Below are 224861 nucleotides of genomic sequence, written 5' to 3'. Positions count from 1 at the left end.
GTGCTGGTCCTCATCGGCCTGGCCACGTTGAAGGTGCGCTGATGAACGACACGCCGCGCCAGGCCACACGTCTTGAAGCCATCGGGGGCCGCTTCGACCCCTGGTTGCTCGGCGCCATGCTGGCGCTGGCGTCGCTGGGCGTGGTGATGGTGGCGTCGGCGTCGATCTACCAGCACGGCAATCCGTTCTACTACCTGGTCCGCCACGGCATGTTCCTCGTCGCCGGCGCGGGACTGGCGTGGTGGGTGATGCGTACCGAGCTGAAGAGCATCGAGGCGCGCAACCACCTGCTGCTGTTGGGGTGCGTGGTATTGCTGCTGCTCGTGTTCGTGCCCGGGCTGGGCGTGAGCGTGAAGGGCGCGCACCGCTGGATCAACCTGGGCGTGTCCAACTTCCAGGTCGTGGAAGCGGTGAAGGTCTTCTTCATCGTCTGGCTGGCCAGCTACCTGGTGCGCTTCCGCGACGAGGTCAACGCAACGTGGGCCGCGATGCTCAAGCCGTTGGGCGTGGTAGTGGTCCTGGTCGCGCTGCTGCTGATGCAGCCGGACTTCGGTTCGTCCTCGCTGCTGCTGGCGATCACCGCCGGCATGCTGGTGCTCGGTGGCGTCAACATGCCGCGCATGTTCGGTCCGGTGCTGGTGGGCCTGCCGATCCTTGCGGTGATCGCAATCGCCGAGCCGTACCGCATGCGCCGGCTGACCTCGTTCTCCGATCCCTGGGCCGACCCGTTCGGCAGCGGCTACCAGCTGACCAATGCGCTGATGGCGATCGGTCGCGGCGAGTGGGGCGGCATCGGCCTCGGCGGTTCGGTGCTCAAGCTCAACTATCTGCCGGAAGTGCACACCGATTTCATCTTCTCGGTGATCGGCGAAGAGCTTGGCTTCGTGGGCGTTTGCCTGGTGGTGGCGCTGTACGCGCTGCTGGTGGGGCGCGCCTTCGTCATCGGCCTGCGCTGCGTGGAAATGCGCAGGCACTTCGCGGGTTACATCGCATTCGGCGTCGCGCTGTGGATCGGCATGCAGAGCTTCGTGTCGATGGGCGTGAACCTGGGCCTGCTGCCGACCAAGGGCCTGACCCTGCCGCTGATCTCATCGGGCGGTTCCAGCATCCTGATGACCTGCGTGGCGATGGGCCTGCTGCTGCGCGTGTCCTACGAGCTGGAGCGCACGCAGCGCCAGGTCGCGCTGCGCGGGGAAGTCATCCAGGGTGCGGGCGATTCGCCTGTGCCGGTCGATCCGCGCCCGGTGCCTGCCGCGCCTGCTTCGTTCTCGGAGACGCTGCGCGGCACCAGCCGCCTGCAGCAACGCGTCGAGCCCACGTTCGAGAGGATCGCATGAGCAGTGCGGGCGCTCCCGTCATGATCATGGCCGGTGGTACCGGCGGCCACATCTTCCCTGCGCTGGCCGTGGCGAAGGTGTTGCGCGCGCGCGGCGTGCCGGTGGTCTGGCTGGGTGCGGACGGGGCAATGGAAACGCGCCTGGTGCCGCCGCACGACATTCCGCTGGACACGCTGGCCATCACCGGCCTGCGCGGCAAAGGCCGGTTGGCGTTGCTGGGTGCGCCCGTGCGCGTGTTGCGCGCGATCCGCGCGGCAGGCTTCGTGCTGCGCCGCCGCGCGCCGCGGTCGGTGGTGAGTTTCGGTGGTTTCGCGGCCGGTCCCGGCGGTGTCGCCGCGCGCCTGATGGGTTTGCCGCTGCTGGTGCACGAACAGAACCGCGCTGCGGGCTTCACCAACCGCATGCTGGTGAAGGTCGCGCGCCGCGTGATGACCGGTTTCCCCGGTGCGTTCCCGTCGCGCGAGGAAGTGGTCGGCAATCCGGTGCGGGACGAGATCGCGGTGCTGCCGCCACCGGCCGAACGCCTGGCGGGCCGCAGTGGCCCGCTGCGGGTGCTCGTGTTGGGCGGCAGCCAGGGCGCGCGTGCGCTGAATCTCGCGGTTCCGCAGGCCATCGCGACGTTGCCGGCGGGCAGCATCGAGGTGCGTCACCAATGCGGCGAAAAGCTGCGCGACGAAGCCGCCCGGGCCTACGCCGACGCCGGCGTGGTCGCGAGCGTGGAAGCCTTCATCACCGACATGGCGGCCGCGTACGCGTGGGCCGATCTGGTCGTCTGCCGCTCCGGCGCCTCGACCCTGGCCGAGCTGTGCGCGGTCGGCGTGGGCAGCGTGCTGGTGCCCTTCGCGCAGGCCGTCGATGACCACCAGACCCGCAACGCCGAATACCTGGTCGAGCGTGGTGCAGCCGTGCTGCTGAAGCAGGACGACACGCTGGCCGACGCGCTGGCCACCACGCTGCGGCAGCTGGCTGGCGATAGCGACAAGCGCCTGGCCATGGCGCAGGCCGCGCGCGCGCTGGCGAAGACCGATGCGGCCGACCGCATCGCCGACATCATTCTCGAGGAAACAACGAACATGAGGACGCAGGCATGATGATGGCTGCTGCACGCGAGCGCCGCCTGCAACACACCGGCAACCTGGCGAAGGAGTTCCGCCGCGTGCACTTCGTCGGCATCGGCGGCTCCGGCATGAGCGGCATCGCGGAAGTGCTGTGCACGCTGGGTTATGAAGTATCCGGTTCGGACAACGCCGACAACGCCGCGACCCGTCGCCTGGCGTCGCTGGGTGCGCGCGTGATGCGCGGCCACAATGCCTCCAACGTGCTGGGCACCGATTGCGTGGTGGTCTCCAGTGCGATCAGGCAGGACAACCCCGAACTGATGGAAGCGCGCAGCCAGCGCATCCCGATCGTCCCGCGTGCGGCGATGCTGGCCGAGCTGATGCGTTTCCGTCGCGGCATCGCGGTCGCCGGTACGCACGGCAAGACCACCACGACGAGTCTCACGGCCGCCGTGCTGAGCGAAGGCGGGCTGGATCCGACCTTCGTCATCGGTGGCCAGCTGCTCGCGGCCGGTGCCAACGCCAAGCTCGGCGACGGGCAATGGCTGGTGGCGGAAGCCGACGAAAGCGATGGCAGCTTCCTGCGCCTGAATCCGCTGATCTCCATCGTCACGAATATCGACGCGGATCATCTCGAAAACTACGGCAACGACTTCGAGCGCGTGAAGGCGGCCTTCGCCGAATTCCTGCAGCGCCTGCCGTTCTACGGCCTGGCGGTGCTGTGCATCGACGATCCGGAAGTCGCCGCCATTGCCGCGGAAACGCCGCGCCACGTGATGAGCTATGGCTTCGCGGAGAACGCCGACGTGCGTGCCGAAGACGTGGAGCAGGACGGCGGCCGCATGCATTTCACCCTGCGCCTGCCGGAGGACGCGAGCATCCGCGTCAGCCTAGCGTTGCCGGGGCGCCACAACGTGCAGAACGCGCTTGCTGCGGCGGCCATCGGATGGCAGCTCGGCGTGTCGCCGGAGAACATCGCGGCTGCGCTGGAGAAGTTCGCCGGCATCGGTCGCCGCTTCAACGACCTGGGCGAGATCGCCACGCCGCAGGGCGCGCGCGTGCAGCTCGTCGATGACTACGGCCATCATCCGAAGGAACTGGCGGCGGTGTTCGCCGCCGCACGCGGTGGCTGGCCGCACAAGCGGCTGGTCGTGGCCTTCCAGCCGCACCGTTACAGCCGCACGCGCGACCAGTTCGACGCGTTCGCCGCGGTCCTGTCGGAGGTCGATGCGCTGGTGCTGAGCGAGGTGTACCCCGCCGGTGAGCAGCCGATCGCAGGCGCCGACGCGAAATCGCTGGCGCGCGCCATCCGTGCGCGTGGCCGCAACGAACCCGTGGTGGTCAGCCAGGTCGCGGACCTGGTCGACGTGCTGCCGGACGTGTTGCAGGACGGCGACCTGTTGCTGCTGATGGGGGCCGGTGACATCGGCCACATGTCGCAACACATCGCCGCGCATGGCTTCACCGCGAAGGACCCGGCATGACCACTGTGACCGTGCAACCGCCGCGTTTCAAGGATCCGGCCCGTTTCGGCCGCGTCGCCGTACTGATGGGCGGCGTGTCCAGCGAGCGCGAAGTGTCGTTGAACTCGGGCCAGAACGTGTTGGCGGCGCTGCTGGCGCGCGGCGTGCAGGCGTTCGCCGTCGATGGCGTGCCGGCCCTCATCGAGGCGATCCGCGCGGGCAAGGTCGACAGGGTGTTCAACATCCTGCACGGCGGCGATGGCGAGAACGGCGTGCTGCAGGGCCTGCTGCAGTCGCTCGGGGTGCCGTACACCGGCCCGGGCGTGCTGGGTTCTGCGCTGACGATGGACAAGATCCGCACCAAGCAGGTGTGGCAGGCGGCCGGTCTGCCGACCGCAGGCTTCGTGCGGATTCCGCCGGGTGGCGACCTCGCGGCAGCGGTCCGCGCGCTGGGCTTCCCCGTGTTCGTGAAGCCGAGCGCGGAAGGGTCCAGCGTCGGCGTGTTCCGCATCCTGGGTGAAGACGACCTCGTGCCCGCCGCGACGTTCGCATCCACCTACCCCGGCGAGCTGCTGGCAGAGCAGATGCTGACCGGCGGCGAGTTCACCGTGGCCGTCCTGGGCGACCTCGCACTGCCGTCGGTGCGTATCGTGCCGGCGCAGGGCTGGTACGACTACCACGCCAAGTACATCGCCGACGATACGCAGTACCTCTGTCCCGGTCTGGATGACGCGGCCGAGGAAACACAGATCCGTGCACTGGCGCTCGAAGGCTTCCGCGCCGCCGGCTGCAGTGGCTGGGGGCGGGTCGACGTGATGCGTCACGCGGACGGACGTTTCCTGTTGATGGAGGTCAATACCGCCCCGGGCATGACGAGTCACTCGCTGGTGCCCAAGGAAGCGGCGCAGGTCGGCATCGGTTTCGAGGAACTGTGCTGGCGCATCCTGGAGCAGACCGTGCCGGAGGTCGCCGGCTGATGAATGCCGCCCTGCGCATCATGGCCTGGTTGCTGGCGCTGGCGCTGGTCGCGCTGCCGGTCGTGGCCGTGGTCAATGGCTGGATCGGCGCCGACCGGTGGCCGTTGTCCAGGCTGCGCGTGCAGGGCGAGTTCGAACGCGTGGACGCGGCGCAGTTGCAGGCCGCCGTGCTGCCGTACGCGAAGCGCGGCTTCTTCGCCGTCCCGCTGGAGGACGCCAAGCACGCGGTCGAGCGGTTGCCGTGGGTGGAACGCGCGGACGTGCGCAAGCGCTGGCCGGACGTGCTGGAGGTACGCATCACCGAGCACAAGCCGTTCGCGCGCTGGGGCAACGACAAACTGCTGTCCGAGCACGGCCGCCTGTTTCCGCTGCCGAAGGAGCTCGCCGGCCTGGATCTGCCGCAGCTGGGTGGGCCGGACTCCCAGGTGCAGGAAGTGACCGCGCTCTACAACGAATCGCGCCAGCTGTTCGCACCGCTGGGACTGGACGTCACCACCCTGGTGATGGATGCGCGCGGCAGCTGGTCGCTGCTGCTGGGCAACGGCACCCAGGTGGTCGTCGGCCGCACCGATGCGCGTCCACGCCTGGGCCGCTTCGCGCGGATGCTGCCGCAGCTGCTGGCCACCGCGCAGGCACAGCCGCTGGTGCGCGCGGACCTGCGCTACACCAACGGGTTCGCGCTCAGCTGGGGCGAAGCGCCCAAGGCGCCGCCGCCAGCTTCCACACCGTCTCCATTGCCTGCGCCGATCGCGGTCGCAGGTCGTCTTCTGCAGGGCACTACATGAATCGCAAGGGTGACAAATCGCTGATCGTCGGGCTGGACATCGGCACCTCCAAGGTGACGGCGCTGGTCGGCGAGTACGCACCGGGCAATCCGATCGAGGTGATCGGCATCGGCTCGCACGAGTCACGCGGCCTCAAGCGCGGCGTCGTCGTGGACATCGAGTCGACGGTGCAGTCCATCCAGCGCGCGATCGAGGAGGCCGAGCTGATGGCCGGCTGCGAGATCCGCTCGGTGTACGCGTCGATCTCCGGCAACCACGTGCAGTGCCGCAACTCGCCCGGCATCGTGCCGATCCGCGACGGCGAGGTGACCTGGGGCGACCTGGACCGCGTGCTGGAAGCGGCCAAGGCCGTCGCCATCCCGGCCGACCAGAAGATCCTCCACGCCATCCCGCGCGAGTACAAGCTGGACAATTCGCAGGAAGGCATCCGCAACCCGGTCGGCATGACCGGCGTGCGCCTGGAGGTGGACGCGCACCTGGTGTTCTGCGCACAGTCGGCCGCCGCCAACATCAGCAAGTGCGTGCAGCGCTGCGGCCTGCAGATCGACGACCTGATCTTCTCCTCGCTGGCCTCCAGCGTGGCCGTGCTGACCAGCGACGAGCGCGAGCTTGGCGTGGTGCTGGTCGACATGGGCGCGGGCACCACCGACCTGGCGGTGTTCGTGCAGGGCGCGATCTGCCACACGGCATCGCTGCCCATCGCCGGCGACCAGGTGACCAACGACATCGCGCACATGCTGCGCACGCCCACGCCGGAAGCCGAGCAGATCAAGGTGCGCTACGCCTGCGCGCTCGCGCAGCTGGCGACGGCGGAAGAAAGCATCCAGGTGCCCAGCGTCGGCGACCGCCCGCCGCGCCGCCTGCCGCGCCATGCGCTGGCGCAGGCGGTGCAGCAGCGTTACGAGGAGATCTTCGAGATGGTGCAGGCGGAACTGCGCCGCTCCGGGTTCGAGGAGCGCGTGCGCGCCGGCATGGTGCTGACAGGTGGCGCATCGAAGATGGAAGGCGTGGTCGAACTGGCCGAGGAAATGCTGCAGATGCCCGTGCGCGTCGGCATTCCGCAGCACGTCACCGGCCTGGGCGAAGTGGTCGGCAACCCGGTGCATGCCACCGGCGTCGGCCTGCTGCTGATGGGCAGCCAGATCGAACATCCCCGGCGTCCGTCGCTGCCCACGGGCAAGGCGGGCAGCTGGTTCAAGAAACTGCAGAACTGGTATCGCGGCGAGTTCTGAGTGAGGCGACATCCTCCGCGAAGTGAAAGGCATCACGACGTTCGTTCCACCCAGCAACACATAACTAAATAAACGAGGACAAGGACATGGCACATTTCGAACTGGTTGAAAAGATGGCCCCGAATGCGGTGATCAAGGTCGTGGGCGTGGGCGGCGGCGGCGGCAACGCCGTGGCGCACATGGTCAACGGCAGCGTGGATGGCGTGGAGTTCATCACCGCCAACACCGACTCGCAGGCGATCAAGAACTGCGGCGCCAAGCTGCAGCTGCAGCTCGGCAGCAACGTCACCAAGGGCCTGGGCGCCGGCGCGAATCCGGAAGTCGGCCGCCAAGCGGCGCTGGAAGACCGCGAGCGCATCATCGACGCCCTTGATGGCGCCGACATGGTGTTCATCACCGCCGGCATGGGCGGTGGTACCGGTACCGGCGCCGCGCCGGTCGTGGCGCAGCTGGCCAAGGAGATGGGCATCCTGACCGTCGCCGTGGTCACCAAGCCGTTCCCGTTCGAAGGCCGCCGCCGCATGCAGGTCGCGCTGAAGGGCATCGAGGAACTGAGCCACCACTGCGATTCGCTGATCACCATCCCGAACGAAAAGCTGATCACCGTGCTGGGCCGCAACGCGACGATGATCCAGGCGTTCCGCGCCGCCAACGACGTGCTGTTGGGCGCCGTGCAGGGCATCGCAGACCTGATCGTCCGTCCGGGCCTGATCAACGTCGACTTCGCCGACGTGCGCACCGTGATGAGCGAGATGGGCCTGGCCATGATGGGCACCGGCTCGGCACGCGGTGATGATCGCGCGCAGGCCGCCGCCGAAGCCGCCATCCAGAACCCGTTGCTGGACGACGTCAACCTCAACGGTGCCAACGGCATCCTGGTCAACATCACCGCCGGTCCGGACTTCACCATGGCCGAGTTCGACGAAGTGGGCCGCACCATCGAAGGCTTCGCCTCGGAAGACGCCACCGTGGTGGTCGGCACCGTGCTGGATCCGGACATGCAGGACGAAGTGCGTGTGACCGTGGTGGCCACCGGCCTGAACCGCAATGCCGCCCGCCAGCCGGTCGGCCGTGGCAGCGACCTGCGCGAGCCGATGCGCGCGCCGATCAAGCTGGTCCGCGACGCCACCACCGGGATGGCGATCGACGACGGCTTCGCCGTGGACCCGATCAGCGCCGCCACCAGCGGCATGGGCCTGCGTCGTGGGTCGGCTGCGCCGGCATCGTCCGCGCCGGTATCGGCCCCGATCGCGGCCGACCTGCCGCCGGACTACCTGGACATCCCGGCGTTCCTGCGCCGCCAGGCGGACTGATCACGTAGAAGTTGAACCCTCCCCGGTAAACAGGGGAGGGCGCAGATGATGTGCCGTTTCATCGCCGTGTCCCTTCGCTGCCGGACCTTCACCGGTCCGGCGGCCCTTTCCCGACGGCCGTAGCATTCCGTTGTTGCAGGGGTGGGACAGACCGGTTCTTCCGTTAAGATTCAGTGGTCTGCGTGATATTCTCGCTGCCCGCTCAGGTTCCCCCCACCTGCGATTCCTTCGAATGGCCCAGCAACGCACCCTCAAGAACGTGATCCGCGCGACGGGCGTGGGGCTGCACAGCGGCGAAAAGGTCTACATGACCCTGCGCCCGGCTCCCGTGAATACCGGCATCGTGTTCCGGCGCGTCGACCTGGAGCCGGTGGTGGAGATTCCCGCCAGCGCGGAGCTGGTCACCGAGACCACACTGTGCACCGGGCTGACCTGCGAGGGCGCCAAGGTGCAGACCGTCGAACACCTGATGTCGGCGATGGCCGGCCTGGGCGTGGACAACGCCTACGTGGAACTGTCGTCGGCCGAACTGCCGATCATGGATGGCTCCGCAGGCCCGTTCGTGTTCCTGATCCAGTCCGCCGGCATTGCCGAGCAGGACGCCCCCAAGCGTTTCATCCGCATCACCCGTCCCATCGAAGTGACCGAGGGCGACAAGGTGGCGCGCTTCGAGCCGTACGACGGCTTCAAGCTGGGTTTCACGGTGAAGTTCGATCACCCGATGATCCCCGCCTCGCAGTCGCGGGCCGAAGTGGATTTCTCCACCGGCGCCTACATCAAGGAAGTCGCGCGCGCGCGCACGTTCGGTTTCATGCGCGACCTGGAATACATGCGCGAGCGCAACCTAGGCCTCGGCGGCTCGATGGACAACGCCATCGTGCTGGACGAGTTCCGCGTATTGAACGAAGACGGCCTGCGCTACACGGACGAATTCGTCCGCCACAAGATCCTGGACGCCATCGGCGACCTGTACCTCGCCGGGCGCCCCATCCTGGGCGCCTACGAGGGCTTCAAATCGGGCCATGCCTTGAACAACAAGCTGGTCCGCGCCCTGCTGGCCGAGACCTCGGCCTGGGAAGAAGTGACCTTCGAGGACCGCACCGCGCCGTCCCCGGTCACCTATGCGACGCCCGTCCTGGCGATCTGAGACGCCCGTCCGCTGCGGACGGTGACCTTGCTGTCGACCGGTTTCCCACCGTCATCACGCAGTGGTGTGCGAATGGTTACGCCTTGGTCAAAATGTGAACTGTGTCAGGAAATCTGGCCAAAAATAACGTTTTCCTAACCTTTGGCTAACGCCCCGACCGACGGTGGCCGGTACCATGCCCCGTCCCTCGTGATGGCCGGCTCAACATCCGCGGCGTCTACGATGACCACCCCCCGGGGTGGGCGTACCGGCGGAGTCCGGGGCGGACAGGAGGTCGAGGGCCGCTTGCAGCCCTTTGCGGGACGCCTCCGACACAGGTACGACCGGATCTTGCGCAGGCTTCACGGGATGGAGCGGCGCGAGGCTCGTCTTGGCGGTGACTTCGGTGACCGCCAGTCCGATGGATTGGGCCACGTTGATCAGTTCGGGTGCGGCCAGGCGAAGCCTGGCGTGCCACACCGGGGAATCGACGATAAAAACGAGCCGTTTGCCCGCCACGTTCGCCAACCGGCAATGGGGCGCCAGGGCAGGCGGCAGGCAGGGGCGAAGCTGCTGTTCCAAGGCGTCCAGCCACATGGCACGACGCACCGGGTCGGTGGCGGCATCCGTCAAGGCAGCCTGCAGGGCAGGTTGCGCGGTGCCGGTACGGCGCGGCTTGGACTTCGAATCAGACATCGGTATCTATGAGCTTTAAGACCATCGTAAACAATTCGCGTACCTGGTGGGCCCATGCATCGGCCCATGGTGCCTATCGAATCCGCCTCGCGTTCCACGCCCGGCCGCTCGCCAGCGCTGCGGTGCTCGTCGCCGCCGGCCTGCTGGTGGGCATGGGGGGGCGCAGCGCCCTCGGCATGGCGCAGGTCTCGATGCTGCAGGCCAAGGCCGAGCAGCGCGATACCGAGCTTGAGCAGGTCCGCCGTGGTGCCCAGCAGGAAATCAACGCCATGGCCGCGCGCCTTGGCGAATTGCAGGCGCAGGCCAATCGCCTGAATGCGCTCGGTGAACGCCTCACCCGCGTGGGCCAGTTGCAGGACGGCGAGTTCGACTTCAACGAGCCGGTCGGCGTGGGCGGCAACGACGTGTCCTACGACATGAAGCCCGCCGACCTGACCTCCGGCGTGGACAAGCTGGAGAAGCAGTTCGCCGCGTCTGGCCGTCAGCTGTCCGTGCTGGAGGCGCTGCTGTTCAACCGCGAACTCGACAGGAATGCGACCCCGGGCCGCATGCCGATCGCGAACAGCTACATCACGTCCGGTTTTGGTGGTCGCGCCGATCCGTTCGGTGGCGGTGGGCAATACCACAAGGGCATCGACTTCAAGGCCAGCGTGGGGGATCCCGTGCTCGCGGTGGCCGACGGCGTGGTCAGCTTCGCCGGCGTGAAGGGCGGCTACGGCAACGTCGTCGATGTCGACCACGGCAACGGTTACGTCACCCGCTATGCACACAATTCGCGCCTGACCGTACGTGCCGGCGACCTCGTGCGCGTGGGCCAGGAAGTGGCCAAGGCCGGTTCCACCGGTCGTTCGACGGGCGCGCACGTGCACTTCGAAGTGTGGGAGAACGAGCGTGTGGTCAATCCGCGCAAGTTCCTGGGCGAAGGCCCCACGCCGGTGGGGCAGGTCAAGCGCGGCTGATAGCGCGCGGAACCAAACGGGCAGGTCGCGGTCCTACCGCCGGCCTTGATTCCCCGGGCGGCGCCCCAAGCTACAATACGGTGTTGCCAGACAGGGCGCCTAGCGCCCTGTTTCGTTTTGGGCCCGCAACCGCCGCGCGGCCCCGGCGTCCTTTTCCCATCCGGTTCCCTACATGATCAACAACCTGCTTACCCGTGTCTTCGGCAGTCGCAACGAACGCCTGCTCAAGCAGCTGCATCGCACCGTCGACAAGATCAACGCGCTGGAAGCGGAGCTGCAGCAGCTCACCGACGAGCAGCTGAAGGCCAAGACGCCGGAGTTCCAGCAGCGCATCGCGGGCGGGGAAGCACTCGACAAGATCCTGCCCGAAGCCTTCGCGGTCTGCCGCGAAGCCAGCCGTCGCGTGCTGGGCATGCGCCACTACGACGTGCAGCTGATCGGCGGCATGGTGCTGCACCTGGGCAAGATCGCCGAAATGCGTACCGGTGAAGGCAAGACGCTGGTCGCCACGCTGCCCACCTATCTCAACGCGCTCGAAGGCAAGGGCGTGCATGTCGTCACCGTGAACGACTACCTGGCCCGCCGCGACTCCGCCTGGATGGGCCGCCTGTACAACTGGCTGGGCCTGAGCGTGGGCGTGGTGTACCCGGGCATGCCGCACGGCGACAAGAGCGCCGCTTATGCCGCCGACATCACCTACGGCACCAACAACGAGTTCGGCTTCGACTACCTGCGCGACAACATGGCGATGTCGCGCGCCGACCGCTTCCAGCGCGGCCTGCACTACGCCATCGTCGACGAAGTCGACTCCATCCTGATCGACGAAGCGCGCACCCCGCTGATCATCTCCGGCCCGGCCGACGAATCGCCGGAGCTGTACATCCGCGTCAACCGCATCGTGCCCCAGCTGATCAAGCAGGAGAACGAGGAGGCCGAAGGCGACTACTGGGTCGACGAGAAGGGCAAGCAGGTGCACCTGTCCGAAGCGGGCATGGAGCACGCCGAGGAACTGCTGCTGCAGGCCGGCATCATCAGCGAGGAAGAACCGCTGTACGGCGCCAACAACCTGTCGGTCGTGCACCACCTCAACGCCGCCCTGCGCGCGCATGCTATCTACCAGCGCGACGTGGACTACATCGTGCGCGATGGCGAAGTGGTCATTGTCGACGAGTTCACAGGCCGCACCCTGACAGGCCGCCGCTGGTCCGACGGCCTGCACCAGGCGGTCGAAGCGAAGGAAGGCGTGCCGGTCCAGCGCGAGAACCAGACGCTGGCCAGCGTGACGTTCCAGAACCTGTTCCGCATGTACAACAAGCTGTCCGGCATGACCGGTACGGCCGATACCGAAGCCTTCGAGTTCCAGAGCATCTACGGCCTGGAAGTCATCGTCATCCCGACCAACCGCCCGACCGTGCGCAAGGATTCGCCCGACCAGGTGTTCCTCAACCGCCAGGGCAAGTTCAAGGCGGTGCTGGCCGACATCCAGGAGTGCTACCAGCGCGGCCAGCCGGTGCTGGTCGGCACGACCTCGATCGAGACGTCGGAAATGTTGTCCGACTTCCTCACCAAGGCCGGCGTGCCGCACGAAGTGCTCAATGCCAAGCAGCACGAGCGCGAAGCGCACATCGTGGCGCAGGCCGGTCGCCCGGGCGCGATCACCATCGCCACCAATATGGCCGGTCGCGGTACCGACATCGTGCTGGGCGGCTCGCTGGAAGCCGAGTACGAAGCGCTTCCCGAGGATGCCAGCGACGCCGACCGCGCCGCGGTGAAGGCCGAATGGCAGAAGCGCCACGACGAAGTGAAGGCCGCCGGCGGCCTGCACATCGTCGGCACCGAGCGCCACGAATCGCGCCGCATCGACAACCAGCTGCGTGGCCGTTCCGGCCGTCAGGGCGATCCGGGTTCGTCCCGCTTCTACCTGTCGCTGGAAGACAACCTGATGCGCATCTTCGCCTCGGACTGGGTCCAGAAGGCGATGAAGCTGATCGGCATGAAGGAAGACGACGTCATCGAGGACAAGCTGGTCAGCCGGCAGATCGAGAAGGCGCAGCGCAAGGTGGAAGCGCACAACTTCGACATCCGCAAGAACCTGCTCGATTTCGACGACGTCAACAACGACCAGCGCAAGGTGATCTACGCACAGCGCGACGAACTGCTCGACGCCGATTCGGTGAAGGACAACATCGACGGCATCCGCGGCGACGTGGTCGCCGAGACGGTCGCCCGCTTCGTGCCGCTGAATTCGGTGGACGAGCAGTGGGACCTGCAGGGCCTGGAGCGCGAGCTCGGCGAGGAAATGGGCGTGGAGCTGCCCGTGAGCCGCTGGCGCGAGGACGCCGAGGAACTCGATGCCGAGACCATCGAGCGTCGCGTGCAGGAGGCGATGGACAAGCACTTCGCCGACAAGGAAGCGGTGATCGGCGACGAGACCATGCGTGCGCTGGAAAAGCACATCATGCTGACCGTGCTGGACAAGAACTGGAAAGAGCACCTGGCACGCATGGACTACCTGCGCCAGGGCATCCACCTGCGCGGCTATGCGCAGAAGCAGCCGAAACAGGAGTACAAGAAGGAAGCGTTCGAGCTGTTCTCCAGCATGCTGGAGCGGGTGAAGAGCGAAGTGGTGACCCTGCTGTCGCGCGTCCGCATCCGCAGCGAGGAGGAAGTCGCCGCGCTGGAAGCGCAGGAGCGCGCCATGGCCGAGGCGCAGGCCCGGCAGATGCAGTTCCAGCACCAGGATGCCGGCGGCTACAGCGCCGACGAGGAAGCCGAACAGGCCCGGCAACTGGCCGCGGCGCAGGGTGGCTACGTGCAGTCCGGTCCGATGCCGGCGCACCGCGATGCGCCCAAGGTCGGCCGCAACGATCCCTGTCCCTGCGGCAGCGGCAAGAAATACAAGCATTGCCACGGCCAGCTGGGCTGAGTCGCCGCAACACCACCCCGCCTGACGGAAAAGCCGCGCACTGCGCGGCTTTTTCTTTGCGCGCGACATCCGGTCCGGGCGAGACTATTTGCGTCTACCTGACCGTTCCCGGCAAGCTTCTTCCATGCTTACTCCGCTGCGCTCCATCCACGTCATGGCCGCCGTCATCACCGACGCGCGCGGCCGCATCCTGCTGACCCGCCGGACGGAAGGACGCGACCTGGCAGGGCGCTGGGAGTTTCCTGGCGGCAAGCAGGAGCCCGGGGAACGTCCCGAGGAGGCGCTGGTGCGCGAACTGCGCGAGGAACTTGGCATCGAGGCCCGCGTCGGCGACCACATCATCAGTGTGCCCCAGCAATACCCCGACAAGCGCCTGTGCCTGGAAGTGCGGCACCTGACCGGATGGGAGGGCACGCCGCGCGGACACGAAGGCCAGGCGCTGGCCTGGGTCGCACCGGACAAGCTGATGCGCTATGACATGCCGCCGGCCGATCGCCCAGTGGTGGCCGCGCTGCTACAGCCGGATCGCTATCTGGTCACCCCGGAGCCGGACGACGTCCCGCGCTGGCTGGATGGCCTCGAGCAAGCGGTGGCGCGCGGTACCCGTCGCGTGCAGATCCGCGCGCGCGGACTGGAGGGCGAGCCCTGGCGTGCGCTGGCCCGCCAGGCCGTCGCGCGCTGCCGCGAGGCGGGCGTCGAGACGCTGCTCAACGGCGACATCGACCTGGCGCGCGAACTGCAGGTCGGCGTCCACCTGCGCGCCACGCAACTGGCGGCCCTATCGACCCGGCCGCTGCCGGAAGGACTGCCGGTCGCGGCGTCCTGCCATGCCGCAGCGGACCTGCGGCAGGCGGAGGCGCTGGGATGCGATTTCGCGGTGGTGGGCAGCATCTACCCGACCCAGAGCCATCCCGGCGGCGTGTCGCTGGGATGGCCGGGCTTCGCCGGCCTGCGCGAGGGCGTGTCGTTGCCGATCTATGCCATCGGCGGCATGACGACCGACGACATCGCCGACGCGCGCCGGCATGGTGCGCAGGGCATTGCCGCGATCCGCGGGCTGTGGCCGGCCGCCGCCTAGGAAGCGCCGTGGATGACGTAGAGCCGAGTGTGTTCGGTTACGCGATGCGCTTCCGACAGGCTCCAGCAGAGCAAGCTTCGCGCTACGAGGAAACGAATCCAGCCAACGCCAGGTAGCGCAGGTGCAGTCCATCGGCTGCATGCTGCAGGTGGGCGATGTCGCCGTCGTTGACGACGATGTCGTCGGCCAGTGCGAGGCGCTCGGCGCGCGAGGCCTGGGCGGCCATCATCTTCTCCGCCAGTGCCGCGTCGATGCCGTCACGCTGCATCAACCGTGCCTTCTGCACGGCGACCGGGGTATCCACCACCACGATGCGGTGCAGCCAGGGATAGGCCCGGCGGCCCCCGCCTTCGGTGAGCAGGGGGACCGTCGCGATCGCATAGGGGCTGTCGGCAGTTCGACAGAGGGCGAGCAGCCGCGCGCGGATGGCCGGATGCAGGATCGCTTCCAGCGCACGCCGCTCCTCGTCGTTCCCGAACACGCGCACGCGCAGCGCCGCCCTGTCCAGTTGGCCATCCGCCATCAGCACATCGCGCCCGAAGCGCGCCACCACGGCGTCCAGCGCAGGTTCGCCGGGGCGGACCACCTCGCGTGCGAGCAGGTCGGCATCCGCCACCGTGATGCCATGTGCGGCAAACGCCTTCTCAAGCGCACTTTTCCCGGATGCGATGCCGCCGGTCAATCCGATGAAGTAGTCGCTCATGGGCGGATTATGTACGAGCGCCCGCGGGGCGCCCCTACTTCAGACCGGCGAAACGCAGGTAGGCGTCCACGATCTGCTGACCCCAGAAGAACACGATCCAGCCGGCGATGGCCAGATAGGGGCCGAACGGAATCGGCGTGGCGCGGTCGCGGCCCCGCATCGCCAGCCAAGCCGAACCGACCACGGCACCCACGAGCGAGGAGATCAGGATGATGGGCAGCACGCCATTCAACCCGACCCAGGCGCCGAGGGCCGCGAGGAGCTTGAAATCGCCCCGGCCCATGCCTTCCTTGCCGGTGATCTGCTTGAACAGCCACCACACCAGCCACAGCGACACATAGCCGGCGATGGCGCCCAGCAGTGCCGGCTTGGCGGGCATGTAGAGATTGTCGAGGCTGCCGATCAGGCCCAGCCACATCAAGGGCAGCGTCAGCTGGTCGGGCAGCAGCCGCGTGCGCAGGTCGATGCCGCTCAGCGCCACCAGATAGCAGCTCAGCAACGCCGCGCCGAAACCCTGCCAGCCGAACCCGAACTGCCATACCGAGGCCACCGCCAGCAACGCGGTCAGCAATTCCACGATGGGGTACTGCGGCGAGATCGGAGCCTTGCAGTGGCGGCACTTGCCGCGCAGGGCCAGCCAGCTGAACAGCGGGATGTTCTCGTACCAGGACAGCGCCGTCTTGCAGTGCGGGCAGTGCGAGCGTTCCACCACGATGCCGGGAGGCGGCGGATCGTAGATCTCCGGCTCTTCCAGCACCTCGCGGGCGTCGCGCTTCCACTCCCATTCCAGCCGCCGCGGCAGCCGCAGGATGACCACATTGAGGAAGCTGCCCACCAGCAGGCCGAGGCCTGCCACCACCGGGTACCCCAGTTCGGGGTGTTGATCCAGAAACGCCACTTAGGAACCGACGACCGTAGCGGCAATCTTGAAGATGGGCAGGTACATGCCGATGACCAGGCCACCGACCAGCACGCCGATGATGACCATGATGAAAGGCTCGATCAGGCTGGACAACGCATCCACCGCGTTGTTGACCTCCTGCTCGAAGTACTCGGCCACCTTGAACAGCATGGTGTCCAGCGCACCGGCCTCCTCGCCGATGGCGGTCATCTGCACCACCATGTGCGGGAACAGCTGGGTCTGCTTCATCGCCATGTTCAGCGGATAGCCGACCGACACGTCGTCGCGCATCCGGTGTACGGCTTTTTCATACACGGTGTTGCCCGTCGCCCCGGCTACGGTGTCTAGCGCCTCCACCAGTGGCACGCCAGCCTTGAACGTCACGGCAGTGGTGCGGGCGAAGCGGGCGACAGACGAGTTGTGCATGATCTGGCCCACCACCGGCACTCTCAGCACCATCTTGTCGACGGCATGCTGGAAAGCAGGTGATCGCTTGAACAGGAAAATCGTCGCGAAGATGGCGCCTGCCACCACGATCAGGATGGCCCACCACCAGCTGACCATGATGCGCGAGGCGCCCATGATCAACTGGGTGAATGCGGGCAGCTCGGTGCCGAAGCTGGCGAAGGTCTTCTCGAATTCCGGGATCACGAACATCAGGATCACCGAGGTGACCAGGATGGCGACCGCGATCACCGCTGCCGGATAGAATAGCGCCTTCTTGATCTTGCCCTTGAGGGCTTCGATGTTTTCCTTGTAGTTGGCGATCGTTTCCAGCACCGTTTCCAGCACACCGGCGGACTCGCCCGCACGGACAAGGTTGCGGTACAGCTCGTCGAACTGCACGGGATGCTTGCTGATCGCTTCGTATAGCGAGGAGCCCCCTTCGATGTCGAAGCGGATCTGCTCAACCATCTTCTTCATGCGGATGTTCTTCTGTCCGCTTTCGATGATCTCCAGCGACGACACGATGGGTACGCCGGATTTCATCATCGTCGCCATCTGGCGGCTGAAGAAGGCGATGTCCTTCGGTGTTACCGGCTTGCCGGCGGAGCCGAACAACGGTTTCCCCTTCACCTTGACCACGTTGGGCGTGATGCCCTGCTTGCGCAGCTCTGCGCGCAGGAAGTTGGCGTTCTTGGACTGCTGCTCGCCCTTCATCTTGACGCCGCGCTTGTCGGTGCCCTCCCAGACGAACAGGTTCAGCGGGTTCTCGCGGACGGGCGCGGAGGCGGCTTTCTTGGCGGCGGAACGGGTCACGGCCATCGGATTTCCCCTGTCCGGCTTTCCCCATCCGGACTTCATCGCCCCATGTTAGCCGGTTATCCGCCCAAGGGAAGCGCCGCGCCTGTGACGGCGGCCGGGTTTCGGTGATATGGCCGGACCAGGTCGGCTCCCGGGCGGGACCCCATCTTGCGTCTGTAGGAGCGCCTTCAGAAGCGATGCTCTTGCCCGAAGCGCATCACAGACAAGGTTGCCAGCCCAGCCCAGCTCATTTGTAGGAAGGCGCTTCGGCAAGACGCCTTCGAATCTGGTCCGAACGAAAAGCATCGGGCCTGAAGGCGCTCCTGCAAACGCGAGGGAGCGGGATATCAGGTGCGGAATTACGGGGCGGGGGCCAGTGTCTCCCGCCTCAATCCTTGGTAACGCGGTTGATCTCGGCCAAGCTGGTGATGCCATTGCGCACCTTCAGCAGTGCCGACTGGCGCAGGTCGCGGATGCCGGCCTTCTGGGCCTTTTCCGCGATCTGCATGGCATTGCCGCCTTCCAGCACGATCTCCTGGATCGCGTCGTTCATCGGCATCACCTGATAGATGCCCGTACGGCCCTTGTAACCGCTGGTGCACTCGTCGCAGCCCACGGCCTCGTAGACGGTGAAGCCGGCGGCAATCTCGGCCTCGCTGAAGCCTTCCGCCAGCAGGGCCTGCGGGGGCAGCTGCACCGGGCGCTTGCACTTCGAGCACAGCCGGCGCGCCAGGCGCTGCGCGATGATCAGGGTCACCGAGCTGGTGATGTTGTACGGCGCGATGCCCATGTTCATCAGGCGGGCGACGGTCTGCGGCGCGTCGTTCGTATGCAGCGTGGACAGCACCATGTGGCCGGTCTGTGCGGCCTTGATCGCGATTTCGGCGGTTTCCAGGTCGCGGATTTCGCCGACCATGATGATGTCCGGATCCTGGCGCAGGAAGCTGCGGAGCGCGGCGGCGAAGGTCATGCCGCGGCGGTTGTTCTGCTGCACCTGGTTGACGCCGGGCAGGCGGATTTCCACCGGGTCTTCGGCGGTGGAGATGTTGCGCGTCTCGTCGTTGAGGATGCCCAGCGCGGTGTACAGCGACACGGTCTTGCCCGAGCCGGTGGGGCCGGTCACCAACACCATGCCGTAAGGCTTCTGGATGGCCTCCTCGAACAGCTTCTGCTGGTCAGGCTCGTAGCCCAGCTTGTCGATGCCCAGCTTGGCGGCGCTGCCGTCCAGGATTCGCAGCACCACCTTCTCGCCGAACAGGGTGGGCAGTGTGCTGACGCGGAAGTCCATCTGTTTGCTCTTGGACAGGTTCAGCTTGATGCGGCCGTCCTGCGGTACGCGTTTTTCCGCGATGTCGAGCTGCGCCATCACCTTGATGCGCGCGGCAATGCGGTCCTTCAGCTTGGTCGGCGCCTTGGCCACCTGCTTCAGGATGCCGTCCACGCGCAGGCGTACGCGGTAGTCGTTCTCGTAGGGCTCGAAATGGATATCCGAGGCGCCGCGCTTGATGGCATCCACCAGGACCTTGTTGACGAACTTCACGACCGGGGTGTCATCGCCCTTCGAGTCGACCGCATTGTCGGTACCGCCGTCCTCATCGGAAGCATCCACCTCCAGGCTGTCCAACCCGTCCTCGTCGTCACCGAAGTTGCTGGACAGGTTGTTGGCGGCGTTCTGCCACTGTTCGAGGGTACGACGCAGCTGGTCCTCGTCCACCAGCACCGGCTCGACGATCAGGTTGGTGTGGAACTTGATCTCGTCCAATGCGCCATGGCTGCGTGTGGGGTCGGCGACGCCGACGAACAGCTTGTTGCCGCGCTTGAAGAGGGGAAGCACCTGGTGTTTCTGCACCAGTTCCTCGCTGACCAGCTTCAGTGCGCCGTGGCTTGGGTCGAATGCGGACGCATCCAGCAGCGACATGCCGAATTCCATCGCATTGGCGGCGGCCAGCTGGGGCGCGGTGACCAGTCGCTTTTCGGCAATCCACTGCGGCAACGGGAGCTTGGCTTCGGTGGCGTTCGCCATGGCAGCGCGGGCAGCGGCTTCATCCAGCGCTCCGTCCTGCACCAGTCGGCGGGCGATGCCGGTGATGCCTACGAGATTGGGGGCAGCGACTGCGTTCATGGCGAATTCTGATCCTGTGACAACGGCGGGAACTTCAATTCAAGTCGTCCACGCATGGTTTTGCAGAGGTGGTGATATTGGTATCCGGGAGCAGGTATCTGCACGACCGGGATGGTTCATTCGAGCTGGCAGTCGCCCGTGGTCATGTTGCAGACCGCTTGGCGGTCGCCCGGCGCCAGCGGTGTTCCCGAGATGGCCACGCCCTCGGCGGTCGCGTCGTCGGCGTTCTGGCAGGCGGCCCTGGGTGCGGCGTCGGGAGCGTCACCGTTGCGGATGACCGCCAGTGAGATGCCGGCATAGGCCTCCATCTCGGCCAGGCAGGCATTCTCCGCGCTGCGGACGCGGTACCCGTTGTAAGCGGGAAGCGAAATGGCGGCCAGGATCCCGATGATCGCAACGACGGTCATGAGTTCGATCAATGTGAAGCCTCGTGCATCGCGACGCATGCTGTCCACCTGTTGTAGGGTCCCTTGACGTTTAATACATGCAAGTAGCGAGCCAACTCTAGACGAGCGGGGCACGTAAGCGGTAGGCGCTCGGGTGAATCTGTGACGGATGTCGGTGGAAGGTTGTTGCAGGCGGCTTTTCCGGCGGAGCCACACCGTCCAGCAGCCAGCATTGGGGTAAGGGTTGGCCTATGGGGCAATATGCCGCTGCCCGGTCCGATGGGTTCCCCGTGGCGGGGGCTTCCGGATACCCTATCGCAAAGGGGAAAAAAATGACCATATCCGTCATCCTGCCTGCCAAGAACGAGGCAGAGGGTCTGCGCCGCACGCTGCCGGCATTGCGCGAGCGCATGCCCCACGCGGAGATCATCGTGGTGGACGACGGATCGACCGACGCGACCGCCGAGGTGGCCGCATCGTTCGGTGCGAAGGTGTTGTCTTCCCCGTATTCCATGGGCAACGGCGCCGCCATCAAGCGCGGGGCTCGCGCGGCGGCGGGAGATGTCCTGGTCTTCATGGATGCGGACGGCCAGCATGACCCTGCCTGCATCGCGGCCCTGCTGGAGACGCTGGAGAAGGGCTATGACATGGTGGTGGGGGCTCGCGACTGGGCCGGGCAGGCTGGTGTCCATCGTGGGGCAGCGAATGCTTTCTACAATTGGCTGGCCAGCCGGATGACGGGCTTCGATGTCAAGGACCTGACGTCGGGATTCAGGGCGGTGCGCGCCGAGCGGTTCCGGGAGTTCATCCACTTGCTACCCAATGGGTTCAGCTACCCGACCACCAGCACCATGGCGTTCTTCCGCAGTGCCTACCCGGTAGCATACATGCCCATCCCGGTCGCCAAGCGGCTGGGCAAGAGCCACATCCGACCGATCAGGGATGGCATCCGATTCCTGCTGATCATCTTCAAGATCGCTACGTTGTATTCGCCGTTGAAGCTGTTCGCGCCCTCGGCAGTAGCGTTCTTCCTCACGGGCCTGAGTTACTACGCATATACCTTCGTCACGCAAGGGCGTTTCACCAACATGAGCGCACTCTTGTTCAGCGCAGCGGTCATCATTTTCCTGATCGGCTTGATCTCGGAGCAGATCACTGCACTGACATACCGAAGAGATTGAATCTCAGTGGTGGAGAAATTGGGCGTGACGCAGGAACAATGGGCCGCAAATGCTGATTGATCCCCTTTTCGGAGTGATGGCCCCGGAACTTGGATGGGTTCCCACGCCGCGGTTCCTGTTGCGCAGGGATCGCATCCTTCGTTTGCTGCGTGGTCCTTCCTTGGGGAATCTCGTCGAGGTTGGCTGCGGGAGTGGAGCGATTCTTCACGAGTTGGCGCTCAGGAGCGAGGATGCCGTGGGCATCGAAACATCTTCGCGCGCCCGCGCGCTCGCAGCTTCCATAGCTTGCTCCGGGCGAGGCAAGCAAAGAATCGTCGAGGCGCCAGACAGTGAATGGCGACGAGATCGCAATCTCGTTTGTGCGTTCGATGTTCTAGAACACATCGAACACGATGGCGCGGCTATTGCTGAATGGTCGAATTGGTTGACCAAGGCTGGGGCGCTCTGCATTTCGGTGCCTGCGCACCAGAGGCGGTGGGGCGCGGGAGATGAATGGGCTGGTCATTGGCGCAGATACGACAAGAGTCAGCTTGAATCGCTGTTGGCAGCCAACGGGTTCTCGATAGAGCATATCGAGTGCTACGGATTTCCACTGGGGAATCTCACCGAATGGTACGGGGAGCGGTTCTATCGCCGCGAGTTGCTGGAGCGCAAGGGCGACGTGAGCAAGGCGGAAGCCACTGGTGAGAGCGGCGTTGATCGCAACTACTACGTCAAAAAGTTCGCGTGGCTAGACTCAGGGCTAGGGCGCATGGCGTTTCGTTTGGCCAACGCCATGCAGAGCCTGGCATCCCGCACCGATTGGGGAACGGGCTATCTTGTATTGGCCAGAAAGCTATGAGTCTTGTCTGGCGTGGCTTGGCATGGGTCCTGGCCATATCGTTGGTCGTGTACTTCGTGATCCAGGCTTCAAAGGCGCTCGATCTTGCCGTCTTGCGTGAAGCGCTCTCACAGAGCGATGTGTGGTTGGCATTGCTGGTTGGCTCTTTGCTCTACGCTTGCATTATTCCCGTCACCGGTTGGGCATGGGCGATTCTGCTGAGTGCACGCTCGGAATCCTGGAGGCCGTCGACGCTAGCCGTAATTCTCGGCCTCTCGCAACTAGCCAAGTACATTCCGGGAAACATCGCGCAGCACGCTGCACGCGCGACCATCGCGATGCGTCAAGGCATGAAGCCGACGTCACTGATAGCGACGGTTGCTCAAGAAACCGTGTTGGCTATAGCCGCCAGTGTGGTGATCGGTTTGTTGGCACTATTCATAGGTAATCATGGACTGACAGTTCTCGACCCGAGACAGATCAAGATCATGTTGATCGCTGGCATATTGTTGCTGACCGCATTCGGGGTTCTCCTGCTTTTCAACAGGTCAATGCTTGCGAGCCAGGGCCAAGGGATGGGAAGGCTAATATCAGCCTTGACGACCCTGCCCGGCTGGAAAGCCACGTCCGCTGCGTTGTTGGCGTACTCGCTCAACTATCTGCTGGTCGGTATCGGGCTGTGGTGCGTGGCGTTCGCGCTCGGTGAGTCAGATAGTCTTTCCTATTTGGCGGTAACGGCTGCTTTCTCGCTCTCCTGGCTGTTGGGATTCATGACGCCGGGAGCCCCAGCTGGGCTGGGGACTCGGGAGGGCATCATGTTGGTACTGCTGCAAGGCACCTCCACTTCGGAGATCTTGGTGACCTTCGTGCTGCTGGCACGAGTTGTCACCATGTCTGGAGATATCATCAGTTTCTTGGGCGCCGCGTTCATGCAGGCGAGGATCAAGCGGTTTGAGGTGAGTCGATGACAGAGCTTGAAGTCTCAGGCGAGCGATTGATCGAAGATGCATATATGCAGTCATTGGATGCCTATGTCATCTATATCATGCATATAGCTTCATATAATTTCGCCAGAAAATTTTGCGATGGGAAAGTCGTTCTGGATCTTGGCTGCGGCAGTGGATACGGCGTTGCCCGGATGGCTGGGCATGCAGAAAGAGTTGTTGGAGTAGATGTCGATAGTGATGCAATTTCGTTCGCGCGTGAGCGATACGCACGCCAGAACGTGAGCTTCGCCAAGATCGAAACGGAGGCGCCGCTTCCGTTTGCCGATGACTCTTTCGATGTGGTGCTTTCCTTCCAAGTCATCGAGCATGTGTCCGATGATGGCAGGTACCTGGACGAAGCCTGTCGGGTCTTGAAACCGGGAGGTGTAATGGTCGTGGTGACGCCGGACCGGGAGCATCGGCTTCTGCCGGGCCAACGCCCTTGGAATCGATGGCATATCCGCGAATATTCCGCAACGCAACTGAATCGCAAGATGGCGCGATGCTTCCAGATTGAAGCGTCTTTGAGAATGGGAGCCGAATGGAATGTCGCCGGTATAGAAATACGACGCTACAGGAAGACCAAGTGGCTGACTCTGCCGTTTACACTTCCGTTTGCCCCGGAGGTCTTGCGTCGCAGGGGGTTGGATTTCCTGCACAGACTCCGAGCCAAACCTGAGGTGATCGGCGCGAAGCGACATGCCCCGGTGACGGAATTTGGCTTTGACGATACGGCGATGCTGATAGAGGCGAGTCCGCCGAATCCACTTAACCTCGTGGTCGTTGGTCGGAAGAAGGGCGGCACGGTATCGTGAAGCGGCTCTTGGTAGCGGGCATCGCGATGCGAGGGGATGGCTATCCGAACGCGGAGAATACCGTTGCTCTGTTGAAGCATGTCGAGCATTGGCACGTGCAGGATAACGCTGATTGGCTGTCACCTGAGACGCGGTTGTGGCATCTGGTGCGCGGGCCGCTACGGCAACGACTGAAGTTGTTGTTTCGATTGCTATGGGGTGGCTTCGTTCAGGCCCTGCGTCTTGGCTTGAATGCACGTGCAGGTGACGTGGCATACCTGCCGTATCCTGCGCCAATGACGTTGTGCTGGCTGTCGATTTTGCCGTCACGTTGGCGCCCGAGATGCATCGCAGATGCATACATATCGGTTTGGGACTCCATGTTCAGGGACCGCGGCATGGGCAGCAAGGATGGGATGCTGTCTCGCGCAGTGCGCTGGTTCGAAGGACGTAGCTTGCGTGCTGCCTCCTTGGTGCTTGTTGATACGGAGGCCAACAAGCGACAGATCACGGCTGATTTCGAGCTGCCTGACGGAAAGGTGAGGTCAATACCGCTTGTGATCGATGAGCGGACATTCCGCCCTAAGTCGAGCATATCTCTGCCTCCTTCAGCCAAGATGCGGGTTCTGTTTGTTGGGACGCTGGTCCCCCTGCATGGCATCGATGTGGTTCTCGCGGCTGCAGGGAGGCTGGCGGCCGCTTCGGACATTGAATTCCGCGTTGTCGGCGACGGACAGCAAAGCGAACTGGTAGAGGCTTTCCTGCGCGATGGAGTGCCGACTAATTTCACCTGGATTCGTGAGTGGCAATCGCTCGAGGATATTGCCAACGAAATTGCAGATGCCGATGTCTGCCTGGGTGTGTTCGGTGGATCCGCGAAGGCGGCGCGGGTGCTTCCGTTCAAGCTGTACTACGCGCTGGCCGCAGGTAAAGCTATCGTGACCCAGGGAAACTATTCGTTGCCGGCGGGCGCGCCGCCTCTTCCGGCGATGTTTGTGGCGACCCATGCGACAGATGAAGGCGTTGAGCAACTGGTTGCAGCGATCAGACGCATAGCTTCGGTGCCCGAGGAAAGATACTTGCTGGGACTAGCCGCCCGGAACTATTTTGCAGATCATCTCTCGTGCGAAGTGATCAAGAAGAAGTGGGAGCATGTTCTCGGTGACTACTAACCTACACTGCTGAGGATCTTCATCGATCCAGTTTGGTGTCGCCAGCGCCAGCGTTTGAAGTGCCTGCAGTGCCGAGACGCGTCAGGCTTAATGTCTCGATCTTCTTGGCTAAATCTGGTCTGCCCTTGGCCCTGAGCTCTGCTCCCAACTGCCTAGGGAATGGATCGCTCGGGGGGCTGGCTTCGATGGCCTCCACGAAATAGGGTATTGCCAGGTCCGGTTCCGACAGATCGTTCATGATGAAGTAGCCGATCGAGGCGGTATTGAAGGGGCCGAGTGCGCCGCGTCCGGCTAGGCTGGCTAACGTCTCCAGGAGCTCTTGTTTGTCCAGCTTCACGCCTTTGCGCGAGTGAAACGTGAGGATCATGAAGATTCTGGCGTTATCGCTGGTCATTGGTACAGTCTCCAGTCTTTGCTGGAGGTGGTTCCAGTCCTGCGGCGTGACGTCGCCACGAAGTGACTTCAGCACGATCAGAAGCGTAGGGCTGTTGAGCGATTGAGGCACAGCAGCAGTTCCTGCCATACAGCTCTCTATCGCTTCGTCTAGACGCGGATTGTCTTGAACGGCACCGCCGCCCGCGCTGAAGTGGCTCGCACACAACTGAGTCCAGGCTCGTCCGGAGCCGGGCGCATGCTCTGTGGCGCTACGTGCTATGGAGAGTGTGCTGTTCCAAGTGTGGGCACGCAGTAGCGTGGCGCTGGCCAGCACCACTATCACGAATGTACAGCCGATAGCCTGCATGATCGGCCGGAGATGCAACCGCAAGCTAACGTATGCCAATAGGCTGCCCACGGCCAGTACCGCACCAACAAGGGCGAAGTGATTGCGGTGCTCGAAGGCCAACTCCAACCCGATCACGTTGCTGGTGATGAAGTGGGCACTAAAAAACAGGAGAACGCCCAATGAGAAGAGCGGCCGGCGCGAGCGTAGTCGCCATGCAATGCCGAGTAGCACCAACACGAATGCTATGGCTGGCAAGGTTGTCCACGGATACCATAGGCTGCGCGAAGGCTGAATCCAGTCATAGTAGAACACCATGTGCTTCGGCCATGGCACGAGGATCTGCCACAGGTACATGCACAGCACGCGTCCTTGGGTCAGCAGACGCTCGGCCGCGGAGTAGTCGCGGCCCAGATAAGCTTGTCCCTGCCAGAAATTAGGAATGATCACCAGTACGTAAACGGCCGCACCTACCAGCATGGCCAGCAAGTAACTGCGACGCAGCATATTGGCCAAGCGCAGGTCGGCTGCAGCAAAGCGCAGTACGGTCAGTTCCAGTGCCAGCATGTAGGCGGGCAACAACGCCGAGTCTTCCTTGCATCCCATTGCCACTACCCACAACAGCAGGGTTAGTAACATTCCCGTCCTGCCGGGGCGTCCTTCTATCTGAGCCTGCCGTGCTAGCAAGTAGGCCCAGAGCGCGAGCACCAGAAATAGCGTGCCCATGGATTGGAGGCGCTGCACTACGTAGAGCACGGAAGACACTTGCAGGGGATGTGCAGCCCAAGCCAGGGCGAGAGAGGGTGCTAACCATCGTATCCGCGCGTCTGGAACGCTCGCAGCGAGCAGCAAGCTTCGGAAAAACCATGCGAGCACGAAGGCAGTCAGTGCATGCAATACGATGTTTGTTGTCTTGAAGGTCAGCGGATCAGGGCCGCCGGCACGCCAATAGTCGACCGCGAAAGTGAGCATCGGCAGTGATCGTGTGGTACCGGAGAGCTGCAGACCGGTAAGCACTTTGCCTAGCGCTTCTGCGTTCAGTTGTGTCAGATGTAGTGCTTGGTTGGTCGTGATGTTCGGGATGTCATCGAAAATGAACTCGCCGGGCAACCCCGGTGTGAACAACAATCCAGCAAGCAGGGCGACAATCAAGCTGGCAAGCAGAAACTGGCGGTTGGCGGCAGGCATGCTCAGTCGCTTGGTAAGGAAGGAAGATCAATGATTATCGATGATGGCGTAAGGAATCTGGCCGCCTTCTCGTGACGATCTCAGTAGGGACTCTACTGCGGTGCCGCTCAGCCACGCTGGGCGAAGTGGGCCGTCCAGCTAGTTTGCTCGTCGTTAGTCAGTTCAATGAGCAACTGCCTGTGTTCATGTCGCACGTCGTCTCTCGGTTACCCGGCGATTGGGGCGTGCCGTTGATGGGCGTGTTGATGTCAGAGAATGTGTCGATTTCAGTGCAGGCGCCGAGGACCGGGTCTGTTGGCGATATTTGGTTATAGGCCGCAGCCAGGGCCATGCTTGCGTAGTTTTTCGTCTCTGCTAGGCAGGCGGTCTCGGCGGACCGTATCCGATAGTTGTTGTAGGCCGGCAGCGCGATGGCGGCTAGGATGGCGATGATGGCGACGACGATCATCAGTTCGATGAGGGTGAAGCCGCGATTGGTGGCGCGCATGATGGTGTCCCCGGACAAGAAGTGTCCCCAATGATCGGCGCACGCAAGACTCACGCCAGAAGACGGGAGGGGCGAGCGGGGCGGTGCGGAAGCGTGAGCGCCATCACTATCCTTGCGGGTTAGAGCCATGGTCTCGCTACGCACCCGCTCTATTGCGCCCATGAGGGGTTCCTATGGCAATGACTTCTGAGCGTCAATCTTTCAGGAGTTCAGCCAAAAAGAAGGCCCCTCATGCGAGGGGCCTCCTAAATCACGCGTACAGATGCGTTCTGAGCTTACAGCGAGCAGGTCGCCGTGGTGGCATCGCAGGTGATGGTGGCGTTGCCGGGATCTTCCGCTGCCGTGGTGCCGTCGGCCGGGGAGTTAGCTGCTTCGCAAGCCGAGCCAGCCCAAGTCGGCAGGGTCATGTCGGAAACCGACGCCGCCAGCCAGGAGTTCATGTAGGCCTTGGCTTCGCCGAGGCAGGCGTTGTCGGCCGAACGGATGCGGTAGTTGTTGTAAGCCGGCAGCGCGATGGCGGCCAGGATGGCGATGATCGCGACGACGATCATCAGTTCGATCAGGGTGAAGCCCTGGGCGTTCTTCTTCATGGTGTTTCCCCTTTCAGGATTGGCTTGATGGTTAGGGACACAAGCCCCGTGTCCCTACATGGACCGTGGGCGCCGCGTTTAAACGACGCGTGCACGGGATGTAGAGCAGGTTGCGTGCCAACTTCTGATACCCCCAGCGATTCCCCCACACTTCCCCGGAAGGAAACCCTGACGCCGAAGTCGGGCGGGACTATCGCATCATTCCCGGCAGTTGTGTATCGGGAATCGTGGTCAATGCCGGAGCAGTTCACAGATTGCGACATCGGCCTGTCGGGGTGGTACGCGTCAATCCAATGGCGCTCGCACGGCCATGTGACCATTCGTGTCAGAAAGTGACGCGAATGGTCACCCGGGTCACTGTGGGATGCTGCGCACGTTTGTGCGGAGGCAGATATATAAGGTGTCTCCGCAGGCCGCGTCCCACGCATCGCGCATGCGGGAGCGGTATCCACGGCGCCCCGGTGCATGACATACGTCGTGCAGGAGCACCCTTCGGCGCGATGCGTTCACGAGTGACCCATCCAGGAGCATCGAGCCCCGGGGCCGATCCTGCGGGTACGTTGGGAATGGCGCGCGGCGTGCGCTGGCCTATTCCATCCCCAGCTTCTTCAGCTTGTAGCGCAACGCCCGGAAGGTGATGCCCAACTGGGCGGCGGCCTTGGTCTTGTTCCAGCGATTCTCTTCCAGCGCCTTCTGGATCGCGGCGCGCTCCAGTTGCTCGATGTACTCGGGCAGGGCGCCGGCAGCAGGGTCGACATCCACCGCGCCCGGGACATCGCGGATCACTTCCCCGGGGCTGAAATCGCCACCGAACTTCTTGCCGGCAGGCGCCTGCGGCAGATAGAGGTCGTCGATCTCGATGCTGTGGCCCTCGGACATGGCCAGCGCGCGCTCCAGGATGTTCTCCAGTTCGCGCACATTGCCCGGGAACGGGTAACGGCCCAGCGCTTCCATCGCTTCCGGCGAGACCGACGGCGCCATGCGGCCGTGCTGGGCCGCCAGGCGTTCGAGGACGGCGCTGGTCAGCTGGGCCAGGTCGCCCGTGCGCTCGCGCAGCGGCGGCACCCGCAGTTCGATCACGTTGATGCGGTAGTACAGGTCATGGCGGAAGCGGCCGTCGGCGGCCAGTTCGCCAAGATCCTTGTGGGTAGCCGACAGGATGCGTACGTCCACCTGCGCCTCGCCGGACGCGCCGACCGGGCGCACCGCTTTTTCCTGGATGGCGCGCAGCAGCTTGACCTGCATGGGCAGCGGCAGCTCGGCCACCTCGTCGAGGAACAGCGTGCCTCCGCTGGCGGCCTGGAACAGGCCCTGCTTGTCGGCGTGCGCACCGGTGAAGCTGCCCTTCTTGTGGCCGAAGAACTCGCTTTCCATCAGCTCGGCGGGAATCGCGCCGCAGTTGACCGGAATGAACGGACCGGCAGCGCGCGCACCCTGCTCATGGATGGTGCGGGCCACCAGCTCCTTGCCGGTGCCGGACTCGCCCATGATGTAGACCGGCGCCTGGCTGCGCGCCACCTTGCCGATCGTCTCGCGCAACGCATCCATCGCGGCCGATGTACCCAGCAGGCGGCTGGCCTGTTCGGGCGGAGGAGGGGGCGGCGGAGCGCGATCGGTGTTGTTGAGTTCAAGCGCGTGCTTGACCAGCCCGCGCAGGACGGCGAGGTCCACGGGTTTGCTGACGAAATCGAAAGCGCCAGCCTTCAGGGCTTCCACCGCCAGCTCGATGTTGCCGAACGCCGTGATCATGGCGACCGGCGTATTGGGATAGTTCCGGGAGATCTCGCCGACCAGGTCGATGCCGTTGCCATCGGGCAGGCGCATGTCGGTGAAGCACAGGTCGTAGGTGTTGCGTGCCAGCAACTCGCGGGCCTCACCTACGTTGGCGGCGGTGTCGATGCGCAGGCCCATGCGGCCCAGCGTCAGCGTCAGCAGTTCGCGGATGTCGCGCTCGTCATCGACGATCAGGGCACTACGGCTTTGATTCATGCATCCCCCCTCTTGCCCCTGTGCGGGCAGTGTACCGGCTGAATGTGAATCATGGTAGGCAACGGCCTGTGATCGTGGCGTGCCATGTACGCCGTGCGTCCCGGGCTTGCCCGCATGGGCGCTCTTGGGCAAAAAGCGGTTGCATGATCACATCTGAAGGCATCCTGCCCATGTACTCCGGCGGGGCATGAAGGGCCTCCTGCAGGGGATTCCGGCGGCGCGGCCAGCCGTGCCTACGCGGGTAACAACGCGTGCGGCCCGGGCAGGATGATGCGGAAACAGCTGCCGCCGCCCGGCACCGGGACGTATTCGAGCGTGGCCTGGTTGGCCCGGCACAGCTCGCGGGCGATGTAGAGCCCCAGGCCGGTGCCATGCTCGGACGTGGTGAAGAACGGCCTGAACAGTTGCGCCGCCACGGCCTCGGGGATGCCGGGGCCGCGGTCCATCACGTCGATGGTCGGGCGCCCATCGGCATTGAACACGCGGATGCGGATGCGCGCGGGTTCCCCCGGCAGGCGCCCGTAGTTCAGCGCGTTCTGCACCAGAACCGTGACCACCTGCTGCAAGTGGCGTGAATCCACCAGCGCAGGCACCGGCTTGGCCCCGATGATGGTTTCCAGCGTGTCGGTCTCGATGGAGAGCGTCTGCTGGTACTCGTCCACGAAACGCCGCGCGAAGGTGTTGAGGTCCACGTGCTCGGGCGTGGCGCGCTCGCGGCGGGCCAGCCCCAGCACGCTTTCGACGATGCCATTCGTGCGTTGGCACTGCTGGTGGATGATCTGCAGCAGGCGGCGGTCGCCGTCGCTGACCTGCTGGGATTCCTCCAGGAGCTGCACGGCGTAGTTGATCGCGGCCAGCGGATTGCGGATCTCGTGCGCCAGGCTGGCCGAAAAGCGGCCGAGCGCAGCCAGGGTCAGGGATTCGGCCCTGCGCGAGACCACCGTGGCATCGTCCAAGAAGATCAACGAGGTGTCGCTGTCGGCCAGCAGGCGGGCGAAGCGGGGCTGCACTTCCGGCTGGTCCGGCGAGAACTGCATCGGGGTTTCGTCGGTCTGCCAGCCGTTGCGCCAGCGCTGCAGGCGACGGGCGAGTTCGGGTGCGGCGTGCTGCAGCGAAAGCCCCTTCCCGTCGACGCCCTTGCCATCGCCGCCGTCGCCGAGCAGCAGACTGGCGGCCTCGTTGGACAGCTTGATGTTGTTGTCGGCGTCGACCACCAGCACGCCGGTCCGCATGCGCCGGATGATCAGTTCGTTGACTTCGAACAGGTTGGCGACTTCCTCGCCACGCTTGTCCGCCAGCGCCTGGCTGGCACGCGCCTTCTGCCCGGCCTGGTGGGCGAGGTAGGCCAGGGCCAGGTAACTGACCGCGAACATGATGACTTCGGCCAGCGAGCGGCTGCTGTTCTGGTCGTGGAACAGGGTGAAGAAATACTCGCCGAACAGCGCGGCAATGGCGATCAGCGCCACCACCAGGGCCATCCGGGTGGACGGCAGCAGCAGGGCCGCTGCGGACACATTGAACAGCAGCATCATCGCCACGCCGGCCGTGGCGCCAGGCAGGGCGTGGGTGATCAGTCCGGCGACAAGCACGTCCAGGCAGACGCTGACGAATACGATCCACACCAGCCACTGCACGCTGCGACCGACGAAGAACAGCACCAGTGCCAGCACCAGGTAGCCGATGGCCACCAGCATGCCGAGGTCTTCGTGGCGGGGCTGGCCGAGCACATCGCCCAGCGGGCTGAACATCAGTGCGGCCAGGATGCCCGCTTCCAGCACGCGGTACAGCGCGAAGAAATACAGTTCGCGGCGCGGTACTGATTCGATGCGGGACAGGAGCGACTGGGCCTGACGCAAGACTCGTACTTCCCCGTGACGAGGCGGCCAGTATAGGCAGGCTGGCCCCCGGCTGCGCGCCGGGACCGTGTTTCCGCCTGTTCCACCAAAGGCTTAGGTGCCGGGTTTTGCGCCATCCGGCCCGGTCGGCGACAATAGGGGGCTCGCCCGCGCCGCCGCCCCCGTGGCCCCGGCCGTGGGCGATGTCTTCTGTTCCCTACCCACGGTGACGCATGAATTTCCACGAATATCAGGCCAAGCAGCTGCTGGCCGAGTACGGCATCCCGGTCCCGGCCGGCAAAGTCGCCTCCACGGCGGACGAAGCAGTGGCTGCCGCCCAGTCCCTCGGCAACGGTCCCTGGATGGTCAAGGCCCAGATCCACGCGGGCGGCCGCGGCAAGGCCGGCGGCGTCAAGTTCTGCAAGACCGTCGATGACGTGAAGGCGGCCGCCGGCAAGATGCTGGGCACCAAGATGGCCACCTACCAGACCGCCGGCGTCGAGCTGCCGGTCAACCTGGTGCTGGTGACCACCGCCGGCGAGATCGTCAAGGAGCTGTACCTGTCGGTGCTGGTCGACCGCGGCACCCGCACCATCACCTACATCGCCTCGTCCGAGGGCGGCGTGGAGATCGAGCAGGTCGCGGCCGAGACGCCGGACAAGATCCACAGCCTCAACGTCGACTTCGTCGAAGGCGTGCAGCCGTACCAGGGCCGTGAATTCGGCTTCAAGATGGGCCTGACCGCCAAGCAGGCGGGCCAGTTCGCCAGCATCATGGTCAACCTGTACCGCATCTTCAACGAGAAGGACCTGGCGCTGGTCGAGATCAACCCGCTGGCGATCCTGGACGACGGCAACCTGTACGCGCTGGACGGCAAGTTCAACAGCGACGACAACGCCGCCTTCCGCCACAAGGACCTGGTCGCGATGCGCGACAAGAGCCAGGAAGACGAGACCGAAGTGCTGGCCTCGGAGATGGACATCAACTACGTGACCATGGACGGCAACATCGGCTGCATGGTCAACGGCGCGGGCCTGGCCATGGCCACCATGGACGTCATCAAGCTCAACGGCGGCGAGCCGGCGAACTTCCTCGACGTGGGCGGCGGCGCCAACAAGCAGCGCGTGATCGAAGCGTTCAAGCTGATCCTGTCCTCGGACAAGGTCGAAGGCATCTTCGTCAACATCTTCGGCGGCATCGTCCGCTGCGACATGATCGCCGAGGGCATCATCGCCGCGGTGAAGGAAGTGGGCGTCAAGGTGCCGGTGGTGGTCCGCCTGGAAGGCACCAACGTGGAAGAAGGCAAGCAGCTGCTGCGCGACAGCGGCATGGCCATCATCCCGGCCGACAACATCAACGACGGTGCCAAGAAGGTCGTCGCTGCCGTCAAAGCTGCCGCCTGATCCACGACACCGAAGGAACTATCCATGAGCGTTTTGATCAACAAGAACACGAAGGTGATCGTGCAGGGCTTCACCGGCCAGCAGGGCACCTTCCATGCCACCCAGATGATCGAGTACGGCACCCAGGTCGTCGGCGGCGTCACCCCGGGCAAGGGCGGCACCACCCACATCGACCTGCCGGTGTTCGACACCGTCGCCGATGCGGTCAAGAGCACCGGCGCCGATGCATCCGTCATCTACGTCCCGCCGCCGTTCGCGGCCGACGCCATCCTTGAAGCGGCCGCGGCCGGCATCAAGGTCATCGTCTGCATCACCGAGGGCATCCCGGTGCTGGACATGCTGCGCGTGGACAACGTGCTGAAGGGCTCGCACCCGGACACCGTGCTGATCGGGCCGAACTGCCCCGGCGTGATCACCCCGGGCGAATGCAAGATCGGCATCATGCCGGGCCACATCCACAAGCCGGGCAAGATCGGCATCGTGTCGCGCTCCGGCACGCTGACCTATGAAGCGGTCAAGCAGACCACCGAAGTGGGCCTGGGCCAGTCGACCTGCATCGGCATCGGCGGCGACCCGATCAACGGCCTGAACTTCGTCGACTGCCTGAAGCTGTTCAACGAAGACCCGCAGACCGAAGGCATCATCATGGTCGGCGAGATCGGCGGCGACGCCGAGGAAGCCGGTGCCGAGTACATCGCCAAGTACGTGAAGAAGCCGGTCGTCGGCTTCATCGCCGGTGCGTCGGCTCCGGCCGGCAAGCGCATGGGCCACGCCGGTGCGATCGCGTCGGGCGGCAAGGGCACGGCGGAAGGCAAGTTCGCGGCGATGGAAGCCGCGGGCGTGGTCACCGTCCGCTCGCCGGGCGACCTGGGCGCGGCGATCGCGAAGCTGGTGAAGTAAGCCTCGCTGTCGCGCGTCACGCAGGAAGCCGCCTTCGGGCGGCTTTCTGCTTTCTGGGCGGCGGGTGAAAGGGAGTGACGTTCGGGTTGTTCCGGGCAAGTGTGGGGACACAGGCTTCGTTGCCCCCACCCCAACCCTCCCCTGCAAGCGGAGGAGGGGGCCTTGTCCGGGGCCCGCAAAGTTTCCCGGTTCCGGTCCAAGATCCCAGGTTCCGGTCCAAGATCCCCGATCCCGATCCCGATCCCGATCCCGATCCCGATCCCGCGCGCGGTCCGCCCCTTCCCCCGCTTGCGGGGGAAGGCTGGGATGGGGGCAAAATGGCCACGAAGCCCAAGCACAGGACGTGCACCTTGCGACAAGGACAGAAACGCAACCGCGCGCGCGAACTGCGGCGCGGCATGACGCTCGCGGAACGCCGGCTCTGGAGCATCCTCTGTCGTCGGCAACTTGAAGGCTTCCGCTTCCGTCGGCAGGTTCCGATAGGCCCATACATCACCGATTTCGCGTGCCTCGAAGGCGCACTGGTCGTCGAGGTGGATGGCGGACAGCATATGGACGCCGAGACAGACTGCGCGCGCGATGCGTTTCTCCGTGGGAAAGGGTTCTGCACCCTGCGCTTCTGGAATAATGAGGTCATGGCGAATCTTGAAGGTGTCCGGGCGCTGATACTCCGTTGGCTCGGACACTCGCCCCCATCCCAGCCTTCCCCCGCGCACGGGGGAAGGGGCAGTTTCAGAAGGCCGACATGACCCAGACCCTCCGCATCGCCATGGCGCAGTTCGACTTCCCGGTCGGCGGCGTCGCGCAGAACACGGCGAGCATCCAGCGCATGATCGCCGAGGCGCGCGACGAATACCGCGCCGACGTGGTGTTGTTTCCCGAACTCGCGATCAGTGGCTATCCGCCGGAGGACCTGCTGCTGCGGCCGCGCTTCCTGGCCGACTGCGAGACGGCACTGACGGAGATCGCTGCCACCACGCACGGCATCGTCGCCGTGGTCGGCTGGCCGCAGAGTGCGGGCAGCGTGGTCTACAACGCGGCCAGCGTGCTGCGCGACGGCGCGGTCGAGGTGACCTACCGCAAGCGCGAACTGCCCAATTACGCGGTGTTCGACGAGCGCCGCTACTTCGATGTCGATCCGGACGGTGGCAGCTGTGTCTTCGAGGTGAAAGGCACGCAGGTGGGGCTGGTCATCTGCGAAGACCTCTGGTTCCCCGAGCCATTGGCCGAAACCGGGAAGGCCGGCGCGGTGCTCACGCTGGTGCCGAATGCCTCGCCGTTCGACCGCGACAAGCATGCGCAGCGCGACGCACTGATCGCCGAGCGTACGCGCGAGACGGGCATGGCGCTGGCCTACCTCAACGTGGTGGGCGGACAGGATGCGGTGGTGTTCGACGGGGCCTCCGTGGTCGCCGATGGCGACGGCACCGTGCATCCTGCGGCGGCGGCATTCACCGACCAGTGGCTGGTGGTCGATTTCGACGTGGCCACGCGCAAGTTCAGTCCGGTGGTCTGGATGGACGATGGCGACGAGAGCCGCGATGCGCTGGCGTGGCGTGCCATCGTGCGCGGCATCCGCGACTACTGCGGCAAGAACGGCTTTTCGAAGGTGTGGCTGGGCCTGTCCGGCGGCATCGATTCGGCGCTGGTGCTGGCGCTGGCCGTGGATGCGCTGGGCGCGGAGAACGTCACCGCGGTGCGGTTGCCGTCGCGTTACACGGCCGGCCTGTCGAACGACCTGGCCGCCGAGCAGTGCGCGGCGATGGGCGTGAAGCTGGAGGCGATCTCCATCGAGGCGCCGTTCAAGGGGTTCCTTGAAGCGCTCGGCCCGGTGTTCGGCGACACGCCCGCCGACACCACCGAGGAGAACCTGCAGTCGCGCAGCCGCGGCGTGATCCTGATGGCATTGAGCAACAAGTTCGGCGGCCTGCTGCTGACCACCGGCAACAAGAGCGAATACGCGGTCGGCTACGCCACCATCTATGGCGACATGTGCGGTGGCTATGCGCCGATCAAGGACCTGTACAAGACCGAGGTGTTCGCGCTGGCGCGCTGGCGCAACACCGTGGGCGGTGCGCCGGTGATCCCGCCTGCCGTGATCGACCGTCCGCCGTCCGCGGAGCTGCGCGAGAACCAGAAGGACCAGGATTCGTTGCCGCCGTACGATGTGCTGGACGCCATCCTGTTCCGCTACGTGGACCTGGAGCAGTCGCGGGACGAGATCGTCGCTGCCGGCTTCGATGCAGCGACCGTGGACCGCATGCTGCGACTGGTGCGCATCAACGAGTGGAAGCGCCACCAGGCGGCGCCCGGCCCCAAGGTGTCGCGCCGGGCCTTCGGTCGCGAACGCCGCTACCCGATCACCAACAAGTACGCGTTGTAGGAAGGAAACGGCATGGCAAGGAAGAAGAAGCGCTCGCCGCACCGCGACCGCACGGCATCCCCCGCACCCCGTCACGCGACACCGCCGGACCGGGTGATGCTGGCACTGGCGGCGCTGGGCCTGCTGATCACCGGCTACCTGGCCTGGACGGCGGGCAGCGGTTCGGCTTCGGCGTTCTGCACCAGCGACGGCGGCTGCGATGCGATCCAGCGCAGCGGCTGGTCGACCCTGCTCGGCGTGCCGATGGCGCTGTGGGGCTTCGGCCTGTACGCGGTGGTCGGGCTGATATCCGTGATGAGCAAGGCATCGCCGCTGCTGCGCTGGCAACGGCAGTGGCGGCTGGTGCTGCTGGGGCTGGCGATCAGCGTTTACCTGACGGTGGTCGGTGCGTGGGTACTGGATGCCTTCTGCGTGGGTTGCCTGGCATCGCTGGCGGTGCTGGTGGCGATGTTCGCGTGGCTGCAGGCGCGTCGCCCTGCGTCCGCGCCAGGCCAGTCCTGGGGCCGCTGGTGGGGCGTCCACGCACTGCCGGTGCTGCTGGTGGTCGCGGTCCTGCATGTGCACCAGAGCGGGCTGCTGCACCAGCGTCCGGAGAGTCGACGTGCGGAGGCGCTGGCGCAGCATCTGTCCGCGTATGGCGCGAAGTTCTACGGTGCTTCGTGGTGCGTGGAGTGCAGCCGGCAGAAGCGCCATTTCGGGCACGCGGCGGAGCAGTTGCCCTACGTGGAATGCTCACCCGGCGGGCGCAACGCGCCGATGACGGCTACCTGTGCGGCGGCGGGCGTGACCGTGTTCCCCACCTGGGTCATCGATGGCATCGAGCACAACGGCGTGATCGAACCGCAACAGCTGGCGGTGCTTACGCGCTTCGACTGGGAAGGTGCTGCGGACGACGAGTGAGTCGCCGCGCTCCGGGCGGTGCCGGAACACCTGCGCATGCAGGGCGCGCAGGCATCCGGACATGAAAAAGGGCCTTGCGGCCCTTTTTCGTTTCCGTGTCCGGTTGGATCAGTCGTCGTTGCGCCTGTCGGCGGTATTGATCGACTTCTCGGCGCCGAACGGGTTCAGGCGACGTACCATCCACGGGTAGTCGGGCCACTTGCCGGCCAGCCAGGGGTGCTGCGGATCGTTGATTTCCAGCACGCGCTTGGCGTCGGCGGCGAGGGTTTCGTTGCCCAGCTGGGTGTAGGCCTCGGCCAGCACGGCGATGGCGTCGTTCTGGTGGCTGCTCTGCGGGTAGGTTTCCAGCAGGTACTTGGCGCGGCTGGCGGCGGACACCCACGCATCGCGGCGCAGGTAGTAGATCGCGGTGTCCAGCTCGTGCAGGGCGAACTGGTTGCGCAGCACGCTCATGCGCTGGCGCGCATCGGCGGCATAGCGGCTGTTGGGGTAGTTCTCGGCGACCCGGTTGAGGTCGTTGTAACCCTGCATCGGCGTGGCCAGGTCGCGACGGCTGGCTTCCAGGCGCCAGACCTTCTGCAGGAACACCGTGTCGCGGTTGGAGTTGGCCAGCCCGCGCAGGTAGTACATGTACGGGACGTTGCGATGGGTCGGATAGGTGCGGATGAAGCGGTCGATGGTGGTGACCGCATCGTCCAGCTTGCCCGACTTGTACTCGGCGTAGGCCGATTCCATCAATGCCTGTTCGGTATAGGGGCCGTACGGATACTGGGCGATCAGGCGGCGGAAGTTCTGCAGGCCGCGGTCCCAGTTGTTGTTCATCATCGCCTGGTGGGCTTCCTGGTACATCACCTCGACAGGCTGGTTTTCCGCTGCTTCCTTCTTCTTGAAGATCTTGCCGCAGCCGGTCCCGGCGAAGGCGATTACCAGCGCCAGCAGGACGAAACGGGCGGGCGCGGAACGGCGGGTGGAGCGGGGAAGGGCACGCTGGGTCATGGGCTGGCGGCAGGCCGCGGCAGGGAAACAGGCTGTCGATGATAGCCTAGGCGCCGCCTTCGCCATGAACAATCGGCCAATACGGACCGAGCATGGCCTCCCTGGATGTCTTTCCGCATGACCGATACCGATTCCCCCGACAGCCTCCGCACCGCCATCGTGCCCGCCAACGCGGCCGGCCGGCGCTTCGACGCCGCGCTGGCGGAGCTGTTCCCCGAGTTCTCCCGGTCGCGCCTGACCGAGTGGATCAAGTCCGGCAACGCCCTGCTGGACGGCCAGGTGGTGCGCCCGCGCGACCCCGTGCGCGGCGGCGAGACCGCCAGCCTGGACGTGGTACTGGACACCCAGACCCACGCACTGCCCGAAGACATCCCGCTGCACGTGCTGTACGAGGACGAGCATGTGTTCGTGCTGGACAAGCCTGCCGGGCTGGTGGTGCATCCCGGTGCGGGCAACCCCACCGGCACCCTGGTCAACGCGCTGCTGTTCCGCGACCCGTCGCTGTCGGCGCTGCCGCGCGCCGGGATCGTGCACCGGCTGGACAAGGACACCTCCGGCGTCATGGTGGTCGCACGCACCGTGCCGGCGCATACCTCGCTGGTGGCGCAGTTGGCCTCGCGCGACGTGCACCGCCAGTACCTGGCCGTGGTGGTCGGGGCGATGGTCTCCGGCGGCACGGCGAATGCGCCGATCGACCGCCACCCGCGCGACCGGCTGAAGATGGCGGTGCGCGAGGATGGCCGCGATGCGGTCACCCACTACCGCCTGCGCGAACGCTTCCGCGCGCACACCGCGCTGGAGTGCCGGCTGGAAACGGGCCGCACGCACCAGATCCGCGTGCACATGGCGCACATCAAGTACCCGATCATCGGTGATCCGCTGTACGGCGGGCCGCTGCGTTTGCCCAAGGGCGCCAGCGAGGAACTGATCGCCGTGTTGCGCAGCTTCCGGCGACAGGCGCTGCATGCCGAGACCCTGGAGTTCGCCCACCCCGCCACCGGTGAACCGGTCCGCGTCACCGCGCCGGTACCGGCCGACATGGTGGCGCTGCTGGCGGTCCTGCGCGCGGACAGCAAGGCGCAGCGCGGATGAACCGCGCGCCGGTCGTATCCGCCGGCTGGCCCGCGCCTCCCGGCGTGCATGCCTTCACCACCTTGCGTCATGGCGCGGGATGCTCGGCGGCACCGTTCGACACCTTCAACCTCGGCAACCGCTACGCAGCCGATGGCGATGACCCGGCCACGGTGGCGCGCAATCGCGCGCAACTGGTCGAACTCGCCGGCCTGCCGTCGGTGCCGCACTGGCTGAAGCAGGTGCATGGCATCGACGTGCTGCGTGTGGATGCGCCTGCCGATCCGGATGCCGACGAACCGGTGGCCGACGCGCTGGTGACGGCGACCCCCGGCGTGGTACTGGCCATCCTCACCGCCGACTGCCTGCCGGTGGTGTTCGCCGCGAAGGACGGTCGCGAGATCGCGGCCGCGCATGCCGGCTGGCCCGGCCTGTCGAAAGGGGTGCTGGAAACCGCGCTGGACGCGATGACGACGCCGGCGGCGGAGGTGATGGCGTGGATAGGTCCGGCTGCGGGGCCGCGGCGGTATGAAGTGGGCAAGGACGTCTTCGACGTGTTCGTCGCACACGATGCGGATGCCGAAGCCTGCTTCGTGCCGACACGCGAGAACCATTGGCTGGCCGATCTGCCGGCGCTGGCACGCCGACGGCTGGCCGCGCATGGCGTAACGCCTGCGGACATCCACGGCGGCGATCTCTGCACGATCAGCGAGCCCGCGCGCTTCTTCTCGCACCGCCGCGATGGCCGCAGCGGCCGCATCGCCACGCTGGCATGGATGCAGCCGTAAGGTCGTTGTTCGCGCAGGTGCTGGGGCCGGCGTTCGAAGGGCTGCCGGCGCCGGTGCGCGCGTTGCACATGGCGCAGGGCGTGAATCGATATCGGGGTGGCGTCGAGGTCGAGCGCGGCGGTCGATGGCTGTCACGGCTGATCGCCGCGGCCACCCATCTTCCGCCGCCTGGCGCCGGCCCGCTATGCGTGGAGATCGAGGCATCGCCTGACACCGAGCGTTGGACGCGCTTCATCGGCGGGCGTGCGATGCCCTCGCGCCTGTGGCGCGACGGTGAGGTGCTGTGCGAGCGGCTGGGCCTGGCGACGTTCGGCTTCCGACTGGAGGTCGTGGACCACGCCATCGCATGGCGCGTCGTTCGGGTGAGTGTGTTCGGCGTGTCGTTGCCGGCGCGTTGGTTCACGGGCGTGGGCGCACGAGAGTTCGGCGAGGATGATCGCTACCGGTTCGACGTCTGGGCGTCGTTGCCGTTCACCGGATTGTTGGTGCACTACCGCGGGTGGCTCGATGTCCGCGACGCGTGATGGGCCTTCCTTCTCCCCGCGCGCGGGGGAGAAGGTGCCCGGAGGGCGGATGAGGGGCGCTTTTCGTCGCTCGCAAGACGAGCGTATGTCCGTGCATCGCCTGTTGCATCAGCGCAGTGGGCCGACGGATGGCGGACTCCGTTCGCCCCTCACTCGTCGTTGGCACTCTCCCCCCGCATGCGGGGAGAGGGGAGCCCTCAAGCGTCACGGAGAGGTGGAATGACCCCAAACGACCCCTCCGCTGCACAAGGCCCCATCATCGTCTTCGACGGCATCTGCGTGCTGTGCAATGGATGGGTACACTTCCTGCTGAAGCATGATCGCGTGGGACGTTATCGCTTCGCCGCCATGCAGTCGGGCGCAGGGCGCGCGCTGCTGGCAGGGCATGGGCTGGATCCCGACGATCCTGCGTCGTTCCTGCTGGTCGATGGTCATCGCGCATGGACCGACAGCGATGCGATCCGTCGCGTGCTGATGGGATTGGGCGGTGCGTGGCGGCTTGCCCTGGTGATCGCCCTGGTGCCGCGTGGTGTGCGCGATCCGCTATACCGCTGGATCGCGCGACACCGGTACCGGTGGTTCGGGATGACGGCATGCCGGGTGCCGACGGAGGAGGAGCGGGCGCGCTTCCTGTAGGAGCGGCTTCAGCCGCGACCGCACGGCGACCGTGCTCGTGATGATGCCTGTCGCGGGCGATGGCAGCCGATACGCATGTGTTTCCTGCGGCGTGCAGGTATCCGGTCGCGGCTGAAGCCGCTCCTACAGGTTGTTCGTCATCCGGGCGCGTGGCGGCGAGTTCTTCATGCTTGGCTGCAAGGCGGCGTCCCTGTTGTTCACCGTCCGGGCGCATTGCGATGCGTTCGTGGTCTGCGGCCCCCGGACGATCAGTTCGTCGTGCCGCCTCCGTGAGGGAGGCGGCGATGCCCGTGGCACTCAGAAGGTGTAGCGCACCCGCGTGTAGTAATACGCACCGTTGCTGCCGATCGGTGAGAGCACGTCGTACGGCAGGTTGCCGAAGTAGGCGATGTCCGCGCTCGACAGGTCAGGGTACTCGTCGGTCAGGTTCAGGCCGCCCAGCGCGACGCTCCACTGCGGCGAAAACCGGTATTCCACTTCCGCGTCCAGTTGCCACTCGGCGCCGTAGGTCTGTTCCGGCTCGAAGCCGCCGCCGAAGTTGAACACGCGCTTGGCGCTGCCATGGCGGCTGACGCGTCCCAGCAGCGACCAATCGGTGTTGTTCCAGCTCGCGGTGAAGATGCCACGCGTGCGCGGTGCGGCATCGGTCAGCGTGTTGCTCTCCTCAACGCCGAACAGCACGTAGGTGGGGTCGATGGCGAGCAGTTCGGCGGGCGTAACGGCGATGTTCTTCAGTTCCGTCTTCGCGTAGCTGTAGGCGCCGGTCAACAGCAGGTTGCCGTCACCCAGCACCTGCCGCCAGTTGGCCACCAGCTCCGCACCTTCGGTACGGGTGTCGGCGGCATTGATGAAGAAGTTGGCGCTCTGCACGCCCGGCACGCCGAAATTGTCCAGCACGAAATCGGTCAGCGCATCGCCGGTGATGCGTTCCGTGATCGCCACGCGGTCGTCGATGTCGATGCGGAACACGTCCAGCGACACGTCGAAATGCTCACCGATGCGGCTGGTGAAGCCGAGACTGAGGTTCAGCGCCTTCTCGGGGTCCAGGTCCTGCGCGCCCAGGGCGCGGGCGATGGGGTTGTTGACCGACAGCAGGCGGCCCTGGGTGAGTTGGCCGGACGCGTCGTAACCGGTGGAGGTGGATTCGAAGCCGATCTGGCTCAGCGACGGGGCGCGGAAGTTGTTCGACACCGAGCCGCGCAGCGCGAAGGCGGGCGCGAACTCATAGCGGGCGGCCAGCTTGCCGGTCAGTTCGCCGCCGAAGTCGTCGTAATGTTCGTAGCGCGCGGCGATGTCGGTGGTGAACTTCTCGCCCCACTGGCTGCTGAGGCTGGCGTAGACGCTGGACACATCGCGGTCGAGGTCGGCGGTGTCCTGCGGCGTCAGCCCGCCGCCGGCCTGCGAGCCGGTCGGGCGGTCGGTGAAGGGACCGGCTGCGTACGAGGCGGGATCGCCTGCGCCGGTCTCGAAGGTTTCATGACGGAACTCGAGGCCGGTGGCGAACGTATGCGCGCCGAACACGCGGCTCAGGTCGAGGTTGGCGAGCGTCTGTGCGGATTCGTAGTCGCCGGTCTTGAAGCGCGTGGGACTGCTGGGGCCCAGCGAGGCGTTGAGCGAATTGCGCAGCCGGTAGGTGAACTCATTGCGACCATGATTGAGGCTGGCGTCGTAATCCCATTCGCCCCATTGGCCGCGCACGCCCGCCACGCCGGCCAGGTCGAGGTTCTCGCCTTCGGAGATCGGGCGATAGCCGTTCGGATAGACCTCCTTCCAGTTCGCCACACCATCGGGGTAGCGGAAGTAGTTCGCGCCTTCGGTATCGCTCTGGTGGTAGGTGCCGAAGGCGTACAGCTCGGCCGATTCGCCCAGCGGCACGGCCGCGTTGAGCCACGCGTTGATGTCCTTCGAACTGCCGTCGCCCAGCACGTAGTTGCGCTGGCCGGCCAGGGCGAGGTTGTCCGGGGTCTGCTCCTCGAAGAACGGGATCTGGTCGAAGCCGGCGCGGTTGGTGCCTTCGCGCTGCTTGTACTCCAGGCCCACGCGGAAGAAGCCGCCGTCGCCGATGCGGTCGCCGACCTGCGCGCTGAAGAAGCCGGTCTGGCCGTCGGTGACGGTCTGGTCGATCGGCTCCACCTTGGTGTGGTGCGCGCCATAGCTGGCTTCGATGGCGCCGCCTTCCGGCGTGTCATCGAGGATGACGTTGATGACGCCGGCGACGGCATCGGAGCCGTACTGCGCGCCAGCGCCGTCGCGCAGCACTTCGATGCGCTTGATCGCGCTGACCGGGATGGCATTGAAGTCCACCGGCGTGTTGCCCTTGCCGATCTTGCTGTCGGTGTTGACCAGCGCGCTGGTGTGGCGGCGCTTGCCGTTGACCAGCACCAGCACCTGGTTGGGGCTCAGGCCACGCAGCTGCGCGGCGCGGATGTGGTCGGCGCCGCCGGAGTTGGACTGGCGCGGGAAGTTCAGCGACGGCAGCAGCGCCTGCAGCGCACTGCCGAGCTCGCCGTTGAGCACGCCGGCCTGGCGGATGTCTTCGGCGGTCAGCACATCGATGGGCGAGGTGGATTCCAGCGCGGTGCGATCGGTGGCGCGTGTGCCGGTGACGATCACCGCATCCAGGTCGGTGGCGCCGGCAGGCGCGGTCTGGGCATGGGCGGGGACGGCGAGCGCCAGCACGATGGCGGCGCCGAGCGGAGCAAGGACGGGGTGGGACATGCGGGTCTCGTGGGGCGAGGGAGGGAGCAGGGCGGAGTCTATCGCTATATTGCGATGAAGCGATATATTAACCGCCGCTGCGGACCGTGTGTCATCTCCGCTGTCCATCACCTTATGCCGCCGCGTCATATGGCCATCGCGGCGGCATGCTCCATCCTGTCCTTCTCCCACGAGGTCTTCCCCCATGTCGCATCGTGCTGTCTGGCTGCTGGTCCTTCTTGCGCTTGCCGGGTGTGCGTCCACGCCGCCCGTCGCATCGCCCTCTGCCACCACCGCCACGCTGGAAGGCGACACGTTGCGTCCGGCCAGCGCGAGTGGCTGGGTGCGCAGCGAGCTGTACTTCGGGGTGGGAGAGGAGACGGGACCGGCGGACCGCCCCCAGGCCGAGCCCATCACCGAAGCGACGTGGCGCGCCTTCCTCGACAAGGAAGTGACCTCGCGCTTCCCGGACGGCCTGACCGTGTTCGATGCCTACGGCCAGTGGCTGTTCCGTGGTGCGAAGGAACCCAATCGCCTGAAGACCAAGGTGCTGGTGGTGCTGCACGAGGACACGCCGCAGCGCCGCGCCGATGTCGAGGCGATCCGCCTGGCGTGGAAGCAGGCCACCGGCCACCAGTCGGTGCTGTGGTCGCGCCACGCGGTGGACGTATCGTTCTGAGTCGATCTGCTCCTTCCCCCGCGTGCGGGGGAAGGCTGGGAGGGGGCGAGCGCATGCATGTGGGCCTGCTGGCCAAGGCACTCCCGGGCGCGTGCGGCGCTGCATCCGCTGTTCCTGCGAGTCGGAGATTGATCGGCTCCGTCGCCCCCGCTCCAACCCTCCCCCGTGAACGGGGGAGGCGGCTTATCCTGTGGTCCGCCATTCCCTCCTTTCCCTTTTCCTTCTTCGGCCTCCCATGACCGCATCGGCTTCTCCCGTGCGCCGCTGGTTCGTTCCCGGCGACCTCAACGGTTTCTTCGGCCTGGTGGTGGACAACCTGTCCATCCTCGGCTTCATCGCCGCCGCATTGATCGGCATCTTCCAGTTCCCCGCCGAGGTGGTGTTCACCCGCATGTTCCCCGGCACCGCGCTGGGCGTGCTGGTCGGCAACCTGATCTATACGTGGATGGCGCACCGGTTGTCGGCCAAGACCGGGCGCGATGACGTCACCGCGATGCCGCTGGGCCTGGACGCGCCCACCAGCATCGGCATGGCGCTGCTGGTGCTGGGCCCGGCCTTCGTCGGCTTCAAACAGGCCGGCCTGGACGAACAGGCCGCGGCCACCGCGACCTGGCAGCTCGGCATGGCCTCGCTGGTGGTGATGGGCGGGCTGAAGCTGGTGCTGTCGTTCTTCGGCGATGCAGTCACCCGCGCGGTGCCGCGCGCCGGCCTGCTGGGCTCCATTGGCGGGGCGGCGCTGACGTTGCTCGGCTTCCTGCCGCTGATCGAGACGCTGCGCCAGCCCATCGTCGGCTTCGTCACCTTTGGCCTGCTGCTGTACGTGCTGGTGGCCAAGGGCAAGTTGCCGGTGAAGATCCCGGGCGTGCTGCTGGCCTTCATCGTCGGCACCACGCTGTACTACGTGCTGGGCCTCGCTGGCCTTGGCGCGCCGGGCTTCAAGGTGCCGGATGCCGTGCCGCTGGCGGTGACGCTGCCGCTGCCCACGCTGGGCTGGCTCGACGGCCTGGCCTACACCGTGCCCTACCTGCCGCTGCTGCTGCCGTTCGGCCTGCTGATGGTGGTGGGCGGCATCAACGTCAGCGAAAGCGCGCGCGCCGCCGGCGACGACTACCGCACGCGCGACGTACTGCTGGCCGAAGCGGTGTCCACGTTGGTCGCGGGCTTCTGCGGCGGCGTGGCGCAGACCACGCCCTACATCGGCCAGCCTGCGTACAAGCACATGGGTGCGCGCAAGGGCTACACGCTGTTGACCGGCCTCTTCATCGGCCTGGGCGGCGTGCTGGGCTACGTGTCGGGCCTGGTGCAGTGGCTTCCGGTGGCGGTGCTGGCGCCGATCATCGTCTACGTGGGCCTGGACATCACCGTGCAGGCCTTCACCGAAACGCCGCGCAAGCACGCCATTGCGGTGGCGCTGGGCTTCCTGCCGTCGGTGGCCTACCTGCTGACGATCAAGTTCGGCAATCCGGCGTGGATCGCCCCCGACCATTTCGCTGGCCTGTACGAAGGTGTCGATGGCCACGGCTTGCCCGACCTGGCCACCATCGTGACGCTGGGCAACGGCTTCATCATCACCGCGATGATCTGGATCACCGCGCTGGTGGCGATGATCGACGGGCGCAACGGCCGCGCCGTCGTCGCGCTGCTGGTCGGCGCGGTGCTGACGCTGTTCGGCATCATCCATTCGGTCGATCCGCGCGGTGGCATCTACCTGCCGTGGGACGTGGAAGGACTGCGCGCGACGATCCTGTGGCAGTTCGCAGGGGCCTACGCCGCGCTGGCCGTGCTGCTGGGCCTGCTGTCGCTGCAGAAGAAACAGTGACCCCTGTAGGGGGGGGCTTTAGCCCCGACGCTTTTTGCCCGCGATGCCACAGCGTGCATCGGAAAGCGTCGGGGCTGAAGCCCCTCCTACAGACAGTCCGCGCTGAACCGGCGTCTCGCGGGGTCTTGAAACACCGCCGCTTAACCGCATCTGGGTAGCATCGGCTGGCGTTCGCCGGCCCCTACTTTCCTTGAGGTTCTCCCGATGCGGATGGACAAACTGACCTCGCGTTTCCAGCAGGCGCTGGCCGACGCGCAGTCGCTGGCCGTGGGCCGCGACCACACCATGATCGAACCGGTGCACGTGCTCACCGCGTTGCTGGAGCAGCAGGGCGGCAGCACGCGTCCGTTGCTGTCGCAGGCCGGCGTCAACGTGCCCCTGCTGCGCGAGCGGCTGGGCGAAGCGCTCGACAAGCTGCCCAAGGTGACCGGCCAGGCCGGCAACCTGTCCATCGGCAACGACCTGTCGCGCCTGCTCAACGTCACCGACAAGCTGGCGCAGGACAGTGGCGATACCTACATCGCCAGCGAGTGGTTCCTGCTGGCTGCGCTGGACGACAGCGGGGCCGCCGGGCAGGAACTGAAGGCCAGCGGCGCCGACAAGCAGAAGCTGCGCGCCGCCATCGACCGTCTGCGTGGGGGCGAGAAGGTGCAATCCGAGAATGCCGAAGACCAGCGCCAGGCGCTGGAGAAGTACACCATCGACCTCACCGAGCGCGCGGAGATCGGCAAGCTGGATCCGGTGATCGGCCGCGACGAGGAAATCCGCCGCACCATCCAGGTCCTGCAGCGCCGCACCAAGAACAATCCCGTGCTGATCGGCGAGCCCGGCGTGGGCAAGACCGCCATCGTCGAAGGCCTGGCGCAACGCATCGTCAACGGCGAGGTGCCGGAAGGCCTGAAGGGCAAGCGCGTGCTGAGCCTGGACATGGGCGCCCTGATCGCAGGCGCGAAGTTCCGCGGTGAATTCGAGGAGCGCCTGAAGGCCGTGCTCAACGACCTGGCCAAGAACGAAGGCCAGATCATCCTCTTCATCGACGAACTGCACACCATGGTCGGCGCCGGCAAGGCCGAAGGCTCCATGGATGCCGGCAACATGCTGAAGCCCGCGCTGGCGCGTGGCGAACTGCACTGCATCGGCGCGACCACGCTGGACGAATACCGCAAGTACGTGGAGAAGGACGCCGCGTTGGAGCGCCGCTTCCAGAAAGTGTTCGTCGGCGAACCCAGCGTCGAGGACACCATCGCCATCCTGCGCGGGCTGAAGGAGAAGTACGCCGTGCACCATGGCGTGGAGATCACCGACCCCGCCATCGTCGCCGCGGCCACGCTGTCGCACCGCTACATCGCCGACCGCCAGCTGCCGGACAAGGCCATCGACCTGATGGACGAAGCGGCATCGCGCATCCGCATGGAGATCGACTCCAAGCCGGAAGAAATGGACCGCATGGAGCGCCGGCTGATCCAGCTGAAGATCCAGCGCGAAGCACTGAAGAAGGAGAAGGACGCGCAGTCGAAGCAGCGCCTGGCCGATCTGGAGACCGAGATCGAATCGCTGCAGCGCGAGTTCAACGACCTGGAAGAAATCTGGAAGGCCGAGAAGGCCACGCTGACCGGTGCGACGAAGATCAAGGAACAGATCGAGCGCGTGAAGCTGGAGCTGGAGGCCGCGCAGCGCAAGCAGGACTACGCGCGCATGAGCGAACTGCAATACGGCCAGTTGCCGGAGCTGGAGAAGCAGCTGGCGGCCGCGCAGGAGGCCGAGCAGAAGGGCTTCCGCCTGCTACAGGACAAGGTCACCGACGAGGAGATCGCCGAGGTCGTCAGCCGCTGGACCGGCATCCCGGTCAGCAAGATGCTGGAAGGCGAACGCGAGAAGCTGCTGCAGATGGAGCAGTCGCTGCGCGGCCGCGTGATCGGGCAGGAGGAGGCGATCAAGGTCGTGTCCGACGCCGTGCGCCGTTCGCGAGCCGGTATTTCCGACCCCGACCGGCCCAGCGGCTCGTTCCTGTTCCTCGGTCCGACCGGCGTGGGCAAGACCGAGCTGTGCAAGGCACTGGCCGAATTCCTGTTCGACAGCAGCGACGCGATGGTCCGCATCGACATGAGCGAGTTCATGGAGAAGCACGCGGTCAGCCGTCTGGTCGGCGCACCTCCGGGCTACGTGGGCTACGAGGAAGGCGGCTATCTGACCGAGGCCGTGCGCCGTCGCCCGTACAGCGTGATCCTGCTGGACGAAGTGGAAAAGGCACACCCGGACGTGTTCAACATCCTGCTGCAGGTGCTGGACGACGGTCGCCTGACCGACGGCCAGGGCCGCACGGTGGATTTCCGCAACACGGTCATCGTGATGACCTCCAACCTGGGCTCCAGCCTGATCCAGGACATGAGCGATGGTGGCGGCGCGGGCGACACGCCGGAGAGCTACACGCAGATGAAGGCGGCGGTGATGGGCGTGGTACAGGCGCACTTCCGGCCCGAGTTCATCAACCGCCTGGACGACATCGTCGTGTTCCATCCGCTGGACAAGGCGCAGATCCGCGAGATCGCCCGCATCCAGACGCGCTACCTGGCCAAGCGCCTGGCCGAGCGCCAGATCGTGCTGGAACTGGACGATTCGGCGTTGATGCTGCTGGGCAATGTGGGCTTCGATCCGGTGTATGGCGCGAGGCCGCTGAAGCGCGCGATCCAGGCGCAGCTGGAGAATCCGCTGGCGCACAAGATCCTGTCGGGCGAATTCGGAGCAGGCGACAAGGTGCGTGTGCACGCCGACGGCGGGCACCTGCAGTTCGAGCGGCGCACTGCGGACGTCTGACCGGTGAAGGGTGACCGCGCCATCGTGCGCGGTTCAAATCACACTTGCATGCGCGGTATCGCGCATGCACGAATGCCAGAGTAGTGTGCCTCCCTAGCGGGGGTGGCACGTCGATGCGTGCATCCCGTCATCACGTGAAGGGATGCGCGCCACGATGGACACACGACCCCGCGCCTGGTGGATTGATGCTGGCCTCGTATCGCTGGCCTGTCTGGTGCTGCAGAGCATCGAGGTCGGGTATGGCGCGCACTTCTTCGGTGAACGCTGGCAGGGCGGACAGGCCTCGCTGCTGCACGCCCATGCCGGCCTGCTGATGGCGATCGCCCTGTTGGGGGGCGACTGGCGGGTGCTGGCAACGGCGTTCCTGGCCAATTTCGTGCAGTGGTGGTGGCGTGCGCAGCTGCAGATGCCGCTGTCGCCCCTCTACATCGTGGCCGTTGCCGCGGCGATGATGCTGCAATGGCGCTGGACCGTGGCATGTGCAGGATGGGCCGGCGGCCCCATGGGCCGTCGCCGACGCATGCAGGTGTCGGGCATGGGGCGTTACCTGCTCGTGTGCCTGCTGCTGTTTCCTTTCGGCTGGGCGACCCTGGCAGCCGCGCTGTACACATTGATCGGGCAGGGTGCGCCCGTAGTGGCGAGCGCGTCGCTGCAACTGCTGCTCGCCAAGCATGTCGGCGTGGGCATGCTGACATTGCCCTTTCTGCTGGTATGGAGCGATGAGCGCCTGCGACAGGTTCCCGGGCATCGCTGGTTCGTCATCGTGGCATGGCTGTGTCTGGTGCTGGCGGTGGGGGCGCTGCTTGAGCACTCGAGCGATGGCGTGATCCGGCCATGGCTTGAACTGGTTTACGAATACCGCACGTTGATCGGCGCATTGATGGCCATCGCCATGCTGCTCTGGCGCGTGGAGTATTCGATGCCGTTGCTGACGGTGACCCACCTGCTGTTGTTGCATGCGCTGACGGACCAGGCCCAGCAGGCGGAGTCTGCAGTGCAGATGCAGCGCCTGCTGGTGCACATGGTCGAATGCAATTTCATGGTGCTGGTGCTCGCATTGCTGTTCCTGCTCAACCGCGAACGCATGGAACGCTATCGCCATGTGCGCAAGATGGGACGGCATGATGCGAGCAGCGGACTGGCCAATGCCCACGCCCTGCAGGAAGCCTGGCGAATGCTTCCCGCGACGCCGCCCGTCATGGGCTTCCTGCTGCTTGATCAGGTGGAACGTGTCCTCGGCAGTTATGGCTGGCGCGCCGAAACGCTGTTGCTGCGCGAAGCGGGGCGGATCATGGAACCACTGGCGCGCACCTTTCACCTGGGGGGTGGGCATTTCGTCCTGCTGCCACGCCAGCCTGCCGGCACGGGCGGCGAGACGTGCGCATGGGACGACATCCTGAAACGCCTGCAGGGGCATGTGTTCCAGTGGAAGGACGCGCAGCTGCGACTGAACCCCTATCTGGGCCTGGTGCGTCCCGAACGGCTGGGCGCGCAGTCGCTGGACGAATGTCTTGCCAACGCGTGCGATGCAGCCCTGTGCGCACGTCGCGAGGGGGAGTGCAGTCCGATGCACTACGTATCCACGCGGGAGGGGAGCGCCGTGTTGGCGAGGCAGCATCGGCTGGTGGCCTCCGCGGAGGCCCTGGAGTGCGTGCACGCAGGGCGCATCGAACTGCATCTGCAGCCTATCGTCCGTATCGATGGAGGTGCCGCGCTGTCCGGGTTCCAGGGCGAGGTGTTGTGCCGCCTGCGCACAGCGCAGGGGCGGCTGCTGATGCCGGCCGAATTCATCCCCGACCTGGAGGAAAGCGGCCATGTGGCGGATCTGGACATCGCCGTCGTCGAATGCCTGTTCGACTGGCTGAAGGCGCATCCCGACGCCATGCCCGGTATCGCGCGCCTGGGCATCAACCTGAGCGGTCGCAGCCTGGCGTCCGCCTCGTTCCGCGCGCGTTTTGCCGACCTGTTGCGATGCTCGCCGTTGAATCATCGCGCGCTGTGCTTCGAACTGACCGAGACCGCCGTGATCGCGAGCCAGGATTCCGCCCTCAAGCTCTTCCAGGAGCTGCGGGCACATGGCTGCCGGTTGGCGCTTGATGATTTCGGCAGCGGAGTGCAGAACTTCGAGCGCCTGAAACAGGTGCCGGTGGACAGCCTGAAGATCGATGGCCAGTTCATCCGGCACCTGGATACCGAGCCGGGTGACCTGGAAATCGTGCGGGCGGCCGTAGCGGTCGCCAAGGCTCACGGCCTGGCGACGGTTGCCGAATATGTGGAGAACGCCAGCCAGGTACTGCAGTTGCGCGCACTGGGGGTGCAGTGGGGGCAGGGCTACCATCTGGGTCGCCCCCGCCCCATCTTCGACTGGCTGCTGCCCGATTCCGGCCTCCACGCGCGCTGATGTTCGTTTTCCGGTGGTGGCCGGCCGGCGCCGCCCATTCCGTTGAGCCTGAATCTGGGCAAGTGCGATGGCGATGGCCTGCCCTCAGGAATCCGTGGCAGGATGGCGACGCGTCGGGGGACCAGCAGACTGATGGTTGCCAACGGTGTCCACAGGGAAGAGCACGGAATGGGTGGAAGCACGAAAGTGCTCCTGCTGGGAGGGCTGTGCCTGCTGTTGCAGCAGATCCCCGTCAGCTACCGCATCGATTTCTTCGGCGAGCTGGCCCACGCTTCACTGGTCCACCTGCATGCGGGCCTGCTGCTGGCCATCGCCATGCTGGAAAGGGACCGCCGCGTGGTGGCGGGCTGTTTCCTGCTGACGTTCGTGGGCTGGACCGTGCGCCAGCTCTATTTCGACCAGTGGCAACCGGGTCCGGTGCTTGCCTGGGGCGCGGCCAGCTATCTTTTCACGCTGGGCTGGAGCCTGGCGTGCGCGCGATGGATGCGGTGGCCGCGTGCGCCCGGCCAGCGCGTGCAACGGCGCGACCTGGTCCGGTTCGCTTCGATAGGCCTGTTGCTCTATCCGCTGGTGCTCGCGCTTGCCGGCTTCAGCATCGCGGCGATTTCGACATCCGCGCTGGCCATCAGTTCGGCGTTCCAGATGTTCTTCGCCAAGCAGTTCGGCGTGGCCGTGGTGACATTGCCGCTGGTGGTGGCGTGGCGGGAACGCGGGTATCCCGCGCCCAGGCTAGATGCTGCTTCGCACTGGATGTGGCCGGTCGCGCTGGCGGCCGGGCTGGTGCTCAGCGTGTGGATGGCGGTGCTGGTGCGGCAGGCCTACATGGCGGACGGCACCGCGCCGCGCATGGTGCTGATGGACTATCGCTTCGCGCTGCTGCTGGTGTTGGGCTGGAGCATGCTGCGGTTGTCGTCGCGGTGGGCGATGGCGGCCCTGTCGCTGACCTTGCTGCTGCTGGTGGGCATGGTGGCGGGCACGGCCGAATACGCGAACAGTCCGGTGGGCTTCTTCAACCTGCTGCACATCACGCTGGAGTTGAACATCCTGCTGCTGGCGATGATGTACCTGTGGCTGACCAACCGTGACCGTTTCGAACTGGCCGAACGGCTTTCCAGCGAGACCCTGCGCGACCAGATCACCGGCCTGCCCAACCTGAAGGCGTTGCGCGAGCGGGTGGCGCGGCCGCTCGCGCGGACCGAACTCGGGTACCTGCTGCTGGACCAGACCGACACGCTGGTGGCGGGCTTCGGCCTGGATACGCAGGCGCAGGCGATGAATGCGACCGCACGGCGCCTGGAGGACATCGTGGAGACGTATTACGTCGGCACCGGCCAGTTCGCGCTGCTGCCGAAGTTCTCGCGCGATGCCGATCTGTGGGAGCGGGTCATGGCACGCGTGGAGCACGCGGAGATCGATGCGGGCGGGCAGCCGATGCGCTTGCTGCCCTACCTGGGAGTGGCCGCGTTCAACGGTACGCAGGCGAGCGTGATCGATGCGGCGGTGGTCGCCGCTTCGCATCTGGCCTTCGAGGCTCGCCACCATGGCGAACTGAGGCCCCGCTACACCGATATCGGTGATAGCCAGTTGCGGCGCACGCATCGCCGGCAACTGCACGACGCCACCGAGGCCCTGGCGAGCCTGCGCAATGAGCGCGTGGTGTTGTACTTCCAGCCGATCCGCGAACTTGCCGATGTCCATGGCGAGCCACGTGGGCTGACGGGGGAGGTGTTGTGCCGCTTGCTGGATGAGCGGGGCGAGATCATGTCGCCCGCGCGCTTCATGGCGCCGCTGGAAGCGGCTGGCCGGGGTGCGGAACTGGACCTGGCGGTCGTGCGCGCGTTGTTCCGCCTGCTGCGCAAGTCGCCCGCCGCGCTGCCGCATTGCCGCGAGATCGCGATCAACCTGACCGGCCAGAGCCTGGCCTCGATGAGTTTCCAGGTGGAACTGCGCACCCTGCTGGCAGGTTCGCCGCTGCCGATGAGCGCGTTGTGTTTCGAAGTCACCGAAACTGCCGCCATCTCCAACACGGCCGCCGCCAGTCACCTGCTGGCCGACCTGCGCGCGCTGGGCTGCCACATCGCCATCGACGATTTCGGCACCGGCATGCAGAGTTTCGCGCGCCTGCGCGAACTCCCTGTCGATGTCATCAAGATCGATGGCTCGTTCGTCCGCAACGTAGCCCAGTTGGGCAAGGACCATGCGGTCGTGCAGGCATCCGTTGCCGTGGCCAACGCCTTTGGCGCGATCACCGTGGCCGAGTTCGTCGAGGACGAAGCCACGGAGCACTGCCTGCGGCAACTGGGCGTGCAGCGCGTGCAGGGTTACCTGTACGGTGCCCCGCGGCCGTTGGCCGAGGTGCTGGCGGAAACTGCCGCAGAGGCCGCCGTTTTTCGCAGCTGATCCGTCGGCTCAGCCATTGATGCGTTGCGGGCGGTAGGGCGGTGTCGACATCACCATCTCCGCCAGCGAGAACGCCAGTTCGCGTTCGGCCAGCACGGCACCGTCGGCACCGTGCTCGAGCAGATGCTTCACTTCGCCCTCGCTGTGCGCGCGGGCGAGCAGGGTCAACGAAGGATTGATCGCACGCAGCTTGGCCAGGGTCTCGCCGGCCTCCAGGGGCTGGGGAATCGCCAGCACCGCGATCTTGGCGCGCTCGGGATGCGCTTCGGCCAGCACCTTGTCGGCTGCCGCGCTGCCACGGATGGCCGGAATGCCGGCATCGTGCGCGCGTGCCACGTGGTCGCCGTTGTCGTCGATAACGATCAGCGGTACGCCGCGGTCGCGCAGTACGCGCGCCAGTTCGCTGCCCACGCGGCCGTAGCCGATGATGATGGCGTGGTCGGTGACGTCCAGCGATGGTCCGGGCGGTATCTCGGGCTCCGCCGGCACCGGTGCCAGCGCCTCCTGCTTCTTCTGCCAGCGGTCCAGCCATGAGAACAGGAACGGGTTGGCGATGATCGACAGCAGCGAGCCGGCCAGGATCAGGTCGCGGCCTTCCGGGGGCAGGATCTTCAGCGAGACGCCCAGGGCGGCGAGGATGAAGGAGAACTCGCCGATCTGCGCCAGGCTGACCGAGATCGTCAGCGCCGTGCCGGTGGGGTGCTTGAACGCCTTGACGATGTAGTACGCCGCCACCGACTTGCCCACCACGATGATCCCGAAGGTGGCCAGCACCTGCCACGGATGCGCCACCAGGATCGCCGGGTTGAACAGCATTCCGACCGATACGAAGAACAGCACCGCGAAGGCATCCCGCAGCGGCAGCGAGTCGTTGGCCGCCTTGTGGCTCAGCTCGGATTCGTTGAGCAGCATGCCGGCGAAGAACGCGCCCAGTGCGAACGACACCCCGAACAGCGTGGCCGAGCCGAACGCCACGCCCAGGGCGATCGCCAGCACCGACAGCGTGAACAGCTCGCGCGAACCGGTGGCGGCGATCTTCTCCAGCGTCCACGGAATCACCCGGCGGCCGACCACCAGCATGAAGGCGACGAAGGCGCCCAGCTTGATCAGCGTCCACACGATGGCCACTGCGAAGGTACCGAAGCTGGCGGGTTCGCCGCCTGCGGTGTCGCCGAAGGTTTCCGCCAGCACCGGCAGCATCACCAGCGCCAGCACCATCGCGATGTCTTCCACGATCAACCAGCCCACCGCGATGCGGCCGCGCTTTGTATCCAGCAGGCGTCGGTCCTCCATCGCGCGCAGCAGCACCACGGTGCTCGCCACCGACAGTGCCAGCCCGAACACGAAGCCGTTCAACGGCGTCCAGCCCATGCCCCATGCCAGCGCCCAGCCCAGCGCCGTGGCCACGACGATCTGCGCGATGGCGCCGGGGATGGCGATCGCCTTGACCTCCAGCAGATCCTCCAGCGAGAAGTGCAGGCCCACGCCGAACATCAACAGCATCACGCCCAGTTCCGACAGCTGGTTGGCCAGCTCCTGGTCGGCCACGAAGCCGGGCGTGAACGGACCGACGAAGATGCCTGCAAGCAGGTAACCGACCAGTGGCGACAAGCGCAGCTTGTGGGCGATCGCACCCAGCACGAAGGCCAGGGCCAGCCCCACCGCGATGATGTTGATCAGGTCGGTGTCATGATGCATCGATGGGCGTTTTTCCTCGGCATGAGCGTCGAGTGTCGCCGATGCGGACGCTCCGCCGCAAACCGGCACAGGCCGTCGGGCGTGTCGTGTCCCGCGCCTTTCGTCATCGCCACAACGGAAACGCCCCGCACGGGGCGGGGCGTTCCGGGTGCATCAGGCAACGCAGCGTGTTACCACGTGTAAGCGATGCGCCCGTACACGTACGCGCCGTTGAAACCGCCCGGTGACTGGCTGCTGTAGGGGAACTGGCCACTGTTCGAGTTCGGGAAGATGGTGCGGTCCGGATACTCGTCCAGCAGGTTGTCCGCGCCCAGCGTCAGCGTCCAGTTCTCGCTTGGGCGGTAGCTGGTCGAGGCATCCAGGATCCACTTGGCGCCGTAGGTCTGGTCGTTGACCGGATTGCCGGTCTCGCTGACGCGGGTGGTGAACTCGCCGTAGCGGGTGGCGCCGAAGGTGAAGTCCCAGCGTGCCAGGTTCCATGCCGCCGTCAGCGTGGTCTTGTCGCGCGGATAGCCTTCCTCGATGCGGCCCTGCTCATCGCGGCCGATGCGCCACAGGTTCGCACCCAGGGCGGTCAGCTCCGGTGGATTCGGTGCGATGCGCTGGATCTCGGTCTTGTTGTAGTTGTAGCCGGCGGTCAGGGCGAGGCTGCTGTTGGCCAGCGGCACGGTGTACTGCGCGATCACGTCGACACCGCGCGTGCGGGTGTCGGCCGCGTTGGTGAAGTAGCGCGCACTGGTGACACCATTGACGCCGAGGCTGGCCAGCAGCGCCTGCGCCGCCGCGTTGCCGCCCAGCAGCAGGTTGGAGGACAGCACGATGCGATCATCGATGTCGATCTGGTACGCATCGATGGTGACGTACAGGCGGTCCACCGGCTGCAGCACCAGGCCAAGTCCGTACGACAGCGAGGTCTCGGCGGTCAGCGCATCGGCTCCCAGCGCCTGCGCGACAGGGCCGGTGGCGGGGAACGTGCCCGATTCGAAGAAGCGGTCGAGGGTGGCGTTGTACTGCGATGTCACCACCTGGTAGTACTGCTGCGCCAGCGCCGGCGCGCGGAAGCCGCTGGCCACGGTCGCGCGCAGCGCCACCGCATCGGTGAAGGCATAGCGCGCCGACAGCTTGCCCGACACCTCGCTTCCGAAGTCGGAATAGTCCTCGTAGCGACCGGCGATGCCGGCCGAGAACTTCTCGGTCAGGTCGGCTTCCAGGCCCACGTAGGCCGCATAGCTGTCGCGGTCCGAATGCACCGCGTTGGCCGGGGTGAAGCCACCGAAACCCTGTGCGCCGCTGCCGGTGTAGGAGGCCAGTTCGCCAGGCGACTGGTTCCACTTCTCCTCGCGGTACTCCGCGCCGAACGACAGCGTGGCCGGATACGCCAGCCCGATCTCAAGCGCCTTGCTGATGTCGGCGTTCAGCACGTTCTGGGTGTACTCCAGCGCGCCGTCGTAGAAGCGACGCGGGCTGGTCGCGCCCAGGCTGTAGTTGATGCTGTTCTGGGTGTGGAACTTCAAATGGTTGTAGCCGTAGTTGTAGCTGACGTCCCACTTCCAGCCGCTTTCGGTGTCGCCCTTGACGCCCGCCACCAGCGAGCGGTCCTGCGAGAGCTGGTTGATCTCCGGCACGTAACCTTCCGGATACACCTGCGGCACCAGCGCGTTGTGGCCGATCGAGCGGTAGAAGGCGAACGAGACGATGTCGCGGTTGCTGGCGATGGCGGTGGCGTAGGCGCTGACGTTGTCGCTGAAGTCGAAGCCTGCGTTGGCCGACACCGCGCCGGCATCCACCTGCGGATCACCGTAGACAAAGGCCACCGTGCCGATGGCGGGATTGTTGCCGGTGTTGGGCGCGGTGCCCTGGTAGGGACCGGCGCGGTTGGTTTCGTCCTGCTGGGTCAGCTGCCCCGCGACGTGCACGAAGCCGCGACCACCGCCGAAGGACACCCCGGTATCGCCGGACAGCTGCGTGCTGCGCCCGTCGCCGGCGGAATAGCCGCCCACATCCACCGCCAGGCGGCCGCCTTCGCCCGCGCCCTTCAGCACGACGTTGACCACACCGGCGATGGCATCGGAACCGTACTGCGCCGAAGCGCCGTCGCGCAGCACTTCCACGCGTTCGATCGCCGACACGGGGATGGCGTTGAGGTCCACCGCCGACGAACCGCGGCCGATGCTGCCGTTGACGTTGACCAGCGCCGAGATGTGGCGGCGCTTGCCGTTGACCAGGATCAGCACCTGGTCCGGCGACAGGCCGCGCAGCTGCGCCGGACGGACGCCGCTGGTGCCGTCGGTGACGGCCGGGCGCGGGAAGTTCAGCGAGGGCAGGGCGCGTGCCAGTGCCGTTGCGAGTTCGGTGGTGCCGGTGGCCTGCAGGGCCTCCGGCGTGATGATGTCGATCGGCGACTGCGATTCGGCGACGGTGCGGTCGGAGACGCGCGTGCCGGTGACGATCAGGGTGTCCAGCGTGCGCGCCTCGGCAGGGGCGGATTCCTGGGCGAATACGGCGGGGGCGACCAGCGCCAGGCTGATGGCGAAGGTCAGGGGCGACAGCTTGCGGGTCATGGGGGGCTCCGGGAAGGACTGCGAAGTGATGCTTGAAGTGGATCAGGGCTTGCAAAGTTTCCTTTGAAACCATGGACTTAGGCGCTACAGACTCTGGTTACAGGGCCATGACATGGATGTCAATGGTTTCTTAACAACTGTGGACAGAGGCGCTATCGATAAACTACGCGGCCGCTTCCCCCCAAATCCCCTTAGGTTGTTTCTTGATCTCCCTTCGTAATTTCGCGCTGCGCCGCGGTGAGCGCCTGTTGCTGTCCAACGTCGACCTGACCCTGCATGCGGGCTACCGCGTGGGCGTGGTCGGCCGCAATGGCGCGGGCAAGTCCAGCCTGTTCGCCGCCGTGCAGGGCGAACTGGAAGCCGACAAGGGCGACCTCGACCTGCCCGGCAAGGTACGCATCGCCAGCGTGGCGCAGGAAACCCCGTCGCTGCCCGATCCGGCACTGTCGTTCGTACTCGGGGGCGACACCGAGGTGGCCTCCGTGTTGCAGGCCGAAGCCGACGCCACCGCACGCGAGGACTGGGAGGCGGTGGCCAACGCGCATACCCGCATGGCGGAGATCGGCGCCTACGACGCGGAGGCGCGCGCCGGCAAGCTGCTGCACGGGCTGGGCTTCCCGGCCGATACGCACCACCGGCCGGTGTCGTCGTTCTCCGGCGGCTGGCGCGTGCGCCTGAACCTGGCGCGTGCGCTGATGATGCCCAGCGACCTGCTGCTGCTCGACGAACCCACCAACCACCTCGACATGGACGCGGTGCTGTGGCTGGAGCAGTGGCTGCTGAAGTATCCCGGCACGCTGCTGCTGATCTCGCACGACCGCGAGTTCCTCGACAACGTCGCCACCCACACGCTGCACCTGCACGGCGGCGGCGCGAAGCTTTACACGGGCGGCTACACCGATTTCGAACGCCAGCGTGCCGAGCAGTTGCGTCAGCAGCAGATCGCGCACGAGAAGGAACAGGCCGAGCGCGCGCACCTGCAGAGCTTCATCGACCGCTTCAAGGCCAAGGCCTCGAAGGCCGCGCAGGCGCAGAGCCGCATGAAGCGCCTGGCCAAGCTGGCCGGCACCGAGGCGGTGCGCGCCGAGCGCGAGTTCCGCATCGAGTTCGCCGAGCCGGCCAAGCTGCCGTTCTCACTGATCCGCCTGAATCATGTCGAAGCCGGCTATGGGCCGGATGCGGTGATCCTGCACAACGTCGGCTTCGGCCTGGAAGCGGGGCAGCGCATCGGCCTGCTCGGCCCCAACGGCGCCGGCAAGACCACGCTGGTGAAGACACTGGTGGGCGAGTTGCCCGCGCTGGCCGGCGACCGCATGGCGCACCCGGACCTGCGGATCGGCTACTTCGCGCAGCACACGGTGGAATCGCTGCACGAAGGCCAGTCGCCGATGGACCATTTCCGCGATCTGTCGCCGGATGCCAGCAACCAGTCGTTCCGCGACTTCCTCGGCAAATGGAATTTCCCCGGCGACCGCGCGTTCGAACCGGTCGATGGCTTCTCCGGCGGTGAGCGCGCGCGCCTGGCCCTGGCGCTGATCGCGTGGCAGCAGCCCAACGTGCTGCTGCTCGACGAACCCACCAACCACCTCGACCTGGAAATGCGCGAAGCGCTGGCCGAAGCGCTCAGCGACTTCGATGGCGCCATCGTCATGGTCTCGCACGACCGCCACCTGATCGGCCTGGTCTGCGACACGTTCTGGCGCGTGGCGGATGGCGTGGTCGAGCCGTTCGACGGCGACCTGGACGAATACGCCGCCTGGCTGCGCACGCGTGCCTCCGCGCAGGGCAGCAAGCCGCTGCGCAGCGAGCCTGCGCCGCCGCCGAAGTCCGTGCCGGCACCGTCGCGCAAGATCAATCCCGTCAAACTCGCCGAGGCCGAAGCGAAAGTCGCGGAACTGGAAGGAAAGCTGGCGGACGTGGACGCGCAACTCGCGGATTCGCAAACCTATGCCGATGCCGACCTGGCCGCGCGACTGGGCCGGGACCGCGAGGCGCTGCAGCAGCAACTGGCCAAGGCGGAGCAGGCCTGGTCGGCGTTGTACGACGACGCTTGAATCGCGCACCTGGCATCCCCACACCACCCCCCGTCCGTTCGGCCCATCATTCCCATGCCCATCTACGCTTTCGAATGCACCCAGTGCGGCCACAGTTTCGACCGACTGCAGAAGCTGTCCGATCCCGACCCCGATACCTGCCCGTCATGCGGTACGCAGGCGGTGAAGCGTCAGCTCACCGCGCCGTCGTTCCGGCTGGCCGGCAGTGGCTGGTACGAGACCGATTTCAAGAAGGACGGCGACAAGAAGCGCAACCTGGCCGACGGTGGCGAAGGCGCCAAGCCGTCCAGCGAGTCCAAGCCTGCCGAGTCGTCGCCTGCGAAGACCGAAAGCGCGCCTGCGAAGACGGACGCCAAGCCTGCAACGCCGTCGTCGACGTCCTCGACCTGAGGCCGGCGGTGTAAGGTGCATCCCTTCCTGCAAAGAAGGGATGCCATGAAGAAGACCCTGCTCGCGTTCGCTGCGTTGTCCGTCGCCGGCTGCGCCACGTCATCCACGGGCGCGTCGTCATCGACGCCTGCCGACGCCTTCCTCGCTGCGCTGGGGGCCCAGTGCGGCAAGGCCTATGCGGGCCGTATCACCGCCAACCAGCCCGCGTCGACCACGCCGGACGCGTTCGAGGGCAAGGCGCTGGTGATGCATGTACGTGGCTGCGATGACCCTGCGCGCGAGATCCGCGTGCCGTTCCATGTCGGCGACGACCACTCGCGCACCTGGGTGGTCACGCGTACGACGGCCGGCCTGCGTTTGAAGCATGACCATCGCCACGAAGACGGCAGTCCGGACGCGGTGACGATGTACGGTGGAGACACGGTGGATGCCGGCACGGCGCAGCGGCAGGCGTTTCCCGTGGATGCCGAATCGGTGGCGATGTTCAAGCGCGAAGGCCTGAATGCTTCGCTCAACAACACCTGGGCCATGGAACTGGTGTCCGGGAAGACCTTCGTCTACGAACTGAGCCGGCCGAATGGCCGGCTGTTCCGGGTGGAGTTCGATCTGACCGCGCCGGTTGGACTGCCGCCAGCGCCGTGGGGTAGCAGCGGGGGCGGCTGAGGCGGTGGCCTCGTTGCCAAGCGGGAGGCAAGAGCCACAATGGGTCCCAGCTTTCGCTGGGACGACGAAAGTCTGCAGTCACTCAACACCCTCGTCCCAGCGAAAGCTGGGACCCAAGTGGACGTTGCTGTCTGGTCCGTTGACGGGAACGCAACCTGCTGCGGCGGCTCAGCGTGGCCCGAAACGGCCGCGGCAACCGCGATCCACCCACACCTGGGTGCCGGAGTAGCCCCAGCTGTAGCCTTCGCGGCAACTGGTATTGGACAGCTGCTGCTGCAGGATCGGCCGGCCCTGGCGTGGGTCGTAGGCGCAGGTCTTGCGGCGGTTGTCGTCGCTGCTGCACGTGATGGTGTAGCCGTTGTTGCCACCACCGCCCCACCCATTGCCCGAGTCGCGGAACTCGGCGCGGCAGCCGCTCCGCACCCAGATCATGCCCTGGCGCTGGCCCCAGTTCTGGTTCTCGTTGCAGCGGGTCGAAGACAGGTTGCGCTGGACCACCGCGCGTCCGCGGAAGCTGGTACGGCATTCGCGGTAGGCATTGTTGGCGCTCTCGCAGACCACGGTGGAGCCGCCCGAACCGCCCCAGCCTCCGCCCGACCCTTCGGTGAAACGGCCGCGACAGCCGCGATCCACCCAGACCACGCCATTGCCGCTGCCCCAGTTCTGGCCCTCCACGCAGCGGGTGCTCGAGAGGTTCTGCGCGAGCACGGCGTTGCGCCGGAAACCGGTCCGGCATTCCCGGCGACGGTTGTCCTTGCTTTCGCAGGTGACCTGGCCGTTGGCGGGTGGATTCGGATTCCAGCCGCCATTGTTGCCGCCGAGCGACTGGGCGATGTCCTGCTTGATGCGGCTGAAGGTCCAGCTGGAGCGGTTGACCTGGTCGAGGTAGAAGCGGAGCTGGTCGTCCGGGATACGGCGACCGCGGGACTGCTCCGAGTATTCCAGGCTGATCACGCGCGTCTGGTCCTGGACGGACAACTGGCGCAGGTCTTCCGGGGCGTAGGCCCGCGTACCGACCTGGGCGAACGCGCTGCCGGCCATGAAGGCCAGCAACAGTACGAGGACGGACTGCAACAACGGCTTCTTCATGGCGGTACCCTCCGAGGGAGGCGCCAGCATACGCCGGACCCGTTAAGGCCATGCAGGGAAGGCCGGGAGGGTAGGCGGGCGGATGACGGGGTAAACTAGCCGGCTTGACCAGCCAGTGGCTGTTTTGAAACCTTCCGGCACTGCCGGACGACCTGTGGAGCCCCCATGCGTACCCATTTCTGCGGCCTCGTCGACGAGGCCATGATCGGCCAGACCGTGACCCTGTGCGGCTGGACCGATGTCGCCCGCAACCTCGGCGGCGTGTGCTTCATCGACCTGCGCGACCATGAGGGCATCGTGCAGGTGACGGTGGACCCGTCGAGCGCCGAGGTGTTCAAGGTCGCCGCCTCGCTGGGCTACGAGGACGTGCTCCAGGTCGAGGGCGTCGTGCGTGCGCGCGAAGCGGTCAACACCAAGATCCGCACCGGCAAGGTGGAAGTGATCGCCACCAAGATCACCGTGCTCAACAAGGCCGAGCCGCTGCCGTTCCACGCGCATGAGAACCCGGGCGAAGACATCCGCCTGAAGTACCGCTACCTGGATCTGCGCACCCCCGACATGCAGCGCAAGCAGCGCACCCGCATCAAGCTGGTGCAGGCGCTGCGCCGCTGGCTGGACGCGCGCGGCTTCCAGGACATCGAAACGCCGATCCTCACCAAGGCCACGCCGGAAGGCGCGCGCGACTTCCTGGTGCCGGCGCGCATGCACCCAGGCGAGTTCTACGCGCTGCCGCAGTCGCCGCAGCTGTTCAAGCAGATCCTGATGGTCGCCGGCTTCGACCGCTACTACCAGATCGCGCGCTGCTTCCGCGACGAAGCGCTGCGCGCTGACCGCCAGCTGGAATTCACCCAGCTCGACATGGAATTCGCCTTCGTGCGCGAGCGCGACGTGCAGGACGCCGTCGAAGGCATGATCCGCGACATCTTCGCCGAAGTGATGGACGTGCAGCTGGATGCGCAGTTCCCACGCATGACCTGGGCTGAGGCGATGCGTCGCTACGGTTCGGACAAGCCCGACCTGCGCATCGCGCTGGAGCTGGTGGACGTCGCCGAACTGGTGAAGTCCAGCGAGTTCGCGGTGTTCACCGCCGCCGCCAACGACGCGGACGGCCGCGTGGCCGCGCTGCGCATCCCCGGCGGCGCATCGCTGAGCCGCAAGCAGATCGACGAGTACGCCGCGCATGCCGCCAAGTACGGCGCCAAGGGCCTGGCTTACATCAAGATCGACGAGGCCGGCGCGGTCAGCTCGCCGATCCAGAAGTTCTTCGCCGAGGACGCCTTCGCGGCGCTGGTGAAGCACGTCGGCGCCGGCAACGGCGACATCGTGTTCTTCGGTGCGGGCGGCTACAACAAGGTCAGCGACTTCATGGGCGCGCTGCGCCTGAAGGCCGGCAAGGACTTCGGCCTGGTGCAGGACGGCTGGAAGCCGTTGTGGGTCACCGACTTCCCGATGTTCGAGTGGGACGAGGAAGCGCAGCGCTATGTCGCCCTGCATCATCCCTTCACCGCACCCGCGGTGGACGACATCGCCGACCTGCGCGCCAACGCCAAGACCGCGGTGTCGCGCGGCTACGACATGGTGTTGAACGGCAACGAGATCGGCGGCGGTTCGATCCGCATCCATCGCCCCGAGATGCAGAGCACGGTGTTCGAGCTGCTCGGCATCGGCGCGGAAGAAGCGGAAGCCAAGTTCGGCTTCCTGCTGGACGCGCTGCGCTTCGGCGCGCCGCCGCACGGCGGCATCGCGTTCGGCATCGACCGCATCGCGGCGCTGATGGCCGGCACGGAGTCCATCCGCGACGTCATTCCGTTCCCGAAGACCACCACCGCGCAGTGCCTGATGACCGGCGCGCCGTCGCCGATCTCGGATGAGCAGTTGGCGGAAGTGCACATCCAGGTCCGACCGAAGAAAGACTGATCGAGAGAACCAAGAAATGACGGAACTTGCTTTTTCGCTGGAATGGGAACGCCTGGGCAATGAAGGCGCCGATGCGGCGCTGGTGACGGAGCGCGCACGCGTGTTCGGTGGCTGGCTGGTGCGGGTCGGCACGTCGCCGGCGGCGATGGCGGTGACGTTCGTGCCGGACGGCCAGGGCCGCTGGGACGGCGAGGATTTCGGCGAAGACGATTACGAAGAAGAAGACGAAGAAGACGAAGAAGAGTACGAAGAGGACGAGGACGCCGACGAGGAAGACGAGGCGGACGAAGACGAAGAGGAAGAAGAGGACGCGTAAGCGTGCGGATCCGTCGCGCCACCGTCGATGACGCTGCCGTGCTGTCGGACCTGGCGTCGCGCACGTTCACCGAGACCTTCGGCCATCTGTATCCCGCCGAGGATCTGGCGGCGTTCCTCGCCGATGCCTACGAGGTGGGCAAGCAGCGGACGATCCTGTCTCACCCGGACTACGCGGTGTGGTTGCTGGAAGACGACGGTGTGGCCGTGGGTCATGCCGCCGCCGGGCCGTGCGGGCTGCCGCATCCGGAGGTGCAGGCGGGCGATGGCGAGCTGAAGCGGTTGTACGTGCTGGCGTCGCACCAGAACGGCGGGTGGGGCGGGAACCTGTTCGCCGACGTGGAACGGTGGTTGTTGAGGGATGGGCCGCGGACGCTGTGGATCGGGGTGTGGTCGGAGAATTTCGGCGCGCAGCGGTTCTATGAGCGGCAGGGGTTTTCGCGCGTGGGTGGGTACAAGTTTGCGGTGGGGAAGACGCTGGATGATGAGTTCATCCTGCGGCGGGATGCTTCATTCGGCTGACGCAAAAGCATTCCGCTAGCCCTACGGGCCAGCGGGTAACTTTTCTTTGTAAGCGCAAAGAAAAGTCACCAAAAGAAAGCGCTTTTCCCGACGAAGCAATCTCATAACTCGGGCGCTATGTGGATTTTCCGGTTCGCCTTCCTGGCGAATCGGAAAACGGCGGGCGTCCTGCCCGCCGCCCTTCGGGTCTGGTCGGCTCGCTGGCGCATCGACGCAGGAAAATCAAAAGCAAACGGCCGCGTTAGCGGCCGTTGCTGTTGGTGGAGCTGTGCTTACTTCTGCAGGAAGGTCAGCAGGTCCTGGTTGACGCGGTCCTTGTGGGTGTCGGTCAGGCCGTGGGGGGCGCCGGGGTAGATGATCAGTTGGGCATTCTTGATCTGGGCGGCCGAGGCTTTGCCGGAGGCGTCGATGGGGACGATCTGGTCGTCGTCGCCGTGGATCACCAGGGTGGGGATGTCGAACTTCTTCAGGTCGCCGCGGAAGTCGGTGGCCGAGAACGCCGCGATCGAGTCGTAGGTGTTCTTGTGGCCGGCCTGCATGCCCTGTGCCCACCAGCTGTCGATCAGACCTTGCGACACCTTGGCGCCCGGGCGGTTGAAGCCGTAGAACGGGCCGGATGCGATGTCCAGGTAGAGCTGCGAGCGGTTTTCCAGCGAACCCTTGCGGATGCCGTCGAAGACTTCGAGCGGGAGGCCGCCCGGGTTGTCGACGGTCTTCAGCATCAGCGGCGGCACGGCGCTGATCAGCACGGCCTTCTTGACGCGGCTGGTGCCGTGGCGGCCGATGTAGCGCGCCACTTCGCCGCCGCCGGTGGAGAAGCCGACCAGGGTGACGCCCTTGAGGTCCAGCGTATTGATCACGGTGGCCAGGTCGTCGGCATAGTGGTCCATGTCGTTGCCGTCCCACGGCTGGCTGGAGCGGCCGTGGCCGCGGCGGTCGTGCGCAACCACGCGGTAGCCCTTGGAGGCCAGGAAGATCATCTGCGATTCCCAGCTGTCCGACGACAGCGGCCAGCCGTGGCTGAAGGTGACGACCGGGCCGTTCTTCGGGCCCCAGTCCTTGTAGTACAGCTGCACGCCATCGGCGGTGGTGATGTAGCTCGCCGTGCGTTCGACAGCGACCGGGGCGGTGGTGGATGCGGGCTGCGCGGCGAAGCTGGCCTGGGTGGCGACGGCCAGCAGCGTGGCGACGAGGGTGCGGGTGAAGGCGTTCATGGTGTCGGTTCCTGCGAGGGGTGGTGGGTCAGGAAGGAAGGTCAGTCGGCGATCACCAGCGTCACGTCGATGTTGCCGCGCGTGGCGTTGGAGTAAGGGCAGACGATGTGGGCGGCGTCGACCACGGCCTGCAGCTGCTCGCGGGCGACACCCGGGGCGGCGATGGTCAGTTCGGCCTGGATGCCGAAACCGGTGGGGATCTGGCCGATGCCGACCTTGCCGGTGACGGTGGTCGTGGGGGGCAGGGCGACCTTCTGCTTGCCGGCGACGAACTTCAGCGCGCCCAGGAAGCAGGCCGAGTAGCCGGCCGCGAAGAGTTGTTCGGGGTTGGTGCCGTCGCCGCCGGCGCCGCCCAGTTCGCGCGGGGTGGACAGCTTGACGTCCAGCACGCCGTCGGACGAGGTGGCCTGGCCTTCGCGGCCGCCCGTGGCGGTGGCGGTGGCGGTGTAGAGGATCTTTTCGATGGACATGGCGGTGTTCCTTCTGGTGAGTGGGTGGTCCAGACGGGGTGTCGTCCGGTGAGGTGTACTTTGCGCCGCCAGGCAGTACGAAGGGTGATGTAGAATCCTGAAAACTTGATCAGGAGTTTCTTCATGGTCGACAGGCTGGCGGTCCTGCTGGAACGTTTCTCGGTCACGGCGCAGGTGTTCCATGCCGGCGCGCTGTGCGGCATCAACACGCTGGAAGGCGAGGCGGGCGTGGGCCAGTTGCACCTGATCCGGCGCGGGCCGCTGGAGGTCTTCCACGGCAACACGTCCCTGGGCATCGACCAGCCCAGCCTGCTGCTCTACCCGCGCGCGATGTCGCACCGGTTTGTCAGCGATGCGGAAAAAGGCGCGGACATGGCGTGCGCCAACCTGCGGTTCGAAGGTGGCGCGCAGAACCCGATCTGTGCCGCGCTGCCGGACGTGGTGTGCCTGCCGCTGGACGGCATCTTCGGCGCGTCGGACGTGTTGGCATTGCTGTTCGAGGAAGCCTTCACCCAGCGCTGTGGGCGCACCGCGCTGGTCAACCGGCTGTTCGAAGTGGTGATGATCCAGATCCTGCGCCAGCTGATGGAAACGGGCGAGGTGAAGGGCGGCATGCTGGCCGGCCTCTCCCATCCGCGCCTGCGCAACGCGATCGTCGCCATGCACGAAGCGCCGTCGAAGGACTGGACGCTGGATGAGCTGGCGCGCGTGGCGGGCATGTCGCGCAGCGTGTTCGCCACGCATTTCCGCGAGGCGCTGGGCATCACGCCGGGCCAGTACCTGCAGGGCTGGCGCGTGGGCCTGGCGCAGCAGGCGCTCCAGCGCGGCAAGCCGTTGAAGGTGGTTGCGTCCGACGTGGGCTATGGCAGCGAGGCCGCGCTGTCGCGTGCGTTCAAGGCGCACAGCGGCCTGTCGCCGCGCGAATGGAAACGCCAGGCCGGAGCGGCGGCCTGAGCCGCGTCAGGCGTCCTGCCGGCGTGCGGCCGGCTGCGCACGCAGCTGCACGATCTCCGAACGCGGCGGCGCGCCGAACAGGCGCTTGTATTCGCGACTGAACTGCGAGGCGCTCTCGTAACCGACGCGACGCGCGGCGGTGTTCGCCTCCAGGCCTTCGCCCAGCATCAGGCGGCGGGCCTCGTGCAGGCGCAGGTGCTTCTGGAACTGCAGCGGCGACATCGAAGTGGCCGCCTTGAACTGGTGGTGCAGTGACGACACGCTCATGTGCAGCGACTCGGCCATCGCATCGATGCTCAACGGCTCGTGGAAGCGGTCGCGCAGGGCCTGCACCGCGCGGGCGATGCGGTGCGAGCGGCTGCCGGCAGTGACCAGTTCGCGCAGGCGGTGGCCGAGGTCGCCGGTGAGCGCGCGGTAATAGATCTCGCGCTGGATCAGCGGAGCGAGTGCGCCCACGTCCTCCGGTTCCTCCAGCAGCCGCATCAGCCGCAGCACCGCATCGAGCAGGGCGCCGCTGGCGCGCGCCGAGTACAGGCCGCGGTCCACCGCTTCGGCCGTGCGCGAAGCCGGTGTTTCGAGCATCAGCGCGCCCAGCTGGTCCATGTCGATGTCCAGGCGCAGGCTCAGGTAGGGGTGCTCCGGCGTGGCCTCGATGATCTGGCCCAGTGCCGGCAGCGTCATCGACACCACCAGGTAGTGGAGCGGGTCGTAGTGGTAGGTCTCGCCCGCCAGGATCGCGATCTTGCGGCCCTGCGCCACGATGCACAGGCGGGGTTCGTACAGCACGGCACTGCACGGCCGCGGTTCGCTGAAGCGCATGAGGAAAAGCGACGGGATGGCCGTGGCATGCACGCCGTCGTCGGTCGCCAATCGGGCAATCCGGTCGGCGAGTTCCGCTTGCGGTGCGTGGCGCGGAAGTTGCGCGACGCTGTCGGGAAAAGCATTGTCGTTCATGGCGTGGGGGTCCATGCGGCGAAGCGTGACTTTAGCGCGACGAAGCGTGGGCGTGCATCGTCGCGCCTGCGTGGTTTGCAGAATCGGGCAAGTTTCGCGCAGCAATGCACTAACCGCTAGGGCAGGCGCTGGCCTATCGTGCCTGCATGTCGTCGCGTTGCGCGATGCGGCGGCATCTCCTCCCCCAAGGCTGACGGAAAACATCCCGATGTGGATCGTCGAATACGCGCTGTCGCGCCGATACACCATCGGCGTGCTGGCTATCCTGATCCTGTTGTTCGGCGTGCAGTCCGCACGCCGCATGCCCACCGACATCCTGCCGGAGGTCGGCATTCCGTCGGTCAACATCATCTGGACGTACAGCGGCCTGCCCGCGGCGGAGATGGCGGCCAAGCTGACTTCGTTCTCCGAGATCGCCGTCCTCAACAACGTCGACGACATCAAGGAAGTCCGCTCGGAAAGCCTGAGCGGCATCGGTATCGTGCGGGTGGACTTCCAGCCGGGCGTGAACCTGGAACGTGCGCTGGCGCAGATCACCGCGGTCTCGCAGACGATCCTGCGGCGCATGCCGCCGGGCACGTCGCCGCCGCTGGTGGTGCGCAACAACGTGTCCAGCACGCCGGTGCTGCAACTGGTGCTGTCGTCGGATGCCTTGAGCCAGGCGCAGCTGTACGACTACGCACGCCTGCAGCTGCGTTCGCAGATCCAGTCCATCCCCGGTATCCGCATGACCCTGCCGTACGGCGGTGCTGCGCGGCAGATCATGGTGGACCTGGATCCGCGCGCGCTGCAGACCCATGGGCTGACGCCCGCACAGGTCACCGGCGCACTGGAGCGCGGCAGCCCTACCTTGCCATCCGGCACGATCCGCGAAGGCACGCGTGAACTGCAGATCGCACTGGAAACCAGCCCGGCCGACGCCGTGGGGTTCCTCGACCTGCCCATCACTACGCGCGGCGGCAACGTCATCTACGTGCGCGATGTCGCCTCGGTGCGCGACGGCGGCGCGCTGCAGACCAACATCGCGCGCATGGACGGCGCCAATGCCGTGTCGGTGGCCCTGATCAAGATGGGCGGCGCCTCGGCGGTGGAGATCGTGCGTTCCGTGCGCGAGCGCCTGCCCGAGATCGAGGCTTCCGCGCCGCCCGGCATGCGGATCGAACCGATCTTCGACCAGTCGGTGTTCGTCGACAACGCGATCGGCTCGATCCGTCACGAGGCCATGCTGGTCGGCGTGCTGGTGGCGCTGGTGGTGCTGGTGTTCATCGGCTCGTGGCGCTCCAGCCTGATCGTGCTGTCGGCGATCCCGCTGGCGCTGCTGGCCTCGGTGACGATGCTCTACCTGCTGGGCTACACCTTCAACGTGATGACGCTGGGCGGGCTGGCCCTGGCCATCGGCATCCTGGTCGACAACGCGGTGGTGGACGTGGAGAACACCAACCGCCACATCGCCGAGGGCAAGGATGTGCGCAGCGCGATCCTGGCCAGCGCGAAGGAAGTCGTGTTCCCGGAATTCGTTTCCACGGTCTCCATCTGCATCGTGCTGACGCCGATCCTGCTGATGACGGGCCTGTCGGCGTGGGTGTTCACGCCACTCGCACTGGCGGTGATCTTCGCCATGGCCGCCTCGTTCCTGCTCTCGCGCACGCTCATCCCGGTGCTGTGCTACCTGCTGCTGCCGGCCGACATCCGCAGCCGGCAGGCGCCGCGTTGGGCGGCCGAGCGCCGCCTGCTCGCGGTCAATCACCGCGTGGAGCACGTGCTCGACGGCCTGCGCGACCGCCACCACGCGCTGCTGGTGAAGCTCGGCCATCATGGTGGCGTGCTGCTGGTGGTGGCGCTGTTGATGATCGGCGCAGGCGCGGTGTCGGCGCTGTCGCTGGGCCGCGAGTACTTTCCGCACGTGGATGCGGGCCAGATCCGCCTGCAGGTCCGCCTGCCCACCGGCCTGCGACTGGAAGAGACCGCACAGCGGCTGGCCGACATCCAGCGCGAGATCCGCGAGATCGTGCCGGCGAGCGAACTGCAGACGGTCTACGAGCAGATCGGCATTCCCGATGCGGTCAACCTTGCGTGGGTGGACAGCGCGGTGGTCGGTTCGTTCGAGGCCGAAGTGATGCTCCAGCTGCGCAGCCCGCACGGACCCAGCGCGGACTACCTGGCGAAGATCCGCGAGCGCGTGGCGCAGAAGTATCCCGACGTGAAGGTATTCGAGCGTCCGCCGGACGCGACCAGCCGCACGCTGGCCGGCTCCGCCGTCGGTGCGCTGGAAGTGCGCGTCAACGGTCGCGACGCCGCCGGTAACCTGGTGCTGGCGCGCGAACTGGAAGCTCGCCTGCGCGACGTGCCCGGCGCGGTCGACGTGATGCTGCGCCAGGTGCTGGACCTGCCGGAGTACTACATCGCCATCGACCGCACGCGGGCCGCGCAGCTGGGCATCAGCGCGCAGGACGCCAGCCGTGCGGTGCTCGCGGTGCTGGGCTCGGCCGGCACGGTCAGCCCGGTGTACTGGGTGGACCAGGCCAATGCCACGTCGTACACGGTGCAGGTGCAGGCGCCGCCGGCGAACCTGGCCGGGCTGGAAACGCTGCTCAACACGCCGGTACGGATCGGCGACGACGGCCAGACGGTGCTCCTGCGCAGCATCGCGCAGGTGTCGCCGCGCACGGTGCCGGCGAGCGTCGGACGCACGATGATGGCGCCCACGGCCAGCGTGATGGCGAACGTGCAGGGCACCGATCTCGGCGCCGTGCATGCGGCTTTGGGCGACATCGTCGCCGACCTGGAGCCGCGCCTGAAGCCGGGCAACCGCATCGAGATCGTCGGCCAGGCCGGCGAGATGCAGAACGCGTATGGCGAACTGGCCACGGGCCTGCTGATGTCGGCGGTGCTGGTGTTCCTGGTGCTGGTGGTCAACTTCCAGTCGTGGATCCAGCCGCTGGTGGCGATGTCCGGTCTGCCCATCGCGATCGCCGGCGCGGCGGTCGGCCTGCTGGTCACCGGCACGCCGCTCAGCGTGCCGGCGCTGATGGGCGTGATGATGGTGATCGGCGTGTCCACCGCGAACAGCGTGCTGGTCACCAGCTTCGCCCGCGGCCTGATCGCCGACGGCCACGATCCCGAACAGGCCGCGTACGAAGCCGCCGCCGTGCGCCTCCGTCCGGTGCTGATGACGGCCAGCGCGATGGTGCTCGGCATCATCCCGATGGCGCTGGGCCTGGGCGAGGGCGGTGAGCAGAACGCGCCGCTGGGCCGCGCGGTGATCGGCGGCCTGCTGTTCGGCACGCCGGCCACGCTGATCATCGTGCCGTCCATTCTGGCCGTGCTGGGCCGCCGCCTGCGGCGTTCCGAATCCCGAATCGAAGCCGGCGCTCAGGGCGCCGATGCAGGAGTAGCGATATGAAGCCGATGCTTGCCATGCGTCAGTATTTCCCCATCGCGCTGGCGCCGGTCGCGCTGGTGCTGCTGTCCGCCTGCAGCCGCAGCGCGGCGGAGGCGCCTGCGGCGCAGGCCGTGCCGGAAGTGCTGACGGCACAGGCGCGCGCCGCCGAGGCGGACTTCGCGATGACCCTGCCGGCGCGCGCGCTGGCCGGCGAAACCGCGCAGCTTTACCCGCGGGCCACCGGCTTCGTCAGTGAGCGCCTGGCGGACCTGGGCGACCACGTTGCGGAAGGGCAGGTGCTGGCCGTGATCGCCAATCCCGAGGCCGACCAGTCCGTGCGCGAAGCGCAGGCCGAAGTGGTCCGCCTGCGCGCGGCGCTGGACCTGGCACGGGTGAACTATGACCGCGCTGCGGCGCTGGTGGAATCCGGCGCGATCTCGCGCGAGCTGTACAGCGACCGCAGCGCCAACCGCGATGCCGCACAGGCCGCGCTGGCAGCGGCCCAGGCACGACTGGAGAGCGCGCGCGAGCGACAGGGGTTCCAGCGCGTGCGCGCACCGTTCGCCGGCGTGATCGCCGCGCGCAACGTGGACCGGGGTGACCGCGTGGTCGGCGATGCCGCCACCGCCGCACCGCTGTTCGAACTCAACGCACTCGATCCGCTGCGGATCCTGGTGGACGTGCCGCAGGGCGCGGCCTTGCAGGTGCGACCGGGTCTGCAGGCGGAAGTGACCTTCCCCGAGCTGCCGGGCCAGCGCTTCGCCGCGGAGATCGTGCGCAGCGCGCAGAGCATTTCCGACGAGGCCGGTGGCATGCGGGTGGAGTTGCGCCTGCCCAACCCGGACAACCGCATTCCCGCGGGCATGGTCGGCCAGGTCAGCCTGCAGGTACCGCGCGCCGCGCCGGCGGTGCTCGTGCCGCTGTCGGCGATCTCCGGTCCGGCCGGGCGCTCGCGCGTGGCCCGGGTGGGTGCGGATTCGGTGCTCGAGTTCCGGCCCGTGCTGCTGGGGCGCGACCTGGGAGGCGATGTCGAAGTGCTCGAAGGGCTGAGCGTGGGCGACCAGGTCGTGTTGTCGCCCAATGCGCTGCTTCAGGCAGGGACGCGGGTGACGGTGAAGAAGCCCGCCTCCTGATGCGATGGTGTTCCGGCGGCGGCCACGCCAGACTGGAACCATGGAAAAAGTCGAGGCGGGTTCAAGGCCACGTGTCTTGCTGGTGCACGGCATCTGGAACGCGAAGTCCTGGTTGACGCCGCTTGCGCGGCGCCTGCGGCACGAGGGCTTCGAGGTGGAGGTGTTCGGCTATCCGAGCATCCTGGGCGGCCCCGAGCCGGCGATTGCCGCACTGATCCGCCGCCTGCAGGACGGCCCGCCCACCCACCTGGTGGGCCATAGCCTGGGCGGGCTGATCGGACTGGAAGCGCTGCGCCGCGCGCCCCGCCTGCCCGTGCAGCGCATGGTCTGCCTGGGGTCGCCGCTGTGTGGCAGCGGCGCGGCCCGCAGCCTGGGCCGGCGTGCATGGACGGCGGCCGTGCTCGGCCGCAGCGGTGCGCTGCTGCAGGCAGGTTGCGTGCCCTGGCAGGGAACGGTGCCGGTGGGGATGGTGGCCGGGAACGTGGCGCGCGGCATCGGTCGGCTGATCACCCGCTTCGACGGCGAATCCGATGGCACCGTCGGGCTGGATGAAACCCGGCTGCCGGGGTTGGCCGCGCATTGCGTGGTGCCGGCCAGCCATACGGGGCTGGTGTTCTCGGCCGATGCCGCACGCCAGGCGGCCCGTTTCCTGCGTGATGGCTGCTTCGACGGGCAGGACTGACGTGCGCATGGGGGCGCGTATAATCCGCGCCCTTGTCAGTGCACTCCGGAAGTCACCATGGGCAGAGGCCCGTCCATCGAAGCCCGCAAGAACGCCACCGACGCCAAGCGCGGCAAGATCTTCACCAAGATCATCCGCGAGATCGGCGTGGCGGCCCGCGCCGGTGGCGGCGAGCCAGCCAACAATCCGCGACTGCGCGCAGCGGTGGACAAGGGCCTGTCGGCCAACATGTCCAAGGACGTCATCGAGCGCGCCATCAAGAAGGCGACCGGTGAGCTGGAAGGCGTGGTCTTCGAGGAGATCCGCTACGAGGGCTACGCGCCGGGAGGCGTGGCGGTGATCGTCGACTGCCTGACCGACAACCGCGTGCGTACCGTGGCCGAAGTCCGCCATGCGTTCGGCAAGTGCGGCGGCAACATGGGCACCGAAGGCTCGGTGGCCTTCATGTTCAAGCGGCTGGGCGTGCTGAGCTACGCCCCCGGCGCGGACGAAGAGAAGATCACCGAGGCCGCCATCGAGGCCGGCGCCGACGACATCGTGGTGTATCCCGATGACGGGTCCATCGACGTGGTCACCACGCCCGAGGCGTTCTCGTCGGTGAAGGACGCGATGGAGGCCGCCGGACTGGCGCCTGGCCACGCCGAGATCACCTTCCGCGCCGACAACGACATCGCCGTGCAGGGCGACACGGCCGTGCAGGTGAAGAAGCTGCTGGACATGCTGGAAGACCTGGATGATGTGCAGGACGTTTACTCCAACGCCGAGTTGGGCGCGGATGCGTATGCGTAGTCACCGCGCATGGGGACGGGTGATGGCGGGCCATCACGTCCCGTGACCCGCATCCTCGGCATCGACCCGGGTTCTCAGCGTACCGGCGTGGGCATCATCGACGTGGATGCGGCGGGCAAGACCACGCACGTCTATCATGCGCCGCTGGTGCTGCTGGGTGCCGACGATTTCCCGCAGCGGCTGCGCCGCCTGCTGGACGGCCTGGCCGACATCATCACCACCTGGCAGCCGGATGAAGTCGCGATCGAGAAGGTGTTCATGGCGCGCAATCCCGATTCGGCGTTGAAGCTGGGGCAGGCGCGCGGCGCTGCCATCAGCGCGGTCGTACTGCGCGACCTGCCCGTGCACGAATACGCGGCCAAGGAAGTGAAACTGGCCGTCGTGGGGCGCGGCAGCGCCGAGAAGGGCCAGATCCAGCACATGGTCGGGATCATGCTGAACCTGCACGGCAAGTTGCAGGCCGACGCCGCCGACGCGCTGGCGGTCGCCATCACCCACGCGCACGTACGCGCCACGGCCAAGCGGCTGGGCGTGAGTTCGCAACTGGCCTGGAGCAGGAAATGATCGGTCGGCGTTCGCTGAGTGAGCCCCTCTCCCGGCGGGAGAGGGGTTGGGGTGAGGGCAGCGGAAGTCCGGATGATCGAGGACTCATGCGGCAGACCGCGCTCCGCTGTTCGCCGCCATGGACTCGGTTCGGCCCTCATCCGGCGCGTCGCGCCATCTTCTCCCGGTGTGAGAAGGGAAACGCAGGAGTTTCTCCATGATCGGGCGTCTTCGCGGCATCCTGGCGTACAAGTCGCCCCCCTGGCTGGTCATCGATGTGGGCGGGGTCGGTTACGAGCTGGAGGCGCCGATGAGCACCTTCTACGATCTGCCCGATGTCGGCCGCGAGGTGCTGCTGTTCACCCACTACGCGCAGAAGGAAGACAGCGTGTCGCTGTACGGCTTCCTGCGCGAAGGCGAACGCAGGCTGTTCCGCGACGTGCAGAAGGTCAGCGGCGTGGGCGCGAAGATCGCGCTGGCGGTGCTGTCGGGCGCCAGCGTGGACGAGTTCGCGCGCATGGTGCAGGCCGGCGACATCACTGCGCTCACGCGCATCCCCGGCATCGGCAAGAAGACCGCCGAGCGCATGGTGGTGGAACTGCGCGACCGCGCGGCCGACCTGATGGGTACCGGCGTGGGCGGCATCAGCGCGCTGCCGGCCGATCCGCAGTCCGAAGCCACCATCGCCCTGCAGCAGCTGGGTTACAAGCCGGCGGAAGCGACCCGCATGGCACGCGACGCGACCGCGGCCGGCGACGATGCCGCCACCATCATCCGCAAGGCCCTGCAGTCCGCCTTGCGCTGATCGCGGCTTTAGAGCACCTCTTCACTCATCGAGCGCTACCCTCCGGCCGCCATGTCCAGCCCTTCCTCTCCCCATACCGACGCCGGCAACACCGGGCAGCACGGTCATACGCAAGCCGGCATGGCCGCGCTGGTGGCCGGCGCCGTCGGCGTGGTGTTCGGCGACATCGGCACCAGCCCGCTGTACACGATCAAGGAGATGTTCCATCCCCATTTCGGCCTGACGCCGGACGCGGACACCGTGCGCGGCCTGCTGTCGCTCGGCTTCTGGTCGCTGCTGCTGGTGGTCACGCTGAAGTACGTCATCGTCATCATGCGCGCCGACAACGATGGCGAGGGCGGCATCATGGCACTGACCGCGCTGGCCCAGCGCAGCCTCACCAAGGGCTCGCGGCTCAGCTACACGGTCGGCATCCTGGGCATCTTCGGCGCGGCGCTGTTCTTCGGTGACGGCATGATCACGCCGCCCATCACCGTGCTGGGCGCGGTCGAGGGCCTGGAGGTGGTCTCGCCGGTGTTCAAGCAATGGGTGGTGCCGATCAGCCTGGTCATCCTGACCGGCCTGTTCGCGTTCCAGCGCTTCGGCACGGCCAAGGTGGGCAAGGCGTTCGGACCGGTGATGATCATCTGGTTCATCGTGCTGGCCGGATTCGGCATCTACAACATCGCGCACAACCCCTCGGTGCTGGCCGCGCTGAATCCCTACTGGGCCTGGCATTTCTTCGTCACCCACGATTGGCACGCGGTGCTGATCCTCGGCGCGGTGGTGCTGACCGTCACCGGTGGCGAAGCGCTGTATGCCGACATGGGCCACTTCGGCAAGCGTCCCATCCGCTGGGGCTGGTTCGCCTTCGTGCTGCCGGCGCTGGTGCTGAACTACTACGGCCAGGGCGCCGTGCTGCTGAAGCACCCGGAAGCCGTGGCCAATCCGTTCTACATGTCGATCCCCGGGTGGGCGCAGATCCCGATGCTGGTGTTGGCGACCACGGCGGCAGCGGTGGCTTCGCAGGCGGTGATCACCGGTGCGTTCTCGGTGACGCGCCAGGCCATCCAGCTGGGCTACCTGCCGCGCCTGCACATCAAATACACCTCGAAGGACACGATCGGACAGATCTACGTGCCCTCGGTCAACATGATGCTCTACCTGGCGGTGATCGTGCTGGTGCTGAGCTTCCAGAGCTCCGGCGCGCTGGCCACCGCATACGGTCTGTCGGTCACCGGCACCATGCTGATCGACACGCTGTTGCTGGCGATCGTGGCCTATACGCGCTGGCCGGATTCCCGCAAATGGGTGCTGCCACTGTGCGGCGTGTTCCTGGTGATCGACCTGGCCTTCCTGTTCGCCAACGGCGCCAAACTGGTGACCGGAATCGGCGCGTGGGTACCGCTGTTCATCGGCATCACCGCGTTCACCATGATGCGTACCTGGCGCCGCGGTCGCGAACTGCTGCATGGCGAAGTGCAGAAGGAAGGCATCCGCCTGGATACCTTCCTGCCGGGCCTGATGCTGGCGCCGCCCGTGCGCGTGCCCGGCACGGCGATCTTCCTGACGGCCGACAAGGGCGTGGTGCCGCACGCATTGCTGCACAACCTGAAGCACAACAAGGTGCTGCACGAACGCAACGTGTTCCTCACGGTCGAGACGCTGACGGTGCCTTATGCGCCCAAGAAGAAGCGCCTGAAGATCGAGCCCATCGGTGACGATTTCTACCGCGTCGTGATCAGCTATGGCTTCGCCGAGACGCCTGACGTGCCGCAGGCGCTGATGGGCTCCTGTGACCAGGGTGGCGTGTACTTCGACCCGATGGAGACCACCTATTTCGCCAGCCGCGAAACCATCGTGGCCGCGCGCCACGGCGGCATGCCGGTCTGGCGTGACAAGCTGTTCGCGGTCATGCACCGCAACGCCGCGCCCGCGACTGGCTTCTTCCGCATTCCCGGCAACCGGTTGGTGGAACTGGGGGCGCAGGTCGAAATCTGACCCGCGCGGCGCGGGAAAGATGAAGCATGACGGGCGGTTTCACGCATAATCCCCGCATGACCGCAGACCGCATCATCACCTCGTCCGCCACGCGCGAAGACGAGGCCATCGAGGCCAGCATCCGCCCCAAGCGGCTCGACGAGTATCTGGGCCAGAAGCCGGTCCGCGAGCAGCTGGACATCTACATCCAGGCGGCGAAAGGTCGCGGTGAAGCGCTCGACCATGTGTTGATCTTCGGGCCGCCGGGGCTGGGCAAGACCACCTTGAGCCATGTCATCGCCAACGAACTGGGCGTGAATCTGCGGTCCACGTCCGGCCCGGTGATCGAGAAGGCGGGCGACCTGGCCGCGCTGCTGACCAACCTGCAGCCGCACGATGTGCTGTTCGTCGACGAGATCCATCGCCTGTCGCCCGTGGTCGAGGAAGTGCTGTATCCGGCGATGGAGGATTTCCAGATCGACATCATGATCGGCGAGGGGCCCGCCGCGCGGTCGATCAAGCTGGACCTGCCGCCCTTCACCCTGATCGGCGCCACCACGCGTGCCGGCCTGCTGACCGCGCCGCTGCGCGACCGCTTCGGGATCGTGCAGCGCCTGGAGTTCTACACGCCCGACGAGCTCACCCGCATCGTGCAGCGTTCGGCGCGCATCCTGGGCATGGACTGCGTGCCGGAAGGGGCAGGGGAGATCGCCCGGCGCGCGCGCGGCACCCCGCGCATCGCCAACCGGCTGCTTCGCCGCGTGCGCGACTATGCGCAGGTCAAGGCCGATGGCCACATCGACGTCGACGTCGCGCGCGCCGCCATGCAGATGCTGAAGGTGGACCCGGAGGGTTTCGACGAACTCGACCGCCGCATGCTGCGCACCATCGTGGACAACTTCGACGGCGGCCCGGTGGGCGTGGAGTCGCTGGCGGCCGCCCTGAGCGAAGAGCGGGGCACGCTGGAAGACGTCATCGAACCCTACCTGATCCAGCAGGGTTTCCTGGTCCGTACCGCGCGCGGCCGGATGGCCACCCGCAAGGCCTATCTGCACCTGGGGTTGACGCCGAAGGGCCGCGTGCCCGATGCGGGTGATGCGCCCGGCGAACTCTTCTGACGGCCACTGGTTTCAGGATGGTATGCACGACAACGTGCGGGAGCGCATGCTTTGACGACTGATTCGCCGATGATCGCCGGGGATCCGGCTCCGTTCATCTTTCCGACACGCGTCTATTGGGAAGATACCGACGCCGGTGGCGTGGTGTACCACGCGCAGTACGTGGCTTTCCTGGAGCGGACCCGCACCGAGTGGTTGCGGGCCCGTGGATACGCCCAGGAACAACTGCGCCAGACCCACGACCTGGTGTTCGCCGTCCGTGCGATGCGCCTGGATTTCCTGCGCCCCGCCCGGTTGGACGATCTGCTGCAGGTGAGCGCGCGCATCCACCAGTGCAAGCGGGCCAGCGTGATCTTCGCCCAGTCCATCGAGCGGGATGGCGAAGTGCTGCTGACCGCCGAGGTGAAAGTCGCCGCGCTCAGCGCTTCGGGTTTCAGACCCGTCGCGCTGCCTGGGGCGTTGTACGAGGAGTTCCGCCGGCTCGAGACACCGGGCCGTCCGCTCTAACCCGATACGCAACACGAACCGAGACTCGAGGAACAACGGATGATCGCAACGCTGCTGGCCTTCCAGGACACCGTGGTGGAGGCATTGCCGCCGGAGACCGCGGCCGCCGCCGCCGAGGCCACGGCAGGCACCGTGCACAGTGGGATCAACTACATCAACCTGATGCTCAAGGCGAGCCTGCCGGTCCAGTTGATCGTATTGCTGCTGCTGGCCGGGTCGTTGATCAGCTGGGTGATCATTTTCCGCAAGGCGCGCGTGTTCAAGACCGCCAACCGCGATGCCGACGAATTCGAGGGTCGGTTCTGGTCCGGCGCGGAGCTGCACAAGCTGTATGCCGGCGCCGCCGACCGCAACCGCGTGGTCACCGGGCTGGAAGCGATCTTCGAAGCCGGCTTCCGCGAGTTCACCCGCCTGCGCGACAAGCGCGGCCTCGACGGGCGCGCGCAATTGGAAGGTGCGCAGCGTGCGATGCGCGTCACCTACACGCGCGAAGTCGACCAGCTCGAACGCAATCTGGAATTGCTGGCCAACATCGGCTCGACCGCGCCCTACGTCGGCCTGGTGGGCACGGTGTTCGGCATCATGGTGACCATGCACGACATGCTCAACAGCGGTGAGCAGGCGGGTATCGCCGCGGTGGCGCCGGGCATTTCCGAGGCCCTGTTCGCCACGGCCATCGGTCTGTTCGTGGCCATTCCGGCCGTGTGGGCCTATAACCGCTTCACCACCCGCGTCGAGCGGCTGTCGGTGCGCTACGAGAGCTTCGCCGAGGAATTCAGCTCCATCCTGCAGCGACAGAATTCGGCCGAGTAAGCGGAGCCCACCATGGCCGGAAGCATCTTCCATCGCAAGCGGCGCAAGCTGAAATCCGAGATCAACGTCGTCCCCTACATCGACGTGATGCTGGTGCTGCTGATCATCTTCATGGTGACCGCGCCGCTGCTCACGCTGAGCGTCGACGTCAAGTTGCCGTCATCCAACGCGAAGGCGGTGGAGACGCGCAACGAACCGGTGATCGTCATTGCCTACCCCGACGGCCGGTACGGCCTGAAGTTGCCCGAAGCCAAGCTGCCGGAAGTGCTGGACGCGGCAGCGCTGGAAGCCAAGGTTGCGGCGATCCGCGCGCAGCAGGGCGATGAGCTCCGCATCATGGTCGCGGCCGAAGGTGCAGCGCCGTACCAGAAGGTGCTCGACGCGATGGATGTGCTGCGGCGCGCGAAGGTCGGCAATGTCAGCCTGATGACCAACGCGGGTGGCAATGCACGCTGAAGTCCTCCAGCGCCAGCGGCCCGTGCAGGACGAAGGGCTGGGCAGGGCGGTGGCATGGGCCATCGGCCTGCATGTGCTGTTGCTCGTGCTGTTGCTGGTGTCGCCGTTCCTGACCTGGGACCGTGATCGCCTGAATGCGGCAGGCTCGCAGGCGATGGAAGCCACGCTTGATGTGTCCGCGGCCGACCAGCGTGCGGTCGCACAGGCACTCGATTTCCAACCGGAGCCGATGCCCGAACCCGTGCAGGAGCCGGCCCCCGAGGACACCATCCCGCCACCTCAGCCGATCCCCGAACCGGCCCCGCAGGATGCGCCGGTCGAGCGTCAGGCGCAGGCCCAGGAGCGCGTGCCGGTGCCGGATACGGTCGACCAGGACGAAGCCCGCCGCGATGCCATCTCGCAGGAGAAGGCCCGCCAGGAGCAGGAAGCCAAGCGGCGCCAGGAGCAGATCGACCTGACGGAGCGCAAGCGGCAGGAGCAGGCCGAGCAGCAGCGCCGCCTCGCTGCGCAGCAGGAAGAAGATCGCCAGAAGCGCGTGGCCGCCGAAACACAGCAGAAGGCGGCGGACCAGAAGCGGTTGGAGGAAATCCGCCGCCAGCGCGCCCAGGCCGCGCGCGAGGCCCAGCTGGCCGAACAGAAACTGCGCCAGCTCGCGGATGCGCGTGCGCGCCAGGCGGCGGGCGCAGCGGCCTCCACGCCTGCACCGGCGACCGGCCCCGCAGGTACTGGCGGGACCGACGAAGACCTGCGTGGCCGCTATGCCGCCGCGATCCAGGAGGCGGTGTTGCGCCAGTGGACGCGCCCGGAATCGGTGCCGGTGGGCACGCGCTGCCGCGTGGTGATCCGCCAGCTGCCCGGCGGTGACGTGGTCAGTGCCGAGGTGCAGCCCGGCTGTGCCATGGACGCCGCCGGGCAGGATTCGATCGAGCGTGCGGTCCTGAAGGCCCGGCCATTGCCCTACCAGGGCTTCGAATCCGTGTTCGCCCGGACACTTACCCTGAATTTCGAGGCCCGCGACCGCTGACTTCACGCGGCGTTTCGCTGCCCTCCGTTCACAATTGTTAAAACGTTCACGCGCGGGCTGGTATCCCTTTGCCGCCCCGCACAACCGCAGAGTCGCTGCCCATGAAGAAACCGCTGCGCTGGTTCGCCCTGTTCCTGTTCACGCTGGTGCCCGCCCTGGCGTCCGCCCAGCAGCAAGGGCTCGAGATCGACATCATCGGCGGCAATGCCTCCGCCCTGCCCATCACCGTGGTGCCGATGCCCTACCAGGGCAGTGCGGGCACGCCGCCGACGGATGTCTCGGCCGTGGTGCGCGCCGATCTGGAGCGTTCGGGTGCATTCCGCACGCTGCCCGAAGCCAGCATCACCGAGCGCCCGACGCGCGGTGGCGAAATCCAGTACCCGACATGGCGCGCGCTGCGCCAGGACTACATCGTGGTCGGCCGGGTCGTGGATGCGGGCGATGGTGGATATCGCGTGGAGTACGAACTGTTCGATGTCGCCAAGCAGGAGCGCATGCTCGGCCTGGCGATGACGGCCCGCTCGAACGCCTTGCGTGATGTCGCCCACCAGATGGCCGATGCCATCTACGAGAAGATCCTCGGCGTGCGTGGCGCGTTCTGGACGCGCATCGCCTACATCACCGCCGCCGGTACCGGCAAGGCCACGCGTTACGCGCTGATGGTGGCCGATTCGGACGGCTTCAATCCGCAGACCGTGGTCCGCTCCGCCGAGCCGCTGCTGTCGCCGTCATGGAGTCCCGACGGCCGCAAGCTGGCCTACGTCAGCTTCGAGAGCGGCAACTCGGCGATCTACATCCAGGATATTTCGACGGGTGCGCGCGAGAAGGTGTCCGGCTTCCGCGGCATCAATGGCGCCCCCTCGTTCTCGCCGGATGGCCGCCAGCTGGCACTCACCCTGTCGCGCAGCGGCAATCCCGAGATCTACGTGATGGACCTGGGCAGCCGGTCGCTGCGCCAGCTGACCAACACCTCGGCCATCGACACCGAGCCGGTGTGGAGTCCCGATGGCAGCAGCATCTATTTCACTTCCGACCGCGGCGGCCGCCCCCAGATCTACCGCGTGCCCGCCGGTGGCGGCAGCGCGAGCCGGGTGAGTTTCGACGGCAGCTACAACGCGACCGCCAGCGTGTCGTATGACGGCAAGAAGATCGCGGTGGTGCAGGGTGCGGGCAACAACTACCGCATCTCGCTGATGGACAGCAGCCTGGGTGGCGCGCGCTGGTCGTCGCTGTCGCCGGGCTCGCTGGACGAATCGCCCAGCTTCGCCCCCAACGCCAGCATGGTGCTGTACGCCGCGCGCGAAGGCGGGCGGGGCGTGTTGTACGCGGTCTCCGCCGATGCGCGCGTACGCCAGCGTCTGGTCGTGGCCAACGCCGATGTGCGCGAGCCGGCGTGGTCGCCTTATCGCACCGTGCGTTAAGTTTCTGTCTACAATGTCCGTTCCCTTGACCCCCCGTTTTATCGACGAAGGAATCACCATGAACAACACCGCCCGTGTTCTGATGCTGTCCCTGATGTCCGTTGCCGTGCTGGCAGGCTGCAAGAAAGCCGTCAAGCCGGAAGCGCCGGCCGACACCACCACGACGACGCCGACCACCCCGACCACGCCGACCACCTCGGGCGTCTACGGCCCGAACGACCTGGATACCGACGCCTGCCTGCGCCAGCGCGTGGTCTACTTCGACCTCGACCAGGACGCCCTGAAGCCGGAGTTCCAGGCCATCATGGGTTGCCACGCCAAGTACCTGCGTGACCGTCCGTCCTCGCGCATTTCGCTGGAAGGCCATGCCGACGAGCGCGGCAGCCGCGAGTACAACCTGGGCCTCGGCGAGCGCCGCGGCAACGCGGTGAACTCGGCCCTGCAGGCCAGCGGTGGCTCGGCCGCCCAGCTGACCGTGGTGAGCTACGGCGAAGAGCGTCCGGTCTGCACCGACTCCAGCGAGTCCTGCTGGTCGCAGAACCGTCGCGTCGAGATCGTGTACACGGCGAAGTAAGCCGTCATCGCCACGATGATCGCGAAGAAGTACATGCTGGTACTGGCGGCGGCCCTGGTGGCCGCCGCTCCCGCCCAGGCGCAACGCGTCAGCTTGGCTGACCGCGTTGCGGCGCTGGAAGCGAAGGCCAACAACCCGCAACAGAACCTCGACCTGCTCAACAAGCTCACGCAGCAGGAAGCGGAGTTGCGCGAACTGCGCGCGCAGCTGGAACAGCTGCAGAACGAGAACGAGCAGCTCAAGCAGCGCGGCCGCGACCAGTACCTCGACCTGGACGGTCGCCTCAACCGCCTCGAGGGCGGTACTGCACCGACCCCCGTCGGTACCACGCCTGCCAGCCCGCCCCTCGGTAGCCAGGCTCCCGCATCGCCGCCGGCCACCGTGCCGGCGCCCGCCGTCGTAGCCACCGCCGAGCCGCCGCCCAGCGTCCATGGCGACATGGGGGCGATGTCCGCTGCCGGCGATGAGCGCACCGCGTACAACGTCGCCTTCGACCGCCTGAAAGCGGGCGAGTACGCCGATGCCGCGCAGCTGTTCACCAGCTTCCTCCAGCTTTACCCCGGCGGCGTGTACGCGCCCAATGCGCTGTACTGGCTGGGCGAGAGCTATTACGTCACCCAGAACTACGCGCTGGCTGCGGACCAGTTCCGTGCGTTGCTGGCGCAGTACCCGACCCACGACAAGGCGCCCGGTGCATTGCTGAAGATGGGCCTTTGCGATTACGGCCTGGGCAAATTGCCTGAAGCCGAGCGCATCCTCGGCGAAGTCGTCGCCAAGTATCCGGGCACCGATGTCGCCCGCACCGCCGACGACCGCCTGCGCGCCATCCAGCTCGGCCGCCTGCGCTGAAGAAACGCCGTCTCCGGCCCCTCCTGGGGCCGCCGGGCCGGCAGGGCGTATCATGCGCACCCCATGAATGACGCCGCCCGCCCCAGCGAGATCGTCCAGTCCCCGCTGGAACGCCTCAAGATCACCGAGATCTTCCTCTCCCTGCAGGGAGAGGCGAATGCGGTCGGCTGGCCGACGGTCTTCGTCCGTCTGACCGGCTGCCCGCTGCGCTGCCAGTATTGCGACACGGCCTACGCCTTTCATGGCGGGCAGTGGCGCGAGATCGACGACATCGTGGCCGAGGTCGCCCGCCATGGCGTCCGCCACGTCTGCGTGACCGGCGGCGAACCGCTCTCGCAGAAGCGCTGCCTGCTGCTGCTGAAGAAGCTCTGCGATGCAGGCCATGACGTCTCGCTGGAAACTTCCGGCGCTATCGACATCGCCGATGTGGATCCGCGCGTTTCGCGCGTGGTGGACCTGAAGGCACCCGGCTCCAGGGAAATGGCCCGCAACCGGCTTGAGAACCTGCCGCTGCTGACCGCGCGCGACCAGGTCAAGTTCGTGCTCTGCGGCCGCGCCGACTACGAGTGGGCGCGCGGGATGGTCGCCGAGCACCGCCTGGCCGAGCGTTGCGACGTGCTGTTCTCGCCCAGCAAGGCCGAACTGGAGCCGCGTGAGCTCGCCGACTGGATCATCGCCGACCGCCTGCCGGTGCGCTTCCAGATGCAGTTGCACAAGCTGCTGTGGAACGACGAGCCGGGGCGGTGATCGTTTTCTCCTTCTACCGGCGGGAGAAGGTGGCGCGGAGCGACGGATGAGGGGCGAGCGAAGACGCGGCGCATCACTCTCCGTGGCTTGCGTCACCCCTTACCCCAACCCCTCTCCCGATGGGAGAGGAGCTCATCGCGATACACTTCCCCCATGAAAAAAGCCGTCGTCCTTCTCTCCGGTGGCATGGATTCCGCCGTCGTCGTCGCCATCGCCCGCGAGCAGGGTTTCGCCGTGCACGCGCTGAGCGTGCGCTATGGCCAGCGGCACACCTCGGAACTGGATGCCGCCGCGCGCGTCGCCGCCACGCTCGGTGCCGCTGCACACAAGACCGTGCACGTGGACCTGCGCAGCATCGGTGGCTCGGCGCTGACCGACGACATCGACGTGCCGGAAGCCGGCGGCCCGGGCATTCCGGTGACCTACGTACCGGCGCGCAACACCATCATGCTGTCTGTCGCGCTGGGCTGGGCCGAGGTGCTGGGCGCCAGCGACATCTTCTGCGGCGTCAATGCGGTGGACTACTCGGGCTATCCCGACTGTCGTCCGGAGTTCATCGAAGCATTCGAGACGCTCGCCAACCTGGCCACCAAGGCGGGTGTCGAGGGGGCGGGCCTGCGCATCCAGGCGCCGCTGCTGCACATGAGCAAGGCCGATATCGTGCGCGAGGGCACGCGGCTGGGCGTCGACTTCGCGCAGACCGTGTCCTGCTACCAGGCCGACGGGCAGGGCCGCGCCTGCGGCCACTGCGATGCGTGCCGCCTGCGTGCCGCCGGTTTCGCCGATGCCGGCGTGCCGGACCCCACGCACTACGCGTGAACCGGGCGGGTTTCGCCCCATCGCGGACGATGCGTTAGAATGCGCATCCCGGTGCAAGGCCGGGATGCGTTCCCGGGCCGTTAGCTCAGTCGGTAGAGCAGAAGACTTTTAATCTTTTGGTCGAAGGTTCGAATCCTTCACGGCCCACCAAACCTTTCAAGTAGTTACCGGCGCCGCGCGCCTGGCTCCGTAAAAATCCTCCGTAAAATTCTTGAAGATTCCGGCAGTGCTGGAATCTTCTTTGTGGCGCGCGTGCGCTAAAGTCCTCCTTACGGGAACGACGCGGGGGCGCTAGATGCGGCAGGCTTTTGGAGAGTTCTACGGCCCGAAGGAGGCCGAACTCAAGCGGCTAATCACGGAGGGCCTGGTTGTCTTGGACGCGAACGTGCTCCTCCAGGCATATGAGCTTCCGAAAGAGAGCCGCGAAGCGCTGCTCGACACGTTGGAGCGGCTGAGAGACCGCCTGTGGATTCCGTATCAGGTGGGCCTTGAGTATCAAGCTCGGCGCCTCACGGTGATCGCGCGACAGCTCGGTGAGCTCGACGGCATCGTTGAACGAGGAGTTGCGGGATTTCAGAAACTGCAGTCCGAAATCGACGGACTTGAGTTGCAGAAGCAAGGCGTGGCGGTAGATGACACCGGGCTCAAGGAGGGGCTAGCGAAGGCTGAAGCAGAGCTACGAGAGGTTGTCGGGAGGACCCGAAAATCGGCGGTGCAAGTGAGTCACGATGATCCGATCCGAGACCGCATTGACCGACTTTTCGAGGGTAGAGTTGGGCTGCCGCCGGCCAACCAAGCCGAGGTTGAAGCCATGAATGAGGCTGCGCAGAAGCGGTATGACTGCGCTATTCCTCCCGGGTTCAAGGATGCGAACAAGGATCGTGATGCCCCCAAGGCCGGGCTCTACGCTAGGGGCATACGTTTCGAGAGGAAGTACGGGGACTACTACCTGTGGGTGCAGACGATGGCTCACGTCAGGGACAGTGCGGCTAAGGCCGTGCTCTTCGTGACGTCGGACGCGAAGCGAGATTGGTGGCATGAGGTAAAGGACGTCACTGTTGGGCCATTGCCCGCACTGGTCCGTGAGATGCAGAAGGAGGGCGGCGCCGAGCTCTTCTGGATGTATAGCTTGGGGCGATTTCTGGGGCAGGCCAACGAGCATCTGCACGCAAACGTTTCTGAGGTTGCCCTCCGTGAAGTAAACGAGTCGGAGGCTGCCGCACGCCACTCTTCCTTCAAGCTCGGTGACGCCCTAGTCGCCCACTACACGCCACCGTCGGAAGAACTCTTGGATCCGAGCGAAGAGACTATTCGAGCGATTTCCTCGCACTACTTGGAACGTGGCTTTGTCACAAGGAGGTCGGCGAGCCCGGATCTGATGTTTGCCTCGCGTGGGGACGTCGAGATCGCAATCCGGTTGATTTCTTACGTATGGCCCTTGAACGCAAAAGGCAGGGACATTGCTCAACCGCTAGCCATGCGAGTCCGCGAAATCGCGCAAGAGACGCCCCCCTTCGGAGGAATTCATGTTGTAGTAACGCTGCCGTTCTTCTCTGCGCTCTCCCTTATTACTAGTGAACAGTTCCCGAGCTTGGTGAAACTGTTGAGCGACGTAGCAAGGGACGAGTCCGTAGAGGAAATTTCCGTCGGTTCGGTGACGAAGGGCGTTTTCAGGGCGCTTTACACACATCGAAGTGAGGACGGCCCGACCTAATTTGAGGACGGGCGTACGCGCGGCCCACTGAGATCATAGACCTTCGTCATAGCCGGGCTAACACTGAGTGCCGTCTGCTTGTCAGCGACGTTGCCGGCGGTGTCGGTACCACCCTTCCGCTTCAGGTCGTGCAGGCTGAAGCGCTGCTCCTCGGTGATCAAGCGGTCGCGGATCGCGGCCATGATCAATCGCTGCCAGGCGCTGTCGAGGCCATCCTTCGAGAGGGGTTCGCCGTCTTCGGACAGGAACACGAAGCGCGCCTCGGGACGCAGCTGCTTTGATTGGCGCCGGCGCGCAATGACGCCGGCACGATGCGATAGCGCTGCTTCCCAAGTGACTCTAAGGCGGGGCGTCCACTCCACCACGTTGTTCCGGCTGCCCTTGCGGCGATCAGTGCGGATGCCTTCGGCTTCGCCCTGCGCTTCGACCAGCGTTACAGTTTCGATGCCGCGCAGGCGGCGTCCTCGAAGCTGACCAGCAACCAAGTGACGGTGCCGTGCTTTGGGCCGCCATCTCGCTCTTCCACCAAGTGGTGCAGCTCGGAAAGCTTTGCGGCGGGGCCGCCAATAGTTTCGCGTGCGGAGCGGCCCTCTTTGCGGACGAAGACATACCAGCGGTCGCGCCCGGTCGGACCCCGGTACACGCCTGCAGGCAACGCGGCCTGGTCGATGTGGGCCGGGATGGCGTCACCCTGTGAGCAAGGGCACTGGGCGCTTGTTGCCGTTTTGAAGTGAAGTGGAAGCGACCAGATTCTCAGCGATGGCGGAGACAGAACTCTTGACGTAGCGATGTACAATGCTCTTCGCCAGCTGCCCCTAGCCCCGCTCCCCTCGATGAAGCTTCTCGGGGAGCGGGGCTAGGGGCAGCTGGCGAAGACTTTCGGAATTCGCAAATTCATGCTGCAAAGCAGCATTGCTGACAGGCATTGATTTTGTAAATGATTGATTTTGTTCGGCTGTTTCCAGTGCCGCGTATTAGATCTGGATCGTTTTTAGCGCGTACACGTGCGGCTTGTTAGCTTCGGTACCGTAGTTAAGTTGCGATGTTTCTTGCCGCTAACTGACTACGTAGATGGACTCAAGCAACTTTGGTAGGCGTTTGAAGTCAACGTAATCAACGGCTTGCACCGAAAGGGGAAAAATCGGTTTCCTGCCCAACATTCGTAGTTAGGAGGCGTGCTATGAACTCTGGTCTCGAAGACTAAGACGTCAAAACCTGAGGGCCCTTTGGGGCCCTCATGCATTCTGGGGATTACAAATGGAATTTGTCGTCAAAGACTTGATCACCAAGTGCTGGTGGTCGTGGGGCTTCTTGATTGTCGCAGTGATCTCGGCGGCTGTCCTTGGCAGTGGCATGTGGCACGGAAACCTCACTGCTATAGAGAAGGGCTGGCTGGGAGTTCTCGTTTACGGATCCATTGCAGGGTTCTTCGTAAAGCCGATTTGGACGGCCGCCACGAGCGGCCACAGCCATTTGTTGACTGTGTGCATTTGGTCTTTGTTCCTAGTAGCGCTCTTTGTCCCGTTCTCGTTCTTTGTCTTCTATTCTTTCTTCGGGCATGACCCGACGCGATATGACAAAGTATTGAATGTGCTTCCCGTGCTAGTTGCCGCCTGGGCGGCTGGACTTGGCTGGCTCGTGCACTTTCGACTGAGCACGAAAGCTCACCGGACCAACAACTCCTTCTCGATCTTGATGGAGACGCGGAAGAGTGCGGAGTATCTGCGCCGAGCTGAGCTCTTCACTAAGCACTTCCCTCCAGGCATGGCTAGCATCCCCCAAGCCTACTTTCAGTACTTCCCGGCAGACTCCATTTTCCGGCTTCACCAAGCTGGACCTGCACCGAACGCCGCTCAACTAGAGATGGCCGAGGCAGTACAGGCCATGAAGTATCTGCTCAACTATTATGAGTTCATGGCGGTCGCGATATCGGCGGGTGATCTGGACGAGAAGCTGCTTTACGACACGATCGGCCCACCGGTGGTAAAGATGTTCAATCGCAGTCGGAACTATGTTGACTACGTGAGCTTAAATGCGCCCGATAAGCAGAAGCTGACGTACATTGTGCTTCGCAAGCTCGTTGCCAAGTGGGAGCCACAGATTCAGATCGACAGCGCGAATGCACAAATTCCCTAGCTCCGCTGGCCGAAGAACCATGGTGGGCCTCCGTAAAATCGCACGCCGGAGCCAAACACTGCCGGCTGCTTACGGCAGGCGCTTCGTAGAGGACTGAGTTGCAAGTGGTTGATCTAATGTGTACGGACCTGTGACTTTTAATCTTTTGGTCGAAGGTTCGAATCCTTCACGGCCCACCACGCACATCCCGCCGCGTCATCATCGCGCCGTATTCGCGTCGGCGCCCGCGAGGAAATCGGCGTGACCACGGCAGCGCGTGACTGGACGGCGCAGGCGATCCAGCGCATCGAAGCGGACTTCAACCGGTCCGCCGATACCCACCTTATCCCGCTGCCGTTGCCTGGTTTTCCCGGCATCGACGTCTATCTCAAGGACGAATCCAGTCATCCGACCGGCAGCCTGAAGCACCGGCTGGCGCGTTCGCTGTTCCTGTACTCGCTGGCGAATGGCTGGTTGCGCGAGGGTGCGCCGGTGATCGAAGCCTCCAGTGGCTCCACTGCGGTCTCCGAGGCCTATTTCGCGCGGCTGCTCGGCCTGCCCTTCATTGCGGTGATGCCGGCCACCACCTCGCCCGACAAGGTCGCCGCGATCCAGTTCCAGGGTGGTCGCTGCCATCTGGTCGAGGAGGCGGGCGCGATCAACGCCGTGTCGCGGCAACTCGCGCGCGAGACCGGTGGCCATTTCATGGACCAGTTCACCTATGCCGAACGGGCCACCGACTGGCGCGCGAACAACAACATCGCCGAATCCATCTTCAAGCAGATGGAGGCAGAGCCGCATCCTGTCCCGGCATGGATCGTGTGCAGCCCGGGCACCGGCGGCACCAGCGCCACGCTGGGGCGCTACGTGCGCTACCGCCGCCATCCCACCCGTGTGCTGTGCGCGGACCCGGAGCATTCGGTGTTCTTCGAGCACTATCGCGGCGCCTGCGCCGGCCAGCCCGACGATGGATTGACCTGCGAGCGCGGCTCGGGCATCGAAGGCATCGGACGCCCGCATTGCGAGCCCAGCTTCATCCCGGCCTGTGTCGACGCGATGGTGAAGGTGCCGGATGCACTCAGCCTGGGCGCCATGCGCCACGTCAGCGCGGTGCTGGGGCGGCGTGTCGGCGGATCGACCGGCACCAATTTCGTCGGCATCCTCGCCGCTGCCTTGCGCATGCGCGACGAGGGCCTGACCGGCTCCATCGTCAGTATCCTGTGCGACAGCGGCGAACGCTACGCGCACAGCTACTACAACCGGGACTGGTATCTGGAGCGCGGCATCCCCATCGTGGAAAGCGACGATGCCATCGCGGCCGCCGTCGCCGGACGCGGGCTGCCAACGCTGGCGATGGCCGACTGGCCGAACTGATTTCCTATTGCAGAAGGTGTTCCCATGACCAATCCATTGCTCGATTTTTCCGGTCTGCCGCGCTTCGACGCGATCCGCGCCGAGCACATCGCGCCCGCCATCGAGCAACTGCTGGCCGAGGCCGACATCGCGGTTAAGACGGCGGAAGCGGTCGCGCCGGTGACATGGGACACGTTCGTCGTCCCGCTGGACGACGCCACCGAACGGCTCGCGCGTGCCTGGAACCAGGTCACCCATCTGGAGGCGGTGGTCAATACCCCTGCACTCCGCAACGCCTACAACGCACACTTGCCGAAGGTGACGCGCTTCTGGAGCGGGCTCGCGCAGAACCTCGCGCTGTACCGGCAGTACCGCGCGCTGGCCGAGGCACCGGAGGCGGCCCGGTACGACGAAGCACGCCGCAAGGTGCTGGATAACGCATTGCGTGACTTCCGCCTCGGCGGCGCCGAACTGCCGGATGAGCAGAAGGCGCGCTTCGGCGCATTGAAGGAAGAACTGGCCGGCCTGTCGGCGAAGTTCTCGCAGAATGTGCTCGATGCCACCGACGAGTACGAGTTCTGGATCAAGGACAAGCAGCACCTGGGAGGACTGCCTTCCGACGTCGTTTCTGCCGCGCGTGCCGCGGCCAAGGCCGAGGATGAGCCGGGCTGGAAGTTCACGCTGCAGATGCCGTGCTACCTGCCGGTGCAGGCGTATGCGGATGATCGCGCGTTGCGCGAGACGCTGTACCACGCCAACGCGGTGCGTGCATCGGAACTCGCCGACAACGAGGCGCTGGACAACTCCGCGTTGATCGACCGCATCCTCGCACTGCGTGCCGAACTCGCCTCGCTGCTCGGTTTCGGGAGCTACGCCGAGTATTCGCTGGCGACCAAGATGGCCGATACCCCGGACGAGGTGCTGCAGTTCCTGCGTGACCTGGCCGCACGTGCCAGGCCCCATGCGCAGCGCGACCGCGAGGAGCTGGACGTCTTCGCGCGCGAGCAGCTCGGCCTGGAAACGCTCGAAGCCTGGGACATCGCCTACGCCAGCGAGAAACTCAAGCAGGCGCGCTACAGCTTCTCCGCACAGGAGGTGAAGCAGTACTTCACCGAGCCGGCGGTGCTGGCGGGCCTGTTCGGCGTGATCGGCGATCTGTACGGGCTGCGCGTGGAGCAGGACCAGGCGCCGGCCTGGCATCCCGATGTGCGCTTCTACCGCCTGGTCGATGGTGACGGCGCGCTGGTGGGCCAGTTCTACCTCGACCTGTATGCCCGCGAGGGCAAGCGGGGGGGCGCGTGGATGGATGACTGCCGTAACCGTCGCGATACCGCCCGTGGCGCGCAGACGCCGATCGTCTACCTGGTCTGCAACTTCGGCAAGGGCATGGACGGCAAGCCGGCCACCTTCAGCCACAACGACGTGACCACGTTGTTCCACGAGATGGGCCACGGCCTGCACCAGTTGCTCACGCAGGTGGGCGAACTGGGCGTCGCCGGCATCAATGGCGTGGAATGGGATGCGGTGGAGCTGCCCAGCCAGTTCATGGAGAACTTCTGCTGGGAATGGGAGCGTGTGCAGGCGATGACCACGCACGTGGATACCGGTGAGCCACTGCCGCGCGCGCTGTTCGACAGGATGGTGGAAGCGAAGAACTACCAGAGCGGCATGGCGACCGTGCGCCAACTGGAGTTCGGCCTGTTCGACATGCAGTTGCACAGTGGTTTCAACGCGGCGAGCGACAGCGTGCTCGCCCTGCTTGCTCGCGTGCGCGGCGAGGTGGCGGTGAACGTGCCACCGGAATGGAACCGCTTCCCGCACCAGTTCAGCCACATCTTCGCCGGCGGCTACGGGGCCGGGTACTACAGTTACAAATGGGCCGAAGTGCTCAGCGCCGATGTCTACGCGGCGTTCGAGGAAGCGCCGGGCCAGGTCGCGGAGACCGGCGCACGATTCCGGCACGAGGTCCTGGCCAGGGGCGGCAGCCGCGGTGCTGCCGAGAACTTCAGGGCGTTCCGTGGCAGGGCGCCGCGCATCGAGGCGCTGCTGCGGCATTCCGGGATGGCCGGCTGAGCGATCCGAGGGGGGAGCGACGAGGGCGTCCACCCAGGGTCCGGGCGGGTTTGACCGTAACTGTAAACGTTTTCATAATGGCTTCCCCGTAACACCCGCGTTCCCGGGAGGATCGCTTACATGCCGCATCAGCGAAGGATTGAGGGCCTGATCGCCGACATGACGCTGGAGGAGAAGATCGGCCAGCTCGGCGCCTTCGCCGATGCGCTGCGGCCGTTCGCCTTCGAGGTGAATCCGGAAACCTTCGCCCGTGATGCCGAGCAGGTGCGCGAGCAGATCCGCAGTGGCCGTGTCGGCGCGCTGTTCAATGGCGTGGGTGCGGCGGAAGGCCGCGAGGCGCAGCGCATCGCGGTGGAAGAGAGCCGGCTGGGTATTCCGCTGCTGCTTGGCGCCGACGTGATCCACGGCATGCGGACCGTGTTCCCGATTCCGCTGGGCGAAGCCGCCAGCTTCGAGCCGGACCTGGCCGAACGCACCGCGCGCGCGACCGCCAAGGAAGCCACCGCCGCCGGCATCCACTGGACCTTTGCGCCGATGGTCGACATCGCGCGTGACCAGCGCTGGGGCCGCGTGGCCGAAACTTCCGGCGAAGACGTGTACCTGACGTGCGAATTCGCCGCCGCCCGCGTGCGCGGCTTCCAGGGCGCCGACCTGACCGCCCCCGATTCGCTGCTGACCACGCCCAAGCACTTCGCCGCCTACGGCGCCATCTCCGCGGGCCTGGACTACAACTTCGTCGACATGGCGCCACAGACGCTGCGCGACGTGCACCTGCCGCCGTTCAAGGCCGCCATCGACGCCGGCGCGCTGACGCTGATGAGCTCGTTCAACGACATCAACGGCGTGCCGGCTTCGGCCAACCGCGAACTGCTGACCGATATCCTGCGCGGCGAATGGAAGTTCGAGGGCTTCGTGGTCTCCGACTACACCTCGGACCTGGAGCTGATCGCGCACGGCTACGCCAGCGACGAAGCCGACGCGGCGCAGAAGGCGCTGTCGGCCGGCCTGGACATGAGCCTGCAGAGCGGCATCTATGCCGGCCATGTCGCCACGCTGGTCGAGCAGGGCCGGCTGACGATGGCCGAAGTGGACGAGGCGGTGCGGCGCGTACTGCACGTGAAGGCCGCCGTCGGCCTGTTCGACGATCCCTATCGTTGCCTGGATGCGGAACGCGAAGCCGACCAGTCGCACATCCCCGTGCACGATGCACTGGCGCGGGACTGCGCGCGGCGCTCCATCGTGCTGCTGAAGAACGACGGCGACCTGTTGCCGTTGAAGAAGTCCGGCCAGCGCATCGCGCTGATCGGTCCGTTTGCGCAGGACACGGCCAACCTCGGTGGCTGCTGGAACATCTTCGGCGACGCAGCGCGCATGATCGATCTGGAAACCGGGCTGCTCGCCGCGCTGGATGATCCATCCGCGCTGACGGTGGTGCCGGGCAGCGGCATCGAGGAGGCCTTCGACGGTGGCATCGACGCAGCAGTCGCCGCTGCGCGCGGTGCCGACGTGGTGCTGCTGGCCGTGGGCGAGCCGCACGAGTTTTCCGGCGAGGCGCAGTCGCGCACGCAGATCGTGTTGCCTGCCCCGCAGCAGGCGCTGGCGGAGGCGGTGGCCGCCACCGGCACGCCGGTCGTGGTGCTGCTGCGCAATGGCCGCGCGCTGGCGCTGGAGGGCGCGGTACGCGATGCGCAGGCGATCCTGGTCACGTGGTTCCTCGGCACGCAGACCGGGCCGGCGGTGGCCGACGTGGTGTTCGGCGACTACAGCCCGTCCGCACGCCTGTCGGTGAGCTTCCCGCAGGACGCGGGCCAGCAGCCGTACTTCTACAACCATCCCGCCAGCGGGCGTCCCAACGTGCCGGGCACGCCCCGCGCCTTCCAGACGCGCTGGCGCGAGGTGACGCACGCCGCGCTGTATCCGTTCGGCCACGGCTTGTCGTACACGCGCTTCGACTACGGTGTACCGCAGCTCAGCACCGGAGCGCTCGGCTGGGACGACACGCTGACCATCCGCACCCGCATCACCAATGCCGGCATGCGCGAGGGAGAAGAAGTGGTGCAGCTCTACCTGCGCGACCGTACCGCCAGCCGCGTGCGGCCCGTGCGCGAATTGAAGCGTTTCCGCAAGATCACGCTGGCAGCGGGCGAATCGCAGGACGTGGAGTTCACCCTGACCCGTGCCGATGTGGAATTCCACGGGGTCGACAATCGTCCGGTGGCCGAGCCCGGCCTGTTCGACCTGTGGGTGGCGCCCTCAAGCGCCGTTGGCGAGGCGGTGAGTTTCGAACTGCTGCCGCGTTAGCGGCGCGGCGTGCCGCGCATCATCGGCCCGCCGGGATAGGCATCGTAGGGCCCGTAGTAGCCGCCGGGACCGTCATAACGGTCGACGTTGATGTTGAAGTTGAACGTGCGCGGCTTGCCTTCGTCGTTGTACGTGGTCTTGCACAGGTTGAGGTTGACCGCGTTGTAGGTGCTGCGGCCGTGCCCCTTGCTGTAGCCGATGCCGGTGGTCACGCTGCCCGAGACGCCGTCGCCGTCGTCATCGCCGTACCAGACGCAGGGGTCGACGGGCGTCGCAGGTGCCGTCGATTTCGGTCGCGTCGGCCGGGTGTCGCCGTACCACGTGCCGGGCGGATCCTTGGCGTAGGCCGCTGCCTGCGGCAGGCTGAGGTCCAATGCCTCCGCACTCGACTGCGCCCACGCGGGCACGGTGGTCAACAGGGCCAGCAGTGCGAGGGGCAGGGTCTTCATGGGGAATCCCGGAGCGGTGGTGCGCCGGATGGCGGACCTGCATGGCAACCTAACAGCCGTGGATTGAATGCCGGCTGATGGCGGCGGTGGACGGGCGGGAACTTCAGCCCGCCGCAGCCAGCGCCTCCAGCACGCGCTGCCCATAGCGCTCCAGCTTGGCCCCGCCGATGCCGCCCACCCGGCCCAGTTCGTCCAGGGTGGCGGGCTGCAGTTCGGCGATGTTGCGCAGGGTACTGTCGTGGAGGATGACGTAGGCCGGCACATTCTGCTCGCGCGCCAGCTGCGCCCGCAGGTCGCGCAGCAACTGGAAGCGCGGCAGGTCCGCGGCCTCCACCGGCAGCCCGCTGCGCGGGCCACGCTCGCGTTCGCGGCGCTCGCGCTGTTCCTTGCGCAACTGCAGGCGCCGCTCGCCCCTCAGCACGGCGCGGCTGCCTTCGGTCAGGCGCAGGCTGCCGAACTCGGCCTCCACTTCCAGCAGCCCGCAGGCCACCAGCTGGCGGAACACGCTGCGCCACGTGGTGGCATCCAGGTCCTTGCCGATGCCGTAGGTGGTCAGGTGTTCGTGGCCGCACTGCTGGATGCGTTCGCTCTGGCTCCCGCGCAGCACATCGATCACATGGTTCACGCCGAAGCGCTGGCCGCTGCGGTACACGCAGCTCAGCGCCTTCTGCGCGGCCTCGGTGGCGTCCCAGGTCTCGGCCGGGCTCAGGCAGTTGTCGCAGTTGCCGCAATCGTGCGGATAGGTTTCACCGAAGCCGGCCAGCAGCACCTGCCGGCGGCACTGGGTCGATTCGCAGTAGCCCAGCAACTGGTCCAGCTTGCGCCGTTCCAGTCGCTTGCGTTCCTCGCCGGCCTCGGACTGCTCGATCATCTGCTTCAGCAGCACGACGTCGCCCAGCCCGTAGCACAGCCACGCTTCGGCGGCCTCGCCATCGCGGCCGGCGCGGCCGGTTTCCTGGTAGTAGCCCTCCATCGATTTGGGCAGGTCCACGTGCGCGACGAAGCGCACGTCGGGCTTGTCGATACCCATGCCGAAGGCGATGGTCGCCACCATGACGATGCCGTCCTCGCGCAGGAAGCGGCGCTGGTTGTGCGCACGCACGCCGGCATCCAGCCCGGCGTGGTACGGCAGCGCATTGAAGCCTTGTTCGGCCAGGTAGTCGGCAAACTGCTCGACCCGCTTGCGCGACAGGCAGTAGACGATGCCGGCCTCGCCCTTGTGGTTGCGCAGCATGTCGCGCAGCTGGTGCCGGGCGTTGTCCTTCTGCACCACCGTGTAGCGGATGTTGGGGCGGTCGAATGAACTGACGAAGCGCTGCGCATCGACCAGGTTCAGGCGCTCGGCGATCTCGCGCTGGGTGGGCGGGTCGGCGGTGGCGGTCAGGGCGATGCGCGGTACGTCCGGCCAGCGCTCGTGCAGCAGGGCCAGTTCCAGGTATTCGCGGCGGAAGTCGTGGCCCCAGGCCGAGACGCAGTGCGCCTCGTCGATGGCGAACAGGGCGATCCGGCTGCGGTCCAGCAGCGACAAGAAGCGGCCGGTCAGCAGGCGCTCCGGCGCGACATACAGCAGGTCCAGTTCGCCACCGAGCAGCGCCTGCTCCACCTGTGCGGCTTCGGCGGCTTCCAGCGATGAGTTCAGGAAAGCGGCGCGTACGCCGAGTTGGCGCAGGGCGTCCACCTGGTCCTGCATCAGCGCGATCAGCGGCGAGACGACGATGCCGGTGCCTTCGCGCAGCAGCGACGGCACCTGGTAGCACAGGGACTTGCCGGCGCCGGTCGGCATGAGGACCAGGGCATCGTGGCCGGCGGCAAGGTGTTCGACGATGGTCTGCTGGTGACCACGGAAGGCGCTGTAACCGAAGACGCGCTGCAGTGTTTCAAGTGCGGGGGATGACATGGGGACAGGATACCGCGAGCGGGTGCGGCAGCCTGCTTGTATGGTGTCGGGAGCGATCGGAAACGAGCGTGCCGCGGGGTAGGAATTCATCCGGGTTTGGGCAGGACGAGATCAAGCCCCTCTCCCGCAGGGAGAGGGGCCCAACAGCAGGGAGAGGGGTTCGACATTAGGGAGAGGGAATCGACAGCCGGAAGAGGCTGACAGCAAAACGCCCGGACCAGCCGGGCGTCTCGCGCTTCACTCGGGCTCCGGTTACTGCAACAGCGAACGCAGCATCCAGGCGTACTTCTCGTGGGTCTGCAGGCGCTGCGTCAGCAGGTCCTCGGTCGGGGCGTCGTCGGCGTCGTCGGCGATGTCCAGCACCTTGCGCGCCGTGCGGCATACGGCCTCGTTGCCGATCACCAGCTGGCGGACCATCTCGCGCCAGTCGGCGCTGTCGGTCAGGCCAGGCTCTTCCGGGATCGAGGTCAGGTTGACGAACTCGCGGTACGAACCCGGCGCGTTGAAGCCCAGGGCACGGATGCGCTCGGCGATCTCGTCCAGCGCCGTCCACTGCTCGGTGTACTGCGTCTCGAACATCGTATGCAGCGAATTGAACATCGCGCCGGTGATGTTCCAGTGGAAATTGTGGGTCTTCAGGTAAAGCGTGTAGCTGTCGGCCAGGAAACGCGACAGGCCGTCGGCGATCTTCTTGCGTTCGCCGCCGCTGATCCCGATATCGATATTCGGGGCCGAAGGGGCCGATGCGAGGGGAGCGGTGACGGGCGCGGCCTTGGTCTTGGCGGGCTTGGTCTTCGGCTTGGCCATGCGGATTCTCCTGAGGGTGGGTTGAGACGGCACAATAGACACACTAGAACATGTGGCGTGAGCAAAAAGTTTCAAGCGCTTGCTGTAAAGATGACGACTTCCCGCGACCCTTCCCCTGCCAGCCCCGACCGCGCCGTTCTCGAGCAGGCGCGGCGATCGCTTGATCGCGCCCTGAGCCGCGACCGCGGCCGCCTGCACGGACTGTGGTCACGCTGGCAGGGCAAGCCGGCCGATGCGGGCGCACGGCAGGCCTTCGAACAGGCATTGAATGCCTCCATCGCCACCCGCGAGCGCCGCCAGTCCACCGTGCCGGCCGTGACGCTGGACGAGTCGCTGCCGATCGCCCGTGAGGGCGAACGCATCATCGAGCTGATCCGCAATCACCAGGTGGTGGTGATTGCCGGCGAGACCGGGTCCGGCAAGACCACCCAGCTGCCCAAGCTGTGCCTGGCGGCCGGGCGCGGCGTGGCCGGCATGATCGGTTGCACGCAGCCGCGCCGCATTGCGGCACGCGCCGTGGCGCGACGCGTGGCGGAAGAGCTGAAGACCGAGCTCGGCCGGGGTGTGGGCTTCCAGGTGCGCTTCAACGACCAGGTCGGCGAGGACACCCACATCAAGTTCATGACCGACGGCATCCTGCTGGCGGAAATCGCCAGCGACCGCTGGCTGTCGGCCTACGACACGATCATCGTCGACGAAGCGCACGAGCGCAGCCTCAACATCGACTTCCTGCTCGGTTACCTGAAGCAGCTGCTGCGCAAGCGCCGCGACCTGAAGGTCATCGTCACCTCGGCGACCATCGATACCGAACGCTTCGCCCGCCACTTCGACGATGCGCCGGTGATCAGCGTGGAAGGCCGCACCTACCCGGTGGAAGTCCGCTACCGGCCGCTGGAAGGGGAAGCGCACGAGGGCGAGGAAGACCGCGGCGGCGACCGCACGGTCAACGATGCCATCGTCGGCGCCATCGACGAGATCATCCGGCTGGATGCGCGCGGTGACGTGCTGGTCTTCCTGCCCGGCGAACGCGAGATCCGCGATGCGCATCAGGCGCTGGAGCGGCGCAAGTACCGGCAAACCGAAGTGCTGCCGCTGTACGCGCGCCTGTCCAACCAGGACCAGGACCGCGTGTTCAACCCGGGACCGAGCCGTCGGATCGTGCTGGCGACCAACGTGGCCGAGACCTCGCTGACCGTGCCGCGCATCCGCTACGTGGTCGATCCCGGCTTCGCCCGCGTCAAGCGCTACAGCACGCGCAACAAGCTCGATCGCCTGCACATCGAGCCCATTTCGCAGGCCAGCGCCAACCAGCGCAAGGGGCGCTGTGGCCGTGTTGCCGAAGGCATCTGCTACCGCCTGTACGCCGAGGCCGATTTCCAGTCCCGCGCCGAGTTCACCGACCCGGAAATCCGCCGTTCCAGCCTGGGCGGGGTGATCCTGCGCATGCTGCAGCTGGGCCTGGGGCGGATCGAGGACTTCCCGTTCCTGGAAGCACCCGACGAACGCGCCGTCGCCGATGGCTGGCAGCAGCTGACCGAGCTTGGCGCGATCGACGGCGAGCGCCGCCTGACCGCCATCGGCAGGCAGATGGCGCGGCTGCCGGTGGACGTCAAGCTGGCCCGCATGCTGGTGGCGGCGCAGGCGGCCGGCTGCCTGCGGCCGATGCTGGTGATCGCGTCGTTCCTGGGGATCCAAGATCCGCGCGAGCGTCCGGCCGATGCGCGCGGCGCGGCGGATACCGCGCACGCGCAGTTTGCCGATGGCCGCTCCGAATTCGTCGGTGTCCTGCGCCTGTGGGATGCCTATCGGCAGGCCCATGAAGACCTGACCCAGTCGAAGCTGCGCGACTGGTGCGGCCGCCATTTCCTGGGCTTCCTGCGCATGCGCGAGTGGCGCGAGCTGCATCGCCAGCTGCGTCTGCTGTGCGAGGAGCTGGGCTGGAAGGAAGAAGACGCCGATGCCTCGATGGCGCCGCTGCTGGACGGCAGCCGTGCGCCGGTCGTGCGCGATGACACCGCCGCCGCGGTGAAGGCGACGCGTGGCCAGCTGCACCGCGCCGCGCGCCTGGCGCGAGAAGGCAAGGCCGAAGCCTCCCCTGCACCCGTGGCGGCGCGTGCGCAGCAGGACCAGGTGCCGGCCTCCGGCGGCTACAGCGAACGCGCGCGCGCCAGCGCCTACCAGACCCTGCACCGTACGCTGATCGCCGGCCTGCCGACGCAGATCGGCCATCGCACCGAGAAGGGCGACTTCCAAGCGCCGCGCCAGCGCCGCTTCCTGCCGTTTCCCGGGTCGGCGCTGTCCAAGCGACCGCCGCCGTGGCTGTTGGCGGCCAACCTGCTGGACACGCAGAAGGTGTGGGGCATGACTCTGGCGGCGATCGAACCGGACTGGGTGATCGCCGAACTGCCGCACCTGCTGCTGCGCAAGCATTTCGATCCGCACTGGTCGCGCGCGCAGGGGCAGGTGCTGGCCTCCGAGCAGATCAGCCTGTTCGGACTGGTGCTGGCGCCGAAGAAGCCCGTGCACTACGGCCGCATCGCGCCGGGCGAGGCGCACGACATCTTCGTGCGCCAGGCCCTGGTCACCGGCGAAATCAACACGCGTGCGGCGTTCGTGGCCGACAACCTGAAGACGCTGGAGCAGGCCCGCGAGGAAGAAGCCAAGCTGCGCCGCGCCGGCCTGGTGGCCGACGAGGACTGGCAGGCCCGCTGGTACCTGGACCGCGTGCCGTCGGACATCCATTCCGCGGCCGGTCTGGATGCGTGGTGGAAGGCGCTGCCCGTGGAGAAGCGCCGCGCATTGCACTGGTCGCTCGTGGACCTGTTGCCCGGCGAGGGCAGCGAAGAGGATCGCTATCCGAAGTATTTCGCCCTCGGCGATGCACGGTTGCCGCTGCACTACAGATTCGAGCCGGGTGCAGCCGATGATGGCGTGACGCTGGAGGTGCCGTTGCACCTGCTCAATGCGCTCGACCCCGCGCGCCTGTCGTGGCTGGCGCCGGGTTTCGTTGCCGACAAGGCGTCGGGCCTGATCCGCAGCCTGCCCAAGGCGATGCGGCGCAACTACGTGCCGGCGCCGGATTTTGCGCGGGCGTTCTTCGAGGCGTTCCCGAAGCCGAGCGCCGACGATGTGCGTGGCGAACTCGCGCGATTCCTTTCCCGCGCCACCGGCGTGGCGGTCGCCGCCATCGATTTCGACGAAATCGCGCTGGAGCCGCACCTGCGCATGAACCTGCGGCTGCGCGAAGACCCGCGAGGCGGCGGTGAAGGCCGCGTGCTGGCCGAGTCGCGCGATCTCGAGGACTTGCGTGCGCGCTTCGGTGATCGCGCCGGGCAGGCGTTCGCCGCGCGCGCGGGCAGCGAAATGGCGGCGACCGGCCTGCATGATTTCCCGGCGCAGCCGATTCCGCTGCAGGTACCGGGCGAGGCCGGGGTGCCCGCGTACCCCGCATTGCGCGATGACGGCGACAGCGTGGCCCTGCACGTGTTCGCCGATCGCGCGCAGGCGCAGGCCGCGCATCCGCTTGGCGTGCGTCGCCTGCTGGAATTCGCGCTGGCCGACAAGATGAAGCAGGCGCGTAAGCAGTTGCCGGTGTCGCCGAAGACAGGGTTGCTGTATGCCAGCATCGAATCGCAGGAGCGCCTGCGCGGCGACATCGTGGATGCGGCGATCAACGCCGTGTTGGCGGAAGGATTGGACGCGATCCGCGACCGACCGGGCTTCGAGCAGCGGCGTGACGAGGCGGGCAGACGCCTGTTCGGCGAAGCGATGGAACGCCTGAAACTGGCGGACGCGATCCTGTCCGCGGTGGCGGAACTGAAGCCGCAGCTTGAGGCGCCGCTGATGGGGTGGGCGCGCGGCAACCTGGATGACCTGCGCGAGCAACTGGCGGCGCTGGTGCATCCGGGCTTCCTGCGCGAGACGCCCGCCGATGCGCTGGCGCAACTGCCGCGTTACCTGAAGGCGATGACGCTGCGTGCCGAACGTGCCAAACGCGATCCGGCGCGTGACCAGGCACGGATGCTCGAACTCAAACCCTTCGTGGATGCCTTGCAGGGCGCCTATGCGTCCGGCGTGGCGCATGACGCCGGCTGGCAGGCGTTGCGGTGGGAGCTGGAAGAGCTGCGGGTGTCCGTGTTCGCGCAGGAGCTTGGCGCGCGCGCGGGCGTGTCGCCGAAGAAGCTCGCGCAGCGCCTGCAGGCGCTGCGCGGTTGATGCATGTCGCGGGCGTCAGTCGATGCGGGTGACCTTGGGTCTGGGCACATGTCCCTCGACCTGCAGGTACCAGCCGCCCACGAGTCCCCGCGTGATGGTCACGTTCGCGTTGGAGATGCGCTTCATCGAGGTGTAGTCGCCCTCGGTGACGCGCCAGCGCTGACCGTTGGCGAGGGTCAACTCCGTGCCGCGGGTCCAGCCGCGCAACTCGCCCACCAGGGCGCTGGAGATGGATTTGACGCCCTCGTCCGAGAACGAAGCGCCGCGCACCTTCGTGGCGCTGTCTTCGCGTGCGGCCTTCACGACGGCTTGCTGGTCGTCGCTGAGCAGGCGGTTGAGCAGGTCGAGCTGTTGCCCGGTCAACTGGTCCAGGCCGGTGGCTTTCATCTGGTCGGCGGACAGCCGCTTCTCGATGGCAACGTACTCGCGAGCCTGCAGGGGCAGGGTGGCGGCGAACAGTGCGGCGAGCAGGAAAAGACGGATCGGGCGCATGGGCATCCTCGAGGTGGGCATCACTTGATGCGGCGGACGGGGGCGGCGGTGTTGTAGCCGTCGATCTTCAGGAACCACTTGTTGCCGAAGCGGGAGGGCGTGATGTTCACGGTGGGGTCCTGGCGACGCACCCCGGCCAGGGAGACCGCTTCGACCTGCTCCCAGACCTGTCCGTTGGCGAGCGTGTACTGGCGGCCCTGCGCGAAGCCGGTGAAGGCTCCCACGATGGTGCTCTTGATGGGTTCGGCGGTGCCGAAATCGAAGAAGCCGCGCGTCTCCTGCTCAACTTCCTTGCGGCCTTCCTGCTTGGCCTGCTGTACGGCCTGCGCCGTCTGCTGGCCGACGCGACGCTGCAGCCATTCGTCCAGCGCTGCGAGTTCGGCGGGACTGAGCTTGTCCAGGCCGGCCGCCTTGAACTCCGTGTCGGTCATCGCCTCGCGCAGCTTGCCCAGGTGCGCGTCCTTCGCGGCGTCCTGCGCGAATACCGGCGATGTGGCCACCAGTAGTGCGACAGACAGAAACAAGCGGCTCATCTTCATGGTTGTTCCCTTGGGCGACTGGCCGGTAGTGTAGTCATTCTGGCGGCGACTGACCGCCACGCCGAATCCCGATGCCCCCCCCCGATCCCGACATCGCCACGCTGCTGCAGAGGCCCGCCCTGGAGGCGCTGCCTGCACCGCTGCGACGTGCGCTCGCGGATGCCTCGGCCGCACCGGGCGCCGGCGAGGGCATGCCCGATCCGGTGGGTGTGCTGGCGGACACGCTGGATACCCTGACGACGCTGGGCGCGGATGGCGATGTCATCCTCGCGGCGATCCTGCATGGGCTGCCGGCCGTGCAGCCCGCTGTCGCCAGACTTGCGCCCGGATTGGCCGATCTGCTGGAAGGCCAGGTCGCTGCGGCGCAGGTGTGGGCCCTGCACGCGGAACAGGCGCGCGGGGTGAATACCGAGGGCCTGCGCCGGCTGCTGCTGGCGATCGTGCGGGACCTGCGCGTGGTGCCGATCCTGCTGGCCCGCCAACTGGCGCGCATGCGCGCCGCCGGCGCCCTGCCGGAGGAGGAACGCCAGGCGCTGGCCAGGCTCACGCGCGACATCCACGCGCCGCTGGCGAACAGGCTCGGCATCTGGCAGCTGAAATGGGAGCTGGAAGACCTGGCGTTCCGGTACCTGCAGCCGCAGACCTACAAGCAGATCGCCACGCAGCTGGACGAGAAGCGGATGGGCCGGGAGCGCTACATCGGCGCGGTCATCGAAGCGCTCCGCGCCGCCCTTGGCGAGAACGGCATCCGTGCCGATGTCAGCGGGCGGCCGAAACACATCTACAGCATCTGGCGGAAGATGCAGCGCAAGCAGGTGGCGTTCGACGAGCTCTATGACCTGCGCGCGGTACGCATCGCCGTGGACGATGTGGCTGCCTGTTATGCCGCGCTGGGTATCGTGCATGCGCTGTGGGTGCCGATTCCCAGCGAGTTCGACGACTACATCGCACGGCCCAAGGCCAACGACTACCGGTCGCTGCACACCGCCGTGGTGGGCCCCGAAGGCCGCACGCTGGAAGTGCAGATACGCACGCACGAGATGCACGCGCAGGCCGAGCTGGGCGTGGCGGCGCACTGGAAATACAAGGAAGGCAAGGGCGGTGGCGATGCGTTCGATCGCAAGATCGCCTGGATGCGCCGGCTGCTGGACGGGGCGGCCGAAGGTGCCGCCGGCGACGGCGCGCTGGCGGGCGACCTGGATGCGGAGCTGGTCGAGGACCGCGTCTACGCGTTGACGCCGAAGGGCGAGGTCGTCGACCTGCCGCAGGGCGGCACCGTGCTCGACTTCGCATATCACGTGCACACGATGGTCGGGCACCGCACGCGCGGCGCGAAGGTCAATGGCCGCATCGTGTCGCTCAATCACGTGCTGCGCAGCGGCGACCGTGTCGAGATACTGACCTCGAAGGAACCGGAGCCGCGTCGCGACTGGTTGCTGCAGGCGAATGGATTCCTGGCCAGCGGGCGCTCGCGCGACAAGGTGCGGGCCTGGTTCCACAAGCTGGACCGGGCACGCAATCTGCAGGCCGGGCGTGAGCTGCTGGAGAAGGAGCTCAAGCGGCTGGGACTGCACCACGCCGACCTGACCGGCGCGGCGAAGAAGTTCCATGCCGACAGCGTCGACGAGCTTTACATCCAAGTGGCCCTCGGCGACGTGGGGCCGCACCAGGTGGGCCGCGCGCTGCACGAGGAGCAGCGCGCCGCCGTCGAGCCCGACCCAACGTCGCTGCCGCTGCGCCGGCCTCCGAGGAAAGTCGCTGCACCAGGCAAATCGAAGTTCACCGTGCAGGGCGTGGGCAACCTGCTCGTGCAGTTGGCGCGCTGCTGCCAGCCGGTGCCGGGCGAACCCATCGCAGGGTATCTGACCCGCGTGCGCGGTGTCACCGTGCACCGCGCCGATTGCGCGGCGTTCGCCCGGCTCGCGGCGGCCAGTCCGCAGCGGGTGCTGCCGGTGGAATGGGGGCAGGCGGGCGGCGGTTACGAGGTCGACGTGCAGGTCACCGCGCTTGACCGCAAATGGTTGCTCAAGGACATCACCACGCTGATCGCGCAGGAAGAAGCCAACGTGCTGGACATCAACAGCCAGGGCAACCGCGCCAACGGGCGCGTTCATCTGCGACTGCGCCTGAAGGTGGCCGATTTCGGCCAACTGTCGACATTGCTGGGGAAGTTGGACGCGTTGCCGGGCGTTGAAGACGCACGACGTTCAGGCTGACTGGTTATGCTGCGGGCGTGACCCGCGAAGACCACCATGACGCCGGACGGAGCCGTCGTATCGAGCCGCGCATCGACTGGACCCGCGCGCCGGCGCCGGAGGTGTCATCCCGTGTCGCGCCGGTCCCCGCATGGCGTAGCCGCCGGTATTGGCGCTGGGCGGCGGCATCGGTCCTCGTCCTGATCGTACTGGTGATGCTGCTGCGCCGCCCACTGGCGGATGTGCTGTGGCCGGAGACGCGCGTACAGGCGTTGCTTGGCCAGGCGGATCATGCCCTGCGCGAGGGGCGCCTGGATGCCGCCGACGGCACGGGCGCGCGCCAGCTTTACGAAGCGGCCCAAGCGCTCGATGCGGATCGCAACGAGGCCGCGAAGGGCCTTGCGCGCGTCGCCCAGGCAGCCTTGCGCGCGGCGGGGCAGGCGCTGCAACAGAATCGCTTCGACGAGGCGCGCACACACCTTCTGCTGGCACGCGAACTGCAGGTGCCGCGTCCACAGGCCGATGCGCTCGCCGCACGCTTGCGCGCGCGCGAGGCCGAACACGCCGGCATCGACGGGGTGCTCCAGGCGGCCTCGCAGGCGCATGCCGCGCATCGGCTGATGGGCAGTGACGATGCCGCGCTCCCGCTCTACCAGCGCGTGCTCGCCCTGCAGCCGACACGCATCGAGGCGCTGGAGGGGAGGGAGGATGCGTTGTCCGATCTCCTCCAGGAAGCGAACAGGCATCTCCAGCGCCATGAACTCGCCGAAGCCGCTGCGCGGATCGCGGCGGCGCGCGGATTCGACGCCGGCCACGTCGATCTCCCCCAGGCGGAAGCCGCGTTGACGGAGGCGCTGGACGCGCGGCGCCGTGCTGGCGCACGCGATCTGGCGCGGGGACGCCTGGAGTCCGCACGCTCGGCATACGAGGCGGTGCTCGTGGCTTTGCCGGAAGACGCCGCCGCGAGGCAGGGACTGGAGCAGGTGGGCATTGCATACGCCCGGCAGGCGGAACGGCAGGCGGCCGATTTCCGCTTCGGGCCGGCAGAGCACCAACTCGGTCTGGCGCGCACCCTGGCGCCACAGTCGATGCGCGTGGCACAGGCCGAGCAGGCCGTGGCGCGTGCGCGCGAGGCGCACCAACGACAGGGCCGGGAGTCCAACGTGCCGGCGCGCGAGCGCGAGCAGCGCGTGCGTGCATTGCTCGCAGCCATGGAACAGGCCGAGACGAAAGGGCAATGGCTGACCCCTCCAGGGGAGAGCGCCTACGACACGTTGCGCGCGGCACAGGCGTTGTCGCCTGACCACCCCGCGGTCAGGCAGGCCGCAGCGCGGCTGTTGCCGGCGGTGCGCGACTGCTACGAAGACGAGTTGCGCGCCAATCGCATCCGTCGTGCGCAAGCCTGCCAGCAGGCATGGCAGACCTTGCAGCCCCGCGATCCTGCGTTGGCCGATGTACGCAGGCGGCTGGCGGAAAAATGGATCGCGGTGGGTGCGGAACGACTGGGCGCAGGTGACGTGGCATTCGCGACGCAGGCGCTCGAGGAAGCGCGCAAGCTGGATGTCGCCTCGCCCGGGCTGGATGACTTCGAGGCGCGCGTCAAGGTGGCGCAGGCCGCGCCCGCACGCTAGCGCCGGAAAACGCGCTGCACGGTGCCGTGTGCCGCTTGCATCGAGAAATGCTGCTCGATGTTCGCGCGACCATGGGCTGCGAGTCGTTCCCACAGTCCTTCGTCGCGATACAGCGTGAGGACGGCATCGGCGAATCCCCCGGCATCGTCAGCGACCAGCACGTCGTGCCCGCCTGTCAGGTGCATACCCTCGACTGCGCAGGCCGTGGCCACCACCGGTTGGCCGTGCGCCATGCTCAGGTTCACCTTGCCCTTGACGCCCGCACCGAAACGCAGGGGCGCCACCGCGACGCGCGCGCCGTCCATGTAGGGCCCCAGGTCCGCCACGTGCCCATGGATCACGATGCCGGGCTGCGCCTGCAGTGCGAGCACGTCGGCCGGCGGCGCCGTGCCGATGCAGTGGAAGCGGATGTCCGGCTGCCGCGCGTGGATGAGCGGGAAGACCTCGCGGCCGAACCACAGCACGGCATCGACGTTGGGCGGATGGCGGAAGCCGCCCACGAAGACCAGATCGTGCCGCTGCCCGAAGGGCAGCCCGGTATGCGCCACTTCGTGCAGGTTCGCCAGGACTTCGACATCGGCCCCCGGCAACAGCGCCGACAGCATGTCGCGTTCGGCCGGGCTGACCACGAGCGTGGTGTCCGAGGCACGGATCACCGACAGCTCGCGTTCGCGCGTCCTTTCGGCAGCGTGGCGCAGCGTGGCGTCACCGGCGAGTTCCGCGCCACGCATCTCGCGCAGGAAGTGCAGATCGACCGTGTCGAACACCACGCGCGCCTGCGGCGCGAATCGTCGGACGAGGGGCAGGAATTCCGCCGCCACATAGTGGCGTGACAGCATCACCACGTCGAAGCGCTGGCCGTGCTCATGCAGCCACGCGGACGGGCGTTGCACGAACGGCGCATGCCAGGCTTCGACGCCCTGTTGCCGCAAGCGCGCCGTGTCGTCGCCCGCATAGCGGAGATCTGCCGGCAGGAACACCACGTGGGCACCGTCGGCATTGAGCAGCCGCATCAGGTTGGCAAGGCGCAGGGACGCGGAATCATGCTGCGGTCGCGGTGTTTCCGCATCGATGATGAGGATCTGCCGCTGCGGCTGGACGACCGAGCCGGCCGAAGGCAGGCTGTCCGCGGAGGGGTGCGTGGCAAGCGCCGCTGCCCATTTCTCTGCGAACACACTGCGGTTGCGCACCTGGTAGGCCTTGGTGCCACTGCCGGTATCGGTGCCGGAGGTGACGCCTTCCAGATGCACCACGCGCGACGCCGGTTGGTACAGCACGCGATGGCCCAGCGCGCGCAAGGCGAAGGCGAGGTCGGTGTCCTCGTAGTACGCCGGCGCGTAACGTGTATCGAATCCGCCCACTTCCTCGAACAGCGCCGCGCGCACCGCGATCGCCGCGCCGGAGCAATAGTCCGCGTCGCGCACGCTGGCGTAGCGGGGGTCGTCGGGCGAGTCGAAGCGCCCGTAGTTCCAGGCCGATCCATCGTTGAATACCACGCCGCCGGCTTCCTGCAGGCGGCCATCCGGATAGATCAACTGTGCACCGACCAGGCCCACCTCCGGGTGTGCATCGAACGTGGCGAGCAGCGCGTCAAGCCAGCCGGGTTGCGGCACGGTGTCGTTGTTGAGGAATACCAGGCAGTCACCGGTCGCGCGTGACGCGCCGTCGTTGCAGGCCGCGATGAAACCGCCGTTGACTGCGCGGCGGTGGTAGCGCAGTCCGGTGATCTGCGGCATCCATGCGTGCGTCTCGTCGTGGGAGCCATCGTCGACCACGATGATTTCGCAGGCGGCCGTGGGAGGGTGTTCGGCGAGTGCCCGCAGGCAGGCGAGGGTATGCGCCGCCTGGTTGTAGACCGGGATCACGATGCTGGCGCGCGGCGCGCCGCTGGCCGGCACCGCAAAAGGCTGGAATGCGCCGGCATCGGGAAAGTAGAGGGGTCCGGAGGCCGGCGGCGCACGTCGCGCGAACTGCCGGCGCACCCGCGCCCAGGTCGGGCCCAGGCCGCGCGTGCGCAGGCTGGCCAGACCTCGACGGACCAGGCCGCGCGCGCGTTCCAGCATGAAGCGCACGTGGGCCCACGACATCGACATTCCGTTGCAACTCCAGCTGAGCGAAGGGGGAAACCGGGCCGGACGCACCCTTGGGACTGCGCTAGACTCGCCCGAATTCCCATTGTCGCATCCCCTGTGGCCCGCAACGACTACGACGACGAAGCGCTGGACGAAGACGACATCGATGACGGCGGCGGCCCCGGCTGGCGGCAGCGTCTGCTGACGTGGGGCCTGGCCCTGGTGGGTCTGGGCCTGGGATTCCTGATCCCCTACACGCTGTATCTGAACCACCAGGTCACCGAGCGCTTCGGCGAGTTGCGCTGGCAGATCCCCACCCGGGTGTACGCGCGTCCGCTGCAGGTCGCGCCAGGGCTGGCGATGGACGCGCAGACGCTGAAGACCGAGCTCGATGCCGCGTCGTATCGCGACGATGGCACGGGCCAGGCCCCCGGCACCTACGCCCGGGAAGGTGGTCGCTTCACCATTTCCAGTCGCGGCTACATCGACGTGGATGGCCGCGTGGCGCCCCGGCGCATCCAGGTCAGCCTGTCCGGCGGCCGGGTGGCGAGCGTGCGCGACATCGCGCGCAAGCAGGCGCTGAAAGCGGCGCGGCTGGATCCGGCGCGCATCGCGACGCTGTACGGGCAGAAGCAGGAAGAGCGCCGGCTGGTGCGGCTGGAGGAAGTGCCGGAACTGCTGGTGACGGGCCTGCAGGCCGTCGAGGACCGCGACTTCAAGGATCATCACGGCGTCGACCTGTCGGGCATGGTGCGTGCAGCGTGGCTGCTGGTGCGTTCGGGTGGCGACACGCGCCAGGGCGCCAGCACGCTGACCCAGCAGCTGGCGCGCAGCGGCCTGCTCGGCATCGGCAAGGAACAGACGCCGACGCGCAAGTTCAACGAGATCCTGTATGCGTTGATCCTCGAGGCCCGCTACGACAAGCGCACCATCCTGGAGGCGTATTTCAACCAGGTGTATCTGGGCCAGCGCGGCAGCCAGGCGATCCATGGCGTGGCCGCGGGATCGGAATTCTGGTTCGGTCGCGATCTGGACAGCCTGACCACCGAACAGGTCGCGTTGCTGATCGGCATGGTGAAGGGGCCGTCGCACTACGATCCACGACGCAATCCGGATCGCGCCAAGGACCGCCGCGACTACGCACTGCTGAAACTCCATGAGACCGGGCTGATCGACGACGCCGAATACAAGCGCGCACTCGCCGCGCCGCTCGGGGTGACGAAGACGCCGGGCATGGCCGCCGCGAATCGCTTCCCGGCATATGTCGACCTCGTTCGCCGCCAGTTGGCGCGCGATTACCCCGAGAGCGCGCTGCAGGGGGCGGGCCTGAGTGTGCTGACCGGCATGTCGCCGTCGGCACAGGCCTACGCGGAAGCATCGGTCACGCGCACGATCAAGGCGCTGGAGAACAAGCGTCGGCCGCCGCTGCAGGCCGGCATGGTGGTGACCGATGTGCACGACGGCGACGTGCTGGCGGTGGTCGGCAGCCGCAACGTGTCGGAGGTGGGGTTCAACCGTGCGGTGGAAGCGCAACGTCCCGTGGGCTCGCTGCTCAAGCCGTTCGTCTACCTGCTCGCGCTTGCGCAGCCGGACCAGTATTCGCTGGCATCGTGGGTCGACGATTCGCCGGTGACCGTCCAGCTCGGCAAGAACCGGCGCTGGACGCCGGCCAATTCCGACCGTCGCAGCCATGGCACCGTGCGCCTCGTGGATGCGCTCGCGCGCTCGTACAACCAGGCCACCGTGCGGGTGGGCATGAAGGTCGAGCCGGAACGCCTGGCGCAGTTGATCCGCGTGCTGGCCGGCATCGAAGCAGAGCCGAATCCCGCGCTGATCCTGGGCGCGACCGACCAGAGCCCGTACGCGATGGCGCAGCTGTACCAGTTCCTCGCGTCGGGCGGTGAAATCCAGCCGTTGCACGCGGTGCGCGGCGTGCTCGACCCGGATGGCAAGCTGCTCAAGCGCTACGACAAGACGCCCGCCCCGGCACAGGAAGGCGATTCCATCGCGGCGAACCTGATTTCCGTGGCCCTGCAGCAAGTGGTGTCCAATGGCACCGGCCGCCAGCTGATCGGCGACGGGCTGGGCCGCCTGCAGTCCGCGGGCAAGACCGGCACCAGCAACGATGGTCGCGACAGCTGGTATGCGGGCTACACCGGCGATCACCTGGCCGTGGTGTGGATGGGCAACGACCAGAATGAACAGACCGGCCTGTACGGTGGTACGGGCGCGATGCGCGTGTGGTCCGGATTGTTCGCTCGCCTGCCTACCGCACCGTTGAAGGTGTCGGACAAGGGCCTGGACTGGCAATGGGTCGTCGGTTCGAACAGCACCGATGCCGGTTGCGCCGGCGCACGCCAGTTGCCCTTCGTTTCAGGCTTTGCGCCCGCGTATGCGGCCTGCGTGGTCGAGCAGCCGGTGATCGATGGCGAGGAGACCGAAGGTGGCGGCTGGCGCAGCTGGTTCGGCCTGGACCGGGAGGAAGAAGCCGCGCCGCCGCCCGAAGAGACTCCCCCGCAGCAGCCGTGACCATGAAGTACGTATTCCTCCTGTTCCTGATGATGCTGGCCGGTTGCGCGACCGCACCCGTGCCGGAAACCCCGGTCGCCCGCGATCCTGTGACGCCCGAACAGCGCGTTGCCGCCATCCTGGCCGCTGCAGGTGACGACGACCGCGAACTCGCGGTGCAGCCGCTGCGCGATCCGCAGGTCGAGGACCTGCGTGAGAAGGCGCAGCGGGCCCGTGCGGCCCGCGATTACGCGGGGGCGGCCGAGGCGCTCAACCAGGCGTTGCTGCTGGTCCCCGAAGATCCCGCCGTGCTGCAGGAACGGGCCGAAGTGGCGTTGTCGCAGGGCGACTATGCACGTGCCGACACGCTGGCGCAGCGTGCTTTCCAGCTGGGATCTCAGGTGGGACCGCTGTGCCGCCAGCACTGGGAGACCGTGCGCCAGGTGCGCCAGCACGAGCTTGCGGTGCAGCCATCGCTGCCCGCCCGCCACACGCCCGAAGATGCCGCACAGCATGCCGCCCGCGCAGCGACCACGCGGGCGGCGATCACCGACGCCGAAAGCCGGCGCGATGCCTGCACCGTGCCCGTGATCGAGCGCATGTGAAGCGCATGCCGCGCGCGATGCGACGCGGTACCCTTGTCGCTGCACGCCGCCCTACGTTTCCACGATGTCCCAGCTAGCCCAGGCCAGCCGCGACGCCCTCAGCGAGGGCGGTGCGCTGGCGGAACGACTCGACGCCTTTGCCCCCCGCGACGCCCAGCAGCGCCTGACGGCGGCGATCGCCGATGCTTTCGACGCGCGCGACGTGCTGCTCGCCGAGGCCGGCACCGGCACCGGCAAGACCTTCGCCTACCTCGTGCCTGCGCTGCTCTCGGGCCTGAAGACCATCGTCTCCACCGGTACGCGCGCGCTGCAGGACCAGTTGTACCATCGCGACCTGCCGCGCGTGCGGGATGCGCTCGGGGTCGCGGGCCTGAAGTCCGCGCTGTTGAAGGGCCGCAGCAATTACCTGTGCCGCTACCGCCTCAACCAGGCCAAGGGCGATCCGCAGGCGTTGCGGACCACTTTCACCAGCCGCGAGCAGGTGGACCAGTTCCAGCGCATCGTCGCCTGGGGCGGGCGCACCCAGTTCGGCGACATGGCCGAACTGGCTGCGTTGCCGGACGATTCCCCGCTGCTGCCGCTGGTCACGTCCACCATCGACAACTGCCTGGGCAGCGAATGTCCGTTCTGGGACGACTGCTTCGTGGTGCAGGCGCGGCAGCGCGCGCAGGCCGCCGACATCGTGGTGGTGAACCACCACCTGCTGCTTGCCGACCTGGCGCTGAAGCAGGAAGGCTTCGGCGAGATACTGCCCGGTGCGCAGGCTTTCGTCATCGACGAAGCGCACCAGTTGCCCGAACTCGCCGCCAATTTCTTTGGCGAAGGCTTCGGTATGCGCCCCCTGCAGGAACTGGCACGCGACTGCCTGGCCGAATCGAAAGACGCAGCGGGCGCTCTGTCGGTCCTGCAGCCGCCGGTGCGCGCGCTGGAGCAGTCCCTGCGCGAATTGCGCGCGGCGATGGAAGGACTGCCGGCACGCGGCACCCGCGAGCGCTTGCTGGCGAAGCCAGAGGTGGCGACAGGCTTCGACGCGCTCGCCGGCGCGCTCGGCGACCTGTCTGCGGCCCTTGCTCCGCTGGCGGCGGCATCGCTCGGACTGGAAGCCTGCGCGGCGCGGGCGAAGGAATTCGGCACGCGGCTGTCGCGCTGGTACGAGGCACCGTCGGGCGGAGGCGCGTTTGACGAGGCAACCTTCAAGGCCGACGACGCCAGCGACGTGCTGTGGTACGAACTGACGCCGCGCGCCTTCCGCTGCCAGCGCACACCGCTCGATGTCTCCGGCCCGCTGCGCCAGCACCGCGAGCAATCGCGCGCGGCATGGGTGTTCACCTCGGCCACGCTGGCGGTAGGCGGTCGCTTCGACCATCTCGCCGTGCGCCTGGGGCTGGACGATCCGCCCACGTTGCTGCAACCCAGTCCGTTCGACTGGCCTCGGCAGGCGCTGTGTTACCTGCCCACCGGGCTGCCCGATCCGAATGCACCGGGTTACGGCCAGTCGCTGATCGCCACACTTCGGCCGGTGCTGGAAGCCTCGCAGGGGCGCGCGTTCCTGCTGTTCGCCTCGCACCGCGCGTTGCGCGAGGCGGCCGACGCCTTGCGCGGTGGACCCTGGCCGCTGTTCGTGCAGGGGGAGGCGCCACGCGGCACGCTGCTGCAGCGTTTCCGTGAATCCGGCAACGGCGTGCTGCTGGGCGCGGCGAGTTTCCGCGAGGGCGTCGACGTGGTCGGCGATGCGCTGAGCGTGGTGGTGGTGGACAAGCTGCCCTTCGCGGCGCCGGATGACCCGGTGTTCGAAGCGCGGCTCGAAGCGGTGCGTCGCGCCGGCGGCAATCCCTTCCGCGATGAGCAACTGCCGCAGGCGGTGATCGCGCTGAAGCAGGCGGTCGGCCGGCTGATCCGCAGCGAGACCGATCGTGGCGTGCTGGTGCTGTGCGATCCGCGCCTGACCGGCAAGCCGTATGGGCGCGTGTTCCTGGATTCGCTGCCGCCCTTCCGGCGCACGCAGCGGGTGCAGGACGTGCAGGGGTTCTTCGGCGTCGAGGCCGCGCCGGAGCCGGTGGCGGCAGCCGGTGACGGCGGCGATGACTGGTTCGCCGACGCCCGCTTCTGAGCGCATCGCGGATCGCAGCGTTTAAGCTAGGCGCCTCACGAACTTCCTGCCGTCCATGAAGCTGCTCGCCTTCGAAACCGCCACCGAAGCCTGTTCCGTCGCCGTGTACGTCGATGGCGAGGTGCGCGAACGTTTCGAGGTCGCGCCGCGTCGGCACGCCGAACTCGCCTTGCCGTGGGCGGATCAGTTGCTGGCGGAAGCCGGCATCGCGCGCGCGCAACTGGATGCCATCGCCCTCAGTCGCGGCCCGGGTGCGTTCACTGGCGTGCGCCTGGCCATCGCGCTGGCGCAAGGCATCGCGCTGGCGCTGGATCGGCCGTTGGTGCCGGTATCCACGCTTGCCGTGCTGGCGTCGCAGGTGCCGGCGCCCCGCGTGACGGCGGGCGAATGCGGCTGCGATGTCGGCATGGCGCATGCGATCTTGGCGGCCATCGATGCGCGCATGGGCGAGGTCTACACGGGCACGTTCGTGCATCGCGGCGACCGTTTGGAAGCCACGTCAACCGAAGCCGTGGGGGCACCGGCCGACTATGCGCTGCCGGGCGCGGACAATGACTGGATAGGCGTGGGCACGGGATTCGCCGCAGCCGACGGCGTGCTCGTCGCGCGCCTGCAGGACCGCTTCCGTCGGGTCGATGCGCAGGCACTGCCGCATGCCGCCGATCTCGCGCGACTGGCGGCCGACGCCTTGCGTCGTGGCGAGATCATCGCGCCCGAGCACGTCGAACCGGCCTACCTGCGCAACAACGTCGCCCTTACCCTCGAAGAGCAGAAGGCGCTGCGCGCCTCGCGCTGAAGGCCCGCGCGCTACTCGTCGCGTACTTCACCGCCCGCCAGGAAGCGCCAGGTGCGGGTGACATGCAGGATGTCGACGTTCTCGGCGGTTTCCGGCAGTGGCGGGAACGGCGAGGACAGCTGCACGATGCGCTGCGCGGTGGAGTCCAGCAGGGGGATGCCGCTGGACTGGATGATGCGGGTCTGCTCCACGCTGCCATCGCGGCGCACCGCCACGCTGATCACCAGCGTGCCGGCCAGGCGTTTGCGGCGAGCCTCGTCGGGATAGTTGAGATTGCCCACGCGTTCGGCGCGATCGACCCAGGCGCGCAGGTAGTTCGCGTAGACGTACTCCTTGGTGCTGGCCGAGACGAACTTGCGCTTCGGCCGCTTGGCGTAGAGCTCCGAGCGCAGGTGGTACTCGGCGGCGAGCCGCGCCATCTCGGCATCGCGCTGCACCTTCTGTTCGCCCTGGGGCAGCTCGGGCCGGTCGGGTTGCGGGCGCGCTTCCGGTGCCGGCGCACGGGCTTCGCCGTCGCGGGCGGTGACGACGCGGCTCTCCGGGGGCGGCACCGGGGCCGTGGTCTGCGCACGCAGCGGCTGTGGCGCCAGACCGGTATCGGGTTGCGGAATCCAGCCGGCCTGGCTGTCGCGCGGGCGCCTGGCCTGGTCGTGTTCGCCGCCGCCTTCCTGGTTCGCGGCGGCCAGGAAGTCGGCTTCCTTCGGCGTCAGCGGCGTACTGGTCTGGCTGAGGATGACGTCGAGCGTCGGCATCACGGGCGCGGCGTCGTCGAGCGCGAAGCCCACGCCCAGCACCAGCAGGCCATGCACGATCAGCGACAGGGCGAGGGTGGCGCCGAGGCGCTCGTTCGCGCCGATCTTCGGCGGGGTCATGGGAACCGCCGACATCTCAGGCCAGCTTCTTCTCGATGACGTCGAACAGCAGGCCGGCGATGTTGAGGCCGAACTGTGCGTCCAGCTCGCGCACGCAGGTGGGGCTGGTGACGTTGACCTCGGTCAGATAGTCGCCGATCACGTCCAGCCCGACGAACAGCATGCCGCGGCGCTTCATCTCCGGCCCCACCTGCGCCGCTATCCAGCGGTCGCGTTCGCTCAGTGGACGGCCTTCGCCGCGACCACCCGCCGCAAGGTTGCCGCGGAATTCGTCGCCCTGCGGGATGCGCGCCAGCGCGTAGTCCACCGGCTCGCCATCGACCAGCAGCACGCGCTTGTCGCCATCCTTGATGCCGGGAATGAAGCGCTGCGCCAGGGTCAGCTTGCCGTCGCCGACCAGGGTTTCCAGGATGACGTTGGTGTTGGGGTCGCCGGCCTTCACGCGGAAGATCGAGCGCCCGCCCATCCCGTCCAGCGGCTTCAGCACGGCCTCGCCATGTTCGGCAACGAACGCCTTGAGCGCGGCCGGATCGCGGCTGACCAGGGTGGGAGGGCAGCACTGCGGGAAGAGCAGGGCGGCCAGCTTCTCGTTGTAGTCGCGCAGACCCTGCGGGTCATTGACGATCAGCGCGCCCGCCTGCTGGGCGATGCCCAGCACGTGGGTGTCGTAGAGGTACTGGTCGTCGACAGGGGGATCCTTGCGCATCAGCACCACCTGGCCGGGACCGAACGCCAGCTCGCGCGCTTCGCCCAGGGTGAACCAGTCCGTCTTGTCGTCCCTGACTGTCAGTGGGGCGACCTGCGCGCTGGCCTGCCCGTCCCGCAGGGCCAGCCGGCCCGGGACGACGTAGAGGAGGCGATGGCCGCGCCGCTGGGCTTCCAGCAGCATGGCGAAAGTGGTGTCCTTGGCGATCTTGATGGACCCGATCGGATCCATGACGACGACGACGTCCAGCGGCATGGGGGCGGTTCTGCAGGAGACGCGGGAATGGTATCAGGCGGCGCGCATTCCACGCCCCGGCACTGGCGGAACACCGCGTTTGCCGGGCCGCCGCAAAATTGAGACGCAGTTCGCATCGCGCCGTTCAGCGGCAGGGGCGCTGAAGGTGTCGCTTGACAGTGCGCAAGGGGATTGGGATATAAGTAGCAACGCAGCGGGGCCGGTTCGTCAATGAAGCGCCGCGCGCATGGGGAAATCAGGTAATGACGCAGAACGAAGGCCAGGCCGGTGGACTCCACGGCCTACGGGTCATGGTGATCGATGACTCGAAAACGATCCGCCGCACCGCGGAAACCCTGCTCAAACGCGAGGGTTGCGAAGTCGTGACCGCGACGGACGGCTTCGAGGCCTTGGCCAAGATCGCCGACCAGCAGCCGCAGATCATCTTCGTGGACATCATGATGCCGCGCCTGGACGGGTATCAGACCTGCGCGCTGATCAAGAACAACCAGGTGTTCAAGTCCACGCCGGTCATCATGCTGTCGTCCAAGGACAGCCTGTTCGACAAGGCGCGCGGGCGCATCGTCGGCTCGGAGCAGTACCTGACCAAGCCGTTCACGCGCGAGGAACTCCTCGACGCCATCCGCGCCCACGTCAGCACCTGAGGGGGCTGGCGGCATGGCGACCATTCGCACTGAACGCACAGGGGGCGGGCCATGATCCGCACACCGTTCGATACGCTTGCCGAATACGAGCGCCGCAGCCTGGCGCACGCCGTGGCGCAGCCGGCGCGGGAAATCGCGCAGGACCAGTACCGTGGCGTCGGCTACCGCGTGGGCAAGCGCCGGCTGATTTCCAACTTCGGGGAAGTGGTGGAAATCGTGCAGATGCCGCCGGTCACGCCCGTGCCGGGCGCGCATCCGTGGCTGCTGGGCATCGGCAACCTGCGCGGCAACCTGTTCCCGGTGGTCGACCTGAAGCAGTTCCTCGAGGGCGAGCGCACGGTGCTGCATGAAGGCCAGCGCGTACTGGTCATGCGCCAGGCCGGCGGCGATGTCGCGCTGACCATCGACGAGCTGTACGGGCAGCGCAGCTTCCATGAATCGCAGCAGGTCGAGCCGGGGGAACTGGCGGACGGCCGCTACGCGCATTTCATCGAACGGGCCTTCGCCAGCGACGACCAGCGATGGGGTGTTTTTGCGCTGGGATTGCTCGCGCGCACGCCCGAATTCCGTCAGACCGCGCTTTGAGCGCGGACAACAAGAACAATCCAGGGGTTGAACGATGAGCACTGCGACGGATTCTCCCAGCGCCAGCAAGATCGGCAGTTTCGGCAACAGTTTCTGGTTGCTGCTGCTCGCGCTTTCGGTGCTGGTCTTCGGTGCCAACACCGGTGTGGCCACCTACCAGGGCAGCCGGTTGTCCGGTGCCAGCACCGGCGCATCCGACATGCGCGTGCTGTCGCAGCAGCTGGCCAACCAGGGTCGCGAGGCCGTGGCCGGCAATGCCGAAGCCTTCAAGGCGTTCAAGGAGACCAAGCAGTCGGTCGAGTCCACCGTCTCCGACCTGCAGAGCCGCTTCGGTAGCGAAGGCGCCATCGCCGGTCCCCTGGCCAAGTTGACCGCCACCTGGGCGCCGCTGGGCAAGAACGCCGATCAGATCGTGACCTCCGAAGCCGCCGTGCTGGCGCTGGCCGGCAACGCCGACCGTTTCGCCACCCAGGTGCCCAACCTGCAGGCACAGCTCAATGAAGTCGTCCGCGCGATGTCCGCCGGCGGCGCGCCTTCGTCGCAGATATACAGCGCGCTGCAGCAGGTCGTGCTGGCCGGCACCATGGCGCGCCGCGTGACGGAAATCCGCGCCGGTGGCGCCGGTGCGGCCACCGCCGGTGACGCGCTGGGTCGCGATGCCGTGCTGTTCGGCCAGGTGCTGGAAGGCCTGCGCAACGGCAACCCCGACCTCGGCATCGCGGCCGTCCGCAATGGCGCCGCCCTGTCCGCCCTGGACAACTCGCAGACCCTGTGGACGGCGATGAAGAAGGACCTGGATGCCATCCTGGCCAGCTCGCGCAACCTCTTCGCCGCCCAATCCGCCGCCGCCGCGCTGACCAACGGCTCGGGCCAGATGCTCCAGGACAGCACCAACCTGTTCCAGGCCTTCTCGGCGTTCGGCTCGGTGCGCGACACGCGCCTGTTCCCCAATTTCTGGCTGGGCATCGCCTCGGGTATCGCGGCGCTGGTGTCGATCATCGGTCTGTTGTGGTCGCTGTACCGCACCCGCCAGCGCGAGCAGGAAATGCGCTACCAGACGCAGGTGGAATACAACAGCCGCAACCAGCAGGCGATCATGCGGCTGCTGGACGAAATCAGCTCGCTGGGTGAAGGCGATCTGACGGTGAAGGCCTCGGTGACCGAGGACATGACCGGCGCCATCGCGGACGCCATCAACTACGCCGTGGACGAACTGCGCAACCTGGTGACCACGATCAACGACACCTCCGTGCAGGTGGCCGCATCGACGCAGGAAACCCAGGCCACCGCCCTGCAGCTGGCGGAAGCCGCCGGCCATCAGGCCGACCAGATCACCACCGCCTCCGATCGCATCAGCGAAATCGCGACCAGCATCGACCAGGTGTCGAAGAATTCCACCGAGTCGGCCGAAGTGGCGCAGCGCTCGGTGCAGATCGCGACCGAGGGCGCGGGCGTCGTGCGCGAGACGATCCGCGGCATGGACCAGATCCGCGACCAGATCCAGGAAACCTCCAAGCGCATCAAGCGCCTGGGCGAGTCCTCGCAGGAAATCGGCTCGGTGGTGGAACTGATCAACGACATTTCCGAACAGACCAACATCCTGGCGCTCAACGCCGCCGTGCAGGCGGCCTCGGCGGGTGAAGCGGGCCGTGGCTTCGCGGTCGTGGCCGACGAAGTGCAGCGCCTCGCCGAACGCACCTCGGGCGCGACGCGCCGCATCGAATCGCTGGTGCAGACGATTCAGGCCGATACCAACGAAGCGGTCAGCTCGATGGAGCAGACGACGGCCGAAGTGGTTTCCGGTGCACGCCTGGCCGAGGACGCGGGTACCGCGCTGGGCGAGATCGAGCGCGTGTCCAACGACCTGAACAACCTCATCAAGGGCATCTCCGGCGCCGCGCAGCAGCAGTCCGCCGCCGCGCTGGACATCACCCAGACCATGGGCGTGATCCGCCAGATCACCTCGCAGACCTCGCTGGGTGCGGGGCAGACGGCGGAATCCATCGGTCACCTGGCGCAACTGGCCGCGGACCTGCGCCGCTCGGTCGCCGACTTCAAGCTGCCGGGCTGAGGACGGGACGCACTGCATGAACTTCCTACGCCATCCCGCCTGCCAGCAGCGCGAGGCTGACGGTTCCGCCGTCGCCGCGGGAGCATGCCCATGAGTGCGCTGCGCGAAGCCATGAGCCACGCCGTGCTCGGCTGGGTGAAGCCCGAGCTCGACGAAACCCTGCGCCTGGTGCGGCAGGAAATCGAAGCCTTCGTCGAAACGCCCGCCGATACCAGCCGCATGCGCTTCTGCGCCGGCTACCTGCACCAGGTGCAGGGCACGCTGCGCATGGTCGAGTTGTACGCGCCCGCGATGGTGGCCGAAGAGCTGGAGCTGCTCGCCAAGGCGCTGCAGGAAGGCGGCGTGGCCGACCGTGACGAAGCCTGCTCCACCTTGATGCGCGGCGCGGTGCTGTTGCCGGATTACCTGGAACGGTTGCAGGACGGCCACCGGGACATCCCCATCGTGCTGCTGCCGTTGCTCAACGAAATCCGCGCGTCGCGCGGTGCATCGGGCCTCAACGAAAGCATGCTGTTCCCGCCGGGTGCGCGCGACGACGCGACGCCCAGCGAGGCCGAGATCGACCACGCGCGCAGCAGCCTCAGCGGGCGCAACCGCGAACTGCTCGATACCGTCGGCAACGCGGTCAAGGAAGAGCTCCTGCGTGTGAAGGACGCGCTGGACCTGCATTTGCGCACCGGCAGCGAGGCGCAGGAACTCGAATCGCAGGTTGCCGAACTCGGCAACGTGGCCGACACCCTGGGCATGATGGGCCTGGGCGTGGCGCGCGATGTGGTGATGCAGCAGCGCGACACCCTGCGCGAAGTCGTGGCGGGCGCCCGTCCTGCGGACGAAGGCACGCTGCTCGATGTCGCCGGCGCACTGCTGTATGTCGATGCCTCGCTGGACGATCAGGTCGCGCGCCTGGGCAGTGCCGGCGATGCGGCGCCCGATCCCAGCACGGCCGAATCGCAACGCACGGTCGAAGTGCTGGCACAGGAGGCCATCATCAATTTCGCCGGTGCACGCGAGCGTTTCGTCGCGTTCATCGAGACCAACTGGGACCATGCCGAACTGACCGACGTGCCGCGCCTGCTGGACGAGGTCGCGGGCGCGCTGCGCATGCTCGAACTGGCGCAGGCGGGCGACTACGTCATCGGTGTGCGCCGTTACGTCAGCGGCGAGTTGATCGGCAAGAAGCGCGTGCCCGGCGGCCAGCAGCTGGACACCCTGGCCGATGCGATGGCCAGCCTCGAGTACTACCTGGAAGCGCTGCGCGAGCGCCGCCCGAATCGCGAGGACATCCTCGAGATCACCCGCGGCAGCCTGGAAGCCCTGCGCTACTGGCCGCTGCCGGCCGAAGCCCCGGCGGCTGAAGAAGCAATCCCGCCGGTCGCGGTGGCCCCCGTCGTGGCGCCGGTCGCCGAAGCGCCTGTCGTTGAAGCGCCCGTGGTCGATGGAATTCCCGTCCCCGTGGAGGAAGCGCCCGCGCCAGTCTCGTTCTCCGGGCTGTCGCTGGAACCGATCGACGCCGCGTCCGCCGTATCTTCGCCCGGCGGCGCCAATCCATTCGATCCGGTCGGCTTCGAAGAAGCAGACGGTGATGCCGAGCCGGCCTCGCCGGTGTCGGTGCTGGAAGACACCGGCGCGCCCGTCTTGGAAGCTGGCGATGCACCTTTTGCCGGGGATCACATCGAAACCGCCGCGGACCTGTCCGAGGCGACGCCGGACGTCGTCGATACCGATGCCGATGCGTTGCCCGACCTGCGCCACGAGATTGCCGCTGCGGCGGCCGCGCTGCCGGCGGCGAGCGTGGTGGGCGGCTTCGACGGCGATGCCACGGATATCGACGACGAGATCCGCGACGTCTTCCTCGAAGAGTTCGACGAGGAAATCGTCAACCTGCGCCAGCTGCTGCCCGCCTGGCGCAGCAATCCCGAAGATTTCGATCGCCTGCGCCCGATCCGCCGCGTGTTCCATACCCTGAAGGGCAGTGGACGCCTGGTGGGCGCCAAGACGCTGGGCGAATTCAGCTGGAAGGTCGAGAACATGCTCAATCGCGTGCTCGACCGCACGCGCGCGCCGAGCCACGCGGTGGAAGTCCTGCTGGAACAGGCTTGCGACGCATTGCCGCAACTCAACGCCGCGCTGCGCGGCCAGGGCAGCGTGACGGCCGACCTGGCAGGCCTGCAGGACGTGGCGGATCGCCTGGCCGCGGGTGAAGAGGCGTACTACAGCGCCCAGCCGACCGTGCTGGACGAGGAAGCGGACTTCGTCGAGCCGGCGTTCGCGCAGACGACCGTGCCGGTCACCGAAGACGTGCCTGCGGTGTTCGAACCCGAGACCGAAGGCACGCCGGCGTCGGTCGATGCGGTGCTGCGCGAGATCCTGGAGACCGAGGTCGACAACCATCTCGACACGGTCGATACCTGGCTGCAGAAGGCCCAGGTGGAAGCCACGCCGGTCACGGAAGAACTGCTGCGCGCCGTGCATACGATGAACGGTGCGCTGGCGATGGCGGACGTGCCGGAAATCACCCATGTCACCTCGTCCGCGGAGCAGTACGTCAAACGCCTGCTGTCGGCGGGCGAGACGCCACCGCCGGAAGGCGTGGCCGCACTGGCCGACACCGCGCAGGCGATCCGCCGCAGCATCGCCGCCCTGCAGGCGCCGTCGCCGCGCATTCCGGTATTCGCGGCGCTGGCGGGCCAGCTCGCCGCGCTGCGCGACAGCCTGCCAGACCTGCGCCATGGCGCGCAGATCGTCGACGACGCGCACCAGGGGACCTATGTCGGCCAGATGCCGACGATCGCACCGCCGGTTGCGCCGTCCGACATCGAGCTGTCCGCGCTGGACCTGTCCGCGTATCTCGACAGCGACGCCGCCAACGGTGCGGGCGATCTTGCCGCGACCGGAATGGCGGACGACGCCACGCCGGAAGATGCGGTCGTCGAAACGGCCGATGCCGCACCCGATGCAGTGCTGCACACCGGGGAAACCACCCCGGCGGACGTGGAGCAGCCTGCATCGCAGGGCGTGACGTTCTACGACATCGACTACCGCATCCTGCCTCGCGCACGGCAATCGGAAGTCGATCATGCGGCGGCGCCGGCCGGGGCGGGCGAAGACGTTCATGCCGAGGTGGCAGATGGCGCCACCATCGAGATGGAGTCCTCCGCCGTTGCCGACGCATCGTTGGAAGCCGCAGTACAGGCGCAGGAAGAGGACGCGTTCGCCGCGCCGATCGATGACGCGCTGCTGGTGGACGCCGACCTGCCTGCGTTCCTGGTCGAAACCGAAGCCGTCTTTGTCGACACGGCGCCGGTGCCGGATGACGCGATCACGGACGTGGCGGTCGCCGAAGGCACCGGAAGCACGGACGACATCATCGACGCGACCGATCTCGCCGACGTTGCCGCGATGGATGTGCCGGAAGCAGGCGAGCCTGATCCGGTGGAAGCGTCCGTCGATGCGGTCGTGACCGTCGACGTCACCGACGAAACGGCGTCCGTCGCCGATGCCACCGACGAGCGCGTGGCGGCGCAGGATGACGAGGTTGCGATGGGCGAGGTAACGCCGCTCATCGTCGAAGAGGACGGCACCGAGGAGCAGGGTGCCGACGCGCCCGCAGTCGAGAGTCTCTCCATCGAAGAGGCGGCGACCGAGGTTGCCGACGGGGCGACCGGCTTCGATGGCGCCGTGGAAGAGCCGTTGGTGGACGACGCCGTCACGGCGGAGCACACGCCTGTCGAAGACGCTGCCGAGCCGGTTGAAACAACGGAAGACGCGGAAGCCTTCGAAGCTGCCGAACAAGCGCCGTCCGATGTCGTCGCCTCCGTGGAAGTCGAGGAGTCTGCCGTGACCAGTGCACCCGCCGACATGCCGGAGCCGGAAGAGGCCCTCGACCTGACCGGGCTCGACCTGGACCTGGTCGAGATATTCATCGAAGAAGGCAACGACCTGCTTGACCACTCCGACGATCTGATCGCCAAGTTGCGGGAGACACCGGAAGACCGTTCGCTGGTCATCGGCCTGCAGCGCGATCTGCACACGCTGAAGGGCGGCGCCCGGATGGCCGGCATCCATGCCGTGGGCGACCTGGGCCACGCGATCGAATCGATGCTGGAGTCAATCGCCGGCCAGCGCACCGAGCTGGACCGTCGCGCCATCCAGTTGCTGGAGCGCGGCTTCGACACGCTTCACGCCCAGCTTGCCCGCGTCACCGCGCGTCGCGCCGTCGCCATTCCGGACGGCATGATCGCGGAGTTCAATGCGCGCGCCCGCGGCATCGAACTGCCTGAGACGCCGACGGCAGCGGAAACGTCCATCGCCCCGGTCGAGCTGGCGCCGTTGTCGGCGCCGATCGAGACCGAGGTCGCGGCGCCGGTGGAGGAAGAGTTCTTCCCGATGGGCCAGCAGGAGCAGGTGCGCGTGCGCGCGGACCTGCTGGATCGCCTGGTCAACAACGCCGGCGAAGTGGCGATCTACCGTGCCCGCCTCGAACAGCAGCTGGGCGCGTTCCGCGGTGCGATGGCCGAACTGGACCGCACCAACATCCGTATGCACGACCAGTTGCGCCGTCTCGACCTGGAGACGGAGGCGCAGATCGTCGCGCGTTACCAGCGCGAGCACGACAAGCAGGACCCGACGTTCGATCCGCTGGAACTGGACCGCTTCTCCACGCTGCAGCAGCTCAGTCGCGCGCTGGCCGAATCGGCGGCGGACATCAGCGGCCTGCAGGGCGTGCTCGACGACCTGGCGCGCCAGTACGACGGCCTGCTGCAACAGCAGTCCCGCGTCAGTTCGGAGCTCCAGGATGGCCTGATGCGTGCGCGCATGCTGCCGTTCGAAGGCATCGTGCCGCGCCTGCGCCGCGTGCTGAGGCAGGCCGCCACCGAGACGCACAAGCAGGTCAGCCTGCAGTTCTCCGGAACGCACGGTGAAATGGACCGCAACGTGCTGGACCGCATGACCGCGCCGCTGGAGCACCTGCTGCGCAACTCGGTCGCGCACGGGCTGGAAGGACCCAAGGAACGCCGCAAGGCCGGCAAGCCGGAAGAAGGCACCGTGCACGTGGCGCTGCGTCGCGAAGGTTCGGAAATGGTGCTGGAGGTATCCGATGACGGTGCCGGCCTCAACCGTGATGCCATCCGCAAGCGCGCCGAGCAGCGCGGTCTGCTGCAGCCGGGCGCGGTGCTGCCCGACAGCGCGTTGGACCGCCTGATCCTGGAGCCCGGATTCAGCACCTACGACCAGGTCAGCCAGCTGGCGGGCCGCGGCGTGGGCATGGACGTGGTGTACAACGAGGTGCGCCAGCTGGGCGGCTCGCTGGAAATCAATTCGGTACCGGGCAAGGGCGCGACCTTTACCCTGCGCCTGCCGCAGACGCTGGCGGTCAGTCAGGCCGTGTTCGTGCAGATCGGCGAAACGCAGTTCGCGGTGCCCGTGGCGGCGGTCAGCGGCATCGGCCGCATCAGCCACGCGCGCTTCAGTGCGGGCGTGGGCAGCTACCACTACGCCGGCGAGGACTATCCGCTCTACAACCTGGGCCACCTGGTGGGACAGGGACCGGCGAAGGCGGAAGGCCAGCCGCAGGTGCCGCTGTTGCTGGTGCGCGCGGGCGACCTGCGCGCGGCCGTCGCGGTCGACCAGGTGCTTGGCAATCGCGAGATCGTGGTCAAGCCGGTGGGGCCGCAGATCGCGTCCATCCCCGGCATCTACGGCGCCACGATCACCGGCGACGGCAGCGTGGTGGTGATCCTGGATGCCGCGCCGCTGGTGCGTCGCCATCTTGCGCAGCCGCAGCAGCCGACGCAGCAGGTCACCGCGGTCGAGCAGCGCCGGGTGCCGCTGGTGATGGTGGTCGACGACTCGCTGACCATGCGCAAGGTGACCAGCCGCGTGCTGGAACGCCACAACTTCGAGGTCAGCGCCGCGCGCGATGGCGTCGAAGCGCTGGAGAAACTGGAAGAACGCGTGCCCGACCTGATGCTGCTGGACATCGAAATGCCGCGCATGGACGGTTACGAGCTGGCCACCGCGATGAAGGCCGATCCGCGTTTCAAGGACGTGCCCATCGTGATGATCACGTCGCGTACCGGCGACAAGCACCGCCAGCGCGCCTTCGATATCGGCGTGCAGCGCTACCTGGGCAAGCCGTACCAGGAGCTTGATCTGATGCGCAACGTCTACGACCTGCTGGGAATCGCCCGTGTCCGTGAGTGAAGCCAAACGCGTTGCCTTGCTGGCGCGGCCGGGCGAAGCGCGCGAGCGCCTGCGTGTGGCGCTGCATGAAGCCGGCGCCGACATCGTGCTGGAAGACGATCCCAATGCGCTCGATGTGGAAGCGCTCGGCGGCAGTGCGCCGCAGGTGGTGCTGGTGGCGCTGGAGCCGGCCATCGAAGACAGCCTGGAGCGCTTCGACAGCGTGCTGCACGACCCGGCGGTCGCGGTGATCTTCGACGAAGCCGAATTGGCTGCGCGGCGCCAGGGCTGGGAAGCCCAGCGCTGGGCGCGGCACCTGGCGGCGAAACTGCACGGGCACCAGGACGTGTTGCCGCCTGGTCGCGAAGAAGACGTCGGCCTGCAGCTTGAACCCGGCTTGCCGGTGACGCCCGCGCAATTGCACGAGGGCGCGGAGATTTCCCTGCACCTGGAAGAAGCGGCCGACATCGCGTTCGAACTTCCGCGTGATGATTTCGCCTACACCGGTGGCCTGGCGACGCGCTCAGCCGCGGAACAGGTCATCGACGCGGACGACTGGCTGCGTCATGCCACGGTCGACGCGGCGCCCGCTGCCGCGCCGGCACCCTCCATGCCACCGCCGCTCCCGGAAGCGCCCGTCGTGGCGCCGCCGCCAGTGCCTGCTCCGACCTTCGACCTGTCCACGCTGGAACTGGAACCGCTGGAATCCGGCGGTGCCACGGGTGCGGCGCGCGTGCAGGGCGCCGTGCTGGTCTTCGCTGGCATCGGCGGTCCCGACGCAGTGCGGAAGCTGCTGGCCGAGTTGCCGGATGGCTTCCCCAAGCCCGTGCTGGTGCACCTGCGCCTTGACGGTGGCCGCTACGACAACCTGGTCCGGCAGATGGAGCGCGTGGCGCACATGCCGGTGTTGCTGGCCGAAGCCGGCAAACCCGCCGAAGCGGGACACATCTACGTGCTGCCCGGTGACGTGGTGCCTTTTGTCGATGCAGGTGTGGTGAGCTTCCGCCCGGGTGCCGTGATCCACACGATGATCCCGCAACTGCCGCCCGCCGACAGCGCGGTGCTGCTGCTCAGCGGCAGCGACAGCGCACTGGTGGATCCGGTCGCCGCGCTGGGCGAGCAGGGTGCGCTCGTGCTGGGCCAGTCGCAGGACGGCTGCTACGACCCGGTGGCACCGAAGGCGCTGGCATCGCGTGGTGCCGAACTGGCCGCGCCCATGCAGCTCGCGCAACGCCTGACCGACCGCTGGTTCTGAGGAACATACGATGGCCCATTCCAACGACGAAATCCGCGGCGTCCTGATCCAGGCAGGCGAGTACCGCCTGCTGCTGCCCAACGCCACCGTGGCCGAAGTGCTCACGCGGGCGCCGGTCGAGCCGATCGCCGACATGCCCGACTGGCTGCCGGGCCGGATCGACTGGCATGGCTGGCCGGTCCCGCTGGTCGCGTTCGGCCGCCTGAGTGGCAATCCGAACGAGCCGGTGGCGCTCAACAGCAAGATCGTGGTGCTGAAGGCGCTGAGTGGCGACAAGGATCGCCCGTACTTCGCGCTGCTGACGCCATCGTTCCCGCGCCTGGTGTCGGTCCCGCGTGACGGCCTGCTGGCCGACGCGACCGAAGAAGACCTGCCGGTCGGGGTGAAGGTGCGCGTGCTGCTCGGTGACGAAGCCGCCGTGCTGCCCGACCTGGAAGTGGTCGAATCGATGATCGGCGACGCGCTGGCCAACGCGGCCTGAGATATCGCTGTCGTAGGGTGGGCTTCAGCCCGCCTCCACGGATCCTGCAAGCGAATCGGCTTTTTTGCGCTACATGCTGGCGGGCCAGGGCCCGCCCTACAGGTCGCCGAAGTGCGACTGCAAGGCGGCGATGGCGGCCAGTCCTGCGGTTTCCGTGCGCAGGATGCGGGGGCCGAGGCGCAATCCGGTGAATCCCGCCGCCGACAGGACCTCGCGGTCGCGTGGCGACCAGCCGCCTTCCGGCCCGATCGCCACCACCACCGCGCCTGATGCCACCTGCACGGCGGCCATCGACACGTCGCCGGCAGGATCCAGCGTCAGTCGCGTCGCGCCGCTGTCGACCATGCGCGCCGCATCCGCCAGTGCGGCCGGTGGCGACAGCGACGGCAGGCGCGCACGCGCACTCTGTTCACAGGCGGACGCGATGACATTGCGCCAGTGCGCCACGCGCTTCCCGGCGCGCTCGGCGTCCAGCTTCACTTCGGTGCGTTCGGCCGTCACGGGGATGATCGCGGCCACGCCCAACTCGGTCGCTTTCTGCAGGATCAGGTCCATCTTCTCGCCCCGCGCGATGCCCTGCAGCAGGGTGATGTGCAGCGGGGATTCGTGGTCCACCGCGCGCATCGACGCGATCTCGGCCACGACCTCGCGCTTGCCGATGGTGGTGATGCGCGCGTCGTAGTCGTGGCCGTCGCCATTGAACAGCACGCAGGCGTCGCCTTCGCGCAGGCGCAGGACACGGGCCAGGTGGTTGGCGATGGACTCCGGCAGGGCGAGCCGCGCGCCCGTCTGCAACGGCCGTTCAACGAAACAACGAGTCAGGCGCATGTGACGCTCCCTGCAGGAGGGGCTTCAGCCCGCGCCACGACGACATGCCCGCCGCCATGACAACGAACGCGCTGCAGCGCACCCGTTGGGTGGATGGCCATGTCGGTGCTTCCGGACCCACAGTCTGGGCTGAAGCTCCGACAGGGAGCGTTCTGGCGGGGGCACGTCATGCCGTCCCCTCGTCGATCGCCGCGCGGGTGACATCGGCCAGCATCTGCAGTTGCTCTTCGTCCACGCAGTACGGCGGCATCCAGTACAGCACGTCGCCGAGCGGGCGCAGCACCACGCCGCGGGCCAATGCAGCCCGGTAGGCTTTCAGGCCAACGCGCGCCGTTGCCGGAAAGGGCGTGGCCTTGTCGCCGTCCCGGGTCAGTTCGAATGCCAGCATCATGCCGGCCTGGCGCACGTCCGCTACGTGGCGGTGCGCGGCCAGCGGCTCGGCCAGTGCCCCCATGGCGCGCGCCGTGGCGCGATTGCGCGCCAGCACGTCGTCGGCGCGGAAGATGTCCAGCGAGGCCAATGCCGCCGCGCAGGCCAGGGGATTGCCCGTGTAGCTGTGCGAATGCAGGAAGGCGCGTTCGCGCGCGTCATCGAGGAAGCCATCGTAGATCGTCTCCGTGGCCAGGACTGCGGCCAGTGGCAGGAAGCCGCCGGTCAGCCCCTTCGACAGGCACAGCAGGTCGGGCATCACGCCGCTCTGCTCGCTGGCGAACAGCGTGCCGGTGCGGCCGAAGCCTACGGCGATCTCGTCGGCGATCAGGAACGCGCCGCTGGCGTCGCAGAGTTCGCGCACGCGGGCGAGGTAATCCGGGTGGTGCATGCGCATGCCGCCCGCGCACTGCACGCGTGGCTCCACGATCACCGCGCAGACTTCGCCCGGGTGCTGGTCCAGCAGGGTCGCCAGCGCGGCCGCGGCGCGCGCGGCGCAGTCGGCCGGCGATTCATCGGGCAGCGCGAGGTAGGCATCGGGCGAGGGTGCGAACAGCGCCTCGGCCAGCAGCGGTGCATAGACGCGCCGGTAAAGCGGGATGTCGCCCACCGCCAGCGCTCCCAGCGTCTCGCCGTGGTAGCCATTCTCGAGCGCGATGAACCGGGTGCGGCGGTGTTCGCCCCGGTTGTGGAACCAGTGGAACGCCATCTTCAATGCCACTTCCACGCCGGCGGAGCCGTTGTCGGCGTAGAACACCTTCGATAGCGGCGTGCGTCCCTGTTGGCGCGGTGCGATCGCAAGCAGGCGTTCGGCCAGTTCCACCGCCGGTGCGTGGGTGAAGCCGGCCAGCATCACCTGTTCCAGGGCCATGGCCTGGGTGGCGATGGCGGCGCCGATGCGCGGCTCCGCATGCCCGAACAGGTTGGTCCACCAACTGCTGACGGCGTCCAGGTAACGCGTGCCATCGTGCCCGATGAGCCATGCACCATCGCCGCGCGCGATGGGTACCAGTGGCAAGGTGTGCGGGTGCTCACGCATCTGGGTGCAGGGATGCCACACCACCGACAGATCGCGGGCACGCCAGGCGTCCGCCTCTGCTAGCATTCCCGCTTGATGATCCTGTTGTCGCATCCCCACATGATATCGGCCCCCACCCCCTTCCGTCGCCACGCCCTGCGTGCCGGGCGTGGACGCCGCGCCGCCGCATGAGCCGTCTTCCCACCATTCACGGCATCACCCAGCGCGCAGACGGGCCGGACCGCCATGTCGAGGAACTCGACCTGGAGTTCAGCAACGGCGAACGCCGTCGCTACCATCGGCTCCGTGCGCAGGGTCATGGCGCGGTGGTCGTGGTGCCGATGCAGGACGAGGACACCGTGCTCCTGGTGCGCGAATACGCCGCCGGCATGCACCGTTACGAACTGGGCCTGGTGAAGGGCCGGATCGATGCCGGCGAAACGCCCGAGCAGGCGGCCGACCGCGAACTGAAGGAAGAAGCCGGCTTCGGTGCGCGCCGTATCGACGTGCTGCGCGCCCTGACCCTGGCACCCACTTACATGAGCCACCAGTCCTGGCTGGTGGTGGCAAGAGACCTGTACCCCGAGCGCCTGCCGGGGGATGAACCCGAGGAGTTGGAAGTAGTGCCCTGGAAGTTGCAAGACCTCGACCAGCTGATGCTGCGCGAGGATTTTTCGGAAGGTCGTTCGCTGGCGGCTCTGTTCATCGCCCGCGAATGGTTGAAAGAGCGGACATGAGTCGCATGACCGCCGACCTGCACGAAGCCGTCATCGTCATCGCCCGCGAAGCGGGCCAGGCCATCCTGGCCGTGTACGAGAACGCCTTCGATGTGCAGCGCAAGAGTGACGACAGCCCGCTGACCGCCGCCGACATGGCCGCGCACCAGGTCATCGCCGATGGCCTGCGCCGGCTGACCCCGCAATGGCCGGTGCTGTCGGAGGAAGCCTCCGACATTCCGTGGGCCGAGCGCAGCCAGTGGCCGACGTACTGGCTGGTGGACCCGCTGGACGGCACGCGCGAGTTCATCAAGCGCAATGGCGAGTTCACCGTGAACATCGCGCTGATCGAACAGAACGAGCCCATCTTCGGCGTGGTGCATGCGCCGGTGACCGGCGAGACCTGGCATGCGCGCCAGGGCCGCAATGCGTACCGCCGCATCGGCGAGGTCGACGCGCAGATCCGCACGCGTGCGCCCGCCAGGGGCACGCTGAAGGTGGCGGCCAGCCGTTCGCACCGCGACGCGCGCACGCAGGCTTTCCTGGAGGGCATGGGCGGGATCGAGGAGGTCTCGCTCGGCTCCTCGCTGAAGTTCTGCCGCATCGCCGAAGGCACCCTGGACGTCTATCCGCGCTTCGGCCCCACCAGCGAGTGGGACACCGCCGCCGCGCAGTGCGTGCTGGAAGCTGCCGGCGGCGCACTGCTCGCGCCGGATGGACGTGCATTCCGCTACAACCGCCGCGAGACCCTGCTCAATGGTGATTTCGTGGCCCTGGGCGACATGACGCTGCCATGGCGTGACTGGCTGGCGCGGGCGCAGGACGGCGACCATGGACATGCCCGCAGCGCCTGACGGCGACATCGCGCGCCTGCTGGGCATCATGGCCCGCCTGCGCAATCCCGAGGGCGGTTGTCCGTGGGACCTCGAGCAGGACTTCGCCTCGATCGCGCCCTACACGATCGAGGAAGCGTACGAAGTCGCCGATGCGATCGACCGCAATGACCTGCCGGCGCTGAAGGACGAGCTCGGCGACCTGCTGCTGCAGGTCGTGTTCCATGCGCAGATGGCGAACGAGCAGGGCGCGTTCGCGTTCGGGGACGTGGTCGATGCCATCTGCGACAAGATGGTGCGGCGTCATCCGCATGTCTTCGGCGATGCCTCGTTCGCCGATGCCGAGGCGCAGACCGTCAACTGGGAAGCGATCAAGGCGGCCGAGCGCAAGGCCGCCGGCGAGGAAGACACCTCGGCGCTGGCCGGCATCTCGCGCGGGTTGCCGGAGTGGCAACGCGCGGTGAAGCTGCAATCGCGCGCGGCCCGCGTGGGCTTCGACTGGCCGGATACCGCGCCGGTGATCGACAAGCTGCACGAGGAGATCGACGAAGTGCGCGTCGAGCTCGCCGCCGCGCCCTCGCCCGAGCGGGACGTGCGGCTGGAAGACGAGATCGGCGACCTGCTGTTCGTCGCCGCCAACCTGGCGCGCCATGCCAAGGTCGATGTGGGCGGTGCGCTGCGTGGCGCCAACCTGAAGTTCGAACGTCGCTTCCGTGCGATGGAAGCGCTGGCCGCGGCAGACGGCACCTCGATGTCCGCGCTGACCCTGGCGCAGCAGGAAGCGTTGTGGGTGCGGGTGAAGCAGCAAGGGCTGTAGGAGGGGCTTCAGCCCCGACTGCACAAGGCATCGGGGCTGAAGCCCCTCCTACAGGGATCTCATGAAAACCTTGTTGCTGTTCCTGGTGACTGCGCTGGCCGAGATCGTCGGCTGCTATCTCCCGTACCTGTGGCTGCGCAAGGAAGGCAGCGCCTGGCTGCTGGTGCCCGCCGCAGCCAGCCTGGCGCTGTTCGCATGGTTGCTGACCCTGCATCCGACGGCCTCCGGCCGCGTCTACGCCGCGTACGGCGGTGTCTACATCACGGCGGCGATCTTCTGGTTGTGGGCGGTGGACGCGGTGAAGCCCACCCGCTGGGACCTGCTCGGCGCCGGCTTGTGCCTGGCCGGCATGGCGGTGATCATGTTCTCGCCACGCGCCGCCTGACCCTGTGGGAGGGGACATGAGCCGCTTCGCCAGCTTCCGCGAGTTCTATCCGTTCTACCTCAACGAACACAGCAACCGCACCTCGCGCCGGCTGCACTTCATCGGCAGCTGCGGCGTGCTGGCCCTGCTGGTGTTGGCCCTCGTCGAACGCAATGCGTGGTGGATGCTCGCCGCGCTGTTCTGCGGCTACGGCTTCGCCTGGATAGGCCACTTCTTTTTCGAGAAGAACCGGCCCGCGACCTTCAAGCATCCGTTCTATTCCTTCGCCGGCGACTGGGTGATGTTCAAGGACATCCTCACCGGCAAGATCCGGTTCTGAGCGGCGCATGAGCCGCGTGGTCCGGCACACCGTCCACGCCGCGGCGTTGCTGGTCGGCTTACCGTTGGCCGGACTGTTCGCATACGACTGGGTGGCAGTCAGGCCGCATGTCGCCGAGGTCGAGGTGCTGCTTGCAAGGGCGGAACCGCTGGAGGCATCGCCTCCGCAGCTTGTTCGCGACCTCATCGATGCCGGAGTGGCTTCCCCGGACGCCTACGGAGCACGTCTCGCGCTGGCGCACGTGGATGGCACGGACAGGCGCAGTGTGGTGGGCCGGCACGTGCGCGAACTGCTCTGGCGGTTCCTGCTGCCGCTGCACCTGGACGACTCCGCGATGTATGGCCTCATCGTGTCCCAGGCTTACAACGGTACTGACCGTGGCCTGGCGGCACTCGCGCGACGCGAACATCGCACGTCCCTGGATGCCTTGTCGCCCCTCGAAGCGGCGCGCACCGTTGCCGTCATCCAGGGTTCCTACGTGTTGCGGGACCACCGGCGGGTGGAAGCGCGCGCCGAGTGGCTGCTGGCCCGCACCGGACACGCCGGTTGAGTACCGGTGACGAGCGACCTCACTCGTAGAACATCAGGAAGGCCGCGCCCACGATCAGAGCGAAGGCCGCGTAGTGGTTCCATTTCAGCGGCTGCCCCAGATACCAGGTGCTGAAGCCGGCGAAGACCAGCAGGGTCAGGACCTCCTGGATCGTCTTCAGCTGCACCACCGAGTAGACCGCGCTGCCCATCCGGTTGGCGGGCACCATCAGGGTGTACTCGAAGAAGGCGATGCCCCAGCTGGCCAGGATCGCGACGAACAGCGGCGAGGACTTGTACTTCAGGTGCCCGTACCAGGCGAAGGTCATGAAGACGTTGGAGGCCAGTAGCAGGAACAGGGGCAGGACGCGTTCGATCATGGCAGGGCCGTCGGGGAGGGGTGGCGAAGCGTAATCCCAACTGTGGGCTGAATGGAGCTGCCGCCTTCACATGATGTCCACCGGGAGGCCGGTAGCTTCACAAACCTGAAGCCTCTGAAGGAGTTGTCATGCGACACAGTCAGGAAACCGCGGGTCTGGTGTTGGTGGTGGAAGACAACCGGAACATCTCGGAGATGATTGGAGAGTATCTCGAGGGCCGGGGATTCGAGGTCGATTACGCCACCGATGGCCTGGATGGGTACCGGTTGGCGGTGGAGAACAGCTACGACGTGCTGGTGCTGGACCTGATGCTGCCGCGCCTGGACGGGATGGAAGTCTGCAAGCGCCTGCGCACCGAAGCCCGCAAATCCACGCCCGTGCTGATGCTTACCGCGCGCGACACCCTGGACGACAAGCTGACCGGCCTGAGTTCCGGCGCCGACGATTATCTCACCAAGCCCTTCGCCATCCAGGAATTGGAAGCCCGCCTGCGCGCGCTGATCCGCCGTGAGCGCCGCCAGGTCGGCGCCGAAGTGCTGAAGGTCGCCGACCTGGTGCTGGACCCGGTCAGCATGCGCGCGACCCGCGGCGGCACCGAACTGATGCTGTCGCCGATCGGCCTGCGCCTGCTCACCATCCTGATGCGTGAATCGCCGCGCGTGGTGACCCGGCAGGAGATCGAACGCGAGATCTGGGGCAACGGCCTGCCGGATTCGGACACGCTGCGCAGCCACCTGTACAACCTGCGCAAGGTGATCGACAAGCCGTTCGACAAGCCGCTGCTGCATACGGTGCAGAGCGCGGGCTACCGCATCGCGGACATCGGCTGACCCGACCGTCGGGCACGCGCGTCATAATCCCGTCCTCGCCCGACGATACGCCGATGCGCCACGGCCTGCCCCGCAAACTCAGGATTGCCTTCATCCTGCAGGCCGTGATGGTCAGCCTGGCCATCGTGCTGGGCGTGTACCTCATCTCCGCGGTGATCAAGCACAGCCTGATGAATACCGCCCTGCAGGAAGAGGCGACGCACTTCTGGGAGCTTTACAGCGCCAGCACCGCGCAGCCGCCGCCCAACACCCACAACCTGCGCGGCTACCTGGTGGTGAAGGGGCATTCCAACCTCGTCCTGCCGGAGAACCTGCGCAACCTCGCGCCCGGGTTCCACGAGCTGAAGCAGGACGACCAGCTGGTGCTGGTGGACGAAGAGCCCGCCGGCCGCCTCTACCTGGTGTTCCTGCGCTCCCAGGCCGAGCGGCTGGCGTTCTACTTCGGCACCGTGCCGATCATCATGACGCTGGTGGCGATCTACCTGGTGTCCTGGCTGACCTATCGCGCCTCCAAGCGGCTGGTGTCCCCGGTCAGCTGGCTCGCGCGGCAGGTGGCTGAGTGGGATCCGCGCCGTCCCGACGTCAGCGTTCTGGCCCCGGATCGCCTTCCCAGCGACGTGCAGGGCGAGGCGCGCCAGCTCGCTTCCGCGCTGCACGGGCTGGCGCAGCGCGTGACCGCACACGTGGCACGCGAGCGCGACTTCACCCGCGACGCCAGCCATGAACTGCGGACGCCGCTGACCGTGATCCGCGTGGCCACCGACATGGGCATGGCCGAAGACGCGCCGCCGCGCGTCGCGCGCGCGCTGCAACGCATCCAGCGCGCCGGCCGCGACATGGAGGCCGTGATCGATGCGTTCCTGATCCTGGCCCGCGAAGCCGAGGTCGAACCGCAGAGCGAGGACTTCGACGTCGCCGACATCGTCATGGACGAGGCCGAGAACGCACGTGCCCTGCTGTTGAACAAGCCCGTGGACCTGGAAGTCACCCTGCATGCACGGCCTCGGCTGCACGCACCGCCACGGGTGTTCCAGGTGGTGGTCAGCAACCTGCTGCGCAACGCATGCGCGTACACCGACCGGGGCCGCATAGACGTGGTGCTGGAGCCGGACCGCGTGATCGTGCGCGACACCGGCATCGGCATGTCGGCCGAATCGATGACACGGGTGTTCGAGCCGTTCTACCGTGCAGACCCCACGCGTCCGCACGGCAGCGGTCTGGGCCTGTCCATCGTCAGCCGCTTGTGCGACCGCTTCGGCTGGAAGATCGAACTGGACAGCGAGCCGGGGCGCGGAACCACTGCGACGATCCGCTTCGTTCCGTAAACCGAACGGGAACTGACCCGCGGCACGGGTTGTCAACCATGTCGCTCCCGACGCGTTCCCTTCCACGACTCCCCACCTTCCGAGCCGACTCACTGCATGAGCCAGCCTGCACGCACTCCTCTCCGCAAGAAATCCCCGCTGCCCACCCTCCTGCTGGGTATTGCCGTGGTCGCCATTCTGGGCGGCGGCGCCTGGTACTGGACCACGCGGAAGGGAGACGGCGTCGAAAGCGCCTATCGCACGGCGACGGTCGAGCGCGGCGACATCCGCGTGGCCATTTCGGCCACCGGCACGCTCAGCGCCATCTCCACCGTGACCGTGGGCAGCCAGATTTCCGGCCAGGTCACCGACGTGCTGGTCGACTACAACAGCGAAGTGAAGAAGGGCGAGGTGCTTGCGCGCATCGACCCGAGCACCTACGAGGCCCAGATCGAACAGGGCAACGCGCAGATCGCCAACGCCCAGGCCAGCCTGAGGCAGGCGCAGGCGACGCTGGCGAACGCCGAACTGGATTACACACGCAAGGCCGACCTTGGCCGGCAGAAGCTGGTCGCGCAGAGCGACGTCGACCTGGCGCGCGCCTCGCGCGACCAGGCGCGCGCGCAGGTCAACGCGGCGCAGGCGCAGATTCGCCAGCAGACCGCATCAACCCAGACCACACGGGTGAACCTCGACCGCACCGTCATCCGCTCGCCGGTGGACGGCGTGGTGCTGACGCGCACCATCGAGCCTGGCCAGACCGTGGCGGCCAGCCTGCAGGCACCGGAACTGTTCACCATCGCCGAAGATCTGTCGAAGATGAAGATCGAGCTGGCCGTCGATGAAGCCGACATCGGCCAGGTCAAGGTTGGGCAGTCGGTCTCGTTCACCGTCGATGCGTTCGCCGATCGCCAGTTCCGCGGCGAAGTGCAGCAGGTGCGGTTGTCGGCGACCACCACCAGCAACGTGGTGACGTACCCGGTCGTGGTCAGTGTGGACAACAGCGACGGCACCCTGCTGCCGGGCCTGACCGTCAACGCCGAGATCGAGGTCAGCAAGCGCGACAACATCCTCAAGATCTCCAACGCGGCCCTGCGCTACAAGCCGACCGGTGAACAGTCGGGCGCGGCGTCGCCCGCGCAGGCGCCGCCGCAGGGCGGACAGAATCGCGGTGGTGGCGTCAGCGACGACCTAGTGCGCGTGGCCGGCACCCTGCAGCTGAAGCCCGAACAGCAGGCCGCTTTCGATGCGGCGCTTGCCGCACTGCGCGAGCGCCAGGCCGCCCGCATGGCGCAGGCGCAGGAACGCGGGGCCAGCATGTTCGGCGGACCGGGTGGCGGGCAACGGTCCGGTGGCAATGCAGGGGGTGGTTCGGGCGCGATGCAGGCGCAGATGCGCCAGCGCATGGCCGACCGCATGCAGCAGGATTTCGCGCCGTTCCGCGCCACGCTCGACGACACGCAGAAGCAACGCTGGGACGGCGAACTGCGCACGCTGCTTGCCGCCAAGCGTGCGCCGGTGTACGCGCTGGTCAACGGCAAGCCCGAGATGGTGCAGGTCCGCATCGGCGCCAGCGACGGTACCAGCACCGAGGTGTCCGGCCCGGTGAAGGAAGGCGACGTGGTGGTCGTGGGCGAGCGCGCGAAGGAATGAGCATGCCGTCAGCGAATGCCGACGACCGCGTGCCGGTCATCCAGACACGCGCGCTGGGGAAAGTCTATTCCGCAGGCACCGAAGCGGAAGTGGTCGCATTGCGCGGCGTCGACATGCGCGTGGCGCGGGGCGACTTTGTCGCGATCATGGGGCCATCGGGCTCGGGCAAGTCCACGCTGATGAACCTGATCGGCTGCCTGGACACCCCCAGCGACGGCACCTATTCCTGCGACGGTATCGACGTGGCCACGCTGGACGCCGAGCAGTTGGCGATCCTGCGGCGCGAGAAGATCGGCTTCGTGTTCCAGGGCTTCCACCTGCTGCCGCGCATGACGGCGCTGGAGAATGTGGCCATGCCGCTGGGGTATGCCCAGGTACCGCCGGCCGAACGCACCGAGCGTGCGCGCCAGGCGTTGGCCGCGGTCGGGCTGGCTGAGCGCGCCGGCCACCGGCCCAGCGAGCTTTCCGGCGGCCAGCAGCAACGCGTGGCGATCGCGCGCGCACTGATCAACCAGCCGCCCATCCTGCTGGCCGACGAGCCCACCGGCGCACTGGACAGCAAGACCGGCGAGGAAATCCTGTCGCTGTTCAAGCGCCTGCGCGACGACGGCCACACCGTCATCCTGATCACCCACGACGCGGAAGTCGCCGCGCATGCCGACCGCATCCTGGTGATGCGCGATGGTGAGTTGCACGAAGACCTGGACCACGCGGGAGGCCGGTCATGAAGTTCTCCGACATCCTGCGCACGGCGCTGCATGCGCTGCGCGGGAACTGGATGCGCAGCGCGCTGACCTCGCTGGGCGTGATCATCGGCATCGCGGCCGTCATCGTCATGGTGTCGGTGGGGCAGGGCACGCAGGCCGAGATCGACAAGCTGGTCTCCGGCCTGGGTTCCCAGCGACTGGACATCAGCCCGGGTGCCGGCCGGGGTCCCGGCGGGGGTGGCGTGCGCATGAGTTCCAGCAGTTTCTACACCCTCAACGAGGGCGACGTGGAAGCGATCCGCAACGAGATCCCCGAAGTGCAGTACGTGGCCGGTGCGTTGCGCGGCAACACCCAGATCGTGTTCGCCGAGAACAATGCGTCGACCAGCTGGCAAGGCGTGCAGGCCGACTTCTTCGACATCAACGGCTGGGTCATCGCCAATGGCGAAGGCTTCGATGCGCAGGACTACTCCAGCGCCGGCAAGGTGGTGATCCTCGGCGAGACGGTGCGACGCACCCTGTTCGGCGAGGACAGCGGCGTCGGCCAGACCGTGCGCCTGGGGCGCGTGCCGTTCACCGTGGTGGGCACGCTGGCGCCGAAGGGCCAGGGCGGCTTCGGCCAGGACCAGGACGACGTGATGATGGTGCCGCTGGAGACCGCGCGCCGTCGCCTGCTCGGTTCGATGGGCCTGCCGCCGGGCGCGGTGATGCAGGTGGCGCTGACCGTGGCCGATGCCAAGGACCTGAGCTACGTGCAGGGCGAAGTGGAAGCGCTGCTCCGCCAGCGGCACAAGATCAATCCGGGCGAAGAGGACGACTTCAACGTCCGCAACATCTCCGAGATCGTCGCCACGCGAACGGCCACGACCAAGTTGATGTCGTTGCTGCTAGGCGCGGTGGCCACCATTTCGCTGATCGTCGGCGGCATCGGCATCATGAACATCATGCTGGTGTCGGTGACCGAGCGCATCCGCGAGATCGGCCTGCGCATGGCGGTGGGTGCGGGGCCCGGCGACGTGCGCCGGCAGTTCCTCGCCGAGGCCATGTTGCTGTCGCTGGGCGGCGGTGTGCTGGGCATCGTCATCGGCGTGGTCGGCGCGCTGCTGGTGGGCCAGTTCAGCGAGCTGCCGGTGGCGTTGAACGGGCAGGTGATCGGCCTGGCCGCCGGCTTCTCGATCGCGACCGGCCTGTTCTTCGGCTACTACCCCGCGCGCAAGGCCTCGCAGCTGGACCCCATCGAAGCGCTGCGTTCGCAATAGCCGACGGCGGGGCTGGTGCGACGCGATGGCGGGAGTATGCTGGTCTCCCGTCGCCTCGTACGGTGGCCGCTTGCCATGAGTGCGCGTCAACTCCGCAGGCCCCTGGCGCTGGCGATCCATGGCGGTGCCGGTGTCATCGAACGGAACGCGCTGGGCGCGGAGGCCGAGCGTGCGATCCGGGCCGAACTGGATCGCGTGCTGGATGCGGGCCACGCGGTCCTCGGCAACGGCGGCACGGCGCTGGATGCGGTGGAAGCGGCAGTCGCGATGCTCGAGGACTCGCCTTACTTCAACGCCGGCTACGGGGCCGTGTTCACCGCCGACGGACGACACGAACTGGATGCTTCCATCATGGATGGCCACGGTCGCCGCGCCGGCGCGGTCGCGGGCGTGTCGACGGTGCGTCATCCCGTGCGGCTGGCACGCCGGGTGCTGGAGGAGTCGTCGCACGTGTTCCTGATCGGTGAAGGCGCTGAACAATATGCCGACACCCATCCCGACATCGAGCGCGTACCCAACGAATGGTTCGACACCGAGCCACGCCGCGAACAGCTGCGGCAGGCGCAGCAGCGTGAGCAGCGCGCGTGGCAGGCCAGCCAGGACCTGCGCGGGAAGTACTTCGGCACGGTGGGTGCGGTCGCGCTGGATTCGCACGGGCACGTTGCGGCGGCTACCTCCACCGGTGGCATGACCAACAAGCGCTGGGGCCGTGTCGGTGATTCGCCACTGATCGGCGCAGGCACATGGGCCGATGCACATTGCGCCGTTTCATGCACCGGCTGGGGCGAGTACTACATCCGCAATGCAGTGGCGCACGACATCGCGGCACGCGTGGCGTATCGCGGCGACCGGCTGCAGGTGGCCGCGGAGGACGTGATCCTGGGAGAAGTGCCCGCGCACGGTGGCGATGGAGGTGCGATCGCGCTCGACCGGGAGGGCAACATCGCGCTGGTATTGAGCACGACAGGCATGTACCGGGGCTGGATCGGTCCGGATGGTTCGCGCGGCATCGCCATCTACCAGGACGCCTGAGTGTCGCCTGCGTCCGGTGGTGCGCGTGGATTTGAGCTCGGTGAGGACACGTGCCGCCAGCTGCGCACGCAGGCCCTGCGCCTGTGCCGGCGTGCGCAGGATGCCGATGACCTGGTGCAGGACACCTTGCTGATCGCCCTGCAGGCGGGTCGCCATGATCTGCCCTGGCTCTCGGGCGTGCTGCGACGGCAGGCCATGCTCACCGCGCGCACGGCGGTGCGGCGGCGCGCACGCGAAGCGACGGCGGCGGCGGCGGACATCGATGATGCCGCCGCCGGATCCACAGGGGAGACCGCGGCGTTGGCGCCGCCCTGGCTGGAGGGGCTGCCGCCTTCGGCGCGTCGCGTCGCGGTACTGGCGCTGCACGGGCTGTCCGCGGACGAGATCCGCTGGCTGCTGCGCATCGAACCCACGGCGTTCCGCCAGCGCCTCACGCGCATCCGCCGGACACTGGCGGCCCAATCATCGGCGGTGCGTGCGGACAGCATCGCCCTGGCGTATGCACGCGATCCGGCGCGCTGCGTGGCGCTGCAGTTCGGTTTGACCCGGCGTGTGCTGAAAGCCGCCATGCGCGTGGGCGAGGGCCTGGGAACGCACGATCCCGACGGCCACCTGATCCTGATCGACGCCGGTGCTCACACATCGCCTTCCCGCGGCAACGGAAAGAAGTGAATCCCACAGGAAGAGATCCCATGCTCACGAACTGCAAGGTAGGCGCCATCGTTCTCTTCGTTTCCGATCTGGCCCGGTCGGTGACGTTCTATCGCGACACCCTCGGGCTGCCGCTGGAGTTGCTGGACGGGCATGACGGCCCATGGGCGACGGGCGAAGTGGACGGACTGGCGTTGGTCCTGATTCCACGCCCTGCCCGCGCAGGAGAATCGCCGGTCGTCGTCTTCAGTCTCGAGGGTGGCATCGATGACTATGCCGAGGCATTGGCAGCCAGTCAGGTGGAGATCGTGGTGCCCGTGAGCGAATCGCCCGATGGAGGTCTGTCACTGGATTTCCTCGATCCCGACGGCAATGTCCTGAGCCTCCATCAACCCGCCGGCGCCGCCCGCAGGCGCTGAATCGCACCACATGGGCGGTCGCGTCGCGGCGGAACAGTCCTTCGCGATGCGACTCGTTCTCATGGCTACCGGTGCCATCCTGCACTTCGCTCCCAGGCATGAAAATGTGAGCTGTAAATCCATATCTAGAACGAAAATTACAAGCTAGATTCGGCCCACTGCGCTGTCCGGCGCGGCAATCACAACACTCGGAGTCGGATCGGCTTATGAAGAAGAATCGCATGGCGAAGTGGGTGGGTTTGGCGCTGGTGACGATGGGCGCGGCGCAAGCCGCCAACGCGGGCGGCAGGCCGGACCTGGTGATCAAGGGATTGAAAGCAGGTCAGCCCCACGTCAGTGGCGAGCTGCTGGTGAAGTATCGCGATGGCGCGGTGGCCGGCGACCGCGACGCCGTCGTGCACGGGCTGGGTGCGCAGAAGCTGGAGACGGTGCGCCGCGGCAATGGACGCCGTGGCGAAATCGCGCTGCTGAAGCTGCCGGGCAACGTGGACCTGTCCGCGGCCGTGCAGGCGCTCAGCGCCGATCCGGCCGTCGAGTACGCTGAACCGAACTGGACGTATCAGCACAACGCAGTATCCAACGACACCTACGCCACCAACGGCTCGCTGTGGGGAATGTACGGTGATGCGGGCACGCCCGCGAATGCTTACGGCTCGCAAGCCTCCGAGGCATGGGCGGCCGGCCACACCAGCTGCGGCAACGTCGTCGTCGGCGTGATCGACGAAGGCATCTACTTCAGCCACGAAGACCTGGCGGCCAACATCTGGACCAATCCGTACGACCCGGTCGACGGCGTGGACAACGACGGCAACGGCTACGTCGATGACGTGCGGGGCTGGGACTTCGATGGCAACAGCAACAACATCAATTCCGGCGGCGCCAACGACGACCACGGCACCCACGTGGCCGGCACCATCGCCGGCGTCGGCGGCAACGGCAAGGGCGTGGCCGGCGTGTGCTGGAGCGGCGTCAAGTTGATCAGCGGCAAGTTCCTCGGCCGTCGCGGCGGCAACACGGCCAATGCGGTCAAGGCGCTGGACTACTTCACCGACCTCAAGACCCGCCATGGCCTGAACCTGGTGGCGACCAACAATTCGTGGGGCGGCGGTGGTTATTCGCAGGCCCTGAGCGATGCGATCGACCGCGCCGGCCAGGCCGAGATCCTGACGATCGTCGCGGCGGGCAACGACAGCGTCAATTGCGAAGGCAACACCTCCGGTGCCTGCTACCCGGCGTCGTATCCCAATGCGAGCATCATCTCGGTGGCGGCACTGCGCTCCACCGGCGCGCTGGTCTACAACTATGGCGTGACCACCGTGGACCTGGGCGCGCCCGGCTACGGCATCTGGTCGACGGTGCCGACCTCGTCGAAGGGCAAGATCGTGTCCGGCTATGCCAGCTACAACGGCACGTCGATGGCGACGCCGCACGTCACCGGCGCAGCGGCCCTGTATGCGTCCACGCGCCCGGGCGTGACCGCGGCGCAGATCAAGGCGGCGATCCTCGGTGCCGCCGTGCCTACACCCTCGCTGCAGGGCAAAACGGTCACGGGCGGACGCCTCGACGTCAGCGGTTTCTGACGCTCCGCGATGCTCCAGGCATGAAGAAGCCCGGCAATGCCGGGCTTCTTTTTTGCAGTTACTTCACGTACTGCGCGATCACCCGCTGCCAGATGTCGTAGCCGGCGGCATTCATGTGCAGGCGGTCGTCGATGAACAAGGTCTCGTCCGGCTGACCCTTGGCATCCAGCATCGGCGTGAAGATGTCGATGTAGTCCACGCCCAGCCGTTTCGCTTCGGCCTGGATCAGCATGTTGGCTTCGCGTTGCGTCGCAAGCAGTTGGGCGCGCGACGGGCTCGGCTTGGTGCTGATGTAGGCGATCTTCGTTTCCGGCAGATCGCGGCGGACGCGCTGGACGAAGGCGGTGAAGTCCTGTTGCAGCTGTTGCGGCGTGCGGCCGGCGTTGAGGTCGTTGTCGCCTGCGTAGATCAGGAGCTGCCGGGGTGCGTACGGCACGATGATGCGATCGGCGTACCAGGTGCTGTCGCGCAGTTCGGAGCCGCCGAAGCCGCGGTTGATCACCGGCACGCCGGGGAAGTCCTGCGCGAGCGTGTCCCAGAAACGGATCGAAGAGCTGCCGATGAACAGCACGCCACGGCGCGGGGGCGGGGACTTCGCGTCGGCAGCCTCGAAACGCTGCATGTCGGCCTCCCAGGCCGGGCTCGAGACCTGGTCCGGGATGCGCGGGGCCGTCTGCGCCCGGGGCTCCGCGACCGCCTCCGGCCCGGTGGGCGGGGTGCCGGCACACGCGGCCAGGGCAGCCAGCAGCACGACGGACAGGGAAAGGCGGAACGTGTTCAGGAAAGGCACGGGGGGAGGGCTCCTTCTTGTCGGACGGGCCCTAGTGGACCAGCCCGTGCCGGGCGATGCAAACCGCCCTGGGGCGGTACGTGGGCGCCTTGTGGCAAAATTGCCACCTTGGCGCGGTATCCGCGCCGGCTCCACCCGATCCGACCTCCCGCTGGACCAGGCCCTTGCCTGACCGGCCGGAGACGATGCGGGGCTTCCTTCGCATCGACCTGCCATGGCTGACGAAACCGGACACCTTCCCCGCGGCCCCGGCCGCATCCTCAAAGCCACCGTGTGGTCCATCCAGGGCCTGCGCGCGGCGTGGATGCACGAATCCTCCTTCCGGTTGGAGGTGTACCTGCTTGTCGTGCTCGCGCCGCTGGCGCTGTGGCTGGGCGGAACCGGCCTGGAGCGCGCGCTGATGATCGGCAGCTGCCTGCTGGTGCTGGCCGCCGAACTGCTGAACTCCGCGGTGGAAGCCGTGATCGAACGCTATGGTCCGGAACACCACGAACTCGCCGGCCGCGCGAAGGACATGGGTTCGGCGGCGGTCTTCGTGCTGATGATGAATGTGCTGCTGTGCTGGGGATTGATCCTTGCGCCGCGCTACCTGTGAAATCCTGATATGAACAAGGTCTCTACCCGATGATGGAATTGCTTACCGATCCGCAGGTGTGGATCACGCTGATCACGCTGAGTGCGATCGAAATCGTGCTGGGCATCGACAACCTGGTCTTCATCTCCATCGCGGTCAGCAAGCTGCCGCCGCACCAGCGCGAAGTCGCACGCAAGTTCGGCATCGCGGTGGCGTGCATCACCCGCATCCTGCTGCTGCTGACGCTGGCCTGGCTGGCCGGCCTGACCGCCGACCTGTTCACGCTGTTCGGGCAAGGCATCTCGGTGCGCGACCTGGTGCTGATCCTGGGTGGTGTGTTCCTGCTGGTGAAGGGCACCAAGGAAATCCTGGAACTGGTAAAGGGCGAACCCGATTCCGAAGACGTGCACACGCGCCCGGCGGTGTCGTTCGCTGGCGTGATCGCGCAGATCGCGGTGATCGACATCGTGTTCTCGCTGGACTCGGTGATCGCGGCAGTCGGCATGGCCAACCACACCCCGGTGATGGTGGCGGCGATCCTGCTGGCGGTGGCGGTGATGCTGCTGGCGGCCAAGCCGCTGGGACAGTTCATCGACAACAACCCGACCATCAAGATGCTGGCGCTGGCCTTCATCGTGGCCGTCGGCGCCTATCTGCTGCTGGACGGCTTCGAAATGCATATCCCGAAGGGTTACCTCTACGGCGCGATGGGCTTCTCGGCCGTGGTCGAGTGCCTCAACCTGTGGGCGAAGAAGCGGGCCGGCCGGCGCATGCTGCGCGAGTGAGCCTTGCATCCATCGCGTGCCGCAAAGGGCTCCTTCGGGAGCCCTTTTCTTTTCACGGGGGGCTAACAAGTCGGCGCACCACGCACTGTGACGTGGCGGATGCTTGCGTGGTCATGGGCAAGGTGCTGCAATCGGCGCGTCCGTCCAAGGGAGTGTCGTGCCATGCAGGTTTCGCGTCTGTGGTTGCTCGTCGTGTTGACCGTACTGCTGTCCGGCTGCGGCTACAACACCATCCAGCAGAAGGACGAAGCCGTGAAGGCGGGCTGGTCCGAGGTGCTCAACCAGTACAAACGTCGTGCGGACCTCATTCCCAACCTGGTCAAGACCGTGCAGGGCTATGCGCAGCAGGAGCGCCAGGTGCTGACCGACGTGACGAACGCGCGCGCGCGCGTGGGCCAGATCCAGGTCAATGCCGACGATGCCGCCTCGCTCCAGCAGTTCCAGCAGGCGCAGGGTGAACTTTCCGGGGCACTGTCCCGGCTGCTGGTCGTCACCGAGAACTACCCGAACCTGAAATCCGACCAGTCCTTCCGCGACCTGCAGGCGCAACTCGAAGGCACCGAGAACCGCATCACCGTGGCGCGCGGGCGCTACATCCAGACGGTGCAGGACTACAACACCTACATCCGCCAGTTCCCGCAGGTGATCACCGCCAAGGTCACCGGCGCGAAGGAGAAGCCGAACTTCACCGTCGAGAACGAAGCGGCCATCTCCGAAGCGCCGGCCGTCGACTTCGGTACGCCGGCCCCGGCGACGCCGCAGGCTCCGACACCACCGCCTCCGCCGTCGCCCGGCAACTGATCAGCGTCCCGGCGCTTCCATGCTGCGTGCGCTGGCGCTCTGCCTGCTGCTGATCGCCGCGCCCGCCTGGGCGCAGTCGCTGGCGCCGATTCCCGCGCTCGATTCGCCGGTGGTCGATACCACCAGCACGCTGGATGCCGCGCAGAAGCAGCAACTGGAAGCGCAGGCATTGGCGTTGCAGCAGCGCAAGGGCAGCCAGCTGCAGGTGTTGATGGTGCCCAGCACGCAGCCCGAAACCATCGAACAGTACGCGGTGCGCGTGTTCGAACAATGGAAGCTGGGCCGCAAGGGCGTGGATGACGGCGTGCTGCTGCTGGTGGCCAAGGACGACCGCCGCGTTCGGATCGAAACAGGCTACGGACTGGAGGGCGCGATTCCCGACGCCATCGCCAACCGCGTGATCCAGGAATACCTGGCGCCCAGGTTCCGCGCCGGTGACTACGCGGGCGGCATTGGCGACGCGACCGCGACGCTGGTGAAACTGATCGACGGTGAAGCGCTGCCCGAACCGGTCAGCACGCATCGCGTTTCCGGTGAAGGCGGCAGGGGCGGCGGCGTGCTGTTCGCCGCATTCGCCGCCTTCGTCGTGGCCACCATCGTGCGCGGCATGTTCAGCCGTGCGCCGTCCGGCATCCGCGGACTGTTCACGGGCGGTGCGGCCGGTGGTGTTGCACTGCTGCTGTCGTCGCTGCTTGCGGTCGGTGGCATCGCCGCCGTGCTGGGATTGCTCTACGGTCTGATGTCGGTGTCGACCCGCGGCGGGTACGCCCGGCACCGGGACTGGGGTGGCTGGGGTGGCGGAGGCGGTGGCTTTGGTGGGGGAGGCGGGGGCTTCGGCGGAGGTGGCTGGGGTGGTGGCGGCGGCATGTCGGGGGGCGGTGGCGCCTCCGGGAGTTGGTGATGCGCGTTCTCCGCCATCTGTTCGCCCGTTCGGCGCGCCGGCTGTTCCCGGAATCGACCCTGCACCACATCACCGACGCCATTGCCGAGGGCGAGCGCAGGCACCGCGGCGAGGTGATGTTCGCGGTGGAGTCGGACCTGCCATTGGGTGCGGTACTTTCCGGGGTGGATCCGCGCGAGCGCGCGCACGAGGTGTTCGTGCGGCTGCGCACCTGGGACACGGAAGCCAACAACGGCGTGCTCATCTACCTGCTGCTGGCCGACCACCGCATCGAGATCGTCGCCGACCGCGGCTTGAACGGCCTCGTCAGCGACGCGGCATGGCGCGAGGTCTGCCACCTGATTGAAGTGGGCATGGCGGAGAACCGGGCGGAACAGGCCGTCATCGACGGCATCCGCGCAGTCTCGGACCTGCTGGCGCTGCATTTTCCGCAGCTGGACGGCCGTCCGGACGAGGACGAACTGCCCAACCGGCCGCACTTGCTGGACTGATCCGCCGATCGCCGATCAGTCCGGGATCCGCCACGCGCGGGCAGGGTGGGGCAAAATAGCCCATCCCCACCGGCCAAGCCGAGGCGCATGATCTACCTCCACCAGATCGATCCGATCATCCTTTCGCTGGGTCCGCTGAAGCTGCACTGGTACGGCCTGATGTACCTGCTGGCGTTCGTCACCGCCTGGTGGCTGGGACGCATGCGCGCATCGCAAGGGCGACTGCCCGGCGTGGACGCCAACGCGTTCTCCGACCTGATGTTCTACGGCATGCTGGGCGTGGTGCTGGGCGGCCGCATCGGCTATGTGCTGTTCTACGGGTTTGGCACCTTCCTCGAAAATCCCTTGTCGATCTTCAAGGTCTGGGAAGGCGGCATGAGCTTCCATGGCGGCCTGCTGGGCGTGATGGCCGCCGCATGGTGGTGGTCGCGCAAACATCGCCTGCATTTTTTTGACACGATGGATTTCGTTGCACCGGTGGTCGCTCCCGGGCTCGGCTTTGGCCGCATCGGCAACTTCATCGGCGCCGAACTGTGGGGCAAGCCGACCGGTGCCGACTGGGGCGTGATCTTCCCGACCGATCCCGCGCTGCGCGGCCTGGATGCGGCGCAGTTGCAGGCGCAGTATGCGGCGGGTGCGCTGGATCCGTTCGCGCGCCATCCTTCGCAGCTCTACCAGGCGCTCCTCGAGGGGCTGGTGATGTTCGTGGTGCTGTGGACAGTGTCGCGCAAGCCACGCGCGCGCTACACCATCTCCGGCCTGTTCGCGCTGATGTACGGCGTGTTCCGTTTCGTGGTGGAGTTCGTGCGCGTGCCGGATGCGGACATCGGCTATCTCGCCTTCGGTTGGCTGACAATGGGCCAGGTGCTGAGCCTGCCGCTGGTGGCACTGGGCCTGTTCCTGCTCGCGTTGTCGCGTCGCGCGCCCACCCTGCAGCCCGTCCTGCCCGCGCCCGGTGCCGGCAAGGACATCGCATGAAGCCATCTGCCGGAGGCAAAGAATGAAACAGTACCTCGACCTGCTGCGACACGTGCTGGAGCAGGGCACCGAAAAGTCCGACCGCACCGGCACCGGCACGCGCAGCGTGTTCGGCTGGCAGATGCGCTTCGACCTCAACGAAGGCTTCCCGCTGGTCACGACGAAGAAGCTGCACCTGCGCTCGATCGTGCACGAGCTGCTGTGGTTCCTGAAGGGCGAGACCAACATCGCCTACCTCGAGGACAACAAGGTCAGCATCTGGGATGAATGGGCCGATGCCGACGGCGAACTCGGCCCGGTCTACGGCAAGCAATGGCGTCGCTGGGCCACGGCCGACGGCGGCGAGATCGACCAGATCAAATGGGTCGTCGAGGAGATCAAGCGCAACCCGGACTCGCGCCGGCTGATCGTGTCGGCCTGGAACGTGGCCGACCTGCCGAAGATGGCGCTGATGCCCTGCCACACGATGTTCCAGTTCTACGTGGTGGAGGGAAAGCTCAGCTGCCAGCTCTACCAGCGCAGCGGCGACATCTTCCTGGGCGTGCCGTTCAACATCGCCAGCTATGCGCTGCTGACCCACATGGTGGCGAAGGCCTGCGGATTGGGGGTGGGCGACTTCGTGCACACGCTGGGCGACGCGCACCTGTATTCCAACCACTACGAGCAGGCGCGTGAACAGCTGTCGCGCGAACCCCGCGCGCTGCCGAAGCTGCACCTGAGTGCCGACGTCACGGATCTGTTCGCCTTCACCTACGACGACATCGAGATCCACGGCTATGATCCTCATCCCGCGATCAAGGCGCCGGTGGCGGTCTAACCATTGTGAGTCGGGATTCTCAGCTACGGAGACGGACGTTGTGCAGGCTGATCCTGCCCGATCCGGGCAGTCAAGGAAGGAAACCCGTCATGTCGCTGTCGAAGTATTCCCGCAAAGCGCGCGAAAAGTTCGCCGATCACCTGTTCTCCCTGGCCACTTCGCTGGTGACCGGTTTCACCACGATCCTTCTGATCGCACCGCTGGGATTGGCGTTGTCGGCCCTGTTCCGGCCCGGTGACGAGACCGAGGGCTTCTTCAAGGCGCTGGTCACGATTCCGCCGCTGGAAGGCGCGTTGTTCGTAGCGATTTACCTGGCCGTCGTGTGGCTATCCGTGAGCGCGCGTGCGCAGGCGATGAAGATCTATACCGAACTGTATCCCGACTGATGCACATCTCCCTGATCGCCGCCCTTGACCGCAACCGCGCCATCGGCCGCGACAACGACCTGCCGTGGCGACTGCCGGATGATCTGAAACGCTTCAAGACACTGACGCTGGGCAAGCCGGTATTGATGGGACGCAAGACCGCCGAATCCCTGGGCCGTGCGTTGCCGGGCCGGCTCAACCTGGTATTGACGCGCCGTGGCCGCGTGCCGTTCGAAGGCATGCAGGGGGTGGCCTCGTTTGAAGAGGCGATCCGGATCGCGGCAGAGCAGGGGAGTGAAGAGTTGTGCGTGATCGGCGGTGGCGAGATTTACGCGCTGGCACTTGGTCATGCGGACGTGCTGCACGTGACCGAGGTCGATACCGTGGTCGAGGACGCGCACGCCTTCTTCCCCGCGTTCGATACCGCGCAATGGCGCGAGATCGCGCGCGAATCGCATCCGGTGGATGCGAAGCATGCGTTGGATTTTGACTTCGTCGAGTATCGGCGCACCTGAAAGCAGGCGGTACGCCTTCAACCCTGGTCCGTCATTCCGGCGAAAGCCGGAATCCATTGGTCGTCAGCTGACGCACATCTGACCGTAGGATCAAGATGGATTCCGGCTTTCGTCGGAATGACGGGCGGAGTCCACCCTCTGGCGTCTTTGGGCGGGTTCGCAGCGAGCGGACGGCCTGCGGCATCGAGCGGGTCCTGCGCTAGGGAGGCGCGCCCGGCGTGCGCGTCTCCGGTTGCCGGTAGTGTCCGATGATGGCGTGGCGGAACAGGATGTCGTCTTCCTGCGTGCCGGAGTTGATGTTGTGCAGGATCAATGGCGTGCCGTCGTGGCTGCGGCGGTCGGAGACGATGCCGATGTGCAGCAGGCCGCTGCCGGTGAGTTTCCACGCCACGATGTCGCCGGGCGCGAAGTCCTTCTCCGTGCGACCGATGGGCTGTTGCCATCCCTGCCGCTTGAACCAGTACATCTGGTTGGGGACGCGACGATGGTCGATGTTGCGGTCGGGTCGGCTCAGGCCCCACTGGCGCGGGTACAGGGCGAAGTGCGCGCGCATGTCCTCGTGGATCGCCTGCTGAAGATCCAGCCCTTGCGTACGCAGCGCGCGGATCACCACGTCCGTGCACACGCCCCGATCGGCCGGCACGTCGCCGCCGGGATAGGACAGGCTGAAGTAGGCCGGGTCGTAGACGCGGACCACGCCGATCTGCGCGCGTGCCGCCGAGACCAGCGACGGAGAAAGGATGGGCGGCGCGTCCGGCACCGTCGCCGGCGCCGCCGTGGGGTCGAGGGCAACGGGCGTTTCGTCGCGGCATGCCGCGAGCGTCAGCAGCATCAGGCACAGCGATGCGCACCGTGCCAGCCGCATGATCAGTCCTTCGGCAACTCGCCCTTCGGCGGTGGCGGCACGTCGCGGCCGGGGACCTGCACCAGCCGGATGTCGTCCGTATCCAACTGCAGCGCAGTGAGCTTGCCGCCCCACACGGCACCGGTGTCGATGGCATGCACGCCGTGGCCGATCATCAGGCCGAGCGTGGACCAGTGGCCGCACACGATCTTCAGGTCGCGCTCGGCGCGACCGGGGACTTCATACCAGGGGTAGAGGCCCTGGGCCTGGCGGCCGGGCGCGCCCTTTTCCTCGATCGCCATGCGGCCGCGCGGGGTGCAATAACGCATGCGCGTCAGCACGTTGATGATGGCGCGCGCACGGTCGTAGCCGGACAGGTGCGGTGCCCAGTTCGGCTTGTCGCCGTACATGTTGCGGAACAGCTTGCGGTAGGCGTTGCCATGCAGCTGCTGCTCGACCTCGCGCGCATGTTTCTCGGCGAGCGTGGTGGTCCATTTCGGAGCGAGACCGGCATGCACCATCATCCACCCGAGTTCGCGGTCCGCATGCACCAGCTTCTGCAGGCGCAGCCAGTCCAGCAGCGTGCGTGCATCGTCGGCCAGCACTACACGCTGGAGGTCGGGATTGACCTTGCGCTGCTCGTCCGGCGACCGCTCGCCGATGGCCAGCAGTGACAGGTCGTGGTTGCCCAGGACCACGGTGCTGTGCTCGCGCAGCGAATGCACCAGGCGCAACGTTTCCAGTGATTGGCCACCGCGGTTGACCAGGTCACCACAGAACCACAGGCGGTCCTGCGCCGGATCGAAGCGGATCTTCTCAAGCAGTCGCTGCGTGGCGTCGTAGCAGCCCTGGAGGTCGCCGATGGCCCAGACACTCATTGTGCCGTGGCCTCAGTGCAGGGTCCGTGGAACGGACAGGGTGAACGGGGCGATGGGGGCGTCGAACCGGGTGCCGTCGTCGGCCAGCATGTCGTAGCTTCCCTGCATGGTGCCCAGCGCCGTTTCCAGGATGGCACCGGAGGTATAGCGGAAATCTTCGCCGGGCCTCAGCCAGGGCTGCTCGCCGACGACGCCTTCGCCTTCCACTTCCTCCACCTTGCCGTTGGCATCGGTGATGACCCAGTGGCGGCGCAGCAGCTGCGCGGGTACGCGCCCACGGTTGTGGATACGGATGGTGTACGCGAACACGTAGCGCCCGTCCTCGGGCGCGGACTGGTCGTCCAGGAAGCGCGTGGCCACGTCCACATCGATGGCATAGTCGGGGGAATTCATCCCCGCAGTGTATTCAAACGCAGGTGAAAGCGGAAACTACCCGCCTCCATCTCAGGCAGTGGCCACCTGATTGGCCAGCCGGATGAAATCTTCCACCGCGATCTGCTCGGCGCGCGCATCCGGGCGCACACCGGCGGCTTCGATCGACTCGCTGCTGCACACCTCGGACAGCGCATTGCGCAAGGTCTTGCGGCGCTGGCCGAAGGCGGCGCGCACGACATGCTCGAAGCGCTTAGGGTCCTGGATGCCGATGGTGGCCGGATCGCGCGGGACCAGGCGCGCGACGGCGGAGTCCACCTTGGGCGGCGGACGGAAGGCGCCCGGGGGCACCACGAACAGGGCATCCACCTGGCAGTAGGCCTGGAGCATCACGCTGAGCCGGCCGTAGACCTTGCTGCCCGGCTCGGCCGCCATGCGGTCGACGACTTCCTTCTGCAGCATGAAGACCATGTCGGTGATCGCCGAGGCATGTTCGATGGCGTGGAACAGGATCGGCGAGGACAGGTTGTAGGGCAGGTTGCCGACCAGGCGCAGCGTGTCTTCGCCCGCGAGCTTGCCGAAGTCCACCGACAGCACGTCCTTGTGGATGATGGTCAATCGCCCGATGCCTTCCGATGCTTCCATCAGCGGCGTGATCAGATCGCGGTCGAACTCGATGGCGGTCAGCTCGCCATGCTTCTTCAGAAGCGGGAACGTGATCGCGCCCTGGCCCGGGCCGATCTCGACCAGGCGGTCGCCGGGCTGCGGATTCACTGCCCTCACGATCTTGTCGATGTAGCTGCGATCGGTCAGGAAATGCTGGCCGAGGGACTTCTTTGGGGGAGCCTTGAAATGCGACATGGACGGATTATGCGGGAACGCTCGCGTACTGCGTGGCGTCAAGTGCGGCCCATGATGCGTTGGGAGGCCATCCGTGCGCAGGTGGCGACGGCCGCGAACAGGCTGGAAGGATCCGCGATGCCTTTGCCGGCCAGGTCGAGTGCCGTGCCGTGGTCGACGGCCACGCGCGGGTAGGGAAGACCCAGGGTCAGGTTCACCGCCTGCTCGAACCCGCTGTACTTGAGCACGGGCAGGCCCTGGTCGTGGTACATCGCCACCACGGAATCAAAGCCGCGCAGCTTCTGGGGCAGGAAGGCGGTGTCGGCGGGCAGCGGGCCTTCCAGGCGCATGCCCTCTGCACGCAGGACGGCGAGCACCGGCCCGATCACCTCGATCTCCTCGCGTCCGAGGTGTCCGGCTTCACCCGCATGCGGATTCAGTCCCAGGACGGCGATGACCGGATCTTCGATGCCGAAGTCCTGCCGCAAGGACGCGTGCGTGATGCGCAGGATCTCTTCCAGCAACGCGGGCGTGATCGCGTCCGCGACATCCCGCAACGGCAGGTGGGTGGTCGCCAGTGCGACGCGGACGATGTCGTTGGCGAGCATCATCACGACCTTGCGGCCGGCGTGTTCTGCCAGCAGTTCGGTGGTGCCGCTGTACGCGATTCCGCCGGCGTTGATGGCGGCCTTGTGCACGGGGCCCGTCACCATGCCATCCAGGGATGCCTGCAGGCACGCATCGGCGGCCTGCGTCAGTGCATCGATGACGGCGCGCGCATTGCGGGGATCGGTAACGCCAAAGGTGTTGGGCGCTGCATTGGGCACCGCCCACAAGCGCAGGTCACCCGGTTCGACGGCGACGACGGCCTCGTCGAGCAGGCGAAGCGGCAGACCGAGTGCGTCGGCCGCGGCGCGCAGTGTGCCGGGATCCGCGAACGCGAGCAGGGTACAGTCGCTGCGCGGGTGCTGCGCGAGTCGTACGCAGAGTTCGGGGCCGATGCCGCCCGGCTCGCCCGGTACCAGCGCCAGCCGCGGAATCACCTCAGCCGCCCGGCGTAGTCTCGGCGCGGTCACCGCTGCGGAAGCTGACATAGGCTTCGCCGCGCAACTCCTGCAGATAACGGTTGTACTCGTCCTCGGCCTTGCGACGGCCGATGGTGTCGCGGAGCTGCGCGCGGCGGTTCTGGTCGGTCACGTCGGTCTGGCGGCTGCCCACGCGTTGCACGATGTGCCAGCCGGCATCGGTACGGAACGGTGCACCTACCTGGCCGTCCTGCAGCGCGGTCACCTGCTGGCCGAAGGCCGGACCGAACGCATCGGCGGGGAACCAGCCCAGGTCGCCACCGTCATCGCGGCTGTTGGCGTCCTCGGTGGATTCCTTTGCCACGGCAACGAAGTCGGCGCCCCCCGCGATGCGGGCGCGCAGCGTGTCGATCTTGGCCTTGGCGGCGGCGGCGTCCTGGGTTTCGGTGATCCGCACAAGGATGTGCCGGGCGTTGTACTCGGTCACGCTGCGCTTCTCGGCCTGCGTGGCATCGCGGACTTCCACCAGCTTCAGCAGCTGGAATCCGCTGGGGCCGCGCAACGGGCCGACCGACTGGCCCGGCGACATGCCCTTGAGCATCTCCACGAAGGCGGTGGGGATTTCGTCCAGGCTGCGCCAGCCGAGGTCGCCGCCTTCCAGTGCATTCGGGCTGTCGGAATAGCGGACGGCAGCGGCGGAAAAGTCCAGTTCGCCCTTGTCGATCAACGCCTTGATGCCATCGATCTTGCCTTGGCCGGCGGTGATCTGCTCGGCGGTTGCACCATCCGGCAGGCTGACGAGGATGTGCGCCAGGTGGTACTGCGCGCCGCTGTTGGCCTGCATGGCCAGGGCAGCGTCCACCTCGGCCTCGCTGACCTGCACGCGACTCTGCGCGAAGCTCTGCTTGAGGCGCTGGATGGTGATTTCATCACGCATCGAGTTGCGGAATTCGGCGAACGACATGCCATCGGCTTCAAGCCGCTGGCGCAAGCCGTCGGGCGTGGTCCCGTTCTGCTGGGCGACGGCGTTGACGGCGTTGTTGAGGTCGGCATCGCTGACACGGACACCCGTCTCCGCAGCTCGTGCCACCTGGAGCTTCACCAGCACCAGGCGCTCCAGCACCTGGCGCTCCAGCACCGCGCGCGGGGGCAACTGGCCGGGCTGATTGGCGTACTGGGCGAGGACGTTGCTCACGGCGCGTTCCAGCTCGCTCTGCAGGACGACGTCTTCGTTGACGACGGCGGCGATCCGGTCCAGCGGCTGCAGTGTCTGCGCTGCCACGGGCGTCGAGGCTGCCGACAGGGCCAGCAGGCCGGCGATCAGGAGGTGGGAAAGAGGCTTGTTCATGGCATCGGATCCGGATCGTAAGTGTTGTCGTCCGGACGCGGCGCGATATTGCTCGGCGGGACGAGATAGAGGTCGTCTCGGTAATAACCGAGGATAGCACGGCGCAGCGTGCGGTCCGTGTTCTGGCCCGCCGAGCCCAGGCCCTTCAGGACGAACTCGACCTGGAAGCCGGTGTTCATGTCGCCCTCGCGATTCCGTACGTAGCGACGCACCAGCGCACGCACGGCAAGGCAGCAGCTGTCCCACTGCACGCCTGCCACGCCTTCCAGCAGGCCAGGCTCCTGGTCGGTGGCGGCATCACGGTAGAACGAGTGGTAGTAGCGGCCCACCACGCTCCATGCCGGGGTCACCGGATAGAGGAACGAGAAGTCGGCCTGCTCCAGCAGGTCGCGGCGGCGGCGGTAAGTGATGTTGACCACGCCATCGTCCGGCAGCAGGTAGCGTGCGCGGACGCTGGCCAGGTCCTCGCGGCGGAACTTCGGGTCCCACTGGTACGAGGCACCGATGGTCCAGCGATCGGTCGGGGCGTAGTTGGCGTCCACCACCCAGGCCGACTTGCCTTGTTCAAGCGGGGTTTCTGCGGATGAATAGGTGACCAGGCTGTCTTCGAAGTAGCGGATCTGACCGATGCTGGCCGACAGCCGTTCGAAGCCGTCCTTCTGCCGCAGCAGGCGCGTGGTCAATGCCAGAGTCAGCTGGTTGGCATCGGCCTGGCGGTCGGGGCCCGTGTAGCGGTTGTCGCGGAACAACTGGCCGTAGCTGAAGTTGAACGGACGGGTATCGAAGATCGGCAGTCCTTCCTGCTCGCGGTACGGTGCGTTGAGGTAGAACAGGCGAGGTTCCAGCGTATGCAGGAAGCGGTCGCCCTTGATCTCGGTCTCGCGGTCGAAATAGACACCCGCATCCAGCGAGCCGATCGGCAGGCTGCGGCTGGGCGATCGGTCGTAGAATTCCGCCATCATCGCGGGCGTCACCTGCGCAGCGGGGACTCCGTACGCCTCGACGGCGCGACTGGTGGCGATCTGCTGCGCTAGATCGGCGTCGAGGCGATATTCGGTATGGCGGTACGCCAGCGTTGGCGTGATGTACCAGGCGGCGCCTTGCAGCGGGAACGAGATGGTTGGCTTGATGTCGAGGCGGCTGCCGCCGGGCTTCTCGTCGTGCTGGAACTTCACCGCTTCCGCGTGCCCACCCACGCTGATCCAGCGGCTCAGGGGCTGGCTCCAGTTGAGGTAGACGCGCGGCAGCCTGTTGTAGGGCAGCGAGGCTTCGCTGCTCAGGTAATCGGAGAGCTGCCAGTGGTCGGCCATCACGCCGGCGCTCCAGAACTCTCCGGCGCCGTAGACGCCGGCCGTACTGGTTACCGACGAATACGCCTGACCATACAGTGAACTGCCGAAATCCTCTTGATAGCGCGCGTCGCTCAGCCAGATCAGGTTGGCGCGTGCCTGCCAGTTCGTGTTGAAGCGGTGGTTACCTGCGAACGAGAAGAAGCCGCGGCCGTCGTCCGGATCCGGATTGTTCGGATTGAGCGGGTCATAGTCCACCTCGTTCATCCGGTCACGGATCAGGTCGTCCTTGTTCATCCAGGAGCCCTGGATCTCGCCGCGCCCCTTCTCGTACAGGTAACGGAATTCCGCGCCCAGTTGGAACCCGCGCTCGCTCATGTAGCGCGGTTCAAGGGTGGCGTCGTAGTTCGGCGCCAGGTTCAGGTAGATCGGCTGCTGGTAGTCGAAGCCGTTGCGGCCGGACAGCCCCACCGCCGGGTACAGCAGGCCCGTGTGGCGCTGGTCGTCGATCGGGAATTTCAGGTAGGGCACGTACAGCACCGGTACCTTGCCGAGCCGGATCGTCGCGCCGCGCGCCACGCCCCAGCCGTCATCGGTGTTGATGTCGATCCGACGCGAACGCAGCTCCCAGCGGCGGTCCTCGGGATCGCAGGTGGAGTAGGTGGAATGCAGCAGGCTGCCTTCCGGCCCCTTCATGTCGATGCGGTCGGCGCCGCCGTTGCCGCGCCGGGAGACCAGCTGGTAGCGGACGTTGTCGATCTGGTGGGCGTCGGCCCCCTGGTCGCCACGGGCGCTGTCGGCGATCAGGCGGATGCCGGCATCCTGGTAACGGATGTGGCCGTCAGCGACGTAGGTGTCCTGCTCCTGGTCGTACTTCAGGTTGTCTGCGCCCAGGAACTGGTCGCCACGGGTGAGGACGACCTCGCCGCTGTACTGGGGATTGGCCTCGGTACCGGAGAGCTGGTCGCCCTCGATCGAGGTCGGTTGCTCGGCGCGCTGCTCCCGCGACGCCTGGGCGCTGCCAGGCGCCGGTGGCTGCGGTGCTCCCCCGAATGTCGGGATCACATCCTGGATAGGACACAACGCCCAGCTTTCGGGCTTTTCGTCAGCCGCCAGCGCGGGCAGGCACAGGGCGATGCTGAAGGGCAACGGGAGCAGGCGAAGGGCAGGGCGCACGCGGTGCTGGGCTCGCTGTCGAACGAAAAACGGTCGTTAGCTTGCCCCATCCCATGCATGCGGGCAATGAAGGCCATCGGCCGATGTCGGGCAGGGTTCAGCGACAGGGCTTTCGGGCCTCAGCGCAACGCCTCCACGTGGACCACGGCACACTCGCGCAGGGCATCCAGGTCGTAACCACCCTCGAGCATCGAGACGATCCGTCCCCCGGCATGGCGCTGTGCCAGGGTGCGCAACTGCCGGGTCAGCCACCCGAAGTCTTCGGTCTCCAGCATCAGGTCCGCCAGCGGATCGCGCATGTGCGCGTCGAAACCGGCCGAGACCAGCAGCAACTGGGGCTTGAAGTCGTCCAGCGCAGGCAGCAGTTCGTCCGCCCAGGTGTTCTGGAAACGGAAACCACCACTGCCCGGCGGCAGCAGGGCGTTGAACACGTTGCCTACCCCGCGCTCGTAGGGCGCGCCGCTGTGCGGGTAGATGCCCGATTCGTGGCTGCTGAAGTAGGCCACCCGCGGGTCGTCGTAGAAGATCGCCTGGGTGCCGTTGCCGTGGTGCACATCGAAGTCGATGACTGCCACGCGCTCCAGCCCGTGTTTGTCGCAGGCATACGCGGCCGCCACGGCGACGTTGTTGAACAGGCAGAAGCCCATGGCGGCACTGCTGGTCGCATGGTGGCCGGGGGGCCTCACCGCGCAGAAGACGGTCAGGTCTTCGCCGTTCATCACGGCGTCCACCGCCGCCACGCCGGCGCCGGCGGCACGCAGGGCGGCGGCACGGGAGGCCGGGCACATCACCGTGTCCGGATCGAGCATGCGGTAGCCGGACACATCCGCCTCCAGCACCTCGCGCACCAATGCCTCGTCGTGCACCCGGCGCAGGTCGCCCAGCTTGACCATCGGCGCTTCGCGCCAGTCAGCGTCGCCGTGGTGCAGCCGCAGCGCCTCAAGTACCACTTCCAGCCGCGCTGGCCGCTCCGGATGGTCGGGGCCGGGATCGTGCAGCAGGCAGGCGGGGTGGGTGAAGATGATCAAGGTGCCGGCGTTGCCCTCGACGGGGCGGGATCCGCCTCTCCGCTATGGAAGTCCGGCGCCATTCTAAGCGCGGCGCCGGGTGTGCCGGCACTCGACCTTGGGGGAAGACGCCCGCTCAGGAGTGGCGTCGTTCGTGCTTCCACAGCACTTCGCCCTGGCCGTCGGCACGCGCGAGCACGCGCGCCAGCACGAACAGCAGGTCCGAAAGCCGGTTGAGGTAGCGGATCGCTTCCGGTCGCACCGCGTCGTGGCGGGCCAGGGTGACGGTTTCGCGTTCGGCGCGGCGCACGATGGTGCGGGCCAGGTGGCAGCGCGAAGCCGCCTCGCCGCCGGCCGGCAGGATGAAGTCTTTCAGCGGCGGCAAGTCGTCGTTGTAGTGGTCCAGCTGCCGTTCCAGCGCATCCACGTCGTCGCCGGTGATCGCGGCATGGCCGGGGATGCACAGTTCGCCGCCCAGGTCGAACAGCTGGTGCTGCACCGTGGTCAGCAGGGCGCGGATGTCGTCCGGCACGCCGGGTACCGCCAGCAGCACGCCGAGCGCCGAGTTGGCTTCGTCCACCGTGCCGTAGGCGGTGACGCGCGCGGAGTCCTTGCCTACGCGCGTGCCGTCGCCGAGGCCGGTGCTGCCGTCGTCACCGGTGCGGGTATAGATCTTCGAGAGCCGGTTGCCCATCGCGAACCCGGGTCGGTCAGTCGGCGGTACGGCCGTGCGGGCGGGCCAGGCGGACGACCTGTTCGACCACCACGTGCACGATGACGGCCAGGCCCACGTAGATCGCAGCCACGCGCAGGTACGGCAGGTACCAGTCGCTGAAGTTCTTCCACCAGCCGGCCAGCGTCGGTTCGCTGACGACCGGGCTCAGCCAGTAGAAGCTGCCCTGGCTCAGCAGGTGGCAGACGGTGACCGAGGCCAGCAGGCTGCCCACCAGCAGCGCCAGCGTGCGGCCATGGCTCTCGGTCTGGTAGCGGCGCAGCAGCGTGCCGCCCAGCCAGAGCGCACCGTAGGCCGGCAGCAGGAACCAGTACGCGGGCGACACGCAGTAGTGCGTCCAGAAGTTGATGCCCTGGCCGCTGATGACGATGTAGTCCACCACGACGGCTGCCGCCATGAACAACGGGAACGCCCAGCGCGACCAGGTGCGCAGGTAGTAGCCGCCGATGAAGAAGGCGGCCCAGCTGGCATCGGGCAACGGGCCGATGTGGCCGAACGTGGTGGGCAGGTGCAGGCGGGTGAGGACCAGCAGGGCGGCGACCAGCATCAGCACGAGGGCGCGTTGGAAAGTGGTGTTCATCGGCAGGGTTCCGGAGACTCAGCCCCGCATTCTACCGGAGCCTGCGTCCGGCAGGCCGCAGGACGGGGCCTGGAGACCGGGGCGGTATCATGGCGGCATGACAGAACGGCATGACGTGGTGATCGTGGGCGGCGGGTTGGTCGGTGCAAGCCTGGCCATCGCCCTGGACCGGCAGGGACTGGACGTGGGTCTGGTCGAGGCGACGCCTGCGGGCCAGATGCCGGCGGTGTTCGACCAGCGCAACCTCAGCTTGGCGGCGGCCACCGTCAATGCCTTGACCGTGCTCGGCGTGATGCAGCAGCTGCGTGCGCCGACCGGCCCGATCCGCCGCATCCACATCAGCCGGCAGGGCGATTTCGGTCGCGTGCAACTCGATGCCGTGGACTATGGCCGCGAGGCTTTCGGGCAGGTGGTCGTGGCGCGCGATTTCGGCGAGGCACTGGAAGCGCGGCTCGACCAACTGGCGCGGCTGACGCGGTATCGGCCGGCACGCTTTGTCGGGTTCGCGCCGGGCGACGCGGGAAGCCGCGTCCTGCGCATCGCCGATGCGGGCGGCGAGCGCGAACTGCGCGCGTCGCTGGTGGTGGCTGCCGATGGCACGCGCAGCACCGTGCGCGATGCGCTCGGCATCGAGGTGGAGGAACACGACTACCTGCAGACCCTGTTCGTCGCCCGGGTGCGCGCCACGCGTGCGCCGGATGGCACGGCATACGAGCGTTTCGGTGATGCCGGCCCCACGGCATTGCTGCCACGCGGTGATCGCCAGTGGGGCGTGGTGCACGGCGTGGCGCGCGCGGAAGCCGACGAAGTCGCGGCGCTGGGCGAGGCTGCGTGGCTTGCGCGCCTGCAGCGCGAGGCGGGCTGGCGCATCGGCAGGCTGGTCGGCAGCGGGGAGCGTAGCGGCTACCCCATCGTGCGTGTGGTCGCGCAACGGATTGTCGCCGAGCGGGCAGTCGTGCTGGGCAACGCCGCGCAGACGATCCATCCGATCGGCGCACAGGGCTTCAATCTGGGCCTGCGGGACGCACTGACGCTGGCCGAAGAGATCGCACGCAGCGACGATCCCGGCGATGCGGGCAGCCTCGCGGCCTATGCGACGCGCCGGCACGAAGACCGCGAACGTACGCTGGCGTTCTCCGACGGGCTGGCGCGGCTGACCGCCAACCCGTCGCCGCTGCTGAAGCCCCTGCGCAGCCTCGGCCTGATGGCGGTGGATGCACATGCGTCGCTGCAATCGTTCCTGGTAGGGGGCGCCATGGGATTCCGCGGGGATGTGCCGGCGTTGTGCCGCGGAGAGAGCGCATGAAGCGTCGCGGACAGATCGATGTCGCCATCGTCGGTGGCGGCGTGGTGGGTGCCGCGTGCGCCCTGGTGCTGGCGCGCGAGGGATTGCAGGTGACGCTGGTCGAGGGCCGCGAGCCTCCGCGCTGGTCGCAGGACCAGCCGGACCTGCGCGTGTACGCGTTCGCGCCCGACAATGCGGCACTGCTGGAGGAGGCCGGCGCATGGCGCGCGGTGCGCGATGCGCGCGCGCAGCCCTATCGGCGCATGCGGGTGTGGGATGCCGCCGGTGGCGGTGAGCTCCAGTTCGATACCGATGCCCTTGGGCGTTCGCAGTTGGGCTGGATTGTCGAGAACGCATTGCTGGTGGACCGGCTGTGGGCGGCCCTGCCGGCGGCGGGCGTGCAGCTGTGCTGCCCCGCCCGCGTGGAAGCCATGGAGCAGGACGAAGCGGGTGTGACGTTGCAGCTGGACGATGGCGCGCGCGTCGACGCCAGGCTTGCGGTCGCCGCCGATGGCGCCGACTCCACGCTGCGCCGGCTCGCTGGCCTGGACGTCACCTCGCACGATTACGCGCAGCGCGGCGTCGTGGCCTTCGTGCGGACGCAGCGGCCGCACGAGGACACGGCGTGGCAACGATTCCTGCCGACCGGTCCCCTGGCTTTCCTGCCCTTCACCGACGGCCGCAGCTCGATCGTCTGGACGCTCCCCGACGCCGAGGCCGTGCGCGTGCTGGCGCTCGACGATGCGGCGTTCGGGCATGAACTCGCGCTGGCGATGGGCGGGCAACTCGGCGAGGTGGTGGTGGCATCGGAGCGGGCGGCCTTCCCGCTGCGGCGGCAACTGGCGAAGGACTATGTCGCAGGTCGCGTGATCGTGGCCGGCGACGCGGCGCACGTGGTGCATCCCCTGGCCGGGCAGGGCGTCAACCTGGGCCTGCGTGACGTCGCGGCCTTGCGCGAAGGTATCCGTGACGCGTTGGCCCGGCATGTGGACTGGTCGGCGCCCCACCGTCTGGAACGATGGGCGCGGCAGCGACGCAGCGAGAACGCCACTGCCGCCCATGCCTTCGACGGCATCAACAAGGTGTTCTCGAATGATGAGATGCACCTGACCCTGGTGCGCGGGCCCTTGCTGGGCCTCGCGGGCAGGGTGCCGCCGCTGGTGGATTTCCTCTGGCGGCACGCGGCGGGACAGCGCGCGCGCTGACGACGGGCATGCAGCGCATGCGGTAGCCTCGCCGTTCCCGGTCGGAGTATCCGCGATGAATCCTGCGCATCCCCCCCATGACCCTTCACGTCGCCGTGTGCTGGGCGGGCTTGGCGCCGCCGGCCTGGTCGGCATGTTGCCTGCCGCGCGGGCGACGGATCGACGCCCGCTCGGCGTCGCCCTGGTCGGCCTGGGTTATTACAGCCGCGACCTGCTCGCACCTGCGCTGCAGATGACGAAGCACTGCCGGTTGGCCGGCATCGTCACCGGTACGCCGGCCAAGGCGGAGGAATGGCAGCGTCGTCACCGCATTCCCGACCGCAACGTCTACGACTACGCGGGCTTCGACCGCATCGCGGACAATCCCGACATCGATGTCGTGTACATCGTCCTGCCGAACCACCTGCACAAGCCGTTCACCCTGCGCGCGGCGGCCGCAGCCAAGCACGTGTGGTGCGAGAAGCCCATGGCAATGGACGCGGCGGAGGCGCGCGCGATGATCGAGGCCTGCCGTCAGCATCGCGTGCAGCTGACGATCGGCTACCGCATGCAGCACGAACCCAATACGCAGGCGGTCATGGCATTGGCCCGATCGCATCCGTTCGGGCGCCTGCAGCGGATCCGCGCGGAAGCCGGGTTCCGCGGATTCGATGGCGCGAGCGGCGACAACTGGCGCCTGGATCCCGTGCGTGGCGGTGGCGCGATGTACGACATGGGCGTATACGCATTGAATGCCGTGCGCTATACCACTGGTACCGAGCCCATCGCGGTGACGGCGACGCCGCATGTGGAGCGCGCCGACATCTTCCGCGGCGTCGACGAGTCGATGCGCTTCCGGCTCGAATTCCCCGATGGCGTCGTGGCCGACTGCGCGACCAGCTTCGGCCGCAACATGAACCTGCTGCATGCCGACTGCACGGACGGATGGTACGAACTGTCGCCGTTCCAGGCCTACGAAGGCGTTCGCGGCGAAGCCAGCGACGGGCGCCGGTTCGACGCGGTGATCGGCGCGACGCCCGCGCAGCAGGCGAGGCAGATGGACGCCGACGCGCTGGCCATCCTGCAGCGCATGCCGCCGCGCGTGCCGGGCGAGGAGGGGTTGCGGGACATGGTGGCGCTGGATGCGATCTTCGCCTCGGCACGCGCCGGGGGTACGCGCGTGGCGATTGCGGCGGCCTGAAATCCGTCAGCCGGGGATGAAGGGGAAGACGATCTTCAGCACGCCCTTCAATCCGCCCTCGGCGGTGCTGGCAACGGCCTTGGCGCCGAGGCTGTTGAGCGCATTGCGCGCATCCTGCCAGCGCAGTTTGGTGAGGTCCTTCTTCAGCAGGTCGGTGACCTCTTCCGTCGCGGGCATCAGCTTCTTCAGCTCGGCCGTCACGGCAGCGGGGTCGGGTTGCAGGTAGCCCCAGCGTTCGGCAATGGCCAGCAGCGTATCGAAGCGCACCGCCACCACGTCGCGATTGCGTTCGTACACGGGCAGCGCACCCACCTCGAGGATGGCCTGTTCGAACTGCTGATGGTCGTCGGGATGCTCGATGCGGATGGCGAGGAAGCCTTCCTTGCGGCTGCGTTCGCTGACATGCTTCGCACCCGATTTCAGGTTGGTCTCGGTCAATGCCGTCGCGACGATGCGTTGCAGGGCGGCATCGCGCTCCTCGGGCACCAGCGCCCGCCAGCGTGCGTAACCATCGCGGCGCAGCGCCTTGATCTTGGCCGGCGTGACCCGCAGCTTGCCGGCGACGGTGAAATTGGATTCGTCGCGGCCGATGGCGCCGTCGCGTTCCAGCAGCACGAAGATCAGCAGTTCAAGATCGCGCTTGGTCAGCGACTGGAAGCCCTGCAGCAGGGTCAGGCGCAGGAACTCGTTGCCGAAACCGGCGGGGTCCTTGAGTTCGATCGGCAGCATCGCGGGTCTCCTTGTCAGGGAGGCATCTTGCCACGCCGGCATGTCAACGCCTGAGACGTCCGCGGCACGCCGTCACAGGCCGGTCTCGCGCCCCGGATAATCCGCGCGGAAGGCTTCGATGGCACCCCGGTCCTGCAGGGTGACGAAGACGGTGCGTCCGTCCGGTCCGCCGAAGGCGACGTTGGTGGGTTTCCGGCCTTTCAGCCTCACCTCGCGCAGCACCTTGCCCTGCGGCGACACCACTGCCACCGTGCCCGCGCCGTAGCGGGCGATGTAGAGATTGCCCCTCGCATCGGTACGCATGCCATCCAGCCCGTGGTCGGGGAAGGCGATCAGCAGGCGCTTGCCGGATATCCCGCCGCTGCCATCCAGGTCGTATGCCCACACGCGTCGCTGCACGCTTTCGTTGACGTACAGGACATCTCCCTTCGGGCCGACTTCCACCCCGTTGGTGGTGCCCATGCCGGTTTCCAGCAGGGTCGCCGCCCCGTAGGGCAGCACGCGCCAGAGCTGGCCCGTGCCCGTGCTCCAGTCCGGATCGCTGGCGTAGAACATCCCGTTGGGCGCGAACGCGATGTCGTTGGGCTGGTGCGCGCCGGGCAAGGTGGCGAACACGCCGATCGTGCGGTCGCGGGGATCGATGCGCAGGATCCGGTGGCCGGTGTAGTCGGCCACGTACATGAAGCCGTCTGCATCGAAGCGGATGCCGTTGCCGGTGCTGCCCTCCGGCAGCGTCACGTACAGGGCCGCGTCGCCGGCGCCGTCGGCATCGAACGTCACCCGGCCGATCGTGCCATCGCGCCCGAAACCCACCGCATACAGCGCGCCGTCGGGGCCGAAGGCCGGGCCTTCGATCCCCGTGCTGAAAACACCATCACCCACGACGTCGCGTGCAACGTACAGGGATTCCGGCGTCGCCCGCGCATCGTCGTCCGTGTGGGTGCAGCCCGCCAGCCCTGCGGCCAAGCCAAGTGCGAGCAGCGTCTTCATTCGGTGCAACGTCATCCGTATCCCCTCGGGTGGCGTGTAGGCAGGTCTCCACGGCTCAGCCGGGCGTGGCGAATACCGTGATCTCTTCGCGGTCGTGGTAGAGCTGGCGTGCACGCACCTCCAGCGACCTGCCGGCCTGTTCGGCGAACAGGTCCAGGCACAGCTTCGTTTCGTCCCAGCGTTTCTTCATCGGCAGCTTGAGATTGAACACGGCGTGCCGGCACCAGCCTTCGCGGAACCAGTACGCCATGCGCTCGGCCACGCGCCGCGGTTGCTCCACCATGTCGCAGACCATCCAGTCCAGCGGCTGCGAGGGTTTCCAGTGGAAGCCGTCGGCGCGCAGATGCTCGACCAGGCCGGTCGCCAGCACGTGCTCGCGCAGCGGGCCGTTATCGACGCTGGTCACGCGCAGGTGATGGCGCGTGAGTACCCAGGTCCAGCCACCCGGCGCGGCGCCGAGATCGGCGGCGGTCATGCCGGGCCTCAGCAGGGCCTCGCGCTGGCGTTCGTCGAGCAGCGACAGGAAGGCTTCTTCCAGCTTCAATGCAGAGCGCGACGGCGCATCGGGCAGCAACTTCAGGCGGGGGATACCGAGCGGCCAGGGCGCGCTGTCGCGTGCATCGGCGACACACAGGAACAGGTGGTCGCCCTGCACGAACACCACATGCAGGCGCGGCAGGCGCGCATCGTCCTTCTCGCTCAGGAAGCCGGCCTTGCGTAGTGCCGGTCGCAGCGCATTGCCGAAACTCCGCGCGAGTCCCGCCAACGGCTTGGCGCTGTCGGAGTCCGGGTGTTCCACCCACAGGTCGCCGAAACGACCGCTGCCCGCCAGGGCGGCGAGGAGCGGCGTGATGCGGTCCTTGGGGTCGATGCCACGCAGTTCGGCGAGCAGTCGCAGCTTCTGCCGGGCGAAGATCAGGTCGCGCCAGGGCAGGGCGCGGTCCAGCGCCTGCGCTTCCTCGCAGACAAACACGACGTGGCCATCGTTGCGCTGCGCGCGCGCATAGCCGGCGAACCCGGCCAGCGCGGCGCGCTCGGTCAGTTCGGCAGCAAGTTCGGGTTCGAATCCCTGGCGGCAATAAGCCAGCAGGCCGGTCGTCGATGACATGGCGCGGTCGCGTGAAGCGGATGGCTGCGGCTCCTGCCGCGAGGACAGGGTACAGGAGAAGCCGGGTGCGATGGCTTCTCCGCGCGTCGCTCAGTACGTGTCGCCGCCCGACTCGCCATAGTGCCGGAGCACCGCGCGCGCATCCTCGCGGCGCAGGTCGCGCACGACCTCGATGCCGCGCTTGTTGAGCTCGCCGATCCAGTCCGCCGGCAGCGGACCTTCATCGAACTCGGTCAGTTCCATCACGTCCTCGGCGCGCGCGCCGATCAGCAGGCGGTCGATGCCGGCCCACACCGTGGCGCCGTAGCACTGGCAGCACGGCTGCGAGGACGTGGCCAGCACCACCGGCGCGATGCGGTCGTTGAGGCGTGGCGTCTGCAGGCGCTGCTGCGCCAGCATGTAGGCCATGTTCTCGGCATGCGCCAGCGAGCAGGTGTGGGGCATTACGCGGTTCACGCCGAGGGCGATGACGCGGTCATCGGGGCCGAACACCACCGCGCCGAACGGGCCGCCGGTATTGGCGTCCACGTTGCGGCGCGACAGGTCGATGGCCAGCGCGACCTTGGCTTCGTCGCTCGCGTAGGTTGCCGCGGGGTCGACCAGGTCGTGGGTCCAGGCGGGCAGGGTGAGGTGGATCTGTTGGTAGAGCATTACTGGGCAGGGAGTCTGGCGATGGAGGAATCGGATTCGCAGCGGCCGCTGACGCATTGGCAGGCGGTCACGTCAGCGAAGCCGCAAACGCCCATGCGTCCGCTGGCCGCGCACTGCGCCTGCACGCCCTGCGGATCGGTGGGGCTGTTCTTGTTCACGCAGGCCGGCATCGCACCACAGCAGTTGCCCACGTTCTTCACCGCGCAGTCGGCGCTGGTCCTGCAGGCGTAGTCGACGGTGACTGCGCCGGCTTCGCGCGGCCGCAATGTGCCGCCCGTGGGTTTGGGCGCGTGCGCGGACGCGGCGGGCGGCTCGGCAGCGGAACTGTCGGTGGACGCCGGTGCCGCGCACCCGACCAGCGCCATCAACGGGGCCAGCATCAGCAGCAGGGCGAACGGCAGGCGCAGGACGGTGCGGGGCATGGCGGACTCCATTGTTCGTTGTTGGAAACGTCAGCCTGCCGCGCACCGCCTCAACGGGCGGTGAAACCGCCGGCTCAGCCCTTGGTGGCCCAGGTATCGCGCAGGGTCACGCTGCGATTGAACACCGGTCGTTCGGGGGTGTGGTCGTAGCGGTCGGCGACGAAATAGCCGGTGCGTTCGAACTGGAACGACTGCTCGGGCGCGGCGCTCGCTGCGGCAGGCTCCACGTAGCCGGTCACCGTGCGACGCGATTCCGGGTTCATGTAGTCGCGGTAGGTCTTGCCTTCAGACTCGTCGTCCGGGTTCGGCACGGTGAACAGGCGGTCGTACAGGCGGACTTCCGCAGCGACGGCATGCTTCGCACTGACCCAGTGGATGGTGCCCTTGATCTTGCGCTCGGCACCGGCCATGCCGGGACGCGATTCGGGGTCCAGCCAGCCGCGCAACTCGACGATATCGCCGGCGTCGTTCTTGATCACTTCATCGCAACGCACGATGCCGGCGCCGCGCAGGCGCACTTCGCCGCCCGTGGTCAGGCGCTTGAAGCCCTTCGGCGGCACCTCCTCGAAGTCCTCGCGCTCGATCCACAGCTCGCGCGAGAACGGCACGCTGCGCTGGCCGAAGGATTCGTCCTTCGGGTGGTTGGAGAACGTCAGCGTTTCCTCGTGGCCTTCCGGCAGGTTCGCCAGCACCAGCTTCACCGGATCGATCACGCCCATCCGGCGCGGCGCGGCAGCGTCCAGGTCTTCGCGCAGCGCGCCTTCCAGGATCGAGATGTCCAGCAGCGAGTTCTGCTTGCTGATGCCCACGCGGTCCACCATCAGGCGCAACGCGGACGGCGTGTAGCCGCGGCGGCGGATGCCCTGCAGCGTCGGCATGCGCGGGTCGTCCCAGCCGTCGACCAGGTTGTCTTCCACCATTGCGAGCAGCTTGCGCTTGCTCATCACCAGGTAGTTGAAGTTCAGGCGCGAGAACTCGATCTGGCGCGGCTTGCTCGCTTCCTTCGGCAGGCCCTTGGCCAGCAGCGGCGCGATCAGGTCCGGCGAGTTGGCCAGGTCCACCTTGTCCACGCACCAGTCGTACAGCGGCCGGTGGTCTTCGAATTCCAGCGTGCACAGCGAATGGGTGATGCCTTCCACCGCGTCGCTCAGCGAGTGCGCGTAGTCGTACATCGGGTAGATCGGCCAGTCGTTGCCGGTGTTCTGGTGCTCGACGTGCTTGATGCGGTACAGCGCCGGGTCGCGCAGGTTGATGTTGCCGCTGGCCATGTCGATCTTCGCGCGCAGCGTGCGCGCGCCGTCGGGGAACTCGCCCGCGCGCATGCGCCGGAACAGGTCCAGGTTCTCTTCCACGCTGCGGTCGCGATACGGCGAGTTGCGGCCGGGTTCGGTCAGCGTGCCGCGGTATGCGCGCACTTCGTCCGCGCTCAGATCGCATACGAACGCGTCGCCCTGGCGGATCAGCTTCTCGCCGGCCAGGTACAGCACCTCGAAGTAATCCGAGGCGTGGCGCAGGTCGTGCCAGTCGAAGCCCAGCCAGCGCACGTCGTCCTGGATGGCGCGGACGTACTCGGGGTCTTCCTTGGCCGGATTGGTGTCGTCCAGGCGCAGGTTGCACACGCCATCGAACTCGCCGGCGATGCCGAAATCCAGACAGATCGCCTTGGCGTGGCCGATGTGCAGGTAGCCGTTGGGTTCGGGCGGGAAGCGGGTCTTCACCGAGGTGTGGCGACCGCTGGCCAGGTCCTCGCGCACGATCTGGCGGATGAAATCCCGTTTCTCGGGAGCGACATCATCCGGAAGGGCGGCAGGGTGGGCGTCGTCGTTGGACATCGGGGCGGACAGGCTCGGAAAAACGCAAGTTTAGCCGGTCCGGCGCTCGCACTGGTCTATCCTGAACAGCCCGACGCGCGTGGATCCCCGCATGAGCCTTCCCGTCCTGGTCATCGGCAACAAGAACTACTCGTCCTGGTCGCTGCGGCCGTGGCTGCTGCTGCGGCACTTCGGGGTGGGCTTCGAGGAGGTCCGGTTGCCCCTCGATACGCCGCAGTTCGCCGATGAGGTCCTGCGCCACTCCCCGACGGGCAAGGTACCTGCACTGCATGATGGCGGCGTCCAGGTCTGGGATTCGCTGGCCATCTGCGAGTACGCCAACGAGCGCTGGCTGGACGGCCGGGGGTGGCCGAAGGACCTGGCCGCCCGCGCCATGGCGCGCGCCGCAGCGGCGGAGATGCACGCCGGCTTCGTCGCACTGCGCACGCAGCTGCCGATGAACAGCCGGCGGACTCCGGACGCCTACCGCTGGGATGCCGCCGCCCAGCGCGACATCGACCGCGTGCAGGGACTGTGGCGCCAGCTTCGTGACGCGCAAGGCAATGGCGGGGATTTCCTGTGCGGCGACTTCGGCATCGTCGATGCGATGTACGCGCCGGTGGCAGTCCGCTTCGATGGCTACGGCGTGCCGGTCGACGCCGTCGCGCGCCGCTACATGGATGCGCTGTTCGCGCTGCCGGCGATGCGGGAATGGCGCGCAGCGGCGGCGGAGGAAACTGAATCGGTCGCGGCCACCGAGGCACTGCGCTCCCCGCTGTAGCGGACGCCCGGTGTAGGCTGGTCCCGGAGGACACATCCATGCGCGTGGTCTACCTGGCCGACAACCTGTTCGACGCCCATCTGGTCAAGCACGCGCTGGAGGAGGCGGAGATTCCCGCGTTCGTGTTCGGCGAATCGCTGTTGGGCGGCATGGGTGAACTGCCTCTTTTCGGCGTGCTGCGTGTCTGCGTTCCGGACCCGGCGTTTCCTGAAGCTGAGGGCATCGTGAAAGCGCTCGGACTGGAATCGCGCGACGACGGCCCCATCTTGGAAGGCGACGATGAGGGCGTCGGCATCCTGCCCGCCTGATCCGTCCTTCCCCCACGATCAAGAGGTTCGCCATGCTGGGTATCGGAGCCTACAAACAGCGCATGCCGCGCACGGAAGACATGCTGCCGGGACGCGAGACGCCACTGCCGTTGCATAACGTGCATTTCGTCAACGGCCATCCGCTGCGCGACGCATTCGAGGGATTGCAGCAGGTGGAGTTCGGCCTGGGCTGCTTCTGGGGTGCCGAGCGCAAGTTCTGGAACCTGCCGGGCGTGTACAGCACGTCGGTGGGCTATGCCGGCGGCGGCACGCCGAACGCGACCTACGAGGAAGTCTGTTCCGGCCAGACCGGCCATAACGAAGTCGTGCGCGTGGTCTACGACCCCGCACAGGTGTCGTTCGAACAGCTGTTGCAGGTGTTCTGGGAGAGCCATGACCCCACCCAGGGCATGCGCCAGGGCAATGATGTGGGCACCCAGTACCGGTCGGGCATCCATTGCCACACGCCGGAGCAGCAGGCGGCCGCCGAAGCCAGCCTGCAGGCCTATCAGGGACAGCTGCGCGCGTCAGGCTACGGCGACATCACCACCGAGATCGTGTATCCGGCACCGCCGTTCTACTACGCCGAGGACTACCACCAGCAGTACCTGGCGAAGAATCCGAACGGCTATTGCGGCCTGGGTGGCACGGGCGTGAGTTGCCCGATCGGGCTGAACATGTGATCCCCTTCTAGCTTTGAGAGGGGCTCGGGTAGCCTGTCTCAAGCTGCGAGATCAATGTCTGACAGGGTTGAGACTCGCACACACAGGAGTGGTTGCATGTCTTCCTTGAGCAGTCTTCTGTCCGGTAACCCTTGGTTAGCCACGATCGCTGCGCTTGCTTCGGTCGCCCTGCTCTGGCATCGATTCAGGCAAGGGAATCTAAGGCTTTCCAAGCAGAAGACTCAGAGGCTCTACGATCTATCCCGGACAGGTAAGTGGCGGAAGGCCGGACCGATAGCACTGCAGGTGGCAGTAAGAGATGCATTTGGGGCGATCATCGATGATCGATGGATTTACATATCGATGGAGCGCAACAATCCTCTCAGGATGTTGGCGGATTGTAAGAACGCGGCAGGCATATTGGCCGTCGATTACAAGAACAAGGCGTTCGTGCCTCTGCCGACGTCCTGGCTGCGGAACTATCGGGCATGGTCGGTCTGTTTCTTCTTGGCTGCGCTGGCGCCTTGGGTGGGTCTGCAGTTGCTGGTGGAGCTGGCTGGCACGCCCTCACTGGTTGTAGCGCTGTCGTGGCTTGCGGTCGGTTTCTTCGTAACCCCATTTCTAATGTGGTTAAGCGCGTGTGCGGAATCTGCACACCGGCTTGTTCACGAATTAGATAAGAGGTATCCGTTGGTCGATGGGATGCTAGGTCTTCCGCAAGCAGATACGTCGTCAGAACATCGAAGACCCCTTCCTAAGGGGCTTACTGCTTCACGTGTGGCGAATGGCTGACTTCGACTGCTTGACGCATCTCAGATAGCGGAATCGAACAGGCATTGATCACACATCGCAAAGCCCTGTCGCTGCCCGTTTCGTGGCGACCGTGGCAGCTAAGAAGGCAGCCACGGTCCATTCACGGGTCTCGCAAATCTTAGTTTTATGCGTGCGCTCTAATCTTCTTGCTTCACATGCATAAGCACCATGCTGTCGGTGCCGAGCCTCAGGCCACCAGCTTCTCGCGGATGGTCGTGCGCAGCGCGGCCAGGTCCTTGGCGAATGCGTCGATGCCGCTAGCCAGCTTTTCCTTCGCCATCGGGTCGGCCTCGATGGCGGCTGCGAAGCTCGCGGCCGTCACCGGCGCGGCTGCCGTCGGCGTGGCGGTACCGGGCGACAGCCTGCGTGGCAGGTCGCCCGTTTCCTGGTCCAGCTTCTCCAGCAGGTCCGGGGAAATGGTCAGCCGGTCGCAACCGGCCAGCGCTTCGATCTGCGCGGTCGAGCGGAACGAGGCGCCCATCACCACCGTCGCCGATCCCCGCCGCTTGAACTCGGCGTACACCCCGCGCACGAACACCACGCCCGGGTCCTCGTCGATGTTCGCCGGTGCCTGCCCGTTGGCCACGTACCAGTCCAGGATGCGGCCCACGAAGGGCGAGATCAGGAAGGCGCCGGCCTCGGCACATGCGATGGCCTGGGTCGGATTGAAGATCAGGGTGAGGTTGCAGTCGATGCCTTCGGCCTGCAGCACGCGTGCAGCTTCCACGCCTTCCCAGGTGGAGGCGACCTTGATCAGGATGCGGTCGCGGCCGATGCCCTGGTCGGCGTACATCTGCACGAACTTGCGGGCCTTGGCCACGGTAGCCGCAGTGTCGTAGACCTGGTCGGCATCCACCTCGGTGGAAACGCGGCCGGGGATCAGGCCGGCCAGCTTCGCGCCGACGCCGACGGTCAGGCGATCCACGACCTCATCCACCAGTGCCTCCCCGCCGCCCTGCGTGCGCGCCCAGGCGAGCTGCTCTTCGATCAGGTCGGCGTACACCGGCAGGTCCAGCGCCTTCTTCACCAGGGTCGGGTTGGTCGTGCAGTCCACGGGCTTGAGGCGCTTGATGGCGTCGTAGTCGCCGGTATCCGCGACGACCACGGAGAGGTCGCGCAGTTGCTGCAGCTTGGAGGGGGCGGTGTCGGTCATGGGCGTCGATGGAGTGGGGGAAATCGGGCCACAAGTATGCCTTGTCCCGCAGGGACGGGCCGGCTGCGGGAGCGTACTTTTCGTGGATTGATGCGATAGCCGGCGTTGCAGGCTCAGCGATGGTGGTCGCCGTTGGCTTCGGGCTGGTAGCTGATCGCGGTTACGCGCAACCTGAGCGGCCGGTTGCCCGGCGCATGCCAGTCGATGGTCTGCCCGATCGACATTCCCAGCAGGGCGCTGCCTACGGGGGCAAGCACGGAAACCCGTCCGGTCTCGACGTTTGCTTCGTGCGGGTACACCAGCGTCAGGCGGTGGTGCTCGCCGGTGAGTTCGTCTTCGCACTCCACGCGCGAGTGCATCGTCACCACGTTGTCCGGCATCCGGTCCGGTGCGCGCACGTCGGCGCGGTTCAGTTCGTCCATCAGGGCGAGCGCGGCCGGGTGCCGCCGCAGCACGGGGGTGTCCAGCAAGGCCTCCAGGCGGGACATGTCGCGGCTGGAGACGACGAGCGGGGGCAGCGAAGGCGGCAGGCCGCTGGTGCGGGTGTTGTTCATCACGGTTCTCTCTGGATTTTGGGGTCGCGCAAAAGGAAACGGGCGACGCGTTGCCGCGCCGCCCATCGGAGTCCTGTTTTGCGCGCCTACCGTAGCCCGGAAGCGACGAGGGTTCAAGCCAACTACGGCGAGCGGGATGGTGTGTTGCGGCCGCTCGAGGCCTGCGGGCTGACGAAGGACGCGTCCAGTTCGAAAAGACCGGGCGGCAGGTCGCGGAACACACCGGCCAGTTCCATCAGGAAATCGTTCATGGCCGAGCTCCTGCGCCACACCATGGCGATCTGACGGCTGGGGTGCGAATCGCTGAAGCCCAGCAGGTGGATGTTTTCGTAACGTGCTACCGGCGGTTTCACCGCCAGGGTCGGCAGCAGGGTGATGCCGACGTCGGCGGCGACCATCTGCCGCAGCGTCTCCAGGCTGGTGGCCCGGAACTCCGACTTCTCGTTGGCGCCCGAGAGGCGGCATACGTCCAGCGCCTGCTCGCGCAGGCAGTGTCCGTCCTCAAGCAGCAGCAGCTGATGCTGCGAGAGTTCGGCCAGCGTCAACGACTTGCGTTTCGCCAGCGGGTGCGATTCCGGCACCGCGAGCAGGAAGGGCTCTTCGAACAGGAACTCGGTGTGCAACTGGTCGTCCGCCACCGGCAACGCCAGCAGACCGGCGTCGAGCTTGCCTTCGCGCAGGCGCGACAGCAGCACGTCGCTTTTTTCCTCGACCAGCAGCAGTTCCAGATGCGGAAACCGCGCACGCAGCCGCGGCACCACGTGCGGCAGCAGGTAGGGCCCCAGGGTGGGGAACAACCCCAGCCGCACGGTGCCGGCTTCGGGATCCTGGCTGCGGCGCGCGGCTTCCTTCATCTGCTCGACTTCGGCGACGATGCGGCGTGCGCGATCGGCGGCATCGCGACCGGCGGGCGTCAGCATCACCTTGCGGGGCGCGCGCTCCACCAGCGGCACGCCCAGCTCGTCTTCCAGCTTCTTGATCTGCGTGGAGAGCGTGGGCTGGCTGACGTAGCAGGCCGCAGCCGCGCGACCGAAATGCTTGTGGTCGGCCAGCGACACCAGGTACTTCAGATCGCGCAGGTTCATGGGCTCCCTCCGAGCCGGTGGGTGCCACTCTATCGGGAAAACGGCGCCCGACGCAGGTGGCTTACGCCGCGACGGCGTCGACGGGTTCGACCGGCGCCGACGAGCGGATCAGGTGATCGAACGCGCTCAGGGCGGCCTTGGATCCTTCGCCCATGGCGATGACGATCTGCTTGTACGGCACGGTGGTCGCGTCGCCTGCGGCGAACACGCCCGGCAGGCTGGTCTGGCCGCGGTCGTCGACGATGATTTCGCCGCGCGGACTCAGGTCCACCGCGCCCTTCAGCCATTCCGTGTTCGGCAGCAGGCCGATCTGCACGAAGATGCCCTCCAGTTCGACACGGTGCGTGTCGCCGCCGGTACGGTCCTTGTAGACCAACCCGGTGACCTTGCTGCCGTCGCCCAGTACCTCGGTGGTCTGCGCGCTGGTCACCACGCGCACGTTGGGCAGGCTGTGCAGCTTGCGCTGCAGCACGTCGTCCGCGCGCAGTTTGCCGTCGAACTCGATCAGGGTGACGTGCGCCACGATGCCGGCCAGGTCGATCGCGGCCTCGACACCCGAGTTGCCGCCGCCGATCACCGCCACCCGCTTGCCCTTGAACAGCGGGCCGTCGCAGTGCGGGCAATAGGCGACGCCCTTGTTGCGGTACTCGTTCTCGCCCGGCACGTTCATCTGCCGCCAGCGTGCACCCGTGGAAAGGATCACGGTCTTCGACTTCAGTGCCGCTCCGTTGGCCAGTCGCACTTCGACCAGACCATCCGCGCCCGCGGGGACCAGTTTCTCCGCGCGCTGCAGGTTCATCACGTCCACCTGGTAATCGCGCACATGCTGTTCCAGCGCTGCGGCGAGCTTGGGGCCTTCGGTGTACGGCACTGAGATGAAGTTCTCGATGGCCATGGTGTCCAGCACCTGGCCACCGAAGCGTTCGGCCGCCACGCCGGTGCGGATGCCCTTGCGTGCGGCGTAGATGGCCGCGGCGGCGCCGGCGGGACCGCCGCCGACCACCAGCACGTCGTACGGCGCCTTGGCCTTGATCTTCTCGGCCTCGCGCTTGCCGGCGTTGGTGTCGAGCTTGGCGACGATCTCTTCCACGCCCATGCGCCCGGCGCCGAAGACTTCGCCGTTGAGGAAGATGGTCGGTACCGACATCACTTGGCGCTCTTCGACTTCCTGCTGGAACAGTGCACCGTCGATGGCGACGTGCTGGATGTTCGGATTCAGCACCGCCATCAGGTTCAGCGCCTGCACGACGTCCGGGCAGTTCTGGCACGACAGCGAGAAGTAGGTTTCGAAGCGGTATTCACCGTCCAGCGTGCGGATCTGTTCGACCACGTCCTGCGCCAGCTTCGACGGATGACCACCGACCTGCAGCAGCGCCAGCACCAGCGAGGTGAACTCGTGGCCCATCGGCAGGCCGGCGAAGCTCAGGTGGATGTCATGGCCCGGCGAGGTCAGCGAGAACGATGGCGTGCGTTCGCCGCCCCGTTGTTCGGTGACGGTGATCTTGTCCGACACCTCCTGCAGATCGCCCAGCAGCGCCTTCAGTTCGGCCGAACCGTCGCCGTCATCCAGGTGGGCGGTGATGTGGATCGGGCGTACGGCCTTTTCCATGTAGGCCTTGAGCTGCGTCTTCAGATTGGCGTCCAGCATGGCGAACGTCTCCGTGGAGGAATTTGGGAAGCGGGAGGTCAGGCGTTTGCAGGAGCGGCATGCGCCGGGAGAGAGTCCGGCAGGGAGGGAACCGGGAGCGGCACATGCCGCTGCTGCAAACGTCCGAAGAGGCCGACCTCCGGGCGCGCGGCCCGGAGGTGGTGTGATGCGGTGGAACAGGCGCAGCCGCGTGGCGGATGCGCCGATGACGCGTGCTTGAAGCCTCAGATCTTGCCGACCAGGTCCAGCGACGGGGCGATCGTCTGCGCGCCTTCCTTCCACTTGGCCGGGCAGACCTGGCCGGGGTTGGCGGCGGTGAACTGCGCGGCCTTCAGCTTGCGCAGGGTTTCCGACACGTCGCGGGCGATCTCGTTGCTGTGGATCTCGGCGGTCTTGATGACGCCTTCCGGGTTGATGACGAAGGTGCCGCGCAGGGCCAGGCCTTCTTCTTCGATGTGCACGCCGAAGGCGCGGGTCAGCTGGTGGGTCGGGTCGCCGACCAGCGGAAACTGGGCCTTGCCCACGGCCGGGGAGGTTTCGTGCCATACCTTGTGCGAGAAGTGCGTGTCGGTGGTGACGATGTAGACCTCGGCGCCGGCCTTCTGGAACTCGGCGTAATGGGTCGCGGCGTCTTCCACTTCGGTCGGGCAATTGAAGGTGAAGGCGGCCGGCATGAAGATCAGGACCGACCACTTGCCCTTCAGGGTGCCGTCGGTGACTTCGACGAACTCGCCGTTGTGGAACGCGGTGGTCTTGAACGGCTGGACCGGGGTGTTGATCAGGGACATCGGAGATCCTCGTGAGTGGAGTGGGTGTGGTGAAGCGATGGCGCCATGGTAGGTAGAGACTATTGATTCCTCAAATCGATTAATAAGATTGAATAGATAGTTTCTTCCTATCAAAGAGCAAAATTGCACGGCGCGAGACCCGCGTTTGCACAGGCCTCTGTATCCGAAATGGCTTTCAACATCATGTTTTTCAAGGGCTTGCAGGAAAGGCGGTTGGCTGGCGGCAACGACGTGGCCCCCTGTCCCGCGTCGCCGGACGCGGGCCGTGGCGCCTTCGGCCTTGGGTGAAACACTCGAAAGCGGGGGACTGACGTCCATACGCCATTGAGCACCATGATGGTGCGCCGCGGTGACGGGGCTGCGTCAGGCCCGTGCCGCCCCGGTACCATGCGCAGCCATGCCCGCCGAACCACCCCTTTCACGACTCGACCAGGCCCTGCGCGTCGCTGCGGGACGCCTGCCCGGCCCGGATGCGCGCCACGAGGCCGAGCACCTGCTGCTGCACGTGCTCGGCCGCGACCGCGCCTGGCTGTTCGCGCATGGCGACGACGCGTTGCCCGCCGAGTCGGCAGCGGCCTTCGAAGACTTGCTGGCGCGTCGCATGGTCGGCGAGCCGCTTGCCTATCTCCTTGGCCGGCGTGGTTTCTGGACGCTGGATCTGCAGGTGTCGCCAGCGACGCTGATTCCGCGACCGGAAACCGAGCGGCTGGTCGAACTGGCGCTGGCGCGCCTGCCCCCCGATCACGCGCTGCGCGTCGCGGACCTCGGCACCGGCAGCGGGGCCATTGCGCTTGCGATCGCCAGCGAGCGGCCGCTCGCGCAGCTGGTGGCGACCGACATCAGCGCGGAGGCGCTTGGTGTCGCAGGAGCGAACGCGCAGGCCAACGGCATCGCCAACGTCGCCTTCCGCCACGGCAGCTGGCTGGCGCCGCTGGCCGGCGAGCGATTCGATCTGATCGCCAGCAATCCGCCTTACATCGCCGAAGACGATCCCCACCTCGCGCAGGGCGATCTGCGCTTCGAGCCGCCGTCGGCACTGTCGTCCGGCACGGACGGACTGGATGCGGTACGCGCGATCGTCCTGGCGGCGCCGGATCATCTGGTGCCGGGCGGATGGTTGTTGCTCGAGCACGGCTGGGATCAGGGTGCGCCGGTACGCGCGCTGCTGATGGCGCGCGGATTCATCGACGTGGCAACCGAAACCGACCTGGAGCACCGCGACCGGGTCACGCTCGGACGCGTAACGGAAGCGCAGGACGCGAGCCGCTAGACTATCGGCTTTCGCCCAGGAAACGCCGCCCATGCGCACGCTGTACCCCGAGATCGAGCCCTTCGACACCGGCACGCTGAAGGTCGACGACCGCCACACGCTGTACTACGAACAGTGCGGCAACCCGGACGGCAAACCGGTCGTCCTGCTGCATGGCGGGCCGGGCGCAGGCTGCAGCCCGAAGATGCGCCGCTTCCACGATCCGGCCAAGTACCGCATCGTGCTGTTCGACCAACGTGGCTCCGGCCGTTCCACGCCGCATGCGGACCTGGTGGACAACACCACCTGGGACCTGGTGGCCGACATCGAAAAGCTGCGCGAGACACTGGGTATCGACCGCTGGCAGGTGTTCGGCGGCAGCTGGGGCTCCACGCTGGCGCTGGCCTATGCGGAGACGCACCCGCAGCGCGTCACCGCACTGGTGCTGCGCGGCATCTTCATGCTGCGCCGCTGGGAACTGGAATGGTTCTACCAGGAGGGCGCCAGCCGCCTGTTCCCGGATGCGTGGGAGCACTACCTCGCCGCCATCCCGCTTGTCGAACGGCATGACCTGATCTCCGCTTTCCACCGTCGCCTGACCTCGGACAACGTGGATATCCGATTGGCGGCGGCGCGTGCGTGGAGCGTGTGGGAAGGCGCCACCAGCTTCCTGCACGTGGACGAGGATTTCGTCAGCGGGCACGAAGACGCTGAATTCGCGCTGGCGTTCGCGCGCATCGAGAACCACTACTTCGTCAACGGCGGTTTCTTCGAGGTCGAAGACCAGTTGCTGCGCGATGCGTCGCGCATCGCCGACATCCCCGGCGTGATCGTGCACGGCCGCTACGACGTGGTCTGTCCGGTCGCCAACGCCTGGGAACTGCACAAGGCCTGGCCGAAAGCGAAGCTCGAGATCACACCGGCATCCGGTCATTCGGCATTCGAGGCGGAAAACGTCGACGCGCTGGTGCGCGCAACGGACGGGTTCGCCTGAGGTCGTCACGTCGACCTCGTTGCCGCAGCTTGAGGGGAAGGAAATGGACGATCAGCGCAAGCAGGCTTCCGGGTTCGACCAGCGCGTGCTGGATCTCTACGACGACTATGCGCACGGCCGCATAGACCGGCGCGGTTTCCTGTCCGGTGCCGCGCAGTTCGCCGTGGCCGGCACCACCGCTGCGGGACTGCTCGCGGCGTTGATGCCGCAGTACGCGTTGGCGGCGCAGGTGGCAACGGATGACCCACGCATCACCACGGTCTATCGCACGTTCCCTGCGCCCGCGGGTCACGGTGAGGGGCGTGGCTTGCTGGCCATGCCACGGACTGCGGGTCGCCACCCGGTGGTGTTGGTGGTGCACGAGAACCGCGGCTTGAATCCCTACATCGAAGACGTCGCACGCCGCCTGGCGGTGGCCGGCTTCATCGCCTTCGCCCCCGACGCGCTGTATCCGCTTGGCGGTTATCCCGGCAATGACGACACCGGACGCGAGATGCAGGCCACGCTGGACCGCGCCAGGGTAATGGCGGATATGGAAGCCGCAGCGCACTTCGCGCATGGGCTCCCGCGCACCAACGGCAGACTGGGCGTGGTCGGGTTCTGCTTCGGTGGCCTGGTCACCAACCTGTTGGCGGCGCGGCTGCCCGAGCTGGTTGACGCGGGCGTGCCGTACTACGGAGGCCAGCCCACAGCGGAAGAGGCGGCGCGCATCAAGGCGCCCCTGCTGCTGCAGTTCGCCGAGCTGGACACGCGTGTCAACGCGGGGTGGCCCGCCTACGAACAGGCGCTCAAGGCAGCCGGTGTGTCCTATGAGGCGCATGTCTACCCGGGCGTCAACCACGGATTCCACAACGACACCACGCCCCGTTACGACCCGGCGGCCGCTGACCTCTCCTGGCAACGCACGCTCGCGTTCTTCCGCCTGCAGCTCGCCTGATCGACGTACGGCTCCCTGCGCCACCCGTGAGGTGCCGGGCGTGTCCGGTGCGCGTACAGCGGTGCGATCCAGTCGTGTGGGTGCCGCTCCTTCCTTGAAGCGTGGCGGCGTAGGCCACGTGATTTGGGGCGTATCGAGCAATGACGGCACACGCGGCAATGCAGGTGGGCGAGGCGAGGATCGGGCTGGAGGATGTCGACATCCCTCGGCTCGGGATGGCGGCCATGCGGTTCATCAAGGCGATCGAACAGGGCCAGCACGACGTCTTGTGGGATGCTGCCTCCGCATCGATCCGTCGTGCGATGGGACGTGAGGCGTTCGTCGCGCTGATGGCGCAGCGGCACGGTGCGCTGGGTCGGGGGCGAAGCCGTCGCTGGGCGGCCGTGCGCGTCGACCAGCCGAGTCAGCGGCCGCGATGGCAGCCGGGCACGTATGCCGTGCTGGAGTTTTCGGTGATGTTCGGCGAAACCGGCGCGCCGCATCGCGAAACGGTGACGCTGCGGCGCGAGGACGAAGGCGTCTGGCGCCTGGCGGGCTACGCGGTCAAGGCCGACTGAGGCGCGTCAGCCGCGCGGCGTGCCGTCCAGGGTGTGGTCGATCATCCAAAGTCCCGCCCAGAGCTTGGCATCCAGTTCGTACCCCTCCCGCATCTTCTGCACCAGCCACGCAGCGGCGCGCGTGCGCGGGACGGCGTGCACGGTGATGTCCTCGTCACCATCACCGCCGCCTTCGCCGATCCTGCGCAGCCCGGTCGCCCGGACGAAGGCGATCTTCTCGCTGCTGCTGCCGGAGGATGTCGGGCCGATCATCAGGACCTCGGCCTGCTGCGCCGTCCAGCCGGTTTCCTCCTCCAGTTCACGGATGGCGGATACCTCGATCGACTCGCCGGCATGGATGTCGCCGACCAGGCCCGCGGGCATCTCGATGGTCCGTGCCTGCAGCGGCACGCGGAACTGCTCCACGAACAGCACGTCGTCGTCCGGCGTCACCGCGATGATGATGGCCGCCAGCCCACCGGCATGCGCGCGTTCCACGTATTCCCACGTGCCGCGCACCATCATCCGCTGGTACTTGCCTTGCCACACGACGTGGGCGGGCTGTTGGCGCTTGGCGTCATCACGATCATTCATGGGGCGATGCTATCGGGTGCGCGTGACGATTTACAGCGGCCGATCGCGCGGCTATTCCAGCCCCGCTGCCACCCGCAGCCGCCGCCGCGTCATCGGGCCGAAGCGCAACGCATCCGAGAGGCCCGCCAGCATGTCGCCATCGGCCTGGCCGCGTGCGTGACCGGACTCCACCTCGCCGAGCGGCGCGTCCAGGGCGATCGTCGTGAGCTGGCGCCACAACAGCGCATGTTCGCGCTGTTCGCGCAGGCGCACGGCGAGCGTCGCGGCGCCGCGCAGGCGCAGGAACGCGACTTCATCCATGCGCGCGAGCAGGGTGTCCAGATCGCCGAAGTGCGCCAGCAGCACGGCGGCGGACTTCGCACCGATCCCGGTAACACCCGGAATGTTGTCCACGGCATCGCCCGTCAGCGCGAGGTAGTCGGCGATCTGCCGCGCTTCCACGCCGTGCCGGGCCTTCACGCCATGCATGCCCCAGCGCTGGCCGCGGGCGAAATCCCATTGCTCGTCGTGTTCCTGCAGGAGTTGCGACAGATCCTTGTCTGCGGACACGATGACGCCGCGGAACCCTTGCGGCCTTGCGGCATGCAATGCGCTGCCGATCAGGTCGTCCGCCTCGTATTCGCCGTGCGCGAGCACGCTCAGTCCGAGCGCAGCGCAGAGCGCCTTGCAGTGCGTGAACTGGCGCCGGAGTTCCTCCGGTGCGGGGTCGCGGTTGGCCTTGTAGGCCGGATAAAGGCGATTGCGGAAGCAACTGTCCAGCGCCTCGTCGAAGGCGATCGCGATGTGCGCGGGGCGTTCCTTCTCGAGCAGCTCCAGCAGGAAGCGCGCGAAGCCGTGCACCGCGTTGGTGGGCCAGCCATCGGCATCCTGGAATTCGTCCGGCATCGAGTGCCAGGCGCGGAACACGTACAGGCTGGCGTCGACCAGATGGAGCGGGCGCATGACGGCCTGCTCAGGCATGGGGCGTCCAGTCGCTCAGCAGAGCCGCAGGATCCGGACGTTCGCGTTCGGGTGCGTCCAGCAGCGGTGTGCCGATGTGAATGAAGCCGGCGATCTTCTCGTTCGCAGCCAGGCCGAGCGTTTCCGCCACGGCATCGTCGTACGCCATCCAGCCGGTCAGCCATTGCGCGCCGAAGCCGAGTGCCTGCGCGGATTGCAGCAGGGCGAAACAGACGCTGCCGGCCGTGAGCAGCTGCTCCTGTTCCGGCACCTTGTGGCCCGAGGTGAGGCGCGCGACCACGGTGATGATGACCGGCGCATGCGAGAAGCGCGCATGGTCCTTGGCGATCACGGCATCCGCCGCAGCGGGATCGAGATGCAAGGTGCGTGCCGCCAGGTACTCGCCCAGCGCATGCCTGGCGTCGCCCTGGATGCGGATGAAGCGGAACGGCACCAGCTTGCCGTGATCCGGTACGCGGACAGAGGAAGCGAGCATCCGCAGCAGCGTGGCGTCGTCAGGGCCGGGTTCGCCGAGTTGTTTGGAGGGCACGGAACGGCGTGCGTCGAGGGCGTGCAGGGGATCGGTAAGCGACATGCGTCAAGTTTACCGTGCCACATCTTGTTGCATGGCACTAAAATGCCGAGGCCATCACGGTTGCCGGTCCGCCGGATTTCCTACGATGTCATGGCGGATCCCCGGTCCGCATCCCCCGAACTCCTTTCGCCTGCCAAGGCGGGGAACCTTGCGCATGTCGAACGTCCTCAATATCGCCGATCGGCCCGGTCGGGACACGCGCCTGCTGGACCAGGCGCGTGACGCCGCGATCCCGCCGCTGGTGGACGCCTTCGCGGTGGCACTGGGTCGTTTCGACGATGCGCTGTTCGACCGCGCCGAGCGGGCCGGTCCCTCGCAGATGGCCTTCCTCGACGCGATGCGCGAACTGCGCCGCCGCCGCGAAGACATCATCGTGCGCTTCCGCGCCCATCTGCAGCGGGCCTGGAGCGCGCTGCAGGAAGGGCAGCCGCTGTCCATGGAGCGGGCGTTCGCGCAGGGGTCGGAAGACGGACTGACCCTGATAACGGACCAGGAGCTGGAGTCCCGGCTGGCGGTGCGCAACCTGGCCAGCGTCATCCAGCGCGACTGCAAGCCTGTCCTCGCCCGGCTGGACCGCCGCCTGGGCTGGATCGCCGGCGATGTCGTGCTGGACGTGGAGCTCAACCCCATCGGCCCCGAGCACATCGGCGTGGCCGTCCACCAGGCGTTCTCGGCGTGCGACCTCGCACCCGAGGTCCGGCTGGTGGTGATCAAGCTGTGCGAACGGGACCTGGTGCCCGCGATCGCGCGCATCTATGCGTCGCTGGACCAGCGCCTCATGCAGGTTGGCGTGATGCCGGAACTGCCATCGCGCCGCGCGCCGAAGCCCGAGGCCGGCGCGCCGCCGGACATGGAAAACGAGGCTGACGGTGGCGAAGAGCCCGGCGCACCCGCGTGGGCGGCGCGTTTCCTCAATCGGATGGCGGGCGTGAGCCGTGGCCTCGAAGCCACGCGCGCCGCCCCGATGATGGGCGGCTTCGGCGACGTGCCTCCGGGCTACGGCGCCGCGCCCGGTGCGCAAGGCGTCCTGCTTGAAGCCCTGCACCACCTGTTGCAGGAGTCGCGCCGTGGTCGCGATGCGGGCGATGCGGCGGAAGCACGCGCGGCCGACCAGCGCCAACGTGACCTCTCTCAGCGTGAAATGCTGTCGGTGCTGTCCCTGTTGCAGGCCACGCCCAGCGCCACGCTGCGTGCGGCGATCGGCGACAACGGGGAATCGCTGGCGCAGCGGTTGAAGAACGAAGTACTCAGCAGCGCCATGCAACTGGGCGTGGACCCGTCCACCGCGCGCCTGGCGCCCGTCGACGAGGATGCGATCGACCTGGTCGGCATGCTGTTCGACGTGATGCTGGACGAGCGCGACCTGGAAGGCCGTCCGCGCGAACTGATCGGCCGCCTCGTGGTGCCGTTCGTCAAGGTCGCGCTGCTGGACCGGCGCATGTTCGTGCAGAAGACGCACCCGGCGCGCCGCCTGCTCAACGTGCTGGCGGAGGCCTGCGAGGGCAACAACGGCGAGAGCGCCGCCGAGCGCACCTTGCTGACCAAGGTGGAAGAGGTGGTCGACCGCCTGGTCGCCGAGTTCAACGAGAACCTCGCGATCTTCCTGACGCTGGAAGAAGAATTCCGTGCGTTCCTGGAGCAGCATCGCCGCCGCATCGAGATCGCCGAACGCCGCGCCGCCGAAATCCAGCGCGGGCAGGAGCGCCTTGAAGCCGCGCGTGCGCGCATGAACGCCGAACTGGACGAACGCCTCGCGGATCGCCGGGTGCCGCAGGCCATCGAGGATTTCCTGCGCCAGCCGTGGGCGCACCACGTCACCATGACGGTACTGCGCGAAGGCGAGGACGGCGACGGCCTGCGCGAGTCGCTCACCCTGGCGGACGGCGTGCTGGAAGAACTCACCGAAGCGCAGCGCCATGTCGTCGGCAAGCCCTGGTTGCAGGCGTGGCGACCGGCGCTGCTGAAGGTCTTCGCCAGCGTCGGCATGAACCAGGATGCCGCCGGCGGCGCGGTGGATGCCCTGCACGACACGCTGCAGGCGGTGGCCGCCGCGCGGCCGGACCTGGAAAAAGCGCTGCCGGAACTGCCGCAGGTGGTGCTGCCGAAACCGGTCATCGACGAGGAAGCCACGCCGATCCAGCTGGTCGCCGGTGCGGATACGCTCGAGTTCGACCACAGCGATGCCGACCACTTCCGCAATCTTGCGATCGGCACCTGGCTCGATTTCATCGACAAGGACAACAAGGTGCAGGCGGGCAAGCTGTCGTGGGTCAGCCCGATCTCCTCACGTCTGCTGTTCGTCAATCGCCGCGGCGTACGCTTCTGCGTCGCTTCGCCGGAAGAACTGGCCGCGATGGTGCGCCTGGGCCGCCTGCGTACGCACCAGAGCGAGGATGCCTTCGACAGTGCCATGCAGGGCGTGATCGAGCGCCTCGAACCCGCGCCGTCGCCCGCCGCGGCGGTCTGAGCACACGCCGGGACCGTCGGTCCTCCGCTTCCGCGCGGGGATGCCGCGCTCTGTTAGCATCGCGACACGGATGACCTAACGACGAGGGGCGCATGGCGGTCGAAGTTCGGGTACTGAAGGAAACCGCGACCGGTGAGCGCCGCGTGGCCGCGACGCCGGAAACGGTCCGCAAAATGCTGGCCGCAGGCGCACGGGTGACCGTGGAGCGCGGCGCGGGCCAGGCGGCCGGTTTCGTCGATCAGGCGTATGCCGATGCGGGGGCGGAGCTCGTCGATGGCGAAGGCCGGGAGGGGGCCGACCTGCTGCTATGCGTGCAGCCGCCGGCGCCCGACGCCATCCGCCATTTCAAGACGGACGCCACGCTGGTGGGCGTGCTGCAACCGTCGGCCGATCCCGCGCGCGACGAAGCCCTTCGCGCACGCGGCATCCAGGCGTTCCCGCTCGAGCGGCTGCCGCGCACCACGCGTGCGCAGGCGATGGATGTGCTGAGTTCGCAGGCGGGCATGGCCGGTTACAAGGCCGTGCTGATCGCCGCGCAGCTGGCGCCGCGCTTCTTCCCCATGCTGACCACGGCCGCCGGCACCATCCGGCCATCGAAGGTGTTGATCGTGGGCGCCGGCGTGGCGGGCCTGCAGGGCGTTGCCACGGCCAAGCGCCTGGGCGCGCAGGTGGAGGGCTTCGACGTGCGTCCGGAGACGCGCGAGCAGATCGAATCGCTGGGCGGGAAGTTCCTGGACCTGGGTGTCAGCGCCGCAGGCGATGGCGGGTATGCGCGCCAGCTGACGGACGAAGAGCGCGCGCTGCAGCAGCAGCGGCTGGCGGATCACCTGAAGGGCATCGACGTGGTGGTATGCACCGCGGCGGTGCCGGGGCGGCCCGCACCGAAGATCATCAGTGCGGCGATGGTGGCGGGCATGAAGCCTGGCAGCGTCATCGTCGACCTGGCCGCTGAAACCGGCGGCAACTGCGAACTCACCCGGCCGGGCGAGACCTATGAGCACCAGGGCGTGACCGTGGCCGGACCCCTCAATCTCGCCAGCCTGGGCGCGGTCCACGCCAGCGAGATGTATGCCCGCAACGTGCTCAATTTCGTGTCGCTGTTCGTCAGGGAAGGCGCGCTGCAGTTCGATTGGGACGACGAACTGTTGGCGAAGACGGTGTGGCCGGAGCGGCCGCCGGCGACGCCCGCCGTCCCCTGACGGCGGATCTCAGCGGTCTGGCCGCCGGTCGCGGTCACGCGGCGGCGGCGCGTTGTCGCGCATCCATGCCTCGCGTTGTTCTGGCGTCATCTTCTTCCATTGCTCGCGCAGATCGGCGCGCTGTTCGGGGGTGAGTGTCTTCATGCGGCCGTAGAGCGCGCGTGCCTGTCGGCGCTGGTCGGGGCTCATGCCTTCGAAGCGCTTCATGCCGTGCCGTGCCTGCGCACGTTGCTCGGGCGTCAGCGCCTGCCAGCGCTGTGCACGCTCCATCATGCGGCCGCGCTCGTCCGGCTCGCGGTTCCAGCGGTCGCGCACGGGTGCGATGAGCGCCTCGCGCTGCTCGGGCGTGAGCTTTTCCCACGCAGGCAGCGGCGCGGGTGCGGACTGCGCCCATGCATGGCCGCTGGCGAGCAGCAGGCCGAGGAAGAAAAGACGGGGGGTACGGACCATCATGGGGTCGACTCCATGGCGAGGGGTTGGGCATCGGCGGAAGCCAGCCACAGATACAGGTCGGGGTCTTCATCGAGCGCGCTCGGCACGCCGAGTTCATCGGCGGTGGTGTCGTTCTCCGCCTGAGCAACCGCAGATATGGCGGTAGCCGCCGTGGGTGCGGAGGCATCCGGCGTGCGCGGCAGCCATTGCAGTCCCAGCCCCACCGCGAGCACGGCGGAGAACGCTGTCGCCGTGAGCCAGCGCCACGTACGCGGGCTACCGGACGCCGGGGCGTTGCGCCGGCTCTCGTGGCGGGCGTTGCGCAGTTGCATCAGCGTCTGTGGCGACACCTGTGCCAGGGCGGCCCGGTGCAGGCGACGGGCTTCCTGGTCGAAGCCGTGGTCATTGTCGTGGGTGGGGTTCATCGGAATTCCTCCAGTTGCCGTTGCAGGGCATCGCGCGCACGGGACAGGTGCGTCTTCACCGAGCCCTCCGAGCAGCCCATCGCGCGCGCCGTGTCGGCCACGTCCAGTTCTTCCAGCACGCGCAGGGTGAACGCTTCGCGCTGCCGGGCAGGCAATGCGCGCAGGGCATGCACGAGGCGCGCGTAGGCTTCGCGCTGGTCGTGCGCCTGCGAGGGGCCGGCGCCGTGGTCGGGCGCCCAGTCCACCGGGCCTTCTTCGCCGCGGTCGCCGGTCGGCAGCAGCCAGCGCAGCCGGAAGCCGGCGCGGCGCTGCAGGTCGACGATGCGCCGGCGCAGGATGCTCCAGAACAAGGGCGTCCATTCCGAAGCAGGGCGGTCGGCGTACACCAGCATCTTCATCATGGCGTCCTGCACCGCGTCCAGCGCATCCTCGCGATGGCGCAGGCCGGCTTCGGCGAAGCGGAACGCGCGCGGCCCGATGTCAGCCAGGAACAGATCGAGCGTCGCCGCCAGCGGGCTGGACGGCGACGTTTCCGGCGACGGACTGGGGGCAGTGCTCACCAACATAGCTTAGCGGCCAGTGGCGTGAATCAGCCGCGACGATCCAGGCGGCGGTCGATGCGGTCGCCGCGACGGTCCCACTGCGCTTCGGCGCGCTCGCCCTTGCGGTCCAGGCGGAGGTCGATACGGTCGCCACGGCGCTCCAGGTGCTTCGCGGCGCGGGGATGGCCATGGGTGTCGGCCCACTGCGCGCTGCGGTCGAAGCGCCGTTCGATGCGGTCGCCGCGCGCATCCATGCGGTGCTCCGCGCGGTCGCCCTTGCGATCCAGCCGGTGGTCGATGCGGTCTCCTGCATCGCGCGCGGAGGCGACGCCGGTGGTGCCCAGCAGCAGTACGGTCAGTGCCAGCAGTGACATGCGTTTCATGGTCGGGTCCTCGGGGGTGGGTGGTGCAGGCATGGGAACGCGCTGCGCGGGGCGCGGTTGACAGGCCGGACAGTGGCACCCGCCGGGTTCAGGTGCGGTTATGATGCGGACACACCCTGCGCGCCGCGCAACGGTGTCGACAACGTGGACAGGATGGGGGAGCGGATGAGCGACGGGTTCGTGGCGCTGTACATCTTCATGCTGGCGGCCATCGCCGGGCACGTGATCATTTCGCGGGTGCCGGTGATCCTGCACACGCCGCTGATGTCCGGCTCCAACTTCATCCACGGCATCGTGCTGATCGGTGCGATGGTGGTGCTGGGCCACGCCGATACCACGCTGGAGAAGGCCATCGGTTTCATCGCCGTGCTGCTCGGCGCCGGCAATGCCGCCGGCGGCTACGTGGTCACCGAACGCATGCTGGACATGTTCAAGAGCAGCAAGAAGCCGGGAGACGCCAAATGAGCGCGCTCACCCTGGTGAAGCTGAGCTATTTCGTCGCCGCCACGCTGTTCCTGCTGGGCCTCCAGCGCATGGCCAGCCCGAAGACCGCGCGCAGCGGCATCCAGTGGGCCGGCATGGGCATGCTGATCGCGACGGTTGCCACGTTCTTCCTGCCTGGCCTGCACAACATCGGCCTGATGATCGCCGCCATCGTCATCGGCGTTGGGTTGAACTGGGTGTGGGGCAAGAAGGTGGCGATCACCGACATGCCGCAGATGGTTGCGCTGTTCAATGGCATGGGCGGCGGTTCGGCCGCAGCGATCGGCGCGGTGGAACTGGTGCGCTATTCGTCCGGCGAACCGGCACCGTCCACGTTCACGCTCTCGCTCGCCGTCATCGGCGCGCTGATCGGCGCTGTCTCGCTGACCGGCTCGGTCATCGCCTGGGCCAAGCTCGACGGGCGCATGGACAAGCGCTACACGTTCCCCGGCCAGCAATGGTTCAACGCATTGGTCGCACTGGCTGCCGTGGTCTGCGGCGTGATGGCACTGACCACGCTGGCGATGCCGTGGATCGTCGCGTTCTTCGCGCTGTCGCTGGCCCTGGGCGTGCTGATGACGCTGCCGATCGGCGGCGCCGACATGCCGGTGGTGATCTCGCTGTACAACGCCTTCACCGGCCTGGCGGTGGCGTTCGAAGGTTACGTGCTGGGCAACGAGGCGCTGATCATCGCCGGCACCATGGTCGGCGCGGCCGGCATGCTGCTGACGCGACTGATGGCCAAGGCGATGAACCGGAAGATCAGCAACGTGCTGTTCTCCAACTTCGGCGGCGGCAGTGCGGCGATGCAGGAAATCGGCGGCTCCATGAAGCCCATCGAGGCTGCGGACGTGGCCGCGATGATGGCCTACGCCGAGCGCGTGGTGATCGTGCCGGGCTACGGCCTGGCGGTGGCGCAGGCGCAGCACAAGATCTGGGAGCTCAGCCAGAAGCTGATGGATCGCGGTGTGAAGGTGAAGTTCGCCATCCACCCCGTCGCCGGCCGCATGCCGGGGCACATGAACGTGCTGCTGGCCGAAGCCGGCGTGCCCTACGACCTGATCGCCGACATGGACGACATCAATCCCGAGTTCGCCAATACCGACGTCTCGCTGGTGATCGGTGCCAACGACGTGGTCAACCCGGTCGCGAAGACCGACCCGGCATCACCGATCTACGGCATGCCGATCCTCGACGTGGTGAACTCGAAGAACACCATCGTCATCAAGCGCGGCAAGGGCACCGGCTTCGCCGGCATCGAGAACGCGCTGTTCTACGCTGACAACACCCGCATGCTGTACGGCGACGGTTCCGAGATGGCCAATGCGCTCGTCAGCGAACTGAAAGCGCTCGACGGCGGCCACTGAACCGGCCCTTCCGGCCGGTCAGCGCGCCCACCACGCGGCCAGGAGGGGGGCGGCCGCGAGGGCGGCCACATCGAGCGGGGTCGTGGTCAGCGTCACCAGTGTCCATGCGTGGTGAAAGCCCAGCCGCAGCAGGGAGTCCCACGGATCGAGGCCGAACGAGAGGCCCATCTGGGTAGCGGAAATGCTCCACAGTGCCAGCAGGCAGATCACGGCGGTCACCAGCGCGCCGAGAAGGGCGCGCCAGGCACCCGGGCGCATGCCGGCAAGGCGCAGCACCAGCACCACGTCGACCGCCGCGAGCAGCGCCATCCAGCCGGTCTGTCGCTGCAGGTAGAGCGCCAGCATCACCCAGATCAGCACCACGCTGCCGCCGCCCAGCAGGAGCATCGAGGGGAGCAGCCAACGGTGGGTGCGGCGCGGGGCAGGGGGCATGGAGACTCCGGAAGGGCCGCCAAGGATACGGCCTGGACGCAGCCGCAGGGGTGCGGGGGCTACAATAGGACGCCTTGCAGCGCCCCACGCGCGCCCCCATCTGGTCCGGCATGTACTCCCGCAGCAGCGAACCCGTCCAATTCTCCCGCGATTGCGCCGCCGTCCTGGTGCCGCAAGGGGAGCTCGTCACCCTGCCGGCCGGCAGCTACGGCTACATCACCCAGGCGCTGGGCGGCAGCTATACCGTTTTCGTGGAAGGCAACCTGTTCCGCATTGCCGGCAAGGATGCGGATGCCATCGGCAAGGAGCCCACCGAGCCGCTGTCGCTGCCCGACAACGCCAGCGACGAGGAGGTCGAGGCGCTGGTGTGGAACCAGCTGCGCACCTGCTTCGACCCCGAGATCCCGTTCAATATCGTCGACCTGGGCCTGGTGTACGAAGCCAACCTCAGCAAGCGCGACGACGGCCAGCGCGACGTGGAGGTCAAGATGACGCTGACCGCCCCCGGCTGCGGCATGGGCGAGATCCTGGTGGATGACGTGCGCAGCAAGCTGGAGATGATCCCCACCGTCGCCGACGCCGATGTCGAACTGGTCTTCGACCCGCCGTGGGGCCGCCACATGATGTCCGATGCCGCCAAGCTCGAGACCGGCATGCTCTGAGTCCCGCGCGACTCCCACCCGTTACGCAGAACCGTCAGGAAGGAAGAGATGAACGTCATGAACGCCACCCCGTTGACCTACCGCGTGAACGCCGCCGCGAACGCCAAGTCGTCCGTCGAGCGCGACGCCATCCTCGCCAACCCGGGATTCGGCCTGCATTTCACCGACCACATGGTCGCCATCACGTGGGACAAGGCGCATGGCTGGCATGACGCCGAAGTGCGTGCCTACGGTCCGCTGTCGTTGGATCCGGCCGCCTCGGTGCTGCATTACGGGCAGGAGATCTTCGAAGGCATCAAGGCCTACCGGCATGCCGATGGCTCCATCTGGACCTTCCGCCCCGACGCCAATGGCGCGCGCCTGCAGCGTTCGGCGGCGCGCCTGGCATTGCCCCAGTTGCCGGTGTCCGAGTTCGTGGAGTCGCTGCGCCAGCTGGTCGCGGTCGATCACGCGTGGGTGCCGTCGGCGCCGGAGACGAGCCTGTACTTCCGTCCCTTCATGATCGCCACCGAAGCCTTCCTCGGCGTGCGCGCGGCGCAGGAAGCCGGCTACTACGTCATTGCCAGCCCGGCCGGCGCGTACTTCGCCAAGGGCGTGGCACCCGTGTCCATCTGGCTTTCCGAGGACTATGCGCGCGCCGCCAAGGGCGGCACCGGGGCCGCGAAGTGCGGTGGCAACTATGCCGCGTCGCTGCTGCCGCAGCAGGAAGCCCAGGCGCAGGGCTGTTCGCAGGTGCTGTTCCTCGACCCGGTCGAGGGCAAGTACCTGGAAGAACTCGGCGGCATGAACGTGTTCCTGGTGTACAAGGATGGCCGCATCGTCACCCCGGAACTCTCCGGCAGCATCCTGGAGGGCATCACCCGCTCCAGCATCCTGCAGATCGCGCGCGACCGCGGCCATGCAGTGGAAGAGCGCAAGGTCTCCATCGATGAATGGAAGCAGGGCGTGGCATCGGGCGACATCAGTGAAGTGTTCGCCTGCGGCACCGCCGCCGTCATCACGCCGATCGGCCAGTTGAAGGGCAAGGATTTCGCCGTGGGCGACATCGGTGCGCCAGCAGGTGAAGTGACGATGGGCATCCGCAAGGAACTGACCGACATCCAGTACGGGCGCCTTCCGGATCGCCATGGCTGGCTGGTCAAGCTGCGCGACTGATCCTCGCCGCCCGGTCGTTGAAAAGCCCGCTGAAAAGCGGGCTTTTTTGCGTAGGGAGACCGCGCTCCTGCGAATAAAAAATTCGCGCGCCATCACGCCTCCACTACGTAAATGAATCTACGCGTCGCTGTCCACCGGTGACTTCGCTACATGCGTGTAGCCCAACGATTACGTTTGCAACATGCTGTCGCGAAGTGTGTCTTTCATCGCTGATTCATCGGGTCGCGCTCCGCTAGTTTCTGGATGCGCCACGCACTGCGTGGTCGTGTACCCGGTCGAACGCAACCGCCCGTCCACCCCCTCCCGTGCCAGCCATGCGCCCCCGACCGGGCTTTTGCCGCATTCGCGGCTTTCAACCTTTGAGGGAGAGTCTGATGTCTGCAATTGCAAAGCGTGGTTCGTGCCTCCGCCTCCTGTGCCTGTCGTCGGCCGTGATCGCCTCGTTGTATGCGTTGCCTGCGATGGCGGGTCGTGTGGACATGAGCGGTCTGCAAGTGGAAGAACCCGGCGGCTACGATCGTTTCATCGTGAAATACCGCGATGGCAGCGCCGAAAGCGGTGATGCATCGCAGTTGCAGCGCTCGCTGAGCACGGCCGCCAGCACCGGCGTGGCCAAGCGCGGTGGCCGTGCGCTGGGCCTGCAGAAGTTGCGCCGCCTGGCAGCGGGCGGTGCGGACGTCGTGCGCGCCGACCGCAAGCTGGACCGGGTGGAGGCCGAATCGCTGATGCGCCAGCTGGCGGCCGATCCGAACGTGGAATACGTCGAAGTCGACCAGCGCATGTACGCATTGCTGACACCGAACGACACGCGCTTCTCCGAGCAGTGGGGCTTCGGCACCACCACCTCGGGCATCAACGTGCGGCCTGCCTGGGACAAGTCCACCGGTGCGGGCGTGGTGGTAGCCGTCATCGACACCGGCATCACCAATCACGCCGACCTCAACGCGAACATCCTGCCGGGCTACGATTTCATCAGCGACACCTTCGTGTCGCGCGATGGCAACGGCCGCGATTCCAACCCGAACGACGAAGGCGACTGGAATCCCGTCGCAGGCGAGTGCTATGCCGGCTCGCCGGTCACCAACTCCAGCTGGCACGGCACCCACGTGGCCGGCACGGTGGCGGCGGTGACGAACAACGCCACCGGCGTGGCCGGCACCGCGTTCGGTGCCAAGGTGGTGCCGGTGCGCGTGCTGGGCCGCTGCGGTGGCCTGACTTCCGACATCGCCGACGCCATCACCTGGGCCTCGGGCGGCACGGTCAGCGGCATTCCCGCCAACGCCAATCCCGCTGAAGTGATCAACATGTCCCTGGGTGGCGGCGGTACCTGTTCGGCCACGTACCAGAACGCCATCAACGGCGCCGTCGGACGTGGCACCACGGTGGTGGTGGCGGCGGGCAACAGCAACACCAACGTGTCCAGTGCCGTGCCGGCGAACTGCCCGAACGTGGTCGCCGTGGCGGCGACGACGTCGGCCGGATCGCGTGCCAGCTTCTCCAACTACGGCACCGGCATCGACATCTCCGCGCCCGGGCAGAGCATCCTGTCCACGCTCAACACCGGCACCACCACCGCCGGCAGTGCCAGCTACGCCTCGTACAACGGCACGTCGATGGCTGCGCCGCACGTGGCGGGCGTGGTGGCGCTGATGCAGGCCGCCGCGCCTTCACCGCTCACGCCGGCGCAGGTGGAAAGCATGTTGAAGAGCACGGCGCGCGCACTGCCGGGCACATGCTCGGGCGGTTGCGGTGCGGGCATCGCCAACGCCGATGGCGCGGTGGTGGCGGCGCAGGGCGGCACGCCGCCGGGCGGCGGCACGCAGACCTATACCAACACCACCGACTACAACATCCCGGACAACAACACCACCGGCGTCAGCAGCAGCATCGCGGTATCGGGCCGCACCGGCAACGCGCCCAGCAATGCCCAGGTCGCGGTAAACATCGTGCACACGTACAAGGGTGACCTGATCGTCGACCTGATCGCGCCGGACGGATCGGTCTACAACGTGCACAACCGCAGTGGTGGCAGCGCCGACAACATCGTCACCACGTACACGGTGAACCTGTCCAGCGAAGCGCTCAACGGCAACTGGAGCCTGCGTGCGCGTGATCGCGCGAGCGTGGACACGGGTTACATCAACAGCTGGAGCATCACCTTCTGAGGATTGCCCCCGAGGGGAGCACAGGGAGGTGCAGGAAGAACCCCGGCTTTGGCCGGGGTTCTTTTTTTTATGTCACCTTCCATAGCGGAGGTGGAGACCTCACCCCAATCACATTCTCTGCAACTCCTGCCAAGTCGCATCGACGTTTGGCGTCAGCTAGGATGAGGTACATTCTTTCGATGAGCGACTGATGTAGATATGGCAGTCAGCGCGGACTCGCTCTCACGGACTTGAAGGACCGGCGACGGCGCGCCAGCGTTAATCAACAGGAGGTTGTAGATGCATAGGACGCTTTTCGTCAGTCTCACAATGGCGGTGGCCGTGAGTGCTTGCGGGTCTGGTTACCGCAACGCATCCCATCAGCCGGGTACGCTCTCCCCAAGAGCCATGTCGCTTGGCTCGATGCTCCCGAGTGCGCCTCCCGCTACTCCCGATCCCTGGATTCCATATGCGGTGGAGAAAGGCATGGGTGCGGAGTGGTGCCCGGAAGACCCCAGCGACGATAGCGGAAGAACACGATATGGCGGGCTCAACAGAGCATGCTTCGGTTTGCTGCCCCGGCATCTCGCTGAAGTGCTCGTCGCCATCCCAACAGAGCACATCTTCCTACCGACTGACGTCCGAGCCGATCAGGCGCGTCGACCCCAGCCCTACCTGGCGCTGCCAGGGCGCGGGAAACGGCCAGACTTCATGGCAAGTATCGATATTCTGGAAGGCATCCAGGTGCGCTCGTTCGAGGGGACGCAGTCGTCCGACACCATCTATCTGGTGATCGGCCCTTTCAAGTGCATCGATAACGATCCCTTGATAGCACGGGAAGGCGAGTATCTGGTGGAGACGGAAGCCTGCAAGTCGGCGCATGCCGAGCCGCGACTCTACAAGTGGTCGCCCAAGGGGAGTTTGCGCGACGTTACCAGGGAGTACCTCCCAAAGCCTGCGATGACGCAGGCCGAGCAGGCACTGACCGCGCCCTTCATGCCCTATCTGGAGACCACGAAACTGGATCATGCGCCGGTCATGCGGTGGACGATTCCTCTCAAGGATGCATCGCCTACCAGTCGGGCGGACGCCTATGACGATGATCCGGTCCCGATGCCTGACTGGGTGCCAGAGACCAAGCGACTGGGGAATGGATTGCATCTTGGTTTTGTGGTCTGGAATGGGAAGAGCTTCGAGCTCCGGCAGCGGGCTCCCCGAGCGCTATGGCCCCTGCCCAACTGCGATCTGCTGCGGCCGGATGTGAGATGTCGTGAGAACGACCGAGCTCGAGTCGAGCACCAAGACCCGTTCGTCGACAAGGACAGCAGTCGCCAGCCAAGAAGGATGACGCGATGACCAAACCCCAGCTGAGCGATGTTACGGATATCGACATGCACGCGTCAGCGTGCCAACTAGTCGAGCCATTTCCGAAAGAGCGCGACGACCAGCTGCAGCACCACAAGTACTGGGGAGAGATCTTACTGAGCGTACTCCTCCTCACCGTACTTCCGGGTTGTCAGAGCGGGTTGAAGCCGCGATCCGACAGCATCCAGCGATCTGCCGTGGAGAAAATTCACGCTGAGGACATGCCCGACGACAACGGGTTCATGGAGATGCGCCTTGGTGATGCGCTGATCACCCTGGAGTCGGATGGCTGTTCCAGCCGGATGATCAGCAAGCTGATATGCAGCAACGTCCGTCTGACTGTTTCGACTCCCACGTTACGTCGTCAGACGCTGCTTCTGCCGGAAGTCTGGCTTCCAAGGGCACTCCCACCCGACAGTCCTGACGAGACCGGCTATCGCGGATCCCTGGACAAAGGGTTCGCCGAGGGTTGGCACGGCGTCATGCTGTCCGACATCAATGACGACGGATACGAAGATCTGGTCGTCTGGAGTGGTTCCGACGGCACCTATGGCGATCCGTCCTACACCTACTTTCTGTATGACGCGAGGCCCCGTCGCCTCGTGGAGAACAAGGAATTGGCGAAGCTGATGGAGTGGCATTCCCTGTCGCGCATCGTCGATGGCCGCCTGTTTGCCTGGTATCGCAGCGGGCCATGCGATCGCGGCGAAAAGGTGATCGGCATTCGTGGCAGCACTGCGGAGTTGCTGGCGAGCAGGGACTACACCACCTGCGGAGAGCATGCCCTGGAGGGTGAAGAGATCTTCGATGATTCATGGATGAAGCTGGAAGGAGAACCAAGGCGATGAGTGATGGATACGGACGCAGTGCAGTTTCCCCGATCACCCGCGACCAGGCAGTGCGTCTGATCGTGCGGACGTGTATGGAAGAGGGAGTCACGGATGAACGTCAGATCGCCTACGTATTGGCGACCGCAGAGCACGAAAGCCAGAACTTCACCAGCCCCGAAGAGGCGCACGGTCGCAAGCAGGCGGCGCGAAAGGGCTATGAGGGCAATGAGCAAGACGGCTACAGGGGCGGCGAGGAATATTTCGGCCGCGGTTACGCACACCTCACCCATTGGCGGAACTACCAGCACGTCGGTGGATCGCTTGGGCGAGGCGACGGGCTGGCGCGTGAACCCGTCCTCGCAGCGGAACCGGAAATTGCTTCCCGGGTCCTCGTTGTCGGCATGCGTGACGGCCTGTTCACAGGGCGCGGACTGGACGACTACATCACTGCCGACAATGTCGACTATCTAAACGCCCGAAGGATCGTGAACGGCACCGACCGGGCCGCTGATGTCGCCGCACTCGCACGGAACTGGGAGCCGGGTATAGACGATCTGGTCACCTCAGTCCAACGTCATGGCGTCGATTTGATGCCGGTGCCGGAAGCGCGCCAGGCCGATACGCCGCTCCAGCGTGGTGACGCCAACGCGCGCGCGTTCGAACTGCAGCAGTACCTTGCCGCTTTGAACATTACGAATGCAGCGGGCCAGAGATTGTCTCCAGACGGCGACTTCGGGCGTTCGACCGAACAGGCCGTGAGCACCTACCAGCGCACGGCGGGAATCGACCCGCCGACCGGAACGGTGGATCAGGCATTGTTCGACCGGATCCGAGGCGATGTCTTGCGGGCCAATCCAGACTTCCGGCTCAAGACCATCATGGATTTACACGGGCCGTTGAACGATGGAGTTCTCGGCCCCGGTGAGCGAGGCGATGCGGTCGCCGAGTTGCAGGAGCAGTTGCAGGGGCTCGGCTTTCGCGGAAGCAATGGGCGGCCGTTGGCCATCAGTCGCAGCTACGACAACGCCACCTTGGAGGTCGTTCGCCGATTCCAGGACGGCGCGGGCATTGCTCCCGCGAACGGATTGGCCGATGAACGTACCCGCGACGCGATCAATTCCCGGGCGGTGGAACAAGGGCTGCAGGAAGCGACCGAAGTGGTGCGTCGCAGAGAGCTACAGGACGCCCGACAACCGCAGCAACCGCGAGACCGGGAAGTAGATCAGCGTCAGGGCACGCATCGCGACCTGCCCGGGCCATTCAACGAATTGATGGTGGACAACTATCTCGCGGCCATCCTGTCCGGCGATAGTGCGGCCGCTGATCGAGCGGCAATCGCGTTCGCACGCTCCGCAGAAGGCCGGCACATGGAAGCACAGGGAGTCCAATGGCTTTCCCAGTACCAGGCCGCCGAGCAGGCCCAGGCCCAGGACCGGCAGATGGCGCGCTAGCTGAGCATCTGAAGAGCCCATCCACACGGAAGTCGAGAAGAAGGAGGTGTCATGGACGACGTCAATACGGTGCCGGTTGCCGCCACACCATCGGATGCCATCAAGGCGCTGATGCTGCTGCGTGCCGAAATGGTCCAGCGTGAGGCGCGCATGAGCGCGACGATCAATGAACACGTGCAGTTGCTGCGGCAGGAAGCAGGCCAGTTCCATCGCGATGTCGCCGCTGTCGTCGAGGGCGCGGGCACGCGGATTGCGCGGGATGCCCGTGAAGCGGTTTCTCCCGTTGCCGCCGAGTACGGCCATGCCGTATCCGCCACGTCTGCGCAGCTGCGCAGCGTTGGCAGAACGGTGTGGCTGTGGCTTGCCGCCATCGGCACCACCCTCTTGCTGGTGGTGTTGGTGGCCTGGGCGGTGTTGGGCTACTACCGCCGCGAACTGTCCGCCACGAAAGAGGAACTCCAGCGCTATGAAGACGCCGTGCCGGTCTTGCAGGCCTTCTATGCCTCGGATGTGGTGATCTGCGGGGGTGTGGTCTGCACCAACGCCAATCCGGACGGGCCGCGTGCCGGCGACAAGGGGCAGTACCGGGCGGCGAAGCTCAGGTCGCAGCCCTAGGCAGGGAATCCGGCGATGCACCGTCCACCATCGTCGGATTGGACGTGCCGTCGCCGCCCGACGGATGGCAAGCGGTGCCGGCGCGGACTGCTGGCATTTCCTTATACTCGGCCCCATGAGCATCTGGCTGGACATCGCAAGCATGGACGGGGCCGAGCTGCCGCAGGGCGGGGCGTTGCGCATCGAGGTGCGCGATGCGTCCTGGGCCGATGCGCCCGCGCGCGTACTGCATCGCCTGGAAACCCAGGTGCCGCTGCACGCCTCGCTGTTCCCCGTGGAGCTGCGACTGGACACGTTGCCGGCCGACGCCATCGTCTGGGTCCATCTCGATGCGGACGGCGATGGCAGGGTGTCGGCCGGCGACTACATCACGACGCAATCGTATCCGCTGACATCGCGAACGTCCGGGCGGATGCGCGTGGAACTGCGTCGGATCGGATAGCCGGACGTCCGGCGAGCCAGTCGGCGATGGCCGAGGCGATGGGAAGGCCCGTACGATCCTCGATGAAGAGAAATTCGCCCGCGGTGTTCACTTCGAAGAAGTAGTACTCGCCTTCCGGCGTACGCCGCAGGTCGATCGCACCGTACGTCAGCCCCAGCCGTTCCATCAGTGCCAGCAGGCGCGCCTGCACGTCGGCGGGCAAGACCTCGGCCGTGATCGTCGCCTCCCCCACATTGCGGCGGAAATCGATGGAGCCGGCGCGCGGTGTCCATGCGATGGACGCAGCGAAGAGGGCGCCATCCACCGCCGTGACGCGCAGGTCGGCCTGAGCACGGACGTACTCCTGGAAGATCACCGGGGCCACGCGGACCGTATCCAGCTGCGCATGGTCCGCAGGCTGCAGCAGGCGGGTTTCGCGCCAGATCGCATGGGTGCACGAGAACGTCTTGTAGATGACGTCCAGCGGCGCGAGTTCGCTGATGAAGCTGCGCGCCTCGTCGGGATCGGAGGTGATCAGCGTGCGGGGCGTGCGCAAGCCCACTTCGGCCGCCACGCGCAACTGGCGTGCCTTGCGCGAGGCGGCATCGTCGCGATTGGGGTCGTTCATCCAGCGCGCGTCCAGCATCAGCTGCCAGAGGCCGTTGAGCCCCTCGTTCCACTCATTGGCCGTGAACAGGTGGGTCTGCGGATCGCTCACGTCCGACAGGTCCGGCGCCTGTGGCCGGCGCCACCACACGGCGCTGGCCTGGTCCAGCCGGTGCACCTGGCCATCGTCGGTGCGATAGCGGATACGCGGGCGCGGCCCGTGCCGATAGTCCACCGTCAGCGTCGCGCGACGGGGGAGCTGGGCCAGGTCCAGCAACAGCACGGGTTCTCCGCGCTCTTCCAGGCAACGGACCACGCGCATGGCATGCGCGTCGTCCGGGTGGGAGATCACCACGATCATGGAGGTCTCCTTCAGCTTGCCGCGCCGTCTTCCTGGCGCAGCAACTGCTCCAGGAGTGCGCGTGTCTGGTCGTACTGCGCCTGCAGGGAGCCGCGCGCGGCATCCAGCCGGCCCAGTTCGTCGGCCAGTTGCTGGAGATGACCGTCCAGCTCTGCGGCCGTGCCCGCCGCGCCAGTGGCGGTACCGTCCTGATGCGGCGTGACCACGGCGAACGGCGCCGCGCCCCCGAGCGAAGGATTGAGCTGCGGATTGACCGAGATCTGCGGCAGGCCGGGCGTGAGTACGTTTTCGGCCAGGGTGGGGCCGGGATCGAAGATGCCTTCCTTGATCGTGTCGCGGATCTGCTCCTTCAGCGTGTCCGTGATCAGTTCCTTGCGCGTATCGAGCCGCACATCCTTGATCTGCTCCTTGCGCGTATCGAAGATCTGCTCCTTGCGGGTATCGGCGATGTTGTCCTTGATCTGCTCCTTGATGGTGACGGCCGGGCAGCGCGAGTTGACGGCCGCGATGTCGCCTGCCGACAGTCCGTTGCGCTGGCCGATCGTCGTGCCCGGCGGCACCGTGCCGATGGGCGTGATGGTGTTGCTGCCGTCGGTGGAGAACGCATTCAATGGGTAATGCATGATCGAGCCGTAGTCGTACGGCCCGATGTCATCGCCATCGGTGATGTGCTGGTTGAAGTTGTGCTCGAAACCCGGCTGGATCCTGTCCCAGTTGATGCGGACGAACATGTCGCGATCCTCGCGACTCTGTTCGTGCCACAGCCCCACCACGTGGCCGATCTCGTGGATGGTGTTGCCCAGCGTGCAACCCGCCGCGAGGTTGACGAACTGCTGGCCGCCGCGCCGTCCGACCTGCGCGGAACATCCCGAGCCCGTGCGGAAGGTCACGAAGTCGGCTTCGGTGGTCCTGGCGACGAAGCGGAAGCGGGTGTTGGCTTCCCAGTGCGCGATGGCGTCGGTGACCCGCTGCTGGTTGGGCAGCGCCGGGTCGATGGTGAAGGGCACCCGGCAGTTCGGCCACTGGAACTGCGCGCCGGAAATCATCACCGCGTGCACGACGCCCGCCGCGCTTTCCTCGCGCAGCATGTCCGACATGCGTTCGACTTCTTCCACGGTGCCCAGGACGATGTCGCCCTCGAACATCGCCATGCCGTCCACCTCCACGTACTGCACCGGCCTGACGCCGAAGGTGTCGCCACGGATCAGTGCGGTGCGTACGGGTCCTGCGCCCCTGAACTCGCCCGTCCTGCCGTTGCCGCCATCATTGGATCCGCGGCCTGCGCTGCGCGATGCCGGGGTCTTCTTGGTTGCCATGTCCAGATCTCCTATCGGGTGAACTGCCTTCGCCGTGGATGGGCGAGCGTGGCGGCGCGTGCGTCCGGGGGAGGACTGCGCCGCAGCTGCAGCAGGGAGGAGCGCGCGCGATGCGTGTATTGCGTGGCGCGCCGGAGCGCTTGTCCGGTCATGCGCCTACGTGTCGCGTCCGGATCACGTGCTGGCGATCGTGTACCGCCCTGCTTCAACGGGAACAACGCGCAGGTCCGCGGGCAAGGGCCAGCGGTCGCATACCGCTCGTCAGCGCATCAAGGAGAATCAGCTACATTCATTTACATGGATGCGCGCACGCAGCGCCATATCATGCGCAGGCGCACGCGCGCATGCAGTGAGCGCGGTGGATGAACGCGCTGCGCCAGGCAGCTTGGAAACAGTTCGCCGCAGCGTGCTTGAAAACCTCGACCGGATCCCGGATGCCGCGGAAACAGGACTCAGGAAAGTGGGGGCAGAGTACGTTTTCCTGTCACGCCTCGAGTCGCCACAAAAAATTTTCATCGCCGCCGAGTCTTTGAACCTCGCTTCCGCACCTCGATGGTTCAACGCCAAGGCGAAGAGCCTCGTGCCCGAACCGGAATGCGTCGACGGCAGGAGAATTTCCTCGTCGACTCACCTGAAAGCATCTCGATGCCAAGGAAAATTTCCCTGTCAGCTCACCTTGAAGGTTCGCGACAAGGGAGATCCTCCTTGCCGGCAGCCCGAGCGGAGCCGGCGGTGTCGATCCGCTGCCTGCTCCTTCGTCGTATAAGCAGGGGCAGCTCAGGGCAGCCAGCGTGGCGGCCACTGCTCCATTCCATTGCGAGGAGCGATGCATGACGACGAACGAGAAGGTGAAAGGCCCGGCTTCCTACTTCCCCTCGATAAAGAAGCAGTACGGCAAGCCGGTGGAACACTGGTTCAAGGTCCTGGACGCCGTCAGCGACCGCAAGCACATGGAGCAGGTGGCCCTGCTGAAGACGGAGCACAAGATGGGCCACGGGCATGCGAATGCGCTGGTGGCGTATCACAAGGCGAAGCGTGAGGGTTAGGGGGGCGACGCCCGTCACGCGTGTGGTGACATTCGCGGCAGAACACTGCGCTCACCCCAACCTATGGCCTTGGTCGCGCAGATCCGCTTGGAGAAGGTATTCTGGCGCCCGTTTCCGGACCCCTGTTTCCCCCTTGCCCTGGCCGCGAGGCGGCCCGGCTTGACTCAGGTGTCCGGCCATAGCAGACAAGTAGAGAACCATTGAAAGCAAACGATCTCCAAATGAAAACAGACTGGCGCTTCGAAGAGAGCGAGCAGCGGCGGCACTATGTCATTGAGCCGTGGCTCGATGGTCGCCGGGTAGGTCGTGCTCATGGCTGGTTCGAGCCCGGAGAGAGCTTTGTGCTGGAGAAGATCGAGATTGATTCACGGCAGCGCTCACGTGGCTATGGAAGTACGGTGATCGAGCAGCTGCGACAGAAGGCGCGTGACAAGGGGTGCCGTGAGCTTGTGATCAACAATGTGCGTTCCAGTAACCACAGGGCGATCGCGCTCTATGAGGCCATGGGCGCAAAGGCCGTCCCGCTGTCGGCCAGCCTCTGCGCCTTTGTCATCTCTCCGCCGTAGGCCTGACCCTTCGAAACAGGGGTCAGAGTGGGTTTTCCGAGTGGGTCGTAACGGTCGGAGAACAGTTCCCTCTCCCATGAAAGCACAAGGCCCGCATCAGCGGGCCTTGTTGTTACCGAAGCATCCACGAGCCTGTCGGTATCAAACCGCCTCGAACCGATTCGCCGCCACATTCTTCCTGACCTTCGCCGGATCCCAGATCCGCCCGTTCATCGCGATATACACCCCCGCCGACAGCGACTGCACCGCACCGATCGCGCAGCCGATGTTGAACTCCGCGTCCGAGCCGCGGAAGCGGGCCGGGCTGAGGGCGCCGGTCATCACGATGGTCTTGTCCGGGATGGAGGCCAGCACATGGCCCGTCTGCACCATGCTGTCGGTACCGTGCGTGACCAGCACGTGCCGGGTCGGCTGCGCCGCGATGGTGGCGCGGATCAGCTCGCGGTCCTCGTCGGTGATGTGCAGCGAATCCTTGCGCAGGATCGGGATGACCGTGAAACGGAACGTCACCCCCAGCTCGCGCAGGATCATGCCGATCTGCGGATCGCCGATCTGGTAGTCGGACTTGTCGTCGAAGTAGATCTTGTCGATCGTGCCACCGGTGGTGACGATCAGCAGCTCGTCCATCTCTATGCTCCTGCCGGCGCTCACGGCGCGCCTGGCGTTGTATCCGGGGATGTCAGGTCGTACGGCTCGCCGTAATGCCGGCAGATCGCTTCCAGCGCGGGCGACGGCGGCGCGACGACCACGCGATTATCGCCGCTTTGCCGGGTGAACGTGCATTGCACGCTGGTGACGTTGCCGTCGTCGTCGCCACCGGCATCCACCTGCACCATCAGGTCCATGCTGTCGTAGTCGAGCGGTCCGGCGCGTGGTGTCTCCAGGCGCCACAGGTGGAATTCCCAGCTGCAGCAACTGCTGCGCCCGGATTCCACCAGCCAGCCATCGATGACCTGCAATTCGTAATAGCCGCCGCTGAAAAAGTGGCGCAGCGTCCGTGTGGCCGGATCGATCCGGTACACGTCGCCCTCGCAGTTCGGCCCGGCGCCGCACATGCCCCGGACTTCCACCTCGTGCATCCCGTCCCCGTCCAGGTCCACCAGGCCGGCGTGGCCCATGGGCGTCTCGGTGACGTCCTGCTCGACCTGCAGGCGGTCGCACACGAGGCCGTCGGCACACGTCAGCTCGGCGACGTAGCGGCGCGTGGCGGAAGTGGAACACTCGGCGCGCAGCGACAACGTACTGCCGTCGCGGTTCTCCACGCGTGCCGGATCGCCCGCCTCGCAGAGGGCGTCCTGCGCCCATGCACTGTGCGCCAGCAGGCACAGCAGCAGCGTAGCAACGAAACGCATCACGCCTTCCTGCCGAACCGCTTGGCGAAGGCGGGCCAGCTCGTGGCCAGCACGATGCCGATGGACAGCACGATGCCGACCCAGGCGAACTTCGCCTTCACCGGATCGGCCCACGCCACCATCACGGCGTGCGAGAACCAGAACAGCGCGAAGACGCCCGCCCAGAACGCGGCCGTGCGCCGACGCGCCATCACGCCGATCATCAGCAGGATCGGCGGCAGGGCGAACACCAGCAGTGCCAGCGTGTACTGGCGGTCGCCGTAGAACCACACCGCGTAGAGGACGGCCAGCAATTGCAGCAACGCGGCCAGCAGCAGGCGCGAACGGTCCATCAGCGCGTCTCCAGGCGGCGGGCGATGTCGGCCACGCGGCGCCCCAATGCACGTGCGAGCGCCGCCTCCTCTTCGCTGGGATGCGGATCGTCATCGCCACCGGCTACGTGGCTTGCGCCATAGGGCGTGCCCCCCGTGCGCGTGCTGCTGAGCTGCGGTTCGGTGAACGGAATGCCCACGATCACGCACCCGTGATGCAACAGGGGCACCTGCATCGACAGCAGGGTCGACTCCTGTCCACCGTGCTGGGTGGCGGTGGAGGTGAACACGCCCGCGGGCTTGCCCACCAGCGTGCCGCTGGCCCACTCCGCGCCCAGACCGTCGATGAAGTGCTTCACCGGTGCGGCCATGTTGCCGAAGCGGGTGGGGCTGCCCAGCACCAGGCCCGCGCATTCGGCCAGGTCCTGCCGGTCCACGTAGGGCGCGCCTTCCTCGGGTACCGGCGGTGCGGCCTGCTGCGTCACGGCGGCCACGGGCGGCACGGTGCGCAGGCGCGCGGACATGCCGTCCACTTCGCCCACGCCGCGCGCGATCTGCCGCGCCAGCCGCGCCACGGACCCGCCGCGGCTGTAGTAGAGCACCAGGATCTCGGGCATCGGACCGTCTTCGTCACCGGGAAAGTGCCTAGTATCGGCGATGTCGCGTCCATGACGCATCGGTTACCCTTCCGCCCATGGAGCCACTGGACTCGTTGAACCGCTGGACAGAGCGCATGCGCGACCGCGCACGCATGGGCACGTTCTTCCGTTTCCTGGCCAAGCGCTTCCTCGATGACCGCCTGTTCCAGGCCGCCGGTTCGCTGGCCTACACCACCTTGTTCGCGCTGGTGCCGCTGGCCATGGTGGTGTTCGGCGTGCTGTCCGCGTTCCCGGTGTTCCAGGAGTGGAGCGCGCAGCTGCGCGACTACATCTTCGCCAACTTCCTGCCGGGCGCGGCGGTCAGCCTGAAGGAGAAGCTGGACGGCTTTCTCGCCAACACCGGCAAGCTGACCGCGGTGGGCGTGATCGCCCTGGTGGCATCGCTGCTGATCACGCTCAACAGCATCGAGGCCACGTTCAACCGCATCTGGCGCGTGCGCAGCGCGCGGCCGAAGCTGTCGCGCTTCCTGGTGTACTGGACCGTGCTGACGCTGGGTGCACTGATGGCCGCCGCATCGCTGGCGTTGTCCGCGCGGTTCTATGCATTGCCGGTGTTCGCGACCAGTGGCGGGCGTTGGTTGCAGACGCTGTCGCTCAGCGTGGCGCCGGTATTGATCGAACTGGCGGCGATCGTGGTGATCTACCGCGTGGTGCCGCACCGGACCATCAAGTGGCGCTATGCGATGGCGGGGGCCTTGTTGGCGACCGTGTTGCTGGAACTGGCGAAGTGGGGGTTGGGCGCCTACCTGGGCAGCTTCAATACCTACCAGAAGATCTACGGCGCGGTCGCGGCAGCGCCGATCCTGCTGCTGTGGATCTACCTGTGCTGGATCGCCGTGCTGCTGGGTGCTTCGCTGGCATCGGGCATGGCCGCCTTCCGCTACCAGCCCGCCGCGTTGCGGTTGCCGCTGGGCTACGAACTCTACGGGCTGCTGCGCATGCTGGGGCGCTTCGCCCAGGCCCGCGGGAAGGGGCGGGGACTGCACAGCGACCAGATCCTGGCGATGGAGCCGATGCTGACCGATTCGCTGATCCAGCAGATGCTGGGGCAGCTGTCCGAGATCAACCTGCTGCGCCGCGACGAGGAAGGCGAGTGGTTGCTGGCACGCGACCTGGACGACCTGACCCTGTGCGATCTGTACGAAGCCTGCCAGTTGCGCGTGCCGGTGGCCGAGGCGCACCTGCCGTTCCATGACGATGCGCTCGGCCGTGCCGCCCGCATGGCGCTGGATGACCTGCGCGTGCCGCTGCGTGAACTGCTCAAGAAGCGCGTCAGCGACCTGTTCACCGAATCCCACCAGGAGCCTGCATGAAGTCTGTTTCCTCTCTGTCGCTGACCATCGTGCTGTCATTGGCGGCGTGCAATGCCGGCTCGGCGCCCCCCCAAGCGGCGGAACCGGCAATCGAGGCGCACGTGCAGGATGTCGATCCGGCCGCGGAAAAGCCTGCAGACCGCACCGTCGACATCCCGGTGTTGCAGGTGAAGACGCTTGATGGCGCCGACTACGCCCTGGCCTCGCACCGCGGCAAGTGGGTGGTGGTGAACTTCTGGGCGACGTGGTGCGCGCCCTGCCTGAAGGAAATGCCCGACCTGTCGGCGCTGGACAAGGATAACGACCATGTCGAGGTGATCGGCCTGGCGTACGAGGAAATCGAGCCCGAGGATCTCAAGGCGTTCCTCGCGGAACGGCCGGTGGTGTATCCCATCGCCATCCTCGACGTGTACAACCCGCCGGCGGATTTCGCCACGCCCCGCGGCCTGCCGCTGACCTACCTGATTGCGCCGGACGGCAAGGTCGCCAAGCAGTTCCTGGGTCCGGTCACCGGCAAGGAAATCGAGGCTGCCATCGCCGCGGCCGGCGGTCCCGCAGCGAAGGCGTGATGGCGACCGCCCGCTTTCTGGTCAGCGGCAAGGTGCAGGGGGTGTTTTTCCGTGCATCGACCCGGGAGCGCGCGCTCGATCTGGGACTGGCCGGCCGCGCCACCAACCTTCCCGATGGCCGCGTGGAAGTGATCGCCCAGGGCGATGCGACGGCACTTGATGCGCTGGAGGCGTGGCTTCACCAGGGGCCATCCGCCGCGCGCGTTGACTCGGTCGTACGCGATGCGTGGACGGGATGGGTGAACGACGGCTTCGTCACGGGCTGACCGGACCTAACCGAACCGGGACGGGCGGAACGAAGCCATCAGGCAGGCGTGCCCTTCGGATGCCGTTCGTGGTTCGACAGGCTCACCACGAACGGGATCTGTGACGGGCTCACCATGAGCAGGGTCCACGACAAGCCCACCACGGACGGTGTCTAGGACAGGCTCGCTGCGAGCGGGGTCACTGAATCAGCGATTGCCTAGGGCTGGTCGCCCGCGTTGTGCAGGCGCAGGGCACGCGCGGCCTGCTGTTCGTCCAGTGGCGGTGGCCGCGCGGTCGCCGGTTGCTCCGGTTCCTTCCAGCCGGGGATTTTGCGCGCGCCCTTCTGGACCTGCTGTGCGGCCAACCCGACCAGCACGGGCACGATGCCGCCGTTCTTGCCGAGCTGCTCGAGGCTGGCCGGTTCCTTCCAGCGGCGGCTGAACACCGTGGGTGCGACGTCGACGGGATTCTCGAAGCGGTAGAGATCCACCACTTCTTCCGGATCCGGCCTGACGGTCAGGGTTTCCAGCGTGGTCGCGGAGATGTCGTCCGTCGTGGCAGCCTGCTGCGCCATCGCATGCGACGACGCCAGCCACAGGGCGGCCATCAGGAGTGCCCGCATGCATCAGCCGCCGCGCTGCGGCTTGATCGGTTTCAGCACGGTGTAGCGTTCCTTGTGCAGCTTGCCTTTCAGCGGCGGCAGACCCAGCGGCTCCAGTGGCACCTGCGTGTCGGGCAGGCGATCCAGCAGGTCGCGGATCAGCGTGAGCCGCCCGGTGCGCTGGTCGTTGAAGTCGACCAGTGTCCACGGCGCATGCTTCGTGTGCGTCGCCTTGAGCATCGTTTCGCGCGCGGCGGTGTAGTCGGTGTACTTCTCGCGCGCCTTCAGGTCGATCGGCGACAGTTTCCAGCTCTTCAGCGGCTCGTCGGCGCGTTCGGCGAAGCGCTCTTCCTGCTGCGCCTGGTCCACGCACAGCCAGTACTTGAACAGCAGGATGCCGTCGTCGGTGATGCCCTTCTCGAACACCGGCGCCTGCGCGAGGAATCGCGCATGTTGTTCGTCCGTGCAGTAGCCCATCACCTTCTCCACGCCGGCGCGGTTGTACCAGCTGCGATCGAACAGCACGATCTCGCCGGCGGCCGGCAGGTGCGTGATGTAGCGCTGGAAGTACCACTGCGTGGCTTCGCGTTCGCTCGGTTTCGGCAGTGCCACCACGCGGCATTGGCGCGGGTTGAGGTGCTCGGTGATCGCACCGATGGCGCCGCCCTTGCCGGCGGTATCGCGGCCTTCCATCACCACCACGATGCGGGCGCCGCAGTGCGACGCCCAGCGTGCCATCGCCGCCAGTTCGAGCTGCAATGGCGTGAGCCGGGCTTCGTAATCCTTGCGTTTGAGGGTCTTCATCGCGGGTCCTGTGCGGTGGCGGGGGGATTCAGCGTTTGCGGCGGGCATGGCCTGCCATGCCGCGCGCGACTTCCAACAGGGCGCCTTGCTGGCGCGTGTTGAGGGCGCGGTAGGCGGCCAGCAGGTCGTGCTCGCCCCGTGTGCGCGCGGGATCCAGCGTCGTCGCCAGTTCCGACAGCAGCGCGCCTGCGGGGACGCCGAAGGCACGCGCCAGGGCGGCGAGCTGGTCGCCGCCGGTCAGGCCGCTGGCCTTGGTCAGCAGGCGCAGGGTGGCATCGAGCGACATGGCGGGCTCTCCTTGCTCATTCCTTCAGGCGGGGACGCAGCGTGGCCAGGTTGCAGGGCCGTGTACGTGCGTCGAGTTGGGCGCGGATGATCTTCTCCCACGCCGTGCGGCAGGCCGAGGTGGAGCCCGGCAGGCAGAACAGGAAGGTCTGGTTCGCCAGCCCGGCGAACGCGCGCGATTGCAGCGACGAGGTGCCGATCTCCTCGATGCTGACGTGCCGGAACAGTTCGCCGAAGCCCGGCATTTCCTTGTCCAGCAGCGGCAGCAGCGCCTCGGGCGTGGAGTCGCGACCCGTGAAGCCGGTGCCGCCGGTCACCAGGATGCCATCTACCGCGGGATCGGCGATCCACTGCGAGACCTGCGCACGCAGGCGGTAACGGTCGTCGGGCAGCAGCGCGCGGTCATGCAGGTGGTGTCCTTCCTGCGCGAGCGCATCGGCGAGGTAGTCGCCGGAGCGATCCTCGGCGAGTGTGCGGCTGTCGGAGACGGTCAACACGCACAGGTGCAACGGGATCAAGGCGTCGGCATGGCTCATGCCCGAAGGGTAGCGCAATCGCGGGTCAGCCGAGCGGTGCGGGAGGCAGCCCCTTGCGGTGCCGGTCAGCCATGCGCCGGGCGACGTCGGCGAAGCCTTCCGCGAACCGCGGCATGTCGAACAGCGGTGCGTGCGCGATCGCGGCCCGCAGGCGCTCGCGCAGGGCCGCGCGGGCCGCGGCATCGCGTCCCAACCGGATCCCGGTCGCGACGAAGGCCTCGTCGTCGGTCATGTTCATCTCGTCCAGGCCGAGATGATGATTGAGGCTGCCTGCGACGCGGGAGGCGAACGTCGCGCCCGGGCAGGTCAGCACCGGGCAGCCTGACCACAGCGCGTCGGACGCGGTGGTATGCGCGTTGTAGGGATGTGTGTCGAGGAACAGGTCCGCATGCCGGTAGCGCGCCAGGTACTCCGCATGCGGCAGCTTGCGCATGAACACCAGGCGCGCCGGATCCACGCCGCGCGCCTGCGCCGCCGCGCGCAGGCGGTCGTCGGCCCGGCCGGGGCCGGACAGCAGCCACAGCACGCTGCCGTCGACGTTCGCCAGTATGTCGAGCATCCTGGCCAGGCTGCGTGGGTTCACCTTGTAGCTGTTGTTGAAGCAGGCGTAGACCACGCCGGTACCGGGGAGGCCACAGGCCTCGCGCGGGGGCGGCGTGTCGATCTTGCGACGCGTGTCGGACGGTTGGAAGGCGCCGGGTAGGTAGGCGACGGCTTCGCTGTACGCCGGCACCAACGTTCCGGGCAAGGCGAAGCGATCCGCCAGCACGTAGTCGATCCACGGCGCACCGGAGGTGCCGGGATAGGCCAGCCAATTGACCTGCACGGATGCGGGCCGCATGGCCAGCACTTCCGGCGTGCCGCCGCCACCCCAGCCGCGCAGGTCGTAGAGCACGTCGATGCGCTGGTCGCGGATGGCCTGCGCGACACGTGCGTGCGGGAGGCCCGCGACATCGTGCAAGTGCGTGGCCGTCGCCAGCCGTTGGCGGATGGGGCTGCCATCGTCGGGCGTGAGGGCGAACAGGTACGTGGATACCGCTGCATGCGCCTGCAGGGCTTCGAAGAACGCCACCGTCAGCAGGCCGGTGGGATGCGCGCCGAAACCGTTGGAGAGGAAGCCCAGACGCAGCGGCGCGTCTGCCGGCGCGTGCGGTGCGGGCGGAAGCGGACGGACGACCGACGCCAGCGCCTGCGCGCGCTGCCGAGCGCAGGCCAGTTGTTCCTGCGCGCTGGCGTCTTCGCTGAGGAAGGCGAACGGCTCCACCACGCCGCGACCCTCGCGCACCGCGCCCCGCACCTGCGCCGACAGCGCGTCGAGGTCACGCCAGTCGCAGAGCTTGCGGCGCCAGTTCAACAGGTGGGCGGCGAACATGGGCTCGCCCGGCAACAGCCGGTAGGCATGCTCGTAGGCCTGTGCGGCGGACTCGGCTTCACCGGCATCCTCGAGGGCGTGGCCGAGCCACAACGCGATGCCCGGGTGCTGGGGCGCCTGCGCGGCGGCCGCGCTCAATGCCTGTGCCGCCTGCGCGTGCCGACCCGACAGCCAGTGGCTGCGGCCGAGTCGCGCGAGGGCTTCGGGATGGCGGGGGCGCAGGCCCAGTGCGTGCTCGGCGGCGCGCCGCCCCGCCTCGGCATCACCGTGGTCGAGCTCCGCATCCGAAAGCATGACCCAGGCGATGAAGTCCTGCGGCGCCTGCCGTACATGCAGCCGTAATCGCGCGCGCTCGTCGCGTGGACCGTCAACGGTCACCGCGACCGCCTGGCTCGAGGGTGCAGGTGGCGCTGGCGGGACGCGTGGCGACGATCATGGGCGGCAGCCTAGCGATCATCGACAGCGCGCGACAAGCCTTGCGCCACGTGCGATGCATGTGGGAGTGACGCCCGTCGCGAAGGGGCACCCATGTCGCGATGTGTGTCGCTTCCACATCGGGGAAGCCGGCTTCCACGTTGCGCAGGCTAGAGCGGCAGGCGGAAACGCAGCGTGCCGTCGTAGGGCACCCAGCCCATGGCCCGGTACAGCGCCTGTGCGCTGGCGTTGTCGTGGTCGGTTTCCAGTTCCAGCCGCAACGCCCCGTCGGCGCGCGCGAACTCGGCCGCGGACGACAGCAATGCGCGCGCGACGCCCATGCGACGCGCCTCCGGCAGTACGAGCAGGTCGTTGAGAATCCATACCCGCGACGCGCTGACGGAAGAAAAGGCCGGATACAACTGGGTGAAGCCGACGGCCGCGTCGTCTACCCAGGCCAACAGGATGACGGACTCGTCGCGCTCCATCCGCTCGCGGATGAAATCCCGTGCCAATGCCGGGTCCGAGGGCTGGCCGTAGAAGCCGCGGTACTGGTCGAACAGGCGGGCGACGACATCCAGGTGCGTCAGTCCCGTCCGGCGGACCACCGTCGTCATGCTGCCTCCGTCAGTCGTGCCAGTTCGTCGGCCAGGTGTTCGCGGCCGAGGCGGTCGACCAGTTCGTCCAGGTTGCCTTGCAGGATGTTGGGCAGGTCATAGAGCGTCAGGCCTTCGACGCGGTGGTCGGTGATGCGGCCCTGCGGGAAGTTGTAGGTACGGATGCGCTGGCTGCGGTCGCCGCTGCCGACCTGCAGCTTGCGCGATTCGGCCTGCGCCGCCTGCTGCTTGCTGCGTTCCGCATCCAGCAACTGCGCCTTCAGCCGCTTCATGGCCTTGTCGCGGTTGGCATGCTGGCTGCGCTCGGTCTGGCATTCCACCACCACGCCGCTGGGGACATGGGTGATGCGGATCGCCGACTCGGTCTTGTTGACGTGCTGGCCGCCCGCGCCTGACGAACGGAAGGTGTCCACCTTCAGGTCGGCCGGATTGATGACGATCTCGTCCACCTCGTCCACGTCCGGGATGATCGCCACCGTTGCGGCGGACGTGTGGATGCGGCCCTGTGATTCGGTTTCCGGCACGCGTTGCACGCGATGGGTCCCGGATTCGAACTTGAGCCTGGAATAGGCACCGCGACCCACCACGCGCGCCACCACTTCCTTGTAGCCGCCGTGCTCGCCGGGGCTGTCGGACTCGATTTCCACCTTCCAGCCCTGGCGCTCGGCGTAGCGGGCGTACATGCGGAACAGGTCGCCGGCGAAGATCGCGGCCTCGTCGCCACCGGTGCCGGCGCGTACCTCGAGAAAGAGGTTGCCCTCGTCGCGGTTGTCCTTCGGGACGAGCAGCAGCATCAGGGCTTCGTCCAGTTGCGCCAGGCGTGTCTGTGCGGCGGTGATTTCCTCGTCGGCCAGTTCCGCCAGTTCCGGATCGTCGCGCATCGCCTGCGCGGCGGCCAGGTCGGACTGCGCACGCTTTTCTTCTGCCATCGCACTGGCCACGGGTTCCAGTTGGGCGAATTCGCGCGAGAAATTGCGGAAGCGGTCTCCGTCGCCGATCACGTCCGGATCGGCCAGCAGGCGTTCGAGTTCTTCGCGGCGCTCAGCCAACGCTTCAAGCTTGCGGCGCAGCGTCGGCGTCATCGTCTTTGTCTTTCTTCAGGTGGGAGTAGGGCGGTTGCGCGGGGAACAGGCGATCGGCGGCGCGCGCCAGTTCGGCGTCGCCGCTCATGGCCGCGTCGCGCAACGCCGCGGTCGGCGGGTGCAGCAGGCGGTTGGTCAGCGTGTGGGCGAGGAATTCGAGCACCTGGTCGGCGTCGCGGCCGTTGGCCAGTTGCTGGCGTGCCTTCGCCAGCACGTCCTCGCGGGTGGACTCGCCCAGCGCGCGCAGGCGCTTGAGCGGTTCCTGCCGGGAACCGGCCAGCAGGCTTTCCATGAAGCGGCCGACCTGCACGTCGATGATCGCTTCGGCGGCGTCGGCGGCTTCACGCCGGCTGCGGCGGTTGTCCTCGACCGCGCGCTCGAGGTCGTCGACGGTGTACAGATAGGCATCGCGCAGCTCGGCTACCGATGCTTCGATGTCGCGTGGCACGGCCAGGTCGAACAGCAGCATCGGCTTGTGCTTGCGCTTGGCCAGCGCGGCCGCGACCTGGGCATGCAATACGACGGGTTCGCGTGCGGCGGTGGCGGAAAACACCACATCTGCCTCGGCCAGGTGCCGCTCCAGTTCGGCCAACGGCAGCGCATAGCCACCGTGGCGGGTCGCCAGCTCCTGCGCGTGCGCCAAGGTGCGGTTGGCGACCAGCAGGCGGCGCACACGACCTTCGCTGAGGTGCTTGGCGGCCAGTTCGATGGTTTCACCGGCACCGACCAGCAGCACGGTGGATTCGCTGAGGCGCGCGAAGGAGTTCTGTGCCAGGCGTACTGCCGTGGAGGCGACGGATACCGGATTGGCCCCCACGCGGGTGTCGGTGCGTGCGCGCTTTGCCACGGCGAAGGTCTGCTGGAACAGGCGGTCCAGGCGATTGCCCAGCGCGCCATGTTCGCGCGCCGTGGCCCAGGCATCCTTCACCTGGCCGAGGATCTGCGGCTCGCCCAGCACCATCGAATCCAGGCCCGTCGCGACCCGGAACAGATGGCGGACGGCATCCGCGTCCCGGTGGCGGTAGAGGTAACCCTCGAGTCCTTCGGCATGGGTGGCCAGCCAGCTCGCCAGCACGTCGCCGTCTTCCGCCACCGCGTACAGCTCGGTGCGGTTGCAGGTCGACAGCAGGGCGGCTTCGACCACGTCGGGCAGCGCACGCAGCGACGACAACGCGTGCGGCACCGTGCCGGCGTCGAACGCCACCCGTTCGCGCAGGTCGACCGGCGCGGTCTGGTGGTTCAATCCGAGGACCCACAACGTCATCGTTCAGGCGCTTGCAGTAAGCTGCTGGCTCATATCAGGGCCGCCATTTTACGGCCGACGTGACGTTCATGCCCGAAATGATTCGCACCTTGTTTGCCGCGCTGGCGATGGCGGCCGCCATACCCTCCGCGGTGGCCGCATCGTCGATCCCGCCCGGCCATCGGCAGGACGACGCGCTGACCACGGTGATGGCGGGCGAATTCGCCCTGCAGGCGGGCCAGTTGCCGGACGCCGCGCGCTGGTACCTGGACGCCGCGCGGGAGCAGGACGACGCCGGGCTTGCCGAACGCGCCACCCGCATTGCGCTGCTGGCCAAGGACGATGCCCGTGCAGCCGAAGCGATCAAGCTGTGGCGCGCGCGTTCGCCCCGCACGCTCGCGCTGCGCGGTGCGGAGGCCACGCTGGCACTGCGCCAGGGGCAGAGGCGGGTTGCACGTCGCGAACTGGCCGGGCTGATGAAGGATCCCGACGAGCTGGGTTGGCGTTACGCGCTCACGGCACTGGCCAGTGGCGGGAAGGATCCTGAACTGCCGGCGCGGCTGCTGCGCGATCTGCTCGACGATGGCGCCATGCCCGACACGTTGCAGGCTTGGCTGGCGTTTACCGGGCTGGCCCAGCAGATGGACGAGCCCGTGCTGGCCGAACGGATGGTCGGCGATGTGGTCAAGCGCTTCTCCGGCGAGCCGCTGGTTGCCCTGCTGCAGGCCAGCCAGTTGCTGCAGGCGGATCGCAAGCAGGAGGCCCGCGCGGTGCTGGACGGTCTGCTTCCGAAGGCTTCAAGCGACGCGGCGCTGCGGCTGAAGCTGGCCGAGGAATACGACAGGTTGGGCGACCCGGCGGCGGCCTCGCGTGCGCTGGGCCAGGGCCCGCAGGACACGCTGACCTATGGCTTGCGGGCGCAGTTGCTGGCCAAGGCGGACGATACGGCGTCTCTGGGCGAGCTGTATGAGGAATTGAAGCAGGCGGCGTCGGGTGCGGGGCAACCGACCCAGTACAGTCCGGATCGCCGGTTGCTGCTGGGGCAGATGGCGGAGTTCCTCAAGCGTCAGGATGAAGCTCTGGAGTGGTACCGCAGCGTGCCCGCAGGCGAGCAGCGCGCCGAGGCGCGCCTGCGCGCCATCAATACCCTGTTCGAACTCGAGCGCAAGGATGAAGCCTTCGCGGAGGCCCGCAAGCTGCAGGGCGATGCCAGCGTCGAAGACGGTACCCGCCGCGATGCCTATCTGATGGAGGCCGAATTGCGCCAGAAAGACAAGCAGGACGAAGGCCAGATGGAGGTCTTCGCCCGCGGTCTGGCGGCGTATCCCGATGACCTTGCGCTGCTGTATTCGCGCGGGCTGGCCTGGGAGCGGCGCGATCGCATCGACCACGCCGAGGCCGACTTCCGCCGCATCCTGGTGATCGAGCCGGACAATGTGGCCGCGCTCAACGCGCTGGGCTACACCCTGGCCGACCGCACCACGCGCTACCAGGAGGCGCTGGAACTGATCGATCGGGCGCGCACCGCCGCCCCGGAAGACGCGGCCATCATCGACAGTTATGGCTGGGTGCTCTACCGGCTGGGGCGCAATGCGGAGGCGCTGGTGGAACTGCGTCGCGCGTTCACGCTGCAGAAGGACCCGGAGATCGCGGCCCATGTGGCGGAAGTGCTGTGGGTGATGGGGCAGAAGGACGAGGCGCGCCGCTATTTCGACGAAGCCCGCAAGCTCGACCCCGACAACCGCTCGCTGCTGCGGGCGCTGGAGAAGACAGGCGCATGAAGGTTTCAGGATTCCTGCTGGCGGGGCTCGTGGCCCTGTCGATGGTGGGCTGCGCCACACGCGGTCCGGCCGTGGATTCGCCGGCCCTGCGCGACCCCGAGGCAGTGGCGGCGGCGCAGGCGGCACAGGCCACCCGCGCGGCGTGGCTCGCCTCGCAGCCGGACTGGTCGTTCGCCGGCCGCGTGGCGGTCAATGCGAACGGGAAGGGCGGCAGCGGCCGGATCGACTGGCAGCAGACGGGCACCGGTTATCTGGTCGCGCTGAGTGCCCCGGTTACCCGGCAGAGCTGGCGCCTGGGCGGTGACCTGCAGACCCGGGCCGCCCGACTGGAAGGGCTGGAGGGCGGGCTGCGCGAAGGGGCCGATGCCGACCGCCTGCTGCGCGAGGCCACCGGCTGGGACATCCCGGTGGCCTCGATGGTGCACTGGGCCCGCGGTGTCGCCGATCCCTCCGCCGCCACGGAAGGCGTGGAATACGATGCCGACGGCCGGCTGCGGACCCTGACCCAGGAGGGTTGGCGAGTGGACTATCTGGACTGGTTTCCAGCCGAGGGCTCCCAGCCGTTCATGCCGCGCCGCATGGAGGCGCGACGGCAGGGCGCGACGGTGAAGGTCGCCGTCGATCAGTGGCAGTTGGCACCGCAATGACCGCGTTTGCGGTCGACGAGGGCTGGTCGGCCTGGCCGGCACCGGCCAAGCTGAACCTGACCCTTCAAATCACCGGTCGCCGTGCGGATGGCTACCACCTGCTGCAGACCGTGTTCCGGCTGCTGGAGTGGGGAGACACGATCTATGTGCGCTCCCGCGAAGATGGCGATATCAGGCGGGTGGGGGAGTCCGTTCCGGGCGTCTCCGAGGCGGATGATCTCGTTGTTCGCGCGGCAAAATTATTAAAAAAAGAAGCCAATGTCGCCAAAGGAGCGGACATTGGCGTCGAAAAACGCATTCCTGCCGGTGGCGGTTTCGGTGGAGGGTCGTCGGACGCTGCCACGGTATTGGTGGCTCTGGATCGGCTTTGGGAGTGTGGTCTGGACCCGGGTCGGCTGGCGTCCCTGGGGCTGCTGCTGGGGGCGGACGTCCCTGTCTTCGTCCGCGGCGGGAATGCCTGGGCGGAGGGGGTGGGCGAGGTTCTGACGCCGCTGGTGCTGCCGCCGGCGTGGTATCTGCTGGTCGATCCCGGCGTCCACGTGCCCACGGCGGCACTTTTCGCATCACAGGATTTGACGCGTGATGCTGCACCCGCGAAAATATCGGACTTCGTTTCGGGATCACTGCTCGGCAACGCGTTCGAGCCGGTCGTGCGTCGCCGGGAACCCGCCATCGAGGCGGTCTTCCAGGTGCTCTCACGCGTCGGTGCGCCACGCTTGACCGGTTCTGGCGGCGGCTGCTTCGTGGAGTTCGCCGACAAGGCCTCTGCCGAGGCGGCGCTGGCGACCTTGCCTGCCGGGCTGCGTGCCTGGGTGGTGGAGGGTGCCGCGCGCTCGCCACTGCTACGCACGCTTGAGCAGTATTGCGGAACGGAGAAATACGCCTAGGGGCGTCGCCAAGTGGTTAAGGCACCGGGTTTTGATCCCGGCATTCGTAGGTTCGAATCCTTCCGCCCCTGCCAATTCACTGTAGTCCTAGCTGCATCTGCCGAGACGACCATGCAAGACGAACGCAACCTGCTTGTCTTCTCCGGCAACGCCAACAAGCCGTTGGCGAACAGCATCTGCCGCGAGCTGGGCGTGCGTCCCGGCAAGGCGCTGGTGTCCCGGTTCTCCGACGGCGAAGTGCAGGTCGAGATCCAGGAGAACGTGCGCCGGCAGGAAGTGTTCGTCGTGCAGCCGACCTGCGCGCCGAGCGCCGAGAACCTGGTGGAGCTGCTGGTGCTGATCGACGCGCTGAAGCGCGCCTCGGCCAGCAGCGTGACCGCCGTGGTGCCGTACTTCGGCTACGCCCGCCAGGATCGCCGCATGCGTTCTTCGCGCGTGCCGATCACGGCCAAGGTGGCGGCCAAGATGTTCAGCGCGGTCAGTGCCGACCGCGTGCTGACGGTGGACCTGCACGCGGACCAGATCCAGGGGTTCTTCGATATCCCGGTGGACAACGTATACGCGTCCCCGTTGCTGCTGGCCGACATCTGGCGCGCCTACGGCACCGAGAACCTGCTGGTCGTGTCGCCGGACGTCGGCGGCGTGGTGCGCGCCCGTGCGGTGGCCAAGCGCCTCGACGACGCGGACCTGGCGATCATCGACAAGCGCCGCCCGCGCGCCAACGTCGCCACGGTGATGAACATCATCGGCGACGTGGAAGGCAAGGACTGCGTGCTGGTGGACGACATCGTGGACACCGCCGGTACGCTCTGCGCCGCTGCGGCCGCGCTGAAGCAGCACGGTGCCAACAAGGTGGCGGCGTACTGCACCCATCCCGTGCTTTCCGGCCCGGCAGTGGACAACCTGAACAATTCGGTGCTCGACGAGCTCGTCGTCACCGACACCATCCCGCTCTCGCCGCAGGCGCAGGGCTGCAGCAAGATCCGCCAGCTGTCGGTGGCGGAACTGCTGGCGGAAACGATCCGCCGCATCGCCTTCGGCGAGTCGGTCAGCTCGCTGTACGTGGATTGATTCTCCGTCGCACGCCGGGACACCGGCGTGCGGCTCTCCGGGTTCATCTGGTCGCGGGTGAACCTTTCATCAGCCGTCGCGAGACGGTCTACAACCTAGGTAGTGAAGCAAATGGCTAAGACACATGAAATCAAGGTCGAGCGCCGCGAAGACGAGGGTAAGGGTGCGAGCCGCCGCCTCCGTCACGCGGGCACCGTGCCTGCCATCGTCTACGGTGGCGAACTGAAGCCGGTCAGCATCCAGCTGAACCACAACGAAGTCTGGCTGGCCTCCCAGCACGACTGGTTCTACTCGTCGATCCTGGACCTGAGCCTCAATGGCGACATCCAGAAGGTGCTGCTGCGTGACATGCAGCGCCATCCGTTCAAGCAGCAGATCATGCACCTGGACTTCCAGCGCGTGAACGAGAACGAGACGCTGCGCACCGCGGTGCCGCTGCACTTCCTCAACGAAGACAAGTCGCCGGCCGGCAAGTCCGCCGAAGCCGTGGTCACCCACGAGCTGAACGAAGTCGTCGTCGAGTGCCTGCCGAAGGACCTGCCGGAATTCATCGAGATCGACCTGGCCGACCTGGCCATCGGCGCGGTGGTCCACCTGTCCGACGTCAAGCTGCCGGCCGGCGTGACCATCCCCGAGCTGAAGCTGGGCAAGGAACACGACGTCGCTGTCGTGATCGCCAAGCACGGCAAGGAAGAGGCCGAGGAAACTCCGGTGGAGTCGGCCGAAGTGCCGGCGGCCAAGGTCGCCAAGAAGGACGACAAGTAATCGCGTGAGCCTTCGCCCGCTCTGGCGGGCGAGGGTATGCGATGCGTCCCCATGGCAGGCTTGCGCCTCATCGTCGGACTGGGCAATCCCGGTGCCGAACATGCCCGAACCCGGCACAATGCCGGGTTCCATTTTGTCGACGCCCTGGCGGAGCGGCAGGGTGAGCGCTTCGGGCTGGAGAGCAAGCTGTTCGGAGAGACCGCCAAAGTGGTGGTGGCCGGGCAGCCGGTCTGGTTGTTGAAGCCTGCCACTTACATGAACCTGAGCGGCAAGTCGGTCGCGGCGGCGCTGCGGTTTTGGAAGATCGCTCCGGAAGAGGCGTTGCTGGCGCATGATGAGCTCGACCTGGCCCCGGGCGTGGCGCGCCTGAAGTTCGATGGCGGCCACGGCGGACAGAACGGCTTGCGCGACACCATGCAGCATCTTGGGCACGGCAAGTTCCATCGGTTGCGGATCGGCATCGGCCATCCCGGCCACAAGGACCGGGTGACCAGCTGGGTGCTGGGCAAGCCGGGCAAGGACGACGAGATCCTGATCGCGCGGGCGATCGACGATGCGCTGGATGTGCTGCCGCTGGCGGTGGCGGGCAACTTCATGGATGCGATGACGCGGTTGCACACGCAGAAGCCGTGATTGGTGATTGGTGATTTGCAGGGCACGGATCGGGCCGCGAATCACCAATCACGAATCACGAATCCCGGATGTAGACATGGGCATCAAATGCGGCATCGTGGGCCTGCCGAACGTCGGCAAGTCCACCCTGTTCAACGCGCTGACCAAGGCGGGCATCGCCGCGGCCAACTTCCCGTTCTGCACCATCGAACCGAACGTGGGTGTGGTACCCGTGCCGGATCCGCGCCTGGGGCAGCTCGCCGACATCGTCAAGCCGCAGAAGGTCATCCCGACGGCAGTGGAATTCGTCGACATCGCCGGCCTGGTGGCGGGCGCCGCCAGCGGTGAAGGCCTGGGCAACAAGTTCCTGGCCCACATCCGTGAAGTGGATGCGATCACCCACGTGGTGCGCTGCTTCGAGAACGATGACGTCATCCATGTCAACAACCGGATCGACCCGCTCTCGGACATCGACACCATTGACACCGAACTGGCACTGGCCGACCTCGAGAGCGTCGAAAAGGCGCTCAACCGGGCCGAGCGCTCCGCCAAGGCGGGCGAGAAGGACGCCATCGCCCGCAAGCCGGTGCTGCAGAAGCTGCAGGCAGGCTTGAATGACGGCAAGCCGGGTCGCGCGTTGGGCCTGGACGACGAGGAGAAGGCGCTGATCCGCGACCTGTTCCTGCTGACCCTGAAGCCGGTGATGTACGTGGCCAACGTGCTGGAGGACGGTTTCGAGAACAATCCGCACCTGGAAGCCGTGCGTGCTCGCGCCACCGCCGAGGGTGCCGAGGTGGTGCCGGTGTCCGCGGCCATCGAGGAGGAGCTGTCCCAGTTGGACGACACGGACCGGGATGCCTTCCTGGCGGACCTCGGCCTGGACGAGCCGGGGCTGAACCGGGTCATCCGGGCGGCCTACAAGCTGCTGGGCCTGCAGACCTACTTCACGGCGGGCGTGAAGGAAGTACGTGCCTGGACCGTACGGGCGGGCTCCACTGCGCCCCAGGCGGCGGCCGTGATCCATACGGATTTCGAGAAGGGCTTCATCCGCGCCGAGACCATCGCCTTCGACGACTTTCTCAAGTACAAGGGCGAAGCCGGTGCCCGGGACGCGGGCCGCCTGCGCCTGGAAGGCAAGGAATATCGCGTGCAGGAAGGCGATGTCCTGCATTTCCGGTTCAACGTCTGAGAAAAAAATATGGCTGGCGCGTTGACAGAAGGGTCGGTACGCGCCAAAATCTCGGGCTGTTTCACCCTGGTTTGATTTGGCCCCGGCCCAGTCAGTCCGGTGATCCCGGAGGGATACCCAAGCGGCCAACGGGGGCAGACTGTAAATCTGCTGGCTTACGCCTTCGGTGGTTCGAATCCACCTCCCTCCACCACGTTTTCGTTGTTGTTTTGAGTTGTAGTGGTCTCCCGGTGCGGGAGTAGTTCAATGGTAGAACTGTAGCCTTCCAAGCTACTAGTGCGGGTTCGATTCCCGTCTCCCGCTCCACTGAACACCAGCACGGGGTCTGCAGCGATCCAGGCAGCACAACCGGTTTCACGCTCACGTAGCTCAGTCGGTAGAGCACCTCCTTGGTAAGGAGGAGGTCGAAGGTTCGATTCCTTTCGTGAGCACCACTTCCATCCATTGATCCACTCGAGAACCAGCAGCCATGGCAAAGGGTAAGTTCGAACGCACCAAGCCCCACGTGAACGTGGGCACGATTGGTCACGTTGACCACGGCAAGACGACGCTGACGGCGGCGCTGACGAAGATCGGCGCGGAGCGTTTCGGTGGCG

At 66.9% G+C, this 224861-nt stretch carries 205 protein-coding genes, 5 tRNA genes and 4 pseudogenes (1 of these 214 running past the window's edge); 139 read left to right on the top strand and 75 right to left on the bottom strand.

What is annotated here, in order from left to right; translation table 11 throughout:
• The 9 genes from mraY to lpxC form a co-directional block, all read left to right on the top strand.
• Positions 1–42, top strand: partial view of a phospho-N-acetylmuramoyl-pentapeptide-transferase gene (mraY, locus tag ACIPRS_RS07885; protein WP_337731518.1) — the 3' portion only. 1044 nt of this gene lie to the left of the window's left edge; 42 of the gene's 1086 nt are visible here — the last part of the coding sequence; the start codon falls outside the window, past its left edge; it ends in the stop codon at positions 40–42.
• Complete coding sequence (gene ftsW / locus ACIPRS_RS07880; RefSeq protein WP_446538152.1) at positions 42–1337, top strand: putative lipid II flippase FtsW; 1296 nt, start codon at positions 42–44, stop codon at positions 1335–1337. Before mraY ends, ftsW begins: the two co-directional genes overlap by 1 nt.
• The gene (gene murG, locus ACIPRS_RS07875) at positions 1334–2428 is read left to right on the top strand and encodes an undecaprenyldiphospho-muramoylpentapeptide beta-N-acetylglucosaminyltransferase (protein ID WP_446538151.1); all 1095 of its coding nucleotides are present in this window, start codon (positions 1334–1336) and stop codon (positions 2426–2428) included. Before ftsW ends, murG begins: the two co-directional genes overlap by 4 nt.
• Positions 2428–3879, top strand: coding sequence for a UDP-N-acetylmuramate--L-alanine ligase (murC, locus tag ACIPRS_RS07870; protein ID WP_337731917.1), 1452 nt, complete (start codon positions 2428–2430; stop codon positions 3877–3879). Before murG ends, murC begins: the two co-directional genes overlap by 1 nt.
• Positions 3876–4835 (top strand): D-alanine--D-alanine ligase, encoded by a 960-nt coding sequence (locus ACIPRS_RS07865; RefSeq protein ID WP_446538150.1) that lies wholly within the window; start codon positions 3876–3878, stop codon positions 4833–4835. The genes murC and ACIPRS_RS07865 overlap by 4 nt, the downstream gene beginning before the upstream one ends.
• Positions 4835–5620, top strand: coding sequence for a cell division protein FtsQ/DivIB (locus tag ACIPRS_RS07860; RefSeq protein ID WP_337731514.1), 786 nt, complete (start codon positions 4835–4837; stop codon positions 5618–5620). Before ACIPRS_RS07865 ends, ACIPRS_RS07860 begins: the two co-directional genes overlap by 1 nt.
• On the top strand, positions 5617–6852 hold the full coding sequence (ftsA, locus tag ACIPRS_RS07855; RefSeq protein ID WP_142125704.1) for a cell division protein FtsA: 1236 nt from the start codon (positions 5617–5619) through the stop codon (positions 6850–6852). Before ACIPRS_RS07860 ends, ftsA begins: the two co-directional genes overlap by 4 nt.
• Positions 6853–6938: 86 nt before the next feature.
• A complete protein-coding gene (ftsZ, locus tag ACIPRS_RS07850) occupies positions 6939–8165 on the top strand; it encodes a cell division protein FtsZ (RefSeq protein WP_192202029.1) in 1227 nt (408 codons plus the stop codon).
• A 232-nt stretch (positions 8166–8397) separates the two neighbouring features.
• Positions 8398–9312 (top strand): UDP-3-O-acyl-N-acetylglucosamine deacetylase, encoded by a 915-nt coding sequence (lpxC, locus tag ACIPRS_RS07845; RefSeq protein WP_192202028.1) that lies wholly within the window; start codon positions 8398–8400, stop codon positions 9310–9312.
• A gap of 201 nt (positions 9313–9513) precedes the next feature.
• Here the strand turns inward: lpxC and ACIPRS_RS07840 are convergent, their stop codons facing one another.
• Complete coding sequence (locus tag ACIPRS_RS07840) at positions 9514–9987, bottom strand: DciA family protein (RefSeq protein WP_446538149.1); 474 nt, start codon at positions 9985–9987, stop codon at positions 9514–9516.
• Positions 9988–9995: 8 nt separating this feature from the next.
• On the opposite strand from ACIPRS_RS07840, the gene ACIPRS_RS07835 reads away from it, so the two are divergent.
• The 3 genes from ACIPRS_RS07835 (at position 9996) to ACIPRS_RS07825 (ending at position 14950) form a co-directional block, all read left to right on the top strand.
• Entirely contained in the window at positions 9996–10946 is a 951-nt protein-coding gene (locus ACIPRS_RS07835) for a M23 family metallopeptidase (RefSeq protein ID WP_337731512.1), read from the top strand.
• A gap of 172 nt (positions 10947–11118) precedes the next feature.
• On the top strand, positions 11119–13872 hold the full coding sequence (gene secA, locus ACIPRS_RS07830; protein ID WP_192202025.1) for a preprotein translocase subunit SecA: 2754 nt from the start codon (positions 11119–11121) through the stop codon (positions 13870–13872).
• 124 nt (positions 13873–13996) lie between these two features.
• Complete coding sequence (locus tag ACIPRS_RS07825) at positions 13997–14950, top strand: Nudix family hydrolase (RefSeq protein ID WP_446538148.1); 954 nt, start codon at positions 13997–13999, stop codon at positions 14948–14950.
• A gap of 82 nt (positions 14951–15032) precedes the next feature.
• Here ACIPRS_RS07825 and coaE read toward each other — a convergent pair whose 3' ends face one another.
• From coaE to ACIPRS_RS07800, 5 genes are all read right to left on the bottom strand, one after another.
• Complete coding sequence (gene coaE / locus ACIPRS_RS07820; RefSeq protein WP_337731509.1) at positions 15033–15653, bottom strand: dephospho-CoA kinase; 621 nt, start codon at positions 15651–15653, stop codon at positions 15033–15035.
• A gap of 34 nt (positions 15654–15687) precedes the next feature.
• Positions 15688–16551 carry a prepilin peptidase gene (locus tag ACIPRS_RS07815; RefSeq protein ID WP_446538147.1) on the bottom strand — a complete coding sequence of 288 codons (864 nt, stop codon included), beginning with the start codon at positions 16549–16551 and terminating at the stop codon, positions 15688–15690.
• Positions 16552–17820 (bottom strand): type II secretion system F family protein, encoded by a 1269-nt coding sequence (locus ACIPRS_RS07810; RefSeq protein ID WP_446538146.1) that lies wholly within the window; start codon positions 17818–17820, stop codon positions 16552–16554. It lies immediately after the preceding gene.
• Positions 17821–18187: 367 nt separating this feature from the next.
• Positions 18188–19921, bottom strand: a complete 1734-nt coding sequence (gene pilB / locus ACIPRS_RS07805; protein WP_446538145.1) for a type IV-A pilus assembly ATPase PilB — start codon at positions 19919–19921, stop codon at positions 18188–18190.
• A 116-nt stretch (positions 19922–20037) separates the two neighbouring features.
• The gene (locus ACIPRS_RS07800; protein WP_446538144.1) at positions 20038–20328 is read right to left on the bottom strand and encodes a hypothetical protein; all 291 of its coding nucleotides are present in this window, start codon (positions 20326–20328) and stop codon (positions 20038–20040) included.
• A 311-nt stretch (positions 20329–20639) separates the two neighbouring features.
• On the opposite strand from ACIPRS_RS07800, the gene ACIPRS_RS07795 reads away from it, so the two are divergent.
• From ACIPRS_RS07795 to ACIPRS_RS07775, 5 genes are all read left to right on the top strand, one after another.
• The gene (locus tag ACIPRS_RS07795; RefSeq protein ID WP_446538143.1) at positions 20640–21488 is read left to right on the top strand and encodes a glycosyltransferase family 2 protein; all 849 of its coding nucleotides are present in this window, start codon (positions 20640–20642) and stop codon (positions 21486–21488) included.
• Between the two features lie 49 nt (positions 21489–21537).
• Positions 21538–22329: a class I SAM-dependent methyltransferase gene (locus tag ACIPRS_RS07790; RefSeq protein ID WP_446538142.1), complete on the top strand. Its 792-nt coding sequence runs from the start codon at positions 21538–21540 to the stop codon at positions 22327–22329.
• Positions 22326–23276 (top strand): lysylphosphatidylglycerol synthase domain-containing protein, encoded by a 951-nt coding sequence (locus ACIPRS_RS07785; protein WP_446538141.1) that lies wholly within the window; start codon positions 22326–22328, stop codon positions 23274–23276. Before ACIPRS_RS07790 ends, ACIPRS_RS07785 begins: the two co-directional genes overlap by 4 nt.
• Positions 23273–24109: a class I SAM-dependent methyltransferase gene (locus ACIPRS_RS07780; RefSeq protein WP_446538140.1), complete on the top strand. Its 837-nt coding sequence runs from the start codon at positions 23273–23275 to the stop codon at positions 24107–24109. Before ACIPRS_RS07785 ends, ACIPRS_RS07780 begins: the two co-directional genes overlap by 4 nt.
• Before the next feature lie 71 nt (positions 24110–24180).
• A complete protein-coding gene (locus ACIPRS_RS07775) occupies positions 24181–25260 on the top strand; it encodes a glycosyltransferase (RefSeq protein ID WP_446538139.1) in 1080 nt (359 codons plus the stop codon).
• Between the two features lie 19 nt (positions 25261–25279).
• Here the strand turns inward: ACIPRS_RS07775 and ACIPRS_RS07770 are convergent, their stop codons facing one another.
• The 5 genes and pseudogenes from ACIPRS_RS07770 to ACIPRS_RS07750 form a co-directional block, all read right to left on the bottom strand.
• The gene (locus tag ACIPRS_RS07770; RefSeq protein WP_446538138.1) at positions 25280–27169 is read right to left on the bottom strand and encodes a hypothetical protein; all 1890 of its coding nucleotides are present in this window, start codon (positions 27167–27169) and stop codon (positions 25280–25282) included.
• Between the two features lie 384 nt (positions 27170–27553).
• A pseudogene (locus ACIPRS_RS07765) lies at positions 27554–27656 on the bottom strand (prepilin-type N-terminal cleavage/methylation domain-containing protein); the annotation flags it as partial.
• A gap of 275 nt (positions 27657–27931) precedes the next feature.
• Positions 27932–28246, bottom strand: coding sequence for a prepilin-type N-terminal cleavage/methylation domain-containing protein (locus ACIPRS_RS07760; protein ID WP_446538137.1), 315 nt, complete (start codon positions 28244–28246; stop codon positions 27932–27934).
• Between the two features lie 588 nt (positions 28247–28834).
• Positions 28835–30235, bottom strand: coding sequence for a sigma-54-dependent transcriptional regulator (locus ACIPRS_RS07755; protein WP_142125722.1), 1401 nt, complete (start codon positions 30233–30235; stop codon positions 28835–28837).
• Positions 30236–30468: 233 nt separating this feature from the next.
• On the bottom strand, positions 30469–32091 hold the full coding sequence (locus ACIPRS_RS07750) for a sensor histidine kinase (protein ID WP_446538136.1): 1623 nt from the start codon (positions 32089–32091) through the stop codon (positions 30469–30471).
• A gap of 212 nt (positions 32092–32303) precedes the next feature.
• On the opposite strand from ACIPRS_RS07750, the gene sucC reads away from it, so the two are divergent.
• The 5 genes from sucC to ACIPRS_RS07725 all read left to right on the top strand — a co-directional run bounded on the left by sucC (position 32304) and on the right by ACIPRS_RS07725 (position 37656).
• The gene (sucC, locus tag ACIPRS_RS07745) at positions 32304–33473 is read left to right on the top strand and encodes an ADP-forming succinate--CoA ligase subunit beta (RefSeq protein WP_446538135.1); all 1170 of its coding nucleotides are present in this window, start codon (positions 32304–32306) and stop codon (positions 33471–33473) included.
• 24 nt (positions 33474–33497) lie between these two features.
• Positions 33498–34373 (top strand): succinate--CoA ligase subunit alpha, encoded by an 876-nt coding sequence (gene sucD, locus ACIPRS_RS07740; protein ID WP_142125725.1) that lies wholly within the window; start codon positions 33498–33500, stop codon positions 34371–34373.
• 317 nt (positions 34374–34690) lie between these two features.
• On the top strand, positions 34691–35122 hold the full coding sequence (locus ACIPRS_RS07735) for an endonuclease domain-containing protein (RefSeq protein ID WP_446538134.1): 432 nt from the start codon (positions 34691–34693) through the stop codon (positions 35120–35122).
• Positions 35119–36756, top strand: a complete 1638-nt coding sequence (locus ACIPRS_RS07730) for an NAD+ synthase (protein WP_446538133.1) — start codon at positions 35119–35121, stop codon at positions 36754–36756. Before ACIPRS_RS07735 ends, ACIPRS_RS07730 begins: the two co-directional genes overlap by 4 nt.
• 12 nt (positions 36757–36768) lie before the next feature.
• On the top strand, positions 36769–37656 hold the full coding sequence (locus ACIPRS_RS07725; protein WP_446538132.1) for a vitamin K epoxide reductase family protein: 888 nt from the start codon (positions 36769–36771) through the stop codon (positions 37654–37656).
• 108 nt (positions 37657–37764) lie between these two features.
• Here the strand turns inward: ACIPRS_RS07725 and ACIPRS_RS07720 are convergent, their stop codons facing one another.
• Positions 37765–38652 (bottom strand): outer membrane protein assembly factor BamD, encoded by an 888-nt coding sequence (locus ACIPRS_RS07720; protein WP_192202008.1) that lies wholly within the window; start codon positions 38650–38652, stop codon positions 37765–37767.
• A gap of 117 nt (positions 38653–38769) precedes the next feature.
• Between ACIPRS_RS07720 and rluD the strand changes: the two genes are divergently transcribed.
• From rluD to ACIPRS_RS07700, 4 genes are all read left to right on the top strand, one after another.
• Positions 38770–39744, top strand: coding sequence for a 23S rRNA pseudouridine(1911/1915/1917) synthase RluD (gene rluD / locus ACIPRS_RS07715; protein ID WP_446538131.1), 975 nt, complete (start codon positions 38770–38772; stop codon positions 39742–39744).
• A complete protein-coding gene (gene pgeF / locus ACIPRS_RS07710; protein WP_446538130.1) occupies positions 39741–40511 on the top strand; it encodes a peptidoglycan editing factor PgeF in 771 nt (256 codons plus the stop codon). Before rluD ends, pgeF begins: the two co-directional genes overlap by 4 nt.
• Positions 40496–41035: a DUF4166 domain-containing protein gene (locus ACIPRS_RS07705; protein WP_446538129.1), complete on the top strand. Its 540-nt coding sequence runs from the start codon at positions 40496–40498 to the stop codon at positions 41033–41035. Before pgeF ends, ACIPRS_RS07705 begins: the two co-directional genes overlap by 16 nt.
• Before the next feature lie 219 nt (positions 41036–41254).
• The gene (locus ACIPRS_RS07700) at positions 41255–41671 is read left to right on the top strand and encodes a thiol-disulfide oxidoreductase DCC family protein (protein WP_446538128.1); all 417 of its coding nucleotides are present in this window, start codon (positions 41255–41257) and stop codon (positions 41669–41671) included.
• Positions 41672–41968: 297 nt separating this feature from the next.
• Here ACIPRS_RS07700 and ACIPRS_RS07695 read toward each other — a convergent pair whose 3' ends face one another.
• Complete coding sequence (locus ACIPRS_RS07695; RefSeq protein WP_337731498.1) at positions 41969–44389, bottom strand: TonB-dependent receptor plug domain-containing protein; 2421 nt, start codon at positions 44387–44389, stop codon at positions 41969–41971.
• Between the two features lie 184 nt (positions 44390–44573).
• On the opposite strand from ACIPRS_RS07695, the gene ACIPRS_RS07690 reads away from it, so the two are divergent.
• The 5 genes from ACIPRS_RS07690 to ACIPRS_RS07670 all read left to right on the top strand — a co-directional run bounded on the left by ACIPRS_RS07690 (position 44574) and on the right by ACIPRS_RS07670 (position 54481).
• Complete coding sequence (locus tag ACIPRS_RS07690; protein WP_337731497.1) at positions 44574–45047, top strand: DUF3574 domain-containing protein; 474 nt, start codon at positions 44574–44576, stop codon at positions 45045–45047.
• A gap of 235 nt (positions 45048–45282) precedes the next feature.
• Positions 45283–46866, top strand: coding sequence for a hypothetical protein (locus ACIPRS_RS07685; RefSeq protein WP_446538127.1), 1584 nt, complete (start codon positions 45283–45285; stop codon positions 46864–46866).
• A gap of 204 nt (positions 46867–47070) precedes the next feature.
• Positions 47071–49680 (top strand): ATP-dependent chaperone ClpB, encoded by a 2610-nt coding sequence (gene clpB, locus ACIPRS_RS07680; protein WP_446538126.1) that lies wholly within the window; start codon positions 47071–47073, stop codon positions 49678–49680.
• Between the two features lie 154 nt (positions 49681–49834).
• Positions 49835–52081, top strand: coding sequence for an EAL domain-containing protein (locus ACIPRS_RS07675; RefSeq protein ID WP_446538125.1), 2247 nt, complete (start codon positions 49835–49837; stop codon positions 52079–52081).
• 168 nt (positions 52082–52249) lie between these two features.
• Entirely contained in the window at positions 52250–54481 is a 2232-nt protein-coding gene (locus tag ACIPRS_RS07670; RefSeq protein ID WP_446538124.1) for an EAL domain-containing protein, read from the top strand.
• Positions 54482–54490: 9 nt separating this feature from the next.
• Here the strand turns inward: ACIPRS_RS07670 and ybaL are convergent, their stop codons facing one another.
• Positions 54491–56179, bottom strand: a complete 1689-nt coding sequence (gene ybaL, locus ACIPRS_RS07665; protein WP_337731492.1) for a YbaL family putative K(+) efflux transporter — start codon at positions 56177–56179, stop codon at positions 54491–54493.
• A 170-nt stretch (positions 56180–56349) separates the two neighbouring features.
• On the bottom strand, positions 56350–58740 hold the full coding sequence (locus ACIPRS_RS07660) for a TonB-dependent receptor plug domain-containing protein (protein WP_446538123.1): 2391 nt from the start codon (positions 58738–58740) through the stop codon (positions 56350–56352).
• Positions 58741–58943: 203 nt separating this feature from the next.
• On the opposite strand from ACIPRS_RS07660, the gene ACIPRS_RS07655 reads away from it, so the two are divergent.
• From ACIPRS_RS07655 to ACIPRS_RS07645, 3 genes are read left to right on the top strand one after another with little or no spacing between them, the layout of a single operon-like run.
• Entirely contained in the window at positions 58944–60794 is a 1851-nt protein-coding gene (locus tag ACIPRS_RS07655; protein ID WP_446538122.1) for an ABC-F family ATP-binding cassette domain-containing protein, read from the top strand.
• 54 nt (positions 60795–60848) lie between these two features.
• Positions 60849–61184, top strand: coding sequence for an FmdB family zinc ribbon protein (locus ACIPRS_RS07650; protein WP_446538121.1), 336 nt, complete (start codon positions 60849–60851; stop codon positions 61182–61184).
• A gap of 45 nt (positions 61185–61229) precedes the next feature.
• Positions 61230–61847, top strand: a complete 618-nt coding sequence (locus ACIPRS_RS07645; protein ID WP_446538120.1) for a hypothetical protein — start codon at positions 61230–61232, stop codon at positions 61845–61847.
• Positions 61848–62015: 168 nt separating this feature from the next.
• On the opposite strand, the gene ACIPRS_RS07640 is transcribed toward ACIPRS_RS07645, so the two are convergent.
• On the bottom strand, positions 62016–62936 hold the full coding sequence (locus ACIPRS_RS07640) for a DUF3011 domain-containing protein (RefSeq protein WP_446538119.1): 921 nt from the start codon (positions 62934–62936) through the stop codon (positions 62016–62018).
• 165 nt (positions 62937–63101) lie between these two features.
• Between ACIPRS_RS07640 and aspS the strand changes: the two genes are divergently transcribed.
• From aspS to ACIPRS_RS07625, 3 genes are read left to right on the top strand one after another with little or no spacing between them, the layout of a single operon-like run.
• A complete protein-coding gene (gene aspS, locus ACIPRS_RS07635) occupies positions 63102–64853 on the top strand; it encodes an aspartate--tRNA ligase (protein WP_446538118.1) in 1752 nt (583 codons plus the stop codon).
• 16 nt (positions 64854–64869) lie between these two features.
• On the top strand, positions 64870–65169 hold the full coding sequence (locus ACIPRS_RS07630; RefSeq protein WP_446538117.1) for a DNA primase: 300 nt from the start codon (positions 64870–64872) through the stop codon (positions 65167–65169).
• A 2-nt stretch (positions 65170–65171) separates the two neighbouring features.
• Positions 65172–65690 (top strand): N-acetyltransferase family protein, encoded by a 519-nt coding sequence (locus ACIPRS_RS07625; protein ID WP_446538116.1) that lies wholly within the window; start codon positions 65172–65174, stop codon positions 65688–65690.
• 272 nt (positions 65691–65962) lie between these two features.
• Here the strand turns inward: ACIPRS_RS07625 and ACIPRS_RS07620 are convergent, their stop codons facing one another.
• Both ACIPRS_RS07620 and ACIPRS_RS07615 read right to left on the bottom strand, forming a co-directional pair.
• On the bottom strand, positions 65963–66904 hold the full coding sequence (locus ACIPRS_RS07620) for an alpha/beta fold hydrolase (protein ID WP_446538115.1): 942 nt from the start codon (positions 66902–66904) through the stop codon (positions 65963–65965).
• Between the two features lie 41 nt (positions 66905–66945).
• Complete coding sequence (locus tag ACIPRS_RS07615; protein WP_446538114.1) at positions 66946–67374, bottom strand: organic hydroperoxide resistance protein; 429 nt, start codon at positions 67372–67374, stop codon at positions 66946–66948.
• A gap of 123 nt (positions 67375–67497) precedes the next feature.
• Here ACIPRS_RS07615 and ACIPRS_RS07610 point away from each other — a divergent pair, with 123 nt between their 5' ends.
• Positions 67498–68328 (top strand): AraC family transcriptional regulator, encoded by an 831-nt coding sequence (locus ACIPRS_RS07610; RefSeq protein ID WP_337731483.1) that lies wholly within the window; start codon positions 67498–67500, stop codon positions 68326–68328.
• Positions 68329–68334: 6 nt separating this feature from the next.
• Here the strand turns inward: ACIPRS_RS07610 and ACIPRS_RS07605 are convergent, their stop codons facing one another.
• Complete coding sequence (locus ACIPRS_RS07605) at positions 68335–69282, bottom strand: AraC family transcriptional regulator (protein ID WP_337731482.1); 948 nt, start codon at positions 69280–69282, stop codon at positions 68335–68337.
• A 208-nt stretch (positions 69283–69490) separates the two neighbouring features.
• On the opposite strand from ACIPRS_RS07605, the gene ACIPRS_RS07600 reads away from it, so the two are divergent.
• The 19 genes from ACIPRS_RS07600 (at position 69491) to ACIPRS_RS07510 (ending at position 88617) form a co-directional block, all read left to right on the top strand.
• A complete protein-coding gene (locus ACIPRS_RS07600; protein ID WP_446538113.1) occupies positions 69491–72685 on the top strand; it encodes an efflux RND transporter permease subunit in 3195 nt (1064 codons plus the stop codon).
• The gene (locus ACIPRS_RS07595) at positions 72682–73797 is read left to right on the top strand and encodes an efflux RND transporter periplasmic adaptor subunit (RefSeq protein ID WP_446538112.1); all 1116 of its coding nucleotides are present in this window, start codon (positions 72682–72684) and stop codon (positions 73795–73797) included. Before ACIPRS_RS07600 ends, ACIPRS_RS07595 begins: the two co-directional genes overlap by 4 nt.
• Positions 73798–73837: 40 nt before the next feature.
• Positions 73838–74479 carry an esterase/lipase family protein gene (locus ACIPRS_RS07590; RefSeq protein WP_446538111.1) on the top strand — a complete coding sequence of 214 codons (642 nt, stop codon included), beginning with the start codon at positions 73838–73840 and terminating at the stop codon, positions 74477–74479.
• Positions 74480–74536: 57 nt separating this feature from the next.
• Positions 74537–75268, top strand: coding sequence for a YebC/PmpR family DNA-binding transcriptional regulator (locus tag ACIPRS_RS07585; protein WP_446538110.1), 732 nt, complete (start codon positions 74537–74539; stop codon positions 75266–75268).
• A gap of 42 nt (positions 75269–75310) precedes the next feature.
• A complete protein-coding gene (ruvC, locus tag ACIPRS_RS07580; protein WP_142125756.1) occupies positions 75311–75832 on the top strand; it encodes a crossover junction endodeoxyribonuclease RuvC in 522 nt (173 codons plus the stop codon).
• Positions 75833–76028: 196 nt separating this feature from the next.
• Positions 76029–76616 carry a Holliday junction branch migration protein RuvA gene (gene ruvA, locus ACIPRS_RS07575; protein WP_192201981.1) on the top strand — a complete coding sequence of 196 codons (588 nt, stop codon included), beginning with the start codon at positions 76029–76031 and terminating at the stop codon, positions 76614–76616.
• A gap of 51 nt (positions 76617–76667) precedes the next feature.
• Positions 76668–78596 carry a potassium transporter Kup gene (locus ACIPRS_RS07570; RefSeq protein WP_446538109.1) on the top strand — a complete coding sequence of 643 codons (1929 nt, stop codon included), beginning with the start codon at positions 76668–76670 and terminating at the stop codon, positions 78594–78596.
• Between the two features lie 56 nt (positions 78597–78652).
• On the top strand, positions 78653–79693 hold the full coding sequence (gene ruvB / locus ACIPRS_RS07565; RefSeq protein ID WP_337731476.1) for a Holliday junction branch migration DNA helicase RuvB: 1041 nt from the start codon (positions 78653–78655) through the stop codon (positions 79691–79693).
• A gap of 69 nt (positions 79694–79762) precedes the next feature.
• Positions 79763–80200, top strand: a complete 438-nt coding sequence (ybgC, locus tag ACIPRS_RS07560; RefSeq protein WP_337731913.1) for a tol-pal system-associated acyl-CoA thioesterase — start codon at positions 79763–79765, stop codon at positions 80198–80200.
• Positions 80201–80239: 39 nt separating this feature from the next.
• The gene (tolQ, locus tag ACIPRS_RS07555; RefSeq protein WP_337731475.1) at positions 80240–81013 is read left to right on the top strand and encodes a protein TolQ; all 774 of its coding nucleotides are present in this window, start codon (positions 80240–80242) and stop codon (positions 81011–81013) included.
• A 12-nt stretch (positions 81014–81025) separates the two neighbouring features.
• Positions 81026–81469 carry an ExbD/TolR family protein gene (locus tag ACIPRS_RS07550; RefSeq protein WP_337731474.1) on the top strand — a complete coding sequence of 148 codons (444 nt, stop codon included), beginning with the start codon at positions 81026–81028 and terminating at the stop codon, positions 81467–81469.
• On the top strand, positions 81459–82493 hold the full coding sequence (tolA, locus tag ACIPRS_RS07545) for a cell envelope integrity protein TolA (protein ID WP_337731473.1): 1035 nt from the start codon (positions 81459–81461) through the stop codon (positions 82491–82493). The genes ACIPRS_RS07550 and tolA overlap by 11 nt, the downstream gene beginning before the upstream one ends.
• A 101-nt stretch (positions 82494–82594) precedes the next feature.
• Positions 82595–83914, top strand: coding sequence for a Tol-Pal system beta propeller repeat protein TolB (tolB, locus tag ACIPRS_RS07540; RefSeq protein ID WP_337731472.1), 1320 nt, complete (start codon positions 82595–82597; stop codon positions 83912–83914).
• 58 nt (positions 83915–83972) lie between these two features.
• Entirely contained in the window at positions 83973–84488 is a 516-nt protein-coding gene (gene pal / locus ACIPRS_RS07535; protein WP_446538108.1) for a peptidoglycan-associated lipoprotein Pal, read from the top strand.
• A gap of 15 nt (positions 84489–84503) precedes the next feature.
• On the top strand, positions 84504–85337 hold the full coding sequence (gene ybgF, locus ACIPRS_RS07530; RefSeq protein ID WP_446538107.1) for a tol-pal system protein YbgF: 834 nt from the start codon (positions 84504–84506) through the stop codon (positions 85335–85337).
• 63 nt (positions 85338–85400) lie between these two features.
• Entirely contained in the window at positions 85401–86084 is a 684-nt protein-coding gene (gene queE, locus ACIPRS_RS07525; protein ID WP_446538106.1) for a 7-carboxy-7-deazaguanine synthase QueE, read from the top strand.
• Between the two features lie 153 nt (positions 86085–86237).
• Entirely contained in the window at positions 86238–86903 is a 666-nt protein-coding gene (queC, locus tag ACIPRS_RS07520) for a 7-cyano-7-deazaguanine synthase QueC (protein ID WP_192201971.1), read from the top strand.
• A gap of 74 nt (positions 86904–86977) precedes the next feature.
• Positions 86978–87053: transfer RNA gene (locus tag ACIPRS_RS07515), tRNA-Lys, on the top strand.
• Positions 87054–87198: 145 nt separating this feature from the next.
• The gene (locus ACIPRS_RS07510) at positions 87199–88617 is read left to right on the top strand and encodes a PIN-like domain-containing protein (RefSeq protein ID WP_446538105.1); all 1419 of its coding nucleotides are present in this window, start codon (positions 87199–87201) and stop codon (positions 88615–88617) included.
• Here ACIPRS_RS07510 and ACIPRS_RS07505 read toward each other — a convergent pair.
• The gene (locus ACIPRS_RS07505) at positions 88614–89102 is read right to left on the bottom strand and encodes a hypothetical protein (protein ID WP_446538104.1); all 489 of its coding nucleotides are present in this window, start codon (positions 89100–89102) and stop codon (positions 88614–88616) included. The two genes, ACIPRS_RS07510 and ACIPRS_RS07505, sit on opposite strands and share 4 nt — an antisense overlap.
• Positions 89103–89874: 772 nt before the next feature.
• Here ACIPRS_RS07505 and ACIPRS_RS07500 point away from each other — a divergent pair.
• The 4 genes from ACIPRS_RS07500 to ACIPRS_RS07485 all read left to right on the top strand — a co-directional run bounded on the left by ACIPRS_RS07500 (position 89875) and on the right by ACIPRS_RS07485 (position 96459).
• Positions 89875–90753 carry a DUF4760 domain-containing protein gene (locus tag ACIPRS_RS07500; protein ID WP_446538103.1) on the top strand — a complete coding sequence of 293 codons (879 nt, stop codon included), beginning with the start codon at positions 89875–89877 and terminating at the stop codon, positions 90751–90753.
• Positions 90754–90993: 240 nt separating this feature from the next.
• Positions 90994–92106, top strand: a complete 1113-nt coding sequence (locus ACIPRS_RS07495; protein WP_446538102.1) for a PLP-dependent cysteine synthase family protein — start codon at positions 90994–90996, stop codon at positions 92104–92106.
• A 24-nt stretch (positions 92107–92130) separates the two neighbouring features.
• Positions 92131–94158: a M3 family metallopeptidase gene (locus ACIPRS_RS07490; protein WP_446538101.1), complete on the top strand. Its 2028-nt coding sequence runs from the start codon at positions 92131–92133 to the stop codon at positions 94156–94158.
• Positions 94159–94278: 120 nt separating this feature from the next.
• On the top strand, positions 94279–96459 hold the full coding sequence (locus ACIPRS_RS07485; RefSeq protein ID WP_446538100.1) for a glycoside hydrolase family 3 N-terminal domain-containing protein: 2181 nt from the start codon (positions 94279–94281) through the stop codon (positions 96457–96459).
• Here ACIPRS_RS07485 and ACIPRS_RS07480 read toward each other — a convergent pair.
• The 3 genes from ACIPRS_RS07480 to ACIPRS_RS07470 all read right to left on the bottom strand — a co-directional run bounded on the left by ACIPRS_RS07480 (position 96456) and on the right by ACIPRS_RS07470 (position 99612).
• A complete protein-coding gene (locus ACIPRS_RS07480; RefSeq protein WP_446538099.1) occupies positions 96456–96908 on the bottom strand; it encodes a hypothetical protein in 453 nt (150 codons plus the stop codon). The two genes, ACIPRS_RS07485 and ACIPRS_RS07480, sit on opposite strands and share 4 nt — an antisense overlap.
• 103 nt (positions 96909–97011) lie before the next feature.
• Positions 97012–98805 carry a DNA helicase RecQ gene (recQ, locus tag ACIPRS_RS07475; protein WP_446538098.1) on the bottom strand — a complete coding sequence of 598 codons (1794 nt, stop codon included), beginning with the start codon at positions 98803–98805 and terminating at the stop codon, positions 97012–97014.
• A gap of 252 nt (positions 98806–99057) precedes the next feature.
• Positions 99058–99612 carry a Dps family protein gene (locus ACIPRS_RS07470; RefSeq protein WP_337731406.1) on the bottom strand — a complete coding sequence of 185 codons (555 nt, stop codon included), beginning with the start codon at positions 99610–99612 and terminating at the stop codon, positions 99058–99060.
• A 90-nt stretch (positions 99613–99702) separates the two neighbouring features.
• Here ACIPRS_RS07470 and hrpA point away from each other — a divergent pair, with 90 nt between their 5' ends.
• Positions 99703–103827 carry an ATP-dependent RNA helicase HrpA gene (gene hrpA / locus ACIPRS_RS07465; protein ID WP_446538097.1) on the top strand — a complete coding sequence of 1375 codons (4125 nt, stop codon included), beginning with the start codon at positions 99703–99705 and terminating at the stop codon, positions 103825–103827.
• A 15-nt stretch (positions 103828–103842) separates the two neighbouring features.
• On the opposite strand, the gene ACIPRS_RS07460 is transcribed toward hrpA, so the two are convergent.
• Together ACIPRS_RS07460 and ACIPRS_RS07455 are read right to left on the bottom strand one after the other, a co-directional pair.
• Positions 103843–104319: a hypothetical protein gene (locus ACIPRS_RS07460; RefSeq protein WP_446538096.1), complete on the bottom strand. Its 477-nt coding sequence runs from the start codon at positions 104317–104319 to the stop codon at positions 103843–103845.
• A 20-nt stretch (positions 104320–104339) separates the two neighbouring features.
• Complete coding sequence (locus tag ACIPRS_RS07455) at positions 104340–104858, bottom strand: hypothetical protein (protein ID WP_192201962.1); 519 nt, start codon at positions 104856–104858, stop codon at positions 104340–104342.
• Between the two features lie 71 nt (positions 104859–104929).
• Here ACIPRS_RS07455 and ACIPRS_RS07450 point away from each other — a divergent pair, with 71 nt between their 5' ends.
• Positions 104930–107074, top strand: a complete 2145-nt coding sequence (locus ACIPRS_RS07450) for a RelA/SpoT family protein (RefSeq protein ID WP_446538095.1) — start codon at positions 104930–104932, stop codon at positions 107072–107074.
• A gap of 194 nt (positions 107075–107268) precedes the next feature.
• Positions 107269–108684 carry a hypothetical protein gene (locus ACIPRS_RS07445; RefSeq protein ID WP_446538445.1) on the top strand — a complete coding sequence of 472 codons (1416 nt, stop codon included), beginning with the start codon at positions 107269–107271 and terminating at the stop codon, positions 108682–108684.
• Here ACIPRS_RS07445 and ACIPRS_RS07440 read toward each other — a convergent pair.
• Entirely contained in the window at positions 108681–110777 is a 2097-nt protein-coding gene (locus ACIPRS_RS07440; protein WP_446538094.1) for a glycosyltransferase, read from the bottom strand. The two genes, ACIPRS_RS07445 and ACIPRS_RS07440, sit on opposite strands and share 4 nt — an antisense overlap.
• Positions 110778–110903: 126 nt before the next feature.
• Between ACIPRS_RS07440 and mrcB the strand changes: the two genes are divergently transcribed.
• The 4 genes from mrcB to tsaB all read left to right on the top strand — a co-directional run bounded on the left by mrcB (position 110904) and on the right by tsaB (position 116775).
• A complete protein-coding gene (gene mrcB / locus ACIPRS_RS07435) occupies positions 110904–113285 on the top strand; it encodes a penicillin-binding protein 1B (RefSeq protein ID WP_446538444.1) in 2382 nt (793 codons plus the stop codon).
• 2 nt (positions 113286–113287) lie between these two features.
• The gene (locus tag ACIPRS_RS07430) at positions 113288–113869 is read left to right on the top strand and encodes a hypothetical protein (protein ID WP_446538093.1); all 582 of its coding nucleotides are present in this window, start codon (positions 113288–113290) and stop codon (positions 113867–113869) included.
• A gap of 64 nt (positions 113870–113933) precedes the next feature.
• Positions 113934–115979: an ATP-dependent DNA helicase gene (locus tag ACIPRS_RS07425; RefSeq protein WP_446538092.1), complete on the top strand. Its 2046-nt coding sequence runs from the start codon at positions 113934–113936 to the stop codon at positions 115977–115979.
• A 55-nt stretch (positions 115980–116034) separates the two neighbouring features.
• The gene (gene tsaB, locus ACIPRS_RS07420; protein WP_446538091.1) at positions 116035–116775 is read left to right on the top strand and encodes a tRNA (adenosine(37)-N6)-threonylcarbamoyltransferase complex dimerization subunit type 1 TsaB; all 741 of its coding nucleotides are present in this window, start codon (positions 116035–116037) and stop codon (positions 116773–116775) included.
• Positions 116776–116786: 11 nt separating this feature from the next.
• Here tsaB and ACIPRS_RS07415 read toward each other — a convergent pair whose 3' ends face one another.
• Together ACIPRS_RS07415 and gshB are read right to left on the bottom strand one after the other, a co-directional pair.
• Complete coding sequence (locus tag ACIPRS_RS07415) at positions 116787–117662, bottom strand: TonB family protein (protein ID WP_337731396.1); 876 nt, start codon at positions 117660–117662, stop codon at positions 116787–116789.
• Between the two features lies 1 nt (position 117663).
• Complete coding sequence (gene gshB, locus ACIPRS_RS07410) at positions 117664–118608, bottom strand: glutathione synthase (RefSeq protein ID WP_446538090.1); 945 nt, start codon at positions 118606–118608, stop codon at positions 117664–117666.
• A 242-nt stretch (positions 118609–118850) separates the two neighbouring features.
• Between gshB and ACIPRS_RS07405 the strand changes: the two genes are divergently transcribed.
• The 7 genes and pseudogenes from ACIPRS_RS07405 to ACIPRS_RS07375 all read left to right on the top strand — a co-directional run bounded on the left by ACIPRS_RS07405 (position 118851) and on the right by ACIPRS_RS07375 (position 129827).
• Positions 118851–119252, top strand: a complete 402-nt coding sequence (locus ACIPRS_RS07405) for a response regulator (RefSeq protein ID WP_055940451.1) — start codon at positions 118851–118853, stop codon at positions 119250–119252.
• A gap of 54 nt (positions 119253–119306) precedes the next feature.
• Positions 119307–119837: a chemotaxis protein CheW gene (locus ACIPRS_RS07400; protein WP_185742153.1), complete on the top strand. Its 531-nt coding sequence runs from the start codon at positions 119307–119309 to the stop codon at positions 119835–119837.
• A 34-nt stretch (positions 119838–119871) separates the two neighbouring features.
• A complete protein-coding gene (locus ACIPRS_RS07395) occupies positions 119872–121908 on the top strand; it encodes a methyl-accepting chemotaxis protein (RefSeq protein WP_192201953.1) in 2037 nt (678 codons plus the stop codon).
• A gap of 90 nt (positions 121909–121998) precedes the next feature.
• Positions 121999–123261 (top strand): annotated as a pseudogene (locus ACIPRS_RS07390) (Hpt domain-containing protein); the annotation flags it as partial.
• Between the two features lie 345 nt (positions 123262–123606).
• A pseudogene (locus ACIPRS_RS07385) lies at positions 123607–128112 on the top strand (Hpt domain-containing protein); the annotation flags it as partial.
• Positions 128105–129346: a chemotaxis protein CheB gene (locus ACIPRS_RS07380; RefSeq protein WP_446538089.1), complete on the top strand. Its 1242-nt coding sequence runs from the start codon at positions 128105–128107 to the stop codon at positions 129344–129346. The pseudogene ACIPRS_RS07385 and the gene ACIPRS_RS07380, both read left to right, overlap by 8 nt.
• 10 nt (positions 129347–129356) lie before the next feature.
• The gene (locus ACIPRS_RS07375; protein WP_192201951.1) at positions 129357–129827 is read left to right on the top strand and encodes a chemotaxis protein CheW; all 471 of its coding nucleotides are present in this window, start codon (positions 129357–129359) and stop codon (positions 129825–129827) included.
• A 96-nt stretch (positions 129828–129923) separates the two neighbouring features.
• Here the strand turns inward: ACIPRS_RS07375 and ACIPRS_RS07370 are convergent, their stop codons facing one another.
• Positions 129924–130655 (bottom strand): 16S rRNA (uracil(1498)-N(3))-methyltransferase, encoded by a 732-nt coding sequence (locus ACIPRS_RS07370; RefSeq protein ID WP_446538088.1) that lies wholly within the window; start codon positions 130653–130655, stop codon positions 129924–129926.
• Between the two features lie 166 nt (positions 130656–130821).
• Positions 130822–132216, bottom strand: a complete 1395-nt coding sequence (gene bioA, locus ACIPRS_RS07365) for an adenosylmethionine--8-amino-7-oxononanoate transaminase (protein ID WP_446538087.1) — start codon at positions 132214–132216, stop codon at positions 130822–130824.
• 74 nt (positions 132217–132290) lie between these two features.
• On the opposite strand from bioA, the gene nudE reads away from it, so the two are divergent.
• From nudE to ACIPRS_RS07335, 6 genes are all read left to right on the top strand, one after another.
• A complete protein-coding gene (gene nudE, locus ACIPRS_RS07360; RefSeq protein WP_142125793.1) occupies positions 132291–132839 on the top strand; it encodes an ADP compounds hydrolase NudE in 549 nt (182 codons plus the stop codon).
• Positions 132836–133672 carry a 3'(2'),5'-bisphosphate nucleotidase CysQ gene (cysQ, locus tag ACIPRS_RS07355; RefSeq protein WP_337731389.1) on the top strand — a complete coding sequence of 279 codons (837 nt, stop codon included), beginning with the start codon at positions 132836–132838 and terminating at the stop codon, positions 133670–133672. Before nudE ends, cysQ begins: the two co-directional genes overlap by 4 nt.
• Positions 133656–134468, top strand: coding sequence for a nucleoside triphosphate pyrophosphohydrolase (gene mazG, locus ACIPRS_RS07350; RefSeq protein WP_446538443.1), 813 nt, complete (start codon positions 133656–133658; stop codon positions 134466–134468). Before cysQ ends, mazG begins: the two co-directional genes overlap by 17 nt.
• 61 nt (positions 134469–134529) lie before the next feature.
• Positions 134530–134853 carry a YnfA family protein gene (locus tag ACIPRS_RS07345; RefSeq protein ID WP_446538086.1) on the top strand — a complete coding sequence of 108 codons (324 nt, stop codon included), beginning with the start codon at positions 134530–134532 and terminating at the stop codon, positions 134851–134853.
• A gap of 16 nt (positions 134854–134869) precedes the next feature.
• On the top strand, positions 134870–135172 hold the full coding sequence (locus ACIPRS_RS07340; RefSeq protein WP_337731387.1) for a DUF962 domain-containing protein: 303 nt from the start codon (positions 134870–134872) through the stop codon (positions 135170–135172).
• A 7-nt stretch (positions 135173–135179) separates the two neighbouring features.
• A complete protein-coding gene (locus ACIPRS_RS07335) occupies positions 135180–135722 on the top strand; it encodes a hypothetical protein (RefSeq protein WP_446538085.1) in 543 nt (180 codons plus the stop codon).
• Between the two features lie 19 nt (positions 135723–135741).
• Here ACIPRS_RS07335 and ACIPRS_RS07330 read toward each other — a convergent pair whose 3' ends face one another.
• Positions 135742–136080 (bottom strand): DMT family protein, encoded by a 339-nt coding sequence (locus ACIPRS_RS07330; protein ID WP_446538084.1) that lies wholly within the window; start codon positions 136078–136080, stop codon positions 135742–135744.
• 128 nt (positions 136081–136208) lie between these two features.
• Between ACIPRS_RS07330 and ACIPRS_RS07325 the strand changes: the two genes are divergently transcribed.
• The 9 genes from ACIPRS_RS07325 to ACIPRS_RS07285 all read left to right on the top strand — a co-directional run bounded on the left by ACIPRS_RS07325 (position 136209) and on the right by ACIPRS_RS07285 (position 145515).
• Positions 136209–136910, top strand: coding sequence for a response regulator transcription factor (locus tag ACIPRS_RS07325; RefSeq protein WP_055940490.1), 702 nt, complete (start codon positions 136209–136211; stop codon positions 136908–136910).
• 53 nt (positions 136911–136963) lie between these two features.
• Positions 136964–138235 carry a sensor histidine kinase gene (locus ACIPRS_RS07320; RefSeq protein ID WP_192201944.1) on the top strand — a complete coding sequence of 424 codons (1272 nt, stop codon included), beginning with the start codon at positions 136964–136966 and terminating at the stop codon, positions 138233–138235.
• Positions 138236–138331: 96 nt separating this feature from the next.
• Positions 138332–139867, top strand: a complete 1536-nt coding sequence (locus ACIPRS_RS07315) for an efflux RND transporter periplasmic adaptor subunit (RefSeq protein WP_446538083.1) — start codon at positions 138332–138334, stop codon at positions 139865–139867.
• A 2-nt stretch (positions 139868–139869) separates the two neighbouring features.
• Complete coding sequence (locus tag ACIPRS_RS07310) at positions 139870–140595, top strand: ABC transporter ATP-binding protein (RefSeq protein ID WP_446538082.1); 726 nt, start codon at positions 139870–139872, stop codon at positions 140593–140595.
• Entirely contained in the window at positions 140592–141833 is a 1242-nt protein-coding gene (locus tag ACIPRS_RS07305; protein ID WP_337731382.1) for an ABC transporter permease, read from the top strand. Before ACIPRS_RS07310 ends, ACIPRS_RS07305 begins: the two co-directional genes overlap by 4 nt.
• 75 nt (positions 141834–141908) lie before the next feature.
• Positions 141909–142865: an isoaspartyl peptidase/L-asparaginase family protein gene (locus tag ACIPRS_RS07300; protein WP_337731381.1), complete on the top strand. Its 957-nt coding sequence runs from the start codon at positions 141909–141911 to the stop codon at positions 142863–142865.
• Positions 142866–143537, top strand: coding sequence for an RNA polymerase sigma factor (locus ACIPRS_RS07295; protein ID WP_446538081.1), 672 nt, complete (start codon positions 142866–142868; stop codon positions 143535–143537).
• Between the two features lie 20 nt (positions 143538–143557).
• Positions 143558–143935 (top strand): VOC family protein, encoded by a 378-nt coding sequence (locus ACIPRS_RS07290; protein ID WP_446538080.1) that lies wholly within the window; start codon positions 143558–143560, stop codon positions 143933–143935.
• A 206-nt stretch (positions 143936–144141) separates the two neighbouring features.
• Complete coding sequence (locus tag ACIPRS_RS07285) at positions 144142–145515, top strand: S8 family peptidase (RefSeq protein WP_446538079.1); 1374 nt, start codon at positions 144142–144144, stop codon at positions 145513–145515.
• Between the two features lie 58 nt (positions 145516–145573).
• Here ACIPRS_RS07285 and ACIPRS_RS07280 read toward each other — a convergent pair whose 3' ends face one another.
• A complete protein-coding gene (locus tag ACIPRS_RS07280) occupies positions 145574–146251 on the bottom strand; it encodes an SGNH/GDSL hydrolase family protein (RefSeq protein WP_446538442.1) in 678 nt (225 codons plus the stop codon).
• 268 nt (positions 146252–146519) lie between these two features.
• On the opposite strand from ACIPRS_RS07280, the gene ACIPRS_RS07275 reads away from it, so the two are divergent.
• From ACIPRS_RS07275 to ACIPRS_RS07235, 9 genes are all read left to right on the top strand, one after another.
• Complete coding sequence (locus ACIPRS_RS07275; RefSeq protein ID WP_337731376.1) at positions 146520–146900, top strand: diacylglycerol kinase; 381 nt, start codon at positions 146520–146522, stop codon at positions 146898–146900.
• Between the two features lie 29 nt (positions 146901–146929).
• A complete protein-coding gene (locus ACIPRS_RS07270; RefSeq protein ID WP_142125807.1) occupies positions 146930–147664 on the top strand; it encodes a TerC family protein in 735 nt (244 codons plus the stop codon).
• Between the two features lie 162 nt (positions 147665–147826).
• Positions 147827–148465 carry a LemA family protein gene (locus ACIPRS_RS07265; protein WP_192201936.1) on the top strand — a complete coding sequence of 213 codons (639 nt, stop codon included), beginning with the start codon at positions 147827–147829 and terminating at the stop codon, positions 148463–148465.
• A 19-nt stretch (positions 148466–148484) separates the two neighbouring features.
• Complete coding sequence (locus tag ACIPRS_RS07260) at positions 148485–149366, top strand: TPM domain-containing protein (RefSeq protein WP_446538078.1); 882 nt, start codon at positions 148485–148487, stop codon at positions 149364–149366.
• Entirely contained in the window at positions 149366–149857 is a 492-nt protein-coding gene (locus ACIPRS_RS07255) for a TPM domain-containing protein (RefSeq protein WP_142125810.1), read from the top strand. The genes ACIPRS_RS07260 and ACIPRS_RS07255 overlap by 1 nt, the downstream gene beginning before the upstream one ends.
• 87 nt (positions 149858–149944) lie before the next feature.
• On the top strand, positions 149945–150835 hold the full coding sequence (lgt, locus tag ACIPRS_RS07250) for a prolipoprotein diacylglyceryl transferase (RefSeq protein ID WP_337731373.1): 891 nt from the start codon (positions 149945–149947) through the stop codon (positions 150833–150835).
• A 22-nt stretch (positions 150836–150857) separates the two neighbouring features.
• Positions 150858–151652: a thymidylate synthase gene (locus ACIPRS_RS07245; RefSeq protein ID WP_446538077.1), complete on the top strand. Its 795-nt coding sequence runs from the start codon at positions 150858–150860 to the stop codon at positions 151650–151652.
• Positions 151653–151741: 89 nt separating this feature from the next.
• A complete protein-coding gene (locus tag ACIPRS_RS07240; protein ID WP_446538076.1) occupies positions 151742–152038 on the top strand; it encodes a hypothetical protein in 297 nt (98 codons plus the stop codon).
• Positions 152038–152532 (top strand): dihydrofolate reductase, encoded by a 495-nt coding sequence (locus tag ACIPRS_RS07235; RefSeq protein WP_446538075.1) that lies wholly within the window; start codon positions 152038–152040, stop codon positions 152530–152532. The genes ACIPRS_RS07240 and ACIPRS_RS07235 overlap by 1 nt, the downstream gene beginning before the upstream one ends.
• A 199-nt stretch (positions 152533–152731) precedes the next feature.
• Here ACIPRS_RS07235 and ACIPRS_RS07230 read toward each other — a convergent pair whose 3' ends face one another.
• The 10 genes from ACIPRS_RS07230 to ACIPRS_RS07185 all read right to left on the bottom strand — a co-directional run bounded on the left by ACIPRS_RS07230 (position 152732) and on the right by ACIPRS_RS07185 (position 162624).
• Entirely contained in the window at positions 152732–153397 is a 666-nt protein-coding gene (locus tag ACIPRS_RS07230; RefSeq protein ID WP_446538074.1) for a DUF1287 domain-containing protein, read from the bottom strand.
• Between the two features lie 2 nt (positions 153398–153399).
• Positions 153400–154254 carry a symmetrical bis(5'-nucleosyl)-tetraphosphatase gene (locus tag ACIPRS_RS07225; RefSeq protein WP_337731369.1) on the bottom strand — a complete coding sequence of 285 codons (855 nt, stop codon included), beginning with the start codon at positions 154252–154254 and terminating at the stop codon, positions 153400–153402.
• Between the two features lie 12 nt (positions 154255–154266).
• Entirely contained in the window at positions 154267–154647 is a 381-nt protein-coding gene (gene apaG / locus ACIPRS_RS07220) for a Co2+/Mg2+ efflux protein ApaG (RefSeq protein WP_192201929.1), read from the bottom strand.
• Positions 154648–154698: 51 nt separating this feature from the next.
• Positions 154699–155487 carry a 16S rRNA (adenine(1518)-N(6)/adenine(1519)-N(6))-dimethyltransferase RsmA gene (gene rsmA, locus ACIPRS_RS07215; protein WP_446538073.1) on the bottom strand — a complete coding sequence of 263 codons (789 nt, stop codon included), beginning with the start codon at positions 155485–155487 and terminating at the stop codon, positions 154699–154701.
• Positions 155488–155525: 38 nt separating this feature from the next.
• Complete coding sequence (pdxA, locus tag ACIPRS_RS07210) at positions 155526–156509, bottom strand: 4-hydroxythreonine-4-phosphate dehydrogenase PdxA (protein WP_446538072.1); 984 nt, start codon at positions 156507–156509, stop codon at positions 155526–155528.
• Position 156510: 1 nt separating this feature from the next.
• On the bottom strand, positions 156511–157839 hold the full coding sequence (locus ACIPRS_RS07205) for a peptidylprolyl isomerase (protein WP_446538071.1): 1329 nt from the start codon (positions 157837–157839) through the stop codon (positions 156511–156513).
• On the bottom strand, positions 157836–160304 hold the full coding sequence (gene lptD, locus ACIPRS_RS07200; protein WP_446538070.1) for an LPS assembly protein LptD: 2469 nt from the start codon (positions 160302–160304) through the stop codon (positions 157836–157838). Before lptD ends, ACIPRS_RS07205 begins: the two co-directional genes overlap by 4 nt.
• Positions 160305–160423: 119 nt before the next feature.
• Positions 160424–161332, bottom strand: a complete 909-nt coding sequence (locus ACIPRS_RS07195; RefSeq protein WP_446538069.1) for a histone deacetylase family protein — start codon at positions 161330–161332, stop codon at positions 160424–160426.
• A 115-nt stretch (positions 161333–161447) separates the two neighbouring features.
• Positions 161448–162005, bottom strand: a complete 558-nt coding sequence (locus ACIPRS_RS07190; RefSeq protein ID WP_446538068.1) for a cob(I)yrinic acid a,c-diamide adenosyltransferase — start codon at positions 162003–162005, stop codon at positions 161448–161450.
• A 16-nt stretch (positions 162006–162021) separates the two neighbouring features.
• On the bottom strand, positions 162022–162624 hold the full coding sequence (locus ACIPRS_RS07185) for a hypothetical protein (RefSeq protein ID WP_446538067.1): 603 nt from the start codon (positions 162622–162624) through the stop codon (positions 162022–162024).
• Positions 162625–162721: 97 nt separating this feature from the next.
• Between ACIPRS_RS07185 and ubiH the strand changes: the two genes are divergently transcribed.
• The 3 genes from ubiH to ACIPRS_RS07170 are packed head-to-tail and all read left to right on the top strand — an operon-like array spanning position 162722 to position 166294.
• The gene (gene ubiH / locus ACIPRS_RS07180) at positions 162722–163930 is read left to right on the top strand and encodes a 2-octaprenyl-6-methoxyphenyl hydroxylase (RefSeq protein WP_446538066.1); all 1209 of its coding nucleotides are present in this window, start codon (positions 162722–162724) and stop codon (positions 163928–163930) included.
• Complete coding sequence (locus ACIPRS_RS07175) at positions 163927–165114, top strand: UbiH/UbiF family hydroxylase (RefSeq protein WP_446538065.1); 1188 nt, start codon at positions 163927–163929, stop codon at positions 165112–165114. Before ubiH ends, ACIPRS_RS07175 begins: the two co-directional genes overlap by 4 nt.
• Before the next feature lie 55 nt (positions 165115–165169).
• Positions 165170–166294: a Gfo/Idh/MocA family protein gene (locus ACIPRS_RS07170; RefSeq protein ID WP_446538064.1), complete on the top strand. Its 1125-nt coding sequence runs from the start codon at positions 165170–165172 to the stop codon at positions 166292–166294.
• Between the two features lie 6 nt (positions 166295–166300).
• On the opposite strand, the gene ACIPRS_RS07165 is transcribed toward ACIPRS_RS07170, so the two are convergent.
• The 6 genes and pseudogenes from ACIPRS_RS07165 to ACIPRS_RS07140 all read right to left on the bottom strand — a co-directional run bounded on the left by ACIPRS_RS07165 (position 166301) and on the right by ACIPRS_RS07140 (position 172026).
• Positions 166301–167023, bottom strand: a complete 723-nt coding sequence (locus tag ACIPRS_RS07165; protein ID WP_337731359.1) for a hypothetical protein — start codon at positions 167021–167023, stop codon at positions 166301–166303.
• Positions 167024–167095: 72 nt separating this feature from the next.
• The gene (locus tag ACIPRS_RS07160; RefSeq protein WP_446538063.1) at positions 167096–168028 is read right to left on the bottom strand and encodes an SMP-30/gluconolactonase/LRE family protein; all 933 of its coding nucleotides are present in this window, start codon (positions 168026–168028) and stop codon (positions 167096–167098) included.
• A gap of 40 nt (positions 168029–168068) precedes the next feature.
• On the bottom strand, positions 168069–169121 hold the full coding sequence (gene rlmM / locus ACIPRS_RS07155; protein ID WP_446538062.1) for a 23S rRNA (cytidine(2498)-2'-O)-methyltransferase RlmM: 1053 nt from the start codon (positions 169119–169121) through the stop codon (positions 168069–168071).
• Between the two features lie 90 nt (positions 169122–169211).
• Positions 169212–169772, bottom strand: coding sequence for a nucleoside deaminase (locus ACIPRS_RS07150; RefSeq protein ID WP_192201916.1), 561 nt, complete (start codon positions 169770–169772; stop codon positions 169212–169214).
• Positions 169747–170152 (bottom strand): annotated as a pseudogene (locus ACIPRS_RS07145) (hypothetical protein); the annotation flags it as partial. The gene ACIPRS_RS07150 and the pseudogene ACIPRS_RS07145, both read right to left, overlap by 26 nt.
• 116 nt (positions 170153–170268) lie before the next feature.
• On the bottom strand, positions 170269–172026 hold the full coding sequence (locus ACIPRS_RS07140; RefSeq protein ID WP_446538061.1) for a glutamine--tRNA ligase/YqeY domain fusion protein: 1758 nt from the start codon (positions 172024–172026) through the stop codon (positions 170269–170271).
• 91 nt (positions 172027–172117) lie between these two features.
• On the opposite strand from ACIPRS_RS07140, the gene ACIPRS_RS07135 reads away from it, so the two are divergent.
• The 4 genes from ACIPRS_RS07135 to ACIPRS_RS07120 all read left to right on the top strand — a co-directional run bounded on the left by ACIPRS_RS07135 (position 172118) and on the right by ACIPRS_RS07120 (position 174548).
• On the top strand, positions 172118–172786 hold the full coding sequence (locus ACIPRS_RS07135; RefSeq protein WP_446538060.1) for a glutathione S-transferase family protein: 669 nt from the start codon (positions 172118–172120) through the stop codon (positions 172784–172786).
• A 38-nt stretch (positions 172787–172824) separates the two neighbouring features.
• Positions 172825–173094, top strand: coding sequence for a putative signal transducing protein (locus tag ACIPRS_RS07130; RefSeq protein ID WP_192201912.1), 270 nt, complete (start codon positions 172825–172827; stop codon positions 173092–173094).
• A 32-nt stretch (positions 173095–173126) separates the two neighbouring features.
• On the top strand, positions 173127–173777 hold the full coding sequence (gene msrA, locus ACIPRS_RS07125; RefSeq protein ID WP_446538059.1) for a peptide-methionine (S)-S-oxide reductase MsrA: 651 nt from the start codon (positions 173127–173129) through the stop codon (positions 173775–173777).
• A gap of 96 nt (positions 173778–173873) precedes the next feature.
• Positions 173874–174548: a hypothetical protein gene (locus ACIPRS_RS07120; RefSeq protein WP_337731351.1), complete on the top strand. Its 675-nt coding sequence runs from the start codon at positions 173874–173876 to the stop codon at positions 174546–174548.
• 208 nt (positions 174549–174756) lie between these two features.
• Here ACIPRS_RS07120 and ACIPRS_RS07115 read toward each other — a convergent pair whose 3' ends face one another.
• The 5 genes from ACIPRS_RS07115 to ahpC form a co-directional block, all read right to left on the bottom strand.
• Complete coding sequence (locus ACIPRS_RS07115) at positions 174757–175722, bottom strand: transaldolase (protein WP_446538058.1); 966 nt, start codon at positions 175720–175722, stop codon at positions 174757–174759.
• A gap of 113 nt (positions 175723–175835) precedes the next feature.
• Positions 175836–176276 carry a nucleoside diphosphate kinase regulator gene (rnk, locus tag ACIPRS_RS07110; RefSeq protein WP_192201909.1) on the bottom strand — a complete coding sequence of 147 codons (441 nt, stop codon included), beginning with the start codon at positions 176274–176276 and terminating at the stop codon, positions 175836–175838.
• Positions 176277–176398: 122 nt separating this feature from the next.
• Positions 176399–177361, bottom strand: a complete 963-nt coding sequence (oxyR, locus tag ACIPRS_RS07105) for a DNA-binding transcriptional regulator OxyR (RefSeq protein ID WP_446538057.1) — start codon at positions 177359–177361, stop codon at positions 176399–176401.
• Between the two features lie 61 nt (positions 177362–177422).
• The gene (gene ahpF, locus ACIPRS_RS07100) at positions 177423–179009 is read right to left on the bottom strand and encodes an alkyl hydroperoxide reductase subunit F (protein WP_446538056.1); all 1587 of its coding nucleotides are present in this window, start codon (positions 179007–179009) and stop codon (positions 177423–177425) included.
• Between the two features lie 224 nt (positions 179010–179233).
• Positions 179234–179797 (bottom strand): alkyl hydroperoxide reductase subunit C, encoded by a 564-nt coding sequence (ahpC, locus tag ACIPRS_RS07095; protein ID WP_446538055.1) that lies wholly within the window; start codon positions 179795–179797, stop codon positions 179234–179236.
• 397 nt (positions 179798–180194) lie between these two features.
• Here ahpC and prmC point away from each other — a divergent pair, with 397 nt between their 5' ends.
• The 4 genes from prmC to ACIPRS_RS07075 all read left to right on the top strand — a co-directional run bounded on the left by prmC (position 180195) and on the right by ACIPRS_RS07075 (position 183534).
• Positions 180195–181067 (top strand): peptide chain release factor N(5)-glutamine methyltransferase, encoded by an 873-nt coding sequence (prmC, locus tag ACIPRS_RS07090; RefSeq protein WP_446538054.1) that lies wholly within the window; start codon positions 180195–180197, stop codon positions 181065–181067.
• Positions 181068–181098: 31 nt separating this feature from the next.
• Entirely contained in the window at positions 181099–182040 is a 942-nt protein-coding gene (gene pip, locus ACIPRS_RS07085; RefSeq protein WP_446538053.1) for a prolyl aminopeptidase, read from the top strand.
• A gap of 43 nt (positions 182041–182083) precedes the next feature.
• Entirely contained in the window at positions 182084–182977 is an 894-nt protein-coding gene (locus ACIPRS_RS07080) for a dienelactone hydrolase family protein (protein ID WP_337731344.1), read from the top strand.
• 158 nt (positions 182978–183135) lie between these two features.
• Positions 183136–183534: a DUF4019 domain-containing protein gene (locus tag ACIPRS_RS07075; protein WP_446538052.1), complete on the top strand. Its 399-nt coding sequence runs from the start codon at positions 183136–183138 to the stop codon at positions 183532–183534.
• A gap of 6 nt (positions 183535–183540) precedes the next feature.
• Here ACIPRS_RS07075 and ACIPRS_RS07070 read toward each other — a convergent pair whose 3' ends face one another.
• From ACIPRS_RS07070 to ACIPRS_RS07060, 3 genes are read right to left on the bottom strand one after another with little or no spacing between them, the layout of a single operon-like run.
• Complete coding sequence (locus ACIPRS_RS07070) at positions 183541–184107, bottom strand: NUDIX hydrolase (RefSeq protein WP_446538051.1); 567 nt, start codon at positions 184105–184107, stop codon at positions 183541–183543.
• Between the two features lie 51 nt (positions 184108–184158).
• Positions 184159–185049 carry a 5'-3' exonuclease gene (locus ACIPRS_RS07065; protein WP_446538050.1) on the bottom strand — a complete coding sequence of 297 codons (891 nt, stop codon included), beginning with the start codon at positions 185047–185049 and terminating at the stop codon, positions 184159–184161.
• Positions 185050–185059: 10 nt separating this feature from the next.
• Complete coding sequence (locus ACIPRS_RS07060; RefSeq protein ID WP_446538049.1) at positions 185060–185641, bottom strand: nitroreductase family protein; 582 nt, start codon at positions 185639–185641, stop codon at positions 185060–185062.
• Between the two features lie 154 nt (positions 185642–185795).
• Between ACIPRS_RS07060 and ACIPRS_RS07055 the strand changes: the two genes are divergently transcribed.
• Together ACIPRS_RS07055 and ACIPRS_RS07050 are read left to right on the top strand one after the other, a co-directional pair.
• Positions 185796–188108, top strand: a complete 2313-nt coding sequence (locus ACIPRS_RS07055) for a DUF1631 domain-containing protein (RefSeq protein WP_337731339.1) — start codon at positions 185796–185798, stop codon at positions 188106–188108.
• A gap of 92 nt (positions 188109–188200) precedes the next feature.
• A complete protein-coding gene (locus ACIPRS_RS07050; RefSeq protein ID WP_446538048.1) occupies positions 188201–189307 on the top strand; it encodes an NAD(P) transhydrogenase subunit alpha in 1107 nt (368 codons plus the stop codon).
• 9 nt (positions 189308–189316) lie between these two features.
• Here the strand turns inward: ACIPRS_RS07050 and ACIPRS_RS07045 are convergent, their stop codons facing one another.
• Genes ACIPRS_RS07045 through ACIPRS_RS07030 form a run of 4 tightly spaced genes read right to left on the bottom strand, consistent with a single transcriptional unit; the run spans position 189317 to position 191089 of the window.
• Positions 189317–189757, bottom strand: coding sequence for a DUF3106 domain-containing protein (locus ACIPRS_RS07045; RefSeq protein WP_446538441.1), 441 nt, complete (start codon positions 189755–189757; stop codon positions 189317–189319).
• Entirely contained in the window at positions 189757–190164 is a 408-nt protein-coding gene (locus ACIPRS_RS07040) for a hypothetical protein (protein WP_446538047.1), read from the bottom strand. Before ACIPRS_RS07040 ends, ACIPRS_RS07045 begins: the two co-directional genes overlap by 1 nt.
• On the bottom strand, positions 190161–190730 hold the full coding sequence (locus ACIPRS_RS07035; RefSeq protein ID WP_446538046.1) for an RNA polymerase sigma factor: 570 nt from the start codon (positions 190728–190730) through the stop codon (positions 190161–190163). The genes ACIPRS_RS07040 and ACIPRS_RS07035 overlap by 4 nt, the downstream gene beginning before the upstream one ends.
• Positions 190731–190753: 23 nt before the next feature.
• On the bottom strand, positions 190754–191089 hold the full coding sequence (locus tag ACIPRS_RS07030) for a hypothetical protein (protein WP_446538045.1): 336 nt from the start codon (positions 191087–191089) through the stop codon (positions 190754–190756).
• A gap of 165 nt (positions 191090–191254) precedes the next feature.
• Here ACIPRS_RS07030 and ACIPRS_RS07025 point away from each other — a divergent pair, with 165 nt between their 5' ends.
• The gene (locus ACIPRS_RS07025; RefSeq protein WP_142125856.1) at positions 191255–191554 is read left to right on the top strand and encodes an NAD(P) transhydrogenase subunit alpha; all 300 of its coding nucleotides are present in this window, start codon (positions 191255–191257) and stop codon (positions 191552–191554) included.
• Positions 191551–192939: an NAD(P)(+) transhydrogenase (Re/Si-specific) subunit beta gene (locus tag ACIPRS_RS07020; protein WP_337731334.1), complete on the top strand. Its 1389-nt coding sequence runs from the start codon at positions 191551–191553 to the stop codon at positions 192937–192939. The genes ACIPRS_RS07025 and ACIPRS_RS07020 overlap by 4 nt, the downstream gene beginning before the upstream one ends.
• A gap of 18 nt (positions 192940–192957) precedes the next feature.
• On the opposite strand, the gene ACIPRS_RS07015 is transcribed toward ACIPRS_RS07020, so the two are convergent.
• Positions 192958–193371 carry a hypothetical protein gene (locus ACIPRS_RS07015; protein ID WP_446538044.1) on the bottom strand — a complete coding sequence of 138 codons (414 nt, stop codon included), beginning with the start codon at positions 193369–193371 and terminating at the stop codon, positions 192958–192960.
• A gap of 110 nt (positions 193372–193481) precedes the next feature.
• On the opposite strand from ACIPRS_RS07015, the gene sufT reads away from it, so the two are divergent.
• The 8 genes from sufT to ACIPRS_RS06975 all read left to right on the top strand — a co-directional run bounded on the left by sufT (position 193482) and on the right by ACIPRS_RS06975 (position 202035).
• Positions 193482–194033: a putative Fe-S cluster assembly protein SufT gene (gene sufT, locus ACIPRS_RS07010; RefSeq protein WP_192202406.1), complete on the top strand. Its 552-nt coding sequence runs from the start codon at positions 193482–193484 to the stop codon at positions 194031–194033.
• A gap of 57 nt (positions 194034–194090) precedes the next feature.
• Entirely contained in the window at positions 194091–195188 is a 1098-nt protein-coding gene (locus ACIPRS_RS07005; RefSeq protein WP_337731910.1) for a branched-chain amino acid aminotransferase, read from the top strand.
• Between the two features lie 374 nt (positions 195189–195562).
• Positions 195563–197353, top strand: a complete 1791-nt coding sequence (locus ACIPRS_RS07000) for a S8 family peptidase (protein WP_446538043.1) — start codon at positions 195563–195565, stop codon at positions 197351–197353.
• Positions 197354–197818: 465 nt separating this feature from the next.
• Positions 197819–198688 carry a hypothetical protein gene (locus tag ACIPRS_RS06995; protein WP_446538042.1) on the top strand — a complete coding sequence of 290 codons (870 nt, stop codon included), beginning with the start codon at positions 197819–197821 and terminating at the stop codon, positions 198686–198688.
• Complete coding sequence (locus tag ACIPRS_RS06990) at positions 198685–199545, top strand: XAC2610-related protein (protein ID WP_446538041.1); 861 nt, start codon at positions 198685–198687, stop codon at positions 199543–199545. The genes ACIPRS_RS06995 and ACIPRS_RS06990 overlap by 4 nt, the downstream gene beginning before the upstream one ends.
• Positions 199542–200978 carry a peptidoglycan-binding domain-containing protein gene (locus ACIPRS_RS06985; RefSeq protein WP_446538040.1) on the top strand — a complete coding sequence of 479 codons (1437 nt, stop codon included), beginning with the start codon at positions 199542–199544 and terminating at the stop codon, positions 200976–200978. Before ACIPRS_RS06990 ends, ACIPRS_RS06985 begins: the two co-directional genes overlap by 4 nt.
• A 51-nt stretch (positions 200979–201029) precedes the next feature.
• On the top strand, positions 201030–201593 hold the full coding sequence (locus ACIPRS_RS06980; RefSeq protein WP_446538039.1) for a hypothetical protein: 564 nt from the start codon (positions 201030–201032) through the stop codon (positions 201591–201593).
• Between the two features lie 115 nt (positions 201594–201708).
• Positions 201709–202035, top strand: a complete 327-nt coding sequence (locus tag ACIPRS_RS06975) for a hypothetical protein (protein ID WP_446538038.1) — start codon at positions 201709–201711, stop codon at positions 202033–202035.
• On the opposite strand, the gene ACIPRS_RS06970 is transcribed toward ACIPRS_RS06975, so the two are convergent.
• Entirely contained in the window at positions 201962–202981 is a 1020-nt protein-coding gene (locus ACIPRS_RS06970; protein ID WP_192201852.1) for an MvdC/MvdD family ATP grasp protein, read from the bottom strand. The genes ACIPRS_RS06975 and ACIPRS_RS06970 overlap by 74 nt on opposite strands.
• Positions 202982–202992: 11 nt before the next feature.
• The gene (legP, locus tag ACIPRS_RS06965) at positions 202993–204297 is read right to left on the bottom strand and encodes a Dot/Icm T4SS effector Zinc-dependent metalloprotease LegP (protein WP_446538037.1); all 1305 of its coding nucleotides are present in this window, start codon (positions 204295–204297) and stop codon (positions 202993–202995) included.
• An 830-nt stretch (positions 204298–205127) separates the two neighbouring features.
• Between legP and ACIPRS_RS06960 the strand changes: the two genes are divergently transcribed.
• Positions 205128–205343, top strand: coding sequence for a DUF4287 domain-containing protein (locus ACIPRS_RS06960; protein WP_446538036.1), 216 nt, complete (start codon positions 205128–205130; stop codon positions 205341–205343).
• A 221-nt stretch (positions 205344–205564) separates the two neighbouring features.
• Positions 205565–205909, top strand: coding sequence for a GNAT family N-acetyltransferase (locus tag ACIPRS_RS06955; protein ID WP_446538035.1), 345 nt, complete (start codon positions 205565–205567; stop codon positions 205907–205909).
• 141 nt (positions 205910–206050) lie between these two features.
• Here the strand turns inward: ACIPRS_RS06955 and ACIPRS_RS06950 are convergent, their stop codons facing one another.
• The 4 genes from ACIPRS_RS06950 to wrbA are packed head-to-tail and all read right to left on the bottom strand — an operon-like array spanning position 206051 to position 208189.
• Positions 206051–206536 (bottom strand): asparaginase domain-containing protein, encoded by a 486-nt coding sequence (locus ACIPRS_RS06950; protein WP_446538034.1) that lies wholly within the window; start codon positions 206534–206536, stop codon positions 206051–206053.
• A gap of 20 nt (positions 206537–206556) precedes the next feature.
• The gene (locus ACIPRS_RS06945; RefSeq protein ID WP_446538033.1) at positions 206557–207261 is read right to left on the bottom strand and encodes a hypothetical protein; all 705 of its coding nucleotides are present in this window, start codon (positions 207259–207261) and stop codon (positions 206557–206559) included.
• The gene (locus tag ACIPRS_RS06940) at positions 207261–207593 is read right to left on the bottom strand and encodes a DUF2069 domain-containing protein (protein WP_446538032.1); all 333 of its coding nucleotides are present in this window, start codon (positions 207591–207593) and stop codon (positions 207261–207263) included. The genes ACIPRS_RS06945 and ACIPRS_RS06940 overlap by 1 nt, the downstream gene beginning before the upstream one ends.
• Positions 207593–208189, bottom strand: a complete 597-nt coding sequence (wrbA, locus tag ACIPRS_RS06935) for an NAD(P)H:quinone oxidoreductase (protein ID WP_337731909.1) — start codon at positions 208187–208189, stop codon at positions 207593–207595. Before wrbA ends, ACIPRS_RS06940 begins: the two co-directional genes overlap by 1 nt.
• A gap of 77 nt (positions 208190–208266) precedes the next feature.
• On the opposite strand from wrbA, the gene ACIPRS_RS06930 reads away from it, so the two are divergent.
• The 3 genes from ACIPRS_RS06930 to ACIPRS_RS06920 are packed head-to-tail and all read left to right on the top strand — an operon-like array spanning position 208267 to position 210379.
• Complete coding sequence (locus ACIPRS_RS06930) at positions 208267–209544, top strand: YihY family inner membrane protein (protein WP_337731313.1); 1278 nt, start codon at positions 208267–208269, stop codon at positions 209542–209544.
• Entirely contained in the window at positions 209541–210113 is a 573-nt protein-coding gene (locus tag ACIPRS_RS06925; RefSeq protein ID WP_446538031.1) for a TlpA family protein disulfide reductase, read from the top strand. Before ACIPRS_RS06930 ends, ACIPRS_RS06925 begins: the two co-directional genes overlap by 4 nt.
• Positions 210113–210379, top strand: a complete 267-nt coding sequence (locus tag ACIPRS_RS06920; RefSeq protein ID WP_446538030.1) for an acylphosphatase — start codon at positions 210113–210115, stop codon at positions 210377–210379. Before ACIPRS_RS06925 ends, ACIPRS_RS06920 begins: the two co-directional genes overlap by 1 nt.
• Positions 210380–210576: 197 nt before the next feature.
• On the opposite strand, the gene ACIPRS_RS06915 is transcribed toward ACIPRS_RS06920, so the two are convergent.
• The 8 genes from ACIPRS_RS06915 to hemA form a co-directional block, all read right to left on the bottom strand.
• Positions 210577–210981 (bottom strand): hypothetical protein, encoded by a 405-nt coding sequence (locus ACIPRS_RS06915; RefSeq protein ID WP_446538029.1) that lies wholly within the window; start codon positions 210979–210981, stop codon positions 210577–210579.
• A 3-nt stretch (positions 210982–210984) separates the two neighbouring features.
• On the bottom strand, positions 210985–211764 hold the full coding sequence (gene ppk2, locus ACIPRS_RS06910) for a polyphosphate kinase 2 (protein ID WP_446538028.1): 780 nt from the start codon (positions 211762–211764) through the stop codon (positions 210985–210987).
• A gap of 28 nt (positions 211765–211792) precedes the next feature.
• Positions 211793–212050, bottom strand: a complete 258-nt coding sequence (locus ACIPRS_RS06905; protein ID WP_446538027.1) for a helix-turn-helix domain-containing protein — start codon at positions 212048–212050, stop codon at positions 211793–211795.
• A gap of 16 nt (positions 212051–212066) precedes the next feature.
• Positions 212067–212585, bottom strand: coding sequence for a molybdenum cofactor biosynthesis protein B (gene moaB / locus ACIPRS_RS06900; protein WP_337731308.1), 519 nt, complete (start codon positions 212583–212585; stop codon positions 212067–212069).
• Between the two features lie 25 nt (positions 212586–212610).
• The gene (locus ACIPRS_RS06895) at positions 212611–214335 is read right to left on the bottom strand and encodes an O-linked N-acetylglucosamine transferase, SPINDLY family protein (RefSeq protein WP_446538026.1); all 1725 of its coding nucleotides are present in this window, start codon (positions 214333–214335) and stop codon (positions 212611–212613) included.
• 206 nt (positions 214336–214541) lie between these two features.
• On the bottom strand, positions 214542–214988 hold the full coding sequence (locus tag ACIPRS_RS06890) for a GNAT family N-acetyltransferase (RefSeq protein WP_337731306.1): 447 nt from the start codon (positions 214986–214988) through the stop codon (positions 214542–214544).
• Positions 214985–216070, bottom strand: a complete 1086-nt coding sequence (gene prfA / locus ACIPRS_RS06885; RefSeq protein ID WP_337731305.1) for a peptide chain release factor 1 — start codon at positions 216068–216070, stop codon at positions 214985–214987. The genes ACIPRS_RS06890 and prfA overlap by 4 nt, the downstream gene beginning before the upstream one ends.
• A complete protein-coding gene (gene hemA / locus ACIPRS_RS06880) occupies positions 216042–217334 on the bottom strand; it encodes a glutamyl-tRNA reductase (RefSeq protein ID WP_337731304.1) in 1293 nt (430 codons plus the stop codon). The genes prfA and hemA overlap by 29 nt, the downstream gene beginning before the upstream one ends.
• Positions 217335–217402: 68 nt before the next feature.
• On the opposite strand from hemA, the gene ACIPRS_RS06875 reads away from it, so the two are divergent.
• The 12 genes from ACIPRS_RS06875 to ACIPRS_RS06820 all read left to right on the top strand — a co-directional run.
• Positions 217403–219094 carry a hypothetical protein gene (locus tag ACIPRS_RS06875; RefSeq protein ID WP_446538025.1) on the top strand — a complete coding sequence of 564 codons (1692 nt, stop codon included), beginning with the start codon at positions 217403–217405 and terminating at the stop codon, positions 219092–219094.
• Positions 219091–219741: a lipoprotein insertase outer membrane protein LolB gene (lolB, locus tag ACIPRS_RS06870; RefSeq protein ID WP_446538024.1), complete on the top strand. Its 651-nt coding sequence runs from the start codon at positions 219091–219093 to the stop codon at positions 219739–219741. The genes ACIPRS_RS06875 and lolB overlap by 4 nt, the downstream gene beginning before the upstream one ends.
• Positions 219738–220628 carry a 4-(cytidine 5'-diphospho)-2-C-methyl-D-erythritol kinase gene (gene ispE / locus ACIPRS_RS06865; RefSeq protein ID WP_446538023.1) on the top strand — a complete coding sequence of 297 codons (891 nt, stop codon included), beginning with the start codon at positions 219738–219740 and terminating at the stop codon, positions 220626–220628. Before lolB ends, ispE begins: the two co-directional genes overlap by 4 nt.
• Positions 220627–220702: transfer RNA gene (locus ACIPRS_RS06860), tRNA-Gln, on the top strand. The genes ispE and ACIPRS_RS06860 overlap by 2 nt, the downstream gene beginning before the upstream one ends.
• Before the next feature lie 37 nt (positions 220703–220739).
• A complete protein-coding gene (locus ACIPRS_RS06855; protein WP_192201803.1) occupies positions 220740–221699 on the top strand; it encodes a ribose-phosphate diphosphokinase in 960 nt (319 codons plus the stop codon).
• A 111-nt stretch (positions 221700–221810) separates the two neighbouring features.
• Positions 221811–222464, top strand: a complete 654-nt coding sequence (locus tag ACIPRS_RS06850) for a 50S ribosomal protein L25/general stress protein Ctc (RefSeq protein WP_446538022.1) — start codon at positions 221811–221813, stop codon at positions 222462–222464.
• 51 nt (positions 222465–222515) lie between these two features.
• Positions 222516–223097 carry an aminoacyl-tRNA hydrolase gene (gene pth / locus ACIPRS_RS06845; RefSeq protein ID WP_446538021.1) on the top strand — a complete coding sequence of 194 codons (582 nt, stop codon included), beginning with the start codon at positions 222516–222518 and terminating at the stop codon, positions 223095–223097.
• A 76-nt stretch (positions 223098–223173) separates the two neighbouring features.
• Complete coding sequence (gene ychF, locus ACIPRS_RS06840) at positions 223174–224265, top strand: redox-regulated ATPase YchF (protein WP_446538020.1); 1092 nt, start codon at positions 223174–223176, stop codon at positions 224263–224265.
• Positions 224266–224372: 107 nt separating this feature from the next.
• Positions 224373–224458: transfer RNA gene (locus tag ACIPRS_RS06835), tRNA-Tyr, on the top strand.
• Between the two features lie 39 nt (positions 224459–224497).
• Positions 224498–224571, top strand: a tRNA-Gly gene (locus ACIPRS_RS06830).
• A 52-nt stretch (positions 224572–224623) separates the two neighbouring features.
• Positions 224624–224699, top strand: a tRNA-Thr gene (locus ACIPRS_RS06825).
• Positions 224700–224734: 35 nt separating this feature from the next.
• Positions 224735–224861, top strand: a 127-nt coding sequence (locus tag ACIPRS_RS06820; protein WP_049472805.1) for a GTP-binding protein, incomplete at its 3' end; no start/stop codon positions are given.

This window comes from Pseudoxanthomonas sp. LARHCG66, assembly GCF_052871755.1.
Note: the sequence above shows the minus strand (reverse complement) of the source record. Positions and strands in the feature narration are given on the sequence as shown.

Bases quoted from the DNA above. Each gene is read 5' to 3' on its own strand.
- ftsW (WP_446538152.1), top strand. From the start codon at position 42: ATGAACGACACGCCGCGCCAGGCCACACGTCTTGAAGCCATCGGGGGC.
- murG (WP_446538151.1), top strand. From the start codon at position 1,334: ATGAGCAGTGCGGGCGCTCCCGTCATGATCATGGCCGGTGGTACCGGC.
- murC (WP_337731917.1), top strand. From the start codon at position 2,428: ATGATGGCTGCTGCACGCGAGCGCCGCCTGCAACACACCGGCAACCTG.
- ACIPRS_RS07865 (WP_446538150.1), top strand. From the start codon at position 3,876: ATGACCACTGTGACCGTGCAACCGCCGCGTTTCAAGGATCCGGCCCGT.
- ACIPRS_RS07860 (WP_337731514.1), top strand. From the start codon at position 4,835: ATGAATGCCGCCCTGCGCATCATGGCCTGGTTGCTGGCGCTGGCGCTG.
- ftsA (WP_142125704.1), top strand. From the start codon at position 5,617: ATGAATCGCAAGGGTGACAAATCGCTGATCGTCGGGCTGGACATCGGC.
- ftsZ (WP_192202029.1), top strand. From the start codon at position 6,939: ATGGCACATTTCGAACTGGTTGAAAAGATGGCCCCGAATGCGGTGATC.
- lpxC (WP_192202028.1), top strand. From the start codon at position 8,398: ATGGCCCAGCAACGCACCCTCAAGAACGTGATCCGCGCGACGGGCGTG.
- ACIPRS_RS07840 (WP_446538149.1), bottom strand. From the start codon at position 9,987: ATGTCTGATTCGAAGTCCAAGCCGCGCCGTACCGGCACCGCGCAACCT.
- ACIPRS_RS07835 (WP_337731512.1), top strand. From the start codon at position 9,996: ATGAGCTTTAAGACCATCGTAAACAATTCGCGTACCTGGTGGGCCCAT.
- secA (WP_192202025.1), top strand. From the start codon at position 11,119: ATGATCAACAACCTGCTTACCCGTGTCTTCGGCAGTCGCAACGAACGC.
- ACIPRS_RS07825 (WP_446538148.1), top strand. From the start codon at position 13,997: ATGCTTACTCCGCTGCGCTCCATCCACGTCATGGCCGCCGTCATCACC.
- coaE (WP_337731509.1), bottom strand. From the start codon at position 15,653: ATGAGCGACTACTTCATCGGATTGACCGGCGGCATCGCATCCGGGAAA.
- ACIPRS_RS07810 (WP_446538146.1), bottom strand. From the start codon at position 17,820: ATGGCCGTGACCCGTTCCGCCGCCAAGAAAGCCGCCTCCGCGCCCGTC.
- pilB (WP_446538145.1), bottom strand. From the start codon at position 19,921: ATGAACGCAGTCGCTGCCCCCAATCTCGTAGGCATCACCGGCATCGCC.
- ACIPRS_RS07800 (WP_446538144.1), bottom strand. From the start codon at position 20,328: ATGACCGTCGTTGCGATCATCGGGATCCTGGCCGCCATTTCGCTTCCC.
- ACIPRS_RS07795 (WP_446538143.1), top strand. From the start codon at position 20,640: ATGACCATATCCGTCATCCTGCCTGCCAAGAACGAGGCAGAGGGTCTG.
- ACIPRS_RS07790 (WP_446538142.1), top strand. From the start codon at position 21,538: ATGCTGATTGATCCCCTTTTCGGAGTGATGGCCCCGGAACTTGGATGG.
- ACIPRS_RS07785 (WP_446538141.1), top strand. From the start codon at position 22,326: ATGAGTCTTGTCTGGCGTGGCTTGGCATGGGTCCTGGCCATATCGTTG.
- ACIPRS_RS07780 (WP_446538140.1), top strand. From the start codon at position 23,273: ATGACAGAGCTTGAAGTCTCAGGCGAGCGATTGATCGAAGATGCATAT.
- ACIPRS_RS07770 (WP_446538138.1), bottom strand. From the start codon at position 27,169: ATGCCTGCCGCCAACCGCCAGTTTCTGCTTGCCAGCTTGATTGTCGCC.
- ACIPRS_RS07760 (WP_446538137.1), bottom strand. From the start codon at position 28,246: ATGAAGAAGAACGCCCAGGGCTTCACCCTGATCGAACTGATGATCGTC.
- ACIPRS_RS07755 (WP_142125722.1), bottom strand. From the start codon at position 30,235: ATGAATCAAAGCCGTAGTGCCCTGATCGTCGATGACGAGCGCGACATC.
- sucC (WP_446538135.1), top strand. From the start codon at position 32,304: ATGAATTTCCACGAATATCAGGCCAAGCAGCTGCTGGCCGAGTACGGC.
- sucD (WP_142125725.1), top strand. From the start codon at position 33,498: ATGAGCGTTTTGATCAACAAGAACACGAAGGTGATCGTGCAGGGCTTC.
- ACIPRS_RS07735 (WP_446538134.1), top strand. From the start codon at position 34,691: ATGGCCACGAAGCCCAAGCACAGGACGTGCACCTTGCGACAAGGACAG.
- ACIPRS_RS07730 (WP_446538133.1), top strand. From the start codon at position 35,119: ATGACCCAGACCCTCCGCATCGCCATGGCGCAGTTCGACTTCCCGGTC.
- ACIPRS_RS07725 (WP_446538132.1), top strand. From the start codon at position 36,769: ATGGCAAGGAAGAAGAAGCGCTCGCCGCACCGCGACCGCACGGCATCC.
- ACIPRS_RS07720 (WP_192202008.1), bottom strand. From the start codon at position 38,652: ATGACCCAGCGTGCCCTTCCCCGCTCCACCCGCCGTTCCGCGCCCGCC.
- rluD (WP_446538131.1), top strand. From the start codon at position 38,770: ATGACCGATACCGATTCCCCCGACAGCCTCCGCACCGCCATCGTGCCC.
- pgeF (WP_446538130.1), top strand. From the start codon at position 39,741: ATGAACCGCGCGCCGGTCGTATCCGCCGGCTGGCCCGCGCCTCCCGGC.
- ACIPRS_RS07705 (WP_446538129.1), top strand. From the start codon at position 40,496: ATGGATGCAGCCGTAAGGTCGTTGTTCGCGCAGGTGCTGGGGCCGGCG.
- ACIPRS_RS07700 (WP_446538128.1), top strand. From the start codon at position 41,255: ATGACCCCAAACGACCCCTCCGCTGCACAAGGCCCCATCATCGTCTTC.
- ACIPRS_RS07695 (WP_337731498.1), bottom strand. From the start codon at position 44,389: ATGTCCCACCCCGTCCTTGCTCCGCTCGGCGCCGCCATCGTGCTGGCG.
- ACIPRS_RS07690 (WP_337731497.1), top strand. From the start codon at position 44,574: ATGTCGCATCGTGCTGTCTGGCTGCTGGTCCTTCTTGCGCTTGCCGGG.
- ACIPRS_RS07685 (WP_446538127.1), top strand. From the start codon at position 45,283: ATGACCGCATCGGCTTCTCCCGTGCGCCGCTGGTTCGTTCCCGGCGAC.
- clpB (WP_446538126.1), top strand. From the start codon at position 47,071: ATGCGGATGGACAAACTGACCTCGCGTTTCCAGCAGGCGCTGGCCGAC.
- ACIPRS_RS07675 (WP_446538125.1), top strand. From the start codon at position 49,835: ATGGACACACGACCCCGCGCCTGGTGGATTGATGCTGGCCTCGTATCG.
- ACIPRS_RS07670 (WP_446538124.1), top strand. From the start codon at position 52,250: ATGGGTGGAAGCACGAAAGTGCTCCTGCTGGGAGGGCTGTGCCTGCTG.
- ybaL (WP_337731492.1), bottom strand. From the start codon at position 56,179: ATGCATCATGACACCGACCTGATCAACATCATCGCGGTGGGGCTGGCC.
- ACIPRS_RS07660 (WP_446538123.1), bottom strand. From the start codon at position 58,740: ATGACCCGCAAGCTGTCGCCCCTGACCTTCGCCATCAGCCTGGCGCTG.
- ACIPRS_RS07650 (WP_446538121.1), top strand. From the start codon at position 60,849: ATGCCCATCTACGCTTTCGAATGCACCCAGTGCGGCCACAGTTTCGAC.
- ACIPRS_RS07645 (WP_446538120.1), top strand. From the start codon at position 61,230: ATGAAGAAGACCCTGCTCGCGTTCGCTGCGTTGTCCGTCGCCGGCTGC.
- ACIPRS_RS07640 (WP_446538119.1), bottom strand. From the start codon at position 62,936: ATGAAGAAGCCGTTGTTGCAGTCCGTCCTCGTACTGTTGCTGGCCTTC.
- aspS (WP_446538118.1), top strand. From the start codon at position 63,102: ATGCGTACCCATTTCTGCGGCCTCGTCGACGAGGCCATGATCGGCCAG.
- ACIPRS_RS07630 (WP_446538117.1), top strand. From the start codon at position 64,870: ATGACGGAACTTGCTTTTTCGCTGGAATGGGAACGCCTGGGCAATGAA.
- ACIPRS_RS07620 (WP_446538115.1), bottom strand. From the start codon at position 66,904: ATGAACGCCTTCACCCGCACCCTCGTCGCCACGCTGCTGGCCGTCGCC.
- ACIPRS_RS07615 (WP_446538114.1), bottom strand. From the start codon at position 67,374: ATGTCCATCGAAAAGATCCTCTACACCGCCACCGCCACCGCCACGGGC.
- ACIPRS_RS07610 (WP_337731483.1), top strand. From the start codon at position 67,498: ATGGTCGACAGGCTGGCGGTCCTGCTGGAACGTTTCTCGGTCACGGCG.
- ACIPRS_RS07605 (WP_337731482.1), bottom strand. From the start codon at position 69,282: ATGAACGACAATGCTTTTCCCGACAGCGTCGCGCAACTTCCGCGCCAC.
- ACIPRS_RS07600 (WP_446538113.1), top strand. From the start codon at position 69,491: ATGTGGATCGTCGAATACGCGCTGTCGCGCCGATACACCATCGGCGTG.
- ACIPRS_RS07595 (WP_446538112.1), top strand. From the start codon at position 72,682: ATGAAGCCGATGCTTGCCATGCGTCAGTATTTCCCCATCGCGCTGGCG.
- ACIPRS_RS07590 (WP_446538111.1), top strand. From the start codon at position 73,838: ATGGAAAAAGTCGAGGCGGGTTCAAGGCCACGTGTCTTGCTGGTGCAC.
- ACIPRS_RS07585 (WP_446538110.1), top strand. From the start codon at position 74,537: ATGGGCAGAGGCCCGTCCATCGAAGCCCGCAAGAACGCCACCGACGCC.
- ruvA (WP_192201981.1), top strand. From the start codon at position 76,029: ATGATCGGGCGTCTTCGCGGCATCCTGGCGTACAAGTCGCCCCCCTGG.
- ACIPRS_RS07570 (WP_446538109.1), top strand. From the start codon at position 76,668: ATGTCCAGCCCTTCCTCTCCCCATACCGACGCCGGCAACACCGGGCAG.
- ruvB (WP_337731476.1), top strand. From the start codon at position 78,653: ATGACCGCAGACCGCATCATCACCTCGTCCGCCACGCGCGAAGACGAG.
- ybgC (WP_337731913.1), top strand. From the start codon at position 79,763: ATGATCGCCGGGGATCCGGCTCCGTTCATCTTTCCGACACGCGTCTAT.
- tolQ (WP_337731475.1), top strand. From the start codon at position 80,240: ATGATCGCAACGCTGCTGGCCTTCCAGGACACCGTGGTGGAGGCATTG.
- ACIPRS_RS07550 (WP_337731474.1), top strand. From the start codon at position 81,026: ATGGCCGGAAGCATCTTCCATCGCAAGCGGCGCAAGCTGAAATCCGAG.
- tolA (WP_337731473.1), top strand. From the start codon at position 81,459: ATGCACGCTGAAGTCCTCCAGCGCCAGCGGCCCGTGCAGGACGAAGGG.
- tolB (WP_337731472.1), top strand. From the start codon at position 82,595: ATGAAGAAACCGCTGCGCTGGTTCGCCCTGTTCCTGTTCACGCTGGTG.
- pal (WP_446538108.1), top strand. From the start codon at position 83,973: ATGAACAACACCGCCCGTGTTCTGATGCTGTCCCTGATGTCCGTTGCC.
- ybgF (WP_446538107.1), top strand. From the start codon at position 84,504: ATGATCGCGAAGAAGTACATGCTGGTACTGGCGGCGGCCCTGGTGGCC.
- queE (WP_446538106.1), top strand. From the start codon at position 85,401: ATGAATGACGCCGCCCGCCCCAGCGAGATCGTCCAGTCCCCGCTGGAA.
- queC (WP_192201971.1), top strand. From the start codon at position 86,238: ATGAAAAAAGCCGTCGTCCTTCTCTCCGGTGGCATGGATTCCGCCGTC.
- ACIPRS_RS07510 (WP_446538105.1), top strand. From the start codon at position 87,199: ATGCGGCAGGCTTTTGGAGAGTTCTACGGCCCGAAGGAGGCCGAACTC.
- ACIPRS_RS07500 (WP_446538103.1), top strand. From the start codon at position 89,875: ATGGAATTTGTCGTCAAAGACTTGATCACCAAGTGCTGGTGGTCGTGG.
- ACIPRS_RS07490 (WP_446538101.1), top strand. From the start codon at position 92,131: ATGACCAATCCATTGCTCGATTTTTCCGGTCTGCCGCGCTTCGACGCG.
- ACIPRS_RS07485 (WP_446538100.1), top strand. From the start codon at position 94,279: ATGCCGCATCAGCGAAGGATTGAGGGCCTGATCGCCGACATGACGCTG.
- ACIPRS_RS07480 (WP_446538099.1), bottom strand. From the start codon at position 96,908: ATGAAGACCCTGCCCCTCGCACTGCTGGCCCTGTTGACCACCGTGCCC.
- recQ (WP_446538098.1), bottom strand. From the start codon at position 98,805: ATGTCATCCCCCGCACTTGAAACACTGCAGCGCGTCTTCGGTTACAGC.
- ACIPRS_RS07470 (WP_337731406.1), bottom strand. From the start codon at position 99,612: ATGGCCAAGCCGAAGACCAAGCCCGCCAAGACCAAGGCCGCGCCCGTC.
- hrpA (WP_446538097.1), top strand. From the start codon at position 99,703: ATGACGACTTCCCGCGACCCTTCCCCTGCCAGCCCCGACCGCGCCGTT.
- ACIPRS_RS07460 (WP_446538096.1), bottom strand. From the start codon at position 104,319: ATGCGCCCGATCCGTCTTTTCCTGCTCGCCGCACTGTTCGCCGCCACC.
- ACIPRS_RS07455 (WP_192201962.1), bottom strand. From the start codon at position 104,858: ATGAAGATGAGCCGCTTGTTTCTGTCTGTCGCACTACTGGTGGCCACA.
- ACIPRS_RS07450 (WP_446538095.1), top strand. From the start codon at position 104,930: ATGCCCCCCCCCGATCCCGACATCGCCACGCTGCTGCAGAGGCCCGCC.
- ACIPRS_RS07445 (WP_446538445.1), top strand. From the start codon at position 107,269: ATGCTGCTGCGCCGCCCACTGGCGGATGTGCTGTGGCCGGAGACGCGC.
- ACIPRS_RS07440 (WP_446538094.1), bottom strand. From the start codon at position 110,777: ATGTCGATGTCGTGGGCCCACGTGCGCTTCATGCTGGAACGCGCGCGC.
- ACIPRS_RS07430 (WP_446538093.1), top strand. From the start codon at position 113,288: ATGAAGTACGTATTCCTCCTGTTCCTGATGATGCTGGCCGGTTGCGCG.
- ACIPRS_RS07425 (WP_446538092.1), top strand. From the start codon at position 113,934: ATGTCCCAGCTAGCCCAGGCCAGCCGCGACGCCCTCAGCGAGGGCGGT.
- tsaB (WP_446538091.1), top strand. From the start codon at position 116,035: ATGAAGCTGCTCGCCTTCGAAACCGCCACCGAAGCCTGTTCCGTCGCC.
- ACIPRS_RS07415 (WP_337731396.1), bottom strand. From the start codon at position 117,662: ATGTCGGCGGTTCCCATGACCCCGCCGAAGATCGGCGCGAACGAGCGC.
- gshB (WP_446538090.1), bottom strand. From the start codon at position 118,608: ATGCCGCTGGACGTCGTCGTCGTCATGGATCCGATCGGGTCCATCAAG.
- ACIPRS_RS07405 (WP_055940451.1), top strand. From the start codon at position 118,851: ATGACGCAGAACGAAGGCCAGGCCGGTGGACTCCACGGCCTACGGGTC.
- ACIPRS_RS07395 (WP_192201953.1), top strand. From the start codon at position 119,872: ATGAGCACTGCGACGGATTCTCCCAGCGCCAGCAAGATCGGCAGTTTC.
- ACIPRS_RS07375 (WP_192201951.1), top strand. From the start codon at position 129,357: ATGGCCCATTCCAACGACGAAATCCGCGGCGTCCTGATCCAGGCAGGC.
- ACIPRS_RS07370 (WP_446538088.1), bottom strand. From the start codon at position 130,655: ATGCGCCTGACTCGTTGTTTCGTTGAACGGCCGTTGCAGACGGGCGCG.
- bioA (WP_446538087.1), bottom strand. From the start codon at position 132,216: ATGCGACAACAGGATCATCAAGCGGGAATGCTAGCAGAGGCGGACGCC.
- nudE (WP_142125793.1), top strand. From the start codon at position 132,291: ATGAGCCGTCTTCCCACCATTCACGGCATCACCCAGCGCGCAGACGGG.
- cysQ (WP_337731389.1), top strand. From the start codon at position 132,836: ATGAGTCGCATGACCGCCGACCTGCACGAAGCCGTCATCGTCATCGCC.
- mazG (WP_446538443.1), top strand. From the start codon at position 133,656: ATGCCCGCAGCGCCTGACGGCGACATCGCGCGCCTGCTGGGCATCATG.
- ACIPRS_RS07345 (WP_446538086.1), top strand. From the start codon at position 134,530: ATGAAAACCTTGTTGCTGTTCCTGGTGACTGCGCTGGCCGAGATCGTC.
- ACIPRS_RS07340 (WP_337731387.1), top strand. From the start codon at position 134,870: ATGAGCCGCTTCGCCAGCTTCCGCGAGTTCTATCCGTTCTACCTCAAC.
- ACIPRS_RS07335 (WP_446538085.1), top strand. From the start codon at position 135,180: ATGAGCCGCGTGGTCCGGCACACCGTCCACGCCGCGGCGTTGCTGGTC.
- ACIPRS_RS07330 (WP_446538084.1), bottom strand. From the start codon at position 136,080: ATGATCGAACGCGTCCTGCCCCTGTTCCTGCTACTGGCCTCCAACGTC.
- ACIPRS_RS07325 (WP_055940490.1), top strand. From the start codon at position 136,209: ATGCGACACAGTCAGGAAACCGCGGGTCTGGTGTTGGTGGTGGAAGAC.
- ACIPRS_RS07320 (WP_192201944.1), top strand. From the start codon at position 136,964: ATGCGCCACGGCCTGCCCCGCAAACTCAGGATTGCCTTCATCCTGCAG.
- ACIPRS_RS07315 (WP_446538083.1), top strand. From the start codon at position 138,332: ATGAGCCAGCCTGCACGCACTCCTCTCCGCAAGAAATCCCCGCTGCCC.
- ACIPRS_RS07310 (WP_446538082.1), top strand. From the start codon at position 139,870: ATGCCGTCAGCGAATGCCGACGACCGCGTGCCGGTCATCCAGACACGC.
- ACIPRS_RS07305 (WP_337731382.1), top strand. From the start codon at position 140,592: ATGAAGTTCTCCGACATCCTGCGCACGGCGCTGCATGCGCTGCGCGGG.
- ACIPRS_RS07300 (WP_337731381.1), top strand. From the start codon at position 141,909: ATGAGTGCGCGTCAACTCCGCAGGCCCCTGGCGCTGGCGATCCATGGC.
- ACIPRS_RS07290 (WP_446538080.1), top strand. From the start codon at position 143,558: ATGCTCACGAACTGCAAGGTAGGCGCCATCGTTCTCTTCGTTTCCGAT.
- ACIPRS_RS07285 (WP_446538079.1), top strand. From the start codon at position 144,142: ATGAAGAAGAATCGCATGGCGAAGTGGGTGGGTTTGGCGCTGGTGACG.
- ACIPRS_RS07275 (WP_337731376.1), top strand. From the start codon at position 146,520: ATGGCTGACGAAACCGGACACCTTCCCCGCGGCCCCGGCCGCATCCTC.
- ACIPRS_RS07270 (WP_142125807.1), top strand. From the start codon at position 146,930: ATGATGGAATTGCTTACCGATCCGCAGGTGTGGATCACGCTGATCACG.
- ACIPRS_RS07265 (WP_192201936.1), top strand. From the start codon at position 147,827: ATGCAGGTTTCGCGTCTGTGGTTGCTCGTCGTGTTGACCGTACTGCTG.
- ACIPRS_RS07260 (WP_446538078.1), top strand. From the start codon at position 148,485: ATGCTGCGTGCGCTGGCGCTCTGCCTGCTGCTGATCGCCGCGCCCGCC.
- ACIPRS_RS07255 (WP_142125810.1), top strand. From the start codon at position 149,366: ATGCGCGTTCTCCGCCATCTGTTCGCCCGTTCGGCGCGCCGGCTGTTC.
- lgt (WP_337731373.1), top strand. From the start codon at position 149,945: ATGATCTACCTCCACCAGATCGATCCGATCATCCTTTCGCTGGGTCCG.
- ACIPRS_RS07245 (WP_446538077.1), top strand. From the start codon at position 150,858: ATGAAACAGTACCTCGACCTGCTGCGACACGTGCTGGAGCAGGGCACC.
- ACIPRS_RS07240 (WP_446538076.1), top strand. From the start codon at position 151,742: ATGTCGCTGTCGAAGTATTCCCGCAAAGCGCGCGAAAAGTTCGCCGAT.
- ACIPRS_RS07235 (WP_446538075.1), top strand. From the start codon at position 152,038: ATGCACATCTCCCTGATCGCCGCCCTTGACCGCAACCGCGCCATCGGC.
- ACIPRS_RS07230 (WP_446538074.1), bottom strand. From the start codon at position 153,397: ATGCGGCTGGCACGGTGCGCATCGCTGTGCCTGATGCTGCTGACGCTC.
- ACIPRS_RS07225 (WP_337731369.1), bottom strand. From the start codon at position 154,254: ATGAGTGTCTGGGCCATCGGCGACCTCCAGGGCTGCTACGACGCCACG.
- apaG (WP_192201929.1), bottom strand. From the start codon at position 154,647: ATGAATTCCCCCGACTATGCCATCGATGTGGACGTGGCCACGCGCTTC.
- rsmA (WP_446538073.1), bottom strand. From the start codon at position 155,487: ATGTCGCATTTCAAGGCTCCCCCAAAGAAGTCCCTCGGCCAGCATTTC.
- ACIPRS_RS07205 (WP_446538071.1), bottom strand. From the start codon at position 157,839: ATGAACAAGCCTCTTTCCCACCTCCTGATCGCCGGCCTGCTGGCCCTG.
- ACIPRS_RS07190 (WP_446538068.1), bottom strand. From the start codon at position 162,005: ATGGGCAACCGGCTCTCGAAGATCTATACCCGCACCGGTGACGACGGC.
- ACIPRS_RS07185 (WP_446538067.1), bottom strand. From the start codon at position 162,624: ATGAACACCACTTTCCAACGCGCCCTCGTGCTGATGCTGGTCGCCGCC.
- ubiH (WP_446538066.1), top strand. From the start codon at position 162,722: ATGACAGAACGGCATGACGTGGTGATCGTGGGCGGCGGGTTGGTCGGT.
- ACIPRS_RS07175 (WP_446538065.1), top strand. From the start codon at position 163,927: ATGAAGCGTCGCGGACAGATCGATGTCGCCATCGTCGGTGGCGGCGTG.
- ACIPRS_RS07170 (WP_446538064.1), top strand. From the start codon at position 165,170: ATGAATCCTGCGCATCCCCCCCATGACCCTTCACGTCGCCGTGTGCTG.
- ACIPRS_RS07165 (WP_337731359.1), bottom strand. From the start codon at position 167,023: ATGCTGCCGATCGAACTCAAGGACCCCGCCGGTTTCGGCAACGAGTTC.
- ACIPRS_RS07160 (WP_446538063.1), bottom strand. From the start codon at position 168,028: ATGACGTTGCACCGAATGAAGACGCTGCTCGCACTTGGCTTGGCCGCA.
- rlmM (WP_446538062.1), bottom strand. From the start codon at position 169,121: ATGTCATCGACGACCGGCCTGCTGGCTTATTGCCGCCAGGGATTCGAA.
- ACIPRS_RS07150 (WP_192201916.1), bottom strand. From the start codon at position 169,772: ATGCTCTACCAACAGATCCACCTCACCCTGCCCGCCTGGACCCACGAC.
- ACIPRS_RS07140 (WP_446538061.1), bottom strand. From the start codon at position 172,026: ATGTCCAACGACGACGCCCACCCTGCCGCCCTTCCGGATGATGTCGCT.
- ACIPRS_RS07135 (WP_446538060.1), top strand. From the start codon at position 172,118: ATGAGCCTTCCCGTCCTGGTCATCGGCAACAAGAACTACTCGTCCTGG.
- ACIPRS_RS07130 (WP_192201912.1), top strand. From the start codon at position 172,825: ATGCGCGTGGTCTACCTGGCCGACAACCTGTTCGACGCCCATCTGGTC.
- msrA (WP_446538059.1), top strand. From the start codon at position 173,127: ATGCTGGGTATCGGAGCCTACAAACAGCGCATGCCGCGCACGGAAGAC.
- ACIPRS_RS07120 (WP_337731351.1), top strand. From the start codon at position 173,874: ATGTCTTCCTTGAGCAGTCTTCTGTCCGGTAACCCTTGGTTAGCCACG.
- ACIPRS_RS07115 (WP_446538058.1), bottom strand. From the start codon at position 175,722: ATGACCGACACCGCCCCCTCCAAGCTGCAGCAACTGCGCGACCTCTCC.
- rnk (WP_192201909.1), bottom strand. From the start codon at position 176,276: ATGAACAACACCCGCACCAGCGGCCTGCCGCCTTCGCTGCCCCCGCTC.
- oxyR (WP_446538057.1), bottom strand. From the start codon at position 177,361: ATGAACCTGCGCGATCTGAAGTACCTGGTGTCGCTGGCCGACCACAAG.
- ahpF (WP_446538056.1), bottom strand. From the start codon at position 179,009: ATGCTGGACGCCAATCTGAAGACGCAGCTCAAGGCCTACATGGAAAAG.
- ahpC (WP_446538055.1), bottom strand. From the start codon at position 179,797: ATGTCCCTGATCAACACCCCGGTCCAGCCGTTCAAGACCACCGCGTTC.
- prmC (WP_446538054.1), top strand. From the start codon at position 180,195: ATGCCCGCCGAACCACCCCTTTCACGACTCGACCAGGCCCTGCGCGTC.
- pip (WP_446538053.1), top strand. From the start codon at position 181,099: ATGCGCACGCTGTACCCCGAGATCGAGCCCTTCGACACCGGCACGCTG.
- ACIPRS_RS07080 (WP_337731344.1), top strand. From the start codon at position 182,084: ATGGACGATCAGCGCAAGCAGGCTTCCGGGTTCGACCAGCGCGTGCTG.
- ACIPRS_RS07075 (WP_446538052.1), top strand. From the start codon at position 183,136: ATGCAGGTGGGCGAGGCGAGGATCGGGCTGGAGGATGTCGACATCCCT.
- ACIPRS_RS07070 (WP_446538051.1), bottom strand. From the start codon at position 184,107: ATGAATGATCGTGATGACGCCAAGCGCCAACAGCCCGCCCACGTCGTG.
- ACIPRS_RS07065 (WP_446538050.1), bottom strand. From the start codon at position 185,049: ATGCGCCCGCTCCATCTGGTCGACGCCAGCCTGTACGTGTTCCGCGCC.
- ACIPRS_RS07060 (WP_446538049.1), bottom strand. From the start codon at position 185,641: ATGTCGCTTACCGATCCCCTGCACGCCCTCGACGCACGCCGTTCCGTG.
- ACIPRS_RS07055 (WP_337731339.1), top strand. From the start codon at position 185,796: ATGTCGAACGTCCTCAATATCGCCGATCGGCCCGGTCGGGACACGCGC.
- ACIPRS_RS07050 (WP_446538048.1), top strand. From the start codon at position 188,201: ATGGCGGTCGAAGTTCGGGTACTGAAGGAAACCGCGACCGGTGAGCGC.
- ACIPRS_RS07045 (WP_446538441.1), bottom strand. From the start codon at position 189,757: ATGGTCCGTACCCCCCGTCTTTTCTTCCTCGGCCTGCTGCTCGCCAGC.
- ACIPRS_RS07040 (WP_446538047.1), bottom strand. From the start codon at position 190,164: ATGAACCCCACCCACGACAATGACCACGGCTTCGACCAGGAAGCCCGT.
- ACIPRS_RS07035 (WP_446538046.1), bottom strand. From the start codon at position 190,730: ATGTTGGTGAGCACTGCCCCCAGTCCGTCGCCGGAAACGTCGCCGTCC.
- ACIPRS_RS07030 (WP_446538045.1), bottom strand. From the start codon at position 191,089: ATGAAACGCATGTCACTGCTGGCACTGACCGTACTGCTGCTGGGCACC.
- ACIPRS_RS07025 (WP_142125856.1), top strand. From the start codon at position 191,255: ATGAGCGACGGGTTCGTGGCGCTGTACATCTTCATGCTGGCGGCCATC.
- ACIPRS_RS07020 (WP_337731334.1), top strand. From the start codon at position 191,551: ATGAGCGCGCTCACCCTGGTGAAGCTGAGCTATTTCGTCGCCGCCACG.
- ACIPRS_RS07015 (WP_446538044.1), bottom strand. From the start codon at position 193,371: ATGCCCCCTGCCCCGCGCCGCACCCACCGTTGGCTGCTCCCCTCGATG.
- sufT (WP_192202406.1), top strand. From the start codon at position 193,482: ATGTACTCCCGCAGCAGCGAACCCGTCCAATTCTCCCGCGATTGCGCC.
- ACIPRS_RS07005 (WP_337731910.1), top strand. From the start codon at position 194,091: ATGAACGCCACCCCGTTGACCTACCGCGTGAACGCCGCCGCGAACGCC.
- ACIPRS_RS07000 (WP_446538043.1), top strand. From the start codon at position 195,563: ATGTCTGCAATTGCAAAGCGTGGTTCGTGCCTCCGCCTCCTGTGCCTG.
- ACIPRS_RS06995 (WP_446538042.1), top strand. From the start codon at position 197,819: ATGGGTGCGGAGTGGTGCCCGGAAGACCCCAGCGACGATAGCGGAAGA.
- ACIPRS_RS06990 (WP_446538041.1), top strand. From the start codon at position 198,685: ATGACCAAACCCCAGCTGAGCGATGTTACGGATATCGACATGCACGCG.
- ACIPRS_RS06985 (WP_446538040.1), top strand. From the start codon at position 199,542: ATGAGTGATGGATACGGACGCAGTGCAGTTTCCCCGATCACCCGCGAC.
- ACIPRS_RS06980 (WP_446538039.1), top strand. From the start codon at position 201,030: ATGGACGACGTCAATACGGTGCCGGTTGCCGCCACACCATCGGATGCC.
- ACIPRS_RS06975 (WP_446538038.1), top strand. From the start codon at position 201,709: ATGAGCATCTGGCTGGACATCGCAAGCATGGACGGGGCCGAGCTGCCG.
- ACIPRS_RS06970 (WP_192201852.1), bottom strand. From the start codon at position 202,981: ATGATCGTGGTGATCTCCCACCCGGACGACGCGCATGCCATGCGCGTG.
- legP (WP_446538037.1), bottom strand. From the start codon at position 204,297: ATGGCAACCAAGAAGACCCCGGCATCGCGCAGCGCAGGCCGCGGATCC.
- ACIPRS_RS06960 (WP_446538036.1), top strand. From the start codon at position 205,128: ATGACGACGAACGAGAAGGTGAAAGGCCCGGCTTCCTACTTCCCCTCG.
- ACIPRS_RS06955 (WP_446538035.1), top strand. From the start codon at position 205,565: ATGAAAACAGACTGGCGCTTCGAAGAGAGCGAGCAGCGGCGGCACTAT.
- ACIPRS_RS06950 (WP_446538034.1), bottom strand. From the start codon at position 206,536: ATGGACGAGCTGCTGATCGTCACCACCGGTGGCACGATCGACAAGATC.
- ACIPRS_RS06945 (WP_446538033.1), bottom strand. From the start codon at position 207,261: ATGCGTTTCGTTGCTACGCTGCTGCTGTGCCTGCTGGCGCACAGTGCA.
- ACIPRS_RS06940 (WP_446538032.1), bottom strand. From the start codon at position 207,593: ATGGACCGTTCGCGCCTGCTGCTGGCCGCGTTGCTGCAATTGCTGGCC.
- wrbA (WP_337731909.1), bottom strand. From the start codon at position 208,189: ATGCCCGAGATCCTGGTGCTCTACTACAGCCGCGGCGGGTCCGTGGCG.
- ACIPRS_RS06930 (WP_337731313.1), top strand. From the start codon at position 208,267: ATGGAGCCACTGGACTCGTTGAACCGCTGGACAGAGCGCATGCGCGAC.
- ACIPRS_RS06925 (WP_446538031.1), top strand. From the start codon at position 209,541: ATGAAGTCTGTTTCCTCTCTGTCGCTGACCATCGTGCTGTCATTGGCG.
- ACIPRS_RS06920 (WP_446538030.1), top strand. From the start codon at position 210,113: ATGGCGACCGCCCGCTTTCTGGTCAGCGGCAAGGTGCAGGGGGTGTTT.
- ACIPRS_RS06915 (WP_446538029.1), bottom strand. From the start codon at position 210,981: ATGCGGGCACTCCTGATGGCCGCCCTGTGGCTGGCGTCGTCGCATGCG.
- ppk2 (WP_446538028.1), bottom strand. From the start codon at position 211,764: ATGAAGACCCTCAAACGCAAGGATTACGAAGCCCGGCTCACGCCATTG.
- ACIPRS_RS06905 (WP_446538027.1), bottom strand. From the start codon at position 212,050: ATGTCGCTCGATGCCACCCTGCGCCTGCTGACCAAGGCCAGCGGCCTG.
- moaB (WP_337731308.1), bottom strand. From the start codon at position 212,585: ATGAGCCATGCCGACGCCTTGATCCCGTTGCACCTGTGCGTGTTGACC.
- ACIPRS_RS06890 (WP_337731306.1), bottom strand. From the start codon at position 214,988: ATGACGACGGTGGTCCGCCGGACGGGACTGACGCACCTGGATGTCGTC.
- prfA (WP_337731305.1), bottom strand. From the start codon at position 216,070: ATGACGCCGACGCTGCGCCGCAAGCTTGAAGCGTTGGCTGAGCGCCGC.
- hemA (WP_337731304.1), bottom strand. From the start codon at position 217,334: ATGACGTTGTGGGTCCTCGGATTGAACCACCAGACCGCGCCGGTCGAC.
- ACIPRS_RS06875 (WP_446538025.1), top strand. From the start codon at position 217,403: ATGCCCGAAATGATTCGCACCTTGTTTGCCGCGCTGGCGATGGCGGCC.
- lolB (WP_446538024.1), top strand. From the start codon at position 219,091: ATGAAGGTTTCAGGATTCCTGCTGGCGGGGCTCGTGGCCCTGTCGATG.
- ispE (WP_446538023.1), top strand. From the start codon at position 219,738: ATGACCGCGTTTGCGGTCGACGAGGGCTGGTCGGCCTGGCCGGCACCG.
- ACIPRS_RS06855 (WP_192201803.1), top strand. From the start codon at position 220,740: ATGCAAGACGAACGCAACCTGCTTGTCTTCTCCGGCAACGCCAACAAG.
- ACIPRS_RS06850 (WP_446538022.1), top strand. From the start codon at position 221,811: ATGGCTAAGACACATGAAATCAAGGTCGAGCGCCGCGAAGACGAGGGT.
- pth (WP_446538021.1), top strand. From the start codon at position 222,516: ATGGCAGGCTTGCGCCTCATCGTCGGACTGGGCAATCCCGGTGCCGAA.
- ychF (WP_446538020.1), top strand. From the start codon at position 223,174: ATGGGCATCAAATGCGGCATCGTGGGCCTGCCGAACGTCGGCAAGTCC.